Source organism: Escherichia sp. UTM R2, assembly GCF_048593455.1.
Lineage (GTDB): Bacteria > Pseudomonadota > Gammaproteobacteria > Enterobacterales > Enterobacteriaceae > Escherichia > Escherichia coli.
In genome coordinates this window covers 863,516-1,094,201 of record NZ_JBFWDY010000002.1, presented here as the reverse complement: position 1 = coordinate 1,094,201, position 230,686 = coordinate 863,516, and the positions used below count along the sequence as shown (strand labels likewise).

Annotated in this window: 206 protein-coding genes, 9 tRNA genes, 9 pseudogenes and 2 CRISPR repeat arrays (2 of these 226 cut by a window edge); of the genes and pseudogenes, 91 read left to right on the top strand and 133 right to left on the bottom strand. The window is 49.9% G+C overall.

The annotated features are described in order from the left end of the window. The 7 genes and pseudogenes from AB4H76_RS06110 to csiR form a co-directional block, all read left to right on the top strand. Nucleotides 1–1,806, top strand: a pseudogene (locus AB4H76_RS06110) (alpha-amylase family glycosyl hydrolase) (it extends 443 nt beyond the left edge of the window). Nucleotides 1,807–2,141: 335 nt separating this feature from the next. Further along, a complete protein-coding gene (glaH, locus tag AB4H76_RS06105) occupies nt 2,142–3,119 on the top strand; it encodes a glutarate dioxygenase GlaH (protein WP_001400873.1) in 978 nt (325 codons plus the stop codon). 19 nt (nt 3,120–3,138) lie between these two features. Next, the gene (gene lhgO / locus AB4H76_RS06100) at nt 3,139–4,407 is read left to right on the top strand and encodes an L-2-hydroxyglutarate oxidase (protein ID WP_000271943.1); all 1,269 of its coding nucleotides are present in this window, start codon (nt 3,139–3,141) and stop codon (nt 4,405–4,407) included. 22 nt (nt 4,408–4,429) lie between these two features. Next, complete coding sequence (gene gabD, locus AB4H76_RS06095) at nt 4,430–5,878, top strand: NADP-dependent succinate-semialdehyde dehydrogenase (RefSeq protein ID WP_000772876.1); 1,449 nt, start codon at nt 4,430–4,432, stop codon at nt 5,876–5,878. 13 nt (nt 5,879–5,891) lie between these two features. After that, on the top strand, nt 5,892–7,172 hold the full coding sequence (gene gabT / locus AB4H76_RS06090; protein ID WP_000097662.1) for a 4-aminobutyrate--2-oxoglutarate transaminase: 1,281 nt from the start codon (nt 5,892–5,894) through the stop codon (nt 7,170–7,172). A gap of 237 nt (nt 7,173–7,409) precedes the next feature. Then, nucleotides 7,410–8,810, top strand: a complete 1,401-nt coding sequence (gabP, locus tag AB4H76_RS06085) for a GABA permease (protein ID WP_001301367.1) — start codon at nt 7,410–7,412, stop codon at nt 8,808–8,810. A gap of 20 nt (nt 8,811–8,830) precedes the next feature. Next, nucleotides 8,831–9,493: a DNA-binding transcriptional regulator CsiR gene (gene csiR / locus AB4H76_RS06080; protein WP_000156811.1), complete on the top strand. Its 663-nt coding sequence runs from the start codon at nt 8,831–8,833 to the stop codon at nt 9,491–9,493. Here csiR and kbp read toward each other — a convergent pair whose 3' ends face one another. Further along, nucleotides 9,494–9,943 (bottom strand): potassium binding protein Kbp, encoded by a 450-nt coding sequence (kbp, locus tag AB4H76_RS06075; RefSeq protein ID WP_000522415.1) that lies wholly within the window; start codon nt 9,941–9,943, stop codon nt 9,494–9,496. 83 nt (nt 9,944–10,026) lie between these two features. Then, entirely contained in the window at nt 10,027–10,185 is a 159-nt protein-coding gene (locus AB4H76_RS06070; protein WP_000508177.1) for a YqaE/Pmp3 family membrane protein, read from the bottom strand. 182 nt (nt 10,186–10,367) lie between these two features. Between AB4H76_RS06070 and AB4H76_RS06065 the strand changes: the two genes are divergently transcribed. Both AB4H76_RS06065 and ygaP read left to right on the top strand, forming a co-directional pair. Continuing rightward, entirely contained in the window at nt 10,368–10,667 is a 300-nt protein-coding gene (locus AB4H76_RS06065) for an ArsR/SmtB family transcription factor (RefSeq protein ID WP_000137280.1), read from the top strand. Between the two features lie 9 nt (nt 10,668–10,676). After that, nucleotides 10,677–11,201: a thiosulfate sulfurtransferase YgaP gene (ygaP, locus tag AB4H76_RS06060; RefSeq protein WP_001229442.1), complete on the top strand. Its 525-nt coding sequence runs from the start codon at nt 10,677–10,679 to the stop codon at nt 11,199–11,201. 46 nt (nt 11,202–11,247) lie between these two features. Here ygaP and stpA read toward each other — a convergent pair whose 3' ends face one another. Next, entirely contained in the window at nt 11,248–11,652 is a 405-nt protein-coding gene (gene stpA / locus AB4H76_RS06055; RefSeq protein ID WP_000115383.1) for a DNA-binding protein StpA, read from the bottom strand. A 668-nt stretch (nt 11,653–12,320) separates the two neighbouring features. On the opposite strand from stpA, the gene alaE reads away from it, so the two are divergent. Further along, the gene (gene alaE / locus AB4H76_RS06050; protein WP_000492656.1) at nt 12,321–12,770 is read left to right on the top strand and encodes an L-alanine exporter AlaE; all 450 of its coding nucleotides are present in this window, start codon (nt 12,321–12,323) and stop codon (nt 12,768–12,770) included. Nucleotides 12,771–12,806: 36 nt separating this feature from the next. Here the strand turns inward: alaE and AB4H76_RS06045 are convergent, their stop codons facing one another. After that, complete coding sequence (locus tag AB4H76_RS06045) at nt 12,807–13,151, bottom strand: DUF2002 family protein (protein ID WP_000281320.1); 345 nt, start codon at nt 13,149–13,151, stop codon at nt 12,807–12,809. Nucleotides 13,152–13,302: 151 nt separating this feature from the next. On the opposite strand from AB4H76_RS06045, the gene AB4H76_RS06040 reads away from it, so the two are divergent. The 14 genes from AB4H76_RS06040 to emrB all read left to right on the top strand — a co-directional run bounded on the left by AB4H76_RS06040 (nt 13,303) and on the right by emrB (nt 27,418). Next, nucleotides 13,303–13,632, top strand: coding sequence for a DUF883 domain-containing protein (locus tag AB4H76_RS06040; protein WP_001295174.1), 330 nt, complete (start codon nt 13,303–13,305; stop codon nt 13,630–13,632). A 247-nt stretch (nt 13,633–13,879) separates the two neighbouring features. Continuing rightward, complete coding sequence (gene nrdH, locus AB4H76_RS06035) at nt 13,880–14,125, top strand: glutaredoxin-like protein NrdH (protein ID WP_001223227.1); 246 nt, start codon at nt 13,880–13,882, stop codon at nt 14,123–14,125. Next, nucleotides 14,122–14,532: a class Ib ribonucleoside-diphosphate reductase assembly flavoprotein NrdI gene (gene nrdI / locus AB4H76_RS06030; protein ID WP_000080947.1), complete on the top strand. Its 411-nt coding sequence runs from the start codon at nt 14,122–14,124 to the stop codon at nt 14,530–14,532. Before nrdH ends, nrdI begins: the two co-directional genes overlap by 4 nt. Next, complete coding sequence (gene nrdE, locus AB4H76_RS06025) at nt 14,505–16,649, top strand: class 1b ribonucleoside-diphosphate reductase subunit alpha (protein ID WP_000246527.1); 2,145 nt, start codon at nt 14,505–14,507, stop codon at nt 16,647–16,649. Before nrdI ends, nrdE begins: the two co-directional genes overlap by 28 nt. Nucleotides 16,650–16,658: 9 nt before the next feature. After that, the gene (nrdF, locus tag AB4H76_RS06020) at nt 16,659–17,618 is read left to right on the top strand and encodes a class 1b ribonucleoside-diphosphate reductase subunit beta (protein ID WP_000777969.1); all 960 of its coding nucleotides are present in this window, start codon (nt 16,659–16,661) and stop codon (nt 17,616–17,618) included. Between the two features lie 353 nt (nt 17,619–17,971). Continuing rightward, nucleotides 17,972–19,174 carry a glycine betaine/L-proline ABC transporter ATP-binding protein ProV gene (proV, locus tag AB4H76_RS06015; RefSeq protein WP_000985494.1) on the top strand — a complete coding sequence of 401 codons (1,203 nt, stop codon included), beginning with the start codon at nt 17,972–17,974 and terminating at the stop codon, nt 19,172–19,174. Then, nucleotides 19,167–20,231, top strand: coding sequence for a glycine betaine/L-proline ABC transporter permease ProW (gene proW, locus AB4H76_RS06010; RefSeq protein WP_000774988.1), 1,065 nt, complete (start codon nt 19,167–19,169; stop codon nt 20,229–20,231). Before proV ends, proW begins: the two co-directional genes overlap by 8 nt. 57 nt (nt 20,232–20,288) lie before the next feature. Beyond that, nucleotides 20,289–21,281: a glycine betaine/L-proline ABC transporter substrate-binding protein ProX gene (gene proX / locus AB4H76_RS06005; protein ID WP_001216521.1), complete on the top strand. Its 993-nt coding sequence runs from the start codon at nt 20,289–20,291 to the stop codon at nt 21,279–21,281. Between the two features lie 291 nt (nt 21,282–21,572). Next, a complete protein-coding gene (locus AB4H76_RS06000) occupies nt 21,573–22,757 on the top strand; it encodes an MFS transporter (RefSeq protein ID WP_000165699.1) in 1,185 nt (394 codons plus the stop codon). Between the two features lie 123 nt (nt 22,758–22,880). Further along, complete coding sequence (gene ygaZ, locus AB4H76_RS05995) at nt 22,881–23,618, top strand: L-valine exporter subunit YgaZ (RefSeq protein ID WP_000445651.1); 738 nt, start codon at nt 22,881–22,883, stop codon at nt 23,616–23,618. Further along, a complete protein-coding gene (gene ygaH / locus AB4H76_RS05990; RefSeq protein ID WP_000119763.1) occupies nt 23,608–23,943 on the top strand; it encodes an L-valine transporter subunit YgaH in 336 nt (111 codons plus the stop codon). The genes ygaZ and ygaH overlap by 11 nt, the downstream gene beginning before the upstream one ends. A gap of 90 nt (nt 23,944–24,033) precedes the next feature. Then, a complete protein-coding gene (gene emrR / locus AB4H76_RS05985) occupies nt 24,034–24,564 on the top strand; it encodes a multidrug efflux transporter EmrAB transcriptional repressor EmrR (RefSeq protein ID WP_000378442.1) in 531 nt (176 codons plus the stop codon). Nucleotides 24,565–24,690: 126 nt separating this feature from the next. Continuing rightward, the gene (gene emrA / locus AB4H76_RS05980) at nt 24,691–25,863 is read left to right on the top strand and encodes a multidrug efflux MFS transporter periplasmic adaptor subunit EmrA (protein WP_001295175.1); all 1,173 of its coding nucleotides are present in this window, start codon (nt 24,691–24,693) and stop codon (nt 25,861–25,863) included. Nucleotides 25,864–25,879: 16 nt separating this feature from the next. Then, the gene (gene emrB / locus AB4H76_RS05975) at nt 25,880–27,418 is read left to right on the top strand and encodes a multidrug efflux MFS transporter permease subunit EmrB (protein ID WP_001295176.1); all 1,539 of its coding nucleotides are present in this window, start codon (nt 25,880–25,882) and stop codon (nt 27,416–27,418) included. Between the two features lie 63 nt (nt 27,419–27,481). Here emrB and luxS read toward each other — a convergent pair whose 3' ends face one another. The 15 genes and pseudogenes from luxS to mltB all read right to left on the bottom strand — a co-directional run bounded on the left by luxS (nt 27,482) and on the right by mltB (nt 38,839). Continuing rightward, entirely contained in the window at nt 27,482–27,997 is a 516-nt protein-coding gene (gene luxS / locus AB4H76_RS05970; protein ID WP_001130211.1) for an S-ribosylhomocysteine lyase, read from the bottom strand. A 149-nt stretch (nt 27,998–28,146) separates the two neighbouring features. Beyond that, nucleotides 28,147–29,703 (bottom strand): glutamate--cysteine ligase, encoded by a 1,557-nt coding sequence (gshA, locus tag AB4H76_RS05965; protein WP_077491682.1) that lies wholly within the window; start codon nt 29,701–29,703, stop codon nt 28,147–28,149. Between the two features lie 72 nt (nt 29,704–29,775). After that, nucleotides 29,776–30,204: a YqaA family protein gene (locus AB4H76_RS05960; protein ID WP_001287454.1), complete on the bottom strand. Its 429-nt coding sequence runs from the start codon at nt 30,202–30,204 to the stop codon at nt 29,776–29,778. Continuing rightward, complete coding sequence (gene yqaB, locus AB4H76_RS05955; protein WP_000273290.1) at nt 30,201–30,767, bottom strand: fructose-1-phosphate/6-phosphogluconate phosphatase; 567 nt, start codon at nt 30,765–30,767, stop codon at nt 30,201–30,203. The genes AB4H76_RS05960 and yqaB overlap by 4 nt, the downstream gene beginning before the upstream one ends. Nucleotides 30,768–31,047: 280 nt before the next feature. Beyond that, a tRNA-Arg gene (locus tag AB4H76_RS05950) sits at nt 31,048–31,124 on the bottom strand. A gap of 198 nt (nt 31,125–31,322) precedes the next feature. Beyond that, nucleotides 31,323–31,399: transfer RNA gene (locus AB4H76_RS05945), tRNA-Arg, on the bottom strand. Between the two features lie 62 nt (nt 31,400–31,461). Further along, nucleotides 31,462–31,538 (bottom strand) — tRNA-Arg (locus AB4H76_RS05940). Nucleotides 31,539–31,736: 198 nt separating this feature from the next. Continuing rightward, a tRNA-Arg gene (locus AB4H76_RS05935) sits at nt 31,737–31,813 on the bottom strand. A gap of 3 nt (nt 31,814–31,816) precedes the next feature. Further along, nucleotides 31,817–31,909, bottom strand: a tRNA-Ser gene (locus AB4H76_RS05930). Between the two features lie 315 nt (nt 31,910–32,224). Then, nucleotides 32,225–32,410 carry a carbon storage regulator CsrA gene (gene csrA / locus AB4H76_RS05925; RefSeq protein WP_000906486.1) on the bottom strand — a complete coding sequence of 62 codons (186 nt, stop codon included), beginning with the start codon at nt 32,408–32,410 and terminating at the stop codon, nt 32,225–32,227. 234 nt (nt 32,411–32,644) lie between these two features. After that, nucleotides 32,645–35,274 (bottom strand): annotated as a pseudogene (gene alaS, locus AB4H76_RS05920) (alanine--tRNA ligase). A 127-nt stretch (nt 35,275–35,401) separates the two neighbouring features. Next, complete coding sequence (gene recX / locus AB4H76_RS05915) at nt 35,402–35,902, bottom strand: recombination regulator RecX (RefSeq protein WP_077491684.1); 501 nt, start codon at nt 35,900–35,902, stop codon at nt 35,402–35,404. Nucleotides 35,903–35,970: 68 nt separating this feature from the next. Further along, nucleotides 35,971–37,032 (bottom strand): recombinase RecA, encoded by a 1,062-nt coding sequence (recA, locus tag AB4H76_RS05910; RefSeq protein WP_000963143.1) that lies wholly within the window; start codon nt 37,030–37,032, stop codon nt 35,971–35,973. A 79-nt stretch (nt 37,033–37,111) separates the two neighbouring features. Continuing rightward, nucleotides 37,112–37,609 carry a nicotinamide-nucleotide amidase gene (gene pncC / locus AB4H76_RS05905; protein ID WP_000132231.1) on the bottom strand — a complete coding sequence of 166 codons (498 nt, stop codon included), beginning with the start codon at nt 37,607–37,609 and terminating at the stop codon, nt 37,112–37,114. A gap of 144 nt (nt 37,610–37,753) precedes the next feature. Then, nucleotides 37,754–38,839 (bottom strand): lytic murein transglycosylase B, encoded by a 1,086-nt coding sequence (gene mltB / locus AB4H76_RS05900; protein WP_001295177.1) that lies wholly within the window; start codon nt 38,837–38,839, stop codon nt 37,754–37,756. Between the two features lie 255 nt (nt 38,840–39,094). On the opposite strand from mltB, the gene srlA reads away from it, so the two are divergent. From srlA to gutQ, 7 genes are all read left to right on the top strand, one after another. Beyond that, nucleotides 39,095–39,658, top strand: coding sequence for a PTS glucitol/sorbitol transporter subunit IIC (gene srlA, locus AB4H76_RS05895; RefSeq protein ID WP_000573321.1), 564 nt, complete (start codon nt 39,095–39,097; stop codon nt 39,656–39,658). Further along, complete coding sequence (srlE, locus tag AB4H76_RS05890) at nt 39,655–40,614, top strand: PTS glucitol/sorbitol transporter subunit IIB (protein ID WP_073544132.1); 960 nt, start codon at nt 39,655–39,657, stop codon at nt 40,612–40,614. The genes srlA and srlE overlap by 4 nt, the downstream gene beginning before the upstream one ends. A gap of 10 nt (nt 40,615–40,624) precedes the next feature. Further along, a complete protein-coding gene (gene srlB / locus AB4H76_RS05885) occupies nt 40,625–40,996 on the top strand; it encodes a PTS glucitol/sorbitol transporter subunit IIA (protein ID WP_000216210.1) in 372 nt (123 codons plus the stop codon). Between the two features lie 3 nt (nt 40,997–40,999). Then, nucleotides 41,000–41,779, top strand: a complete 780-nt coding sequence (gene srlD / locus AB4H76_RS05880; RefSeq protein WP_001077351.1) for a sorbitol-6-phosphate dehydrogenase — start codon at nt 41,000–41,002, stop codon at nt 41,777–41,779. Nucleotides 41,780–41,884: 105 nt separating this feature from the next. Then, the gene (gene gutM / locus AB4H76_RS05875) at nt 41,885–42,244 is read left to right on the top strand and encodes a transcriptional regulator GutM (RefSeq protein ID WP_000252907.1); all 360 of its coding nucleotides are present in this window, start codon (nt 41,885–41,887) and stop codon (nt 42,242–42,244) included. Between the two features lie 66 nt (nt 42,245–42,310). After that, on the top strand, nt 42,311–43,084 hold the full coding sequence (gene srlR, locus AB4H76_RS05870; protein ID WP_000804546.1) for a glucitol operon DNA-binding transcriptional repressor SrlR: 774 nt from the start codon (nt 42,311–42,313) through the stop codon (nt 43,082–43,084). Continuing rightward, nucleotides 43,077–44,042, top strand: a complete 966-nt coding sequence (gene gutQ, locus AB4H76_RS05865) for an arabinose-5-phosphate isomerase GutQ (RefSeq protein WP_001287420.1) — start codon at nt 43,077–43,079, stop codon at nt 44,040–44,042. Before srlR ends, gutQ begins: the two co-directional genes overlap by 8 nt. Here gutQ and norR read toward each other — a convergent pair. Continuing rightward, nucleotides 44,039–45,553 carry a nitric oxide reductase transcriptional regulator NorR gene (gene norR / locus AB4H76_RS05860; RefSeq protein WP_000010777.1) on the bottom strand — a complete coding sequence of 505 codons (1,515 nt, stop codon included), beginning with the start codon at nt 45,551–45,553 and terminating at the stop codon, nt 44,039–44,041. The genes gutQ and norR overlap by 4 nt on opposite strands. Before the next feature lie 186 nt (nt 45,554–45,739). On the opposite strand from norR, the gene norV reads away from it, so the two are divergent. Together norV and norW are read left to right on the top strand one after the other, a co-directional pair. Next, entirely contained in the window at nt 45,740–47,179 is a 1,440-nt protein-coding gene (gene norV, locus AB4H76_RS05855; RefSeq protein WP_000029625.1) for an anaerobic nitric oxide reductase flavorubredoxin, read from the top strand. Further along, a complete protein-coding gene (gene norW, locus AB4H76_RS05850) occupies nt 47,176–48,309 on the top strand; it encodes an NADH:flavorubredoxin reductase NorW (RefSeq protein WP_000064749.1) in 1,134 nt (377 codons plus the stop codon). Before norV ends, norW begins: the two co-directional genes overlap by 4 nt. Nucleotides 48,310–48,436: 127 nt before the next feature. Here the strand turns inward: norW and hypF are convergent, their stop codons facing one another. From hypF to ascG, 3 genes are all read right to left on the bottom strand, one after another. Beyond that, entirely contained in the window at nt 48,437–50,689 is a 2,253-nt protein-coding gene (gene hypF / locus AB4H76_RS05845) for a carbamoyltransferase HypF (RefSeq protein ID WP_085452723.1), read from the bottom strand. 152 nt (nt 50,690–50,841) lie between these two features. Next, nucleotides 50,842–51,369 carry an electron transport protein HydN gene (gene hydN / locus AB4H76_RS05840; protein WP_001078777.1) on the bottom strand — a complete coding sequence of 176 codons (528 nt, stop codon included), beginning with the start codon at nt 51,367–51,369 and terminating at the stop codon, nt 50,842–50,844. A gap of 148 nt (nt 51,370–51,517) precedes the next feature. Further along, complete coding sequence (gene ascG, locus AB4H76_RS05835; protein WP_001402444.1) at nt 51,518–52,528, bottom strand: DNA-binding transcriptional regulator AscG; 1,011 nt, start codon at nt 52,526–52,528, stop codon at nt 51,518–51,520. Between the two features lie 259 nt (nt 52,529–52,787). Here ascG and ascF point away from each other — a divergent pair, with 259 nt between their 5' ends. Then, nucleotides 52,788–54,245: a PTS cellobiose/arbutin/salicin transporter subunit IIBC gene (gene ascF, locus AB4H76_RS05830; RefSeq protein ID WP_001107856.1), complete on the top strand. Its 1,458-nt coding sequence runs from the start codon at nt 52,788–52,790 to the stop codon at nt 54,243–54,245. An 8-nt stretch (nt 54,246–54,253) separates the two neighbouring features. Next, nucleotides 54,254–55,678 (top strand): 6-phospho-beta-glucosidase AscB, encoded by a 1,425-nt coding sequence (gene ascB, locus AB4H76_RS05825; RefSeq protein ID WP_000110320.1) that lies wholly within the window; start codon nt 54,254–54,256, stop codon nt 55,676–55,678. Between the two features lie 158 nt (nt 55,679–55,836). Here the strand turns inward: ascB and hycI are convergent, their stop codons facing one another. From hycI to hycA, 9 genes are all read right to left on the bottom strand, one after another. Further along, nucleotides 55,837–56,307 carry a hydrogenase maturation peptidase HycI gene (gene hycI / locus AB4H76_RS05820; RefSeq protein WP_000132961.1) on the bottom strand — a complete coding sequence of 157 codons (471 nt, stop codon included), beginning with the start codon at nt 56,305–56,307 and terminating at the stop codon, nt 55,837–55,839. Continuing rightward, nucleotides 56,300–56,710, bottom strand: coding sequence for a formate hydrogenlyase assembly protein HycH (gene hycH / locus AB4H76_RS05815; RefSeq protein WP_001291921.1), 411 nt, complete (start codon nt 56,708–56,710; stop codon nt 56,300–56,302). The genes hycI and hycH overlap by 8 nt, the downstream gene beginning before the upstream one ends. Continuing rightward, a complete protein-coding gene (hycG, locus tag AB4H76_RS05810; RefSeq protein ID WP_000067392.1) occupies nt 56,707–57,474 on the bottom strand; it encodes a formate hydrogenlyase subunit HycG in 768 nt (255 codons plus the stop codon). The genes hycH and hycG overlap by 4 nt, the downstream gene beginning before the upstream one ends. After that, nucleotides 57,474–58,016 (bottom strand): formate hydrogenlyase subunit HycF, encoded by a 543-nt coding sequence (hycF, locus tag AB4H76_RS05805; RefSeq protein ID WP_000493785.1) that lies wholly within the window; start codon nt 58,014–58,016, stop codon nt 57,474–57,476. The genes hycG and hycF overlap by 1 nt, the downstream gene beginning before the upstream one ends. Nucleotides 58,017–58,025: 9 nt before the next feature. Continuing rightward, on the bottom strand, nt 58,026–59,735 hold the full coding sequence (gene hycE, locus AB4H76_RS05800) for a formate hydrogenlyase subunit HycE (protein WP_001288122.1): 1,710 nt from the start codon (nt 59,733–59,735) through the stop codon (nt 58,026–58,028). A gap of 17 nt (nt 59,736–59,752) precedes the next feature. Beyond that, nucleotides 59,753–60,676, bottom strand: a complete 924-nt coding sequence (gene hycD, locus AB4H76_RS05795; protein WP_000115224.1) for a formate hydrogenlyase subunit HycD — start codon at nt 60,674–60,676, stop codon at nt 59,753–59,755. A gap of 2 nt (nt 60,677–60,678) precedes the next feature. Beyond that, nucleotides 60,679–62,505 (bottom strand): formate hydrogenlyase subunit 3, encoded by a 1,827-nt coding sequence (gene hycC, locus AB4H76_RS05790; RefSeq protein ID WP_001274388.1) that lies wholly within the window; start codon nt 62,503–62,505, stop codon nt 60,679–60,681. Next, nucleotides 62,502–63,113: a formate hydrogenlyase subunit HycB gene (gene hycB, locus AB4H76_RS05785; protein ID WP_001079186.1), complete on the bottom strand. Its 612-nt coding sequence runs from the start codon at nt 63,111–63,113 to the stop codon at nt 62,502–62,504. The genes hycC and hycB overlap by 4 nt, the downstream gene beginning before the upstream one ends. A 124-nt stretch (nt 63,114–63,237) precedes the next feature. Continuing rightward, a complete protein-coding gene (gene hycA, locus AB4H76_RS05780) occupies nt 63,238–63,699 on the bottom strand; it encodes a formate hydrogenlyase regulator HycA (RefSeq protein ID WP_000158056.1) in 462 nt (153 codons plus the stop codon). Between the two features lie 211 nt (nt 63,700–63,910). Between hycA and hypA the strand changes: the two genes are divergently transcribed. The 6 genes from hypA to flhA all read left to right on the top strand — a co-directional run bounded on the left by hypA (nt 63,911) and on the right by flhA (nt 69,680). Then, the gene (hypA, locus tag AB4H76_RS05775; protein ID WP_001299100.1) at nt 63,911–64,261 is read left to right on the top strand and encodes a hydrogenase maturation nickel metallochaperone HypA; all 351 of its coding nucleotides are present in this window, start codon (nt 63,911–63,913) and stop codon (nt 64,259–64,261) included. Between the two features lie 3 nt (nt 64,262–64,264). After that, a complete protein-coding gene (gene hypB, locus AB4H76_RS05770) occupies nt 64,265–65,137 on the top strand; it encodes a hydrogenase nickel incorporation protein HypB (RefSeq protein WP_000337665.1) in 873 nt (290 codons plus the stop codon). Beyond that, nucleotides 65,128–65,400 carry a hydrogenase 3 maturation protein HypC gene (hypC, locus tag AB4H76_RS05765; protein WP_000334881.1) on the top strand — a complete coding sequence of 91 codons (273 nt, stop codon included), beginning with the start codon at nt 65,128–65,130 and terminating at the stop codon, nt 65,398–65,400. The genes hypB and hypC overlap by 10 nt, the downstream gene beginning before the upstream one ends. Next, on the top strand, nt 65,400–66,521 hold the full coding sequence (gene hypD / locus AB4H76_RS05760; RefSeq protein ID WP_001212985.1) for a hydrogenase formation protein HypD: 1,122 nt from the start codon (nt 65,400–65,402) through the stop codon (nt 66,519–66,521). The genes hypC and hypD overlap by 1 nt, the downstream gene beginning before the upstream one ends. Then, the gene (hypE, locus tag AB4H76_RS05755) at nt 66,518–67,528 is read left to right on the top strand and encodes a hydrogenase maturation carbamoyl dehydratase HypE (RefSeq protein ID WP_001059922.1); all 1,011 of its coding nucleotides are present in this window, start codon (nt 66,518–66,520) and stop codon (nt 67,526–67,528) included. Before hypD ends, hypE begins: the two co-directional genes overlap by 4 nt. Nucleotides 67,529–67,601: 73 nt before the next feature. Beyond that, a complete protein-coding gene (gene flhA / locus AB4H76_RS05750) occupies nt 67,602–69,680 on the top strand; it encodes a formate hydrogenlyase transcriptional activator FlhA (protein ID WP_001618802.1) in 2,079 nt (692 codons plus the stop codon). 36 nt (nt 69,681–69,716) lie between these two features. On the opposite strand, the gene AB4H76_RS05745 is transcribed toward flhA, so the two are convergent. Together AB4H76_RS05745 and AB4H76_RS05740 are read right to left on the bottom strand one after the other, a co-directional pair. Continuing rightward, nucleotides 69,717–70,070 carry a nitrous oxide-stimulated promoter family protein gene (locus AB4H76_RS05745; protein ID WP_000015497.1) on the bottom strand — a complete coding sequence of 118 codons (354 nt, stop codon included), beginning with the start codon at nt 70,068–70,070 and terminating at the stop codon, nt 69,717–69,719. A gap of 31 nt (nt 70,071–70,101) precedes the next feature. Continuing rightward, complete coding sequence (locus AB4H76_RS05740) at nt 70,102–70,281, bottom strand: hypothetical protein (RefSeq protein ID WP_000611928.1); 180 nt, start codon at nt 70,279–70,281, stop codon at nt 70,102–70,104. Nucleotides 70,282–70,356: 75 nt separating this feature from the next. Between AB4H76_RS05740 and mutS the strand changes: the two genes are divergently transcribed. Together mutS and pphB are read left to right on the top strand one after the other, a co-directional pair. Further along, nucleotides 70,357–72,918: a DNA mismatch repair protein MutS gene (mutS, locus tag AB4H76_RS05735; protein WP_001272907.1), complete on the top strand. Its 2,562-nt coding sequence runs from the start codon at nt 70,357–70,359 to the stop codon at nt 72,916–72,918. A gap of 105 nt (nt 72,919–73,023) precedes the next feature. Continuing rightward, on the top strand, nt 73,024–73,680 hold the full coding sequence (pphB, locus tag AB4H76_RS05730) for a protein-serine/threonine phosphatase (protein WP_001141339.1): 657 nt from the start codon (nt 73,024–73,026) through the stop codon (nt 73,678–73,680). 50 nt (nt 73,681–73,730) lie between these two features. Here the strand turns inward: pphB and ygbI are convergent, their stop codons facing one another. Continuing rightward, nucleotides 73,731–74,498, bottom strand: a complete 768-nt coding sequence (ygbI, locus tag AB4H76_RS05725; protein WP_001295181.1) for a DNA-binding transcriptional repressor YgbI — start codon at nt 74,496–74,498, stop codon at nt 73,731–73,733. Nucleotides 74,499–74,693: 195 nt separating this feature from the next. Here ygbI and ltnD point away from each other — a divergent pair, with 195 nt between their 5' ends. The 5 genes from ltnD to AB4H76_RS05700 all read left to right on the top strand — a co-directional run bounded on the left by ltnD (nt 74,694) and on the right by AB4H76_RS05700 (nt 79,730). After that, nucleotides 74,694–75,602 carry an L-threonate dehydrogenase gene (gene ltnD, locus AB4H76_RS05720; RefSeq protein ID WP_077492752.1) on the top strand — a complete coding sequence of 303 codons (909 nt, stop codon included), beginning with the start codon at nt 74,694–74,696 and terminating at the stop codon, nt 75,600–75,602. Continuing rightward, on the top strand, nt 75,599–76,861 hold the full coding sequence (otnK, locus tag AB4H76_RS05715; protein ID WP_000590403.1) for a 3-oxo-tetronate kinase: 1,263 nt from the start codon (nt 75,599–75,601) through the stop codon (nt 76,859–76,861). Before ltnD ends, otnK begins: the two co-directional genes overlap by 4 nt. Beyond that, complete coding sequence (locus tag AB4H76_RS05710; protein WP_001278994.1) at nt 76,858–77,496, top strand: aldolase; 639 nt, start codon at nt 76,858–76,860, stop codon at nt 77,494–77,496. Before otnK ends, AB4H76_RS05710 begins: the two co-directional genes overlap by 4 nt. A gap of 4 nt (nt 77,497–77,500) precedes the next feature. Beyond that, on the top strand, nt 77,501–78,277 hold the full coding sequence (locus AB4H76_RS05705; protein ID WP_001136934.1) for an HPr family phosphocarrier protein: 777 nt from the start codon (nt 77,501–77,503) through the stop codon (nt 78,275–78,277). Between the two features lie 88 nt (nt 78,278–78,365). Further along, complete coding sequence (locus AB4H76_RS05700) at nt 78,366–79,730, top strand: GntP family transporter (protein WP_077492754.1); 1,365 nt, start codon at nt 78,366–78,368, stop codon at nt 79,728–79,730. A 93-nt stretch (nt 79,731–79,823) separates the two neighbouring features. On the opposite strand, the gene rpoS is transcribed toward AB4H76_RS05700, so the two are convergent. From rpoS to cysD, 12 genes are all read right to left on the bottom strand, one after another. After that, nucleotides 79,824–80,816, bottom strand: a complete 993-nt coding sequence (gene rpoS / locus AB4H76_RS05695) for an RNA polymerase sigma factor RpoS (protein WP_420062578.1) — start codon at nt 80,814–80,816, stop codon at nt 79,824–79,826. Nucleotides 80,817–80,878: 62 nt separating this feature from the next. Next, on the bottom strand, nt 80,879–81,973 hold the full coding sequence (nlpD, locus tag AB4H76_RS05690) for a murein hydrolase activator NlpD (RefSeq protein ID WP_224692580.1): 1,095 nt from the start codon (nt 81,971–81,973) through the stop codon (nt 80,879–80,881). A 184-nt stretch (nt 81,974–82,157) separates the two neighbouring features. Then, nucleotides 82,158–82,784 carry a protein-L-isoaspartate O-methyltransferase gene (gene pcm, locus AB4H76_RS05685; protein WP_000254708.1) on the bottom strand — a complete coding sequence of 209 codons (627 nt, stop codon included), beginning with the start codon at nt 82,782–82,784 and terminating at the stop codon, nt 82,158–82,160. After that, entirely contained in the window at nt 82,778–83,539 is a 762-nt protein-coding gene (gene surE / locus AB4H76_RS05680; RefSeq protein ID WP_001295182.1) for a 5'/3'-nucleotidase SurE, read from the bottom strand. The genes pcm and surE overlap by 7 nt, the downstream gene beginning before the upstream one ends. Continuing rightward, the gene (gene truD / locus AB4H76_RS05675; protein ID WP_000568946.1) at nt 83,520–84,569 is read right to left on the bottom strand and encodes a tRNA pseudouridine(13) synthase TruD; all 1,050 of its coding nucleotides are present in this window, start codon (nt 84,567–84,569) and stop codon (nt 83,520–83,522) included. The genes surE and truD overlap by 20 nt, the downstream gene beginning before the upstream one ends. After that, nucleotides 84,566–85,045 carry a 2-C-methyl-D-erythritol 2,4-cyclodiphosphate synthase gene (gene ispF / locus AB4H76_RS05670; protein WP_001219242.1) on the bottom strand — a complete coding sequence of 160 codons (480 nt, stop codon included), beginning with the start codon at nt 85,043–85,045 and terminating at the stop codon, nt 84,566–84,568. Before ispF ends, truD begins: the two co-directional genes overlap by 4 nt. Then, nucleotides 85,045–85,755 (bottom strand): 2-C-methyl-D-erythritol 4-phosphate cytidylyltransferase, encoded by a 711-nt coding sequence (gene ispD, locus AB4H76_RS05665; protein WP_000246138.1) that lies wholly within the window; start codon nt 85,753–85,755, stop codon nt 85,045–85,047. Before ispD ends, ispF begins: the two co-directional genes overlap by 1 nt. Before the next feature lie 18 nt (nt 85,756–85,773). After that, the gene (ftsB, locus tag AB4H76_RS05660) at nt 85,774–86,085 is read right to left on the bottom strand and encodes a cell division protein FtsB (protein WP_000517476.1); all 312 of its coding nucleotides are present in this window, start codon (nt 86,083–86,085) and stop codon (nt 85,774–85,776) included. A gap of 193 nt (nt 86,086–86,278) precedes the next feature. Then, the gene (locus tag AB4H76_RS05655; RefSeq protein ID WP_001246104.1) at nt 86,279–86,602 is read right to left on the bottom strand and encodes a DUF3561 family protein; all 324 of its coding nucleotides are present in this window, start codon (nt 86,600–86,602) and stop codon (nt 86,279–86,281) included. Between the two features lie 49 nt (nt 86,603–86,651). Continuing rightward, a complete protein-coding gene (cysC, locus tag AB4H76_RS05650; protein WP_001173676.1) occupies nt 86,652–87,257 on the bottom strand; it encodes an adenylyl-sulfate kinase in 606 nt (201 codons plus the stop codon). Then, nucleotides 87,257–88,684, bottom strand: coding sequence for a sulfate adenylyltransferase subunit CysN (gene cysN / locus AB4H76_RS05645; protein ID WP_001090386.1), 1,428 nt, complete (start codon nt 88,682–88,684; stop codon nt 87,257–87,259). The genes cysC and cysN overlap by 1 nt, the downstream gene beginning before the upstream one ends. Nucleotide 88,685: 1 nt before the next feature. After that, complete coding sequence (cysD, locus tag AB4H76_RS05640) at nt 88,686–89,594, bottom strand: sulfate adenylyltransferase subunit CysD (protein WP_000372108.1); 909 nt, start codon at nt 89,592–89,594, stop codon at nt 88,686–88,688. Between the two features lie 251 nt (nt 89,595–89,845). On the opposite strand from cysD, the gene iap reads away from it, so the two are divergent. After that, the gene (gene iap, locus AB4H76_RS05635) at nt 89,846–90,883 is read left to right on the top strand and encodes an alkaline phosphatase isozyme conversion aminopeptidase (RefSeq protein ID WP_000490430.1); all 1,038 of its coding nucleotides are present in this window, start codon (nt 89,846–89,848) and stop codon (nt 90,881–90,883) included. Nucleotides 90,884–90,964: 81 nt separating this feature from the next. After that, nucleotides 90,965–92,213: a CRISPR direct-repeat array (repeat unit 29 nt; unit sequence CGGTTTATCCCCGCTGGCGCGGGGAACTC). A gap of 105 nt (nt 92,214–92,318) precedes the next feature. Here iap and cas2e read toward each other — a convergent pair. From cas2e to cysJ, 12 genes are all read right to left on the bottom strand, one after another. Continuing rightward, nucleotides 92,319–92,603: a type I-E CRISPR-associated endoribonuclease Cas2e gene (cas2e, locus tag AB4H76_RS05630; protein ID WP_001416755.1), complete on the bottom strand. Its 285-nt coding sequence runs from the start codon at nt 92,601–92,603 to the stop codon at nt 92,319–92,321. Nucleotide 92,604: 1 nt separating this feature from the next. After that, nucleotides 92,605–93,522: a type I-E CRISPR-associated endonuclease Cas1e gene (gene cas1e / locus AB4H76_RS05625; protein WP_000220067.1), complete on the bottom strand. Its 918-nt coding sequence runs from the start codon at nt 93,520–93,522 to the stop codon at nt 92,605–92,607. Between the two features lie 15 nt (nt 93,523–93,537). Continuing rightward, on the bottom strand, nt 93,538–94,137 hold the full coding sequence (gene cas6e, locus AB4H76_RS05620; protein WP_000281399.1) for a type I-E CRISPR-associated protein Cas6/Cse3/CasE: 600 nt from the start codon (nt 94,135–94,137) through the stop codon (nt 93,538–93,540). Beyond that, the gene (gene cas5e, locus AB4H76_RS05615; RefSeq protein ID WP_001258269.1) at nt 94,124–94,798 is read right to left on the bottom strand and encodes a type I-E CRISPR-associated protein Cas5/CasD; all 675 of its coding nucleotides are present in this window, start codon (nt 94,796–94,798) and stop codon (nt 94,124–94,126) included. The genes cas6e and cas5e overlap by 14 nt, the downstream gene beginning before the upstream one ends. A 2-nt stretch (nt 94,799–94,800) precedes the next feature. Continuing rightward, the gene (cas7e, locus tag AB4H76_RS05610; RefSeq protein ID WP_000064446.1) at nt 94,801–95,892 is read right to left on the bottom strand and encodes a type I-E CRISPR-associated protein Cas7/Cse4/CasC; all 1,092 of its coding nucleotides are present in this window, start codon (nt 95,890–95,892) and stop codon (nt 94,801–94,803) included. A gap of 12 nt (nt 95,893–95,904) precedes the next feature. Continuing rightward, nucleotides 95,905–96,387, bottom strand: a complete 483-nt coding sequence (gene casB, locus AB4H76_RS05605; RefSeq protein ID WP_000752797.1) for a type I-E CRISPR-associated protein Cse2/CasB — start codon at nt 96,385–96,387, stop codon at nt 95,905–95,907. Beyond that, complete coding sequence (gene casA, locus AB4H76_RS05600) at nt 96,380–97,888, bottom strand: type I-E CRISPR-associated protein Cse1/CasA (protein ID WP_121689816.1); 1,509 nt, start codon at nt 97,886–97,888, stop codon at nt 96,380–96,382. The genes casB and casA overlap by 8 nt, the downstream gene beginning before the upstream one ends. A 414-nt stretch (nt 97,889–98,302) precedes the next feature. After that, entirely contained in the window at nt 98,303–100,969 is a 2,667-nt protein-coding gene (gene cas3 / locus AB4H76_RS05595) for a CRISPR-associated helicase/endonuclease Cas3 (protein ID WP_088542875.1), read from the bottom strand. Nucleotides 100,970–101,155: 186 nt separating this feature from the next. Next, a protein-coding gene (locus AB4H76_RS05590; RefSeq protein WP_088538165.1) for an IS3-like element IS150 family transposase occupies nt 101,156–102,525 on the bottom strand; the annotation gives its coding sequence in 2 pieces (ribosomal slippage) (nt 101,156–102,045 and nt 102,045–102,525; 1,371 coding nt in all). Between the two features lie 248 nt (nt 102,526–102,773). Continuing rightward, complete coding sequence (gene cysH / locus AB4H76_RS05585) at nt 102,774–103,508, bottom strand: phosphoadenosine phosphosulfate reductase (RefSeq protein ID WP_000039850.1); 735 nt, start codon at nt 103,506–103,508, stop codon at nt 102,774–102,776. 74 nt (nt 103,509–103,582) lie between these two features. Then, on the bottom strand, nt 103,583–105,295 hold the full coding sequence (cysI, locus tag AB4H76_RS05580) for an assimilatory sulfite reductase (NADPH) hemoprotein subunit (protein ID WP_001290706.1): 1,713 nt from the start codon (nt 105,293–105,295) through the stop codon (nt 103,583–103,585). Next, nucleotides 105,295–107,094, bottom strand: coding sequence for an NADPH-dependent assimilatory sulfite reductase flavoprotein subunit (gene cysJ, locus AB4H76_RS05575; protein WP_000211897.1), 1,800 nt, complete (start codon nt 107,092–107,094; stop codon nt 105,295–105,297). The genes cysI and cysJ overlap by 1 nt, the downstream gene beginning before the upstream one ends. Nucleotides 107,095–107,412: 318 nt before the next feature. Here cysJ and queD point away from each other — a divergent pair, with 318 nt between their 5' ends. The 4 genes from queD (at nt 107,413) to AB4H76_RS05555 (ending at nt 109,967) form a co-directional block, all read left to right on the top strand. Continuing rightward, a complete protein-coding gene (gene queD / locus AB4H76_RS05570) occupies nt 107,413–107,775 on the top strand; it encodes a 6-carboxytetrahydropterin synthase QueD (protein WP_000108294.1) in 363 nt (120 codons plus the stop codon). 77 nt (nt 107,776–107,852) lie between these two features. Beyond that, a complete protein-coding gene (locus AB4H76_RS05565) occupies nt 107,853–109,124 on the top strand; it encodes an FAD-dependent oxidoreductase (protein WP_085452711.1) in 1,272 nt (423 codons plus the stop codon). Further along, a complete protein-coding gene (locus tag AB4H76_RS05560) occupies nt 109,115–109,375 on the top strand; it encodes a ferredoxin family protein (RefSeq protein WP_000109526.1) in 261 nt (86 codons plus the stop codon). Before AB4H76_RS05565 ends, AB4H76_RS05560 begins: the two co-directional genes overlap by 10 nt. A gap of 16 nt (nt 109,376–109,391) precedes the next feature. Further along, entirely contained in the window at nt 109,392–109,967 is a 576-nt protein-coding gene (locus AB4H76_RS05555; RefSeq protein WP_001130266.1) for a glycerol-3-phosphate responsive antiterminator, read from the top strand. Between the two features lie 147 nt (nt 109,968–110,114). On the opposite strand, the gene AB4H76_RS05550 is transcribed toward AB4H76_RS05555, so the two are convergent. From AB4H76_RS05550 to AB4H76_RS05530, 5 genes are all read right to left on the bottom strand, one after another. Next, nucleotides 110,115–110,975, bottom strand: a complete 861-nt coding sequence (locus AB4H76_RS05550) for an electron transfer flavoprotein subunit alpha/FixB family protein (RefSeq protein ID WP_077492180.1) — start codon at nt 110,973–110,975, stop codon at nt 110,115–110,117. Then, complete coding sequence (locus tag AB4H76_RS05545; protein WP_001299652.1) at nt 110,972–111,751, bottom strand: electron transfer flavoprotein subunit beta/FixA family protein; 780 nt, start codon at nt 111,749–111,751, stop codon at nt 110,972–110,974. The genes AB4H76_RS05550 and AB4H76_RS05545 overlap by 4 nt, the downstream gene beginning before the upstream one ends. Next, nucleotides 111,729–113,138, bottom strand: a complete 1,410-nt coding sequence (locus AB4H76_RS05540) for an MFS transporter (RefSeq protein WP_000147666.1) — start codon at nt 113,136–113,138, stop codon at nt 111,729–111,731. The genes AB4H76_RS05545 and AB4H76_RS05540 overlap by 23 nt, the downstream gene beginning before the upstream one ends. A gap of 21 nt (nt 113,139–113,159) precedes the next feature. Further along, nucleotides 113,160–114,614: an FAD-binding oxidoreductase gene (locus AB4H76_RS05535; RefSeq protein WP_000059307.1), complete on the bottom strand. Its 1,455-nt coding sequence runs from the start codon at nt 114,612–114,614 to the stop codon at nt 113,160–113,162. A gap of 69 nt (nt 114,615–114,683) precedes the next feature. Beyond that, nucleotides 114,684–115,469, bottom strand: coding sequence for an SDR family oxidoreductase (locus AB4H76_RS05530; RefSeq protein ID WP_000021321.1), 786 nt, complete (start codon nt 115,467–115,469; stop codon nt 114,684–114,686). 318 nt (nt 115,470–115,787) lie between these two features. Here AB4H76_RS05530 and AB4H76_RS05525 point away from each other — a divergent pair, with 318 nt between their 5' ends. Both AB4H76_RS05525 and AB4H76_RS05520 read left to right on the top strand, forming a co-directional pair. After that, on the top strand, nt 115,788–117,065 hold the full coding sequence (locus AB4H76_RS05525) for an MFS transporter (protein WP_001164544.1): 1,278 nt from the start codon (nt 115,788–115,790) through the stop codon (nt 117,063–117,065). A gap of 26 nt (nt 117,066–117,091) precedes the next feature. After that, complete coding sequence (locus AB4H76_RS05520; protein WP_000039688.1) at nt 117,092–118,570, top strand: FGGY-family carbohydrate kinase; 1,479 nt, start codon at nt 117,092–117,094, stop codon at nt 118,568–118,570. Between the two features lie 638 nt (nt 118,571–119,208). Beyond that, nucleotides 119,209–121,068: a CRISPR direct-repeat array (repeat unit 29 nt; unit sequence CGGTTTATCCCCGCTGGCGCGGGGAACAC). A gap of 339 nt (nt 121,069–121,407) precedes the next feature. On the opposite strand, the gene queE is transcribed toward AB4H76_RS05520, so the two are convergent. Continuing rightward, complete coding sequence (gene queE, locus AB4H76_RS05515) at nt 121,408–122,079, bottom strand: 7-carboxy-7-deazaguanine synthase QueE (RefSeq protein ID WP_001199973.1); 672 nt, start codon at nt 122,077–122,079, stop codon at nt 121,408–121,410. A gap of 138 nt (nt 122,080–122,217) precedes the next feature. On the opposite strand from queE, the gene yqcG reads away from it, so the two are divergent. Together yqcG and AB4H76_RS05505 are read left to right on the top strand one after the other, a co-directional pair. Then, nucleotides 122,218–122,358 (top strand): cell envelope stress response protein YqcG, encoded by a 141-nt coding sequence (yqcG, locus tag AB4H76_RS05510; RefSeq protein ID WP_001288228.1) that lies wholly within the window; start codon nt 122,218–122,220, stop codon nt 122,356–122,358. Between the two features lie 13 nt (nt 122,359–122,371). Further along, on the top strand, nt 122,372–123,244 hold the full coding sequence (locus tag AB4H76_RS05505; RefSeq protein ID WP_001720463.1) for a TPM domain-containing protein: 873 nt from the start codon (nt 122,372–122,374) through the stop codon (nt 123,242–123,244). A gap of 59 nt (nt 123,245–123,303) precedes the next feature. On the opposite strand, the gene eno is transcribed toward AB4H76_RS05505, so the two are convergent. From eno to rlmD, 7 genes are all read right to left on the bottom strand, one after another. Then, entirely contained in the window at nt 123,304–124,602 is a 1,299-nt protein-coding gene (gene eno / locus AB4H76_RS05500; RefSeq protein WP_000036723.1) for a phosphopyruvate hydratase, read from the bottom strand. An 87-nt stretch (nt 124,603–124,689) separates the two neighbouring features. Next, complete coding sequence (gene pyrG / locus AB4H76_RS05495) at nt 124,690–126,327, bottom strand: glutamine hydrolyzing CTP synthase (RefSeq protein ID WP_000210878.1); 1,638 nt, start codon at nt 126,325–126,327, stop codon at nt 124,690–124,692. Nucleotides 126,328–126,554: 227 nt separating this feature from the next. Beyond that, entirely contained in the window at nt 126,555–127,346 is a 792-nt protein-coding gene (gene mazG, locus AB4H76_RS05490) for a nucleoside triphosphate pyrophosphohydrolase (RefSeq protein ID WP_001071648.1), read from the bottom strand. Nucleotides 127,347–127,416: 70 nt separating this feature from the next. Then, the gene (mazF, locus tag AB4H76_RS05485) at nt 127,417–127,752 is read right to left on the bottom strand and encodes an endoribonuclease MazF (RefSeq protein ID WP_000254738.1); all 336 of its coding nucleotides are present in this window, start codon (nt 127,750–127,752) and stop codon (nt 127,417–127,419) included. Then, the gene (mazE, locus tag AB4H76_RS05480; protein ID WP_000581941.1) at nt 127,752–128,000 is read right to left on the bottom strand and encodes a type II toxin-antitoxin system antitoxin MazE; all 249 of its coding nucleotides are present in this window, start codon (nt 127,998–128,000) and stop codon (nt 127,752–127,754) included. The genes mazF and mazE overlap by 1 nt, the downstream gene beginning before the upstream one ends. A gap of 77 nt (nt 128,001–128,077) precedes the next feature. Continuing rightward, nucleotides 128,078–130,312, bottom strand: a complete 2,235-nt coding sequence (gene relA / locus AB4H76_RS05475) for a GTP diphosphokinase (RefSeq protein WP_000226815.1) — start codon at nt 130,310–130,312, stop codon at nt 128,078–128,080. 47 nt (nt 130,313–130,359) lie between these two features. Continuing rightward, a complete protein-coding gene (gene rlmD / locus AB4H76_RS05470; RefSeq protein WP_077492052.1) occupies nt 130,360–131,661 on the bottom strand; it encodes a 23S rRNA (uracil(1939)-C(5))-methyltransferase RlmD in 1,302 nt (433 codons plus the stop codon). A 56-nt stretch (nt 131,662–131,717) separates the two neighbouring features. Between rlmD and barA the strand changes: the two genes are divergently transcribed. After that, complete coding sequence (gene barA / locus AB4H76_RS05465) at nt 131,718–134,474, top strand: two-component sensor histidine kinase BarA (RefSeq protein WP_000186450.1); 2,757 nt, start codon at nt 131,718–131,720, stop codon at nt 134,472–134,474. A gap of 232 nt (nt 134,475–134,706) precedes the next feature. Here barA and gudD read toward each other — a convergent pair whose 3' ends face one another. The 7 genes from gudD to syd all read right to left on the bottom strand — a co-directional run bounded on the left by gudD (nt 134,707) and on the right by syd (nt 141,942). Then, nucleotides 134,707–136,047, bottom strand: a complete 1,341-nt coding sequence (gene gudD / locus AB4H76_RS05460; protein ID WP_000098248.1) for a glucarate dehydratase — start codon at nt 136,045–136,047, stop codon at nt 134,707–134,709. A gap of 20 nt (nt 136,048–136,067) precedes the next feature. Continuing rightward, entirely contained in the window at nt 136,068–137,408 is a 1,341-nt protein-coding gene (locus AB4H76_RS05455) for an enolase C-terminal domain-like protein (protein ID WP_000211764.1), read from the bottom strand. Between the two features lies 1 nt (nt 137,409). After that, nucleotides 137,410–138,762: a galactarate/glucarate/glycerate transporter GudP gene (gene gudP, locus AB4H76_RS05450; protein WP_000097072.1), complete on the bottom strand. Its 1,353-nt coding sequence runs from the start codon at nt 138,760–138,762 to the stop codon at nt 137,410–137,412. Between the two features lie 434 nt (nt 138,763–139,196). Then, the gene (locus AB4H76_RS05445) at nt 139,197–139,646 is read right to left on the bottom strand and encodes a flavodoxin (protein WP_000807753.1); all 450 of its coding nucleotides are present in this window, start codon (nt 139,644–139,646) and stop codon (nt 139,197–139,199) included. A gap of 17 nt (nt 139,647–139,663) precedes the next feature. Beyond that, nucleotides 139,664–140,446: a tRNA pseudouridine(65) synthase TruC gene (gene truC / locus AB4H76_RS05440; RefSeq protein WP_000890001.1), complete on the bottom strand. Its 783-nt coding sequence runs from the start codon at nt 140,444–140,446 to the stop codon at nt 139,664–139,666. After that, a complete protein-coding gene (locus AB4H76_RS05435; protein WP_000206990.1) occupies nt 140,446–140,775 on the bottom strand; it encodes a YqcC family protein in 330 nt (109 codons plus the stop codon). Before AB4H76_RS05435 ends, truC begins: the two co-directional genes overlap by 1 nt. Nucleotides 140,776–141,396: 621 nt before the next feature. Then, entirely contained in the window at nt 141,397–141,942 is a 546-nt protein-coding gene (gene syd, locus AB4H76_RS05430) for a SecY-interacting protein (RefSeq protein ID WP_000342438.1), read from the bottom strand. A gap of 67 nt (nt 141,943–142,009) precedes the next feature. Here syd and queF point away from each other — a divergent pair, with 67 nt between their 5' ends. From queF to xni, 5 genes are all read left to right on the top strand, one after another. Then, nucleotides 142,010–142,858 carry an NADPH-dependent 7-cyano-7-deazaguanine reductase QueF gene (queF, locus tag AB4H76_RS05425; protein ID WP_000100421.1) on the top strand — a complete coding sequence of 283 codons (849 nt, stop codon included), beginning with the start codon at nt 142,010–142,012 and terminating at the stop codon, nt 142,856–142,858. A gap of 111 nt (nt 142,859–142,969) precedes the next feature. Continuing rightward, nucleotides 142,970–144,334 carry a nucleotide 5'-monophosphate nucleosidase PpnN gene (gene ppnN, locus AB4H76_RS05420; RefSeq protein ID WP_000627995.1) on the top strand — a complete coding sequence of 455 codons (1,365 nt, stop codon included), beginning with the start codon at nt 142,970–142,972 and terminating at the stop codon, nt 144,332–144,334. Nucleotides 144,335–144,890: 556 nt separating this feature from the next. Further along, entirely contained in the window at nt 144,891–146,180 is a 1,290-nt protein-coding gene (gene sdaC / locus AB4H76_RS05415; RefSeq protein ID WP_000450476.1) for an HAAAP family serine/threonine permease SdaC, read from the top strand. Nucleotides 146,181–146,237: 57 nt separating this feature from the next. After that, the gene (gene sdaB / locus AB4H76_RS05410; RefSeq protein ID WP_000626422.1) at nt 146,238–147,605 is read left to right on the top strand and encodes an L-serine ammonia-lyase II; all 1,368 of its coding nucleotides are present in this window, start codon (nt 146,238–146,240) and stop codon (nt 147,603–147,605) included. Between the two features lie 111 nt (nt 147,606–147,716). Further along, nucleotides 147,717–148,472: a flap endonuclease Xni gene (gene xni / locus AB4H76_RS05405; protein ID WP_001439176.1), complete on the top strand. Its 756-nt coding sequence runs from the start codon at nt 147,717–147,719 to the stop codon at nt 148,470–148,472. Nucleotides 148,473–148,576: 104 nt separating this feature from the next. Here xni and fucO read toward each other — a convergent pair whose 3' ends face one another. From fucO to AB4H76_RS05370, 7 genes are all read right to left on the bottom strand, one after another. Continuing rightward, complete coding sequence (fucO, locus tag AB4H76_RS05400; protein ID WP_000013588.1) at nt 148,577–149,725, bottom strand: lactaldehyde reductase; 1,149 nt, start codon at nt 149,723–149,725, stop codon at nt 148,577–148,579. Between the two features lie 27 nt (nt 149,726–149,752). Then, the gene (fucA, locus tag AB4H76_RS05395) at nt 149,753–150,400 is read right to left on the bottom strand and encodes an L-fuculose-phosphate aldolase (RefSeq protein WP_000442593.1); all 648 of its coding nucleotides are present in this window, start codon (nt 150,398–150,400) and stop codon (nt 149,753–149,755) included. 132 nt (nt 150,401–150,532) lie between these two features. After that, nucleotides 150,533–151,531 carry a LacI family DNA-binding transcriptional regulator gene (locus AB4H76_RS05390; protein ID WP_001140842.1) on the bottom strand — a complete coding sequence of 333 codons (999 nt, stop codon included), beginning with the start codon at nt 151,529–151,531 and terminating at the stop codon, nt 150,533–150,535. Between the two features lie 64 nt (nt 151,532–151,595). Beyond that, entirely contained in the window at nt 151,596–153,176 is a 1,581-nt protein-coding gene (locus AB4H76_RS05385) for an FGGY-family carbohydrate kinase (RefSeq protein WP_000551482.1), read from the bottom strand. Nucleotides 153,177–153,228: 52 nt separating this feature from the next. After that, a complete protein-coding gene (locus AB4H76_RS05380) occupies nt 153,229–154,179 on the bottom strand; it encodes an ABC transporter substrate-binding protein (RefSeq protein WP_000857361.1) in 951 nt (316 codons plus the stop codon). Between the two features lie 73 nt (nt 154,180–154,252). Then, a complete protein-coding gene (locus AB4H76_RS05375) occupies nt 154,253–155,236 on the bottom strand; it encodes an ABC transporter permease (protein ID WP_000156205.1) in 984 nt (327 codons plus the stop codon). 3 nt (nt 155,237–155,239) lie between these two features. Next, the gene (locus tag AB4H76_RS05370) at nt 155,240–156,739 is read right to left on the bottom strand and encodes a sugar ABC transporter ATP-binding protein (RefSeq protein ID WP_000004944.1); all 1,500 of its coding nucleotides are present in this window, start codon (nt 156,737–156,739) and stop codon (nt 155,240–155,242) included. A gap of 469 nt (nt 156,740–157,208) precedes the next feature. On the opposite strand from AB4H76_RS05370, the gene fucI reads away from it, so the two are divergent. The 4 genes from fucI to fucR all read left to right on the top strand — a co-directional run bounded on the left by fucI (nt 157,209) and on the right by fucR (nt 161,724). Continuing rightward, on the top strand, nt 157,209–158,984 hold the full coding sequence (gene fucI, locus AB4H76_RS05365) for an L-fucose isomerase (RefSeq protein ID WP_001400932.1): 1,776 nt from the start codon (nt 157,209–157,211) through the stop codon (nt 158,982–158,984). 108 nt (nt 158,985–159,092) lie between these two features. Then, entirely contained in the window at nt 159,093–160,511 is a 1,419-nt protein-coding gene (fucK, locus tag AB4H76_RS05360) for an L-fuculokinase (RefSeq protein ID WP_001400933.1), read from the top strand. A 1-nt stretch (nt 160,512) separates the two neighbouring features. Continuing rightward, nucleotides 160,513–160,935 carry an L-fucose mutarotase gene (gene fucU / locus AB4H76_RS05355; RefSeq protein WP_000920840.1) on the top strand — a complete coding sequence of 141 codons (423 nt, stop codon included), beginning with the start codon at nt 160,513–160,515 and terminating at the stop codon, nt 160,933–160,935. Nucleotides 160,936–160,992: 57 nt separating this feature from the next. Beyond that, nucleotides 160,993–161,724 carry an L-fucose operon activator gene (gene fucR, locus AB4H76_RS05350; RefSeq protein ID WP_000642344.1) on the top strand — a complete coding sequence of 244 codons (732 nt, stop codon included), beginning with the start codon at nt 160,993–160,995 and terminating at the stop codon, nt 161,722–161,724. Between the two features lie 43 nt (nt 161,725–161,767). Here fucR and rlmM read toward each other — a convergent pair whose 3' ends face one another. From rlmM to AB4H76_RS05330, 4 genes are all read right to left on the bottom strand, one after another. Continuing rightward, nucleotides 161,768–162,868, bottom strand: coding sequence for a 23S rRNA (cytidine(2498)-2'-O)-methyltransferase RlmM (gene rlmM / locus AB4H76_RS05345; RefSeq protein ID WP_001045520.1), 1,101 nt, complete (start codon nt 162,866–162,868; stop codon nt 161,768–161,770). After that, the gene (locus AB4H76_RS05340; protein WP_000203905.1) at nt 162,861–163,256 is read right to left on the bottom strand and encodes a DUF423 domain-containing protein; all 396 of its coding nucleotides are present in this window, start codon (nt 163,254–163,256) and stop codon (nt 162,861–162,863) included. The genes rlmM and AB4H76_RS05340 overlap by 8 nt, the downstream gene beginning before the upstream one ends. An 18-nt stretch (nt 163,257–163,274) precedes the next feature. After that, entirely contained in the window at nt 163,275–164,192 is a 918-nt protein-coding gene (gcvA, locus tag AB4H76_RS05335; RefSeq protein WP_000044401.1) for a glycine cleavage system transcriptional regulator GcvA, read from the bottom strand. A 350-nt stretch (nt 164,193–164,542) separates the two neighbouring features. Continuing rightward, complete coding sequence (locus tag AB4H76_RS05330) at nt 164,543–164,770, bottom strand: YgdI/YgdR family lipoprotein (protein WP_001400939.1); 228 nt, start codon at nt 164,768–164,770, stop codon at nt 164,543–164,545. A 191-nt stretch (nt 164,771–164,961) separates the two neighbouring features. Here AB4H76_RS05330 and csdA point away from each other — a divergent pair, with 191 nt between their 5' ends. Together csdA and csdE are read left to right on the top strand one after the other, a co-directional pair. Further along, nucleotides 164,962–166,167: a cysteine desulfurase CsdA gene (gene csdA, locus AB4H76_RS05325; protein ID WP_001300698.1), complete on the top strand. Its 1,206-nt coding sequence runs from the start codon at nt 164,962–164,964 to the stop codon at nt 166,165–166,167. After that, a complete protein-coding gene (csdE, locus tag AB4H76_RS05320; RefSeq protein ID WP_000184261.1) occupies nt 166,167–166,610 on the top strand; it encodes a cysteine desulfurase sulfur acceptor subunit CsdE in 444 nt (147 codons plus the stop codon). Before csdA ends, csdE begins: the two co-directional genes overlap by 1 nt. Before the next feature lie 50 nt (nt 166,611–166,660). Here csdE and tcdA read toward each other — a convergent pair whose 3' ends face one another. Together tcdA and mltA are read right to left on the bottom strand one after the other, a co-directional pair. Beyond that, entirely contained in the window at nt 166,661–167,467 is an 807-nt protein-coding gene (tcdA, locus tag AB4H76_RS05315; RefSeq protein ID WP_001425990.1) for a tRNA cyclic N6-threonylcarbamoyladenosine(37) synthase TcdA, read from the bottom strand. Nucleotides 167,468–167,705: 238 nt separating this feature from the next. Beyond that, nucleotides 167,706–168,803: a murein transglycosylase A gene (mltA, locus tag AB4H76_RS05310; protein ID WP_000678646.1), complete on the bottom strand. Its 1,098-nt coding sequence runs from the start codon at nt 168,801–168,803 to the stop codon at nt 167,706–167,708. A gap of 208 nt (nt 168,804–169,011) precedes the next feature. Here mltA and AB4H76_RS05305 point away from each other — a divergent pair. From AB4H76_RS05305 to AB4H76_RS05295, 3 genes are all read left to right on the top strand, one after another. Next, a tRNA-Met gene (locus tag AB4H76_RS05305) sits at nt 169,012–169,088 on the top strand. 33 nt (nt 169,089–169,121) lie between these two features. Beyond that, nucleotides 169,122–169,198, top strand: a tRNA-Met gene (locus tag AB4H76_RS05300). A gap of 33 nt (nt 169,199–169,231) precedes the next feature. Then, nucleotides 169,232–169,308, top strand: a tRNA-Met gene (locus AB4H76_RS05295). A 73-nt stretch (nt 169,309–169,381) separates the two neighbouring features. Here AB4H76_RS05295 and amiC read toward each other — a convergent pair. Then, nucleotides 169,382–170,635: an N-acetylmuramoyl-L-alanine amidase AmiC gene (gene amiC / locus AB4H76_RS05290; RefSeq protein ID WP_000016907.1), complete on the bottom strand. Its 1,254-nt coding sequence runs from the start codon at nt 170,633–170,635 to the stop codon at nt 169,382–169,384. 231 nt (nt 170,636–170,866) lie between these two features. Between amiC and argA the strand changes: the two genes are divergently transcribed. Next, a complete protein-coding gene (gene argA / locus AB4H76_RS05285) occupies nt 170,867–172,198 on the top strand; it encodes an amino-acid N-acetyltransferase (RefSeq protein ID WP_000237947.1) in 1,332 nt (443 codons plus the stop codon). Between the two features lie 61 nt (nt 172,199–172,259). Here argA and recD read toward each other — a convergent pair whose 3' ends face one another. The 13 genes and pseudogenes from recD to ygdT all read right to left on the bottom strand — a co-directional run bounded on the left by recD (nt 172,260) and on the right by ygdT (nt 191,101). Then, nucleotides 172,260–174,086, bottom strand: a complete 1,827-nt coding sequence (recD, locus tag AB4H76_RS05280) for an exodeoxyribonuclease V subunit alpha (RefSeq protein ID WP_077492859.1) — start codon at nt 174,084–174,086, stop codon at nt 172,260–172,262. After that, nucleotides 174,086–177,627 (bottom strand): annotated as a pseudogene (gene recB / locus AB4H76_RS05275) (exodeoxyribonuclease V subunit beta). The gene recD and the pseudogene recB overlap by 1 nt, the downstream one beginning before the upstream one ends. After that, nucleotides 177,620–180,508: a pitrilysin gene (ptrA, locus tag AB4H76_RS05270; protein ID WP_001138201.1), complete on the bottom strand. Its 2,889-nt coding sequence runs from the start codon at nt 180,506–180,508 to the stop codon at nt 177,620–177,622. Before ptrA ends, recB begins: the two are co-directional and overlap by 8 nt. Nucleotides 180,509–180,683: 175 nt before the next feature. Further along, the gene (gene recC, locus AB4H76_RS05265; protein ID WP_420062577.1) at nt 180,684–184,052 is read right to left on the bottom strand and encodes an exodeoxyribonuclease V subunit gamma; all 3,369 of its coding nucleotides are present in this window, start codon (nt 184,050–184,052) and stop codon (nt 180,684–180,686) included. 12 nt (nt 184,053–184,064) lie between these two features. Then, a complete protein-coding gene (locus tag AB4H76_RS05260) occupies nt 184,065–184,388 on the bottom strand; it encodes a prepilin-type N-terminal cleavage/methylation domain-containing protein (RefSeq protein ID WP_001276460.1) in 324 nt (107 codons plus the stop codon). Beyond that, nucleotides 184,373–184,780: a DUF2509 family protein gene (locus AB4H76_RS05255; RefSeq protein ID WP_001078380.1), complete on the bottom strand. Its 408-nt coding sequence runs from the start codon at nt 184,778–184,780 to the stop codon at nt 184,373–184,375. The genes AB4H76_RS05260 and AB4H76_RS05255 overlap by 16 nt, the downstream gene beginning before the upstream one ends. After that, nucleotides 184,777–185,340 (bottom strand): prepilin peptidase-dependent protein, encoded by a 564-nt coding sequence (locus AB4H76_RS05250; protein WP_001144315.1) that lies wholly within the window; start codon nt 185,338–185,340, stop codon nt 184,777–184,779. The genes AB4H76_RS05255 and AB4H76_RS05250 overlap by 4 nt, the downstream gene beginning before the upstream one ends. Beyond that, nucleotides 185,331–185,801: a prepilin peptidase-dependent protein gene (locus AB4H76_RS05245; protein ID WP_000857051.1), complete on the bottom strand. Its 471-nt coding sequence runs from the start codon at nt 185,799–185,801 to the stop codon at nt 185,331–185,333. The genes AB4H76_RS05250 and AB4H76_RS05245 overlap by 10 nt, the downstream gene beginning before the upstream one ends. 184 nt (nt 185,802–185,985) lie before the next feature. Further along, nucleotides 185,986–186,780 (bottom strand): thymidylate synthase, encoded by a 795-nt coding sequence (gene thyA / locus AB4H76_RS05240; protein WP_000816241.1) that lies wholly within the window; start codon nt 186,778–186,780, stop codon nt 185,986–185,988. A gap of 6 nt (nt 186,781–186,786) precedes the next feature. Then, a complete protein-coding gene (gene lgt, locus AB4H76_RS05235) occupies nt 186,787–187,662 on the bottom strand; it encodes a prolipoprotein diacylglyceryl transferase (protein ID WP_000204658.1) in 876 nt (291 codons plus the stop codon). A 150-nt stretch (nt 187,663–187,812) separates the two neighbouring features. After that, nucleotides 187,813–190,059 (bottom strand): phosphoenolpyruvate--protein phosphotransferase, encoded by a 2,247-nt coding sequence (gene ptsP, locus AB4H76_RS05230; protein WP_000957914.1) that lies wholly within the window; start codon nt 190,057–190,059, stop codon nt 187,813–187,815. A 12-nt stretch (nt 190,060–190,071) separates the two neighbouring features. Next, complete coding sequence (gene rppH / locus AB4H76_RS05225) at nt 190,072–190,602, bottom strand: RNA pyrophosphohydrolase (RefSeq protein WP_000564489.1); 531 nt, start codon at nt 190,600–190,602, stop codon at nt 190,072–190,074. Between the two features lie 352 nt (nt 190,603–190,954). Further along, complete coding sequence (gene ygdT, locus AB4H76_RS05220) at nt 190,955–191,101, bottom strand: protein YgdT (RefSeq protein ID WP_000953278.1); 147 nt, start codon at nt 191,099–191,101, stop codon at nt 190,955–190,957. A 185-nt stretch (nt 191,102–191,286) separates the two neighbouring features. Between ygdT and mutH the strand changes: the two genes are divergently transcribed. The 4 genes from mutH (at nt 191,287) to AB4H76_RS05200 (ending at nt 194,263) form a co-directional block, all read left to right on the top strand. Further along, on the top strand, nt 191,287–191,976 hold the full coding sequence (gene mutH / locus AB4H76_RS05215) for a DNA mismatch repair endonuclease MutH (protein ID WP_000082201.1): 690 nt from the start codon (nt 191,287–191,289) through the stop codon (nt 191,974–191,976). A 68-nt stretch (nt 191,977–192,044) separates the two neighbouring features. Beyond that, nucleotides 192,045–192,758 carry a TerC family protein gene (locus AB4H76_RS05210; protein ID WP_000895624.1) on the top strand — a complete coding sequence of 238 codons (714 nt, stop codon included), beginning with the start codon at nt 192,045–192,047 and terminating at the stop codon, nt 192,756–192,758. Between the two features lie 138 nt (nt 192,759–192,896). Continuing rightward, nucleotides 192,897–193,115, top strand: coding sequence for a lipoprotein YgdR (gene ygdR / locus AB4H76_RS05205; RefSeq protein WP_000758655.1), 219 nt, complete (start codon nt 192,897–192,899; stop codon nt 193,113–193,115). Nucleotides 193,116–193,222: 107 nt separating this feature from the next. Next, the gene (locus AB4H76_RS05200) at nt 193,223–194,263 is read left to right on the top strand and encodes an NADP(H)-dependent aldo-keto reductase (RefSeq protein WP_001199284.1); all 1,041 of its coding nucleotides are present in this window, start codon (nt 193,223–193,225) and stop codon (nt 194,261–194,263) included. A gap of 31 nt (nt 194,264–194,294) precedes the next feature. On the opposite strand, the gene lplT is transcribed toward AB4H76_RS05200, so the two are convergent. Both lplT and aas read right to left on the bottom strand, forming a co-directional pair. Further along, nucleotides 194,295–195,488 (bottom strand): lysophospholipid transporter LplT, encoded by a 1,194-nt coding sequence (gene lplT, locus AB4H76_RS05195; RefSeq protein ID WP_077492745.1) that lies wholly within the window; start codon nt 195,486–195,488, stop codon nt 194,295–194,297. Next, nucleotides 195,481–197,640 (bottom strand): bifunctional acyl-ACP--phospholipid O-acyltransferase/long-chain-fatty-acid--ACP ligase, encoded by a 2,160-nt coding sequence (gene aas / locus AB4H76_RS05190; RefSeq protein ID WP_000899041.1) that lies wholly within the window; start codon nt 197,638–197,640, stop codon nt 195,481–195,483. The genes lplT and aas overlap by 8 nt, the downstream gene beginning before the upstream one ends. A gap of 585 nt (nt 197,641–198,225) precedes the next feature. Between aas and galR the strand changes: the two genes are divergently transcribed. After that, nucleotides 198,226–199,257 (top strand): HTH-type transcriptional regulator GalR, encoded by a 1,032-nt coding sequence (gene galR, locus AB4H76_RS05185; RefSeq protein WP_000201064.1) that lies wholly within the window; start codon nt 198,226–198,228, stop codon nt 199,255–199,257. Nucleotides 199,258–199,263: 6 nt separating this feature from the next. Here galR and lysA read toward each other — a convergent pair whose 3' ends face one another. Then, nucleotides 199,264–200,526 carry a diaminopimelate decarboxylase gene (lysA, locus tag AB4H76_RS05180; RefSeq protein WP_032281532.1) on the bottom strand — a complete coding sequence of 421 codons (1,263 nt, stop codon included), beginning with the start codon at nt 200,524–200,526 and terminating at the stop codon, nt 199,264–199,266. A gap of 122 nt (nt 200,527–200,648) precedes the next feature. Between lysA and lysR the strand changes: the two genes are divergently transcribed. Next, nucleotides 200,649–201,584 (top strand): DNA-binding transcriptional regulator LysR, encoded by a 936-nt coding sequence (gene lysR, locus AB4H76_RS05175; protein ID WP_000741832.1) that lies wholly within the window; start codon nt 200,649–200,651, stop codon nt 201,582–201,584. Here the strand turns inward: lysR and ygeA are convergent. From ygeA to AB4H76_RS05150, 5 genes are all read right to left on the bottom strand, one after another. Further along, a complete protein-coding gene (gene ygeA / locus AB4H76_RS05170) occupies nt 201,571–202,263 on the bottom strand; it encodes an amino acid racemase (protein WP_000848646.1) in 693 nt (230 codons plus the stop codon). The genes lysR and ygeA overlap by 14 nt on opposite strands. A gap of 128 nt (nt 202,264–202,391) precedes the next feature. Beyond that, nucleotides 202,392–203,810 (bottom strand): arabinose-proton symporter AraE, encoded by a 1,419-nt coding sequence (gene araE / locus AB4H76_RS05165; RefSeq protein ID WP_000256438.1) that lies wholly within the window; start codon nt 203,808–203,810, stop codon nt 202,392–202,394. A gap of 314 nt (nt 203,811–204,124) precedes the next feature. Beyond that, nucleotides 204,125–204,886: a 2-dehydro-3-deoxy-D-gluconate 5-dehydrogenase KduD gene (gene kduD / locus AB4H76_RS05160; RefSeq protein ID WP_000603518.1), complete on the bottom strand. Its 762-nt coding sequence runs from the start codon at nt 204,884–204,886 to the stop codon at nt 204,125–204,127. 29 nt (nt 204,887–204,915) lie between these two features. After that, the gene (kduI, locus tag AB4H76_RS05155) at nt 204,916–205,752 is read right to left on the bottom strand and encodes a 5-dehydro-4-deoxy-D-glucuronate isomerase (protein WP_077492744.1); all 837 of its coding nucleotides are present in this window, start codon (nt 205,750–205,752) and stop codon (nt 204,916–204,918) included. A gap of 286 nt (nt 205,753–206,038) precedes the next feature. Beyond that, nucleotides 206,039–207,220, bottom strand: coding sequence for an acetyl-CoA C-acetyltransferase (locus tag AB4H76_RS05150; RefSeq protein WP_000656029.1), 1,182 nt, complete (start codon nt 207,218–207,220; stop codon nt 206,039–206,041). A 254-nt stretch (nt 207,221–207,474) separates the two neighbouring features. On the opposite strand from AB4H76_RS05150, the gene AB4H76_RS05145 reads away from it, so the two are divergent. The 4 genes from AB4H76_RS05145 (at nt 207,475) to yqeJ (ending at nt 211,414) form a co-directional block, all read left to right on the top strand. Beyond that, a complete protein-coding gene (locus tag AB4H76_RS05145; RefSeq protein WP_000065950.1) occupies nt 207,475–208,704 on the top strand; it encodes an amino acid permease in 1,230 nt (409 codons plus the stop codon). A gap of 459 nt (nt 208,705–209,163) precedes the next feature. Beyond that, nucleotides 209,164–209,796 carry a helix-turn-helix transcriptional regulator gene (locus AB4H76_RS05140; protein ID WP_001305805.1) on the top strand — a complete coding sequence of 211 codons (633 nt, stop codon included), beginning with the start codon at nt 209,164–209,166 and terminating at the stop codon, nt 209,794–209,796. A 333-nt stretch (nt 209,797–210,129) separates the two neighbouring features. Next, nucleotides 210,130–210,939: a winged helix-turn-helix domain-containing protein gene (locus tag AB4H76_RS05135; protein ID WP_001295154.1), complete on the top strand. Its 810-nt coding sequence runs from the start codon at nt 210,130–210,132 to the stop codon at nt 210,937–210,939. Then, the gene (yqeJ, locus tag AB4H76_RS05130; protein WP_000568339.1) at nt 210,932–211,414 is read left to right on the top strand and encodes a protein YqeJ; all 483 of its coding nucleotides are present in this window, start codon (nt 210,932–210,934) and stop codon (nt 211,412–211,414) included. The genes AB4H76_RS05135 and yqeJ overlap by 8 nt, the downstream gene beginning before the upstream one ends. A gap of 32 nt (nt 211,415–211,446) precedes the next feature. On the opposite strand, the gene AB4H76_RS05125 is transcribed toward yqeJ, so the two are convergent. Together AB4H76_RS05125 and yqeK are read right to left on the bottom strand one after the other, a co-directional pair. Then, nucleotides 211,447–211,527, bottom strand: a complete 81-nt coding sequence (locus AB4H76_RS05125; protein WP_000655821.1) for a hypothetical protein — start codon at nt 211,525–211,527, stop codon at nt 211,447–211,449. A gap of 35 nt (nt 211,528–211,562) precedes the next feature. Then, nucleotides 211,563–211,988: a protein YqeK gene (yqeK, locus tag AB4H76_RS05120; RefSeq protein ID WP_001356275.1), complete on the bottom strand. Its 426-nt coding sequence runs from the start codon at nt 211,986–211,988 to the stop codon at nt 211,563–211,565. Between the two features lie 429 nt (nt 211,989–212,417). On the opposite strand from yqeK, the pseudogene AB4H76_RS05115 reads away from it, so the two are divergent. The 5 genes and pseudogenes from AB4H76_RS05115 to AB4H76_RS05095 all read left to right on the top strand — a co-directional run bounded on the left by AB4H76_RS05115 (nt 212,418) and on the right by AB4H76_RS05095 (nt 216,303). After that, nucleotides 212,418–212,907 (top strand): annotated as a pseudogene (locus AB4H76_RS05115) (hypothetical protein). 223 nt (nt 212,908–213,130) lie between these two features. Then, nucleotides 213,131–213,622 carry a tetratricopeptide repeat protein gene (locus tag AB4H76_RS05110; protein ID WP_000102786.1) on the top strand — a complete coding sequence of 164 codons (492 nt, stop codon included), beginning with the start codon at nt 213,131–213,133 and terminating at the stop codon, nt 213,620–213,622. Nucleotides 213,623–213,956: 334 nt separating this feature from the next. Continuing rightward, nucleotides 213,957–215,333, top strand: a complete 1,377-nt coding sequence (gene ygeH, locus AB4H76_RS05105) for a HilA family transcriptional regulator YgeH (RefSeq protein ID WP_121689815.1) — start codon at nt 213,957–213,959, stop codon at nt 215,331–215,333. Nucleotides 215,334–215,500: 167 nt separating this feature from the next. Next, complete coding sequence (ygeI, locus tag AB4H76_RS05100) at nt 215,501–215,719, top strand: protein YgeI (RefSeq protein WP_000184092.1); 219 nt, start codon at nt 215,501–215,503, stop codon at nt 215,717–215,719. An 82-nt stretch (nt 215,720–215,801) separates the two neighbouring features. Continuing rightward, nucleotides 215,802–216,303 (top strand): annotated as a pseudogene (locus AB4H76_RS05095) (lytic transglycosylase domain-containing protein). Nucleotides 216,304–216,320: 17 nt separating this feature from the next. On the opposite strand, the gene AB4H76_RS05090 reads toward AB4H76_RS05095, so the two are convergent. From AB4H76_RS05090 to AB4H76_RS05055, 8 genes and pseudogenes are all read right to left on the bottom strand, one after another. Beyond that, nucleotides 216,321–216,953 carry a LuxR C-terminal-related transcriptional regulator gene (locus AB4H76_RS05090; protein ID WP_077491648.1) on the bottom strand — a complete coding sequence of 211 codons (633 nt, stop codon included), beginning with the start codon at nt 216,951–216,953 and terminating at the stop codon, nt 216,321–216,323. A 218-nt stretch (nt 216,954–217,171) separates the two neighbouring features. Beyond that, nucleotides 217,172–217,603, bottom strand: coding sequence for a hypothetical protein (locus AB4H76_RS05085; protein ID WP_000606432.1), 432 nt, complete (start codon nt 217,601–217,603; stop codon nt 217,172–217,174). A 2-nt stretch (nt 217,604–217,605) separates the two neighbouring features. Next, nucleotides 217,606–217,800 carry a hypothetical protein gene (locus AB4H76_RS05080; RefSeq protein ID WP_001352163.1) on the bottom strand — a complete coding sequence of 65 codons (195 nt, stop codon included), beginning with the start codon at nt 217,798–217,800 and terminating at the stop codon, nt 217,606–217,608. 17 nt (nt 217,801–217,817) lie between these two features. Beyond that, nucleotides 217,818–218,399, bottom strand: a pseudogene (locus AB4H76_RS05075) (type III secretion apparatus protein OrgA/MxiK). Nucleotides 218,400–218,414: 15 nt separating this feature from the next. After that, nucleotides 218,415–219,149: an EscJ/YscJ/HrcJ family type III secretion inner membrane ring protein gene (locus AB4H76_RS05070; protein WP_077491650.1), complete on the bottom strand. Its 735-nt coding sequence runs from the start codon at nt 219,147–219,149 to the stop codon at nt 218,415–218,417. Beyond that, nucleotides 219,146–219,478: a type III secretion system inner rod subunit SctI gene (gene sctI, locus AB4H76_RS05065; protein ID WP_000116717.1), complete on the bottom strand. Its 333-nt coding sequence runs from the start codon at nt 219,476–219,478 to the stop codon at nt 219,146–219,148. Before sctI ends, AB4H76_RS05070 begins: the two co-directional genes overlap by 4 nt. A gap of 19 nt (nt 219,479–219,497) precedes the next feature. Further along, nucleotides 219,498–219,737 (bottom strand): type III secretion system needle complex protein, encoded by a 240-nt coding sequence (locus tag AB4H76_RS05060; RefSeq protein WP_000796273.1) that lies wholly within the window; start codon nt 219,735–219,737, stop codon nt 219,498–219,500. Nucleotides 219,738–219,750: 13 nt separating this feature from the next. Beyond that, nucleotides 219,751–220,932, bottom strand: coding sequence for a PrgH/EprH family type III secretion apparatus protein (locus tag AB4H76_RS05055; RefSeq protein WP_077491652.1), 1,182 nt, complete (start codon nt 220,930–220,932; stop codon nt 219,751–219,753). 256 nt (nt 220,933–221,188) lie between these two features. Here AB4H76_RS05055 and AB4H76_RS05050 point away from each other — a divergent pair, with 256 nt between their 5' ends. Together AB4H76_RS05050 and AB4H76_RS05045 are read left to right on the top strand one after the other, a co-directional pair. Continuing rightward, entirely contained in the window at nt 221,189–221,689 is a 501-nt protein-coding gene (locus AB4H76_RS05050; protein WP_001195873.1) for a helix-turn-helix transcriptional regulator, read from the top strand. 1 nt (nt 221,690) lies between these two features. Then, nucleotides 221,691–221,966 (top strand): hypothetical protein, encoded by a 276-nt coding sequence (locus tag AB4H76_RS05045; protein WP_000060551.1) that lies wholly within the window; start codon nt 221,691–221,693, stop codon nt 221,964–221,966. A gap of 79 nt (nt 221,967–222,045) precedes the next feature. Here AB4H76_RS05045 and AB4H76_RS05040 read toward each other — a convergent pair. The 9 genes and pseudogenes from AB4H76_RS05040 to actS all read right to left on the bottom strand — a co-directional run bounded on the left by AB4H76_RS05040 (nt 222,046) and on the right by actS (nt 228,702). After that, nucleotides 222,046–223,165, bottom strand: a pseudogene (locus AB4H76_RS05040) (EscU/YscU/HrcU family type III secretion system export apparatus switch protein). Nucleotides 223,166–223,173: 8 nt separating this feature from the next. Next, nucleotides 223,174–223,941: a type III secretion system export apparatus subunit SctT gene (gene sctT, locus AB4H76_RS05035; protein WP_000503297.1), complete on the bottom strand. Its 768-nt coding sequence runs from the start codon at nt 223,939–223,941 to the stop codon at nt 223,174–223,176. A 1-nt stretch (nt 223,942) separates the two neighbouring features. Next, entirely contained in the window at nt 223,943–224,203 is a 261-nt protein-coding gene (locus AB4H76_RS05030) for an EscS/YscS/HrcS family type III secretion system export apparatus protein (protein WP_000341004.1), read from the bottom strand. Nucleotides 224,204–224,212: 9 nt separating this feature from the next. Continuing rightward, the gene (locus tag AB4H76_RS05025; RefSeq protein ID WP_053263547.1) at nt 224,213–224,878 is read right to left on the bottom strand and encodes an EscR/YscR/HrcR family type III secretion system export apparatus protein; all 666 of its coding nucleotides are present in this window, start codon (nt 224,876–224,878) and stop codon (nt 224,213–224,215) included. Then, a pseudogene (locus tag AB4H76_RS05020) lies at nt 224,868–225,855 on the bottom strand (YscQ/HrcQ family type III secretion apparatus protein). Before AB4H76_RS05020 ends, AB4H76_RS05025 begins: the two are co-directional and overlap by 11 nt. Next, a pseudogene (locus AB4H76_RS05015) lies at nt 225,815–225,934 on the bottom strand (type III secretion protein); the annotation flags it as partial. The pseudogenes AB4H76_RS05015 and AB4H76_RS05020, both read right to left, overlap by 41 nt. A 12-nt stretch (nt 225,935–225,946) precedes the next feature. Then, nucleotides 225,947–227,557, bottom strand: coding sequence for a glycoside hydrolase family 15 protein (locus tag AB4H76_RS05010; protein ID WP_000676921.1), 1,611 nt, complete (start codon nt 227,555–227,557; stop codon nt 225,947–225,949). A gap of 237 nt (nt 227,558–227,794) precedes the next feature. Continuing rightward, nucleotides 227,795–227,868 (bottom strand) — tRNA-Gly (locus AB4H76_RS05005). 78 nt (nt 227,869–227,946) lie between these two features. Then, nucleotides 227,947–228,702, bottom strand: a complete 756-nt coding sequence (actS, locus tag AB4H76_RS05000) for an amidase activator ActS (protein ID WP_001272558.1) — start codon at nt 228,700–228,702, stop codon at nt 227,947–227,949. A gap of 418 nt (nt 228,703–229,120) precedes the next feature. On the opposite strand from actS, the gene xdhA reads away from it, so the two are divergent. Beyond that, nucleotides 229,121–230,686, top strand: the 5' portion of a protein-coding gene (gene xdhA, locus AB4H76_RS04995; protein WP_000388150.1) for a xanthine dehydrogenase molybdenum-binding subunit XdhA. The gene runs 732 nt beyond the window's last position; the window shows 1,566 of its 2,298 coding nt (coding positions 1–1,566); its start codon is at nt 229,121–229,123; the stop codon falls past the right edge of the window.

Below are 230,686 nucleotides of genomic sequence, written 5' to 3'. Positions count from 1 at the left end.
TAAATATGTTGCATATGCTATTAACATTCCTGACTATGAGCTGGCAGCCGATGTATATAATATTAACGTGACGTCACCTTCCGGACAGCAAGAAACATTTAAAATATTAATCAATCTAGAACATCTACGGCAAACACTTGAGCGTAAATCTCTTACTGCTGTTCAGAAATCACAATGTGAAATCATCACCCCCAAAAAACCTGGCGAAGCGATTCTTCATGCTTTTAATGCCACCTACCAGCAGATCAGAGAAAATATGTCTGAATTTGCACGTTGCCATTATGGGTATATACAAATCCCTCCAGTGACAACTTTCCGTGCCGACGGACCAGAAACTCCCGAAGAAGAAAAAGGTTACTGGTTTCACGCTTATCAACCCGAAGATCTTTGTACCATCCACAATCCAATGGGAGATTTGCAGGATTTTATCGCATTGGTTAAAGATGCTAAAAAATTTGGTATCGATATCATTCCTGATTATACCTTTAACTTTATGGGAATCGGGGGTAGTGGTAAAAATGACCTGGATTATCCCTCTGCTGATATACGAGCGAAGATCAGTAAAGATATAGAAAGTGGTATCCCTGGCTATTGGCAAGGTCAGGTTTTGATTCCATTTACTATAGATCCAGTAACAAAAGAACGTAAACAAATCCATCCAGAAGATATACATCTCACTGCAAAAGACTTCGAAGCAAGTAAAGATAATATTTCTAAGGATGAATGGGAAAACCTCCATGCATTAAAAGAAATCGTTTAAATGGAATGCCTAAAACAACCCCCAAAAGTGACCAGGTTATTATGCTGCAAAATCAATACGTTCGTGAAATGCGAAAATATGGCGTACGAGGCTTACGTTACGATGCAGCAAAACACTCAAAACATGAACAAATAGAAAGATCAATAACCCCACCGCTTAAAAATTATAATGAGCGATTACACAATACTAACTTATTTAACCCAAAATATCATGAAAAAGTCGTTATGAATTACATGGAATATCTGGTAACTTGTCAGTTGGATGAAGAACAAATGTCATCGCTGCTTTATGAAAGAGATGATTTAAGCGCCATTGATTTTTCATTGCTCATGAAGACGATAAAAGCTTTTTCATTTGGTGGCGATCTCCAAACCCTTGCATCAAAACCGGGTTCCACAATCTCAAGCATCCCATCAAAAAGACGGATATTGATTAACATTAACCACGATTTTCCTAACAATGGCAATCTTTTCAATGACTTTCTATTTAACCATCAACAAGATGAACAATTAGCAATGGCATATATGGCCGCTCTCCCGTTCAGCAGGCCTTTAGTTTACTGGGATGGCCAAGTATTAAAATCAACGACTGAAATTAAAAATTATGATGGGTCGACGCGTGTTGGCGATGAGGCGTGGCTTAATAAAGGTTGCTCTACCTATCAGCAGCTCTACAATGAATTCCACGCATTATATATAGATAAAGCAGGAATATGGAGCGCATTTGAGGGTGTATTTGCAACTAAAAACGTTCTGGCCTTTAGTCGTGGGGATTCTGTGAACATTAATCACTCTCCTCATGATGGACTAATTATAATAAATAAAGGAAACGAAGAAGTTGAAGGTGCCTGGCCTAACAAATTGCAACCTGGAAAATATAAAAACATGGGGAGTAATAGCGTTAACATTATTATTAATACCCGAAAAATTATCCCCCCTGGTAAAGCATTTATGCTTAGAGGCGGAACTCTAAATATCAATATTCCTGGGCGTAGCGCTCTTCTTTTAGGGAAAACAGGAGAACCGCTGAACTATCTCTATTTGTAATTTAATGTTATATCTGCCCCGCTAAAACGGGGCAGATAATATGTTTAGTTTACTAACGGTCATTTTGCATTGAAGCCATTTACTGTTTTTTATCGACCAGATAATCTGTTCTCTGATGGTAACTCCCCCTAACCTATTGCTTTAGTTATTCATTTCCTGTCTCACTTTGCCTTAATACCCTACGTTAAATGTTACTAATTTGTTGCTTTTGATCACAATAAGAAAACAATATGTCGCTTTTGTGCGCATTTTTCAGAAATGTAGATATTTTTAGATTATGGCTACGAAATGAGCATCGCCATGTCACCCTACATCTCATAAGAGGATCGCTTCTGATGAATGCACTGACCGCCGTACAAAATAACGCTGTCGATTCAGGCCATGACTATAGCGGATTCACTTTCATCCCGTCGGCGCAATCCCCGCGTCTGCTGGAACTTACCTTCACCGAACAGACGACCAAACAGTTTCTCGAACAGGTTGCCGAATGGCCCGTACAGGCGCTGGAGTACAAATCCTTTCTGCGTTTTCGGGTAGGCAAAATTCTTGACGATCTGTGTGCGAATCAGCTGCAACCATTGCTGTTGAAGACCCTGCTAAACCGTGCTGAAGGTGCGCTGTTGATCAATGCGGTGGGTATCGATGATGTGGCGCAGGCAGATGAGATGGTGAAGCTGGCAACGGCGGTAGCGCATCTGATTGGTCGCTCAAATTTCGATGCGATGAGCGGTCAGTATTACGCGCGTTTCGTGGTGAAAAATATCGATAACTCAGACAGCTATCTGCGTCAGCCGCACCGCGTGATGGAACTGCACAACGACGGCACGTATGTCGAAGAGATCACCGATTACGTGCTGATGATGAAAATCGATGAGCAAAACATGCAGGGTGGAAATTCGTTGCTGCTGCATCTCGATGACTGGGAACATCTGGACCACTATTTCCGCCATCCACTGGCGCGTCGCCCGATGCGCTTTGCCGCGCCGCCGAGCAAAAACGTCAGCAAAGATGTTTTCCATCCAGTGTTCGACGTTGATCAACAGGGTCGCCCGGTGATGCGCTATATCGACCAGTTCGTCCAGCCAAAAGATTTTGAAGAAGGCGTGTGGTTGAGCGAGCTTTCCGATGCCATTGAAACCAGCAAAGGCATTCTTTCTGTACCCGTTCCCGTTGGCAAATTCCTGTTGATAAACAACCTGTTCTGGCTGCACGGTCGCGACCGCTTTACTCCGCACCCGGATCTGCGCCGTGAACTGATGCGTCAGCGTGGCTATTTCGCTTACGCCTCTAACCACTACCAGACGCATCAGTAAGCGCAAAGGAATTGAGCGGATGTATGATTTTGTGATTATTGGCGGCGGCATCATCGGCATGTCGACCGCCATGCAACTGATTGATGTCTATCCGGATGCCCGCATTGCGTTGCTGGAAAAAGAGTCCGGCCCGGCCTGTCACCAGACGGGCCACAACAGCGGCGTAATCCATGCCGGGGTCTATTACACGCCCGGTAGCCTGAAGGCACAGTTTTGCCTGGCGGGAAACCGCGCCACTAAAGCCTTTTGCGATCAAAACGGCATTCGCTTTGACAACTGCGGCAAGATGCTGGTCGCCACGTCTCCGCTCGAAATGGAACGGATGCGCGCCTTATGGGAACGCACAGCGGCGAACGGTATCGAGCGCGAATGGCTAAACGCCGACGAACTGCGCGAGCGCGAACCGAATATCACCGGGCTCGGCGGTATTTTTGTGCCGTCCAGCGGCATTGTCAGCTACCGCGAAGTGACAGCGGCGATGGCAAAAATCTTTCAGGACAGAGGCGGCGAGATTATTTATAACGCCGAAGTCAGCGCCCTTAATGAGCATAAAAACGGCGTGGTGATACGTACCCGTCAGGGCGGTGAATATGAAGCATCGACGCTGATTAGCTGTTCCGGGCTGATGGCTGACCGGCTGGTGAAAATGCTCGGACTCGAACCGGGCTTTATCATCTGCCCGTTCCGTGGCGAGTATTTCCGCCTTGCGCCGGAGCATAACCAGATTGTTAACCACCTGATTTACCCCATCCCCGACCCGGCAATGCCGTTTTTGGGCGTGCATCTCACCCGCATGATCGACGGCAGCGTGACCGTCGGGCCAAACGCGGTGCTGGCTTTCAAACGTGAAGGCTATCGCAAGCGCGACTTCTCATTTAGCGACACGCTGGAAATTTTGGGCTCGTCGGGGATTCGCCGGGTGCTGCAAAACCATCTACGCTCAGGACTGGGCGAGATGAAAAACTCGCTGTGCAAAAGCGGCTATCTGCGGCTGGTGCAAAAGTATTGTCCCCGGCTTTCGTTAAGCGATCTCCAGCCCTGGCCCGCCGGTGTGCGGGCGCAGGCGGTATCGCCGGACGGCAAGCTGATTGACGATTTTCTGTTTGTCACCACCCCGCGCACGATCCACACCTGCAATGCGCCCTCCCCGGCAGCGACATCAGCAATTCCTATTGGTGCGCATATTGTCAGCAAGGTACAAACGCTGTTGGCAAGCCAGAGTAACCCCGGACGCACGCTGCGAGCGGCACGTAGTGTGGATGCCTTACACGCCGCATTTAATCAATAACCTTTGAAAACAGGACGTAACAATGAAACTTAACGACAGTAACTTATTCCGCCAGCAGGCGTTGATTAACGGGGAATGGCTGGACGCCAACAATGGCGAGGTCATCGACGTCACCAATCCGGCGAACGGCGACAAGCTGGGTAGCGTGCCGAAAATGGGCGCGGATGAAACCCGCGCCGCTATCGACGCCGCCAACCGCGCCCTGCCAGCCTGGCGCGCGCTCACCGCCAAAGAACGCGCCACCATTCTGCGCAACTGGTTCAATTTGATGATGGAGCATCAGGACGATTTAGCGCGCCTGATGACCCTCGAACAGGGTAAACCGCTGGCTGAAGCGAAAGGCGAAATCAGCTACGCCGCTTCCTTTATTGAGTGGTTTGCCGAAGAAGGCAAACGCATTTATGGCGACACCATTCCCGGTCATCAGGCCGATAAGCGCCTGATTGTTATCAAGCAGCCGATTGGCGTTACCGCCGCCATCACGCCGTGGAACTTCCCGGCGGCGATGATTACCCGTAAAGCCGGTCCGGCGCTGGCGGCAGGCTGCACGATGGTGCTGAAACCCGCCAGTCAGACGCCGTTCTCTGCGCTGGCGCTGGCGGAGCTGGCGATTCGCGCGGGCATTCCGGCTGGCGTATTTAACGTGGTCACCGGTTCGGCGGGCGCGGTGGGTAACGAACTGACCAGCAACCCGCTGGTGCGCAAACTGTCGTTTACCGGTTCGACCGAAATTGGCCGCCAGTTAATGGAACAGTGCGCGAAAGACATCAAGAAAGTGTCGCTGGAGCTGGGCGGCAACGCGCCGTTTATCGTCTTTGATGATGCCGATCTCGACAAAGCCGTGGAAGGCGCACTGGCCTCGAAATTCCGCAACGCCGGGCAAACCTGCGTCTGCGCCAACCGTTTATACGTGCAGGACGGCGTGTATGACCGCTTTGCCGAAAAATTACAGCAGGCGGTGAGCAAACTGCACATCGGCGACGGGCTGGATAAAGGCGTCACCATCGGGCCGCTGATCGATGAAAAAGCGGTAGCAAAAGTGGAAGAGCATATTGCCGATGCGCTGGAGAAAGGTGCGCGTGTGGTTTGCGGCGGTAAAGCGGATGAACGCGGCGGCAACTTCTTCCAGCCGACCATTCTGGTGGACGTTCCAGCCAACGCCAAAGTGTCGAAAGAAGAGACGTTCGGCCCCCTCGCCCCACTGTTCCGTTTTAAAGATGAAGCCGATGTGATTGCGCAAGCCAATGACACCGAGTTTGGCCTTGCCGCCTATTTCTACGCCCGTGATTTAAGCCGCGTCTTCCGCGTGGGCGAAGCGCTGGAGTACGGCATCGTCGGCATCAATACCGGCATCATTTCCAATGAAGTGGCCCCGTTCGGCGGCATTAAAGCCTCGGGTCTGGGTCGTGAAGGTTCGAAGTATGGCATCGAAGATTACTTAGAAATCAAATATATGTGCATCGGTCTTTAACTGGAGAACGCGAATGAGCAGCAATAAAGAGTTAATGCAGCGCCGCAGTCAGGCGATTCCCCGTGGTGTTGGGCAAATTCACCCGATTTTCGCTGACCGCGCGGAAAACTGCCGGGTGTGGGACGTTGAAGGCCGTGAGTATCTTGATTTCGCGGGCGGGATTGCGGTGCTCAATACCGGGCACTTGCATCCGAAAGTGGTGGCTGCGGTGGAAGCGCAGTTGAAAAAACTGTCGCACACCTGCTTCCAGGTGCTGGCCTACGAGCCGTATCTGGAGCTGTGCGAGATTATGAATCAGAAGGTGCCAGGCAATTTTGCCAAGAAAACGCTGCTGGTCACCACAGGTTCTGAAGCGGTGGAAAACGCGGTGAAAATCGCCCGCGCCGCCACCAAACGTAGCGGCACCATCGCTTTTAGCGGCGCGTATCACGGGCGCACGCATTACACGCTGGCGCTGACCGGCAAGGTGAATCCGTACTCTGCGGGCATGGGGCTGATGCCGGGTCATGTTTATCGCGCGCTTTATCCTTGCCCGCTGCACGGCATAAGCGAGGATGACGCTATCGCCAGCATCCACCGGATCTTCAAAAATGATGCCGCGCCGGAAGATATCGCCGCCATCGTGATTGAGCCGGTTCAGGGCGAAGGCGGTTTCTACGCCTCGTCGCCAGCCTTTATGCAGCGTTTACGCGCTCTGTGTGACGAGCACGGGATCATGCTGATTGCCGATGAAGTGCAGAGCGGCGCGGGGCGTACCGGCACGCTGTTTGCGATGGAGCAGATGGGCGTTGCGCCGGATCTTACCACCTTTGCGAAATCGATCGCGGGCGGCTTCCCGCTGGCGGGCGTCACCGGGCGCGCGGAAGTAATGGATGCCGTCGCTCCAGGCGGTCTGGGCGGCACCTATGCGGGTAACCCGATTGCCTGCGTGGCTGCGCTGGAAGTGTTGAAGGTGTTTGAGCAGGAAAATCTGCTGCAAAAAGCCAACGATCTGGGGCAGAAGTTGAAAGACGGATTGCTGGCGATAGCCGAAAAACACCCGGAGATCGGCGACGTACGCGGGCTGGGGGCGATGATCGCCATTGAGCTGTTTGAAGACGGCGATCACAACAAGCCGGACGCCAAACTCACCGCCGAGATCGTGGCTCGCGCCCGCGATAAAGGCCTGATTCTTCTCTCCTGCGGCCCGTATTACAACGTGCTGCGCATCCTTGTACCGCTCACCATTGAAGACGCTCAGATCCGTCAGGGTCTGGAGATCATCAGCCAGTGTTTTGATGAGGCGAAGCAGTAGCGCCGCTCCTATGCCGGAGGCGACGCTGCGCGTCTTGTCCGGCCTACGGGGATCCAGGTCGGATAAGGCGTTTACGCCGCATCCGACAATCTGTACGTGAACAGGAAGAAATCTATGTTGGCCGGGTAAGGCGGAGCCGCTCTCCGGCAAAAAGAATCAATAACAATTATACGCGTGACCCGGCGCGGGAAATGTCGGGGCGCTCTCCCAAGTGACACACTTTCGAGAGGATTCAGGATGGGGCAATCATCGCAACCACATGAGTTAGGCGGCGGGCTGAAGTCACGCCACGTCACCATGTTGTCTATTGCCGGTGTTATCGGCGCAAGTCTGTTTGTCGGTTCCAGCGTCGCCATCGCCGAAGCGGGCCCGGCGGTATTACTGGCCTATCTGTTCGCCGGATTACTGGTGGTTATGATTATGCGGATGTTGGCGGAAATGGCGGTTGCCACGCCCGATACCGGTTCGTTTTCCACCTATGCCGATAAAGCCATTGGTCGCTGGGCGGGCTATACCATCGGCTGGTTGTACTGGTGGTTTTGGGTACTGGTTATCCCACTGGAAGCCAACATCGCCGCTATGATCCTGCACTCGTGGGTTCCAGGCATTCCCATCTGGTTATTTTCCCTCGTCATTACCCTCGCCTTAACTGGCAGTAATTTATTAAGCGTTAAAAACTACGGCGAATTTGAGTTCTGGCTGGCACTGTGCAAAGTCATCGCTATCCTGGCCTTTATTTTCCTTGGTGCAGTCGCAATTAGCGGTTTTTACCCGTATGCCGACGTGAGCGGGATCTCAAGATTGTGGGATAGCGGCGGCTTTATGCCCAACGGCTTCGGTGCGGTATTAAGCGCGATGTTGATCACCATGTTCTCGTTTATGGGCGCAGAAATTGTCACCATTGCCGCCGCGGAATCCGACACGCCGGAAAAACATATTGTCCGCGCTACCAACTCGGTTATCTGGCGTATTTCTATCTTCTATTTGTGCTCTATTTTTGTCGTAGTGGCGTTAATACCGTGGAATATGCCGGGGCTGAAAGCCGTTGGTTCTTATCGCTCGGTTCTGGAATTGCTCAATATTCCCCATGCAAAATTAATCATGGACTGCGTGATATTACTTTCCGTAACCAGCTGTCTGAACTCGGCGCTGTATACCGCGTCAAGGATGCTCTACTCCTTAAGCCGTCGCGGTGATGCGCCCGCGGTAATGGGCAAAATCAACCGCAGTAAAACCCCGTATGTGGCGGTGTTACTCTCCACCGGAGCGGCATTTTTAACGGTGGTGGTGAACTATTACGCACCTGCGAAAGTGTTTAAATTCCTGATAGACAGCTCCGGTGCTATCGCCCTGCTGGTTTATTTAGTCATCGCCGTTTCACAGTTGCGGATGCGTAAAATTCTGCGAGCAGAAGGAAGCGAAATTCGCTTGCGCATGTGGCTTTACCCGTGGCTCACCTGGCTGGTAATAGGCTTTATTACCTTTGTGTTGGTAGTGATGCTATTCCGCCCGGCGCAACAGTTAGAAGTGATCTCTACCGGCTTATTAGCGATAGGGATTATCTGTACCGTGCCGATTATGGCGCGCTGGAAAAAGCTGGTATTGTGGCAAAAAACACCCGTTCATAATACGCGCTGATAATGATCAGGAGTCACACCATGACCATTACGTCTCTGGATGGCTATCGCTGGCTGAAGAACGATATTATTCGCGGTAATTTTCAACCGGATGAAAAATTACGAATGAGTTTGCTGACATCGCGTTATGCACTTGGCGTTGGGCCGTTACGGGAAGCTCTTTCGCAACTGGTGGCGGAACGGCTGGTCACGGTGGTGAATCAAAAAGGGTATCGGGTGGCGTCTATGTCAGAGCAGGAGCTGCTCGATATTTTCGACGCCCGCGCCAATATGGAAGCGATGCTGGTCAGTCTGGCGATTGCCCGCGGTGGCGATGAATGGGAGGCAGACGTTCTCGCAAAAGCGCATCTGCTGAGTAAGCTGGAGGCCTGTGACGCCAGCGAGAAAATGCTTGATGAGTGGGATCTGCGTCATCAGGCGTTTCATACAGCAATTGTGGCGGGCTGTGGTTCTCACTATTTGCTGCAAATGCGTGAACGGTTGTTTGATCTGGCGGCGCGTTATCGATTTATCTGGCTGCGGCGAACGGTGCTTTCGGTGGAAATGCTGGAGGATAAACACGATCAGCACCAGACCCTGACTGCGGCGGTACTGGCGCGAGATACCGCGCGCGCCAGTGAGTTAATGCGCCAGCATTTACTGACGCCAATTCCCATTATCCAGCAGGCGATGGCTGGCAATTAACTACTCTTCCGGAATACGCAACACTTGCCCCGGATAAATTTTATCCGGGCTTTTTAGCATCGGTTTATTCGCTTCGAAGATTTTATTGTACAGATTAGCGTTACCGTAGACCTGTTTGGAAATGGCACTCAGAGTGTCGCCAGACTTAACGGTATAAAACTGGCTGGCAGTGGCTGGTGTCGCCGTTTTCACCTGATCATCGACACTGGCAATACCGGAAATATTCCCCACCGCAACAAGGATTTTCTCCTTCGCCTCCTGACTCAGGCCGTCACCAGTGACCGTCGCTTTGCCGTCGGCAATTTGAATATTCACTTTATCGGCATCCGGTATACCGGTTTTGTTCAGATGCTCCTGCACCTTCTTCGCCTGATCGTCTTTATCGTGCTGACCTGTAACCGCGTCCCAGAGTTTTTCTCCGGCATCTTTCACAAAATTGAACAGACCCATAGCTACCTCATTCGTTAACGGAAACACTCAGAAAGTGTAGCAGAGGAACGCGGCGCGTTAACGCCGCGGGGATGAGCACAGGTTTAATCGCGGGTTTGCACCCAGAACGCGTGAATCAAACCGGGGATATACCCAAGCAGTGTCAACAGAATATTAATAATGAACGCCCAACCGAACCCTTTACCGAGCAGCACGCCGAGCGGCGGCAGAATGATGGTGATGACGATTCTCCAGAAACCCATATGTACTCCCTATAAGAAAATTACTCATTGTTTAAAAAGAGATTTTATCTCTTAAGCGTAGTAATTTTAGCGGAGCCTGCCAGTTTCAGCTTACGCTTTTACTCTCATTTACGCTGCTGAGGCTGGTATATGTTGCATTTTTAGTTTAGAGTTTACTTAATTTAGAAAATACTTAAATAAATATGACTGAACTCGCGCAATTACAGGCCAGTGCCGAACAGGCAGCGGCCTTATTGAAAGCAATGAGCCACCCTAAACGATTGCTGATTCTGTGCATGCTTAGCGGTTCCCCCGGCACCAGCGCGGGAGAGCTGACGCGCATTACCGGACTGAGTGCCTCTGCGACATCACAGCATCTCGCTCGTATGCGGGACGAAGGGCTTATCGACAGCCAACGGGATGCCCAACGCATTCTATATTCCATTAAAAATGAGGCGGTAAATGCCATTATCGCCACCCTGAAAAATGTCTATTGTCCGTAAGGAGTCACTATGGCTTTGACAACCATTTCGCCGCATGATGCACAAGAATTAATCGCACGCGGCGCAAAGTTAATCGATATTCGTGATGCTGATGAATATCTTCGTGAACATATTCCTGAAGCAGATCTGGCTCCATTATCCGTGCTGGAACAGTCAGGTCTTCCGGCTAAATTACGTCACGAGCAAATTATATTCCACTGCCAGGCAGGTAAACGCACCAGTAATAATGCCGATAAATTAGCAGCGATTGCCGCCCCCGCAGAAATCTTTTTACTCGAAGATGGGATTGATGGCTGGAAAAAAGCAGGATTGCCAGTAGCGGTAAATAAATCTCAACCCTTGCCGTTAATGCGCCAGGTGCAGATCGCTGCGGGTGGTTTAATATTAATCGGCGTTGTACTGGGTTATACCGTAAATAGCGGTTTCTTCTTATTAAGTGGCTTTGTTGGTGCCGGGTTACTGTTTGCAGGAATCAGCGGTTTTTGTGGAATGGCAAGGTTGTTAGATAAGATGCCGTGGAACCAACGAGCTTGAGAAGCGACGCCGGACGCGCCCTAGCAGCGACATCCGGCCTCAGTAATTAGATCAGGAAATCGTCGAGAGATTTACCTTCTGCCAGCGCCTGAGCAATTGGCTTCGGTGTACGGCCCTGACCGGTCCAGGTTTTAGTTTCACCGTTAACATCGGTGAATTTATATTTCGCCGGACGCGGCTGGCGTTTTTTACCAGCGCGTGGTGCAGCAGCAGAGCTATTACCCAATAACTCTTCCGGGTTAATTCCGTCAGCTTTCATCAGCTCCAGCCAGGTGCTAATTTTTTCCTGGCGCTCTGCCAGTTCACGCTGCTGCTGTTCTTCTTCTTCACGTCTTTCTTTAGTGACAACCCTGAATTTTTCGAGCATTTCTTCAAGAACGTCAATGGAGAATTCGCGAGCCATCGCACGGAGGGTGCGAATGTTATTTAAACTTTGTAACATTACGGACATAATAAAGAAAACCTTTTAACGCCAAAACAAAAAAAGTATTTCGTCGCGTAGTGTAAGCGATCACTTATTATATTTCCACAAAATTTAATCTATTTACAGTCCTGCGCGAGATTATTTCAGCTGTTATTTTCTGAAACTCTCAGAATAATTTCAAGATTATATATTAGCCATTTTGATGAGTAATTTAGATTATTGGTGAACAGAGCGGCGCTCTCTGCTCGCTAATTCCGCAAGCCTGACAAAATCAAAGTGAATAAAAATGCAATATAACAGAATAAAAGAAAACATCCATCACTGGTGCTTTCTGCTGTTAATGTACATTGTCTGGCATAAAAAATGCTGAAAATGACCCAGCTACTACATACACCGAATTCTCTACGCTTATAGCGTTACCTCACCCCCAAACTTTCATTAGTGATATTAAAGGTAAGGCCATATCTAATTGATTTAATTAAAAATAAATCATATCGGCATGTAAAAATCCACAATGTACAAAAAACGAGCCGTTACGGAATATTTTATCTACAAAAACTGACTAAATAAAAATTTTTCACTAATTGATTAGTCATAGCCAGCGATATACGCTATGCGAAAATGCAGATGGCAATGAGATCCACTGCTTTCATCTCCATTAACATCCCATTACGCTTTTATTAAGGAGCATTAGCATGTTCTCACCGCAGTCACGCTTGCGTCATGCAGTTGCAGATACGTTCGCGATGGTTGTTTACTGTTCTGTCGTGAACATGTGTATTGAAGTTTTCCTCTCCGGAATGAGCTTCGAACAGTCTTTTTATTCCAGATTGGTAGCGATTCCGGTGAACATCTTAATTGCATGGCCATACGGTATGTACCGTGATCTGTTTATGCGCGCGGCACGCAAAGTTAGCCCGTCGGGCTGGATAAAAAATCTGGCGGATATTCTGGCTTATGTGACGTTCCAGTCACCGGTGTATGTGGCGATCTTGTTAGTGGTGGGCGCAGACTGGCATCAGATTATGGCGGCGGTCAGTTCAAACATCGTTGTTTCGATGTTGATGGGGGCGGTTTATGGCTACTTCCTCGATTATTGCCGCCGACTGTTTAAAGTCAGCCGTTACCAGCAGGTAAAAGCCTGACCCTTCTTTTCGCGACTGGCATCGCCAGTCGCGTCTTTAACTGGCTTCGCCAAATAAACCATTCAAATAACGTTCAAGCGCAACACGCGAACTAAAGCCATGCGGGATACCGTAATGCTCGTGTCGCTCGCCTGCTAAATAGAGCGGAAATTGTTGATAATGATCGCAAGTTTTAATATCGGAAGCGGGTTCAGCCAGTGTCGAACTACGTTCTTTTAATGTTGGATGAATTACCAGTGCGGTACGTCCCATTCGCGCTTCGCGATTAACATAGACATAATTTTCCCCACGGCGGTAACCATACGCTTTCTGGGTTACCACATCGACAGTAAAACCGACTTTTTCAAGTACGCGCGCCACCTCGTCTGGTCGTAAATACATATTTGATCCTCGTTATTATCAACCGCGGGCCTACCTTACCTGATTGCGCATTCACAACGCTTTCAGAAAAGTCCATAAAGCCGCGATGAACCTCAGTTAAGAAAATTATGGTCTACACTGAAAATTACATCGAATTCTAATGGGGGATCATATGTTTAACCGACCGAACCGCAACGACGTTGATGATGGCGTGCAGGATATCCAGAATGATGTCAATCAATTAGCTGACAGCCTCGAATCTGTATTGAAGTCCTGGGGCAGCGACGCCAAAGGGGAAGCTGAAGCCGCACGCAGTAAAGCTCAGGCATTGCTGAAAGAAACCAGGGCGCGAATGCATGGTCGTACTCGCGTCCAGCAAGCCGCACGCGATGCCGTTGGCTGCGCGGATTCTTTTGTTCGTGAAAGACCTTGGTGTAGCGTGGGTACAGCAGCTGCGGTAGGTATTTTTATCGGCGCACTGTTAAGCATGCGCAAATCGTAGTGCAAAAATGATAATAAATACGCGTCTTTGACCCCGAAGCCTGTCTTCGGGGTTTCTTTTTGCCTGGTGAATCACAAAAATCCCCCTACCCCGTCACGCTCATATCCAGGGTAATTTCGACCACTATTTGCTATATATTGTGTGGTTGAATCTTTTTTCAACTACATCTAGTATCTCTGTATCAACAGAGAGACAACCCGACGCGTATCATCGCGCCGTATCTTCATTTTAAACGGAAATACGAATCATGCGCATTACTATTTACACTCGTAACGATTGCGTTCAGTGCCACGCCACCAAACGGGCGATGGAAAATCGGGGCTTTGATTTTGAAATGATTAATGTCGATCGCGTTCCTGAAGCGGCAGAAGCGTTGCGTGCTCAGGGCTTTCGTCAGTTGCCGGTAGTGATTGCTGGCGATCTTAGCTGGTCTGGTTTCCGTCCGGACATGATTAACCGTCTGCATCCAGCGCCACACGCGGCCAGTGCATGAGCCAGCTCGTCTACTTTTCCAGTAGCTCCGAAAATACGCAGCGTTTTATCGAACGTTTAGGACTGCCCGCGGTGCGCATCCCGCTCAATGAGCGGGAACGGATTCAGGTAGACGAGCCTTACATCCTGATCGTGCCCTCTTACGGCGGCGGCGGTACGGCTGGCGCGGTGCCACGACAGGTAATTCGCTTTTTAAACGACGAGCACAACCGGGCGTTGCTTCGCGGCGTTATTGCTTCTGGTAATCGCAACTTTGGTGAGGCGTATGGCCGCGCCGGAGATGTGATTGCCCGGAAATGCGGCGTGCCGTGGCTGTACCGTTTTGAACTCATGGGTACGCAAAGCGATATCGAAAACGTTCGTAAAGGAGTAACCGAATTTTGGCAACGACAACCGCAGAATGCCTGACGCAGGAAACGATGGATTACCACGCGCTGAATGCGATGCTTAACCTCTACGATAGCGCAGGTCGCATTCAGTTCGATAAAGACCGCCAGGCCGTTGACGCCTTTATTGCGACGCATGTGCGTCCGAACAGTGTGACCTTCAGTAGCCAGCAGCAGCGCCTGAACTGGCTGGTCAACGAAGGTTACTATGATGAAAGCGTTCTTAATCGCTACTCTCGCGACTTTGTCATTACGCTGTTTGCCCACGCACACACCAGCGGTTTTCGTTTCCAGACATTCCTCGGGGCATGGAAGTTTTACACCAGCTATACGTTGAAGACATTCGACGGTAAACGTTATCTGGAAGATTTTGCCGATCGAGTCACGATGGTGGCGCTGACGCTGGCACAAGGCGATGAGACGCTGGCGTTGCAACTGACAGATGAAATGCTGTCAGGACGCTTTCAGCCAGCCACGCCAACATTCCTCAACTGCGGTAAGCAGCAGCGCGGCGAACTGGTTTCCTGTTTTTTGCTGCGTATTGAAGACAATATGGAGTCGATTGGTCGGGCGGTAAATTCCGCACTGCAGCTGTCGAAACGCGGCGGCGGCGTAGCATTTTTGCTGTCGAATCTGCGAGAAGCGGGCGCGCCAATTAAACGTATTGAAAATCAATCTTCTGGCGTAATTCCGGTGATGAAAATGCTGGAAGACGCATTTTCCTATGCCAACCAACTCGGCGCTCGTCAGGGGGCTGGTGCAGTCTATTTACATGCTCATCATCCCGATATTCTGCGTTTTCTCGACACGAAACGGGAAAATGCCGACGAAAAAATCCGCATTAAAACACTGTCGCTTGGCGTGGTGATCCCGGATATCACTTTCCATCTGGCAAAAGAGAATGCGCAGATGGCGCTGTTTTCGCCTTATGACGTAGAGCGAGTTTATGGCAAGCCGTTTGCCGATGTGGCCATCAGCCAACACTATGACGAACTGGTTGCCGATGAACGCATTCGCAAAAAATACCTCAACGCCCGTGATTTCTTCCAGCGACTGGCAGAAATCCAGTTTGAGTCTGGCTATCCCTACATCATGTATGAAGACACGGTAAACCGTGCTAACCCTATCGCCGGGCGCATAAATATGAGTAATCTCTGCTCAGAAATTTTGCAGGTTAACAGCGCCTCAGAGTATGACGAGAATCTCGACTATACCCGCACAGGCCATGATATTTCCTGCAATTTAGGTTCGTTGAATATTGCGCACACCATGGATTCCCCCGATTTTGCCCGCACGGTAGAGACTGCCGTGCGCGGTTTAACGGCAGTATCAGATATGAGTCATATCCGCAGCGTGCCGTCCATCGAAGCCGGAAATGCCGCCTCGCACGCCATCGGACTGGGGCAGATGAATTTACACGGCTATCTGGCGCGAGAAGGCATCGCTTATGGTTCGCCGGAAGCACTGGATTTCACCAATCTCTATTTCTATGCCATCACCTGGCACGCACTGCGTACCTCGATGTTGCTGGCACGCGAACGCGGTGAAACCTTCGCCGGGTTCAAACAGTCACGCTATGCCAGTGGTGAATATTTTAGCCAATATCTGCAAGGGAACTGGCAGCCGAAAACGGCGAAAGTTGGCGAACTGTTTACCCGTAGCGGTATTACGTTACCTACCCGTGAGATGTGGGCGCAGCTGCGCGACGACGTGATGCGCTACGGCATATACAACCAGAATCTTCAGGCGGTGCCGCCAACCGGTTCTATCTCTTATATCAACCATGCTACGTCGAGTATTCATCCGATTGTGGCGAAAGTAGAGATACGCAAAGAGGGCAAAACAGGACGCGTTTACTACCCTGCCCCGTTTATGACTAACGAGAATCTGGCGCTGTATCAGGACGCTTACGAAATTGGCGCAGAAAAGATCATCGACACCTACGCGGAAGCGACTCGCCATGTCGATCAGGGGCTGTCGCTGACGCTTTTTTTCCCCGATACCGCCACCACTCGCGATATCAACAAAGCGCAGATTTACGCCTGGCGCAAGGGTATCAAAACGCTCTATTACATCCGCCTGCGTCAGATGGCGCTGGAAGGCACTGAAATTGAAGGCTGCGTCTCCTGTGCACTTTAAGGAATATCTATGAAACTCTCACGTATCAGCGCCATCAACTGGAACAAGATATCTGACGATAAAGATCTGGAGGTGTGGAATCGCCTGACCAGCAATTTCTGGCTACCAGAAAAGGTGCCGCTGTCGAACGATATTCCTGCCTGGCAGACATTAACTGTCGTAGAACAACAACTGACGATGCGCGTTTTTACTGGCCTGACGCTGCTCGACACGCTGCAAAATGTTATCGGCGCGCCTTCTCTGATGCCCGATGCACTCACGCCTCATGAAGAAGCGGTATTATCGAATATCAGCTTTATGGAAGCGGTTCATGCCCGCTCTTACAGTTCGATTTTCTCGACGCTATGCCAGACCAAAGATGTCGATGCCGCCTACGCCTGGAGTGAAGAAAACGCACCGTTGCAGCGAAAAGCTCAGATTATTCAGCAACATTATCGCGGTGATGATCCGCTGAAAAAGAAAATCGCCAGTGTGTTTCTTGAATCTTTTTTGTTCTATTCCGGTTTCTGGCTGCCGATGTATTTTTCCAGCCGCGGAAAGCTGACCAATACCGCGGACCTGATCCGTCTGATTATCCGCGATGAAGCAGTCCACGGTTACTACATAGGCTATAAATATCAGAAAAACATGGAAAAGATATCTCTGGGACAACGTGAAGAGTTGAAGAGTTTCGCCTTCGATTTGTTGCTGGAACTCTACGACAACGAGTTGCAATACACCGATGAGCTGTACGCCGAAACCCCGTGGGCTGACGATGTGAAAGCGTTTCTCTGTTACAACGCCAATAAGGCTTTGATGAATCTGGGCTACGAACCGTTATTTCCCGCAGAAATGGCGGAAGTGAATCCGGCAATCCTCGCCGCGCTTTCGCCGAATGCCGATGAAAATCACGATTTCTTTTCCGGTTCAGGCTCCTCTTATGTGATGGGGAAAGCGGTTGAAACAGAAGATGAAGACTGGAATTTCTGAGGGTGTTATTTTCAAAAATATCACTACCCGCAGCAGGGAAATAATTCCCGCCAAATAGCTTTTTATCACGCAAATAATTTGTGGTGATCTACACTGATACTCTGTTGCATTATTCGCCTGAAACCACAATATTCAGGCGTTTTTTCGCTATCTTTGACAAAAAATATCAACTTTCTCGATTTGCTCTCAGCCCTTATATCACGGGAAATTCCGGCGATTTGCTCGCATCAATATTCATGCCACATTTGCCATCAGGGGTTGCCTCAGATTCTCAGTATGTTAGGGTAGAAAAAAGTGACTATTTCCATTGGGTAATATATCAACATAGACAAATAAAGGAATCTTTCTATTGCATGGCAATTAAATTAGAAATTAAAAATCTTTATAAAATATTTGGCGAGCATCCACAGCGAGCGTTCAAATATATCGAACAAGGACTTTCAAAAGAACAAATTCTGGAAAAAACTGGGCTATCGCTTGGCGTAAAAGACGCCAGTCTGGCCATTGAAGAAGGCGAGATATTTGTCATCATGGGATTATCCGGCTCGGGTAAATCCACAATGGTACGCCTTCTCAATCGCCTGATTGAACCCACCCGCGGGCAAGTGCTGATTGATGGTGTGGATATTGCCAAAATATCCGACGCCGAACTCCGTGAGGTGCGCAGAAAAAAGATTGCGATGGTCTTCCAGTCCTTTGCCTTAATGCCGCATATGACCGTGCTGGACAATACTGCGTTCGGTATGGAATTGGCCGGAATTAATGCCGAAGAACGCCGGGAAAAAGCCCTTGATGCACTGCGTCAGGTCGGGCTGGAAAATTATGCCCACAGCTACCCGGATGAACTCTCTGGCGGGATGCGTCAACGTGTGGGATTAGCCCGCGCGTTAGCGATTAATCCGGATATATTATTAATGGACGAAGCCTTCTCGGCGCTCGATCCATTAATTCGCACCGAGATGCAGGATGAGCTGGTAAAATTACAGGCGAAACATCAGCGCACCATTGTCTTTATTTCCCACGATCTTGATGAAGCCATGCGTATTGGCGACCGAATTGCCATTATGCAAAATGGTGAAGTGGTACAGGTCGGCACACCGGATGAAATTCTCAATAATCCGGCGAATGATTATGTCCGTACCTTCTTCCGTGGCGTTGATATTAGTCAGGTATTCAGTGCGAAAGATATTGCCCGCCGGACACCGAATGGCTTAATTCGTAAAACCCCTGGCTTCGGCCCACGTTCGGCACTGAAATTATTGCAGGATGAAGATCGCGAATATGGCTACGTTATCGAACGCGGTAATAAGTTTGTCGGCGCAGTCTCCATCGATTCGCTTAAAACCGCGTTAACGCAGCAGCAAGGTCTTGATGCGGCGCTGATTGATGCGCCGTTAGCAGTCGATGCACAAACGCCTCTTAGCGAGTTGCTCTCTCATGTCGGACAGGCACCCTGTGCGGTGCCCGTGGTCGACGAGGACCAACAGTATGTCGGCATCATTTCGAAAGGAATGCTGCTGCGCGCTTTAGATCGTGAGGGGGTAAATAATGGCTGATCAAAATAATCCGTGGGATACCACGCCAGCGGCGGACAGTGCCGCGCAATCCGCAGACGCCTGGGGTACACCGACGACTGCACCGACTGACGGCGGTGGTGCTGACTGGCTGACCAGTACGCCTGCGCCAAACGTCGAGCATTTTAATATTCTCGATCCGTTCCATAAAACGCTGATCCCGCTCGACAGTTGGGTCACTGAAGGGATCGACTGGGTCGTTACCCATTTCCGTCCCGTCTTCCAGGGCGTGCGCGTTCCGGTTGATTATATCCTCAACGGTTTCCAGCAATTGCTGCTGGGTATGCCCGCACCGGTGGCGATTATCGTTTTCGCTCTCATCGCCTGGCAGATTTCCGGGGTCGGAATGGGTGTGGCGACGCTGGTTTCGCTGATTGCCATCGGCGCAATCGGTGCCTGGTCGCAGGCAATGGTGACTCTGGCGCTGGTGTTAACCGCCCTGCTGTTCTGTATCGTCATCGGTTTGCCGTTGGGGATATGGCTGGCGAGAAGTCCGCGAGCGGCGAAAATTATTCGTCCACTGCTTGATGCCATGCAGACCACGCCAGCGTTTGTTTATCTGGTGCCAATCGTCATGCTATTTGGTATCGGTAACGTGCCGGGCGTGGTGGTGACGATCATCTTTGCTCTGCCGCCGATTATCCGTCTGACCATTCTGGGGATTAACCAGGTTCCGGCGGATCTGATTGAAGCCTCGCGCTCATTCGGTGCCAGCCCGCGCCAGATGCTGTTCAAAGTTCAGTTACCGCTGGCGATGCCGACCATTATGGCGGGCGTTAACCAGACGCTGATGCTGGCCCTTTCTATGGTGGTCATCGCCTCGATGATTGCCGTCGGCGGGTTGGGTCAGATGGTACTTCGCGGTATCGGTCGTCTGGATATGGGGCTTGCCACCGTTGGCGGCGTCGGGATTGTGATCCTCGCCATTATCCTCGATCGTCTGACGCAGGCCGTTGGGCGCGACTCACGCAGTCGCGGCAACCGTCGCTGGTACACCACTGGCCCTGTTGGTCTGCTGACCCGCCCATTCATTAAGTAACTCTGCACTTGCCCGGTGACGCCGGGCATTATCACCCTGCCAAAAAAAGGAATAACAATGCGACATAGCGTACTTTTTGCGACAGCGTTTGCCACGCTTATCTCTACACAAACTTTTGCTGCCGATCTGCCGGGCAAAGGCATTACTGTTAATCCAGTTCAGAGCACCATCACTGAAGAAACCTTCCAGACGCTGCTGGTCAGTCGTGCGCTGGAGAAATTAGGTTATACCGTCAACAAACCCAGCGAAGTAGATTACAACGTTGGCTACACCTCGCTTGCTTCCGGCGATGCAACCTTCACCGCCGTGAACTGGACGCCACTGCATGACAACATGTACGAAGCTGCCGGTGGCGATAAGAAATTTTATCGTGAAGGGGTATTTGTTAACGGCGCGGCACAGGGTTACCTGATCGATAAGAAAACCGCCGACCAGTACAAAATCACCAACATCGCACAACTGAAAGATCCGAAGATCGCCAAACTGTTCGATACCAACGGCGACGGAAAAGCGGATTTAACCGGTTGTAACCCTGGCTGGGGCTGCGAAGGTGCGATCAACCACCAGCTTGCCGCGTATGAACTGACCCATACCGTGACGCATAATCAGGGGAACTACGCGGCGATGATGGCCGACACCATCAGTCGCTACAAAGAGGGCAAACCGGTGTTTTACTACACCTGGACGCCGTACTGGGTGAGTAATGAGCTGAAGCCAGGGAAAGATGTGGTCTGGTTGCAGGTGCCGTTCTCCGCACTGCCGGGCGATAAAAACGCCGATACCAAACTGCCGAATGGTGCGAATTATGGCTTCCCGGTCAGCACCATGCATATCGTTGCCAACAAAGCCTGGGCCGAGAAAAACCCGGCAGCAGCGAAACTGTTTGCCATTATGCAGTTGCCAGTGGCAGATATTAACGCCCAGAACGCCATTATGCATGACGGCAAAGCCTCAGAAGGCGATATTCAGGGCCATGTTGATGGCTGGATCAAAGCCCACCAGCAGCAGTTCGATGGCTGGGTGAATGAGGCGCTGGCAGCGCAGAAGTAATTTTTATTCGGGCGGATAAGGCGTTTTTACCTCATCCGCCGCTCTGTACACAATGCCTGATGCGACGCTGGAGCGTCTTATCATGCCTACAAAATACACTCATTCCGTATGGCGGATAAGGCGTTTTCGCCGCATCCGTCGTTCTGTGCACAATGCCTGATGCGACGCTGGCGCGTCTTATCATGCCTACAAACCACATCGCACATTTCAACAAGCTATCTTTCATCCCATATTCATCAACATCCGCTATTATTGATTTCCAGCTTAATCATCACCTGATGAACAAAAATAATGACTAAACCTAATCATGAGCTTAGCCCGGCGCTGATCGTGCTGATGTCTATCGCCACCGGTCTGGCGGTCGCCAGTAACTATTACGCTCAGCCATTGCTCGACACCATCGCGCGTAACTTTTCCCTTTCCGCCAGTTCGGCAGGCTTTATTGTTACCGCCGCGCAATTGGGCTATGCAGCAGGTCTGCTGTTTCTTGTTCCCCTCGGTGATATGTTTGAACGCCGCCGCCTGATTGTCTCGATGACCTTACTGGCGGCAGGCGGCATGTTAATCACTGCCAGCAGTCAGTCGCTGGCGATGATGATCCTCGGTACGGCATTAACCGGTTTATTCTCTGTCGTGGCACAAATTCTGGTTCCGCTGGCAGCGACGCTGGCTTCACCGGACAAACGCGGCAAAGTGGTTGGCACTATTATGAGCGGTCTGCTGTTGGGGATCTTGCTGGCACGGACAGTTGCCGGATTGCTGGCGAATCTCGGCGGCTGGCGCACCGTCTTTTGGGTTGCTTCGGTGTTAATGGCACTGATGGCGCTGGCATTATGGCGTGGTCTGCCACAAATGAAATCAGAAACCCACCTCAACTACCCACAGTTGTTGGGTTCCGTTTTCAGTATGTTTATCAGCGATAAAATTCTGCGTACCCGCGCGTTGCTGGGCTGCCTGACCTTTGCCAATTTCAGCATTCTCTGGACCTCAATGGCCTTTTTGCTTGCCGCTCCACCTTTTAACTACAGCGATGGTGTAATTGGTCTGTTTGGACTTGCGGGAGCTGCCGGAGCGTTGGGCGCTCGTCCGGCGGGCGGTTTTGCCGATAAGGGCAAATCGCACCACACCACAACTTTCGGTCTGCTGCTGCTATTACTTTCATGGCTGGCGATCTGGTTTGGTCACACTTCCGTACTGGCGTTGATTATCGGAATCCTGGTGCTGGATCTCACCGTGCAGGGCGTGCATATCACTAACCAGACGGTAATTTATCGGATACATCCTGATGCGCGCAATCGCCTGACCGCAGGTTACATGACTAGCTACTTTATTGGCGGTGCCGCCGGTTCGCTAATTTCAGCCTCAGCCTGGCAACATGGCGGTTGGGCTGGCGTTTGTCTGGCTGGCGCGACGATTGCCCTGGTTAACTTACTGGTCTGGTGGCGAGGTTTTCATCGTCAGGAAGCCGCAAATTAAGCAATCAGCAACCGTTTTCGTGGCTTTACACTTATAAGGGTGTTAAGAAGCCCATCAGTCTGATAAGGTTAAGATATTCATTCAGTCTATTTATAATATTAACAATCGTTAAGCGTACACTCTATGGAAAGCCCTACTCCACAGCCTGCTCCTGGTTCGGCGACCTTCATGGAAGGATGCAAAGACAGTTTACCGATTGTTATTAGTTATATTCCGGTGGCCTTTGCGTTCGGTCTGAATGCGACCCGTCTGGGATTCTCTCCTCTCGAAAGCGTTTTTTTCTCCTGCATCATTTATGCAGGCGCGAGCCAGTTCGTCATTACCGCGATGCTGGCAGCCGGGAGTAGTTTGTGGATTGCTGCACTGACCGTCATGGCAATGGATGTTCGCCATGTGTTGTATGGCCCGTCACTGCGTAGCCGTATTATTCAGCGTCTGCAAAAATCGAAAACCGCCCTGTGGGCGTTTGGCCTGACGGATGAGGTTTTTGCCGCCGCAACCGCAAAACTGGTACGCAATAATCGCCGCTGGAGCGAGAACTGGATGATCGGCATTGCCTTCAGTTCATGGTCATCGTGGGTATTTGGTACGGTAATAGGGGCATTCTCCGGCAGCGGCTTGCTGCAAGGTTATCCCGCCGTTGAAGCTGCATTAGGTTTTATGCTTCCGGCACTCTTTATGAGTTTCCTGCTCGCCTCTTTCCAGCGCAAACAATCTCTTTGCGTTACCGCAGCGTTAGTTGGTGCCCTTGCAGGCGTAACGCTATTTTCTATTCCCGTCGCCATTCTGGCAGGCATTGTCTGTGGCTGCCTCACTGCGTTAATCCAGGCATTCTGGCAAGGAGCGCCCGATGAGCTATGAGGTTCTGCTGCTTGGGTTACTAGTTGGCGTGGCGAATTATTGCTTCCGCTATTTGCCGCTGCGCCTGCGTGTGGGTAATGCCCGCCCAACCAAACGTGGCGCGGTAGGTATTTTGCTCGACACCATTGGCATCGCCTCGATATGCGCTCTGCTGGTTGTCTCTACCGCACCAGAAGTGATGCACGATACACGCCGTTTCGTGCCCACGCTGGTCGGCTTCGCGGTACTGGGTGCCAGTTTCTATAAAACACGCAGCATTATCATCCCAACACTGCTTAGTGCGCTGGCCTATGGGCTCGCCTGGAAAGTGATGGCGATTATATAACCCACAAGAATCATTTTTCTAAAACAATACATTTACTTTATTTGTCACTGTCGTTACTATATCGGCTGAAATTAATGAGGTCATACCCAAATGGATAGTTCGTTTACGCCCATTGAACAAATGCTAAAATTTCGCGCCAGCCGCCACGAAGATTTTCCTTATCAGGAGATCCTTCTGACTCGTCTTTGCATGCACATGCAAAGCAAGCTGCTGGAGAACCGCAATAAAATGCTGAAGGCTCAGGGGATTAACGAGACGTTGTTTATGGCGTTGATTACGCTGGAGTCTCAGGAAAACCACAGTATTCAGCCTTCTGAATTAAGTTGTGCTCTTGGATCATCCCGTACCAACGCGACGCGTATTGCCGATGAACTGGAAAAACGCGGTTGGATCGAACGTCGTGAAAGCGATAACGATCGCCGCTGCCTGCATCTGCAATTAACGGAAAAAGGTCACGAGTTTTTGCGCGAGGTTTTACCACCGCAGCATAACTGCCTGCATCAACTCTGGTCCGCGCTCAGCACAACAGAAAAAGATCAGCTCGAGCAAATCACCCGCAAATTGCTCTCCCGTCTCGACCAGATGGAACAAGACGGTGTGGTTCTCGAAGCGATGAGCTAACGCGTCATCTCGCTCAAAAATCCAGATTTATAAAAGAAAAAATGACCGGCCAGCATCGCAACATGCTGGCCTTTTTGGCAAGCAGGTCGGCTCAGCCGATGAGTTAAGAAGATCGTGGAGAACAATATGAGCGCAAATGCGGAGACTCAAACCCCGCAGCAACCGGTAAAGAAGAGCGGCAAACGTAAGCGTCTGCTCCTCCTTCTCACCTTGCTCTTTATAATTATTGCCGTAGCGATAGGGATTTATTGGTTTTTGGTACTGCGTCATTTCGAAGAAACCGATGACGCATACGTGGCAGGGAATCAGATTCAAATTATGTCTCAGGTGTCTGGCAGCGTGACGAAAGTCTGGGCCGATAACACCGATTTTGTAAAAGAAGGCGATGTTCTGGTCACTCTCGACCCGACAGATGCTCGCCAGGCGTTTGAAAAAGCCAAAACTGCACTGGCTTCCAGCGTTCGCCAAACCCACCAGCTGATGATTAACAGCAAACAGTTGCAGGCGAATATTGAGGTGCAAAAAATCGCCCTCGCGAAAGCACAAAGCGACTACAACCGCCGTGTGCCGCTGGGCAATGCCAACCTGATTGGTCGCGAAGAGCTGCAACACGCCCGCGACGCTGTCACCAGTGCCCAGGCGCAACTGGACGTCGCTATTCAACAATACAATGCCAATCAGGCGATGATTCTGGGGACTAAACTGGAAGATCAGCCTGCCGTGCAACAGGCTGCCACCGAAGTACGTAACGCCTGGCTGGCGCTGGAGCGTACCCGTATTGTCAGTCCGATGACCGGTTATGTCTCCCGCCGCGCGGTACAGCCTGGGGCGCAAATTAGCCCAACGACGCCGCTGATGGCGGTCGTTCCAGCCACCAATATGTGGGTGGATGCCAACTTTAAAGAGACGCAGATTGCCAATATGCGTATCGGTCAGCCGGTCACCATCACCACCGATATTTACGGCGATGATGTGAAATACACCGGTAAAGTGGTTGGTCTGGATATGGGCACAGGTAGCGCGTTCTCACTGCTTCCGGCGCAAAATGCGACCGGTAACTGGATCAAAGTCGTTCAGCGTCTACCTGTGCGTATCGAACTGGACCAGAAACAGCTGGAGCAATACCCGCTGCGCATTGGTTTGTCCACGCTGGTGAGCGTCAATACCACTAACCGTGACGGTCAGGTACTGGCAAATAAAGTACGTTCAACACCAGTCGCGGTAAGTACCGCGCGTGAAATCAGCCTGGCACCTGTCAATAAACTGATCGACGATATCGTAAAAGCTAACGCTGGCTAATCCAGAGGTGCGTGTGATGCAACAGCAAAAACCGCTGGAAGGCGCGCAACTGGTCATTATGACGATTGCGCTGTCACTGGCGACATTCATGCAGGTGCTGGACTCCACCATTGCTAACGTGGCGATCCCCACTATCGCCGGGAATCTGGGCTCATCGCTCAGCCAGGGAACGTGGGTAATCACTTCTTTCGGGGTGGCGAATGCCATCTCGATCCCGCTTACCGGCTGGCTGGCAAAGCGCGTCGGGGAAGTGAAACTGTTCCTTTGGTCCACCATCGCCTTTGCTATTGCGTCGTGGGCGTGTGGTGTCTCCAGCAGCCTGAATATGCTGATCTTCTTCCGCGTGATTCAGGGGATTGTCGCCGGGCCGTTGATCCCGCTTTCGCAAAGTCTATTGCTGAATAACTACCCGCCAGCCAAACGCTCGATCGCGCTGGCGTTGTGGTCGATGACGGTGATTGTCGCGCCAATTTGCGGCCCGATCCTCGGCGGTTATATCAGCGATAATTACCACTGGGGCTGGATATTCTTCATCAACGTGCCGATTGGCGTGGCGGTGGTGTTGATGACACTGCAAACTCTGCGCGGACGTGAAACCCGCACCGAACGGCGGCGGATTGATGCCGTGGGGCTGGCACTGCTGGTTATTGGTATCGGCAGCCTGCAGATTATGCTCGACCGCGGTAAAGAGCTGGACTGGTTTTCATCACAGGAAATTATCATCCTTACCGTGGTGGCGGTGGTGGCTATCTGCTTCCTGATTGTCTGGGAGCTGACCGACGATAACCCGATAGTCGATCTGTCGTTGTTTAAGTCGCGCAACTTCACCATCGGCTGCTTGTGTATCAGCCTCGCGTATATGCTCTACTTCGGCGCTATTGTTCTGCTGCCGCAGTTGTTGCAGGAGGTCTACGGTTACACGGCAACGTGGGCAGGTCTGGCCTCTGCGCCGGTAGGGATTATTCCGGTGATCCTGTCGCCGATTATCGGCCGCTTCGCGCATAAACTGGATATGCGGCGGCTGGTAACCTTCAGCTTTATTATGTATGCCGTCTGCTTCTACTGGCGTGCCTATACCTTTGAACCAGGTATGGATTTTGGCGCGTCGGCCTGGCCGCAGTTTATCCAGGGGTTTGCGGTGGCCTGCTTCTTTATGCCGCTGACCACCATTACGCTGTCTGGTTTGCCACCGGAACGACTGGCGGCGGCATCGAGCCTCTCTAACTTTACGCGAACGCTGGCGGGGTCTATCGGCACGTCGATAACCACGACCATGTGGACCAACCGCGAGTCGATGCACCATGCGCAGTTGACTGAGTCGGTAAACCCGTTTAACCCAAACGCCCAGGCGATGTACAGTCAACTGGAAGGGCTTGGGATGACGCAACAGCAGGCCTCCGGCTGGATTGCCCAGCAGATCACCAACCAGGGGCTGATTATTTCCGCCAATGAGATCTTCTGGATGTCAGCTGGGATATTCCTCGTCCTGCTGGGGCTGGTGTGGTTTGCTAAACCGCCATTTGGCGCAGGTGGCGGCGGAGGCGGTGCGCACTAAGTACAACTAAGCCAGTTCATTTGAACTGGCTTTTTTCAATTAATTGTGAAGATAGTTTACTGACTAAATGTGCAGTTCCTGCAACTTCTCTTTCGGCAGCGCCAGTTCTTCGTTGCTGTTGATGCGCACGTCACGTTCCAGAATGCTACGCGCAATATCCTGTGCTTCCTGCAACGAGTGCATCTGGTAAGTGCCACACTGGTAGACGTTCAGTTCCGGGATCTGATTCTGATCCTGCACTTTCAGCACGTCTTCCATTGCCGCTTTCCAGGCATCAGCAACACGCTGCTCATCTGGCGTACCAATCAGACTCATATAAAAACCGGTGCGGCAGCCCATTGGCGAGATATCGATAATCTCTACACCATTACCGTTAAGATGGTTACGCATAAAACCAGCAAACAGGTGCTCCAGGGTATGGATCCCTCTTTCTGGCATCACTTCTTTGTTCGGCACGCAGAAGCGCAGATCGAACACGGTGATTGCGTCGCCATGCGGGGTGTTCATTGTTTTCGCCACCCGAACTGCAGGCGCTTCCATCCGGGTATGATCGACTGTGAAGCTATCTAACAACGGCATTTAGCCACCTCCGGTAATTTTTTTAAAAATTTTCTGAACTCTTTCTTCCCAGGCGAGTCTGAGTATATGAAAGACGCGCATTTGTTATCATCATCCCTGAATTCAGAGATGAAATTTTGGCCACTCACGAGTGGCCTTTTTCTTTTCTGTCAGGCGTGTTTTTCCAGCCACACCGCAAACGGTTCGGTATCTGCGGCTTCCATTTCCTGCTGACGGCGTTCAGATGCCTCGCGCTCGGCTACAAAATCCTCTTCGCGCAGAATTTCCAGCGGCTCTTCACGCAGCAGATTACGGTACGCTTCAGCAAACGCTTTGCCTGTTCCGCCAATACCAGTATCAATCATAGACCTTAAGATACGGGCAGAGAAAGTCAGATCGGGATTATCGAAGCAGGCAACCAGTTCATCACACACTTTCTGATACGCTTCGCCGCCGTTAATGCTATCCAGCGTTTGCGCGACGCGTTTCAGATCGCGGAACAGATCTTTACCCACCTGCGGTAACGGGAACTGTGCGGTTTCGCAGCCGATACCCAGCGTCAGACCCGGTTTGCGACCTTCGAGGATCACCCGGTTCCAGTTAACGCGTGTACAGGCAAGTTCGCTACTGCTCATTTCCGGTGCATCAGCCAGCGCACACCAGACCATAAACAGGTCGAGGAATCGCACCTGCTGTTCATCTACACCAATCGGCGAGAACGGGTTGATGTCCAGCGAACGCACTTCAATATATTCAATACCGCCACGTAACAGCGCATCAGAAGGCGACTCGCCGCTGCGGGTAACGCGTTTTGGACGAATCGGCGCGTACAGTTCGTTTTCAATCTGCAGCACGTTGCTGTTGATTTGCAGCCTCTTACCGTCTTTCTCAATACCAATCTTCGCGTACTCTTCCGATGGCGTTTTGATTGCCTGTTTAAGGCCCGCTACGTACTCGTAAAGATCGTTGAAGGTAATACCAAGATTGCTTTGCGATTTATTGGTATAGCCGAGATCGCTCAAACGAAGAGAGGTCGCATACGGCAGGTAATACATACCGCACTCGGTTTTCTCAAACGGCAGCGATGTTGGTTTTCCTTGCAGGAAAGAAGAACAAATCGCCGGAGACGCGCCAAACAGATAAGGAATGACCCAACCGAAACGATAGTAATTGCGGATAACGCGGAAATAGCCCGCAGAAATTTTCTCTTTGCCATCAGCGCCCGAGATATCACCACACTTCGCTTGCCAGAATGGCATTGGCAAAGAGAAATTGTAGTGCACGCCGGAAATGGTTTGCATCAGCGCGCCATAGCGATTTTTCAGCCCTTCACGATACAGCGTTTTAAAGCATCCGGTGTTAGAAGTGCCGTACTGTGCCAGTTCGATGTCCTGACCTTCTGCGATGTAGCATGGCATACTTAACGGCCACATCCGCTCATCGCCCATATTGCGCGCCGTATAACGATGCAGATCGCGCATAAAGGTCAGCATATGTTCAATATCACCATCCACTGGTGTAATGAATTCCAGCAATGCTTCCGCAAAATCGGTAGTAATCCATTTGTGCGTCAGTGCGGAACCTAATGCTTCAGGATGACCTGTTGTTGCCAGTGTGCCATCAGCATTAACACGCAAAGTTTCGCGCTCCAGCCCACGCTGTATCCCCTTTAACGCCTGAGGATGTTTTTCCAGCCAGGCCAGCGCCTGTGATACGTCCGGGATCAAATTGACCTCCCGCCTGTCAAAATCGTTTTAATTAGCATAACTGTAATGGTGACCATATGTGCAGGCCTACAATTAGTGCCACCACATCATGCCCTGAACGGTCGCTGCTGCAACTGCAACATAGCGTAACGCTTTACCAAGGCACAAAAAAAAGATTACCGGTCCCCACGAGATGCGCATCCATCCCGCTAACAGACACAGTAAATCGCCAACCACGGGCATCCAGCTTAATAATAGCGTGACTGCACCATAGCGTTTCAGCCAGCCGGTAGCTTTCTCTTGCCAGCGCGATGTTTTACGCAATGGAAAGAAACGCCCAAGGATAACGTTAGTTAACCCTCCAAGGCTATTACCCATTGTTGCTGTTAAAACTAAAACCCAGGGATGACTGATCCCGGAAAGCAACATTGCCACCAGCACGACTTCGGAGTTGCCGGGTAATAGTGTAGCGCTGAGAAAACTACTGGCAAACAACGAGAAAAGCGATAACGCTTCACTCACAGCAAGCGAACATCCACGGCGTCCATGCCTGCTGCACGGGCCGCCTGAATACCGAAATCGGCATCTTCAAAGACCACACACTGCGTCGGTTGCACGCCCATACGCTGCGCGCACAACAAAAATGTGTCTGGCGCGGGTTTATGGTGTTTGACGTGATCGGCAGCGACGACGGCGTCAAAATAATGGCGTAATCCCAGGTGCGCCAGCAATGCCTCAGCGATGGCGCTTTCACTCCCCGTTCCTACAGCCATTGGGCGACGACCATGCCAACTTTTCACCACATCAACAAGAGGAAGCGGTTCGACGCTATCCAGCAGCATACTTCTTACTGCTTCTGTTTTTTCACGCGCTAACGCATGCGGGTCGAGATCGGCCTGATTCAGCTCAATAATTGCCTGAGCAATACGCCAGGTGGGCGATCCATTAAGCGCAATCATCGCCTGAATATCGTACTGAAGACCGTAGTGCCCTAATACTTCGCGCCACGCTTTACGGTGCGTAGGCTCCGTATCCAGGATTGTGCCATCCATATCAAAAATTAAACCTGCATAACGCTCGTACATGGTCTTCTCGCAAGTCGAAAAATATGACGCTACTTTAGCGTAATTGCTTGATTTTGTCGCTGATGGCGAAGGAGAAGAAAATTCAGGAAATGGATAAAGGAGTTATTTAGAAATGAGATATTTTTGAAGGAAATTTTTTGGAGAAGATGGTGCATCCGGGAGGATGACTCACTGACGTTCGCCCTTCGGGCCGTTGCTGGCGCAACGTTATCCTTCCTGGTGCCTGCGGTTAATACCGCTATCTCTTCGATACCTTCATTGCTGAAGGTTACGGAGAATATGGTGCATCCGGGAGGATTCGAACCTCCGACCGCTCGGTTCGTAGCCGAGTACTCTATCCAGCTGAGCTACGGATGCATCGGGAAAACTTATTCTACTGCTGATATTGATACCGCTACTAAAGCCATATCAATTAAGAGATGGTGCATCCGGGAGGATTACTCGCCTTGCGGCTCGCCCTTCGGGCCGTTGCTAAAGCAACGTTATCATCCCTAGTGCCTGCGGTTAATTCCGCTACCTCTTCGATACCTTCATTGCTGAAGATTTCGGAGAATATGGTGCATCCGGGAGGATTCGAACCTCCGACCGCTCGGTTCGTAGCCGAGTACTCTATCCAGCTGAGCTACGGATGCATCGGGAAATTTATTTTACTGCTGATATTGATACCGCTACTAAAGCCATATCAAGTAAGAGATGGTGCATCCGGGAGGATTCGAACCTCCGACCGCTCGGTTCGTAGCCGAGTACTCTATCCAGCTGAGCTACGGATGCATCGGGAAACTTACTTTACTGCAGATTTTTTGATACCGCTACTAAAGCCGTATCAAGTAAGAGATGGTGCATCCGGGAGGATTACTCGCCTTGCGGCTCGCCCTTCGGGCCGTTGCTAAAACAACGTTATCCTCCCTGGTGCCTGCGGTTATTACCGCCACCTCTTCCATACCTTCATCGCTGAAGGTACGTAGAATATGGTGCATCCGGGAGGATTCGAACCTCCGACCGCTCGGTTCGTAGCCGAGTACTCTATCCAGCTGAGCTACGGATGCAAATGGCGGTGAGGCGGGGATTCGAACCCCGGATGCAGCTTTTGACCGCATACTCCCTTAGCAGGGGAGCGCCTTCAGCCTCTCGGCCACCTCACCACACGCCTCTTACGAGTGCTTCGAAGAACTTGTTTATCGCTCATCGTCGCTGCGTGGCGCACATATTACTTTCTGAGACTTATAAGTCAAACAATTTTTCCTACACTTTTATCGTTTGCACACTTCACGTTCAATTAGTCTGTAAAAACGTCAAAAAGAGTGTTTTATCAACAGAAGAATGGAGGTCTGACAGATAGTAGTAATGCAAAAAAATGGAGACTTAAGTTGAATGAACGGGAGTAAAGCGAAAAGACTATAGAGTGAAGGAGAAATTTTGAGGGTGCGTCTCACCGATAAAGATGAGACGCGGAAAGATTAGTAACTGGACTGCTGGGATTTTTCAGCCTGGATACGCTGGTAGATCTCTTCACGGTGAACAGAAACTTCCTTCGGGGCATTTACGCCAATACGTACCTGGTTGCCCTTTACCCCTAAAACTGTCACGGTGACCTCATCCCCAATCATGAGGGTCTCACCAACTCGACGAGTCAGAATCAGCATTCTTTGCTCCTTGAAAGATTAAAAGAGTCGGGTCTCTCTGTATCCCGGCATTATCCATCATATAACGCCAAAAAGTAAGCAATGACAAACACATTACATCTAAGCAGTCATGGCATTACATTCTGTTAAACCTAAGTTTAGCCGATATACACAACTTCAACCTGACTTTATCGTTGTCGATAGCGTTAATGCGAATGCCGTGAAGCGAGTCCACGGCATTGCCTGACGCTTATATTATTGCAATTTCGCGCTGACCCAGCCTTTCACACTGGCTAACGCTGCAGGTAAGGCCGCAGCATCCGTACCACCGGCTTGCGCCATGTCAGGACGTCCACCACCCTTGCCGCCCACCTGCTGAGCGACCATACCAATCAGTTCCCCTGCTTTCACACGATCTGTGACGTCCTTAGATACGCCTGCAATCAGAGAAACCTTACCTTCGACTACCGTTGCCAGCACGATAATTGTCGACCCCAGCTGATTTTTTAAATCGTCAACCATGGTACGCAACATTTTCGGCTCAACACCGCTAAGCTCGCTAACCAACAGCTTAACACCATTAACATCAATTGCCTTACTGGAAAGATTTGCGCTCTCCTGTGCGGCAGCTTGTTCTTTAAGCTGTTGTAACTCTTTTTCCAGCTGACGCGTACGTTCCAGTACTGAGCGCACTTTATCAGCCAGATTATTGCTATCGCCTTTCAGCAGATGCGCGACTTCGCTTAAGCGATCGCTGTCTGCATGAACGGTGGCGATAGCACCTTCTCCGGTTACCGCTTCGATACGACGAACGCCTGCAGCAGTACCCGATTCAGAGATGATGCGGAACAGACCAATATCACCAGTGCGGCTGGCGTGAGTACCGCCACACAACTCGGTAGAGAAATCGCCCATGCTCAGCACGCGTACGCGCTCATCATACTTCTCGCCGAACAGCGCCATCGCACCTTTCGCTTTCGCCGCTTCGAGATCCATGATGTTGGTTTCGATCGGCAAATTGCGACGAATCTGTGTGTTCACCAGGTCTTCGACCGCACGAATCTCTTCTGGTTTCATCGCTTCGTTGTGTGAGAAGTCGAAGCGCAGCACCTTGTCGTTAACCAGTGAACCTTTCTGCGATACATGAGTACCCAGAACCTGGCGCAGCGCAGCGTGCATCAGGTGCGTTGCGGAGTGATTCAGACGAATACGGGCGCGACGAGCCTCATCAACATCAGCCTGCACCGCGTCGCCCACTTTCAGAGAACCCGCAGCAAGTTTACCGATGTGACCAATCGCCTGGCCGTATTTCTGCGTATCTTCCACCGCAAAGGAGAAGTTAGCGCCTTTCAGTTCGCCTTTATCGCCAACCTGACCGCCGGATTCCGCATAGAATGGCGTTTGATCCAGCACGACCACAGCTTCCTGGCCTGCATTGATGGCATCAACCGCTTTACCATCAACAAACAGCGCAGTCACTTTGCCGTTCAGTTCCAGATGGTCATAGCCTTTAAATTCAGATGCACTGTCAACACGGATCATTGCGTTGTAATCGGCACCAAAGCCGCTGGCTTCGCGCGCGCGACGACGCTGCTCTTCCATTGCAGCTTCAAAACCAGCTTCGTCAACTTTGATGTTGCGCTCACGACAAACATCAGCCGTCAGGTCAACCGGGAAGCCATAGGTGTCGTACAGACGGAAAGCAGTTTCACCATCCAGCGTATCACCAGAAAGTTTTGCCAGCTCTTCATCCAGCAACGCCAGACCGCGCTCCAGAGTACGAGCAAACTGCTCTTCTTCAGTCTTCAGCACCTGCTCAACCTGCGCCTGCTGGCGTTTCAGGTCTTCACCCGCAGAGCCCATAACGTCGATCAGCGGACCAACCAGTTTGTAGAAGAAGGTTTCTTTCGCGCCGAGCATATTACCGTGACGCACTGCGCGACGAATGATACGACGCAGTACATAACCACGGTTTTCATTGGACGGCATTACGCCATCCGCGATCAGGAACGCACAAGAACGAATGTGGTCAGCGATTACGCGCAGCGATTTATTGCTCAGATCGGTTGCGCCAGTGACTTTCGCTACCGCCTGGATCAGCGTGCGGAACAGGTCGATGTCATAGTTAGAGTTAACGTGTTGCAGCACCGCAGCAATACGCTCCAGACCCATACCGGTATCTACAGACGGCTTCGGCAGCGGTTCCATCGTGCCATCGGCCTGGCGGTTGAACTGCATGAAGACGATGTTCCAGATCTCAATGTAGCGGTCGCCGTCTTCTTCCGGGCTTCCCGGAAGGCCCCCCAAATGTGGTCGCCGTGATCGTAGAAGATTTCGGTGCACGGGCCGCACGGACCAGTGTCACCCATCTGCCAGAAGTTGTCAGATGCGTATGGCGCACCTTTGTTATCGCCGATGCGAATAATACGTTCGCGCGGGATCCCTACTTCTTTTTCCCAGATTTCGTAGGCTTCGTCGTCGCTTTCATAGACGGTAACCCACAGACGCTCTTTCGGCAGGGCAAACCATTTTTCGCTGGTCAGCAGTTCCCATGCAAACTGAATGGCATCGTGTTTGAAATAGTCGCCGAAGCTGAAGTTGCCCAGCATTTCGAAGAAGGTATGGTGACGCGCGGTGTAACCGACGTTTTCCAGGTCGTTGTGTTTACCACCCGCACGCACGCAGCGTTGGGAAGTGGTAGCGCGGGAATAATTACGCTTGTCGAGCCCAAGGAACACATCCTTGAACTGGTTCATCCCGGCGTTGGTAAACAACAAAGTTGGGTCGTTATGGGGTACCAGGGAGCTGCTGGCAACTACCTGATGTCCCTTACTATGGAAAAAGTCGAGAAACGCCTGACGGATCTCAGCGGTGCTCTTGCTCATAATTATCCTGAAATCAAGCTAACGAAATATCGCCACCAGCTCCAGCGTGTCTTAACCGCCGGGCTGGTAACTGAAAAGTGGGAATAAGATAAGTTTTCTTGACTGGGAAGTAAAATACCGTATGCGTTCAGTCGGCAAAATTTCGCCAAATCTCCTGGATATCTTCCATCAGATAGCCACGATAGAGCAGAAAACGCTGGATCTTAACTTTTTCTGAAAAGACAGTTGGCAAAGGTTCGCCATATTTTCGCGTCGCCTGATCGCGCGCCAGTGCGCACCAGTCGATGTCACATTCACGCATCGCTTTTTCTGTCGCTTCGCGGGAAATACCTTTCTGATTCAGTTCCTGGCGAATACGCGCAGGTCCATAACCTTTGCGGCTACGGCTGACGATAAAGCGCGCAACAAATCGGCTGTCATCGAGATAGCCATGTTCATGGCACCAGGCAATAACGCGCTCGTAATCTTCTGCCGTAGCATCAATCTCTTCTGGGCCATTTTTGCCCATAATCGGTGCCGCGAGTTTACGTCGCAGTTCTTGCTCACTGTGATCGCGCACCGCCAGAATGCGTACCGCACGATCCAACAGGCGAGCATATGCCGGGCGACGGGATGTTGATTCTGTCATGGCATATCCTTACAACTTAAAAAAGCAAAAGGGCCGCAGATGCGACCCTTGTGTATCAAACAAGACGATTAAAAATCTTCGTTAGTTTCTGCTACGCCTTCGCTATCATCTACAGAGAAATCCGGCGTTGAGTTCGGGTTGCTCAGCAGCAACTCACGTACTTTCTTCTCGATCTCTTTCGCGGTTTCCGGGTTATCTTTCAGCCAGGCAGTCGCATTCGCTTTACCCTGACCGATCTTCTCACCTTTGTAGCTGTACCACGCGCCTGCTTTCTCGATCAGCTTCTCTTTTACGCCCAGGTCAACCAGTTCGCCGTAGAAGTTGATACCTTCGCCGTAGAGGATCTGGAATTCAGCCTGTTTAAACGGCGCAGCGATTTTGTTCTTCACCACTTTCACGCGGGTTTCGCTACCCACCACGTTTTCGCCCTCTTTCACCGCGCCGATACGACGGATGTCGAGACGAACAGAGGCGTAGAATTTCAGCGCGTTACCACCGGTAGTGGTTTCCGGGTTACCGAACATCACACCAATTTTCATACGGATCTGGTTGATGAAGATCAGCAGCGTGTTGGACTGCTTCAGGTTACCCGCCAGCTTACGCATCGCCTGGCTCATCATACGTGCCGCAAGGCCCATGTGAGAGTCGCCGATTTCGCCTTCGATTTCCGCTTTCGGCGTCAGTGCCGCCACGGAGTCAACGACGATAACGTCTACTGCGCCAGAACGCGCCAGGGCGTCACAGATTTCCAGTGCCTGCTCGCCGGTGTCCGGCTGGGAGCACAGCAGGTTGTCGATATCGACGCCCAGTTTACGTGCGTAGATTGGGTCCAGCGCGTGTTCAGCATCGATAAACGCACAGGTTTTACCTTCACGCTGCGCTGCGGCGATCACCTGCAGCGTCAGCGTGGTTTTACCGGAAGATTCCGGTCCGTAGATTTCGACGATACGGCCCATCGGCAGACCACCTGCCCCAAGCGCGATATCCAGTGAAAGCGAACCGGTAGAGATGGTTTCCACATCCATGGAACGGTCTTCACCCAGGCGCATGATGGAGCCTTTACCAAATTGTTTCTCAATCTGGCCCAGTGCTGCCGCCAACGCTTTCTGTTTGTTTTCGTCGATAGCCATTTTTACTCCTGTCATGCCGGGTAATACCGGATAGTCAATATGTTCTGTTGAAGCAATTATACTGTATGCTCATACAGTATCAAGTGTTTTGTAGAAATTGTTGCCACAAGGTCTGCAATGCATACGCAGTAGCCTGACGACGCACCGCATCACGGTCGCCGCTGAAGCATTCCCGCCGGGTAATGCCTTCACCGCGGGCAGTGGCAAAAGCAAACCAGACGGTGCCGACAGGCTTCTCTTCACTGCCGCCATCCGGCCCGGCGATACCACTAATAGACACGGCATAATCAGCACGAGCCGCTTTCAGTGCGCCTATCGCCATTTCCACCACGACGGGTTCACTCACCGCGCCATGCTGCGCCAGCGTCTCTTCGCGTACGCCGATCATCTGCGCTTTGGCTTCGTTACTGTAGGTGACAAATCCGCGTTCAAACCAGGCGGAGCTACCGGCAATATCGGTAATCACTTTCGCTACCCAACCACCGGTACAAGACTCGGCAGTTGTTACGGTTGCGCCACGGGCTTTCAGCGCCTGCCCAACCTGTTCACTTAACTGCATCAGTTCACTGTCAGTCATCACAACCTCTGTCAGTCAAAAATTTATGCCGGACAAGATAGCACTTTCGTCAGGAAGATGGTGTTGGCGTTGCAATTTTACGAGGAGGATTCAGAAAAAAGCTGATTAGCCAGAGGGAAGCTCACGCCCCCCTCTTGTAAATAGCTACTGTACTCGCGCCAGCGCCACGGCTTGTCCTAACTGCCAGACCGCCATTGCGTAATGGGTGCTGTGGTTGTAACGGGTGATGGTGTAGAAGTTCGGCAGACCGTACCAGTACTGGTAGCCGGTGCCAACATCCAGACGCAGCAGGCTGGCTTGTTGATGGTTGCCCAGCGGCTGCTGTGGCGTTAAACCTGCGGCGGCAAGCTGCGAAATGCTGTACTTAGTTTTGAAGCCATTTGGCAAGCCTGGAGCCTGACCGTTTGCCATTACCGCGACCTGATCGCCTTTCACCCAGCCGTGCGCTTTGAAATAGTTCGCCACGCTACCGATCGCATCAACCGGATCCCACAGGTTGATATGCCCGTCGCCGCTGAAATCTACCGCATATTGTTTGTAAGACGACGGCATAAACTGTCCGTAGCCCATCGCCCCGGCAAAGGAACCTTTCAGATTGAGCGGATCGTCCTGCTCGTCGCGCGCCATCAACAGGAAGGTTTCCAGCTCGCCAGAGAAATACTCCGCGCGGCGTGGGTAGTTAAATGACAGCGTTGCCAGCGCATCGAGGATGCGAGTTTTCCCCATCACGCGCCCCCAGCGGGTTTCAACGCCGATAATCCCGACGATAATTTCCGGCGGTACGCCATACACCTGCCACGCGCGATTCAACGCATCTTCATACTGATTCCAGAAAACCACACCGTTCTGCACGTTGTCCGGCGTAATAAATTTTTTGCGATAACGCAGCCATGCGCCGTTCGGACCTGATGGCGGTTTCACCGATGTGGTTGGTGCCTGGTTATCCATCAGCCGCAGTACCGAATCCAGACGTTTCGCCTGGGAGAGAATTTCCTGCAACTGCTGACGATCGAAACCGTGTTTGTTCACCATTTTGTCGATGAACTGCTGGGCATTCGGGTTATTAGCGAAATCGCCGCCCATCTGCATCACATTGTGCTGCGGCTCAAGCAGGAAGCCGCCAGACGGCGTTCCGGTGGTCGTATCAGTCTCAGTAGGTTTTGGCTTGCTGCTACAGGCGGCAAGCAACACAAAAAGGGGAAGCAATGTTACATAACGACGCTTGAACATGAGGGGTCCATTTAACAGATTCAACCAGGGGCAAGTATGGTAAAGCATCACGCCCCGCACAAGGAAGCGGTAGTCACTGCCCGATACGGACTTTACATAACTCAACTCATTCCCCTCGCTATCCTTTTATTCAAACTTTCAAATTAAAATATTTATCTTTCATTTTGCGATCAAAATAACACTTTTAAATCTTTCAATCTGATTAGATTAGGTTGCCGTTTGGTAATAAAACAATAAATCCTGAAGGAGAGAACAATGATAGAAACCATTACTCATGGTGCTGAGTGGTTTATCGGGCTGTTCCAAAAGGGCGGAGAGGTGTTTACCGGGATGGTGACCGGCATTCTTCCGCTGTTGATTAGCCTGCTGGTTATCATGAACGCACTGATTAATTTTATCGGTCAGCATCGTATTGAACGTTTTGCTCAACGTTGCGCCGGTAACCCTGTTTCCCGTTACCTGCTGTTACCGTGCATTGGCACGTTTGTCTTTTGCAATCCGATGACCTTAAGCCTGGGTCGCTTTATGCCGGAAAAGTACAAACCCAGCTACTACGCGGCGGCCTCTTATAGCTGCCACTCAATGAATGGCCTCTTCCCCCATATCAACCCTGGCGAACTGTTTGTTTATCTTGGCATTGCCAGCGGTCTGACAACGCTGAACCTGCCACTTGGCCCACTGGCGGTGAGTTATCTGCTGGTTGGTCTGGTCACCAACTTCTTCCGCGGCTGGGTGACCGATCTGACCACCGCCATTTTTGAGAAAAAGATGGGCATTCAACTTGAACAAAAAGTTCACCTGGCAGGAGCAACATCATGACGCATATTCGGATCGAAAAAGGAACGGGTGGCTGGGGCGGCCCGCTTGAGCTGAAAGCCACGCCGGGCAAAAAAATCGTCTATATCACCGCCGGTACCCGGCCTGCGATTGTTGACAAACTGGCACAGCTTACTGGCTGGCAGGCTATTGACGGATTTAAAGAAGGTGAACCCGCGGAGGCGGAAATTGGCATTGCGGTAATCGACTGTGGCGGCACATTACGCTGCGGCATCTATCCGAAACGGCGTATTCCCACCATTAATATCCACTCGACGGGCAAGTCCGGTCCGCTGGCGCAGTACATTGTGGAAGATATTTATGTCTCTGGCGTAAAAGAAGAAAACATCACTGTAGTGGGTGATGCGGCACCACACCCCTCTTCCGTGGGCCGTGACTATGACACCAGCAAGAAAATCACCGAACAAAGCGATGGTTTACTGGCGAAGGTGGGAATGAGTATGGGTTCTGCCGTTGCCGTGTTGTTTCAATCTGGTCGTGACACCATCGACACTGTATTAAAAACCATTCTGCCGTTTATGGCATTCGTTTCGGCGCTCATTGGCATCATTATGGCTTCTGGCCTTGGTGACTGGATTGCCCACGGTCTTGCTCCGCTGGCGAGCCATCCACTGGGTCTGGTCATGCTGGCGCTCATCTGCTCCTTCCCGCTGCTTTCACCTTTCCTCGGCCCAGGCGCAGTTATCGCACAGGTTATCGGCGTATTGATTGGCGTGCAGATTGGTCTCGGCAATATTCCGCCGCATCTGGCTTTACCGGCACTGTTTGCCATCAACGCGCAGGCGGCCTGCGACTTCATCCCGGTCGGTTTGTCGCTGGCGGAAGCCCGTCAGGACACGGTTCGCGTCGGTGTCCCTTCTGTACTGGTGAGCCGCTTTTTAACCGGCGCACCGACTGTACTGATCGCCTGGTTTGCCTCCGGTTTTATCTATCAATAGAGGCTGAAACATGACCGTTATTTATCAGACCACCATCACCCGTATTGGCGCGAGTGCCACTGACGCCCTCAGCGACCAGATGCTCATCACCTTTCGTGAAGGCGCGCCAGCGGACCTCGAAGAGTATTGCTTCATTCATTGCCACGGCGAGTTGAAAGGTGCACTCCATCCCGGTTTGCAATTTACGCTCGGGCAGCATCGCTATCCGGTGACCGCTGTTGGCAGCGTGGCGGAAGACAACCTTCGCGAACTGGGTCATGTCACCCTGCGCTTCGATGGTTTAAACGAAGCGGAATTTCCGGGCACTGTCCATGTGGCAGGCCCTGTACCCGACGATATCGCGCCGGGATCGGTTTTGAAGTTTGAATCTGTTAAGGAGTAAAAAATGAATCAGGTTGCCGTTGTCATCGGTGGTGGGCAAACCTTAGGCGCGTTCCTGTGCCACGGTCTGGCTGCCGAGGGGTATCGCGTCGCGGTTGTCGATATTCAGAGCGACAAAGCCGCAAATGTGGCACAAGAAATTAACGCCGAATATGGTGAAGGAACAGCGTATGGTTTTGGTGCTGACGCCACCAGCGAGCAAAGCGTTCTGGCGCTCTCTCGTGGGGTAGATGAAATCTTTGGTCGCGTGGATTTGCTGGTCTACAGCGCCGGAATTGCAAAAGCAGCCTTTATCAGCGACTTCCAGCTCGGCGATTTTGACCGTTCGCTACAGGTGAATCTGGTGGGTTATTTCCTGTGTGCCCGTGAATTTTCGCGTTTGATGATCCGCGACGGGATTCAGGGTCGCATTATTCAGATCAACTCGAAATCCGGCAAAGTGGGCAGCAAACACAACTCTGGCTACAGCGCAGCGAAATTTGGTGGCGTCGGGCTGACTCAATCACTGGCGCTGGATCTGGCAGAGTACGGCATTACGGTGCATTCACTGATGCTGGGTAACCTGCTGAAATCGCCGATGTTTCAGTCGCTGTTGCCACAATACGCGACCAAGCTGGGTATCAAACCGGATCAAGTCGAGCAGTATTACATCGATAAAGTACCGCTCAAACGCGGCTGCGATTATCAGGATGTGCTGAATATGCTGCTGTTCTACGCCAGTCCTAAGGCGTCGTACTGCACTGGTCAGTCGATCAATGTCACCGGCGGTCAGGTGATGTTCTGATCAACAGCGGAGATCCGTTAAGGATCTCCGTGAGACTAATAGAATGCCTGATGCGCTACGCTCATCAGGCCTACAGGACTTCCGCCACTACATTAAGGAAAAGTTATGGTATCCGCACTCATCACTGTCGCCGTTATCGCCTGGTGTGCGCAACTGGCCTTAGGCGGCTGGCAAATTTCTCGTTTTAACCGTGCCTTCGACACACTATGCCAGCAAGGTCGGGTTGGCGTGGGCCGTTCCAGCGGGCGCTTTAAACCGCGGGTCGTGGTCGCCATCGCGCTGGACGATCAGCAGCGCATCGTCGACACCTTGTTTATGAAAGGACTGACCATCTTCGCCCGACCGCAAAAAATTCCCGCAATTACCGGCATGCATGCGGGTGATTTACAACCCGATGTGATCTTTCCCCATGATCCACTATCACAGAATGCTCTATCATTGGCGCTTAAACTGAAACGTGGATAATTTCGTTGTGAATGTTACTTGCTTGCGAAGTTATCATTTTGAAACCTAAATCAGGTAATCACGCCCATGAAACCTCGTCAGCGTCAGGCCGCCATTCTGGAGTATCTGCAAAAGCAGGGTAAATGCTCGGTTGAAGAATTGGCGCAATACTTTGACACCACAGGCACAACCATTCGCAAAGATCTGGTCATTCTGGAACATGCAGGAACCGTCATTCGTACTTATGGCGGAGTGGTGTTGAATAAAGAGGAATCCGATCCGCCTATCGATCATAAAACACTCATCAACACCCACAAGAAAGAGCTGATTGCAGAAGCTGCCGTTAGTTTTATCCATGATGGCGATTCGATCATTCTTGATGCTGGCAGTACCGTTTTGCAGATGGTTCCCCTGCTCTCGCGCTTTAATAACATCACGGTGATGACCAACAGCCTGCATATCGTCAATGCGCTATCCGAACTGGATAACGAACAAACTATCCTGATGCCAGGCGGAACGTTTCGTAAAAAATCGGCCTCATTTCACGGACAGCTGGCAGAGAATGCCTTCGAACATTTCAGTTTCGATAAATTGTTTATGGGCACCGACGGCATCGATCTCAATGCGGGCGTAACCACCTTCAACGAGGTTTATACCGTCAGTAAGGCAATGTGCAATGCCGCGCGCGAAGTGATTTTGATGGCGGACTCATCAAAGTTTGGCCGTAAAAGCCCCAACGTAGTTTGCAGTCTTGAAAGCGTCGATAAGCTGATTACCGACGCAGGTATCGATCCGGCGTTTCGTCAGGCGCTGGAAGAGAAAGGGATCGATGTGATCATAACCGGAGAGAGCAATGAGTGAAGCACTACTGAACGCGGGACGTCAGACGTTAATGCTGGAGTTGCAGGAAGCAAGCCGTTTACCGGAACGTCTGGGCGATGATTTTGTTCGCGCCGCCAATATCATCCTGCACTGCGAAGGCAAAGTGGTGGTTTCGGGAATTGGCAAATCGGGCCACATTGGTAAGAAAATCGCCGCAACACTTGCCAGTACCGGCACACCGGCTTTTTTTGTCCATCCGGCAGAAGCACTGCACGGCGATCTGGGGATGATTGAAAGCCGCGATGTGATGCTGTTTATCTCTTACTCCGGTGGCGCGAAGGAACTGGATCTGATTATTCCGCGTCTGGAAGATAAATCTATCGCGCTGCTGGCGATGACCGGCAAACCGACGTCACCGCTGGGCCTGGCGGCAAAAGCGGTGCTGGATATCTCCGTAGAACGCGAAGCCTGCCCGATGCACCTTGCGCCGACCTCCAGCACCGTCAATACCCTGATGATGGGTGACGCGCTGGCGATGGCGGTCATGCAGGCGCGCGGATTTAATGAAGAAGATTTTGCCCGCTCCCACCCAGCCGGGGCACTGGGCGCTCGCTTGCTGAATAAAGTGCATCATCTGATGCGCCGTGACGATGCCATCCCACAGGTGGCGTTAACCGCCAGCGTGATGGATGCGATGCTGGAACTCAGCCGCACCGGTCTGGGGCTGGTGGCGGTATGTGACGCTCAACAACAGGTACAAGGCGTCTTTACCGACGGCGATTTACGTCGCTGGCTGGTTGGCGGCGGCGCACTCACCACGCCAGTTAATGAAGCGATGACGGTCGGCGGCACCACGTTGCAATCGCAAAGTCGCGCCATCGACGCCAAAGAGATCCTGATGAAGCGCAAAATCACTGCCGCACCGGTGGTAGATGAAAACGGCAAACTCACCGGCGCAATTAACCTGCAGGATTTCTATCAGGCCGGGATTATTTAATCCTTCATTCCCAGACGTTTCGCCAGCCGATGCAGGTTGGCGACGTCGGTTTCCAGCATCCGCGCGCAGGCAGCCCAGTTGTGATGATTTTGTGCCAGCGCCTGACGAATAGTTTCACGCTGGAACGCTTCTGTCGCTTCACGCAGGTTTTGCTTAACAACGGGCACCGCCGCCACTTCTGGCGTCGGCAACGTCACCTCAGGAAAAGCAAAATGTTGCGCCTCAAGAATCACTTCATCGCCGTTGCGGGTGGCTCTCGACAGCACTACCGCCCGATGAATAGCATGTTCCAGTTCGCGCACGTTCCCCGGAAAACGATAGTGTTGCAGTAAATTTCGCGCTCCGGCACTTAATACCACGCGGGAGAGCCCCAGCCGCAAACGACACTGCTCGCAGAAATACCCCGCCAGCAGAATGACATCATCGCCCCGCTCACGCAGCGGCGGCACCGAAAGTGGAAACACGCTCAGGCGATGAAACAAGTCAGCGCGAAATCGCCCTGCCAGCACCTCTTCGCGTAAGTCGCGGTTAGTCGCCGCCAGCACGCGCACATCGACCCGCAAACTGCGGTCATCGCCAACGCGCTGAATATCGCCATACTGCAACACCCTCAGCAGCTTGGCCTGCAATGCCAACGACAACTCGCCGATCTCATCCAGAAACAGAGTGCCGTTATCCGCCATTTCAAACTTCCCGCTGCGGTTACTGATAGCGCCAGTAAAGGCTCCTTTCACATGCCCGAACAGTTCACTTTCCGCCACACTTTCCGGCAGTGCGGCACAGTTGAGATAGACCAGCGGATTCACCGCCCGTGGCGAGGCTTCATGAATCGCTTTCGCCACCAGCTCCTTACCGGTTCCCGTCTCACCGCTGATCAGGACGTTGAGATCGGACGCCGCCACAATCTCAATCTCTTTTTTCAGTTGCGTCATGCCAGGGGACAAGCCAATCATCTGCGTCTGTTTCACCGCTTCAAACGGCGTGGCATCGCCTGGCATCATATTCTGGCTTTCCAGTTGTTCAATCAGCAACGCATTGCTTAACGCTCCCGCCGCCAGCGCAGCAATCAGCCGTAGCTCTTCGTCGCTGAAAACATCGAACTGATCGGGCTGCATCCCGTCGAGCGTCAGTGCGCCGATCAGGTTTTGCCCGGCAAACAATGGCAGACCAACGCAGGCGTGAACCTTCAGACTCTCCTGCCCAGGAATCAAACCGTCATAGGGATCGGGCAATTCGCTGTCTGCGGGAAAGCGCACCACATCCCCGGCGCGGGCAATCGCTTCCAGCCGTGGATGCCCTTCCAGCGCAAAGCGTCTACCGAGTACATCCTTTGCCAGACCGTCGATGGCAAGCGGAATAAACTGCCGCGAATCGTAACGTAGCAACGCAGACGCATCGCACTCCAGCACCTGACGTAGCGTGGTGATCAGGCGCTGAAAACGATCCTGATGACCAATCCCACGCTGCAATTCGATGGCGATATTCGCCAGCACATCAACGGAAAAACTCATCTTTGCCTCACTGTCAATTTGACTATAGATATTGTCATATTGACCATTTGATTGATAGTCATTTTGACTACTCATTAATGAGCATAATTTTATTTATAGAGTAAAAACAATCAGATAAAAAACTGGCACGCAATCTGCAATTAGCAAGACATCTTTTTAGAACACGCTGAATAAATTGAGGTTGCTATGTCTATTGTGGTGAAAAATAACATTCATTGGGTGGGTCAACGTGACTGGGAAGTGCGTGATTTTCACGGCACGGAATATAAAACGCTGCGCGGCAGCAGCTACAACAGCTACCTCATCCGCGAAGAAAAAAACGTGCTGATCGACACCGTCGACCATAAATTCAGCCGCGAATTTGTGCAGAACCTGCGTAATGAAATCGATCTGGCGGATATCGATTACATCGTGATTAACCATGCAGAAGAGGACCACGCCGGGGCGCTGACCGAACTGATGGCGCAAATTCCCGATACGCCGATTTACTGTACTGCCAACGCTATCGACTCGATAAATGGTCATCACCATCATCCGGAGTGGAATTTTAATGTGGTGAAAACTGGTGACACGCTGGATATCGGCAACGGCAAACAGCTCATTTTTGTCGAAACGCCAATGCTGCACTGGCCGGACAGCATGATGACTTACCTGACAGGCGACGCGGTGCTGTTCAGTAACGATGCTTTCGGTCAGCACTACTGCGACGAGCATCTGTTCAACGATGAAGTGGATCAGACGGAGCTTTTCGAGCAGTGCCAGCGTTACTACGCCAATATCCTGACGCCGTTCAGCCGCCTGGTAACGCCGAAAATTACCGAGATCCTGGGCTTTAACTTACCAGTCGATATGATAGCGACCTCCCACGGCGTGGTCTGGCGCGATAACCCGACGCAAATTGTCGAGCTGTACCTGAAGTGGGCCGCTGATTATCAGGAAGACAGAATCACCATTTTCTACGACACCATGTCGAATAACACCCGCATGATGGCTGACGCTATCGCCCAGGGGATTGCGGAAACCGACCCACGCGTGGCGGTGAAAATTTTCAACGTCGCCCGAAGCGATAAAAACGAAATCCTGACCAATGTCTTCCGCTCAAAAGGCGTGCTGGTCGGCACTTCGACGATGAATAACGTGATGATGCCGAAAATCGCCGGGCTGGTGGAGGAGATGACCGGATTACGCTTCCGTAACAAACGCGCCAGTGCTTTCGGCTCTCACGGCTGGAGCGGCGGTGCGGTGGATCGTCTTTCCACGCGCCTGCAGGATGCGGGTTTCGAAATGTCGCTTAGCCTGAAAGCCAAATGGCGACCAGACCAGGACGCTCTGGAGTTATGCCGTGAACACGGTCGCGAAATCGCCCGTCAGTGGGCGCTCGCGCCGCTGCCGCAGAGCACGGTGAATACGGTAGTTAAAGAAGAAACCTCTGCCACCACGACGGCTGACCTCGGCCCACGGATGCAGTGCAGCGTCTGCCAGTGGATTTACGATCCGGCAAAAGGCGAGCCAATGCAGGACGTTGCGCCAGGAACGCCGTGGAGTGAAGTCCCGGATAACTTCCTCTGCCCGGAATGCTCCCTCGGCAAAGACGTCTTTGAAGAACTGGCATCGGAGGCAAAATGAGTAACGGCATTGTGATCATCGGTTCGGGCTTCGCCGCCCGCCAACTGGTGAAAAATATTCGCAAACAGGACGCCACTATTCCATTAACCCTGATTGCCGCCGACAGCATGGATGAGTACAACAAACCTGACCTCAGCCATGTTATCAGTCAGGGGCAACGTGCCGATGACCTTACCCGCCAGACGGCGGGTGAATTTGCCGAGCAGTTTAATCTGCACCTGTTTCCACAAACCTGGGTGACGGATATCGATGCCGAAGCCCGTGTGGTGAAAAGCCAGAATAATCAGTGGCAATACGACAAGCTAGTACTGGCAACCGGTGCCAGTGCCTTTGTCCCGCCTGTGCCTGGGCGTGAGTTAATGCTGACGTTAAATAGTCAGCAAGAGTATCGCGCCTGTGAAACGCAACTGCGGGATGCCCGACGCGTGTTGATTGTTGGCGGTGGTTTGATTGGTAGCGAACTGGCGATGGATTTTTGTCGTGCAGGCAAAGCGGTCACGCTAATCGACAACGCTGCCAGTATTCTGGCGTCGTTAATGCCACCGGAAGTAAGCAGCCGCTTGCAGCATCGGTTGACGGAGATGGGCGTTCATCTGCTGTTGAAATCTCAGTTACAGGGGCTGGAAAAAACGGATTCTGGCATTCTGGCAACGCTGGACCGCCAGCGTAGCATCGAAGTGGATGCGGTAATTGCCGCCACCGGACTGCGCCCGGAAACCGCCCTGGCACGACGCGCCGGGCTGACGATTAATCGCGGCGTTTGCGTCGATAGTTATCTGCAAACCAGTAATGACGATATTTATGCGCTGGGCGATTGCGCGGAAATCAACGGTCAGGTACTGCCATTCCTGCAGCCGATTCAACTTAGCGCGATGGTGCTGGCAAAAAATCTTCTCGGCAATAACACGCCGCTGAAACTACCGGCGATGCTGGTGAAAATCAAAACGCCGGAATTACCGCTGCATCTGGCAGGCGAAACCCAGCGTCAGGATTTACGCTGGCAAATTAATACCGAACGCCAGGGAATGGTGGCTCGCGGTGTTGACGATGCTGACCAGCTTCGCGCCTTTGTGGTCAGTGAGGATCGGATGAAAGAGGCATTTGGATTGTTGAAAACATTGCCGATGTAGGTGGGCTACTGTGCCTAAAATGTCGGATGCGACGCTGGCGCGTCTTATCCGACCTACGGGGACGCATGTGTAGGCCGGATAAGGCGTTTACGCCGCATCCGGCAATGGTGTCCAAATGCAACACGTTTTATCCGTTCTGGACTTCACCCGCTAACCAACGCGCCGCAGCAATAACCCCCTGCCCCAGAGACAAACCGCCATCACCCGCCGGTAAACTCTGTGGAAAGAGCAATGTGAAATCAGCGAGATAATGCGCCAGACGTGCACGCAGCAAACGGTTATGAATAACCCCGCCGCTAAATACCAGCGTAGTGATACCACGCATCGTGGCCTGCTCACGCATCAACGCGGCAAAACCCTGCGCCAGCGCATCATGAAACGCCCACGCGCGTTGATTAACCGGTGCCTGCCAGTTCAGCCACTGCTGCCAGAAAGCGGCGAGATCCAGTTGATTGTCCACCAGCGGCATCGTCACCGGATGCGTCACTCCGTGGCATGAGGCTGCGAGCGCCTCCAGAGCACAAGCCGCTTCACCTTCATAACTTAACGTGGCTGGCGCACAGCCCAGTGCCGCCGCCACTGCATCGAACAACCGCCCACACGATGACGCCAGCGGCGCGTTAATTCCACGCTCAATGGCCCGCGCCAGCACGCTCCAGTTTTGCTGTTGCACACTTGCTGTTTCAGAGTAATTCTGCCACTCCGGCACAAAGCGCAGGCACTGCGCCAGCAGGTTTCGCCACGGCTGCTTCGCTGCCAAATCGCCACCCGGAAGCGCCACCGCAGGCAAGCCGCCCAGGTGCTGGCATTCGCGATAGTTCACCCGCAGGCACTCGCCGCCCCACAAAGCGCCGTTCTCCCCCATACCGATACCGTCGAGCGTCAAAGCAATGACATCACCGCCATCCAGCGGCCACTGATGCTCTGCCAGACACGCCGCTGCGTGGGCATGATGATGCAGCACCGTTTGCGTCGGCAGATTCATTTCGCGCGCCCACTGGCTAGAGACATAGCCCGGATGCGCGTCATGCACAACGTATTGCGGAGTGAAATCGTAGATGTTTTGCATCAGGCGTAACGCTTCGCGCCACTGCATCTGGATGCCATCGTCACTTAAATCGCCCAGATGCTGACTCAACACCGCTTGTTCACCGCGCACCAGGCAGAAGGTGTTTTTCAGATCCGCGCCGAGACACAGCACAGGCGGAACATTTTTAAAGCCCGGAGGCAAAGCCAGCGCATCCGGCACATACCCCCGCGAACGGCGCAGCATTTCGCCGCTTTCGCGCACCACCGAATCATCCATCCGCTGCACGATGTCGCGGTTATGTATCAAGAATCCGTCGGCAATGCCCTGCAAATCCGCCAGCGCCTGTTCGTTGCTGATAGCTGGTGGTTTACCGCTCAGGTTGCCGGAGGTCATCACCAGCGGGCATTGCAGTTCCTGTAACAGCAAATGCTGGAGCGGGTTCGCAGGCAACATTACCCCGACTTCGTTAAGGTCAGGGGCGATATCATCACAAAGCTCAGGAACGTATTTTTTATCCACCAGCACAATCGGTGCGGCGGGCGTGGTAAGCAACTGGCGCGCAGCGTCTGGTAAACCGTCAGCCACTGGCAACATGACCGCCAGCGGTTTCGCCGGGCGATGTTTGCGCGCCCGCAGTGTCGCCACCGCGTTACTGTTACGTGCATCGCAGGCAAGATGAAATCCGCCAATCCCTTTGATGGCGACAATGTTGCCCATTTTTAACTGTGCGATAGCCGCCTGTAATGCCGCCTCTTGTTCTGCATGTTCACCATGACTTACCCATTCAAGATGCGGGCCACACTCCGGGCAGGCCACCGGCTGGGCGTGGAAGCGACGATCGAGCGGGTCGCGGTACTCTTTGTCACAGGCCGGACACAACGGAAACGCCGCCATCACGGTAAACGGGCGGTCGTAAGGCATGGCGCGAATAATGGTGAAACGCGGGCCGCAGTGGGTACAGTTGATAAACGAATAACGATAACGCCGTTCGCCTGGGGTATTCATTTCGGCAAGGCAAGCAGGGCAAGTAGCGGCATCCGGGACAATTTGCGTATTCATGGCACCTCCCGCGCTCTGGCGGATGGTGAACTCAGTGGGCAGTTGTGACCAGATGTACGGCTCACGCTCGACGCTATCAATACGCGCCAGCGGCGGGCAGTGCTGATGCAATTGAACAAGAAACGTTTCCGGGTCTTCCCGCAGCCGGACTTCTACGCCATCGCCGTCATTACAGACATCGCCGTGAAGATTTAATTGCTGTGCCAGCTGCCAGACAAACGGACGAAAACCGACGCCCTGCACTTTGCCACGAATACGCAGTTGGACACCGCAAGATGTGTTTTTTGCCATTGAGTTATTCCCGCCATCATGAATTGCGTAACCCGCCCAGCCGGACACGACAGCGTCGCATCCGGCAGTCACAGGTCGGCGATACCGCCCGCTCCGTATTCTACGAATATTTCCGGGAATTCCTTTGATGCCAGAACAGTTCTGTAAGATTTTTAGAACATCAGCGCCGTACGGCGGCGTTTTTCTGCACTCAGTTGTTCAAGTTTATTACGATCGACACAAATCAGCGCATGAGTCGGGCAAGCCGCCATACACGCCGGGCCGTCTTCACGATGGTTGCACAGGTCACATTTATTGGCTTCGGCTTTGTCAGCCCGTACATTCAGCCCCGCGCCGCTGTTGCGAATCACCGGACGTACCACCACTTCCATCGCGCCATACGGGCAAGCCACAACGCAGGTTTTGCAACCAATGCAACGTTCCTGCATCACATGAACAAACCCTTTATCACGGCTGATAGCACCATTCGGGCAGACGTTAGCGCACGGTGCATCTTCACACTGACGGCAAACTGTCGCCGTGGAAATGTTCACACCTTTAATGACATGGATACGCGGTAAAAATGTTTCCGGGGTCAGCGATGCACAGTCCTGATTTTCCTGATGAGAAACCACGCACGCCACTTCACAGGTACGGCAACCAATACATTTACTCGCGTCAGCAATGATGAAACGGTTCATCAAATTCTCCAGCAATGACAGTTAATGCGCCGATACATTCACAAATCATGCCAGTTTTTAATTCACTGTTATTTAAGGAAATTAATTTCTGTAATGCAGGAAAAAAGATGTCATCGACACTAGTGACGATGACATGTGATGACAATGTTTATCGCGAAAGAGCAATGAGTGAGTCGCGGCGGATCAGTTTTCCGCTGAAGGTTTTCGGCGGTGAGAAATCCCCGCCATCGAGCATAAAAATCAGCCGTCCAATAATTTCCTGAATCATCTCAGTCACCGGAATTTTTACGCTGGAGAGCGCCGGAACGATATAGGGGGCAATTGCGATATCATCGAATCCGATAACTGACACCTGCTCTGGCACCGCTACGCCGCGCTCGTGCAACGCTTTCATCGCACCTATCGCCATATCGTCGTTACTGGCAACTAACGCGCTAAATTTAGCCCCACGTTCGAGCAACGTTTCTACCCCTTCGGCCCCGCTGGCGGGCGTCCATTTACCGTTAGCGATAAGTTTTTCATTGAGCGCAATACCATGCTGCGCCAGCGCGTCTTTATACCCAGCAAGACGTTCAATGCTGGTGGGGGAATCCATCGAGCCGGTAAGGAAAGCAATCTCCTGATGTCCGGCGTTTATCAACTCTGCCACGGCATTAAAGCTGGTCTGTTTATGATCGCACCAGACGCTATGGCTGCTGTTTTTGCGCAGGCGGCGATTAAGCACCATTATCGGCTGACTGTGCGCGTCAATGATGTCATCGATCTCATCCACGCTTAAAAAACGCGGGTAAATCATAATGGCGTCGCAGCGCAAATCCAGCAGATACTGAATCGCCTGGCGCTCTTCTTCGGCGCTGTGTTTACCATCTGCCAATAGCAACTGCCGCCCTTTCTCTTCCGCCATTCGCGCGGCATGAAAGAGTAATTCACTAAAATAAATGCCGTGGTAAAGCGTGTTGGTCACTACCAGCCCCAGCGTCTGAGTACTCTTCGCCGACAGATTGCGCGCCAGCAAGTTTGGGCGGTAACCGCTCTCTTCTACCGCCTGAAACACGCGATCTTTAGTCTCCTGGCTGACGTAGCCATTACCTGAAAGCACGCGGGAAACGGTCGCTTTTGAAACCCCGGCGCGCTTCGCCACTTCCAGCATCGTCGTCATCATTTTCATCCCTTTACACGCAATCAACGCAGTGTACTGCACCGTTTGCCGATTGTCCTTGCGCAATCGGCGGGAAAAATATTCAGGTGACCGGTTTCACAAATATAAAAAATGAACAATTAACTCTCTTGCTTATTTAGTGACAACTATTCATGATTTTGTGAAACCGGTTTCCTAATTCCGTTTCAGCATCGGCATTTTTCCGTTACGTCGACTGATAACAACTACATCTACCCTACTGATAACAGGATAAAATCCGATGGCCAAAAATTATGCGGCGCTGGCACGCTCGGTGATAGCGGCACTGGGCGGCGTTGATAACATCTCGGCGGTCACGCACTGTATGACGCGTTTGCGCTTTGTTATCAAAGATGACCAGCTTATCGACAGCCCGACGTTAAAAACCATCCCCGGCGTGCTCGGCGTGGTACGTAGTGACAACCAGTGTCAGGTGATTATCGGCAATACCGTTTCACAAGCCTTTCAGGAAGTCGTCAGCCTGCTGCCGGGAGATATGCAGCCCGCACAGCCCGTGGGTAAACCCAAACTCACGCTGCGTCGCATTGGTGCAGGGATCCTCGATGCGCTGATCGGCACCATGTCACCGCTGATCCCGGCGATTATCGGCGGATCGATGGTCAAACTGCTGGCGATGATCCTCGAGATGAGCGGCGTGCTGACAAAAGGATCGCCGACCTTAACCATTCTGAATGTGATTGGTGACGGTGCTTTCTTCTTCCTGCCGCTGATGGTCGCGGCATCTGCCGCCATCAAATTTAAAACCAATATGTCGCTGGCGATTGCCATCGCGGGTGTGCTGGTACATCCGAGTTTTATTGAACTGATGGCGAAAGCGGCCCAGGGTGAACATGTCGAATTTGCCCTGATTCCGGTCACCGCGGTGAAATACACCTACACAGTGATCCCGGCGCTGGTGATGACCTGGTGCCTGTCATATATCGAACGCTGGGTGGATCGCATTACACCGGCGGTGACCAAAAACTTCCTCAAGCCAATGCTGATTGTGTTGATTGCCGCACCGCTGGCAATCCTGCTGATTGGCCCGATTGGTATCTGGATCGGTAGCGCCATTTCGGCGCTGGTTTACACCATTCATGGTTATCTGGGCTGGCTTTCAGTCGCCATTATGGGCGCGCTGTGGCCTCTGCTGGTAATGACCGGGATGCACCGCGTCTTTACGCCAACCATCATTCAGACCATTGCCGAAACCGGCAAAGAAGGGATGGTCATGCCGTCAGAGATCGGCGCTAACCTGTCGCTGGGCGGTTCATCACTGGCGGTGGCGTGGAAAACGAAAAACCCGGAACTGCGCCAGACGGCGCTGGCTGCGGCGGCATCAGCCATTATGGCGGGGATTTCCGAACCGGCGTTATACGGCGTGGCGATCCGCCTGAAACGTCCGCTTATCGCCAGTCTTATCAGCGGCTTTATTTGCGGCGCGGTTGCCGGTATGGCGGGGCTTGCCAGCCACTCAATGGCAGCGCCGGGGCTATTTACCAGCGTGCAGTTCTTCGATCCGGCGAATCCAATGAGCATCGTCTGGGTGTTCGCGGTCATGGCGCTGGCGGTCATGCTGTCGTTTATCCTCACACTGTTGCTCGGCTTTGAGGATATTCCTGTTGAGGAAGCGACTGCCGAGGCGCGAAAGCATCAGAGCGTACAACCGACCGTCGCCAAAGAAGTAAGTCTTAATTGAGGATGAAAATGTCAGTATTTCCAGAAGGTTTTTTATGGGGCGGCGCGCTTGCCGCCAACCAGTCTGAAGGTGCGTTCCGTGAAGGTGGCAAAGGGCTGACCACTGTCGATATGATCCCACACGGCGAGCATCGAATGGCGGTGAAACTGGGGCTGGAAAAACGTTTTCAGTTGCGCGATGACGAGTTTTATCCCAGCCATGAGGCGACGGATTTTTATCATCGTTATAAAGAAGATATCGCCCTGATGGCAGAGATGGGATTCAAGGTTTTCCGTACCTCAATTGCCTGGAGCCGTCTCTTTCCGCAGGGCGATGAAATCACGCCCAATCAGCAGGGCATTGCTTTTTATCGTTCTGTCTTTGAAGAGTGTAAAAAGTACGGTATCGAACCGCTGGTCACGTTGTGCCACTTCGATGTGCCGATGCATCTGGTCACCGAATATGGCTCCTGGCGTAACCGCAAGCTGGTGGAGTTTTTCAGCCGCTACGCCCGGACCTGCTTTGAAGCATTTGATGGTCTGGTGAAATACTGGCTTACCTTCAATGAAATCAACATTATGTTGCATAGCCCGTTCTCCGGCGCGGGTCTGGTGTTTGAAGAAGGTGAAAATCAGGATCAGGTGAAATATCAGGCCGCGCATCACCAGCTGGTTGCCAGTGCGCTAGCCACCAAAATCGCCCATGAGGTTAACCCGCAAAATCAGGTGGGCTGTATGCTGGCGGGCGGTAACTTCTACCCTTACAGTTGCAAGCCGGAAGATGTCTGGGCGGCGCTGGAGAAAGACCGGGAAAACCTGTTTTTTATCGATGTGCAGGCGCGGGGCACGTATCCGGCTTACTCTGCCCGCGTATTCCGCGAAAAAGGGGTAACCATCAACAAAGCACCGGGCGATGATGAAATCCTGAAAAACACCGTCGATTTTGTCTCTTTCAGCTATTACGCCTCGCGCTGCGCCTCGGCGGAGATGAACGCCAACAACAGCAGTGCGGCGAACGTGGTGAAATCGCTGCGTAATCCGTATCTACAGGTGAGCGACTGGGGCTGGGGAATTGATCCACTCGGTCTGCGTATCACCATGAATATGATGTACGATCGTTATCAGAAGCCGCTGTTTCTGGTGGAAAACGGCCTGGGCGCAAAAGATGAATTTGCTGCCAATGGCGAGATTAACGACGACTATCGCATCAGCTACTTACGCGAACATATCCGCGCAATGGGCGAAGCGATTGCAGACGGCATTCCGCTGATGGGCTACACCACATGGGGCTGTATTGATTTAGTTTCCGCCTCTACGGGTGAAATGAGCAAACGCTACGGCTTTGTCTTTGTTGACCGTGACGACGCAGGCAACGGTACGCTGACGCGCACGCGTAAGAAATCATTCTGGTGGTATAAAAAAGTGATTGCCAGTAATGGGGAAGATTTAGAGTAGGTAACAGTGCCGGATGCGGCGTGAACGCCTTATCCGGCCTACATGTCGCACGAACCATGAAGGCCCGATAAGCGCAGCGCATCGGGCAATTTAGCATTTGGCATCAGAGCTGGTTCACCCCATCAAGAACATCCCTGTCCTGATTCCTTAATGAAAAACTACTCTTCTTCCACCGCTAACTGCGCGAAGCCGCCATTTCCTTCCCAGCCTTCCAGTCGTTGATAAACGGTTTCTACCGCATCTTTAATCGGCTGGGTCATCGGGTAGTAAAAGCCGACGATATCCGGCTGAATGCCGAGGAAAATCACTTCGCCAATATCTTCTTTCAACTGGTCGATAAGGTAATTCAACGGCATGTTATGGGTAGTCATCATAAACATCTCGGCGATATCATCCGGGTCGATGATGCGGATCTCGCCGGGGTTTAGCCCCATATCCGTGGCGTCGACAATCAGCAGTCGTGTCGGGCGCAGTTCACGGATAGCGACGATGTCGTTTTCCGGTGCGCTACCGCCGTCAATCACCACCCAGTTACCTTTCGGCGCGGCGGCGCACTTTTCCGCCAGCAGCGGACCTGCGCCATCATCGCCCATCATGCTATTGCCAACACAGAGTAAAACGTCAGTCACGCAGTCTCCTCACCATCAAATAGATGGCGTTTTCCTGATGAATATCATGCAGCATACTTAACAGCATTGTACTCCATTCCTGCTGCTGCGAAGTTTGCGCTGCCCGGGCTTTATCGAATGCATTGGCCAGCATCGGCACATGGTTAATGTCGATGACGATCTCACCATATTTCGGCACGCCTTCCATTTTGCGGCGGGCTTCACTGCCTGCCTCCAGAGTGGCAATCCATGCCAGATATTCATCCCACGGGCAGGTGAGCGCCGCTTCCAGGCAATCGATAACCCCAAGGTGGTGACCAATCGCCAGGCTGTAATAGACCACCTGCTGCGCCTCGGCGGGCGTGGCATCGTTCTCATCAATAAATTTACGGCTCAGTTGACTGAACACCACCTTTTCACTCATCGGATACGCGCCTCTTCAACAACATGATTCAGATGGCTGACAATCTCGTTCAGACGCGGATCGTTTTCCGCTTCCAGCCAGCGTGCAACCTGTTCTTCGCCCTGCCCTAACTGTGTAAGGTAATCATCGGCAATCTGACGACCGTAACGATAACCCGCCAGGCGACGTGCTTCGCGATCCACTTTCACGCGCAGCGGCTGCACCATATCACCATGCAGGATCTCCGCCGGTTGTTCATCCAGTTCACCCGGCCCACGGGCGTGAATTTTCTGCTCCAGCAGGCCGAGCGCCATTGCAAAGCCGTACAGCGTGGCGGCAGGCGTTGGCGGGCAGCCAGGGATATAAACATCCACAGGGACAATTTTATCCGTACCGCCCCACACGCAGTAGAGATCGTGGAAGATCCCGCCACTGTTACCGCAGGCACCGTAGGAGATACAAATTTTCGGGTCCGGCGCGGACTGCCACGCACGCAGCGCAGGGGATCGCATTGCACGGGTGACCGCGCCGGTAAACAGTAAAATATCCGCATGACGCGGTGAAGGAACGACTTTAATGCCGAAGCGTTCTGCATCAAACAGCGGCGAAAGCGTGGCGAAAATTTCGATTTCGCAACCGTTGCAGCCGCCGCAGTCCACGCGGTAAACATAGGCAGAACGTTTGATTTTTTTCAGTAACGACGCCTTCATGCTGGCGATGGATTCATCCACCGTCATGGGGACCGGAATGCCGTTGGCGTCACGGGGGCCTAATAAATTGCTCATCAGATGGCCTCTTTCATATGGCGAGTCAGTTCAATACGGTCGGACGGCACCAGGCATTTCTGGCGCTTACATTCCGGGCAAGTCTCAAAGCTTTCGCGGTGGTTTTCCGCGCGGCTGTCGCCGTTGTGCTTAAGCAGCGCAATGGCGTAGTCGATCTCTTTCTGGACGGCGAAAGGACGATTGCAGACGCGGCAGTTGCACAGCGCGAAGCGGGACTGTTGCAGGAAGTCTTCTTTCTTCCACACCGCCAGTTCGTACTCTTGCGACAGTTTGATCGCCGCCGTCGGGCAGACTTCTTCGCAGCGTCCACAGAAGATGCAGCGCCCAAGATTAAACTCCCAGGCAAGCTCTCCTGTGGCGAGGTCAGTTTCAACCGTTAAGGCGTTTGACGGGCAGGCATTGACGCAGGCCGCGCAGCCGATGCACTGCTGCGGGTTCTGCTCTGGCTTACCACGGAAGTTTTTATCAACCGCAATCGGCTCCAGCGGATAAGACGAGGTCGCCGTGCCGGTTTTGATGACTTTTTTGATAAAGGTAAACATGGCGATTCCTTATTTCAGCGGCGAGTTTTTACGCTCAATGCTGTAACGCTCGAGTTCTTTGTACGGCACCACTTTGCTCTTCTTCTTACGCACATCGACCACGGTCATGCGGTCGGTACAGGAGTAGCAAGGGTCGAGGCTACCGATAATCAGCGGCGCATCGGAAACGGTGTTGCCGCGCAGCATGTAGCGCAGGGTCGGCCAGTTCGCGTAGGTCGCGGCACGGCAGCGCCAGCGGTACAGCTTCTGGTTGTCGCCGGTCATGCTCCAGTGGATATCATCCCCGCGCGGCGCTTCGGCAAAGCCCAGCGCAAAGCGGTGCGGAATGTAGGTAAAGCCTTCCACCATCAGTGGGCCACCCGGCAGGTTATCCAGACCGTAGTCGATCATGTTCAGCGCGGTATAGACTTCGTTGATACGCACTTTCAGACGGGAAATAACGTCGCAGCCCTGCTCGCTGTGGACTTCCATTGGCAGCAGGCCATAGCCGACAAACGGGTGATCGGCGCGGGTATCACGGGCGTGACCGCTGGCACGGACCATCGGGCCGACGTTACTGAAGTCGCGAGCGATTTCCGGGTCCAGACGACCAATGCCGACAGTGCGCTGTTCCATGTTCGGAGTGCTCAGCAGCACATCCACCAGCTCCTGCACTTCACGACGCATCTGTTGTGCCAGCTGGCGGGTCTGGATCATGTCGTCTTTCAGCAGATCGCGACGAATCCCGCCGATCAAGTTCAGGCCGTAGGTTTTACGCGCACCGGTAAGGATCTCTGCCATTTTCATGGAGGTTTCACGCACGCGGAAGAACTGCATAAAGCCGGAGTCGAAGCCGGTAAAGTGACAGGCCAGGCCAAGGTTGAGCAGATGCGAGTGCAAGCGTTCTACCTCCAGCAGAATGGCGCGGATCATCTGCGCACGTTCTGGCACCTGAATACCCATCGCGTTTTCCACCGACGTGGTGTAGGCGGTGCTGTGGGCAAAGCCGCAGATCCCGCACACACGGTCAGAGAGGAAGGTCACTTCGTTATAACCCATACGGGTTTCCGCCAGTTTTTCCATGCCGCGATGGACGTAGAACAGACGGTAGTCGGCGTCGATAATGTTTTCGCCATCGACGAACAGACGGAAGTGGCCCGGTTCATCAGAAGTGACGTGCAGCGGACCAATCGGCACGACGTTGTTTTTCTTGTCGCCCAGTTCGTTGATGAACTCGTAGGTTTCAGCATCGGTGGTCGGTGCCGGACGCTGACGATAATCCATGCTGTCTTTACGCAGCGGATAAAGTTCATCCGGCCAGTCATCCGGCAGCACCAGACGACGTTCATCCGGCAGACCAACCGGAATCAAACCGTACATATCGCGCACTTCACGCTCGCCCCACACCGCCGCCGGAACGCGCGGCGTCACGGACGGATATTCTGGTTTGTTGGCGTCAACTTCGACGCGAACCGTAATCCAACACTTAGTGCCCTTCTCCATCGACAGCACGTAGTAAACGGCGTAATGACCATTCAGTTTGCGTTCGTCGTTACCAAACAGCACCGACAGCCAGCCACCCTGTTTGTAGTAAAGAAACTCCACCACTTCCGGCAGGTAGTTCACCTTTACGGTGACAGTCAGCTGATCTTTGGTCTGCCAGGCGTGGTCCAGCACGACGCCCGGAAATGCCTCATTCAGCGCGGCGAGATAATGTTGACCTAATTTTTCTTCAGACATGCTCAAACTCTCTTTAATCACGCCGCCAGCAAGGAGACGAACGCTAAAAATGCAAAGCCAAACCCAGCCCAGGTAATGCGCGGAGTAATATCAAGACGCAGACGGGCCATGCTGTTTTCGAACAGCGCGATAACCAGGACGCCGACCACCAGTTTTACGATGGCAATCACCAGCGCCAGCAGCAGTCCACCGGCGGTGAAGGTTTCCATTTGTCCCCACGGAATAAACACCCCGACGAACATCTGCAACACCACCAGCTGTTTCAGGCTGATACCCCATTTCATGACGCCAAAGCCGCTGCCGCTGTATTCAGAGAGCGGGCCTTCCTGCAGCTCCTGCTCGGCTTCCGCCAGGTCGAACGGCAGTTTGCCCATTTCGATAAAGGTGGCGAACGCACAGGCACAAAGCGCCAGTACCAGCGGGATGCTCTGGCTCAGCGGCCAGTGATAAACGGTGTCGGTGATGTTGCTGATGTTGGTGGAACCGGCAACCTGTGCGGCAACCCACAGACCAAGCAGCAGCATCGGTTCGACCAGCACGCCAAGCATCGCTTCACGGCTCGCGCCGATAGCGGTAAACGGGCTACCGGTATCCAGACCAGAAATGGCAAAGAAGAAACGCGCGATGGCAAAGAGATACAGTAAGGTGATCAAATCACCCAGTTGCGGCAGCGGAGAACCGACGGTCACCACCGGCAGCGCAGTAGCGATAGTCAGCATGACGCCCACCATCACATACGGCGTCAGGCGGAACACCCAGCCGGAGGCATCCGGGCCGACGCTCTGACGCCCCAGCAGTTTGATAATGTCGCGATACTCCTGCAACACGCCCGGCCCGCGACGGTTATGCAAGCGGGCGCGCGCCACGCGGGTTATACCGGAGAGCAGCGGCGCAACGGCAAATAACACCAGCGCCTGAATTAACGGATATAAAACACTCATTCTCAGGCTCCTCGTGAAACAATAATCACCACCAGTACCGCCAGTTCAACCAGCGCCATCCGGCGGAACAGCAACGCACTCCCCTCGCACTGCCAGCCCGGCACCAGAGACACCGGATTCAGCCATTTGCGTAGTTTCAGCACCGGCGCAAACGCCTGTTTCACCGGCATGGCAAAACCGTGAGCGGTAATCACCATTGATTTTTCGTGGTCGTAACCGCACACCCAGGCCGCACCGCGGGAACGCGATGGCAAACGATCGCCTTTGCAAATCGCCATAATGATGAATGGCAGCAGCGGGCAGGCAATCAGCAGCAACGTGATCATCGGTTGAGAAACGGTGGTGTTAGCAGGCTCCAGCGGCAGAGGTACAGCAGCAGAGAGCATCGGCAGTAGCCACGGCGCAGCAACACCGCCAATTACGCAGCAAATCGCCAGTGCCACTACGCTTACGCTCATCAGGAGCGGCGCACAGGTGGCGTTTTCGGCTTCTTTGGTACGCGGCGCGCCGAGGAACGTGACGCCATAGACTTTCGCCATACACATCACCGCCAGCGCACCGGTAATTGCCAGCCCCACAGCGAGCAGCGGCCCCAGCAGACGGGCAACAAACGCGCCACTATTGCTCAGTTTGAAAAATGATTGATAGATAACCCATTCCCCGGCAAAACCATTCAGCGGCGGCAGCGCAGCCATTGCCATCAGCCCGACTAACATGGCGATGGAGATAACCGGCATTTTCTTGCCAATACCACCGAGTTTTTCGATATCGCGATGACCGGTACGGAACCAGACGCTCCCCGCCCCGAGGAACAGTACGCTTTTGAACAGGCTATGGTTAAGCAGATGGTACAGACCACCGACCAGGCCAAGAGCAATCAGCGCCGGTTGTTCGAGCGCGATACCCGTTACGCCAGCGCCCAGCCCCAGCAGGATGATGCCGATATTTTCCAGGGTGTGGTAAGCCAGCAGGCGCTGGATGTTGTGCTCCATCAGCGCATACAGACCACCGACAAACGCGGTGATCATGCCGAGCACCAGCAGCGCGATCCCCCACCACAGCGGTGCATTACCGCCCAGCAGTGACAGGGTTAAAATGCCCAGCAGGCCAATTTTCATGACTACCGTAGAAAACAACGCGGCAGCTGGCGCAGAGGCGTTCGCATGTGCCTGCGGCACCCAGCCGTGCAGCGGAATAATCCCGGCCAGCAGGCCAAAGCCAATCACTCCGAGCAGCCAGATATCGGAACCGAGCGGCAGCTGTTGCATACGCATATCCAGCAGGCGCAGATCCAGCGTGCCGTAACGCTGCCACAGCAGCCAGCAAGCAATCGCCAGCAGCAGAGTGCCAAGACGCCCCAGCGCAAACCACAGTTTGCCCTCTTTGCTGTTGCTGGTGAGGAACACCGCGCACAGGGCCATGATTTCGGCCATTACCACGAACATGCCGAGGTTGCTGGCAATGACGGCGCAGACGGCGGCAGCCATCAACATATTGATCTGCAAGCCGTTGCACTTCACCTGCGCGTGGCGATGCCAGTCAATGTTGTAGAGGCTGACAAACAGACCGCACAGACCGAGCGTAATCAGCCAAATCGCGTTAAGCGGAGAGATTTGCACATCGTAGCTTACCAGCGACAGCGCACCGCTCACGCCAACCGCGCCAGTCAGTACAGTGAAGCCCGCGGCTGCCGTATACAGACTACCAACCGCGCCGCCAATTCCAGCTATCCAGCCACTTAACGCTTTTTGAAAAGAAAAGAGAAATGCCAGAACAGCGGCGGCGACAAACCACGCCACGCCGCTATTGATCAGGGAAATTGCGCTCATTTAGCCTCTCCACTTTGAGCCTGCTGAAACAAGGTGAGATCGCCAAAGTCCGTGTTAAAGGTCAGCTCACGCTTACGTTTGCTGACGCGGGCGATATCGGTGTTATCCACCAGATGCAGGGCTTTAGTCGGGCACATCCGCACGCAGGCCGGACCTTGTTCATCAAAGCTACAAAGGTCACATTTGACGGCGATCGCGCGAATACCTGGCACCCAGTCAAGCAATGTGCTGACACGCGCCGGAGCAGGCGGTGCCGGTGGCGCTTTCGGAGTATTGGCGTTTGCCGGAATATCCAGCGGACGGCTGCCGGAAAATTCAATTGCGCCAAACGGGCAGGCGATGCCGCACAGCTTGCAGCTTACGCACAGGCTTTCATTCAACTGCACGGCCCCATCAACGCGGGTGATGGCGTTAACCGGGCAGACCACCGCGCAGGGTGCATCTTCACAGTGGTGACAGAGCTGCGGCGCAGATTCTTTTTCATTCAGCATCACTCTCAGGCGCGGCATTGATTGCAGGCCGTGCTGGCGATGCGTCTCTGAACAGGCGGCCTCACAAGTGTGGCAGCCGATACAGAGCGTGGAGTCAGCAATTACAAAACGATTCACCAGGCATTCCTCAGGTGATTGTCATTTTTGACGAAAACATGCCGATGAAATGTCATTTTCGACACTCATCGACACGCCCATCCCCAAACAGGCGTAACGCCTGCAAAACGGGCAAAGCCTCAGCTCATGCTGCCGGGCTTTGTCCCTTTACCAGTTGGCTTAAATTCACCGGCACATTGTTTTCAATAGCGGTGTATAAGCTGTCGTAAACGCCAGCGATTTTTTCGAGATAGTGTTCCAGAACCTGTTCGCGATCGCGGATGTTGACCTTGCCATCAATCATGCCGTCAATGCTCAGTTGCGCCTGCGCAATCCGCTGTTTGTCTTCGCCATCTTTTGTTTCGACGTAATACTCGATGGTGTGGCTGTTAAAGCCATCCGCCAGGGTGACGTAAATGCGAAAATGTTCAAAAAGGACGAAACAGAGTTCTTTGTCCGGCGCGCAGCTCATGGCGTGATGCAGGCGCGCTTTCGATAACGTGATCCCCTGAACCAGCGAATTGCAGTAGATGTGCCACTGGTCCTGTAGGCGACGATGCCGCTGTGCGATGTAATCGGCTTTCTCGCTTATTTCCCAAATAGTCATTGTCAGGTTACCCGTTTAACAGAGATGCCAGCTTTAAGCATTTTTTGTGCCAACTTTTAATTTATTGTTATTAAAGAGATTTTTAAGCTAAAGATGAATTTCGTCGCCGTGTCGACGTGTCATTTCGACATCATCGACATTATTCACCGCAGGGATAATCAACACTGGCACAATTATTGCTTGTAGCTGGCAATAGTTAATGGGAGGCGATATGCACGAAATAACCCTCTGCCAACGGGCACTGGAATTGATCGAACAGCAGGCCGCAAAACACGGCGCAAAACGCGTAACTGGGGTCTGGCTCAAAATTGGCGCATTTTCTTGTGTCGAAACCAGCTCTCTTGCCTTTTGTTTTGATCTGGTTTGCCGCGGCAGCGTGGCGGAAGGTTGTAAACTGCACCTCGAAGAACAAGAGGCCGAATGCTGGTGTGAAACATGCCAACAGTATGTGACGCTACTGACCCAGCGCGTCCGCCGCTGTCCACAGTGTCATGGTGACATGCTGCAGATTGTGGCAGACGACGGTTTACAGATTCGGCGGATAGAAATAGACCAGGAGTGAGCGATGTGTACAACATGCGGTTGCGGTGAAGGCAACCTGTATATCGAGGGTGATGAACATAACCCTCATTCCGCGTTTCGTAGCGCGCCATTTGCCCCGGCGGCACGCCCGAAGATGAAAATCACCGGCATTAAAGCGCCTGAATTTACCCCCAGCCAGACTGAAGAAGGCGACCTGCATTACGGTCATGGCGAAGCGGGCACTCACGCACCGGGCATGAGCCAGCGTCGGATGCTGGAAGTCGAAATTGACGTGCTGGACAAAAATAACCGTCTGGCTGAACGCAACCGCGCGCGCTTTGCTGCCCGCAAGCAACTGGTGCTCAACCTGGTTTCCAGCCCTGGTTCCGGTAAAACCACCCTGCTGACGGAAACCCTAATGCGCCTGAAAGACAGCGTTCCGTGCGCAGTTATTGAAGGCGACCAGCAAACCGTGAACGATGCCGCACGCATTCGCGCTACCGGCACACCAGCGATTCAGGTGAACACCGGTAAAGGCTGCCATCTTGACGCACAGATGATTGCCGACGCCGCACCGCGTCTGCCACTGGACGATAACGGTATTCTGTTTATCGAAAACGTTGGCAACCTCGTATGCCCGGCCAGCTTCGATCTCGGTGAAAAACACAAAGTGGCGGTGCTTTCCGTTACCGAAGGTGAAGACAAACCGCTGAAATATCCGCATATGTTTGCCGCCGCCTCGCTGATGCTGCTCAACAAAGTTGACCTGTTGCCGTATCTCAACTTTGACGTTGAAAAGTGCATCGCCTGCGCCCGCGAAGTCAATCCAGAAATTGAAATCATCCTTATTTCCGCCACCAGCGGCGAAGGGATGGACCAGTGGCTGAACTGGCTGGAGACACAGCGATGTGCATAGGCGTTCCCGGCCAGATCCGCACCATTGACGGCAACCAGGCGAAAGTCGACGTCTGCGGCATTCAGCGCGATGTCGATTTAACGTTAGTCGGCAGCTGCGATGAAAACGGTCAGCCGCGCGTGGGCCAGTGGGTACTGGTACACGTTGGCTTTGCCATGAGCGTAATTAATGAAGCCGAAGCACGCGACACTCTCGACGCCTTACAAAACATGTTTGACGTTGAGCCGGATGTCGGCGCGCTGTTGTATGGCGAGGAAAAATAATGCGTTTTGTTGATGAATATCGCGCGCCGGAACAGGTGATGCAGTTAATTGAGCATCTGCGCGAACGTGCTTCACATCTCTCTTACACCGCCGAACGCCCTCTGCGGATTATGGAAGTGTGTGGCGGTCATACCCACGCTATCTTTAAATTCGGCCTCGACCAGTTACTGCCGGAAAACGTTGAGTTTATCCACGGTCCGGGGTGCCCGGTGTGCGTACTGCCGATGGGTAGAATCGACACCTGCGTGGAGATTGCCAGCCATCCGGAAGTCATCTTCTGTACCTTTGGCGACGCCATGCGCGTGCCGGGGAAACAGGGATCGCTGTTGCAGGCAAAAGCACGCGGTGCCGATGTGCGCATCGTTTACTCGCCGATGGATGCGTTGAAACTGGCGCAGGAGAATCCAACCCGCAAAGTGGTGTTCTTCGGCTTAGGTTTTGAAACCACTATGCCGACCACCGCTATCACTCTGCAACAGGCGAAAGCGCGTGATGTGCAGAATTTTTACTTCTTCTGCCAGCACATTACGCTTATCCCGACGTTGCGCAGTTTGCTGGAACAGCCGGATAACGGTATCGATGCGTTCCTCGCGCCGGGTCACGTCAGTATGGTTATCGGCACCGACGCCTATAATTTTATCGCCAGCGATTTTCATCGTCCGCTGGTGGTTGCTGGATTCGAACCCCTTGATCTACTACAAGGCGTGGTCATGCTGGTGCAGCAGAAAATAGCGGCCCACAGCAAGGTAGAGAATCAGTATCGTCGAGTGGTACCGGATGCCGGTAACCTGCTGGCGCAACAGGCGATTGCCGATGTGTTCTGTGTCAACGGCGACAGCGAATGGCGCGGCTTAGGCGTGATTGAATCTTCTGGCGTGCACCTGACGCCGGATTATCAACGATTCGATGCCGAAGCACATTTCCGCCCGGCACCGCAGCAGGTCTGCGATGACCCGCGCGCGCGTTGTGGTGAGGTATTAACGGGCAAATGTAAGCCGCATCAATGCCCGCTGTTTGGTAACACCTGTAATCCTCAAACCGCGTTTGGTGCGCTGATGGTTTCCTCCGAAGGAGCGTGCGCCGCGTGGTATCAGTATCGTCAGCAGGAGAGTGAAGCGTGAATAATATCCAACTCGCCCACGGTAGCGGCGGCCAGGCGATGCAGCAATTAATCAACAGCCTGTTTATGGAAGCCTTTGCCAACCCGTGGCTGGCAGAGCAGGAAGATCAGGCACGTCTTGATCTGGCGCAGCTGGTAGCGGAAGGCGACCGTCTGGCGTTCTCCACCGACAGTTACGTTATTGACCCGCTGTTCTTCCCTGGCGGTAATATCGGCAAGCTGGCGATTTGCGGCACAGCCAATGACGTTGCGGTCAGTGGCGCTATTCCGCGCTATCTCTCCTGTGGCTTTATCCTCGAAGAAGGATTGCCGATGGAGACACTGAAAGCCGTAGTGACCAGCATGGCAGAAACCGCCCGCGCGGCAGGCATTGCCATCGTTACTGGCGATACTAAAGTGGTGCAGCGCGGCGCGGTAGATAAACTGTTTATCAACACCGCTGGCATGGGCGCAATTCCGGCGAATATTCACTGGGGCGCACAGACGCTAACCGCAGGCGATGTATTGCTGGTGAGCGGTACACTCGGCGACCACGGGGCGACTATCCTTAACCTGCGTGAGCAGCTGGGGCTGGATGGCGAACTGGTCAGCGACTGCGCGGTGCTGACGCCGCTTATTCAGACGCTGCGTGACATTCCCGGCGTGAAAGCGCTGCGTGATGCCACCCGTGGTGGTGTAAACGCGGTGGTTCATGAGTTCGCGGCAGCCTGCGGTTGTGGTATTGAACTTTCAGAAGCGGCACTGCCTGTTAAACCTGCCGTGCGTGGCGTTTGCGAATTGCTGGGACTGGACGCCCTGAACTTTGCCAACGAAGGCAAACTAGTAATAGCTGTTGAACGCAACGCGGCAGAGCAAGTGCTGGCAGCGTTACATTCCCATCCACTGGGGAAAGACGCGGCGCTGATTGGTGAAGTGGTGGAACGTAAAGGTGTTCGTCTTGCCGGTCTGTATGGCGTGAAACGAACCCTCGATTTACCACACGCCGAACCGCTTCCGCGTATATGCTAATAAAATTCTAAATCTCCTATAGTTAGTCAATGACCTTTTGCACCGCTTTGCGGTGCTTTCCTGGAAGAACAAAATGTCATATACACCGATGAGTGATCTCGGACAACAAGGGTTGTTCGACATCACTCGGACACTATTGCAGCAGCCCGATCTGGCCTCGCTGTGTGAGGCTCTTTCGCAACTGGTAAAGCGTTCTGCGCTCGCCGACAACGCGGCTATTGTGTTGTGGCAAGCGCAGACTCAACGTGCGTCTTATTACGCGTCGCGTGAAAAAGACACCCCCATTAAATATGAAGACGAAACTGTTCTGGCACACGGTCCGGTACGCAGCATTTTGTCGCGCCCTGATACGCTGCATTGCAGTTACGAAGAATTTTGTGAAACCTGGCCGCAGCTGGACGCAGGTGGGCTATACCCAAAATTTGGTCACTATTGCCTGATGCCACTGGCGGCGGAAGGGCATATTTTTGGTGGCTGTGAATTTATTCGTTATGACGATCGCCCCTGGAGCGAAAAAGAGTTCAATCGTCTGCAAACATTTACGCAGATCGTTTCTGTCGTCACCGAACAAATCCAGAGCCGCGTCGTTAACAATGTCGACTATGAGTTGTTATGCCGGGAACGCGATAACTTCCGCATCCTGGTCGCCATCACCAACGCGGTGCTTTCCCGCCTGGATATGGACGAACTGGTCAGCGAAGTCGCCAAAGAAATCCATTACTATTTCGACATTGACGATATCAGTATCGTCTTACGCAGCCACCGTAAAAACAAACTCAACATCTACTCCACTCACTATCTTGATAAACAGCATCCCGCCCACGAACAGAGCGAAGTCGATGAAGCCGGAACCCTCACCGAACGCGTGTTCAAAAGTAAAGAGATGCTGCTGATCAATCTCCACGAGCGGGACGATTTAGCCCCCTATGAACGCATGTTGTTCGACACCTGGGGCAACCAGATTCAAACCTTGTGCCTGTTACCGCTGATGTCTGGCGACACCATGCTGGGCGTGCTGAAACTGGCGCAATGCGAAGAGAAAGTGTTTACCACTACCAATCTGAATTTACTGCGCCAGATTGCCGAACGTGTGGCAATCGCTGTCGATAACGCCCTCGCCTATCAGGAAATCCATCGTCTGAAAGAACGGCTGGTTGATGAAAACCTCGCCCTGACCGAGCAGCTCAACAATGTTGATAGTGAATTTGGCGAGATTATTGGCCGCAGCGAAGCCATGTACAGCGTGCTTAAACAAGTTGAAATGGTGGCGCAAAGTGACAGTACCGTGCTGATCCTCGGTGAAACTGGCACGGGTAAAGAGCTGATTGCCCGTGCGATCCATAATCTCAGTGGGCGTAATAATCGCCGCATGGTCAAAATGAACTGCGCGGCGATGCCTGCCGGATTGCTGGAAAGCGATCTGTTTGGTCATGAGCGTGGGGCTTTTACCGGTGCCAGCGCCCAGCGTATCGGTCGTTTTGAACTGGCGGATAAAAGCTCCCTGTTCCTCGACGAAGTGGGCGATATGCCACTGGAGTTACAGCCGAAGTTGCTGCGTGTATTGCAGGAACAGGAGTTTGAACGTCTCGGCAGCAACAAAATCATTCAGACGGACGTGCGTCTAATCGCCGCGACTAACCGCGATCTGAAAAAAATGGTCGCCGACCGTGAGTTCCGTAGCGATCTCTATTACCGCCTGAACGTATTCCCGATTCACCTGCCGCCACTACGCGAGCGTCCGGAAGATATTCCGCTGCTGGCGAAAGCCTTTACCTTCAAAATTGCCCGTCGTCTGGGGCGCAATATCGACAGCATTCCTGCCGAGACGCTGCGCACCTTGAGCAACATGGAGTGGCCGGGTAACGTACGCGAACTGGAAAACGTCATTGAGCGCGCGGTATTGCTAACACGCGGTAACGTGCTGCAGCTGTCATTGCCAGATATTGTTTTACCGGAACCTGAAACGCCGCCTGCCGCAACGGTTGTCGCCCAGGAGGGCGAAGATGAATATCAGTTGATTGTGCGCGTGCTGAAAGAAACCAACGGCGTGGTTGCCGGGCCTAAAGGCGCTGCGCAACGTCTGGGGCTGAAACGCACGACCCTGCTGTCACGGATGAAGCGGCTGGGAATTGATAAATCGGCATTGATTTAACTGCAAATTGCCGGACAGATCTGCCTGTCCGGCATACTATTCATGAGGTTTTTTCGGACGATATTTTTCCGGCAGTTCTGGCACCGGACGCTTGTCATCGATGAGATGACGCACGGTTAAGATCGGATGACGCCACAGCATTCTCGGCCCGGCCCAACGCATAATCTGTTTCATCTCTTCACGCTTTGCAGGCTGGTAACAGTGCACCGGACACTGCTTACAGGCTGGTTTCTCTTCGCCGAACACACATTTATCCAGCCGCTTTTGCGCGTAAACAAACAACGCCTCGTAATGCTCCGGCTCCGCTGACGCCTGCGGGCATTTCGCTTGATAAAGATCGATCATTTTTTTAATCGTCAGTTTTTCACGAGAGATACGCTTGCCGGACATGCTGCCTCCACCTCATTAAGATGTATTTATATTACATCTTAATCTTAAAGGGCACTATGACTCTAAAGAAGAAGGGTTCGCCAACCGACGCAATTTTGCGTACTTGCTTCATAAGCATCACGCAAAAGCTGCAAAACAGCATCTTTCCCGGAACCAGCATCAAGAACTCGCCGTTCGCTTCTTCCCCTGAAATGATTAACTCCGGTATCATGTGCGCCTTATGTGATTACAACGAAAATAAAAACCATCACACCCCATTTAATATCAGGGAACCGGACATAACCCCATGAGTGCAATAGAAAATTTCGACGCCCATACGCCCATGATGCAGCAGTATCTCAAGCTGAAAGCCCAGCATCCCGAGATCCTGCTGTTTTACCGGATGGGTGATTTTTATGAACTGTTTTATGACGACGCAAAACGCGCGTCGCAACTGCTGGATATCTCACTGACCAAACGCGGCGCTTCAGCGGGAGAGCCGATCCCGATGGCGGGGATCCCCTACCATGCGGTGGAAAACTACCTCGCCAAACTGGTGAATCAGGGCGAGTCCGTTGCCATCTGCGAACAAATTGGCGATCCGGCGACCAGCAAAGGTCCGGTTGAGCGCAAAGTTGTGCGTATCGTTACGCCAGGCACCATCAGCGATGAAGCCCTGTTGCAGGAGCGTCAGGACAACCTGCTGGCGGCTATCTGGCAGGACAGCAAAGGTTTCGGCTACGCGACGCTGGATATCAGTTCCGGGCGTTTTCGCCTGAGCGAACCGGCTGACCGGGAAACGATGGCGGCAGAACTGCAACGCACTAATCCTGCGGAACTGCTGTATGCAGAAGATTTTGCTGAAATGTCGTTAATTGAAGGCCGTCGCGGCCTGCGCCGTCGCCCGCTGTGGGAGTTTGAAATCGACACCGCGCGCCAGCAGTTGAATCTGCAATTTGGGACCCGCGATCTGGTCGGTTTTGGCGTCGAGAACGCGCCGCGCGGACTTTGTGCTGCCGGTTGTCTGTTGCAGTATGCGAAAGATACCCAACGTACGACTCTGCCGCATATTCGTTCCATCACCATGGAACGTGAGCAGGACAGCATCATTATGGATGCCGCGACGCGTCGTAATCTGGAAATCACCCAGAACCTGGCGGGTGGTGCGGAAAATACGCTGGCTTCTGTGCTCGACTGCACCGTCACGCCGATGGGCAGCCGTATGCTGAAACGCTGGCTGCATATGCCAGTGCGCGATACCCGCGTGTTGCTTGAGCGCCAGCAAACTATTGGCGCATTGCAGGATTTCACCGCCGGGCTACAGCCGGTACTGCGTCAGGTCGGCGACCTGGAACGTATTCTGGCACGTCTGGCTTTACGAACTGCTCGCCCACGCGATCTGGCCCGTATGCGCCACGCTTTCCAGCAACTGCCGGAGTTGCGTGCGCAGTTAGAAACTGTCGATAGTGCACCGGTACAGGCGCTACGTGAGAAGATGGGCGAGTTTGCCGAGCTGCGCGATCTGCTGGAGCGAGCAATCATCGACACACCGCCGGTGCTGGTACGCGACGGTGGTGTTATCGCATCGGGCTATAACGAAGAGCTGGATGAGTGGCGCGCGCTGGCTGACGGCGCGACCGATTATCTGGAGCGTCTGGAAGTCCGCGAGCGTGAACGTACCGGCCTGGACACGCTGAAAGTTGGCTTTAATGCGGTGCACGGCTACTACATTCAAATCAGCCGTGGGCAAAGCCATCTGGCACCCATCAACTACATGCGTCGCCAGACGCTGAAAAACGCCGAGCGCTACATCATTCCAGAGCTAAAAGAGTACGAAGATAAAGTTCTCACCTCAAAAGGCAAAGCACTGGCACTGGAAAAACAGCTTTATGAAGAGCTGTTCGACCTGCTGTTGCCGCATCTGGAAGCGTTGCAACAGAGCGCGAGCGCGCTGGCGGAACTCGACGTGCTGGTTAACCTGGCGGAACGGGCCTATACCCTGAACTACACCTGCCCGACCTTCATTGATAAACCGGGCATTCGCATTACCGAAGGTCGCCATCCGGTAGTTGAACAAGTACTGAATGAGCCATTTATCGCTAACCCGCTGAATCTGTCGCCGCAGCGCCGTATGTTGATCATCACCGGTCCGAACATGGGCGGTAAAAGTACCTATATGCGCCAGACCGCGTTGATTGCGCTGATGGCCTATATCGGCAGCTACGTACCGGCGCAAAAAGTCGAGATTGGCCCGATTGACCGTATCTTTACCCGCGTAGGCGCGGCAGATGACCTGGCTTCCGGGCGCTCAACCTTTATGGTGGAGATGACTGAAACCGCCAATATTTTACATAACGCCACCGAGTACAGTCTGGTGCTGATGGATGAGATTGGGCGCGGAACTTCCACTTACGATGGTCTGTCGCTGGCGTGGGCGTGCGCGGAAAATCTGGCGAATAAGATTAAAGCGTTGACGCTGTTTGCCACCCACTATTTCGAGCTGACACAGTTACCGGAGAAAATGGAAGGCGTCGCCAACGTGCATCTCGATGCACTGGAGCACGGCGACACCATTGCCTTTATGCACAGCGTGCAGGATGGCGCGGCGAGCAAAAGCTACGGCCTGGCGGTTGCAGCTCTGGCCGGCGTGCCAAAAGAGGTTATTAAGCGCGCACGGCAAAAACTGCGTGAGCTGGAAAGCATTTCGCCGAACGCCGCCGCTACGCAAGTGGATGGTACGCAAATGTCTTTGCTGTCCGTACCGGAAGAAACCTCGCCTGCGGTCGAGGCACTGGAAAACCTCGATCCGGATTCACTCACCCCGCGTCAGGCGCTGGAGTGGATTTATCGCCTGAAGAGTCTGGTGTAATAATAATTCCCGATAGTCTTTTGCTATCGGGAATATTAACGATAACTGACGAATCAAATAAAAATACCCTGTATAATAGGAAAGCTTATTTTACAGGGTAAAACCATGCCATCTACACGCTATCAAAAAATCAATGCCCATCACTATCGCCATATATGGGTCGTTGGTGATATTCATGGTGAATATCAGTTATTACAATCCCGTTTACATCAACTCTCTTTTTACCCTGAAACCGACTTACTTATTTCCACAGGCGATAATATTGATCGTGGGCCGAAGAGTCTTAACGTGCTGCGCCTGCTAAACCAACCCTGGTTTACGTCGGTTAAAGGCAACCACGAAGCGATGGCGTTGGATGCATTCGAAACTGGCGATGGAAATATGTGGCTTGCCAGCGGTGGTGACTGGTTTTTCGATTTAAATGATTCAGAGCAACAAGAGGCAATAGATCTGTTGCTGAAATTCCATCACCTTCCACATATTATTGAAATCATTAATGACAACATAAAATATGCCATCGCACATGCAGATTATCCGGGTGATGAATATCAGTTTGGTAAAGAAATAGCAGAAAGCGAATTACTCTGGCCTGTTGATCGTGTGCAGAAATCGCTTAATGGCGAGTTACAACAAATAAACGGCGCTGATTATTTTATATTTGGACATATGATGTTTGATAACATTCAGACGTTCGCTAACCAGATTTATATTGATACCGGCACGCCGAAAAGCGGGCGGCTGTCATTTTATAAAATAAAGTAGTCTCATGCTTCTTCTGTGAAGCATGAGTAACCAAATGTTATTGCAGGCCATTATTCATTTTTCGCTACCAGCAAAGAGAGATCCTGCTTCGCCAGCGCGCGACTGGCACTCTCCGGCAAACCGTCGTCTGTGATAATCTGATCAAACTCGCTTAATGGTAACGCCAGCCATGTCGCCACCTGACCATATTTCGTCGCATCACAGACCAAAACTCGCTGGCGGCTGGCACTGGCAATCGCCCGTTTCACCGTGACTTTATCTTCCGCTGGCGTAGAAATCCCCCGCACACTCCATGACGATGCAGAAATAAAAGCCTGATCAATCATCAGGCTGCGCAGCATGGTCGCAGCGGCTTCCCCGACACAGGAACGGTTTTCCCGACACACTGCACCGCCAGTGTGAATAATTGTGCAATTACTGTTGTCGAGCAAGTAGTCTGCAATAACGAAATCGTTTGTGACCACAGTCAGTGACTCCATGTGAATCAGATGCTGTGCTATCGCTAACGTGGTCGTTCCCGCATCCAGATAGATACAACTTCCCGGCTGAACAAGACTTGCCGCCAGCTTGCCAATAGCCGCTTTTTGCGTCATTGCCAGCGCAGTTTTTACCTGATGAGAAGGTTCATGCGCCACGCGTCCCGGAGACTGGACGCCTCCGGACACCAGCACAACGGCTCCCTGCTGCTCCAGTTTTTGTAAATCCCGACGAATGGTCATATGTGACACATTCATTCTGTCCGTTAGTTCAGCAATACTGACAATGCCTTTTTCAGCTACCATCTCAAGGATGATTTGGCGACGCTCTACGGGTATCAACTTTTGCTCCTTCCTTTGTCCTGCTGACATTCTACGCTATTTGCCTGCGAAACGTGCGCGGCGCAACTAACGCTTAGTTCACATAAAATAACACACAATGTTAATTTATGTGAATCAGATCACCATATCGTTATCTTCCAGCGCTTATATTCACAATATCAAACAAAATATCACTTAAATTAACAAGGAGAGCAGATGAAAACGGGATCTGAGTTTCATGTCGGTATCGTTGGCTTAGGGTCAATGGGAATGGGAGCAGCACTGTCATGTGTCCGCGCAGGTCTTTCTACCTGGGGCGCAGACCTGAACAGCAATGCCTGCGCTACGTTGAAAGAGGCAGGTGCTTGCGGGGTTTCTGATAACGCCGCGACGTTTGCCGAAAAACTGGACGCACTGCTGGTGCTGGTGGTCAATGCGGCCCAGGTTAAACAGGTGCTGTTTGGTGAAACAGGCGTTGCACAACATCTGAAACCCGGTACGGCAGTAATGGTTTCTTCCACTATCGCTAGTGCTGATGCGCAAGAAATTGCTACCGCTCTGGCTGGATTCGATCTGGAAATGCTGGATGCGCCAGTTTCTGGTGGTGCAGTAAAAGCCGCTAACGGTGAAATGACTGTCATGGCCTCCGGTAGCGATATTGCCTTTGAACGACTGGCACCCGTGCTGGAAGCCGTTGCCGGAAAAGTTTATCGCATAGGTGCAGAACCGGGACTAGGTTCGACCGTAAAAATTATTCACCAGTTGTTAGCGGGCGTACATATTGCTGCCGGAGCCGAAGCGATGGCACTTGCAGCCCGTGCGGGGATCCCGCTGGATGTGATGTATGACGTCGTGACCAATGCCGCCGGAAATTCCTGGATGTTCGAAAACCGGATGCGTCATGTGGTGGATGGCGATTACACCCCGCATTCAGCCGTCGATATTTTTGTTAAGGATCTTGGTCTGGTTGCCGATACAGCCAAAGCCCTGCTCTTCCCGCTGCCATTGGCCTCAACAGCATTGAATATGTTCACCAGCGCCAGTAACGCGGGTTACGGGAAAGAAGACGATAGCGCAGTTATCAAGATTTTCTCTGGCATCACTCTACCGGGAGCGAAATCATGATCAAGATTGGCGTTATCGCCGATGATTTTACCGGCGCGACGGATATCGCCAGTTTTCTGGTGGAAAACGGTCTACCAACGGTACAAATTAACGGTGTTCCAACAGGTAAAATGCCGGAAGCAATCGACGCACTGGTGATCAGCCTGAAAACGCGCTCCTGTCCAGTGGTTGAAGCCACACAGCAATCGCTGGCGGCTCTGAGCTGGTTGCAACAGCAAGGTTGCAAACAGATCTATTTCAAATACTGCTCTACTTTCGACAGTACGGCGAAAGGTAATATTGGCCCGGTTACCGATGCCTTAATGGATGCTCTCGACACGCCGTTTACGGTCTTCTCTCCGGCCCTGCCGGTCAACGGACGTACGGTTTATCAGGGGTATTTGTTCGTAATGAATCAACTGCTGGCCGAATCCGGGATGCGCCATCACCCGGTAAATCCCATGACCGACAGCTATCTTCCCCGTCTGGTTGAAGCGCAATCCACAGGGCGCTGCGGCGTCGTTTCGGCACATGTTTTCGAACAAGGTGTGGATGCCGTTCGTCAAGAGCTGGCTCGCTTACAGCAAGAGGGCTACCGCTACGCGGTGCTTGATGCGCTGACCGAACACCATCTGGAAATTCAGGGAGAAGCCTTGCGCGATGCCCCACTGGTAACGGGCGGTTCTGGTCTGGCGATTGGCCTGGCCCGGCAGTGGGCGCAAGAAAACGGTAACCAGGCTCGCAAAGCAGGGCGTCCGCTCGCTGGGCGCGGCGTAGTGCTCTCCGGTTCATGCTCTCAAATGACCAACCGCCAGGTAGCACATTACCGTCAAATTGCACCAGCCCGTGAAGTTGATGTGGCACGCTGCCTCTCAATTGAAACTCTGGCCGCTTATGCACACGAACTGGCAGAGTGGGTTCTGGGCCAGGAAAGTGTACTTGCTCCACTGGTTTTTGCCACCGCCAGCACTGACGCATTGGCAGCAATTCAACAGCAATACGGTGCACAAAAAGCCAGTCAGGCAGTAGAAACACTGTTTTCTCAACTAGCGGCGCGGTTAGCAGCGGAAGGCGTGACACGCTTTATTGTCGCAGGCGGTGAGACCTCCGGCGTAGTCACACAGAGCCTGGGAATAAAAGGGTTTCATATTGGCCCAACCATTTCCCCCGGCGTGCCGTGGGTAAACGCACTGGATAAGCCTGTCTCACTCGCCCTTAAATCTGGCAACTTCGGTGATGACGCCTTTTTTTCACGAGCCCAAAGAGAGTTTTTATCATGAGCGATTTCGCAAAAGTAGAGCAGTCTTTGCGAGAGGAGATGACGCGGATTGCCAGTTCATTCTTTCAGCGCGGCTATGCAACCGGTTCGGCTGGCAATCTGTCGCTGCTTTTACCTGACGGGAATTTACTGGCGACACCGACAGGTTCATGCCTGGGCAATCTCGATCCGCAGCGGCTTTCCAAAGTCGCCGCGGATGGCGAATGGTTAAGTGGTGACAAACCCTCGAAAGAGGTGCTCTTTCATCTGGCGCTGTATCGCAACAATCCGCGTTGTAAAGCGGTGGTGCATTTGCACAGCACATGGTCGACGGCGCTTTCCTGCCTGCAAGGGCTGGACAGCAGCAACGTTATTCGTCCGTTCACACCATACGTGGTGATGCGGATGGGAAATGTCCCGCTGGTGCCTTATTACCGACCGGGCGATAAACGCATCGCACAGGATCTGGCGGAACTGGCAGCAGACAATCAGGCTTTTTTACTGGCAAATCATGGCCCAGTGGTTTGCGGTGAAAGCCTGCAAGAAGCCGCCAACAATATGGAAGAGCTGGAGGAAACGGCAAAGCTGATTTTTATTCTCGGTGACCGCCCGATCCGTTATCTGACCGCAGGTGAAATTGCGGAATTAAGGAGTTAATGCAATGCCTCGTTTTGCAGCTAATTTATCCATGATGTTCACCGAAGTGCCTTTTATTGAACGCTTCGCCGCAGCGCGAAAAGCCGGGTTCGATGCTGTGGAATTTCTGTTTCCCTATAACTACTCCACCCTGCAAATCCAAAAGCAACTGGAGCAAAACCATCTGACACTGGCGCTGTTCAATACCGCTCCCGGAGATATTAATGCGGGGGAATGGGGATTATCCGCCCTTCCCGGACGTGAGCACGAAGCACACGCAGACATCGACCTGGCACTGGAATATGCATTGGCGCTCAATTGTGAACAAGTCCATGTGATGGCTGGCGTCGTGCCCGCTGGCGAAGATGCTGAACGGTACCGGGCAGTATTTATCGATAATATCCGCTACGCTGCCGACCGCTTTGCGCCACACGGCAAGCGAATATTAGTTGAAGCACTCAGCCCCGGCGTTAAGCCTCATTATCTCTTCTCCAGCCAGTATCAGGCACTGGCTATTGTTGAAGAGGTTGCGCGAGATAACGTGTTTATTCAACTAGATACTTTTCATGCGCAAAAAGTAGATGGCAACCTGACGCATTTAATCCGCGACTACGCCGGGAAATATGCGCACGTACAAATTGCCGGACTACCTGATCGACATGAACCGGACGATGGAGAAATCAACTATCCGTGGCTGTTCCGCCTATTCGATGAGGTGGGATATCAGGGCTGGATCGGTTGTGAATATAAACCTCGTGGCCTCACCGAAGAAGGGCTTGGCTGGTTTGACGCCTGGCGCTAATTCGTTAAATCCCTAATTACAACGTACCCATACATCCCCCCATCTACGGATGGGGTAGGTTAACTATAACTTTCAGACAGGGTTTCCCATGTCCACAATTACATTGTTATGCATTGCGTTAGCTGGCGTAATCATGCTGTTGCTGCTGGTCATCAAGGCAAAGGTACAACCATTCGTTGCTTTGCTCCTCGTCAGCCTGTTAGTCGCACTTGCGGCAGGTATACCGGCGGGCGAAGTGGGTAAAGTGATGATCGCCGGGATGGGCGGTGTGCTTGGTTCCGTCACTATTATTATTGGTCTGGGCGCTATGCTGGGGCGTATGATCGAACACTCTGGTGGTGCAGAGTCACTGGCTAATTATTTCAGTCGCAAGTTAGGTGACAAACGAACTATCGCTGCGCTGACTCTGGCAGCGTTCTTCCTCGGTATTCCCGTCTTCTTTGATGTCGGCTTTATTATTCTTGCGCCAATCATTTACGGTTTTGCCAAGGTTGCCAAAATATCGCCACTCAAATTTGGCCTGCCTGTCGCTGGGATCATGCTCACTGTTCACGTGGCGGTACCGCCGCATCCAGGCCCTGTCGCCGCAGCGGGGTTACTCCACGCAGACATCGGCTGGCTAACCATCATCGGTATTGCGATTTCTATTCCCGTAGGGGTTGTTGGCTACTTTGCAGCGAAAATAATCAATAAGCGCCAATATGCGATGTCAGTAGAAGTACTGGAACAGATGCAACTGGCTCCGGCCAGTGAGGAAGGCGCGACAAAATTAAGCGATAAAATAAATCCACCGGGCGTCGCGCTGGTCACCTCGCTAATTGTTATTCCTATCGCGATTATCATGGCGGGTACGGTTTCCGCAACACTGATGCCGCCTTCGCATCCCCTGCTTGGTACGCTACAGCTGATCGGCTCACCAATGGTAGCTCTAATGATTGCGCTGGTGCTGGCATTCTGGTTATTGGCTTTACGTCGCGGCTGGAGCTTACAACACACCAGCGACATTATGGGCTCAGCGCTTCCTACTGCGGCGGTAGTGATTTTGGTTACTGGTGCTGGAGGGGTATTTGGCAAAGTGCTGGTGGAATCGGGCATCGGCAAAGCCCTTGCCAACATGCTACAAATGATTGACCTGCCTCTGTTACCAGCCGCATTTATTATTTCACTGGCGCTGCGTGCATCGCAGGGGTCAGCAACCGTAGCAATACTGACAACCGGCGGGTTACTCTCAGAAGCGGTGATGGGATTGAATCCGATTCAGTGCGTATTGGTGACGCTGGCAGCCTGCTTTGGTGGGCTTGGCGCGTCACATATTAATGACTCAGGGTTCTGGATTGTGACCAAATATCTGGGGTTGTCGGTAGCAGACGGTCTGAAAACCTGGACAGTGTTAACGACCATTCTCGGTTTTACCGGATTCTTAATTACCTGGTGCGTATGGGCGGTAATTTGACCTTAATAAAAAGGTCCGATGGGCATCGGACCTTTTATTGTGCACAGAAAAGGCCAGCCTCGCTTGAGACTGGCCTTTCTGACAGATGCTTACTTACTCGCGGAACAGCGCTTCGATATTCAGCCCCTGCGTTTGCAGGATTTCACGCAAACGGCGCAGGCCTTCAACCTGAATCTGGCGAACACGTTCACGGGTGAGGCCAATTTCACGACCTACATCTTCCAGTGTTGCCGCTTCGTACCCCAGCAAACCGAATCGACGTGCCAGCACTTCACGCTGTTTGGCGTTCAGCTCGAACAGCCATTTGACGATGCTCTGCTTCATATCGTCATCTTGCGTGGTATCTTCCGGACCGTTCTCTTTTTCATCGGCCAGGATGTCCAGCAACGCTTTTTCGGAATCACCACCCAGCGGGGTGTCTACCGAGGTAATGCGCTCGTTAAGACGAAGCATACGGCTGACGTCATCAACTGGCTTATCCAGTTGCTCTGCGATCTCTTCCGCACTTGGTTCATGGTCCAGCTTATGGGACAACTCACGTGCGGTTCGCAGGTAAACGTTCAGCTCCTTTACGATGTGAATCGGCAAACGAATAGTACGGGTTTGGTTCATAATCGCCCGTTCAATCGTCTGGCGAATCCACCAGGTTGCGTATGTTGAGAAGCGGAAACCACGTTCCGGGTCAAACTTCTCTACCGCGCGGATCAGCCCCAGGTTGCCCTCTTCGATAAGGTCCAGCAACGCCAGACCACGATTGCCATAACGGCGGGCAATTTTTACCACCAGACGCAAGTTACTCTCGATCATCCGGCGGCGAGAGGCGACATCTCCACGCAGTGCGCGACGCGCAAAATAAACTTCTTCTTCGGCCGTTAACAGTGGTGAATAACCAATCTCACCAAGGTAAAGCTGAGTCGCGTCCAACACACGCTGTGTGGCTCCCTGCGATAACACTTCCTCTTCGGCCAAATCGTTATCACTGGGTTCCTCTTCTACTAAGGCCTTTTCGTCAAAAACCTCAACTCCGTTCTCATCAAATTCCGCATCTTCATTTAAATCATGAACTTTCAGCGTATTCTGACTCATAAGGTGGCTCCTACCCGTGATCCCTTGACGGAACATTCAAGCAAAAGCCTGGTTCCGCCGATTTATCGCTGCGGCAAATAACGCAGCGGGTTTACGGATTTCCCCTTGTAACGAATTTCAAAATGCAAGCGTGTTGAACTGGTTCCGGTGCTACCCATGGTTGCTATTTTTTGCCCCGCCTTCACTTCTTGTTGTTCCCGGACCAGCATTGTGTCGTTATGGGCGTAGGCACTCAGGTAATCATCATTATGTTTGATGATAATCAGATTACCGTAGCCGCGCAGCGCGTTACCAGCATAAACAACGCGGCCATCTGCGGTCGCGATAATTGCCTGTCCTTTGCTGCCTGCGATATCAATCCCCTTGTTGCCCCCCTCAGAAGCGCCAAAGGTTTCGATCACTTTGCCCTCAGTCGGCCAGCGCCAGGTGGAGATAGGCGTACTGGTTGATGTACTGCTGACAGTTGGCTCGGTTGTGCTTGCTGTTGGTACCGTTACAGGCGCTGTGACCGTGGTCGCAGCTGGCTTGTTGTTCGGCAACATTTTGTTAGCACTCTGTTCACCCGAAGATTCAGAATACGTAATTGTCGGTTGCGACGCAACAGCAACGGTGGAATTTTGTGCAGGCTTGATCACAACTCCTTGCTCTGCTGCGTCGGCCTGGGTAATGGCATTTCCGCCAGTGATTGGCGTACCGGAAGCATTACCCACCTGCAAGGTCTGACCAACGTTCAGCGCGTATGGTGCCTGAATATTGTTGCGCTGAGCAAGGTCACGGAAATCGTTGCCAGTAATCCAGGCGATATAGAAAAGTGTGTCGCCTTTTTTCACGGTATAGGTACTGCCGCTATAACTGCCTTTCGGAATGTTCCCATACTGACGGTTATAGACGATGCGTCCGTTTTCCATCTGTACCGGCTGCTGAGCTACTGGCTGCACTGGCTGGATTTGCGGTTGTTGAGTAGCCTGAATTTGTGGCTGCTGTACCGGCTGAATTTGCGGTTGCTGCGCTGTAGACGTCGTCCCCATTTTCGGCGGCGGCGTAATCAACATACCAGAATTAGTATTTGCAGGCGCATTGCCATTAACAGAGCTGACCGGTGCCGGTGGATTTGAAGTGTCAGAACAGCCTGCCAGCCATAGCGAAACCAGTGACAAAGCCGCAATGCGGCGAACGGTGAATTTTGGGCTTCCCGCGCTCATTTATCCCCCAGGAAAAATTGGTTAATAACCAGTGACATAATTACCGTGCAAGGCACCCTACTGAACACTGGAAAAGATGTTCACGATACGCTGACCTGCGGCAAAATAACCAGGAAAAATCCAGGTATTTCCTCACGTTTTAAGCCAGCTCACCCTTCACTAAAGGGACAAAGCGCACGGCCTCCACGGTATCGATAATAAATTCGCCTCCCCGACGACGCACCCGTTTCAAATACTGGTGCTCCTCCCCTACGGGTAAGACGAGAATCCCGCCTTCGTCCAGCTGCGTCATTAGCGCAGTTGGAATTTCCGGCGGTGCCGCCGTAACAATGATAGCGTCAAACGGCGCACGTGCCTGCCAACCTTGCCATCCATCGCCATGACGGGTTGAAACATTATGTAAATCAAGATTTTTCAGGCGGCGACGTGCCTGCCACTGCAAGCCTTTAATCCGTTCAACCGAGCAAACATGCTGGACAAGATGCGCCAGGATTGCCGTTTGATATCCCGAACCGGTGCCAATTTCCAGCACCCGCGACTGCGGCGTCAGCTCGAGTAATTCGGTCATTCGCGCCACCATATATGGCTGCGAAATTGTCTGCCCCTGACCTATCGGCAAGGCGATATTGTCCCAGGCTTTTTGTTCAAACGCTTCATCAACGAATTTTTCACGCGGCACGGCGGCAAGTGCATTCAGCACCTGCTCATCCTGAATACCTTGCGCACGTAATTGATCCAGAAGTGCTTGTACGCGTCTGCTTACCATTGCGTGCCAACTCCCACGCTGTTTAACCAGTCTGAAACCACATCTTGCGCGCTATGCGCAGTTAAATCCACATGCAGCGGCGTGATGGAGACATAGCCCTCATCTACCGCAGCAAAATCGGTCCCCGGACCGGCATCACATTTACCGCCCGGCGGGCCAATCCAGTACAGCGTATTGCCGCGCGGATCTTGCTGCGGGATCACCTGATCTGCCGGATGTCGTGTACCGCAGCGCGTCACGCGAATACCTTTGATTTGATCCAAGGGTAAATCCGGAACGTTAATATTAAGAATACGCCCGGTGCGCAGCGGCTCTTTACACAGTGCGCGCAAAATTGAACAGGTTACCGCCGCGGCAGTGTCGTAATGTTTATGCCCGTCAAGCGAGACGGCAAGCGCCGGAAAACCTAAATGACGGCCTTCCATCGCGGCGGCTACCGTACCGGAATAAATAACATCATCCCCCAGATTCGGCCCGGCGTTAATTCCGGACACAACAATGTCCGGGCGCGGACGCATCAGAGCATTCACGCCAAGATAGACGCAATCGGTCGGGGTTCCCATTTGCACAGCAATATCACCATTTTCAAAGGTAAACGTGCGCAGGGAGGATTCCAGTGTCAGAGAATTTGAAGCGCCGCTGCGGTTACGATCGGGGGCGACCACCTGAACGTCAGCAAACTCACGCAAGGCTTTCGCCAGCGTTTGTATACCGGGTGCATGTACCCCGTCATCATTACTCAGCAATATGCGCATAATCACCTGTTGTGTTGATAAGTTCCCTGACAACGCTGGTTGCAAAACTACCCGCCGGAAGCCAGAAACGGATCTCTACGGTGACGTCATCCCACCAATTCCAGCTTAATTGTTGCGGATACAGCAGCATCGCTCTGCGCGCGGCTTCAACTTTTTCGCGCACCAGTAAAGCTTGTAATTCAGTTTCTGCGGCGACAGCTGCTTGTTCGAATGCCAGCGCTTCACGCTGAGTTCCCCATTCGCCACTGCCCGGCAATGCGGCGGTTATCATCAGCTCTTTATCGTTAACGCGACGCTGTAATTCCGCCAGTTCTTCGGTGGTTGCGACAAACCAGCTACCACGTCCGGCTAATTGTAGCGCATCGCCGTCAACAACTTGATTAACGTCTGCTTTTTTGAGGCGCTCAGCAACAATCTGATTAAACAACGCACTGCGGGCTGCCGACAACCAAAAACTCCGTTTATTGCGATCGCGCACCGGAGTATTGGTTTGCGCCCAGCGCTGCGCCCCCTGCAAGTTGCTACCGCCAATCCCAAAACGTTGGGCACCGAAGTAGTTCGGTACACCTTTTACGCAAATATCGTTCAGACGTTGTTCAACGTCATCGCGATTGCTCACTTCGCGCAGAACCAGGGTAAAGGCGTTTCCTTTCAGCGCCCCTAAACGCAGCTTGCGCTTGTGCCGCGCATACTCCAGCACCTGGCAGCCTTCCAGTTGAAAGGCGCTCAGATCGGGCATTTCCTTGCCCGGCACGCGAGCGCATAACCACTGTTCCGTAACAGCATGTTTGTCTTTTTGCCCAGCGAAGCTGACTTCACGGGCATGAATTTTCAGGAATTTCGCCAGTGCATCCGCCACAAAACGGGTATTGCAGCCGTTTTTGAGGATTCTAACCAGAATATGCTCACCTTCACCATCAGGCTCAAAGCCCAAATCTTCCACCACCACAAAGTCTTCCGGATTGGCTTTCAGCAGCCCGGTGCCTTGCGGTTTACCGTGGAGGTAAGTGAGATTATCAAACTCAATCATTTTGTTGCCTTAATGAGTAGCGCCACCGCTTCACAGGCAATCCCTTCCCCACGTCCGGTAAATCCCAGTTTTTCCGTAGTAGTGGCTTTCACGTTAACATCATCCATATGGCAGCCGAGATCTTCGGCAATAAACACGCGCATTTGTGGAATGTGCGGCAACATCTTCGGTGCCTGAGCGATGATAGTGACATCGACGTTGCCAAGGGTATAACCCTTCGCCTGAATACGACGCCAGGCTTCGCGTAGCAGCTCGCGGCTATCGGCACCTTTAAATGCCGGATCGGTATCCGGGAACAGCTTGCCGATATCCCCCAGCGCCGCCGCGCCAAGCAATGCATCGGTCAACGCATGGAGCGCCACGTCGCCATCAGAATGCGCCAGCAATCCTTTTTCGTAAGGAATGCGTACGCCACCAATGATAATTGGGCCTTCACCGCCAAAGGCATGTACGTCAAAACCGTGTCCAATTCGCATTATGTATTCTCCTGATGGATGGTTCGGGTGAGGTAAAACTCGGCCAGTGCCAAATCTTCCGGGCGCGTGACTTTAATGTTATCCGCACGGCCTTCGACCAACTGAGGATGGAATCCGCAATATTCCAGCGCCGAGGCTTCGTCGGTAATAGTCGCGCCTTCATTTAGAGCGCGCGTCAGACAGTCATGTAACAGCTCACGAGGGAAAAATTGCGGCGTCAGCGCGTGCCATAAGCCGTTGCGATCAACGGTATGAGCAATGGCATTTTTGCCCGGTTCGGCACGTTTCATAGTATCGCGCACTGGTGCGGCGAGGATCCCCCCCGTGCGGCTGGTTTCGCTCAACGCCAACAATCGCGCGAGGTCATCCTGATGCAAACAAGGACGAGCGGCGTCATGCACCAATACCCACTGCGCGTCGCCAGCGGCTTTCAGACCTGCCAGCACGGAATCGGCACGCTCATCACCGCCATCTACAACGGTGATTTGCGGATGATTCGCCAGAGGAAGTTGTGCAAAACGGCTATCGCCAGGACTTATGGCAATGACGACTCGTTTCACCCGGGGATGCGCCAGCAGCGCATGCACCGAGTGTTCAAGAATGGTTTGATTACCGATTGAGAGATATTGCTTAGGACATTCCGTTTGCATTCGACGGCCAAATCCGGCCGCCGGAACCACGGCGCAAACATCCAAATGAGTGGTTGCCATGTTAATTCCCGGGCTGATTTATCGATTGTTTTGCCCCGCAGACTGTGCGCGCTTCGACGCGTCAGGCACCAGACGATAAAAAGTTTCGCCCGGCCTGGTCATGCTGAGTTCATTACGCGCACGCTCTTCGAGCGCCTCCTGGCCGCCATTGAGATCGTCAATTTCGGCAAAAAGTTGATCGTTTCGCGCTTTAAGTTTCGCGTTTGTAGCTTGCTGTGCCGCCACATCATCATTGACGCGGGTATAGTCATGTATACCGTTCTTACCGAACCACAGCGAATACTGTAGCCAGACCAGAATAGCCAGCAACAGCAGCGTTAGTTTACCCATCCTGCCCCCTGAAAAACGGCATCATCATCCCATGCATCCGAAGACGACTCTACATCCTCTGTTGGGGATACCGCGACAACGCGGGCAAATGTACCACATTTGTCCATTGTTACGTATACCCAGGGCGTGCAGAACATAATCTCATTATTAGTTACGGTTTGAATTATGAACAGAGGAGACGGGAAAGTACAAATTAGCCCAGTAGCCACATAAACAGTGCGCCAAACATAATGCCTACTGTCACCAGGGTGAAAACAATACTGTAGCGTAGCTTTCCGTCCATCAATGAATGCAGCGCAATCCCCACCACTACCGCGACGGGCATCAGCGCAAGAAAGAAAGGCCAGGTGTAGATAAAGAAGAACAGCGTGTTAGAGCCATAAATCAACATCGGCATCGCCAGCGCAAATAACCAGGAGATAAAACCGACCACGGCACCAGGCAGTGACCATGTGGTTTCTTCATCCTCAGTAAGGCTGTCGTTATTTGTTAGTGTAATGTTATGGCTATTACGCATATTTGATCCTGTTACTTTGACGAACCGGGCATGGAAACCCGGTGGTGTCTCAGGATCTGATAATATCGTTCTGTCTCAACAGATCTAATAATTGCTGTACCAAATTTGTTACTAATTGTTCACCATTGAGATGAATTTCTGCCGATTCAGGCGCTTCGTAAACGGAATCTATTCCCGTAAAGTAGCGCAGTTCACCGGCACGCGCTTTCTTATATAAGCCTTTTGGATCGCGGGCTTCGCAAATCGCCAGCGGCGTATCGACAAACACTTCGATAAAGCGCCCTTCTCCTACGCGTTCACGAACCATCTGGCGTTCGGCGCGGTGTGGCGAGATAAATGCGGTCAGCACCACCAGTCCGGCTTCAACCATCAAATTCGCCACTTCACCGACGCGACGGATATTCTCTTTACGATCGGCATCGCTAAAACCGAGATCGCTGCATAATCCGTGGCGAACATTATCGCCATCCAGCAGATACGTACTGACGCCGAGTTTATGTAACGCCTCCTCCAGCGCCCCGGCGACCGTTGATTTACCGGACCCGGAGAGGCCGGTAAACCACAGCACTACACCACGATGACCGTGGTGTAGCTCGCGTTGTTGCACAGTGACCGGATGGCTATGCCAGACGACGTTTTCGTCATGCAGCGCCATTATTTATCCCCCAGCAAATCGCGCGCGCCCCAGTGTGGAAAGTGGCGGCGAACCAGGGCATTCAATTCCAGTTCGAATGCACTAAATTCAGATGGCGCAGCAGTTGCCTGGCTAACTGGCTCATGCACCATACCGGCACCTACGGTCACATTGCTCAGGCGATCGATAAAAATCAGCCCACCGGTAACCGGGTTTTGCTGATAACGATCTAACACCAGTGGCTCGTCAAAAGTGAGATCCACCAGGCCGATGCCGTTCAGCGGCAGGTTTTCAACTTCGCGTTGGGTAAGGTTATTAATATCAACCTGATAACGAATGCCATCAACACGAGCACGCGTCTTCTTACCGGCAATTTTGATGTCATAACTCTGGCCCGGGGAAAGCGGCTGTTCCGCCATCCATACCACATCCACCGACGCGCTCTGCACAGCTGGTAACGCTTCGTCTGCCGCCAGCAGCAGATCGCCACGGCTGATGTCGATCTCATCCGTCAGCACCAGGGTGATCGCTTCTCCGGCAAAGGCTTCTTCGCGATCGCCATCAAAAGTCACGATCCGGGCGACGTTTGATTCCACACCAGAGGGCAGCACTTTGACTCGTTGCCCGACTTCTACGCGACCGGATGCCAGCGTTCCGGCGTAACCACGAAAATCGAGATTCGGGCGATTAACGTACTGCACCGGGAAGCGCATTGGCTGAGCATCCACCACTCGCTGGATCTCCACGGTTTCCAGCACTTCGAGCAGTGTTGGACCGCTGTACCACGCCATACTTTCACTTTGCGAAGCCACGTTGTCGCCTTCCAGTGCAGAGAGCGGCACAAAGCGGATATCCAGATTACCCGGCAGCTGCCCGGCAAAGGTCAGATAATCTTCACGAATACGGGTGAACGTCTTTTCACTGTAATCCACCAGATCCATTTTGTTGATCGCCACGACCAGATGTTTGATCCCCAACAGTGTGGAGATAAAACTGTGACGACGGGTTTGATCGAGCACGCCTTTACGGGCATCGATCAGTAAGATCGCCAGTTCACATGTCGATGCGCCAGTCGCCATATTGCGGGTGTACTGCTCGTGCCCTGGGGTGTCGGCGATAATAAATTTACGCTTCTCGGTAGAGAAATAGCGGTAAGCCACGTCAATGGTGATGCCCTGTTCGCGCTCAGCTTGCAGGCCGTCCACCAGCAGTGCCAGATCCAGCTTTTCGCCCTGGGTGCCGTGACGTTTACTGTCGTTATGCAGCGATGAGAGCTGATCTTCGTAGATTTGGCGGGTATCGTGCAGCAGGCGACCAATCAGGGTACTTTTGCCGTCATCGACGCTACCACAGGTCAGAAAACGCAGCAGGCTTTTATGTTGTTGCGCAATCATCCAGGCTTCGACGCCGCCTTCATTGGCGATTTGTTGTGCAAGTGCGGTGTTCATCTTAAAAATACCCCTGACGTTTTTTCAGCTCCATAGACCCCGCCTGGTCGCGGTCAATCACGCGGCCCTGACGTTCACTGGTGGTAGAAACCAGCATCTCTTCGATGATCTCCGGTAGTGTTTGTGCATTTGACTCCACCGCACCGGTCAGCGGCCAGCAGCCCAGCGTACGGAAACGCACCATCCGTTTTTTAATCACTTCGCCCGGTTGCAGGTCGATACGGTTGTCATCAATCATCATCAACATACCGTCGCGTTCCAGAACCGGACGTTCCGCAGCGAGATACAGCGGCACAATGTCGATATTTTCCAGCCAGATGTATTGCCAGATATCCTGCTCGGTCCAGTTAGAGAGCGGGAAGACGCGGATGCTTTCGCCTTTGTTAATTTGCCCGTTGTAGTTGTGCCACAGCTCTGGGCGCTGATTTTTCGGATCCCAGCGATGGAAGCGGTCACGGAAAGAGTAGATTCGCTCTTTAGCGCGGGATTTCTCTTCGTCACGGCGCGCACCACCGAAGGCGGCATCAAAACCGTATTTGTTCAGCGCCTGTTTCAGGCCTTCAGTTTTCATAATATCGGTATGTTTCGCGCTGCCGTGCACGAATGGATTAATCCCCATCGCCACGCCTTCCGGGTTTTTATGCACCAGCAGCTCGCAGCCGTAGGCTTTCGCCGTACGATCGCGGAACTCATACATCTCGCGGAATTTCCAGCCGGTATCGACATGCAGCAACGGGAAAGGCAGCGTACCTGGATAAAACGCCTTGCGCGCCAGATGCAGCATGACGCTGGAATCTTTACCGATAGAGTAGAGCATCACCGGATTTGAGAATTCTGCCGCCACCTCGCGAATAATGTGGATGCTTTCCGCCTCCAGTTGCCGCAGGTGAGTAAGTCGTATTTGATCCATAACCGTTCCTTTGCAATACCGCTATTTTCTTGCCATCAGATGTTTCGACTATAGGGAGCGTAAGAGAACGAATGAAATTACCAATTAGAATGAGTAGTTCCTTAACGGAATAACGATTTGGCAAAGCTAATATCAAAAAGTGCTTAAGGCACCGGATTTCGGGCGTTTAGGAAGATTTGAAATTGTTTTAGCGCAGCGGCAGTTTCATACTATGGCGGTAAAAAAATTTGCATGGTATTTAAGGACTCACTATGTTTTCCGCATTGCGCCACCGTACCGCTGCCCTGGCGCTCGGCGTATGCTTTATTCTCCCCGTACACGCCTCGTCACCTAAACCTGGCGATTTTGCTAATACTCAGGCACGACATATTGCTACTTTCTTTCCGGGACGCATGACCGGAACTCCTGCAGAAATGTTATCTGCCGATTATATTCGCCAACAGTTTCAGCAAATGGGTTATCGCAGTGATATTCGGACATTTAATAGTCGGTATATTTATACCGCCCGCGATAATCGTAAGAGCTGGCATAACGTGACGGGAAGTACGGTGATTGCCGCTCATGAAGGCAAAGCGCCGCAGCAGATCATCATTATGGCGCATCTGGATACTTACGCCCCGCTGAGCGATGCTGACGCCGATGCCAATCTCGGCGGGCTGACGTTACAAGGAATGGATGATAACGCCGCAGGTTTAGGTGTCATGCTGGAATTGGCAGAACGCCTGAAAAATACGCCTACCGAGTATGGTATTCGATTTGTAGCGACCAGCGGTGAAGAGGAAGGGAAATTAGGCGCTGAGAATTTACTCAAGCGGATGAGTGACACCGAAAAGAAAAATACGCTGCTGGTGATTAATCTCGATAACTTAATTGTTGGCGATAAATTGTATTTCAACAGTGGTGTAAAAACCCCTGAAGCAGTAAGGAAATTAACGCGCGACAGGGCACTGGCAATTGCGCGTAGTCATGGAATTGCCGCAACGACCAATCCGGGTTTGAATAAAAATTATCCGAAGGGTACTGGCTGTTGTAATGACGCCGAAGTTTTCGACAAAGCCGGTATTGCCGTACTTTCGGTAGAAGCAACAAATTGGAATCTTGGGAATAAGGATGGTTATCAGCAACGCGCAAAAACAGCTGCATTCCCTGCGGGAAATAGCTGGCATGACGTAAGACTGGATAATCAACAACATATTGATAAGGCACTTCCAGGAAGAATAGAACGTCGCTGCCGTGATGTTATGCGGATAATGCTACCGCTGGTGAAGGAGCTGGCGAAGGCGTCTTGATGGGTATGAAAATGGGAGTTGGGAGTTCTACCGCAGGGGCGGGGAACTCCAAGTGATATCCATCATCGCATCCAGTGCGTCCGGTTTATCCTCGCTGACGCGGGGAACTCTTGGTTGTTCGGCGTTTTGAAGAGAACAAAAACGGTTTATCCCCGCTGGCGCGGGGAACTCGACTCAATGGCAACCGTCACGGCCTGTCCTGGCGGTTTATCCCCGCTGGCGCGGGGAACTCGCGGTCGATTTTGCTGGCGTTGTTTCGGCTGGCGGTTTATCCCCGCTGGCGCGGGGAACTCTGCATAAAAACCAGCGTGAAGAACTTTGCAGTCGGTTTATCCCCGCTGGCGCGGGGAACTCGAACGCGAGATGCACCCAGGTTTGTGGGAACTCGGTTTATCCCCGCTGGCGCGGGGAACTCTCATCATGACGCACGGGCGACCCGACAAGGTTCGGTTTATCCCCGCTGGCGCGGGGAACTCATAAGCCCCGGCATCAGTTGCAGCCGCGGACGCGGTTTATCCCCGCTGGCGCGGGGAACTCGCCCGTCGCCAGTTTTCCGGTCGTTTCGTCCTCGGTTTATCCCCGCTGGCGCGGGGAACTCAAACAGATTGTTCGTTTTCCCCATATTCATGACGGTTTATCCCCGCTGGCGCGGGGAACTCCTTTATTCCATCCCTTAATGCTTTGATGAAATCGGTTTATCCCCGCTGGCGCGGGGAACTCAATTGATTGCTGGGTGATATTAGAAAACGTCGCGGTTTATCCCCGCTGGCGCGGGGAACTCATGTAATGAATATTAAGCTTTTCACATTGTCCCGGTTTATCCCCGCTGGCGCGGGGAACTCTGTTGCAGCGGCGCACCGCTGACGGACTCGCCCGGTTTATCCCCGCTGGCGCGGGGAACTCCGGAACTGGTCCAGCGTTAACCGGCGGCGGATCGGTTTATCCCCGCTGGCGCGGGGAACTCCGGTCAGGGGAACAGCATAACAATTCCGTGCCCGGTTTATCCCCGCTGGCGCGGGGAACTCGCTGCGCTCACCGTCGCCAGCTTTTTCCAGTACGGTTTATCCCCGCTGGCGCGGGGAACTCCAATACGACCGCGAATAAACATGATGTGATCAGGGTTTATCCCCGCTGGCGCGGGGAACTCAAAACCACCGGACCTGACCATTTGAAATGAGCCGGTTTATCCCCGCTGGCGCGGGGAACTCGGTGAACCCCATCACCAAGAACATGAAGCCGTCGGTTTATCCCCGCTGGCGCGGGGAACTCCCTTTTGATATTCGTGAACCAGACTTTTAGTACGGTTTATCCCCGCTGGCGCGGGGAACTCTCTAAAAGTATACATTTGTTCTTAAAGCATTTTTTCCCATAAAAACAACCCACCAACCTTAATGTAACATTTCCTTATTATTAAAGATCAGCTAATTCTTTGTTTTCAAACAGGTAAAAAAGATACCAACCTTAAACCATCCAAATCTACCGGGGTACGCCTGTTTACCCCAAATGTCTGGAACTCAAATCCCGATTCCGTATTCGTTGCCCATGCCATCACTACATTGCCTTCTTCCGCCAGTCCAGCTATTTGTTCCCAGATCATTTCACGAATTTTTGCGGATACATCACCTACATATACCCCTGCACGTACCTCCAACAACCAGATGGCTAATCTGCCTCGTAAGCGCGGAGGTACATTTTCAGTGACCACGACCAACATACTCATCTCAGCTACTCCGATGTCCGGCATCTCCCAGAGAAACGGGAAGCGGAATGGCAACAGGCTGTGCATCTTCAGGTGGGGCCGGCGGTTGTATTTCTCCAGCAGCAAGCACGTCCTCTATAAGCGGAATCAATTTGGCTAATGTTTTACTACTGCGAAAAATATCCCTGCACGCCAAACGGACTTCCCGGTCCGGCTCACCAGGGTTACGACGCGCTATCTCAAAAGCTTTCGGTACAACAGTGTCAAATTTAATGATGTCTGCAATATCGTAAACAAAGGAAAGAGGCTTTCCTGTATGCACAAACCCAATAGCGGGTGCATAACCAGCTGCAAGTATCGCCGCTTCAGTTACGCCGTATAAACAGGAAGTTGCAGCGCTAATGCATTGGTTGACCGTATCGCCCTTTTCCCAGTCTTTCGGATCGTAGCGACGTCCATTCCATGTCACGCCGTATTGCTTCGCCAGAAGTGCGTAGGTTGCCCGCACGCGACTGCCTTCTATACCTCGGAGTTGTTCTACGGAGCGTCGGGCGGGCGCTGGTTCGCCAAACCGTAGTTCAAACATTTTGCGTACCACTTTCAGACGCAAATCTTCATCCAGAGCAAGTTTTGCCTGATAGAGCAGCTTATCTGAACGCGCACCACCAGGCTGACCAGAAGCATAAACACGAACACCCGCTTCCCCCACCCATACCAATAATGTTCCAACTTGCGCAGCCAAGCGTACAGCTGCATGCGAAACCCGTGTACCAGGCTCCAGCATGATGCAGGCAACCGAGCCAACAGGAATATGAGTGCGGATCCCTGTCTTGTCGATAAGTACAAACGCGCCATCGATTACATCGATCTGCCCATATTGCAGAAAGATCATGGAGACGCGATCTTTGAGTGGAATGGGGTTAAGAGGAAGCCAGGTCATTTTATTACACCTTAATCACAGTGGAGCCAGGGATAGCAAGCCACATCCCATCGATTTGGCTGGCCCAATACCTTGCTGTACAAGATCTATTAACGCTGGCGCGTCGTTGATGGTGATCACCCCTTCAAAGCAAACCGTTTGGATCTTTCCACTTTTACCATCACCAGAAAAATACTGTGGTCGTTCCGATATGGGATGCACATCTTCAACGCGCGCGGCATTGCCCAATTTACGCTGCAACCACGCGATTTGTTCTGCTTCTTTTATTAACGGAACCCGACAGCGTTTTATATTCCCTTTACTGTCCAGGCGTTTTTGATTGTCGAGAATAGTTTTTATCGGATTTGCCCGAAGCCGAAAATAGAGTGGAACACCAACCTGAAGTTGAAATTCAACCTGTTTAGTTTTAATGACTGTCGCAACGGCAGTTGAAACAGGCATTTGCGCTGACTGCAATAAAACATGACAGCCTTCTGGTGTGTTTCGCTTCTCAACATGAAAAAGAAAATCACGAGCAGCATCCGGTCTGTTTGGAAATAAATGCCATAATCCCTGGTGAAGTTGGTAAAGATCCCTGCTCCAGGCCCTGGCAATGATGACTTTACTGAGATACATCCATACCTCCTTTAATCACATACCATTCTCGGGAAGCAAATTGTCGAGGCAAGGTGATCATCGGTTCGTCGCGCACCGTAAATTTTAAATGATGCCCGTCAACTGATTCCTCACTATAAATATCGCCGCCAACGGGCTCATAATTTAATAGCACCTTCTGAGGATCCGATGCCTGACATGTCCCGAGAAAAAGCGGTTGTGTTAGCGGACAACTCCTCCGCCCCAGATACGGTGTATACCGAGGCTTTAATACTGCTTTTTCAAGTTCTGACATAACCATCGTTGCCTGTGGTGTTAACCAGAGAGCGACGGTAAAGGAGGCATCACATAAATATTCGCGCCATGTTTGAATCGTTTCATGACTTTTCAAACCACGGTAATCTTCTCGCGCTCCAAGGACTGTATGGTAATCACGCAACCCCGTTACAGACACACGACGATCGTCAAGAATGAGTTCATCGCAGCGCACTGCAAATTGCACACTCTCTGATAACGCCTGTAATGAAGAAGTATCATCACGTTGGATCCCAAGACAAGCCCCGAGTAGCCCTAATAACCCGCTTCGGGTCGGAAATCTTCCGGTAGGTCGCGTTCCTTCAAAGGTCGGCTGCCCCCAGGCTTGCATTGGCCCAGCAAGTCGCAAGATCAAATAAGATCTCATGTTCACGCCTCGCCATTATTACGAACCCAGGACTTTAACTGTTCTAAAGTAGGCATTTGCTGTACCTGGCCAGTAATAGGGTCTACATCAGACAAGCTGAATTGCGCAGCGGCTCCGTTCAGACCATATCCATTGGCAACGCGATCCCAATATTGATTAAACGCCTGTAAAGACGGTTGCAAAAAGCCATCGTTCGCTTTCACCGCTTTTTCAAAAGCATTTGCCATAGAAAGTGGCATATCGGAGAAATTAACCATTACCATATCCGCAGGGTTAAAAGCGGCATAAGTACGCTGTTTTGCTCCAGGGACCTCTGTTGCCAGCATATGAACAACATGGGTTGCAATTTCCAGAGCCTGCTCCCTGGAGGCACCGCCTAAATTTTCCTGAAGTTGAGCGAGGTTAATATTGGCATAACGATAAAAAACACCCGATGAAAATTCCTGTGTTCCCAGATGTGCAGAACCTTGTTCCTGTAAATCATCTACGGCGGTGAACCAGTCAATATCAGAATCAACCTGATGGGTAGTGATCGCGTGCGCAATAGACATTGCACCATCAACTTTTCCCAACTCACTCATCATGCCGCTGGTTGCCATTCTTCCACTAAGCGCAATATCAACACCCTGCTGTAAATTCACACGTATGGCGGCAATATCTTCCTTAAGAACTTTGAGCAGCTTTTTATCATCCAGATTATCAGCCTCTGCTTTTGCAACCTGCTCACAGAACCAGGCTATTTCCCCCACAACCCAGGGAGTAACCGCATCGGCAGAAATCTTTTCGGCTTCATCAACTGATTTACCGGAGAGCAGCGCTAATGTCTTATCGATGATTTTTTGGTCAAAACGTTCACTAAGTTTTTGCCGAAGAACATCACGTAATTGTGCAAGATGAATTGTTCTGAGACTGGATTCACCAATATTTTGTGCGTAATAATCACTTTTACGCATCGCACGTTTAAGGCTTTGACTTGAAATTCTTACTCGTCTTTTCCCGCCGAAAATAGCGTCTTTCTGCATGTTCATATCGTCGCGGTTCAGACATGAAGGGCTGTGAGAGATCAGAACATGAATATTGATAAAGTTAGACATAGAAAGGTTTCCTTACGCATTTTTGTTTGTGGTCAATACAAAATCTTCCAGAAGTTGCTGGCGTTCGCGCTTTCCCCACCAGGTCAACATCCTGGCCATTAATGGCCAGTCAAGTACGGGTTCGGCGTGAGCAAGCAATCGACGTAACTGGACCATATCGGCTGTTCTGTCAGCCCGAATTAATTGAAAGATACGGCGCTCGTTAATTCTTCCACTATTGGCTAAAGCTCTTCCCAACGAGATACCTGTTGTTTGCTCCGGTTTTTTGTCCTGATGTCGGATGACATTCTTTCCTGCGCTCAGGCAAAACACCATGCGTAAAAGAGCCTGCTGGTGACGTGGGTTTTCCCAACCAAAAGGTTGCACCAGCCTATAAAACGCAGGGATATCGCGTAATTCATCAGGTTCTGAAACACGTCTAATTTGCGCACATGCTCCGTTATCCAGTTGTTGCCAGGCTCGATATAAAGCCATTGCATCAATTTCATCAGCCATTTGATGGCCCTCCTTGCGGTTTTAACTCCCGTAAATGTTTGTATAGCGTGGCGCGGGCGAGCGCTAATGTGCTTATTAATTTAGGATGATGTGCATAGGGCGCTACAGATTGATTAAATAACATTTCACACAATTGATGAAGTTTGTCTCGTAAATCAGCTATGACCTCATCAGCCTGGGAAAAATTAACATTCGCCAGTACATCGGGAATTAATAATTCACTCTGTCGATAGAAATGCCTTTCTGCAGTCTCATGAACAGAGACTCCAGCCCCTTTAAAGTCTTTATTTTTAAACCCTTCTGCAAAGGTATATAACGCCTTGCGTAAGGCTGTTTTATATCCCAAACCAACAGTAACTATTTCGTTTATCACATTGCCGTATTGTTGCCACCCCTGATTAAACATCAACACATCATGACGCCGTTCAAGAATAGATGCTTGATTATTACGATATCCCCCCATAATCAATTCAAGAGGACTTTGCGGCGCAATATTTCTGAATTGATTCACAACCGCCGCCACGCGATTTCCATTTTCATTTTGAATAATCTTATCTACCACAACTCGGCTGATTTGTGTCCATGATGGTGCGGAGGTGGTGAAAGCAAGAAATTTTTCCTCAACCTCCCCTTTCTTGACTGTTACCAGATAAGGGGAATGCGGATGGGGCCATAGCCCATTAACTGTAAAGGTAAATTTTTCCTTAAGAAAACCGGTATAACGCAAATTGCTTTCCTGTCCACAGCAAGAACATTTTCCAATCCCAATGGGATCGCATAATTCATTATGCGCAGGTTGCCAGAATAAGCCGCGGACAAAGCCAATTGACGAAGCTGGCACAGATTCATTGGGTTTGACAGGCTTAACCCAGGTAGGTTGGTTTTCCGTATGTGATTCATTGGGAAATTGTTTTTGAAGACGAGGTATTGTGAGGACATTGAGTAACACCGTCGAGCGAAGATCGATCCCACGTACGAAGGTGGTTATAGGTGTTCCTCCACGTAAACCGCTTTTAAAGCCACCACCAAAACCAGGTGCCTGATTCGCCTGGTTGAATAACGCAATCGCAGTGCATCCACCACATAATGCTTCACCCTGACCCGGTTGATTGACAAAAGCACAATTCGTCGCGCCGCTTACCCCTGCCAACAGTTTTTCCATTGGAGTCACATCATTTGCTTTGACACCTTTGGTCTGCATAAAGGGATGTTCTGCGTGATTAAGGTAGAACATATCTATCCACGGCGCGATGAGTTGTTGAAACTCATCTTCAGTGAGCGGATTCATTATGCGATGTCGAAATTCAACGTCATCTTTTGCCGGGTCGATAATTTGCCCAATGCAAACCAGCAGTGCTAAAGCGGCCAGTTCCATATCGTCACGGGGCAAACTTAATCGCCACTGATCTCTACTGCAGTATAGCGATTGCAGATTTATGATTTGGACTTTCCCCCCGTTTCGCGGGCGTACAGGGATCCAGTTATCAATAAGCAAATTCATTTGTTCTCCTTCATATGCTCCGACATTTCTCCTGCATTTCTATACGTCGGCACACTTCCGTTATCGGTAAAAACAAAGAAAAAATACGGCGTAATTAATTCAATAATCACATTCACTGCAAAAATATATTCATTGGTTAAATACAATTAACCTATACATATATTAAGATGTGTTGAATTGTTTAAAGACAATAATGCATGCATTTCAAATCTGCAAGTTATTCGTTTTATTATCAAAGAAACTTTTAGTTATAATAATTACCATAAATTTTATTACATAAAATATTCATACTGCGAATATAAAATCTCATACCGGGAAATTAAAAGAAGATGTACATTGTGCACCTTCCCTACTTAAGTAGGGATAAACCGTTATTGGTCTTGTTATCGTCATTGATACCAATCATTCCCGAAGTTATTTGGGATTTGCAGGGATGACTCTGGTCATCCCTTCATCCCGAGTGTAGGTAATAACAATACTGTTACCCTGCCAGAACCATCCATCCTGATTCTGTTTCCCTTCCAGCCAAAGTAACCCATCTTCATCTACTACTTCAGAAAAACTACGTTTCCAGGTGAAGGGTACATTGACGCGATTAAGTGCAAGCGCCTCATACTGCTGTTCATAACTTAGGTCCTCGTAGACCTGGCCATCGAGCAGTTGTTTACCTGAAGACGTTTGTACATAAGGCAATAATGGCAGGCTCATTTCCCCATCCCTCGTTACCGCAAGAATGGTTTCATCGTTATCCTGCAAACTATATTCTTCAGCCCACTGCAGAACCTTGCGAGCCTTGAACCTCTTTTCACACTCAGCGCTTTCAAACTTATCCATGCCTTTGATGACCCATTCTGGCTCATCCATTTCAGCATCATCGTAAATGCTATCCAGCCATTGCCGGTAGGCATCAGGGAAAAATAAGGATGCTCCATTAAGTTCCTCAATATGTTGCTGCGTCCGCCACATGACTCTAACGTTGCTATAAATATGCTCATGTCGTCCGTAACCCTCGCCATCAGGCAGCAAAATGGTGGCAACAGGAATCTCAAAACCAGCGGGACGATATTTGCGATGATGGCGATGTAAACGACCCAATCGTTGGAAAAGCAAATCTGCGGGACAATGCTGGGTAATTAACCAATCAAAATCAACGTCGAGCGATTGTTCCACGACTTGCGTGGCGACAAGTATTCGTCCAACATTTCGCTCCCCATTTTTTCCGAAATCGCTAATAACACGATTCTCTTTTTCTCGACGATCGTTCAGCGTAAAGCGTGCATGAAACAAATCTATATCTACTTGCGTGTTATTTAGCTCCTTTAGCCGTTGGTAGCATACTTGTGCAACGTCAACCAAATTGCAAATAAGACAGACTTGTGCACCCGCGTTTGCCGCTGCGATCATTCGCTCTAACATCGTAAGGTCAGGTAACATGTCAGCTAAATAAATAGGTTCTGGCTGAATCGAAAAGCGGGGCGGGAGTTGTTCTGGATGAGCTAGCAGATCAAAACGTTGCGCACCATTCACACCTCGCCAGTTAATGAGTGGATATGCGGAGTTATTTTCCACTGGATCTGTATGCAGACCATAAGTATCCAGAAGTTTCTGTTTTTGTTTCATTGGTAGGGTTGCGGAAAGAAGAATAACACTCCCTCCCACATCAGCCTGAGCCTTGAGCACTGCCTCCAGCAAGCCGTTCATATAGGTGTCGTAAGCATGAACTTCATCAACAATTAAAACACTTCGACCAATTCCCAAACCACGGATAAAGCGGTGTTTAACTGGCAATACCGATATCAACACCTGATCAATCGTGCAAACGCCGATTTGCCCAAGAAACACTTTCTTATTGCTTTGTGACAACCACTGACAACACTGAACCCACGCTTCTTCTTGCCCCTGTTCAGTAATCGCGCGTGATTTTATTGATTGAAAGAGGTGGTTAAACCGTGAATTGCCATGAGCAAGAATAAGATTTGGGGATGAAAATAAGTGGCTCGCGCTCGCTTCCATTCTCGTAAGCATAGCATTCGCGGTAGCTTGTGTTGGGAGGGCAAAAATAACACTATCCGCAATTTGTTGATCAATAAGTTTCCAAGCATAGGCCAGCGCTGTTTCCGTTTTACCGGAGCCTGTAGGTGCCTCTATTACCGTCAGCCCGGGAGCTACTGGAAGAGCATCAACTAACACCTGTAATTGTCTGGGTTGATAGCCATTGTCCAGTAGTGCATGAACACCTTCATAACATCGCTTATTTGATACAAGTCCACTCAACTCCAATACCCGGCTCGCATCCTGCTGTCGGTCCTGGAAATACGTTCTCAGAGCATTTATGTCGGAAGGCGCATCCTCATTAAACAGAAAGGTATTCGTTGTAGTCCAGGAGCCTAACCAGTCAGCAAGCGAGCAAAAACCTGCTAACAGTGATGAACAATCAGGTGGTATATCGTTTATAGATAACCCCGCTGGCGTTAAAAATAATGCTTCCAGTACAGATATCCACTCCTCACGAGCCTGTTTATCTTGCGCAGCATAAGATGCCAGAGAAGCTGGCATTTCCCAACGCGACTTATCTTGATCCTGGGAATGTAATATAAAACCATGATGTCCTGTAACGGCCTCTACCCATGGAAACCAGGACTCATAAGGATGAGGAGCGGCATCAAAAAAACTGAAAAAATCCCCGAGAGATTGCTCTGAAAGTGAATCCTGGTTAAACCAATACAGACCGGCTGCACCATGATTAAATTTACGGCACATTTGTGTTGATGGACCATTAAGTGATGGCGTTGCAGGATTTAATTTCAGCCAACTTTCTGCTGATTTATATTGGAATCGTATATCAAACTTTCCAATATCATGAAGAGCAATGAAAAATAACAGCCAGGCCTTCACCCTCTGTTTTGATAGCATTTCATTTCGGCAAAAAGTATTTTGCAGTACGACTGATTGATCCCACCAGCAATCTGCAACAGCAGCAACATCAAGGCAATGATACATTAACAGATGAATATCATTTCCTTTCGTCAAGCTTTTTGAGGATTTTCCCCAGTAATGGCATATATATTTAAAAGGTTCCATTAATAGCCTCCCTGTTTTTTTAGTATTATCGATGATATCAGCGGGCTATTTTTCGATGCTGCTCATAAATATCGAATTACAGTGATATACACATGTCTTGCCTCCCTGCAAAGAAGAGACTAACATTCGAATTGTTTGGGTTCGAACGTAAGCCTCAGGTTGTACTGACCCCAAAAAGTTGGACAGTTAAACACGAGGCATATAGGTCTGATTCCGATATTCAATTGGAGTCAGACCTTTTAATTTCAGGCTAATTCTTCTGCTGTTGTAGTATTCAATATATTCCGTAACAGCATCCTTCAGTTCGCTTATATTACTGAACTCATCAAGATAAAAACACTCCGACTTTAAGGTTCCAAAGAAACACTCCACCACAGCATTATCCAGACAATTGCCTTTTCTGGACATGCTTTGTTTAATACCATGTTCTTTAAGGATATTTTGATATCTTCTCATACGATACTGCCATCCCTGGTCAGAGTGCAGAACAGGATGCTCGTGAGGATTAAGCTTTTTGAATGCCTGATCGAGCATATTCTCAACCATGTTCATCACTGGTCTTTCCGAAAGGCTGTAAGAAATAACTTCGTTGTTGAAGAGATCTATTACTGGAGACAAATACAGCTTGCGCCCATTGACTGCAAATTCAGTAACATCGGTAACCCACTTCTCGTTTGGCCGCGTAGCCTTGAAATCTCTTTGGAGAACATTAGGGGCGGTTTGCCCTACATCTCCTCTGTAAGAGCGGTATCGCTTGACCTTAATCGCTGCTTTAAGTGAGAGGGTTCCCATCAGGCGCTGAACAGCTTTATGGTTAATCTGTTTCCCTTCTCGATGAAGAGACAGCGTTACCCTACGGTATCCGTATCGGCCTCTATTCTCGTGATAAATCTCACTAATACGCTTTTTAACGTCCGCATACTTGTCAGGCTTGCTGAGAGCCTTTAGATGATAATAAAACGTACTGCGCGGTATCTCCGCAGCCCTGAGAAGCTCATCAAGAGGATAAAACTGCCTTAGCTCGTTGAGTACTTTCACTTTTTCGTGGGATGAGCTAAGGCTTTCAGCTTTTTTAGATACATAAGCCGCGTTTCAAGAAATCGAACTTGCCTTTCAAGATCCTCAATGCGTCGGTCTTTTGACAGCTCCAATGCTGATGCCGCTTTTTCTGGATCAACTGATATTGCAATGTTTCTTTTGGTGCCAATCTTGAGCGCGCGTAAACCAGCTTCTCCGCGCTCTTCATAGACCTTCAGCCACCTGGCTACAGAACCACTACCAGCAAGCATAAAGTGAGCAGCAGCCTGATTAAGGGACATGTGCTGCTCGATCACAGCTTTCACGACCTTAATACGCAACTCTGGATCAGCACTAACGCCTTTAGGTTTGGGAATTAAACCTTTTTCTCCATGTTTTTCATAGAGGGCAACCCATGTCCTGACCTGGGTTCGGGGGACACCAAAACGTGCCGAGATGATCCTGTAACCATCATCAGTTGTGAAGTAGTGATTCACGACTTCAAGGCGCTTTTCAAAAGGGTATTTTGGCTTTGACATATTAGGGGCTATTCCATTTCATCGTCCAACAAAATGGGTGCAGTACAGGTTGATAGAAATATCGCCTGGGGCTTTTGTCCATCTGGAACCTCGCGAATGCTTAACGCTAGACAGCCTCAAGCACCCAACGCCATTCTATACCTGTTAATTTTCCCTGCGATGTTCACCTTTAAATGCCGGAATGCTGCTCGCAAAATAAAAACGCCCCCATCATTTCTGACAAAGGCGTTTAATTTATCCGGCAATATTTACCCTTCGTGTAACCCACATTCCCTTTTTAAGCCAAAGAAACGCGTTTCTTCTTCCGCCATGCCGGGTTCCCATTTACGGGTTGTATGGGTATCGCCCACCGATAAATATCCTTCATCCCATAATGGGTGATATTTCAGGCCATGTTTTTGCAGGTACTGATAAATAGTTCGGTTATCCCAGTCGATAATCGGCAGCACTTTAAATACGCCACGCTGAATTGCCAGCACCGGTAAATTGGCGCGACTGCCGGATTGTTCACGGCGCAGGCCAGCAAACCAGGTTTGCGCATTCAGTTCTTTCAGAGCCCGGTTCATCGGTTCGACTTTGTTGATGTCATTGTACTTTTCAATGCCTTCAACGCCCTGCTCCCACAGTTTTCCGTAGCGTGCTTCCTGCCAGGCTGCGCTTTCGGTAGCACGGTACACTTTCAGGTTGAGCTTGAGTTTGTCCGTTAACTCGTCAATAAAGCGGTAGGTTTCCGGGAACAAGTAACCCGTATCGGTGAGGATCACCGGAATATCCGGGCGAATTTGATTCACCAGATGCAGGCTCACCGCCGCCTGAATGCCAAAGCTGGAAGAAAGTACATATTCACCGGGCAGATTATCCAGCGCCCAGGCTACGCGGCCTTCAGCGTCCAGTTTTTCCAGTTCGGCGTTAGTTTCCGCCAGCGCCAGAATGCGATCTACCTTCGGCAGTTCGTTCAGGGCGTTTAGATCGAGTTTGGACATAGATTCCTCACTGTTTGCCTTGCCTGATGCGACGCTCACGCGTTCTTATCAGGCCTACAAGACCGGACTGATGGTTAATCCCACAAATCGCGCGCCGGATCGAGCACCGGGCGAATGATGCCCGCACGCACCGTAAAGTCGCCGAAGCCTTCACCCGCTTCGCGCTCTTTCGCCCAGCGCCCTATCAGTTCATCAAGCGACGCCAGGATTTCCGGCTCGGTGATGTTTTCTTTATACATCCGTGGGATACGTGTCCCAATGCGGTTGCCGCCAAGATGCAGGTTGTAGCGACCCGGCGCTTTACCCACCAGGCCCACTTCCGCCAGCATCGCGCGACCACAACCGTTCGGGCAGCCTGTTACACGCATCACGATATGCTCATCGCTGACACCATGTTTCGCCATTAAATTATCGATGTTGTCGATAAAAGACGGCAGGAAACGCTCTGCTTCCGCCATCGCCAGCGGGCAAGTCGGGAATGACACGCAGGCCATCGAGTTTTCACGCTGCGGCGTGACGGCATTCATTAACCCGCTCTCTTTGGCGATCTTCTCGATCTTCGCTTTCTCGCTTTCCGGTACACCGGCGATGATCAGATTCTGGTTCGCCGTAATGCGGAAATCGCCTTTGTGGATCTTCGCGATCTCCAGCAGGCCGGTTTTCAGCGGACGCCCCGGATAATCAAGGATGCGACCATTTTCGATAAACAGCGTCAGGTGCCAGTTATCATCAATGCCCTTAACCCAGCCAATACGATCGCCTCGTCCGGTGAACTCATATGGACGGATCGGTTCAAATTTGATCCCCGCGCGACGCTCCACTTCCGCTTTAAATGTCTCAACACCCACGCGCTCCAGCGTGTATTTGGTTTTGGCATTTTTACGATCGGTACGGTTACCCCAATCGCGCTGAGTCGTCACGACGGCTTCCGCCACCGCCAGGGTATGCTCCAGCGGCAGATAACCAAACTCGCTCGCCGTGCGGGCGTAGGTTTTCTTATTACCGTGTTCGATGGAAAGCCCGCCGCCCACCAGCAGGTTAAAGCCTACCAGCTTGCCGTTTTCGGCGATTGCCACGAAGTTCATGTCGTTGGCATGCAGATCGATATCGTTCTGCGGCGGGATCACTACCGTGGTTTTGAATTTACGCGGCAAATAAGTCTGACCGAGGATCGGTTCTTCATCGGTGGTGGCGACTTTTTCCTGATCGAGCCAGATCTCCGCATACGCGCGGGTACGCGGCAGCAGATGTTCAGAGATTTTCTTCGCCCATTCATACGCTTCCGCGTGTAGCTGCGACTCGTAAGGGTTCGAGGTGCAGAGTACGTTACGGTTCATGTCGTTAGCGGTCGCCAGCGCATCAAGACCAACCGAGTGCAGCATCTGGTGCACCGGTTTGACGTTCTTTTTCAGAATGCCGTGGAACTGAAACGTCTGGCGGTTGGTCAGGCGAATGCTGCCATAGATGGTGTTTTCACCGGCAAATTTGTCGATCGCCTGCCACTGTTTAGTGGTAATCACCCCACCCGGCAGACGACAGCGAAGCAGCATCGCGTGGCGCGGCTCCAGCTTCTGTTCAGCACGTTCGGCGCGGATGTCGCGGTCATCCTGCTGATACATGCCGTGGAAGCGGATCAGCAGGAAGTTATCGCCCTTAAAGCCGCCGGTCAGGCCGTCGTTTAAATCTTCCGCAATGGTGCCGCGCAGGTAGTTGCTTTCAAGCTTCATGCGCTCGGCGTCTGTCAGTTTTCCTTCGACCACTAAAGGCCCTGGATGTTTTTCGCTCATTAGTAGACATCTCGCTGATAACGGCGCTCTACGCGCAGCTCACTTAAAAATTCATCCGCCGCTTCGGTGTCCATGCCACCAAATTCGGCAATCACTTCCAGAAGTGCCTGCTCAACGTCTTTCGCCATGCGATTAGCGTCGCCGCAGACATAAATGTGGGCACCATCATTGATCCAGCGCCACAGCTCCGCGCCCTGTTCGCGCAGTTTGTCTTGTACGTAAACTTTTTCTTTTTGATCGCGCGACCAGGCAAGATCGATACGTGTCAGCACGCCATCTTTGACGTAGCGCTGCCACTCCACCTGGTAGAGAAAATCTTCCGTAAAATGCGGGTTGCCAAAGAACAGCCAGTTTTTACCCGGTGCTTCATCGGCAGCACGTTGCTGCATAAAGGCGCGGAACGGCGCGATGCCGGTGCCTGGGCCAATCATAATCACCGGGGTTTCCGGGTTAGCGGGCAGGCGGAAGTTATCGTTATGTTCGATAAATACGCGGACTTCGCCCTCTTCTTCCACACGATCCGCGAGGAAGCTGGAGGCACCACCGGCACGAGCGCGGCCTTCCACGTCGTAACGCACCACACCAACGGTGACGTGTACTTCGTTCTCGACTTCCGCCTGCGAGGAGGCGATGGAATACAGGCGCGGGGTCAGCGGACGCAGCAGATTAATCAGCGCTTCGGCATCCAGTTGCGCCGGAGAGAAACGCACCATGTCGACAATCGGCGTGGTCGCGGCGTAATGCTGTAACTTCGCTTTATCGCCCACCAGTGGCAGCAGTGTTTCGCTGCGGGTAAGCGTGGCGTAATTCTCAACAATGTTGGCGGTGTTGACGGTCAGTTCGAAGTGCCACTGTAGCGCTTCGTTCAGAGGCAACGTTTTGCCCTCGACGGTGACAGGTTCATCGCCTTTCAGCCACAGCAGTTCGACAAGTTCTTTCACCAGTGCCGGATCGTTCTGATACCAGACGCCCAGCGCGTCACCCGGCTGGTAACGCAGGCCCGAGTCACCTAAGTCAATTTCGATATGGCGAACGTCTTTTTCAGAGTTACGTCCGGTAATTTTCTGGTTAACCGAAAGGCTCGCCACCAGCGGAGCGTCTTTGCTGTACGGGCTGGAGTGGATTTCATTTACCGCGCCAGTAGCGACGGATTGCGAAGGTGCCGCGACAGGCGCACGCGATTTAAGCGCATCAACCACGCGGGCGCGCCACTCGCTGGCAGCAGCCTGGTATTCAACATCGGCATCGACACGGTCGAGCAGGCGTTCACCACCCAGTTCCGCCAGCTTGCTGTCGAAATCTTTCCCGGACTGGCAGAAAAATTCATAAGAGCTATCGCCGAGGCTAAACACGGCAAACGCGGTGTTTTCCAGCTTTGGCGCTTTTTTGGAGAACAGGAACTTATGCAGCGCGACGGCTTCTTCCGGCGGTTCCCCTTCCCCTTGCGTTGACGTCACTACGATGAGCAGTTTTTCGCTGGCGATTTGTTTGAATTTATAGTCGCCCGCGTTCACCAGCTTAACGTTCAGTTTTGCTGCTAATAAATCATCACGTAATGCTTCAGCAACCCGGCGCGCATTGCCGGTTTGCGAGGCGGAGATAATAGTTATACCCGGCATTTCTGCGGCTGGCGCTGGCGTCGCTGCAAGCGCAGCAGGCTGCTGATTGAGTACGCCCCAGAAATAGCCAGAAACCCAGGCAAGCTGGGTGGGAGTTAAATCGGTCGTGGCCGCCTGAAGGCGTGCCAGTTGCTCCGGGTTCAACGGAAGCAACGCGGAAGGTGGGACCTGTGTCGTCATGCGTCGTTATGTTCCAGTAAGCAAAGCTGTTTCTGCGCCCTGTCAGCGCCCATAAAACAGAAGAGAAGGTAAGGTTAACGGGGCAAACGGTGTGGATTAAAGACGGGATAGCGATAACTAATAACCAAATCGACTAACCTGTTTTAGCAATAGTCTTTAACAACAAAATAGATTAACCAACCTAATGAAAAACAAATGAATTTAGCCAATCATTAAGATAAATCAGCGATTTTGCGCAACAAAGTCGTTTTAGATAATGCGAAAAAACAGCCTTTCCGGTACTCTACGGCGGTTTTATCGTCCTGTAGAGAAATTATGATGTCCACCACGTTATTTAAAGATTTCACCTTCGAAGCCGCTCACCGCTTACCACACGTCCCGGAAGGGCATAAATGTGGTCGCCTGCACGGGCATTCCTTTATGGTGCGACTGGAAATTACCGGGGAAGTCGATCCGCATACGGGCTGGATTATCGATTTCGCTGAACTAAAAGCGGCGTTTAAACCAACCTACGAGCGCCTCGATCACCATTATCTCAATGATATTCCAGGTCTGGAAAACCCAACCAGCGAGGTTTTAGCAAAATGGATTTGGGATCAGGTTAAACCCGTTGTGCCGCTGTTAAGTGCGGTGATGGTAAAAGAAACCTGCACCGCAGGTTGTATCTATCGCGGCGAATGATAAGAGTGTGTCGGCGGTCAATTTCCCTTAAGTAACGCTATGTTAGGGTGTTGTGTTCTGGATATCTGGGGCATGACATGGAAGACGACTGCGACATTATTATTATTGGTGCCGGTATTGCAGGCACCGCTTGCGCGTTACGCTGCGCGCGAGCGGGTTTATCCGTTTTGTTACTGGAACGCGCTGAAATCCCCGGCAGCAAAAATCTTTCCGGCGGGCGGTTATATACCCATGCACTCGCGGAACTCCTCCCGCAATTTCATCTGACCGCGCCTCTTGAACGACGCATCACTCACGAAAGCCTTTCCCTGTTAACGCCGGATGGCGCAACGACGTTTTCCAGCTTACAGCCCGGCGGTGAATCCTGGAGTGTATTACGTGCACGGTTCGATCCGTGGCTGGTTGCCGAAGCCGAAGAAGAAGGTGTCGAATGCATCCCCGGAGCGACGGTGGATGCACTGTATGAAGAAAACGGCAGGGTGTGTGGTGTCATTTGTGGTGACGATATTCTCCGTGCCCGTTATGTGGTGCTGGCAGAAGGTGCCAACAGCGTCCTGGCTGAGCGTCACGGGTTAGTGACTCGTCCTGCTGGTGAAGCGATGGCGTTGGGGATCAAAGAAGTGCTGTCGCTGGAACCATCCGCTATTGAAGAACGTTTTCATCTGGAGAATAACGAAGGCGCAGCGTTGCTGTTCAGCGGCAGGATCTGTGATGACTTACCCGGCGGCGCATTTCTTTATACTAATCAACAAACGCTCTCGTTAGGGATTGTTTGCCCGCTCTCTTCCCTTACGCAAAGCCGTGTTCCGGCAAGCGAGCTGCTGACTCGCTTTAAAGCGCATCCGGCAGTGCGCCCGCTTATCAAAAACACGGAATCACTGGAGTATGGTGCGCATCTGGTGCCAGAAGGTGGCTTGCACAGTATGCCGGTGCAATACGCCGGTAACGGCTGGCTGCTGGTGGGCGATGCGTTGCGCAGTTGCGTCAATACCGGAATTTCCGTGCGCGGCATGGATATGGCGCTGACTGGCGCGCAGGCGGCGGCACAAACGCTGATAAGCGCCTACCAGCACCGCGAGCCGCAAAATCTGTTTCCGCTTTATCATCACAACGTAGAGCGCAGCCTGCTGTGGGATGTTCTACAGCGTTATCAGCATGTTCCGGCGCTTTTGCAACGCCCGGGATGGTACCGTACGTGGCCTGCGTTAATGCAAGATATTTCCCGCGATTTATGGGATCAGGGTGATAAACCTGTTCCACCGCTGCGCCAGTTATTCTGGCATCATTTACGTCGTCACGGCCTGTGGCATCTGGCGGGCGATGTTATCAGGAGTCTGCGATGTCTGTAGCCCGTAATCTCTGGCGCGTTGCTGATGCGCCGCACATTGTTCCGGCTGACTCCGTTGAGCGCCAGACGGCAGAACGGTTGATTAACGCCTGTCCGGCAGGTCTTTTTTCGCTCACACCGGAAGGTGACTTACGTATTGACTATCGCAGTTGCCTGGAGTGTGGCACCTGCCGTTTGCTGTGCGACGAATCAACACTACAACAGTGGCGCTATCCGCCTTCCGGATTCGGCATCACCTACCGCTTTGGATAAATAATAAGGATAATTTATGCCCCTCTTACACCTGCTCCGCCAGAATCCGGTGATTGCTGCCGTTAAAGATAATGCCAGCCTGCAACTGGCAATCGATTCTGAATGCCAATTTATTTCCGTGTTGTACGGCAATATCTGCACCATCAGTAATATCGTTAAAAAGATTAAGAACGCCGGGAAATATGCTTTTATTCATGTTGATTTGCTGGAAGGCGCGTCAAATAAAGAAGTCGTTATTCAGTTTTTGAAACTGGTGACCGAGGCGGACGGCATTATCAGTACCAAAGCCTCAATGTTGAAAGCGGCAAGAGCGGAAGGTTTTTTCTGTATTCATCGCCTGTTTATTGTTGATTCAATTTCGTTTCACAACATTGATAAGCAAGTTGCGCAATCGAATCCGGATTGTATTGAGATCCTGCCAGGCTGTATGCCCAAAGTGCTGGGCTGGGTGACAGAGAAAATCCGCCAACCGCTGATTGCCGGTGGGCTGGTGTGCGATGAAGAAGATGCGCGTAATGCGATTAACGCGGGTGTCGTGGCGCTTTCCACCACGAATACCGGGGTCTGGACGTTAGCGAAAAAATTACTTTGACGGGATAATCGTAACCAATTGAATTTGGTTTGATTTGTAGGCCGCACGCCACATCCGACATTCAGCGCCTGATGCGACGCTTGACGCGTCTTATCAGGCCTACAAGTCCCCAGGCCAGAACCGTAGGCAGGATCATCCGGCAACACGTTATTGGCAATCTGCGTGAATGTTTGTCACCAGTGCCTCCAGCACCACTTTCCAGTCATCAACCACGCCAACATCTGCCTGTGAAAATACCGCAGCGCTGGCGTCATGATTAATCGCCACCACAAACTTGCTATTGCGTACGCCCGCCATTAACGCTGCTGCGCCAGAAGCGCCAACAACAATACACACCTCAGGTGCCAGCAGATGTCCGGAAATACCAATCACTTTTTCAGCATCAACGCCACCGTTCATCACTCGCGCCCGACTGTAGCCCACTTCGGCTCCCAGCTTTTCTGCCAGCATAGCGATTTCCTGGTTATCTGCCTCTCCGCCCTGCCCCACCACCAGCACCCGTCTGGCCTCAGCTAATGGGTCGCGGGTAACATTTTTCAGATCCTCTGTGCTAACCAGCCAGTCCGGAAGCGCACCCGGGACAATGTTCAGTTGTTGCATTCCAGAGGGCAACGTGGCGTTTTTCGCTGCTCCCGCCTGACGCGCCAGGGAAAGGCATAGCGGGCGTTTTTCTGTTTGCAGCGTCGCCGTTAGCGCATTTCCCCAGTGGGATTTGCGCACGCTTACGGTTGGAATATCTAACGAAGTCACCTGGCAGATGCTTGCACCATGTAAATGCCAGGCCAGCCGGGTCGACAGTTCATCGCCAAACGTTCCCGGCGGAAAGAGAACAACGTCCGCAGGCGTTCGCTGCCACTGTTCCACCAACGCATCCAGCACCTGTTCCGCCACTACAGGCTGAGGTTCAATCTGCCAGTGCGCCAGGGTACAACCGCTGAAATCCTGCGCCGCCAGCCAGCTTGCTATTGCGGCATTCTCCTGATTTATTGTCACAATTGCGATATTCATGGCTGCATCCTTTGGCGTAAATAGTCCTGCCATAGCTTTTGAGCTTTTTCTGCTACCGTTTGCCCATCAATCAGCGTCGCTCCGCGTCGTTGCTCTGCTCTTGCCAGTTGCAGACACTGCATCGCTGGCATTTCGGCAGCAACAGTTTTACGGATAATTTCTGCTTTCCCCGCAGCCATTCGCTGGCGCATTCCCGGTACTGGCAAGGCCACTTCACCGCACTGACGCACGGCAATCACCGCAGGCAAGCGAACCCGGCAACAACGCAACCCATGTTCAGTACGCTGTTCGAGGGTGATAAACAGCGCGTCGAGAGTGAAACGCTCCACCTGGGTGAAGCAGGGCCAGCCCAGCATTTCCGCCAGCAAAAATGGCGTTTGCCCATTCTGCCCTTCGCTGCTTTGGCAGCCGGTAATTATCAGATCCAGCGGATTCTGATGCTGCCATTCGGCAATATGGCGAGCGACAAATTCCGGCGCAAAGCGCAGATCTGCCGCCGTCTCCAGCAATACAGCTTCCTCAAACCCAAGAGCCATGAGATAGCGCAGCCAGTGCAATGCCCGTTCATCCCCCATGCTCAACGCGGTTAAAGACATCGGCGTACCGTTTTTTCTCTGCGCCAACAGCAGCGCGGCAGCGGCCTGTTCATCAGCACCGAGTAAACTTCGCAGTAGCGAAATATCCGGTCCGCTTTTACCCTGAGCCGCCGCCTGCCACTCTTTTTCCGCCAGCATTCCGGCATCCGGTTCGGCTTTAAACGCTAACAGAATGTTCATTCGCACCTCCTACATTTCCCGCCGCCACCAGCGGGAGGGCTTTAGTTTCTGGTGCCCATAGCCAGGTCACAACAAAACCAACCAACAACACTGTCGCCAGGAGCAATAAGGTGACTTGCATTCCCCACTGCGCCAGCACCCACGGCAGCAGGCCAGTACTTACCGCCGCGCCAAGTCGACTCATGGCAGTGGCAAAACCGACGCCCAGCGAGCGAATGTCAGTAGGAAAACTTTCCGCAGGCAAAATGCCCACCAGATTACTGACTGCCGAAATGGTGGTGCTGAAGAGAACAAAAAGCAGCAGCGTTAATGAACTGCCGGAAGGCAAACAGGCCATGACTACCAGCGTTGCCGCCAGCAGCAAAAAACTTCCCAGCAAAAATTTGCGATGTGCCAGCAGGTGCGTCAGAACTAATCCCAGCAGCGCGCCCACAATTAACAACGCATTAAGCATCAGGCTGGCAGTCAGCGCATCTTCCAGACCAATAGTCTGGGCGATAGTTGGCAGCCAGGTATAAATCACAAACCATGGGATTACGAGGCAGACAAAGAAGACGCTGTTAAACGCCGTGCGCCGCCAGTAACGCGAAGAGAACAAGGTTTTGATGTGTTTATGGGTCGCCGTTACCACTTCATCGCCCAGTAAAACATGGGGACCAAAATAGCGATGCACGATAGCGTGAGCTTCTGCAAAACGCCCCTGGCGCAGTAGCCAGCGTGGTGATTCTGGCGTTCCCCAGCGTAATAACGTAATCAACAACGCGGGCAGAGCTGCCGATGCCAGTAGCCAGCGCCAGGCCTCCGGGTTTTCGGAAATAAAGTGATGTCCGGCAATACTTGCCAGCACATAGCCTACGGTCCACACCACGCTGAATGCGCCCAGCAAAATACCGCGATGGCGGCGCGGGGAAAATTCAGCCAGCAAGGTGTGACCTACTGAATAATCGCCTCCCAGACCAATGCCAATCAAAATGCGCAGTCCAATAAGATGCTCTGGCGTGGTGGCAAAAAATTGTAAAAACGAAGCAAGCGTAATCAGCAAAAAGCTGAAGGTGAAGATTTTTTGCCGACCAATATGGTCGGAGATCCACCCAAGAACCAGGCTGCCAAGGAACAAACCAAGGAGCGCCGAGCCGCCGATCATTCCCGCCATAAACGGCGTCAGTTGCATGGCGGGCGTAAGCTGAATAATGGCGTAACCAATGACGCCGAGAACATAACCGTCGGTCAGGTGTGCGCCGAAAGTGAGCGCAGCAATGCGGCAGTGAAAACGGTTAAGCGGTAAATCATCCATTCGCACCGGTGAAGTGTTCATCTTTACCCCTTCATTGTCCGGTAATAAGAACGGCTTCTCGCCTGAGAAGCCGAAAAGGCAACGCCCCGTCATCGCGGAACGCTGCCTGACACATTATTTTTCAATCGGATAGATAGTACCCGTATTCATAATGCCATTAGGATCGAACTGCTTTTTCAGCCCTTCCAGCAACGCCCACGCGCTGCCGTGTTCCAGTTTGCTCCAGTGAACGCGATGTTTACCGATACCGTGGTGGTGCACCATCGAACCGCCGAGGCGAATGGTTTCTTCACAGATGATCTTGTTGAGCGGATTGTGGTACTTGTCGATTTCCTCTTCCGGCTTACAGTCAACGACGTTGTAATCGTAGACGAAGTACATGTTGGTGCCGTTCTGATAGCTATGAGAGGAATGACCGCCCAGCATGGTGATGTCGTCGGCGTGCGGGAACTCAGTACGAATACGGTTAATAACGCTTTCGTAGATTTCGTGGATGCAGCTCCAGCAGCCGGATACTTCGGTGGTAAAGCCCATGTTGCCGGTTTTGAGGATCTGCACACGTTCGGCAGCCACTTTATCCGGTCCCCAGTTCAGGTTGTTAAACCAGGTTTCGATCAGCTTGCTGTCCACGCGCTGGCATTGCGGGTAGCGGGCAACGATTTCCGCAATCCCTTCGCCCGTCACCTTCGCAATGCGAGGGTTACCTTCAGCCATAAAGATCAGCACGCATTTTCCGTCGGCAAAATGGGTGAAGTGTTGGGTGCCATCTTCAGCGTCATACAAACGAGCGATTGACGGACGATACCCTTCCACCATGATTTCACGCAGGATGTTGAAGCCGGTTTTCATGTCTTCCAGGATATAGCCGTAGAAGAGGTTGTTTTCCGGGGTGAATTTAAAGATTTTCACTGTTACTTCAGTGATATAGCACAATGCACCTTCGTTGCCGATGATGATGTGACGAATGTCCGGGCCAGCCGCGCGGCGTGGCACGTTTTTAATGCGTGTGACGGTGCCATCAGCCAATACTGCTTCCAGACCAACGACCATATCTTCGATTGCGCCGTAGAGTGTGGAGAACTGCCCGATACTTCGGGTTGCTACCAGGCCGCCCATCTGCGCCAGCGGCTTTGACTGCGGAGAATGCCCCGTGGTGTAACCTTTTTCACGCAACGCGTTTTCCAGCACTTCCAGCGGAACACCACATTGCGCCGTCGCCTGCATATTCTCAATATCAATATTAATGATTTGATTCATGGCGGAGCCGTCGAGCACCACCGAGTTTTCTACAACAGTTTCCAGCCCACCTTCGGTGGCGGAAGCACCGGTACGCGGCACACCGTTAATTTTGTGCGCATTCATAAAATTCAGCACACGGGATACTTGCTCTGTGGAACCGAGTTTTACGACCGCTGCCGGAATCGGCAAAGTATAAATGCCATGAATATCCGGAAATTTACGAAAACGGTCAATACTGTTTTTCTTTAATACTGTTTCATCGGTAATTACGCGATCTGCACCAACAATTTCCTTTAGCTGGTCGACAATCGCTGCGCGAGATAAAGACATAGTAATTCCTTCCTGATAATAAAAATGGAATAATCATTAATAAGAGAAAACAGAAACCACCGTTATGGGTTAGCGCACTAAATAACCGCCATCAACCACTAATAAATGCCCGTTGACATAATTCGATGCCGGACTTGCGAGGAATACGGCTGCGCCCATTAAATCCTGAGTATCGCCCCAACGGTTTGCCGGAATATGATCAAGAACGCGCTGATTGGTTTCTGGATTACTGCGTGTCGCCAGCGTAATATCTGTTGCATAATAGCCAGGGGCGATACCATTTACCTGAATATTATATTGACCTAGTTCATCACAATAAGCTTTGGTGAACCCGGCAAGAGCATGTTTAGTGGCAGAATATGCAGGTGACCATTGTCCACCTAAGTAAGAGAACAATGAACAGATATTAATAATTTTGCCGCTTTTCTGCGGGATCATAATTTTTGCAGCTTCATAGCTTAACTCGAATGCGGCGGTCAGGTTCACATCAATCATCGGATCCCAGTCGGCACGACCGAAGTCCAGCACCTTATTCAGCTTACAAATACCGGCATTGTTAACCAGAATATCAACTGTACCGAAACGCTCACAGCAAGCAGCGATAATCTTCTGCGGCGCGCCTTCTGCGGTGATATCCACCTGCATAAAGTCCACCTCAACACCCTGTTTTTCAATCATTTCCTTTGTTTCGCCGTTATCTTTGACGAAACTAGGAATAAAGATATTTGCGCCAGCTTTGGCCAACGCCATGGCAAATGCCTGGCCTAAACCGCTATTCCCACCGGTAACAATTGCGGTTTTACCTTTCAGGGAGAAAAAATCCATTGAGAACGCATTGAGAGATTCGATTGACATAGTTAGCTCCAATTTCCGTAAGGCAAAAAAAAAGAAAGGTAACTTCCCCCGCGAGAGGGAAGTTACCTTTCTCATTATCTCTGGTAACTGGAGATAATTTTTAGCATAAGGGCATAACTGCTAATGTGATCGTAATCACAGTGTGATATTCGTATTGTCAAATAATTTTAAAAAGCAGAAGCGTGATTACTCTCACACAACACCTCTGCTTTCCATGTTATTTATTATTTCAATTACTAGAGACCTGAGAAAAGTAATCCACCTGAAAGGGCGGCTTACTTTTCTCTTTTTTTTGTCTATTACAAATGGGAATACGATATGCAACACAACTCATATCGCCGTTGGATAACCCTCGCGATAATTAGTTTTAGCGGCGGCGTTAGTTTCGACCTGGCTTATTTACGTTATATTTATCAAATTCCCATGGCGAAATTTATGGGATTCAGCAATACCGAGATAGGTTTAATAATGAGTACCTTTGGTATTGCGGCCATTATTCTTTATGCCCCCAGCGGCGTTATTGCCGATAAATTTTCACACCGCAAAATGATTACTTCCGCGATGATCATTACCGGATTACTGGGTCTGTTAATGGCAACGTATCCACCGCTGTGGGTAATGCTCTGTATTCAGATCGCCTTTGCGATAACGACGATTTTAATGCTGTGGTCGGTGTCGATTAAAGCTGCATCGTTGCTTGGCGATCATAGCGAGCAAGGGAAAATTATGGGCTGGATGGAAGGGCTGCGCGGCGTCGGTGTAATGTCGCTGGCGGTGTTTACCATGTGGGTCTTTTCTCGCTTTGCACCGGATGACAGCACCAGCCTGAAAACGGTCATTATCATCTATAGTGTGGTTTACATCTTGTTGGGGATTCTGTGCTGGTTTTTTGTTAGCGATAACAACAACCTGCGCAGTGCCAATAACGAAGAAAAACAGTCATTCCAGCTTAGCGACATCCTGGCCGTTTTGCGTATCAGCACCACCTGGTATTGCAGCATGGTGATTTTTGGCGTCTTCACCATCTACGCCATTCTGAGTTACTCCACCAACTATCTGACCGAAATGTATGGCATGTCGCTGGTGGCGGCGAGCTACATGGGGATTGTGATCAACAAAATATTCCGCGCGCTGTGCGGCCCACTTGGCGGCATAATCACCACCTACAGCAAAGTGAAATCCCCTACCCGCGTGATCCAAATCCTTTCCGTACTCGGCCTGCTGACGTTAACTGCCCTGCTCGTCACGAACTCTAACCCGCAATCGGTCGCGATGGGGATTGGCCTGATTTTACTGCTGGGATTCACCTGTTACGCCTCACGCGGGCTGTACTGGGCCTGCCCTGGCGAAGCGAGAACACCGTCTTACATTATGGGCACCACGGTAGGTATTTGTTCGGTGATTGGATTCCTGCCGGATGTCTTCGTTTACCCAATTATCGGCCACTGGCAAGACACCCTGCCCGCTGCAGAAGCCTACCGCAATATGTGGCTGATGGGCATGGCGGCGCTTGGCATGGTGATTGTCTTTACCTTTTTGCTGTTCCAAAAAATTCGTACTGCTGATAGCGCCCCCGCAATGGCTAGCAGCAAGTAAGCCAGGAAAATTACAGGAGAAAAATCATGTCGAAAAAATACATCATAGGGATTGATGGCGGAAGTCAGAGCACAAAAGTGGTGATGTACGATCTGGAAGGTAACGTGGTTTGCGAAGGCAAAGGCTTATTACAGCCGATGCACACGCCAGATGCCGATACTGCAGAACATCCTGACGACGATTTATGGGCATCATTATGTTTTGCCGGTCACGATTTGATGAGTCAGTTTGCCGGGAATAAAGAAGATATTGTCGGTATTGGTCTGGGATCCATCCGTTGCTGCCGTGCGTTATTGAAAGCCGATGGCACGCCTGCTGCGCCGTTGATTAGCTGGCAGGATGCACGCGTTACACGCCCTTACGAACACACTAACCCTGACGTGGCATATGTCACCTCTTTTTCGGGTTATCTGACGCATCGCTTAACCGGCGAGTTTAAAGACAATATCGCCAACTATTTTGGTCAGTGGCCGGTGGATTATAAGAGCTGGGCATGGAGCGAAGATGCTGCGGTAATGGATAAGTTTAATATCCCCCGTCATATGCTGTTTGATGTGCAAATGCCTGGCACCGTCCTCGGACATATCACACCACAAGCCGCACTGGCGACACATTTCCCGGCAGGACTGCCGGTTGTTTGTACCACCAGTGATAAACCGGTAGAAGCTCTGGGGGCCGGATTACTGGATGATGAAACGGCGGTAATTTCTCTTGGCACTTACATCGCATTGATGATGAACGGCAAAGCACTGCCGAAAGATCCAGTAGCGTACTGGCCGATTATGTCTTCTATTCCGCAAACATTGCTGTATGAAGGTTACGGTATTCGCAAAGGCATGTGGACGGTGAGCTGGCTGCGCGACATGCTAGGCGAGTCGTTAATTCAGGATGCCAGGGCGCAGGATCTTTCACCGGAAGATTTACTCAACAAAAAAGCTTCTTGTGTGCCGCCAGGCTGTAATGGTCTGATGACGGTGCTGGACTGGCTGACCAATCCGTGGGAACCGTACAAACGCGGGATTATGATCGGCTTTGATTCCAGCATGGATTACGCATGGATATATCGTTCGATACTGGAAAGCGTGGCGCTGACGCTGAAGAACAATTACGACAATATGTGTAATGAAATGAATCACTTTGCGAAGCATGTGATCATTACTGGCGGCGGTTCGAACAGCGATCTGTTTATGCAGATTTTTGCCGACGTGTTCAACCTTCCGGCACGACGTAACGCCATTAACGGTTGTGCAAGCCTGGGGGCAGCGATTAATACAGCGGTAGGTCTGGGGCTATACCCGGATTACGCAACGGCTGTCGATAACATGGTTCGCGTGAAAGATATCTTTATACCGATTGAGAGCAATGCCAAACGCTACGACGCGATGAATAAAGGCATTTTCAAAGACCTAACCAAACATACTGATGTGATCCTGAAAAAATCGTATGAAGTGATGCATGGGGAATTGGGGAATGTGGATTCGATCCAGAGCTGGTCGAATGCGTAAGTGAGGAAGGCCGGGCGGGAAACTGCCCGGCCTGAACATACCTGAATGGTTATCCCCGCTGACGCGGGGAACATAAGTTCGACAACTTAAAAAATGATAACAAGTCCGGTTTATCCCCGCTGATGCAGGGAACATAATAAAAACTTTAACTAGTTCGGTTTATCCCTGTTTTTACAAGGAATATTAACTACACTCGATGTCTTTAGAATAAAAGACAATACGAATCGCACTTTATCAATTTTCACTTAAAGTATGAACTGGATATCTTTATTCATAAGAACTATTCATCAACAGCGTATAGAGGCGGTTATGTAAAACCACTCATTAGCCTCAAAACAAAGACAAACTTCCAGATTTATTACTTAACCAATGAATAACAAGCTTAAAAAATATACTGTTATTCTAAAGAAAAAATTAACAGGCATTAATTCAATATTAAAAAAATAATAGATTAAAATTTCTTAACGATTTAAGAATCATACAAATAACACTTTGATTAAATTTAATTTTTTGTATCGATAATTGTGAACCTCTCTGGCATGGAGAACTATTTTGAACATGAGGTGTTACGTGGATATGTTGCTTATTACAAGTACTGCTAATATAAAAACTTGAGAAAGAGATAACGGGTTATATGGTGGTTTATCCCCGCTGGCGCGGGGAACTCGACAGAACGGCCTCAGTAGTCTCGTCAGGCTCCGGTTTATCCCCGCTGGCGCGGGGAACACCTGTTTTCGCAAATCTATGGACTATTGCTATTCGGTTTATCCCCGCTGGCGCGGGGAACACGGGCGCACGGAATACAAAGCCGTGTATCTGCTCGGTTTATCCCCGCTGGCGCGGGGAACACTGGCTCTGCAACAGCAGCACCCATGACCACGTCGGTTTATCCCCGCTGGCGCGGGGAACACGAAATGCTGGTGAGCGTTAATGCCGCAAACACAGGTTTATCCCCGCTGGCGCGGGGAACACATATCCTCCAGAACACGCGCCTCATTTCGACTCGGTTTATCCCCGCTGGCGCGGGGAACACTCGCCGGTTGATTTCAGCAGCCCGCGATAGTCCGGTTTATCCCCGCTGGCGCGGGGAACACATGTAAATACTATCTTGTACCGATTATCGGTACGGTTTATCCCCGCTGGCGCGGGGAACACGTTATTCGTCGCGCGGCGGCTCATGTCGATCTCGGTTTATCCCCGCTGGCGCGGGGAACACGCCGTCCAGAATTTTTTAAAGCGCTTCAACTGCGGTTTATCCCCGCTGGCGCGGGGAACACACACGCCCTTATCAAATAGCTGTGATTTACCTACGGTTTATCCCCGCTGGCGCGGGGAACACATAGACCCCGAACAACAATACGCGCAAACCGACGGTTTATCCCCGCTGGCGCGGGGAACACTGCTCTGTCGTTTTCATATTACCGGCCTGCCACGGTTTATCCCCGCTGGCGCGGGGAACACTACCGTACAGACTGCCGGATATTATTTTTTTGCGGTTTATCCCCGCTGGCGCGGGGAACACCTGCTGCTCGAGCTGGTGGAGTGCTGCTATAGCGGTTTATCCCCGCTGGCGCGGGGAACACAACGTCAGGTTGTCGCCGCTCTGCGTGGTCGCCGGTTTATCCCCGCTGGCGCGGGGAACACTGCATGGCTTTGGCTTCCTCTTTGACGGACGCCGGTTTATCCCCGCTGGCGCGGGGAACACATATATCAGAGCAAAAAACAAAGCCACAGCCACGGTTTATCCCCGCTGGCGCGGGGAACACCCTCTGCCTGTAATTCAGCTTCACTGTCAGTGCGGTTTATCCCCGCTGGCGCGGGGAACACGGTGTTGTGACTACTGTATCTGACGAGGACCTGGGTTTATCCCCGCTGGCGCGGGGAACACGCCGCGATTATTCAAAAGAGGACGCAGGGGATCGGTTTATCCCCGCTGGCGCGGGGAACACCGGCTCTGTTTGCGGCTCTATCGCTGGTGGCGCGGTTTATCCCCGCTGGCGCGGGGAACACTGTTGATGGTGAGTTTTTTATAGCTGGCGCACCGGTTTATCCCCGCTGGCGCGGGGAACACGACAGGCTGCGCCATCTGGCGGTCGCGGATCAAGGTTTATCCCCGCTGGCGCGGGGAACACAGCGCCTATTTCCGGCGCAAACCCTACGAATACGGTTTATCCCCGCTGGCGCGGGGAACACCGCGGCAAAAAGTTAATGCTGCGAAAAACGAACGGTTTATCCCCGCTGGCGCGGGGAACACCCGCCGTTGGCACCGTCAAACTCCGGTACTGTCGGTTTATCCCCGCTGGCGCGGGGAACACACGTTGCTAACCGTCTGATTATCATTTATTTTCGGTTTATCCCCGCTGGCGCGGGGAACACTATAGAGATCGTTTTTGGAATTTACAGCGAGGCGGTTTATCCCCGCTGGCGCGGGGAACACCCGTAAGTGGTTTGAGCGATGATATTTGTGCTCGGTTTATCCCCGCTGGCGCGGGGAACACTCTAAACATAACCTATTATTAATTAATGATTTTTTAAGCCAGTCACAATCTACCAACTTTATAGTATCACACAAACAACACATCCATTATGTTAAAGAGCACTTAATCCATTGATTAAAAAGGTAAATATTTAAAATAACTCTATACAAACTAAAATCTACCAAACTTTACCGCAATAATTTTCACTCCAGCGAAAAATTAATGCCACAGAATTTGTAGAGAATGCTAATGATTAGCCCTGGATGGGTAAAATGGAGGAGTTTTCAGAGGCGACAAACAATATAAATGAGTAGAAGTCTTTACAGGTTCCACCCATTTATAACGCTTATAAATGTTTAATCAGGCAATATTTAGATATTTATGTGTTTGCATCGACAAACGCCAATTACGCGCAATGCAGGTTTCAATGCACAAACGTGTGGCATCATCCTTTTGGCTAATCGGCTGCAGTGCAATGACTCGCGGTTTATCATCGGTCAGCGTTGCCAGTAGTTCATCCAGTGCTTCAATATCGCGTACGCGCCCCACTGGATGCTTGATTTCGTTGGCTCGCTCCAGTGCCTGTGACAACACTTCATAGCCGCCGCGCATGTTCAGCTTTGGCGATACGGTAACCCAGGTATTCGGTGTGCAGCGTACCTCATGAGTACCACTGGTTTCGATCTGGCAGCTAAAACCGTTCTTTTCGAGCAGATCAGTCAGTGGCAGCAAATCATGAATGCAAGGCTCACCACCCGTAATCACCACATGCCGCGCGGTGTATCCCTGGCGACCAATGACAGCCAGCAAATCTTCACTGCTCGCAGCCCCCCACTTATCACTCTCTTTGGTCTTCGCCAGAATGCTGAAAAGGGAGACTTCCCGATCCTCAAGCTTTTCCCAGGTGTGTTTGGTGTCGCACCAGGCACAGCCAACCGGGCATCCCTGTAAACGAATAAAAATGGCGGGAACGCCGGTAAAGTAACCCTCACCTTGCAGGGTCTGGAACATCTCGTTAATCGGGTACTGCATAGCATTCTCTGTGAAGTGGATAATTGTTAATTATTGCAGATCCTGCCACAACAATCATGTCTTATTAACATTCTGTTACAGGCAGGTTTAAAGAAAAATGCGAAACATATCGTTAATAATTAAAGGGAGTAACGTATTATGTCAGAAGAAAATAAAGAAAATGGATTTAATCATGTCAAAACATTCACCAAAATTATATTTATTTTTTCTGTATTAGTTTTTAATGATAACGAATATAAAATTACCGATGCCGCCGTCAATTTATTTATCCAGATTTAATGAGAAATTTATAATGCGCTATTTCATACTAATGTTCACTTTCGTATGTTCCTTTGTTGCAGCCCAACCAACTATTGTCCCACAATTACAGCAACAAGTTACGGATCTTACGAGTAGCTTAAACTCACAAGAAAAGAAAGAACTGACGCACAAGTTAGAATCTATTTTCAATAATACCCAAGTGCAAATTACCGTATTAATTGTTCCCACAACCAAAGACGAGACAATTGAACAATATGCTACAAGAGTTTTTGACAATTGGCGTTTAGGAGATGCCAAACGTAATGATGGGATACTGATCGTTGTTGCCTGGTCGGATCGCACTGTCCGCATCCAGGTAGGTTATGGGCTGGAAGAAAAGGTAACCGATGCTCTGGCTGGAGATATCATCCGTAGCAACATGATACCCGCATTTAAACAACAAAAATTAGCTAAGGGATTAGAGCTAGCTATAAACGCTTTGAATAACCAACTCACTTCACAACACCAATATCCGACTAATCCTTCAGAAAGTGAATCAGCGTCTTCCAGTGATCATTATTACTTTGCTATTTTTTGGGTATTTGCAGTGATGTTCTTCCCTTTCTGGTTTTTTCATCAAGGCAGTAATTTTTGTCGCGCATGTAAAAGTGGAGTCTGTATTTCAGCAATCTATCTTTTAGATTTATTCCTGTTCTCCGATAAAATTTTTTCCATTGCTGTATTTTCCTTCTTTTTTACTTTCACCATATTTATGGTCTTTACCTGTTTATGTGTACTTCAGAAAAGAGCATCTGGTAGAAGTTATCATTCAGACAACAGCGGTTCCGCTGGAGGCTCAGATAGCGGCGGATTTAGCGGCGGGGGCGGTTCTTCTGGAGGTGGCGGCGCATCCGGCCGCTGGTAACTCAACCATAAAAAATGCCAGCCCGGAGGCTGGCATTTTTAAATCAGATAAAGTCAGTCTTATGCCTGGCCTTTGATCTCTTTACGACCGTTGTACGGTGCTTTTTCGCCCAGAGCTTCTTCGATACGAATCAGCTGGTTGTATTTAGCAACACGGTCAGAACGGCTCATAGAACCAGTTTTGATCTGGCCTGCAGCAGTACCAACAGCCAGGTCAGCGATGGTAGCGTCTTCAGTTTCGCCAGAACGGTGAGAGATAACTGCAGTGTAGCCAGCATCTTTCGCCATCTTGATTGCAGCCAGAGTTTCGGTCAGAGAACCGATCTGGTTGAATTTGATCAGGATGGAGTTAGCGATACCTTTTTCGATACCTTCTTTCAGGATCTTGGTGTTGGTTACGAACAGGTCGTCACCAACCAGCTGGATTTTGTCGCCCAGAACTTTGGTCTGGTATGCGAAACCGTCCCAGTCAGATTCGTCCAGACCGTCTTCGATAGAAACGATCGGGTACTGTTTGGTCAGTTCTTCCAGGAAGTGAGTGAATTCTTCAGAGGTGAACGCTTTGTTGCCTTCGCCAGCCAGAACGTATTTACCATCTTTGTAGAATTCAGAAGCTGCGCAGTCCATCGCCAAAGTGATGTCTTTGCCCAGTTCATAACCAGCAGCTTTAACAGCTTCAGCGATAACAGCCAGAGCTTCAGCGTTGGAACCCAGGTTCGGCGCATAGCCACCTTCGTCACCAACAGCAGTGTTCATGCCTTTCGCTTTCAGAACTTTTGCCAGGTGATGGAAAACTTCAGAACCCATGCGGATGGCTTCTTTCACAGTTTTCGCGCCAACCGGCTGAATCATGAATTCCTGGATATCAACGTTGTTGTCAGCGTGCTCACCACCGTTGATGATGTTCATCATCGGAACCGGCATAGAGTATTTGCCCGGAGTACCGTTCAGTTCAGCGATGTGCTCGTACAGCGGCATACCTTTAGCAGCTGCAGCAGCTTTGGCGTTAGCCAGAGATACAGCCAGGATTGCGTTCGCGCCGAATTTGGATTTGTTTTCGGTGCCGTCCAGGTCGATCATGATCTTGTCAATGCCAGCCTGATCTTTAGCATCTTTGCCAATCAGCGCCTGAGCGATCGGGCCGTTTACCGCAGCAACAGCTTTGGTTACGCCTTTACCCAGGAAACGGGATTTGTCGCCATCGCGCAGTTCCAGAGCTTCACGGGAACCAGTAGAAGCACCTGACGGAGCAGCTGCCATACCGACGAAACCACCCTCCAGATGTACTTCGGCTTCAACAGTCGGGTTACCACGGGAGTCGATGATTTCACGACCGATGATTTTTACGATTTTGGACATTAGGTTTTCCTCAAGTCACTAGTTAAACTGAAACTCCAGACAAACAACGCGTACCCAGGGTACGCGTTGCCGCTCTAACTTTTTTACTTACTTCGCCTGACGTTTCTGGAACTCGCTGGCGGCTTTCACAAAGCCTGCAAACAGCGGGTGACCATCACGTGGAGTAGAAGTAAACTCCGGATGGAACTGGCAAGCCACGAACCACGGGTGATTCGGAACTTCGATGATCTCGACCAACTGATCATCCCCGGAACGGCCCGCAACGCGCAGACCTGCATCTTCAATCTGTTTCAACAGCATGTTGTTGACTTCGTAACGGTGACGATGACGCTCAACAATTGTCGGCGCATTGTACAGCTGGCGAACCAGGCTATCGTCAACCAACTGGCACTGCTGTGCGCCGAGACGCATGGTACCGCCGAGATCGCTCTTCTCGCTACGAACTTCAACGTTGCCGTTTTCATCGCGCCACTCGGTAATCAGCGCCACAACCGGGTACTTACAGTCTGGCACAAATTCCGTAGAGTTGGCGTTCTCCATGTTGGCAACATGGCGAGCGTAATCAATTAACGCCACCTGCATACCCAGGCAAATGCCCAGATAAGGAATATTGTTCTCACGCGCAAAACGCGCGGTCGTAATCATGCCTTCTACGCCACGATAGCCGAAACCGCCAGGTACGAGGATTGCGTCCAGACCTTTAAGGATTTCAACGCCGCGCGTTTCAACATCTTGTGAATCGATCAGTTTGATGTTGACGCTGACACGATTCTTCAGCCCACCGTGTTTCAGTGCTTCGATCACTGATTTATAAGCATCCGGCAGTTCAATGTACTTGCCGACCATACCGATGGTGACTTCACTTACCGGGTTCGCTTCTTCGAAGATAACCTGTTCCCATTCGGACAGATTCGCTTCCGGGCAGTTTAAGCTGAATCGTTTACAAATATAATCGTCCAGCCCCTGAGATTTCAACAGGCCCGGAATTTTATAGATGGAATCGACGTCTTTCAGAGAAATAACCGCTTTTTCCGGAACATTACAGAACAATGCAATCTTCGCACGTTCGTTCGCCGGAACAGCGCGATCTGAACGACAAATCAGGATGTCAGGCTGGATACCGATGGAGAGCAGCTCTTTTACAGAGTGCTGAGTCGGTTTGGTTTTGACTTCACCAGACGCTGCCATGTACGGCACCAGCGTCAGGTGCATAAACAGAGTGTGCTCACGGCCAATTTCAACAGCCATCTGGCGAATCGCTTCGAGGAACGGCAAGGATTCGATATCACCTACTGTACCGCCGATTTCTACCAGTACTACGTCATGACCTTCGCCACCTTCCAGCACGCGCTCTTTGATTGCGTTAGTGATGTGCGGAATAACCTGCACGGTTGCGCCGAGGTAGTCACCGCGGCGTTCTTTACGCAGAACGTCAGAGTAGATACGACCCGTGGTGAAGTTGTTGCGGCGGCTCATTTTGGTACGAATGAAACGCTCGTAGTGCCCCAGGTCCAGGTCGGTTTCAGCGCCGTCTTCAGTAACGAACACTTCCCCGTGTTGGATTGGGCTCATAGTACCTGGATCGACGTTGATGTACGGATCCAGTTTCATGATGGTCACATTGAGGCCACGGGCTTCAAGAATGGCTGCGAGGGAGGCTGCGGCAATGCCTTTACCCAGAGAGGATACGACCCCGCCGGTCACAAAAATATAGTTCGTTGTCATGCTGAACCTGAGAAGTTAGGTTGAAAAGACGATGGAATAACCAGGACGGGAAAGCAGTATACCCGAACATGACCTGTGCCACAAACTTTCATTATCCCTCCTCTTCGCCAGCGCACTATTGAAATCAGGAGTGAGAAAATAGCCCCTTTGGGGTAAATGTTTTTGACGCAAATCAAGCGCTTGTCATTTAAAAAATGACACAAATGGCGCTTGACCGCGTAATTCCCTTAGAGATCAATTTCCTGCCGTTTTACCTGTTGCCAGACTTCTTCCATTGTTTCGAGGTCAACACCTGTCATTTCCAGTCCACGCGCGGCAACAATACGCTCCACTTCGCGAAAACGACGCTCGAATTTTTCGTTCGCTTTTTGCAATGCGATTTCTGCTTTCGTCCCTAAATGGCGAGCCAGATTAACCGTGGCAAACAGCAGGTCCCCCATTTCCTCCTCCAGTTTAGCCTGGTCGACAACAGCCTGCCGCGCTTCGTACATCACCTCGTCGATCTCTTCGTAGACTTTATCGACTACCGGACCAAGCGTCGTCCAATCGAAGCCAACGTTGGCGCAACGTTTCTGGATTTTTTGCGCACGCATTAAAGCCGGTAAACTACGAGGAATATCGTCCAGCGCCGAATGCTGCGCTTTCTGCGCGCGCTCTTCGGTTTTGATTTGCTCCCAACGGGCAAGCACTTCACTACTGTTTTCGGCAGAACTGTCAGCAAAAACATGCGGATGGCGACGCTCTAATTTATCGCTAATCGCAGCGCAAATATCATTAAAGTCAAAGCGCCCTTCTTCCTGAGCCATTTGCGCGTAAAACACCACCTGGAACAGCAGATCGCCGAGTTCACCGCGCAGATCGTCAAAATCTTCACGGGCGATGGCGTCCAGCACTTCGTAGGTTTCTTCAAGGGTGTAAGGCGCAATGGTGGCAAATGTCTGCTCTTTATCCCACGGGCAGCCGTTTTCCGGATCGCGCAGGCGCTGCATAATAGTGAGCAAACGGTCGATTTGATTCATTGAATTGTCCTGAAAATTGCGGGTCTGTCAGGTGGAAACCTGTGACCAGAATAGAAGTGAGTTAGTAACACTACCCAATCAGTACGTTAATTTTGGCTTTAATGAGTTGTAATTCCTCTGGGGCAACTGTTCCTTTCTTCGTTGCTCCTCTTGCCCGCCAGGCGATACTTTTTACCTGATCAGCTAACGCTACGCCATCACGTTCCTGACCGGATAAAACAACTTCGAACGGATATCCTTTTGATTGCGTTGTACAAGGAACACACAGACACATACCTGTTTTGTTGTTGTACATGAAAGGACTCAGGACAACAGCTGGACGATGTCCAGCTTGCTCGCTACCTTTTGTCGGGTCAAAATCAACCCAAATCAGATCGCCCATATCGGGTACGTATCGGCTTACCATTACCAGACTTCCTTATCTTTCGGCTCTCCCCAGTCGATATTCTCGTGGAGGTTTTCCGGCGTGATGTCGTTGACCAGTTCAGCAAGCGTAAATACGGGCTCTTTACGCACTGGCTCAATAATTAATTTGCCATCCACCAGGTCAATCTTCACTTCATCATCAATATTCAGATTGAGCGCCTGCATTAACGTAGTCGGGATCCGCACCGCCGGTGAATTTCCCCAACGCTTTACGCTACTGTGGATCATAACCCTTTCCTCAAACCGCTATCATATGTAGATACAGTATATATCAATCTACATTGTAGATACGAGCAAATTTCGGCCTAACTCCCGTGCAACCGACGCGCGTCGATAACATCCGGCACCTGGTTGAGTTTACCCAGCACGCGCCCCAGCACTTGCAGGTTGTAAATCTCAATGGTCATGTCGATGGTCGCCAGTTGCTGTTTGGTGTCGCTACGGCTGGCAACGCCAAGCACGTTCACCTTCTCGTTGGCGAGAATGGTCGTGATATCACGTAACAACCCACTACGATCATTAGCTACCACGCGGACCACCAGCGAATATCCGGCGGAGTAGCTCTCACCCCATACCGCGTCAACAATGCGTTCTGGCGCATGGGAGCGCAGTTCCGCCAGTTGTTCGCAATCGGCGCGGTGTACTGAAATACCGCGCCCCTGGGTAATGAAGCCGACAATCTCATCTCCAGGAATCGGCTGGCAGCAGCGCGCGATGTGGTGCATCAGGTTGCCAACACCTTCGACTACCACGCGACCGTTATCTTTACTGCGGTTTTGCGGCGTGTAGCTTTTTTGCTGAAGTTGCTTCAGCGCGGCGGCGTCCTGCTCTTCGGCACTCGGCTTATTAAATTGCGATTGCAGGAAGTTCACCATCTGATTGAGACGGATATCCCCGCCACCAATCGCCGCCAGCAACTCGTCGACATCATTGAAGTTGTAACGCGGCAGCAGATGTTTTTCTGCTTCTTTCAGGCTGATCCCCAGATGTTCCAGCTCGTCGTCAAGGATTTGCCGCCCAGCCAGAATGTTTTTGTCACGGTCCTGTTTACGGAACCAGGCGTGAATTTTCGAACGCCCACGGCTGGTTGTGACGTAACCGAGGTTTGGGTTTAACCAGTCACGGCTGGGGTTCGGCTGTTTCTGGGTGATAATTTCAATCTGGTCGCCCATCTGCAGCTGGTAGGTGAACGGCACAATGCGCCCGCCAATTTTTGCCCCAATGCAGCGGTGTCCGACATCACTGTGGATGTGGTAAGCGAAGTCCAGCGGCGTTGATCCCGCAGGCAAATCAACGACATCACCTTTCGGCGTAAAGACGTACACTCGGTCGTCAAAGACCTGGCTGCGTACTTCGTCGAGCATTTCGCCGGAATCAGCCATCTCTTCCTGCCATGCAATCAGTTTACGCAGCCAGGCAATCCGGTCTTCATGTCCCGAACGTGCGCCGCCAGCAGCCGCGCCCTCTTTATATTTCCAGTGCGCAGCAACACCCAACTCTGCATCTTCATGCATCTGTTTGGTGCGGATTTGGATCTCAACGGTTTTGCCACCTGGCCCCAGAACCACGGTATGAATAGACTGATAACCGTTTGGTTTCGGGTTAGCGACGTAATCGTCAAACTCATCCGGCAGGTGGCGATAGTGAGTGTGCACTATCCCCAGTGCGGCATAACAATCCTGTAAACGCTCGGCGACAATACGTACCGCACGCACATCAAACAGCTCATCAAAGGCGAGGTTCTTTTTCTGCATTTTACGCCAGATGCTGTAGATGTGTTTCGGACGACCATACACTTCCGCTTTAACGCCTTCAGCTTTCATCTCAGCGCGCAGATGACCAACGAACTCTTCGATGTAGTGTTCGCGGTCGAGACGCCGTTCATGCAGCAGTTTGGCAATTCGTTTGTATTCGGTTGGATGGAGGTAACGGAAGCAGTAATCTTCCAGTTCCCATTTCAGTTGTCCGATTCCGAGACGGTTAGCCAGCGGTGCGTAGATGTTGGTACACTCTTTTGCCGCCAGTACACGTTCATCTTCCGGCGCATCTTTTACTTCGCGCAGATGAGCAATACGCTCCGCCAGTTTGATGACTACGCAGCGAAAATCATCGACCATCGCCAATAACATCCGGCGAACGTTATCGACCTGTTCGGAGGAAACAGAATCAGTGTGCGTCGCTTTCAGCTGGCGGATCGCCGCCATATCACGCACGCCGTGAATAAGGTTAACGACCGACTTACCGACGCTCTCACGCAGCACATCTTCGCTGACTACGTTGGCATCCGCCAGAGGGAAAAGCAGCGCCGCCCGCAGCGTGTCAATGTCCATACTTAATGTCGAGAGGATCTCCACCATCTCAACACCACGCCACAATAACAGACTGGCATCCGGATGCCCCTGCGTCTGTTGCAGACAATACGCCCAGGTTTCGGCTAAGCACTCACACGACTTCTGGCTGGTAATACCCAGACTTGCGATCCATTTTTCCGGATCAAATTCACCAGCCTTATTGATATGTGCACTTCTTACCGCAACCATCGTCCTCTCCTTTAGGGACCAGACCTGCCGAAATCGGCAAATCGCAACTATTTAACGCGCGAGAAAAGTACCATCGATTCCAGATGTCCCGTGTGTGGGAACATATCCAGCATCGCCAGTCGCGCAATGGTATATCCTGCTTTTAATAACGCTTCGCTATCCCGAGCCAGCGTTGCAGGGTTACAGGATACATAAACTATACGAATAGGTTCCAGTTTTATAATTTGCTGCATAACACCTGCGGCACCTGCTCGCGCCGGGTCCAGCAACACTTTATCGAAGCCGTTTTTCGCCCACGGCTGCTTTGTGACATCTTCTTCAAGATTTTCATGATAAAACGTCACATTCTGTAAGCCATTAAGACGCGCATTCTGCTGGCCTTTTTCCACCAGCGCCGGAACACCTTCTACACCCACCACACTGGCAGCTTGTGTCGCCAATGGCAGTGTAAAGTTGCCCATACCGCAGAACAGATCCAGTACGCGATCTTCAGGTTGCACATCCAGCCATTCCAACGCACGCGCTACCATTTTTTGGTTCACACCCGCATTGACCTGAATAAAATCGCGCGGGCTAAAAGTTAAGCGCAACCCGTTTGAGTCATACCAGGGCATCTCACCAGAGACGGTTTCGAGTATCTCACTATCGGGGGCGAGATACAGATCCAGGCCTTCAGAATGCGAAAAGCGTTCCAGTTTTTCGCGATCTGCCGAACTTAGCGGTGCGGTATGGCGCAAAATCATCAGCGTGCCGCTGGTTGCCTGTACCAGTTCAACATGACCAAGATGGCGCATAGCTTGTAAGCTGCCCAGACATGCCCTGACTTTGGGCAGCAATGCTTCAAGTTGGGGCGCTAAAATGGGGCATTGTTTGACGTCGACAATGTCACTGGAGCCCGCTTTGCGAAACCCCATCTGAAGTTGCTGTGTTTTCGGTAAGTAGTTCAGACTTAAACGCGCGCGACGGCGATAGCCCCAGGGAACATCGGCGATCACTTCAGAGACATCGTGTTTCATTAATCGGGCGAGTACCGCACTTTTGCTTCGCTGCTGTAAATCCACGCTGGCGTGTTGTTGCTGACAGCCACCGCATACGCCAAAATGAGGACAGCGTGGCGTTTCGCGTTCCGGGCTATCGCTTAACCGGCGTACGACTTTAGCGCGGGCATACTGTTTTTTATCTTCAGTAACAGTAACTTCCGCGTTTTCCTGCGGCAATAATCCGGGGATAAATAGCGTTTTGCCGTTATGTCGCGCCACGCCCTGACCAAAAGAGTCGAGGTCGTTGACTGAAACGGTTATGATCTGACGCGTCGTCGTGCGTCGTTTTGCAGAGTAGAATTGCGCCATTGGCGAGACTTTCTCAATTTAACAGTGTGACCTTAATTGTCCCATAACGGAACTCCATGACCAACTACAGCCTGCGCGCACGCATGATGATTCTGATCCTGGCACCGACCGTCCTTATTGGTTTATTGCTGAGTATCTTTTTCGTCGTGCATCGCTATAACGACTTGCAGCGTCAACTGGAAGATGCCGGTGCCAGCATTATTGAGCCGCTTGCAGTTTCTACTGAATATGGCATGAGCCTGCAAAATCGCGAATCTATCGGTCAGTTAATAAGCGTACTGCATCGTCGCCATTCCGATATTGTTCGCGCGATTTCGGTTTATGATGAAAATAACCGACTCTTTGTCACCTCCAATTTTCATCTTGATCCCTCATCAATGCAGCTCGGCAGCAACGTGCCGTTTCCTCGCCAGCTCACTGTCACTCGTGACGGCGATATTATGATCCTCCGCACGCCGATTATTTCTGAGAGTTACTCCCCCGACGAATCGCCCAGTAGCGATGCCAAAAATAGTCAAAATATGTTGGGATATATTGCGCTGGAGCTGGATCTTAAATCGGTTCGCTTGCAGCAATATAAAGAGATCTTTATTTCCAGCGTGATGATGCTGTTTTGTATCGGTATTGCGCTTATTTTTGGCTGGCGCTTAATGCGCGATGTAACCGGTCCGATTCGCAACATGGTGAATACCGTCGACCGCATCCGTCGCGGGCAACTCGACAGCCGGGTGGAAGGATTTATGCTCGGCGAGCTGGATATGCTGAAAAACGGTATCAACTCGATGGCAATGTCGCTGGCTGCTTATCACGAAGAGATGCAGCACAATATCGACCAGGCGACGTCCGATCTGCGTGAAACGCTGGAGCAGATGGAAATTCAGAACGTTGAGTTAGATCTGGCGAAAAAGCGCGCCCAGGAAGCGGCGCGTATTAAATCCGAGTTTCTGGCAAATATGTCACACGAGCTGCGTACACCACTGAATGGTGTTATTGGCTTTACCCGCCTGACGCTGAAAACAGAATTAACACCAACGCAGCGCGATCACCTGAATACGATTGAACGTTCGGCAAATAATTTGCTGGCAATTATTAATGATGTTCTCGACTTCTCGAAACTGGAAGCAGGTAAGCTGATTCTGGAAAGTATTCCATTCCCACTACGCAGCACGCTGGATGAAGTCGTTACTCTGCTGGCACATTCTTCTCACGATAAAGGGTTAGAACTGACGCTCAATATTAAAAGCGACGTGCCTGATAACGTGATCGGCGACCCGCTGCGATTACAGCAAATCATCACTAACCTGGTGGGGAATGCAATTAAATTCACCGAGAATGGCAACATTGATATTCTGGTAGAAAAACGTGCGCTGAGTAATACCAAAGTGCAGATTGAAGTGCAGATTCGGGATACCGGCATTGGTATTCCTGAACGCGATCAATCGCGCTTATTCCAGGCCTTCCGACAGGCTGATGCCAGTATTTCCCGCCGTCATGGTGGCACCGGGCTGGGGCTGGTGATTACACAAAAACTGGTTAATGAAATGGGCGGCGATATTTCGTTCCATAGCCAGCCGAATCGCGGTTCAACTTTCTGGTTCCACATTAATCTCGATCTGAACCCGAACATTATTATCGAAGGGCCATCCACCCAGTGCCTCGCAGGTAAGCGCCTGGCCTATGTCGAACCAAACTCCGCAGCAGCGCAATGCACGCTGGATATTTTAAGTGAAACGCCGCTGGAAGTGGTTTATAGCCCAACGTTCTCCGCGCTGCCTCCCGCGCATTACGACATGATGTTGTTAGGCATCGCGGTGACCTTCCGCGAGCCGCTAACAATGCAACATGAGCGATTAGCGAAAGCGGTATCGATGACCGATTTCCTGATGCTGGCACTTCCTTGCCATGCACAAGTCAATGCTGAAAAACTCAAGCAAGATGGTATCGGCGCGTGTCTGCTGAAACCATTAACACCTACACGCCTGTTGCCTGCCCTGACGGAATTTTGTCATCACAAACAAAACACGCTTTTGCCTGTAACCGATGAAAGTAAGCTGGCAATGACAGTCATGGCGGTTGATGACAACCCCGCTAACCTGAAACTTATCGGCGCATTGCTGGAAGATATGGTGCAACATGTGGAACTTTGCGATAGCGGGCATCAGGCGGTTGAACGGGCGAAACAGATGCCGTTCGATTTGATCTTAATGGATATTCAAATGCCGGACATGGATGGCATTCGGGCCTGCGAACTCATCCACCAACTCCCGCATCAGCAACAAACGCCGGTTATCGCGGTAACGGCGCATGCAATGGCCGGGCAAAAAGAGAAGCTGCTTGGCGCAGGGATGAGCGATTATCTGGCGAAACCGATTGAAGAAGAGCGATTGCATAATTTGTTGTTGCGCTACAAGCCTGGCAGCGGTATTTCCTCTCGCGTCGTGACGCCCGAAGTCAACGAAATTGTGGTGAACCCGAATGCGACCCTCGACTGGCAACTGGCACTACGCCAGGCAGCAGGAAAAACCGATTTAGCGCGCGATATGCTGCAAATGTTACTCGATTTCCTGCCTGAAGTTCGCAACAAAGTTGAGGAACAGCTGGTTGGAGAAAACCCGGAAGGCCTGGTTGATTTGATTCATAAACTGCATGGCAGTTGCGGCTATAGCGGTGTGCCACGTATGAAGAATCTCTGCCAACTGATCGAACAACAGCTACGTAGCGGTACTAAAGAAGAAGATTTGGAACCGGAGCTGCTGGAACTGTTGGACGAGATGGATAATGTCGCGCGCGAAGCCAGCAAAATTCTCGGGTAATGGATGTCTTGTCGAGTAGCAATCGGCTTTTTATGACGCTGGTTTCAGATTGGTGACAAAGTGCCTGTGTTTATGCCGGATGCGGCGTTAACGCCTTATCCGGCCTACAAAACCAATTAAATTCAATAAATTAAAAAGCATGTAGGCCTGATAAGCGTAGCGCATCAGGCAATTTTGTGTTTGGCATCAGTCTCAAACCGGCTCCTGACAGAGCCGGTTTTGGTTTTCTGTCTTAACGCACCATGCACGGGCGCTTGTTATCGAACGTCCAGCCAGGAATCAGATACTGCATTCCCATCGCATCGTCACGCGCGCCAAGCCCGTGTTTCTGATACAGCTCATGGGCTTTCATCACTTGATCCATATCGATTTCTACACCCAGCCCCGGTTTTTCTGGCACCTGTACCAGCCCGCCTTTGATCTCAAACGGTTCTTTGGTCAGGCGCTGATTGCCTTCCTGCCAAATCCAGTGCGTATCAATAGCAGTAATTTTACCCGGTGCAGCGGCGGCAACATGGGTAAACATCGCCAGGGAAATATCGAAGTGGTTGTTAGAGTGTGAACCCCAGGTCAGGCCAAATTCATGGCACATTTGCGCCACACGTACCGAACCTTGCATTGTCCAGAAATGCGGATCCGCCAGCGGGATATCAACGGATTGCAGGGAGAGCGTATGGCCCATTTGCCGCCAGTCGGTGGCGATCATATTGGTTGCAGTCGGCAGACCTGTCGCGCGACGGAACTCTGCCATCACTTCACGCCCGGAGAAACCTTGCTCCGCACCACACGGATCTTCTGCATAAGCCAGCGAACCTTTCAGGTATTTACCAATTTTAATCGCTTCGTTCAGCGACCAGGCACCGTTAGGATCGAGCGTAATACGCGCCTGCGGGAAACGTTTCGCCAGTGCCACAATAGACTCGGCTTCTTCTTCCCCGGCCAGTACACCGCCCTTCAGTTTGAAATCGTTGAAGCCATATTTTTCATACGCCGCTTCCGCCAGGCGCACCACCGCATCCGGTGTCATCGCTTCTTCATGACGCAGGCGATACCAGTCGCATGAGTCATCCGGCTGGCTTTGATACGGCAGCGGTGTGGCTTTGCGATTACCGACGAAGAACAGATAACCGAGCATTTCGACTTCGCTACGCTGTTGGCCATCGCCCAGCAACGATGCCACGTTTACCCCCAGATGCTGCCCCAACAGATCCAGCATTGCCGCTTCTATCCCGGTAACTACATGAATAGTGGTACGCAAATCAAATGTCTGCAAACCGCGCCCGCCGGCATCACGATCGGCAAAAGTATTACGCACCAGCGTCAGAACGTTTTTGTATTCACCCAGCGTTTTACCTACCACCAGCGGAATCGCATCTTCCAGCGTTTTACGGATTTTCTCGCCGCCGGGAATTTCCCCTACGCCAGTGTGACCAGAATTATCTTTGATAATCACAATATTACGCGTGAAGAACGGTGCGTGTGCACCACTCAGATTCATCAGCATACTGTCATGACCCGCCACCGGGATGACCTGCATTTCAGTAACAACAGGCGTCGTAAATTGAGAACTCATATTTATGTCCTTTTTCAGAATCAATGACGGCCGAAAACGGGACGTTTACGGTCAAAGGTCCAGCCGGGGATCAGGTACTGCATCGGACCTGCGTCGTTACGCGCACCGCCAGGCAGACGTTTATAGGCCTCATGTGCCTTTTGTACCTGTTCCCAGTCCAGTTCCACGCCCAGACCGGGCGCATCAGGAACGGCAATTTTTCCGTTTTTAATCTCCAGCGGATTTTGGGTCAGGCGACAATCGCCCTCCTGCCAAATCCAGTGGGTATCGATAGCGGTAGGATTACCCGGTGCCGCCGCGCCCACATGGGTAAACATCGCCAGAGAGATATCGAAATGGTTATTAGAATGGCAGCCCCAGGTCAGCCCCCAGTCGTCGCAAAGCTGCGCCACACGGACTGCACCGGAAAGCGTCCAGAAGTGCGGATCGGCAAGTGGAATATCTACCGCATTGAGCATCACCGCATGACCCATTTCGCGCCAGTTGGTGGCGATCATGTTAGTCGCGACGGGCAAGCCGGTCGCCCGCCGAAACTCCGCCATCACTTCACGTCCGGAGAAGCCCTGTTCTGCGCCGCATGGATCTTCGGCATAGGTAAGAACATCATTCAGCCCTTTGCACAAAGAAATGGCTTCATCAAGCAGCCAGGCACCGTTGGGATCAACGGTAATCCGCGCATCCGGGAAGCTTTTCTTCAATGCACGAACAGTGTCGATTTCTTGCTCGCCAGGTAACACCCCGCCCTTAAGTTTGAAATCTTTAAAGCCGTAGCGATCCTGTGAGGCTTCCGCCAGACGCACAACGGCTTCGCTGTTCATCGCTTTCTGATGGCGCAACTGATACCACTCATGGTTGCCCGGCGTATTTTCCAGATAAGGAAGATCGGTTTTGGTCCGATCACCGATATAAAACAGATAACCGAGGACGGTAATAGTCTCGCGTTGCTTGCCTGGCCCCAACAGTTCGCAGACCGGAACATTCAGCGCCTTACCTAGCAGGTCAAGCAAGGCGGCTTCCAGCGCCGCCACGGCATTAACGCGCAATTCAAAAGTCCAGGCACCTTTGCCGAAGGTATCAAAATCGGCTGCCTGATTACCTTTATGCACCTGCTGAACCACTTTATTCAGGCGCGCAACTTCCTGGCCCAGAACCATCGGAATAGCATCGACAAGCGTCTGATAAATCACCTCTCCGCCCGGCGCTTCACCAATGCCGGTATGCCCGGCGTTATCGGTGAGTACCACAATATTGCGGGTGAAATATGCGTTATGTGCCCCACCAATATTAAGCAACATGCTATCGTGCCCGGCGACCGGAATGACTTTCATATCAGTAATAACAGGACTGGATTGTGTCGTCATCTTATTGCCCCGCGACAGGTTTCAGCTCGATACGCTTGATATCGCCCACCAGCACCAGGTAGCTCAGTACCGCGATTAAGGCATGAACACCAACATAAATCAGCGCCCCATTAAAGGAGCCAGTCGTGCCAACGATATAACCAATTGCGATTGGCGTGACGATGCCAGAAATGTTACCGAACATGTTGAACAGGCCACCGGAAAGACCGCTGATCTCTTTTGGCGCGGTATCTGCCATTACTGCCCAACCCAGCGCCCCGATGCCCTTACCGAAGAAGGCCAGCGCCATAAAGCCGATGATCATCCACTCAACGTTGACGTAGTTGCAGAACACCATCACCATCGACAGCAACATGCCCATTACGATCGGTGTTTTACGCGCAATGTTCAGCGATCCCGTGCGGCGCATCAGCCAGTCGGAAATAATCCCACCCAGCACACCGCCGATAAAACCGCAAACCGCCGGAACGGAAGCCACAAAGCCCGCTTTCAGAATCGACATCCCGCGTGCCTGCACCAGATAAACCGGGAACCAGGTAATAAAGAAGTAAGTCAGGGCGTTGATACAGTACTGACCGATATAAACGCCGATCATCATCCGTGACCCTAGCAGCTGTTTGATCTGCCCCCACTTCACGCTGAACGGCACTTTAACTTTGGTGTTTTGCTGATCCATATTGATCAGCGCACCACCCGCGGCGATGTACTCCAGCTCTTTCTTATTTACCCCCGGATGTTGATTTGGCTCGTGGATGACTTTCAACCAGATAAAGCTGATGACAATCCCCAGACCGCCCATAAAGAAGAAGACGTGTGACCAGCCCACTTCATGCGTCAGCCAGCCCATAATCGGCGCGAAGATCACCGTTGCGAAGTATTGAGCGGAGTTAAAAATCGACACCGCCGTTCCCCTTTCCTGCGCCGGAAACCAGGCCGCAACAATGCGACTGTTGCCGGGGAAAGATGGCGCTTCAGCAAGCCCGACCAGGAAGCGCAGCGTAAACAGGGCAACGATAATGCCGAATCCACTAAAGATATCGACGAAGCCTTGCAGCAAGGTAAACATCGACCAGATAAAGATCGACCAGAAGTAGACGCGTTTTGAACCAAAACGGTCCAGCAACCAGCCACCAGGGATCTGCCCGATAACATAAGCCCATGAGAAAGCAGAGAACACATAGCCCATTCCCACGGGATCAAGGCCGATATCTTTGGCCATTTCCGAACCGGCGATAGAGAGCGTAGCGCGGTCGCCGTAGTTGAAGGATGTGACGATAAACAACATCACCACTATCCAGTAACGAGCATTTGTGCGTTTTTCCACACTGCTCGCAGCCTGACTTAAAGAACTCATTGTTGCACTCCTGAAAATTCGCGTTAGCCACGCTCACTCTGGACTGCGACATCGCCAGGAAATCAGAGGTGACGTAGGGTGTTTTTTGCCGTTTTTATAGGTCGTTCGCCGAATACGGCGCGTGTTTATATCTGGCAATAGCAGTATAAAAAGCGCGCCATAGCGGCTCACCGTGCAACAACACAACATTAATGCGTTCAATGAGGCCCGATTTTGGCATTAGCCCTGGACGGTGGAATCCACTTCACGGAAATGAAAACAAGAACAAGAAAGGAAGGGTTAAAACGAAGAAATAAAGAAGAGTATGAAATGGATCGCTTAACTCCAGGCAAACGCCAGTAAAAATCCGCGCTATGAAGCAGTTTTTACTGGCATTTGCCTGAAAAGATTCGATTCAGCACCGCTAAAACGACATTTACCGCTCGCTGAACATATCAGGACAACAGCGTGCCCCACTGTTCGACCCACGGATTTGATTCCGTTTCCGGTTCCGGGTTCTCACTGGCGTCAATCAACAGCATTTCGCCAACCCGCTGAGCGCTCTGTTCCTGCAACAAGGCATCGAACTGTTTGCCGCCATTGCAGAAATTCACATAACTACTGTCGCCGAGCGCAATCACGCCATAACGCAGATTCGGCTGGAAGCCCAGACTATCTTTGATTCCCTGAAAGAGTGGCACAATGCTATCAGGAAGGTCGCCCTGCCCGGTCGTGGACGTAACCACCAGAACATACTTATCCTGATAGGGCAGCCAGTCGCTTAATTCAGGATCTTCAAATACCGTTGCTTTGTGGCCCTGCGCGGTCAGAATCGCTTCCGCTTCTTCGGCCACTAACAGTGAATTCCCGTACATGGTGCCGACAAAAATACCAATTTCCGCCATACCGTTTTCTCCCTGGATTAGGAACTTATCTCTCCATCCTGACCCGATGGCGCACTGAACTCAACCCTTTCATTTTCAGGAAGCAGACCGCGCCAGCCAAATTGTGATAACGCCTGCATCCAGGTGTCGTCCAGGCCCGCGTGAATAGTCAGCGGCTCGCCAGTAAAAGGATGCGTCAATGACAACTGACTGGCATGTAGCATTAACCGCTGGAGGCCAAAATGCTCAGCACCGCTGCGATTCTGGCGTAAATCGCCATGTTTGCTATCGCCAATAATCGGATGACGCAAATGGGCAAGATGTCGGCGAAGCTGATGTTTGCGTCCGGTTTTCGGCTCCAGTTCCACCAGGCCGTAGCGCGTGGTCGGGTAACGTCCGGTCGCTACCGGCATTTCTACGGTCGCCAGACCGCGATAATGCGTCACTGCTGGCTGCGGGCCTTTATCTTCGCGGGCAAATTTATCAGCGATTTTGTCCAGTTCTTCCACCAGTGGATAATCCAGCACCGCTTCTTCCATCAACCAGCCGCGCACAATCGCATGGTAACGTTTCTGGATTTGGTGCTGTTCAAACTGTTGTGCCAGCAGCCGTCCGGCCTCGCTGGATAATCCCATCAACAACACACCAGAAGTGGGTCGGTCCAGACGATGAGCAGTAAAAACATGCTGGCCTATCTGGTCACGCACGGTTTGCATGACCACTACTTTCTCGTCGCGATCCAGCCAGCTGCGGTGAACCAGCCAGCCGGAGGGTTTATTTACCGCAACCAGCCATTCATCCTGATAGAGTATTTCCAGCATTAGCTCGCATCATCCGCAAAAAGAGCATCCAGTTTTTCCAGCTCAGCCAGAATAAGCGCGCGTTGCGGATGGTCCGTCGCCAGCGCCATTTCATAATAGGGTGCAACGGCAAAAGCGCCCGGTAACGGCTGTTTGTTATCTAACAAATCGTGCATTCGCGGGATCAGCACCCACTGCAACCACTCCAGTGGTTCCATGGTGTCCATAAAGAACGGTTGGGTACTATTAAATTGATGCGGCTGGGGTTCATCGTTTCGCCAGTGCTGATGTTCACGCAGTAACGCTTCAAGCGCCTGCAACTGGAGACGAACGCGGTCATGAGTGGTCATAAAGCAACCTCAATAAGAAAAACTGCCGCGAAGGATAGCAGGAATAAAAAAAGGGAGCACTGTATTCACAGCGCTCCCGGTTCGTTTCGCAGCATTCCAGCTACTTTTGTTGCTCCCTGCTCATCCTTGACAACTTTTCCTCTGGCCTTGCGGCCAATCGTTCATCCTGAACTATTGCTTCCTGCTCACACCACCCCGATGTGATACTTCATCCTGAAGTGTCCCTGGCCTTCCTGACCCACCGAATCATCCTGACCGGTTCTCATTCTCCATCCTGGAGGTGTCCTTTAACGCGTCCTGCGTCATCCTCTTCGCTTCATCCAGAAGCCTTTCCCTGAAACACCATCCTGGTGTGTCCTGCAGAAGTGTCATCATCCTGATGTTCACTTCGTTGTCTGACTCCCTGTCGACGAAGATAGAATCGTCTTTTTCGCGAAGTCTTACAAGGCGCTTACAGACAATGCCTTAAGGAAAATTTCATATGAAAGTTAAGAATTAACAATCAACATTTTGATTTTAAATGAAAATAACGATTCTTATCTTTTTAAGTATTCGCTTATTTCCTGGCGATCTCCTACAGAGTCTGTAAGAGATCTCTCACAACCAGATGGGGTATTTGGATTACAGAAGAGGCTTAAGTTGATTAAGGAATTCCGCAAGATTTGAGGCTAAATGCGTCCGTTTACGTGTTCCCAGCGTCTCTTTGCACACTTCACCGGAGAGATTACACACCGAGATGACCTCTAACTCTTCTTCCAGCGTCGCGATAAATAGTGTGGGCGGCAGTTTTAGCCTTTTCTGAGTCACCAGATGACCAATCAGATTTTCCTGCACCCGACGGAAGTCGTCTTCACTCCAGGTTTGCAGCAATGTCAGTTTGATATCGCCAAACTGCGCGTGCATATCCCCGGCAAACTGAGTCGTATAAAAGGTATGAATTGTGGATTGTATCACAATATCAAAAGCGCGTTCAACCGCGTTTACATTTTGTTCCCCGGTAAACGGCTGGGGTTGCCAGTATACGGCATCTTCGGTAGTTGAAATAATGCACGGTGAAGGAACACCGTACAGTTCCTCACTTAACGGCCAGCTTTTATGCTCTTCATGCCACGCATCGCAGTAGCGTGCAGTAAAATCTTTCAGGGCTTGTGCGGTCAAATCGTCCACTAATTTCTCTCTTCACTTAAACCAGATACACTTGTCGTTTAGTTTATCTGGTTTATGACGGTGAAACATGTCTTCTTATGCAAACCATCAGGCACTTGCGGGCCTGACTCTTGGAAAATCAACCGATTACCGGGATACCTATGACGCCAGCCTACTGCAAGGCGTTCCACGCAGCCTGAATCGCGACCCGCTGGGTCTGAAAGCGGATAACCTGCCTTTTCACGGTACGGATATCTGGACGCTGTATGAACTTTCCTGGCTGAATGCGAAAGGTTTGCCGCAGGTCGCTGTCGGTCATGTTGAACTTGATTACACCAGCGTAAATCTGATTGAGTCGAAGAGTTTTAAGCTCTATCTCAACAGTTTTAACCAGACGCGTTTTAATAACTGGGATGAGGTGCGCCAGACGCTGGAGCGCGACTTAAGCACTTGCGCTCAGGGTAAGATTAGCGTGGCGTTATATCGTCTTGATGAACTGGAAGGCCAGCCGATAGGTCATTTTAATGGCACTTGCATTGATGACCAGGATATCACTATCGATAACTATGAATTCACTACTGACTATCTGGAGAATGCCACCTGTGGTGAAAAAGTAGTGGAAGAGACGCTTGTCAGCCACCTGCTGAAATCAAACTGCCTGATCACCCATCAACCAGATTGGGGTTCGCTCCAAATTCAGTATCGTGGACGCCAAATTGACAGAGAAAAACTGCTGCGTTACCTGGTCTCATTCCGTCATCACAACGAGTTCCACGAACAGTGCGTGGAACGCATCTTTAATGACCTGTTACGCTTCTGCCAGCCAGAAAAATTGAGCGTTTACGCACGTTATACCCGTCGTGGCGGTCTGGACATTAACCCGTGGCGCAGTAATAGCGATTTTGTCCCATCGACCACAAGACTGGTTCGGCAATAAATTTTTTCTCAATTTTGCGTGCTGGATTCACGCAGAAGGTTGTGAAAGGTCATCAGGCAGGGCTATTGTAATCAAAGGGAATGACGATATTCGTCCCATAAGGAGTTTTTCTTGATTACACATATTAGCCCGCTTGGCTCCATGGATATGTTGTCGCAGCTGGAAGTGGATATGCTTAAACGCACCGCCAGCAGCGACCTCTATCAACTGTTTCGCAACTGTTCACTTGCCGTACTGAACTCCGGTAGTTTGACCGATAACAGCAAAGAATTGCTGTCTCGTTTTGAAAATTTCGATATTAACGTCTTGCGCCGTGAACGCGGCGTAAAGCTGGAACTGATTAATCCCCCGGAAGAGGCTTTTGTCGATGGGCGAATTATTCGCGCTTTGCAGGCCAACTTGTTCGCGGTCCTGCGTGACATTCTCTTCGTTTACGGGCAAATCCATAACACCGTTCGTTTTCCCAACCTGAATCTCGACAACTCCGTCCACATCACTAACCTGGTCTTTTCCATCTTGCGTAACGCTCGCGCGCTGCATGTGGGTGAAGCGCCAAATATGGTGGTCTGCTGGGGCGGTCACTCAATTAACGAAAACGAGTATTTGTATGCCCGTCGCGTCGGAAACCAGCTGGGCCTGCGTGAGCTGAATATCTGCACCGGCTGTGGTCCGGGAGCGATGGAAGCGCCGATGAAAGGTGCTGCGGTCGGACACGCGCAGCAGCGTTACAAAGACAGTCGTTTTATTGGTATGACAGAGCCGTCGATTATCGCCGCTGAACCGCCTAACCCGCTGGTCAACGAATTGATCATCATGCCAGATATCGAAAAACGTCTGGAAGCGTTTGTCCGTATCGCTCACGGTATCATTATCTTCCCTGGCGGTGTGGGTACGGCAGAAGAGTTGCTCTATTTGCTGGGAATTTTAATGAACCCGGCCAACAAAGATCAGGTTTTACCATTGATCCTCACCGGCCCGAAAGAGAGCGCCGACTACTTCCGCGTACTGGACGAGTTTGTCGTGCATACGCTGGGTGAAAACGCGCGCCGCCATTACCGCATCATCATTGATGACGCCGCTGAAGTCGCTCGTCAGATGAAAAAATCGATGCCGCTGGTGAAAGAAAATCGCCGTGATACAGGCGATGCCTACAGCTTTAACTGGTCAATGCGCATTGCGCCAGATTTGCAAATGCCGTTTGAGCCGTCTCACGAGAATATGGCTAATCTGAAGCTTTACCCGGATCAACCTGTTGAAGTGCTGGCTGCCGACCTGCGCCGTGCGTTCTCCGGTATTGTGGCGGGTAACGTAAAAGAAGTCGGTATTCGCGCCATTGAAGAGTTTGGTCCTTACAAAATCAACGGCGATAAAGAGATTATGCGTCGTATGGACGACCTGCTACAGGGTTTTGTTGCCCAGCATCGTATGAAGTTGCCAGGCTCAGCCTACATCCCTTGCTACGAAATCTGCACGTAATCTCCGCTCCCCCGGTGACGTTTGTTGCCGGGTTTTCTCGTTTTTGGTCACTTACTCATCAACTCATTTCATTTGTTATATGAATGTTTCTTACCACCCTCACGCGACAAATATCATCACAGTTAATATGTCATACAATTTATGTTGCAACGCAAACGTTTCCCTATTTTCATAAACCGTATTTTATCGCTATGAAAAAGAAATTATCGCCATGATTAACTAAAAGTATTGATTTTTTCAGTTCAACCTACATATATTGCGCGCCCCGGAAGAAGTCAGATGTCGTTTAATGGGCAAATATTGCCCTTAAATTCTCTTTTACTTTTGATTTACAGAGTAAAGCGTTGGGATAATCTATCTTCCAAGTAGATTATTGTATTTGAGATCAAGATCACTGATAGATACATAACTTGTGTGTATCTTTCCGCCCTCAAATTATTACGGCGGTAAATGATTAAGCCATCGCCGATAGACAGATTTCATTTTTACGGTCAGGCACCTTCCCGGGCTGAACTGGCTAAAAGCTGAATTATTTGCATTCCTCCAGGAGAAATAGATGGAAACGACTCAAACCAGCACGATTGCGTCGAAAGACTCTCGTAGTGCCTGGCGCAAGACAGACACCATGTGGATGCTGGGCCTTTACGGCACGGCAATCGGCGCGGGCGTGCTGTTCCTGCCAATCAACGCCGGTGTTGGCGGTATGATCCCGCTGATCATCATGGCTATCCTTGCGTTCCCGATGACGTTTTTTGCTCACCGCGGCCTGACTCGCTTCGTACTGTCTGGTAAAAACCCGGGCGAAGACATCACCGAGGTTGTAGAAGAACACTTTGGTATTGGCGCAGGTAAACTGATTACCCTGCTCTACTTCTTCGCTATCTACCCGATCCTGCTGGTTTATAGCGTGGCAATCACCAATACCGTTGAAAGCTTCATGTCTCACCAGCTGGGTATGACGCCACCGCCGCGTGCGATTCTGTCGCTGATCCTGATCGTGGGTATGATGACCATCGTTCGCTTCGGTGAGCAGATGATCGTTAAAGCGATGAGTATTCTGGTATTCCCGTTTGTTGGCGTACTGATGCTGCTGGCTCTGTACCTGATCCCGCAGTGGAACGGCGCTGCACTGGAAACGCTGTCTCTGGACACTGCATCTGCAACCGGAAACGGTCTGTGGATGACCCTGTGGCTGGCAATTCCGGTAATGGTGTTCTCGTTCAACCACTCTCCGATCATCTCTTCTTTCGCCGTTGCGAAGCGTGAAGAGTACGGCGATATGGCAGAACAGAAATGCTCGAAGATCCTGGCATTCGCACACATCATGATGGTGCTGACCGTAATGTTCTTCGTCTTCAGCTGTGTACTGAGCCTGACTCCGGCAGACCTGGCTGCGGCTAAAGAGCAGAACATCTCGATTCTGTCTTACCTGGCTAACCACTTTAACGCACCGGTTATCGCGTGGATGGCTCCGATTATCGCGATTATCGCTATCACCAAATCCTTCCTCGGTCACTACCTGGGCGCACGTGAAGGCTTCAACGGTATGGTGATTAAATCTCTGCGTGGTAAAGGTAAGTCTATCGAAATCAACAAGCTGAACCGTATCACTGCGCTGTTCATGCTGGTAACGACCTGGATTGTTGCCACCCTGAACCCGAGCATCCTGGGTATGATTGAAACCCTGGGCGGTCCAATCATCGCGATGATCCTGTTCCTGATGCCGATGTACGCAATTCAGAAAGTACCGGCAATGCGTAAGTACAGCGGTCACATCAGCAACGTATTCGTTGTCGTGATGGGTCTGATTGCAATCTCCGCAATCTTCTACTCTCTGTTCAGCTAAGTCCTTTCGCGCCGCTTTCGGGCGGCGCTTCCTCCGTTTTAACGCGATGTATTTCCTATGATTAGCGTATTCGATATTTTCAAAATCGGCATTGGCCCTTCCAGTTCTCATACCGTTGGACCAATGAAAGCGGGTAAACAATTTACCGACGATCTGATTGCCCGTAACCTGCTTAAAGACGTGACCCGCGTGGTGGTTGACGTGTACGGCTCGCTCTCTCTGACCGGTAAAGGCCACCACACTGATATCGCCATTATTATGGGCCTGGCGGGTAACCTGCCGGATACCGTGGATATCGATTCCATCCCCAGTTTTATTCAGGATGTGAATACTCATGGTCGCCTGATGCTGGCAAACGGTCAGCATGAAGTGGAGTTCCCGGTTGATCAGTGCATGAACTTCCACGCCGACAACCTTTCTCTGCATGAAAACGGTATGCGCATTACCGCGCTGGCGGGCGATAAAGTCGTTTACAGCCAGACTTACTACTCTATTGGCGGTGGCTTTATCGTTGATGAAGAGCATTTTGGCCAGCAGGATAGCGCACCGGTTGAAGTTCCTTATCCGTACAGTTCAGCAGCCGATCTGCAAAAACATTGTCAGGAAACCGGGCTGTCACTCTCTGGCCTGATGATGAAAAACGAGCTGGCGCTGCACAGCAAAGAAGAGCTGGAACAGCACCTGGCGAACGTCTGGGAAGTCATGCGCGGCGGTATTGAGCGCGGTATTTCCACCGAAGGCGTGTTGCCTGGCAAACTGCGCGTTCCACGCCGTGCTGCGGCACTACGCCGGATGCTGGTCAGCCAGGATAAAACCACCACTGACCCGATGGCGGTTGTTGACTGGATCAACATGTTTGCACTGGCAGTGAACGAAGAGAACGCTGCTGGCGGTCGCGTGGTGACTGCGCCGACTAACGGTGCGTGCGGGATTATCCCGGCTGTGCTGGCGTACTACGATAAGTTTATCCGCGAAGTGAACGCTAACTCACTGGCTCGTTACCTGCTGGTAGCCAGCGCCATTGGTTCTCTTTATAAGATGAACGCGTCGATTTCTGGTGCTGAAGTGGGTTGCCAGGGTGAAGTTGGCGTGGCGTGCTCAATGGCGGCGGCTGGTCTGGCAGAACTATTAGGCGCAAGCCCGGCGCAGGTGTGCATCGCGGCGGAAATCGCCATGGAGCACAACCTCGGTCTGACGTGTGACCCGGTCGCCGGACAGGTCCAGGTGCCATGCATCGAGCGTAACGCCATTGCGGCAGTAAAAGCGGTGAACGCCGCACGTATGGCGCTGCGCCGTACCAGCGAGCCGCGCGTCTGCCTCGATAAAGTTATCGAAACCATGTACGAAACAGGTAAAGATATGAACGCCAAGTACCGCGAAACCTCTCGCGGCGGCCTGGCAATGAAGATCGTTGCCTGCGATTAATCGCTCTCCAGAGGCCTCGTTTTGCGAGGCCTCTTCCCGATTTCTCATCCAGCCATAGCCTGTTCCAGTATCGAATGTTACCCTTATCGCCTGATCTTTAAGGGGGTTATAGTGGCTGTTCATTTACTTATTGTCGATGCACTGAATCTTATTCGTCGCATTCATGCCGTTCAGGGTTCGCCCTGTGTCGAAACCTGCCAGCACGCGCTCGATCAGCTCATTATGCACAGCCAGCCAACCCACGCAGTCGCCGTTTTTGACGATGAAAACCGCAGTAGCGGCTGGCGTCATCAGCGTTTACCAGATTACAAAGCGGGTCGACCGCCAATGCCGGAAGAGTTGCACGACGAGATGCCTGCATTACGCGCCGCCTTTGAGCAACGCGGCGTCCCGTGCTGGTCAGCCAGCGGCAACGAAGCCGATGACTTAGCCGCCACGCTGGCGGTCAAAGTGACACAGGCCGGGCATCAGGCAACGATTGTTTCGACAGATAAAGGCTACTGTCAGTTACTTTCACCGACATTACGTATTCGTGATTACTTCCAGAAACGTTGGCTGGATGCGCCATTTATCGATAAAGAATTTGGCGTTCAACCGCAGCAGTTGCCCGATTACTGGGGACTTGCGGGGATCAGCAGTTCAAAGGTACCGGGTGTTGCGGGAATCGGACCAAAAAGCGCCACGCAGCTGCTGGTCGAGTTTCAGAGTCTGGAAGGGATATATGGGAATCTGGATGCGGTTGCCGAAAAGTGGCGCAAAAAATTAGAAACCCATAAAGAGATGGCGTTTCTGTGCCGCGATATTGCCCGCTTACAAACCGATTTGCATATCGACGGCAATTTACAGCAATTGCGGTTGGTACGGTAAGGACGTGCCGTATGCAAACGATTATCAACACATTGAATTTAATGCACTTATATGCCGGATAAGACGCGGCTAGCGTCGTATCCGGCATTATCACATCAGCGCATTTACCAGGCGGTATGGTAAAGCTCTACAATATCCTCAAGCGTTGCTTCACGCGGGTTGCCACCGGTACAAACATCATCCAGTGCCGCCTGCGCCAGTGCCGGAATGTCTTCCTTGCGTACCCCAACATCACGCAAATGTGGCGGAATACCGACATCACGGTTGAGAGCAAACACCGCTTCAACAGCGGCATTACGCGCCTCTTCCAGGCTCATACCTTCCACTTTCACGCCCATAACGCGCGCGATATCGCGGTACTTCTCACCGGTAAAGTCAGCGTTATAGCGCATGACATGCGGTAACAGGATGGCGTTCGCAACACCGTGTGGAGTGTTGTAAAACGCGCCCAGTGGATGCGCCATACCATGCACCAACCCTAAGCCAACATTCGAGAAGCCCATACCCGCAACATACTGCCCGAGCGCCATTTCTTCTCCGGCATCCTTATCACCAGCAACCGATCCTCGCAGCGCCCCAGCAATGATTTCAATCGCTTTAATGTGCAGCGCATCGGTTAGCGCCCACGCGCCACGGGTAATATACCCCTCAATAGCATGAGTGAGCGCATCGACACCCGTCGCAGCTTTCAGCGCTGGAGGCATACCATCCATCATGTCAGCGTCAATAAACGCCACCTGCGGGATATCATGCGGATCAACGCAAACAAACTTGCGCCGTTTTTCTTCGTCAGTGATCACGTAGTTAATGGTCACTTCTGCCGCAGTGCCTGCTGTGGTGGGAATTGCCAGAATCGGTACACTGGGTTTATTGGTCGGGGAAAGTCCTTCCAGGCTACGCACATCGGCAAATTCCGGGTTGTTGCTGATAATACCAATCGCTTTACAAGTATCCTGTGGAGAACCACCACCAATAGCAATCAGGTAATCCGCGCCGCTATTCTGGAATACACCGAGCCCTTCTTTGACGACAGTAATTGTTGGGTTGGGCACTACGCCGTCGTAAATCGCCCATGCCAGCCCTGCCGCATCCATCTTATCGGTCACTTTCGCCACCACGCCGCATTGCACCAGCGTTTTATCGGTGACGATCAGCGCCTTCTGATAACCACGGCGTTTCACCTCATCGGTTAAAGCCCCAACAGCACCCCGACCAAACCATGCCGTTTCGTTCAGAATCATTCTGTTAGCCATCATCCTTCTCCTTGTTGCTTTACGAAATTACTCTTCAATCCGTAACCCATAGGTTTTGAATTTCTCCAGCACTACGGCAATCTCTTCATCGCTCAGCACTGGCACCGGGTCCGTAATCGCCAGGGTCGTCAGGTAAAGTTGCGCCAGCACTTCAACTTCATGCGCCAGCCATAACGCTTTTTCCAGATTCACCTCACAAGCGATAAGCCCATGATGTTGTAACAAAGTTGCCTTACGATTTTTGAGAGCCAGCGCAACATGTTCAGAAAGTTCACGTGTTCCAAAGGTCGCATAAGGCGCGCAAGGAATAGAATTACCGCCCGCCGCCGCAATCATGTAGTGAATAGCGGGGATCGGTCGGTTAAGAATGGAAACTGCCGTGCAATGAACGGCATGATTGTGAACAACCGCGTTGGCATCCGGTCTGCTTTGATAGGCTGCCATATGGAAACGCCACTCGCTGGAAGGAATCTTACCTTCTTCGTATTTGCCGTTGCCATCAACATAGACAATCATATTCTCCGTCATTCTTTCATAAGGAATACCGCTGGGAGTAATCAACATGCCGTTTTCAAAACGTGTGCTGACATTCCCCGCTGTCCCCTGATTTAACCCAAGGCGCGTCATTTCCAGACAGGTTTCAATTATTTCACGGGATAAACGTGTTCTTTCCATTTCTATTCTCCAGATACAGTTTCAGCTCGCCTTGTTGCGTAAAACAGCACCGCAAATGAAGACGGGGTTATTTTTAGTAAGGGGAGGCCACTGAATATCATTGTTCAGTAGCCTGATATCTTTTGGCGATTATTATTTTTTTCTTATGCGCTTAATTAATTTCATTTCTACTTTAACTGTTTTTTTGACTGGTCTTTCTTCGATCGCGCTTAACATCATTTCGAACGCTTTTTCTGCCCAGGCATTTTCATCCTGCTGCATTGACCAGACATTGTTGGCGAGAAATCCCAGCATAGGATGTTCATCGAAAGTGCCAATATTGATTTCTGGCGGTACAGCGCCAAGACGGTCGCGAATCGCGCGGACAGCGCCTTCAAGCACAGGCAAAGACGAGGCGATAAATGCCTGCGGACATCCCTGCTCTTCAATGAGTTTTTCCATAATGACATAGCCGCCTTCCGGAGTATTTACCGGACCTTCCCGCACCCAATCGCGATGGGTAATCCCTTTTTTTGCCAACGCATTCAAATAACCTGTCAGACGATCGCTGATACTCGGCAAACCGGCATCTCCCAGCAAAAACCATACTGGAGCCTGCCCGGCCTCAAGAATATTTTGCGTCAGCTTTTCTCCGCCAGAAATATTATTACTCTCTACCAATGCGTTATCGGTATATTTAAAATCACGATCGAGTAAAACCATGGGCTTACGAATTTTGCGTAAATGATGCTGCTGATTTTCCAGCGTCGAAGGAACAATAAAAAGACCATCTACATTTCGTGCGATAAATGCTTTCGTCAATTTATTTTCATAGTCAACATCATCATAAGTGCAACTGATTGTAAGTTGATATCCGGAACGTCGACAGCGTTGTTCGAGTTTTTCTGCCAGCGTAGCAAAAAAGACGTTGGATATGTTGGGAACAATCAACCCTAATGTATCAGTTTTGTTAAGCTTAAGGCTGCGAGCGGAATGATTAATGATATAACCATAGCGTTCAACATATTCATTGATACGCGTTTGGGTTTTGACGCTGATTCGATATTGTTCCGCTTTTCCATTTAGCACCAGTCGCACGGTCGTAACCGATAAATTCAGGTCGCTGGCTATCTGCTCTACTGTTTTAGCCATAGGTATTTCCCAGTTAACATCCAGACGTCAAATCACAATCATAAAAGTATTTTCAACTTTTGTCTTATTGCATCAGTTGGTTAACCGCCTGTTGTTGCTCCCAAAGCGTCAGGTAAACCCGGTATTTACGCTCTAAAAATTCACGGCGTTGTGGATTTACCTGAATAATCTCTCCGGCTTCAACCATTGCTTTACACGCAGATGTAAAATCCCCCCATGCTCCGCTGGCAACAGCGCCGCTAATTGCTGCGCCCAACGTAACGGCATCTTCTTCTTGCATCAGGTGGATATCGCAACCTGTCACGTCTGCATATTCGCGTAGCCATAAAGGGTTGTGCGTTGCACCACCACATAATGTTAATCGGGTAATGGTATGCCCATTTTCCCGCAGAGTTTCAATAATATGTCTGGTGCCAAAGGCTATTGCCTGTAAAGTCGCAAGATAAAGTCGCGCGAGCTGATTTTCACCACGCTCCAGTGTTAAGCCATAAACACTGCCTCTGGCATCGGGCCGCGCTCGTGGCGAACGGTTGCCGTGATGATCGGCAAGCACATGTAAATTTCGTGTGGGTTCTGACTCGTTAGCTTCAAGGGCTGCTACCCATTCATTAATCAGTTGAATCGGATGACATCCGCGTTGCTGCGCCTTGTGAAAAAGATTTGCGCTTGCCCCTGACTCCTGAAGCGTCCACTCCACCAGCGCCCCTGCGGCGCTTTGCCCGCCTTCGGTTAGCCAGTAATTTGGCAACATGGCCGACCAGTATGGCCCCCAGACGCCAGGGGTGAATATCTCTTTTTCACTACACAGCATATGGCAGTTCGACGTTCCGCTTATCAATGCCAGCGTTCCTGATGGGTGAGCGCCAGCCAGCGCCACGCCACCGGCATGGGCATCAATCAAGCCACTGGCCACGATAACATTAGTCGTTAATCCTAACTCTTCAGCAGCTGTGGCGGTTAACGTTCCCACGGCAGCGCCAGGCGGAAGAATGTCGGCAGGAATTCTTTCAAGCATATCGGTCAGGTCTATCGATTCCAGTAAGCTATGGCTAAAGCGTTGCTCATGAGCTAGATAATTCCATTTACACGTTAGCGTGCATAATCCCGCGACGTCTCGCCCTGTTGCTTTCCAGACCAGAAAATCCGCCAGATCGAAAAAGCGATGAGCGGCCTGCCAGGTTTGCGGTAGATGCGTCTTCAACCAACGTAACTTTGGTAACTCCATCTCGACGCTCACTTCGCCGCCAACGTAGCGCAATGCGGGATCCTTCATTGCGTTAATCTGCGCCGTCTCGACAGTTGCACGATGATCCATCCACATAATAATGTCGTGATTCGCAGATCCACCGGACGAAACCGCTAAACCCTGGCCTTGTTCATCAAGAACAACCAGCGAGCAGGTAGCGTCAAAACCCAGTGAGCGAATTGCGGAAATGGGGATGCCTGCCAAAGCTGTCGCCTCTTTCACCGTTTTACAAACTTGTTGCCAGATCTCTGCCGAAGACTGTTCGACACGCTCGCCGCCAGGGCGAAACTGGGAGACGGGCGCAGTAGCGAATGCCAGCCTGTGGCCACTGGCACTGTAAACGCCTGCCCTGACACTGGCCGATCCGACATCGACACCGAGAAAATAACCGTTGTGCATAAAGCCTCCCTGACGCTGGAGATAACGGGGATGAAAATTCATCCCCAATTTTTTATTTCTTACCGAATGGGTGCAGGAGTTTGTCGATTTCTGGCGTGTTAATATTCTCGGCATTAACAAATTTCACGGGAATATCGATCTCTTTTTCAACGGCTTGCCCCGAAAGGGCCGCGTTCAACGTTTTGATCCCTTGATAGCCAATCTGGTATGCATCCTGAACAACAAAGCCCTGAATGACGCCGTTCTTCAGGAAGTTAATAATCGCTTCCGTACTATCAAAACCAATGACCTTCACCTTACCTTTCAGATTCTGGCTATCAATGGCATTCGCCACCCCGAGCGTTGAACCTTCATTGGTGCCATAGATCCCAGCAAGATCGGGATTGGCCTGAATCATATCGATAGTTTTATCCATCGCTTTTTGCGGGTCACCATCGCTGTACTGAACGGGTAAGACTTTAATGTCAGGATATTTTTCTTTCATACGCTCCATGAAGCCTTCCGAGCGTTCAATAGCGGAAGATGTTCCTGCAACGTGCGCGATAATCCCAACTTTCCCTTTATTATTTACCTGCGAGGCTAAGGCATCAGCTGCCTGAGCACCTGCTTTACGGTTATTGGTGGCGACAAAACTCACCGGAATGTCTGAATTGATGCCTGAATCAAAGGTCACCACTTTGATACCGCGTGAATTTGCCGTTTCTACCAGTGGGGCGAGCGCATTCGCGTCGAGGGCTGCCAGAAGCAAGCCATTCGGTTTCTGCGCCATCGCATTTTCGACTAACTGAATTTGCTCGGCTATTTGCGTTTCATCAGCCGGGCCAACATAGCTGGTTTTATCCCCCAACTCTTTAGCCGCAGCTTCAGTCCCCATTTTTACGGTTTGCCAGAATTCATGTTGGAAACCTTTACTAACAACCGGAAGATTTAAATCCTTCGCCAGTGCGCTGGAACTTACGCAAGCCAGCAGAGATAACGCATAGATAAAATGCCTGGTTTTCATTGTTGTACTCCGTTCTGAGTGAATCACCCTTAACGTCAGGGCAGTTGTTTCCCGATAAAACAGGGAGCCTAAGTCAACGAATCTTTTTGCGTAATGTATCGAGGTAAACGGCAGCGACCACAACGACGCCCATCGCGACCATTTGCCAGAACTGGGAGACGCCCATTAAATTGAGGCCATTTTTCAGTACACTCATAATGAAAGCGCCAATGATTGTGCCGCCAATAGTGCCAATACCGCCCATTAAGCTGGTTCCACCAATCACTACCGCGGCAATAGCTTCCAGTTCATAACCCACACCTACCGTCGGTTGTCCGGAGTTGAGACGAGATGCCAGAATGACACCTGCAATCCCCGTTAATAATCCACAGAAGGCATAGACGAAAATTTTCACGCGCTGAACTTTAATACCAGAAAGATGAGCAGCAACTTCATTACTGCCTACGGCATAGACATAGCGACCAATGACGGTTTTCTTCAGGATGTAAGCGCCGACAAGCGCTACAATGACAAGGTAGAAAACAGGATAAGGCAGCACATCAAATAAGCGTCCCTGAGCGAGCGTTTTGAACATCGGGTAATCGGCAAAATAGATGGCGCGCCCGTCGGTCATCACCATATTGATACCTCTGACGGACATCATCAGGCCCAAGGTAGCGATAAATGGTGGAATGGTCATTTTAGTGACCAACAAACCATTCACATAGCCGCACATTCCACCGGCTAAAACACCGGCAATAATACACACTGGCAGCGGCAGGCCCAGTGTGGCGCAAATCCCCACGGCGACACCAGAAAAAGCCACCACGGAGCCCAATGAAAGATCGATGCCCGCGGTAATAATGACGAAAGTTACCCCAATGGCCATAATGCCGATAACCGACGTTTGCAGAGCAATCGTCATGATATTTTCGGTATTAAAGAAAAAGGGAGAGCTGAAACTAAAAAACAGCACTAATATAATTAAGCTAAAAAGAGGCGCAAGGCGCATCAAAAGTTCTTTATTTATCTTTATTTTCTTATTATTACTGTCTGGAGAGGTTACAGAGATAGTCATAATTTAATCCTCTAACGTCGCGTATTGCATAATTTTTTCTTGTGTCGCTTCTTTTGCGCTAAGTTCGCCGGTAATTCGACCACTGCGCATCACTAAAATACGGTCGCACATTCCTAACACCTCAGGCAATTCAGAGGAGATCATGATGATTGATTTCCCTTTTGCCACCAGGCGATTCATTAACTCATAGATTTCCAGTTTGGCGCCAACATCAATGCCGCGAGTGGGTTCATCGAAGATTAAAATATCAGTATCTTTACACACCCAACGTGCAATTATAATTTTCTGCTGGTTTCCTCCACTTAGATTTAATGCCGCCTGTTCAAGATTTGGCGTTTTAATCCTTAACGCTTTTACCTGTTCCTCACTGGTTTGTTGGCAACGACGCGAATCGACATTCCCAAAACGATCGGAATATTCAGGGTAGTTTCCTAACATAATATTTCGTTCAACAGATAAATTCAGCGCCAGCCCTTCTTTTTTGCGGTCTTCCGTCAGGTAACTAATTCCCTGCTGAATAGCATCCGAAATATCTTTAATAACGGTTTCCTTACCATTTAATTTTAGCGTTCCGCTGTCAATAGAATCCGCACCAAAAATCGCACGCGCAAGTTCAGTACGCCCCGCGCCCATCAGTCCGGCAAAGCCGAGGATCTCGCCACGATAAAGCGTAAAATTAATATCGTTCAGGACGCCTTTGCGCGTCAGTCCGTTTACCTCCAGAACCGGAATCCGCTGCTGCAAGGCCTCGCGGCGGGGATAGATATTCCCTAAATCGCGACCAACCATCATGGCAATCAGATCGCTGATTTTTACGCACTCATAATCCACCGTGCTGATGTACTGACCATCACGCATTACAGTCGCACGGTCGGCAATTAGCGCCAACTCTTCCAGACGGTGGGAGATATAAACAATGCCGGTCCCCTGCTCTTTCAATAACCGGGTGACGCGAAATAAGCTTTCAATTTCAGTTTCTGTTAACGCCGCAGTAGGTTCATCCATAATGAGAATCCTGGCGTTAACTGAAATGGCCTTGGCAATTTCTACCATCTGCTGCTGAGCTACCGTAAGGTCGGCAACCAGAGTATCTGGTTTGATCGCCAAATTTAATTTTTGCAAAATTTCAATCGTCGCCTGGCGTTGCTGTTTTTCATCCAGACGCCAGCGATTTTTTTTACAAAACTCCCTGCCGATAAAAATATTTTCTTCTACTGTAAGCTCGGGAAATAAATTAAATTCCTGGTGAATAATAGTAATACCTACGTTTTGCGCACTTAACGGATCAGAAAATGAGACTGGTTTATCTTCAAAAATTATTTCGCCTTCATCAGGTTGATAAACCCCCGACAAAATTTTCATTAAGGTAGATTTTCCTGCACCATTTTCACCTAATAATGCATGAACCTCGCCCCGGCGTAGGGAAAATTGCACGTCATTAAGCGCCAACACTCCAGGAAAGCGTTTGGTGATATGCTTCATTTGCAAAAATGTTTCGGACATTGCAGCTTTCCTCAATAATCAGAAACTGAAAATGTGAAGTACGGCATAAACGTCGCTACTAAAGCCATCTCCACTGTGATACGAATAACCTTTGAATAAATATTCATCGCATCAATCTATTCTTCGCATTTTGCTAACTCGAGTTAGCGATCGCCTTTTAAAGCTATTTTAGGTATACAAATTAGCCAAATCATTTGAGTTAAAACTGTGATGCATAACCATTAAAATCTAATAACCATATGATTATACGTAAAATTTATTTTTCTCCCGCTAAATAATAATTTGACAGAGATCGTATTTTAACTACTTCTCGTGAAGCCCCTCACATTTCAACAACAAAAAAGTTGTGCATAAAAAGCCTACAAACCTAAGCTAACTCGAGTTAGCAAATAATGACCAATACTACTGCTTCGGTGGTTTCCTTTCTCCGCCTTAGCAGAGCGCCAATAAAGCGAGATGAGGAATCCTGATGAAAATTAATACGTTACCGAAAATTGGTATCCGCCCGGTTATTGACGGTCGTCGCATGGGTGTTCGTGAGTCGCTTGAAGAACAAACAATGAATATGGCGAAAGCCACGGCCACACTGCTGACCGAGAAACTGCGCCATGCCTGCGGAGCTGCCGTCGAGTGTGTCATTTCCGATACCTGTATCGCGGGTATGGCTGAAGCCGCTGCTTGCGAAGAAAAATTCAGCAGTCAGAATGTAGGCCTCACCATTACGGTAACGCCTTGCTGGTGCTATGGCAGTGAAACCATCGACATGGATCCAACCCGCCCGAAAGCTATTTGGGGCTTTAACGGCACTGAACGCCCCGGCGCTGTTTACCTGGCTGCGGCTCTGGCAGCTCACAGCCAGAAAGGCATCCCGGCATTCTCCATTTACGGTCATGACGTTCAGGATGCCGATGACACATCGATTCCTGCCGATGTTGAAGAAAAACTGCTGCGCTTTGCCCGCGCCGGTTTGGCAGTCGCCAGTATGAAAGGTAAAAGCTATCTGTCGCTGGGCGGCGTTTCGATGGGTATCGCCGGTTCCATTGTTGATCACAACTTCTTTGAATCCTGGCTGGGAATGAAAGTCCAGGCGGTGGATATGACCGAACTGCGTCGCCGTATCGATCAGAAGATTTACGACGAAGCCGAACTGGAAATGGCACTGACCTGGGCTGATAAAAACTTCCGCTATGGCGAAGATGAAAATAACAAACAGTATCAACGCAATGCCGAGCAAAGCCGCGCAGTTCTGCGCGAAAGTTTACTGATGGCGATGTGTATCCGCGACATGATGCAAGGCAACAGCAAACTGGCCGATATTGGTCGCGTGGAAGAATCACTTGGCTACAACGCCATCGCTGCGGGCTTCCAGGGACAACGCCACTGGACCGATCAATATCCCAATGGTGACACTGCCGAAGCGATCCTCAACAGTTCATTTGACTGGAATGGCGTGCGCGAACCCTTTGTCGTGGCGACCGAAAACGACAGTCTTAACGGCGTGGCAATGCTAATGGGTCACCAGCTCACCGGCACCGCTCAGGTATTTGCCGATGTGCGTACCTACTGGTCACCAGAAGCAATTGAGCGTGTAACGGGGCATAAACTCGACGGACTGGCAGAACACGGCATCATCCATTTGATCAACTCAGGTTCTGCTGCGCTGGACGGTTCCTGTAAACAACGCGACAGCGAAGGTAACCCGACGATGAAGCCGCACTGGAAAATCTCTCAGCAAGAGGCTGACGCTTGCCTCGCCGCTACCGAATGGTGCCCGGCGATCCACGAATACTTCCGTGGCGGCGGTTACTCTTCCCGCTTCCTTACCGAAGGCGGCGTCCCGTTCACCATGACCCGTGTCAACATCATCAAAGGCCTCGGACCGGTACTGCAAGTCGCGGAAGGCTGGAGCGTGGAATTGCCGAAGGATGTGCATGACATCCTCAACAAACGCACCAACTCAACCTGGCCAACTACCTGGTTTGCACCGCGCCTCACCGGTAAAGGGCCGTTTACGGATGTGTATTCGGTAATGGCGAACTGGGGCGCTAACCACGGGGTTCTAACCATCGGCCACGTTGGCGCTGACTTTATCACTCTCGCCTCCATGCTGCGTATCCCGGTATGTATGCACAACGTTGAAGAGACTAAAGTGTATCGTCCTTCTGCCTGGGCCGCGCACGGCATGGATATTGAAGGCCAGGATTACCGCGCTTGCCAGAACTACGGTCCGTTGTACAAGCGTTAATACATTACTCCCTGATGTGATGCCCGGTCGCTCCGGCTACCGGGCCTGAACAAGCAAGAGTGGTTAGCCGGATAAGCAATGTTATCCGGCTATATTGCAGGAGCGATTATGAAACAAGAAGTTATCCTGGTACTCGACTGTGGTGCGACCAATGTCAGGGCCATCGCGGTTAATCGGCAGGGAAAAATTGTTGCCCGCGCCTCAACGCCTAATGCCAGCGATATCGCGATGGAAAACAACACCTGGCACCAGTGGTCTTTAGACGCCATTTTGCAACGCTTTGCTGATTGCTGTCGGCAAATCAATAGTGAACTGACTGAATGCCACATCCGCGGTATCGCCGTCACCACCTTTGGTGTGGATGGCGCTCTGGTAGATAAGCAAGGCAATCTGCTCTATCCGATCATTAGCTGGAAATGTCCGCGAACAGCAGCGGTTATGGACAATATTGAACGGTTGATCTCCGCACAGCAGTTGCAGGCTATTTCTGGCGTCGGAGCCTTTAGTTTCAATACGTTATATAAGTTGGTGTGGTTGAAAGAAAATCATCCACAACTGCTGGAACGCGCGCACGCCTGGCTCTTCATTTCGTCGCTGATTAACCACCGTTTAACCGGCGAATTCACTACTGATATCACGATGGCCGGAACCAGCCAGATGCTGGATATCCAGCAACGCGATTTCAGTCCGCAAATTTTACAAGCCACCGGTATTCCACGCCGACTCTTCCCTCGTCTGGTGGAAGCGGGTGAACAGATTGGTACGCTACAGAACAGCGCCGCAGCAATGCTCGGCTTACCCGTTGGCATACCGGTGATTTCCGCAGGTCACGATACCCAGTTCGCCCTTTTTGGCGCTGGTGCTAAACAAAATGAACCCGTGCTCTCTTCCGGTACATGGGAAATTTTGATGGTCCGCAGCGCCCAGGTTGATACTTCGCTGTTAAGTCAGTACGCCGGTTCCACCTGCGAACTGGATAGCCAGGCAGGGTTGTATAACCCAGGTATGCAATGGCTGGCATCCGGCGTGCTGGAATGGGTGAGAAAACTGTTCTGGACGGCTGAAACACCCTGGCAAATGTTGATTGAAGAGGCTCGTCTGATCGCGCCTGGCGCGGATGGCGTGAAAATGCAGTGTGATTTATTGTCGTGTCAGAACGCTGGCTGGCAAGGAGTGACGCTTAATACCACGCGGGGGCATTTCTATCGCGCGGCGCTGGAAGGGTTAACTGCGCAATTACAGCGCAATCTACAGATGCTGGAAAAAATCGGGCACTTTAAAGCCTCTGAATTATTGTTAGTCGGTGGAGGAAGTCGCAACACATTGTGGAATCAGATTAAAGCCAATATGCTTGATATTCCGGTAAAAGTTCTCGACGACGCCGAAACGACTGTCGCAGGAGCTGCGCTGTTCGGTTGGTATGGCGTAGGGGAATTTAACAGCCCGGAAGAAGCCCGCGCACAGATTCATTATCAGTACCGTTATTTCTACCCGCAAACTGAACCTGAATTTATAGAGGAAGTGTGAAATGCTGAAAACAATTTCGCCGTTAATTTCTCCCGAACTATTGAAAGTGCTGGCAGAGATGGGACATGGAGATGAAATTATTTTTTCCGATGCTCACTTTCCCGCCCATTCGATGGGACCGCAGGTGATCCGCGCTGATGGCCTGTTGGTGAGCGACTTGCTCCAGGCGATTATCCCGTTATTTGAACTGGACAGTTATGCACCGCCGCTGGTGATGATGGCGGCGGTAGAAGGTGACACTCTCGATCCTGAAGTAGAACGACGTTACCGTAATGCGCTTTCACTACAAGCCCCGTGTCCTGACATCATCCGCATCAATCGTTTTGCGTTTTATGAACGGGCGCAAAAAGCCTTTGCGATCGTTATCACAGGCGAACGAGCGAAGTACGGGAATATTCTTTTAAAAAAAGGGGTAACACCGTAATCTCATACCGGTACGCCCGCATGACGCGGGCGGTTATCGAATGATGGGGTGAAAAATATGAAAGCGGCACGCCAGCAAGCGATAGTCGACCTGCTGCTGAACCATACCAGCCTGACCACGGAAGCTCTCTCTGAACAGCTAAAGGTCAGTAAAGAAACCATTCGTCGCGATCTCAATGAATTACAGACGCAGGGTAAAATTCTGCGCAATCATGGACGCGCTAAATATATCCACCGTCAAAATCAAGACAGTGGCGATCCCTTTCACATCAGGCTGAAAAGCCATTATGCGCATAAAGCAGATATCGCGCGCGAGGCGCTCGCGTGGATTGAAGAAGGGATGGTAATAGCCTTAGACGCCAGTTCAACCTGCTGGTATCTGGCACGCCAGTTGCCTGACATCAACATCCAGGTCTTCACCAATAGCCATCCGATTTGCCATGAACTCGGTAAACGCGAACGCATTCAACTGATCAGTTCCGGCGGCACACTTGAGCGCAAATATGGCTGTTACGTCAATCCCTCGCTGATTTCCCAACTTAAATCGCTGGAAATCGATCTGTTTATTTTTTCTTGTGAAGGGATCGATAGCAGCGGCGCACTGTGGGACTCCAATGCCATCAACGCTGATTACAAATCGATGCTATTAAAACGTGCCGCGCAATCGTTGTTATTGATTGATAAAAGTAAATTTAATCGTTCAGGGGAAGCCCGCATCGGGCATCTGGATGAGGTAACGCACATTATTTCTGATGAGCGCCAGGTTGCAACTTCTTTGGTAACAGCCTGACGGAAAGGGTAGCAGGCCGGAGACGACGCCCCGGCCTTGCCTGTTATCGCTCGTCGCGACGCCCCCCCACCGCAGCCCAGATGCGGCGGACGTGCACCGTCACTTCTTCGCGATCGTGATACAACTGCCGCGCCTGAATCTGAGCATTTATGCCATGTTCATCAAGCTGTGCCTGAATATACGCCAGATTGTGTGACACTTCTTCGTAGCGTTTTTTCATCGGCAGTTTGAGGTTGAAAATGGTTTCACGACACCAGCCATTAACCAGCCACTGCGCCATCAATGCCGCAACTTTCGCCGGTTTTTCAACCATATCGCATACCATCCAGGAGATATTGCTGCGCGTCGGACGGAATTTGAAACCGTCTTCCCGCAGCCACGTCACCTGTCCGGTATCCATCAGACTTTGCGCCATCGGGCCGTTGTCGACGGAATAAACCCACATGTTGCGCTTCACCAGTTGGTAGGTCCAGCCGCCAGGGCAAGCGCCCAAATCCACCGCCCACATCCCGTTCGCCAGGCGTTCATCCCACTCATCCGCAGGAATAAACACATGAAATGCCTCTTCCAGTTTGAGCGTGGAACGACTCGGCGCATCTGCCGGAAATTTCAGGCGCGGAATGCCCATATAGAACGGCGAATTATTGTTGCTGTATGAGTAACCGGTATAGCAGCAGCCTGGTGCAATGAAGAATACATGCACTACCGGACGCTTCGGCGTTTCATAGTTCGCCAGCACCCCGGCATCGCGCAAGGCAGCGCGTAGCGGCACGGTGAATTTACGGCAGAATTTCAGCAACTCTTTGCTTTCGTTGGTATCGGCAACTTCAACACGCAGTTCACCGCCCTTCTCTACTACACCCTGTAACATGCCGACAATGGGGGTAATACGATCTTCTGGCGGCAAATGCTGCAGGAGTTCCCCCACCACAAACCACTGGCGGGCAAAAATTAATGAACTGAACGGCAGCTCACGGATTAACTTATCGCCATCATCAGGTTGATAACATTCATAAATGACATAACCCGCATTCTCTTTCACGCGGGCAAAACCGAAAATTTCCCGCTGGCCGGCTTTATCGGTAATTTCTGCGGCGCACTCTTTTTCAAAGCCCGGACGGCACAGCAATACAACCTTATTCATGACTTACGCCCTTGCGCTTTAAACGGATAGCACCAACTAACATTAACGCCCAGCCCGCAAGGAAGCTCACGCCGCCAACCGGAGTGACAAACGCCCACAAACGCAGATGGGACAGTGCCAGGCAATAAAGGCTGCCGCTGAACAGCACCGTGCCTAACGCGAGGAAAACGCTACTCCAGTAAAACCAGATACTGATGCGACGCTGCATTGCCACCGCCAGACCTAAGATCGCCAGCGTATGAAACGCCTGGTATTCGAGGCCGGTCTGGATCCAGCCCATCTCAACGGCCCCCATGGTTTTACTTAACACATGCGCGCCAAAAGCGCCCAGAGCCACAAAAATGAAGCCGCTAATGGCGGCGAAAATCAGCATAAAACGGCTGGTCATGGTCGTACCCTACGTAAATTATTGTTCATAACGAAAGCGGAATTTTTCTTGTTCAGCAGCGGCTTTCGCCAGGATCCATTGGCGAAAGGCGGCTATTTTACCCAGTTCTGCCTGGCTGTCATGACAAACCAGATAAAAAGCGTTTTTACTGACCAGAACATCATTAAACGGGCAAACAAGACGTCCGGCTTCAATTTCAGATTGCGCCATCACGTTATTTGCCAGCGCCACTCCCTGCCCGTGGATAGCCGCTTGCAGCACCATGGCGCTATGGCTAAAAATTGGCCCTTGCTGAACGTTGATATGATTTAACCCCAACTGTCGGGTATATGTCTGCCAGTCACGGCGCGAAGCATCATGTAATAACGTATGTTTAGCCAGATCTTCCGGGGTCTTCAAGGGTTTTTCGCCAGTCAGCAGTAGCGGCGAACACACCGGCAATAAATATTCGGCGTACAGTTTTTCCACCCGTAGCCCCGGCCAGTTGCCCCGACCATAAAATATCGCCACATCAACATCATCCGCCAGCTTATCTTCCTGACGATCAACCGCCTGGATTCGAACGTCAATTCCCGGATAAGCTGAATTAAAGCTGGAAAGTCGCGGAACCAACCAATGAATGGCGAAACTGGGGAGTAAACTGACCGTCAACGCCCCCTTGGCGCTACGGGCCTGGAGTTTACGCGTCGCTTCGGTTAATTGCGAAAATATCTCTTTGATATCGAGGAAATAGCTTTGCCCTTCCTCGGTCAGCAGGAGTGAACGATTACGGCGGCGGAACAGTTTTAGCCCCAAAAAATCCTCAAGAGACTTGATTTGATGACTTACTGCGGCCTGGGTCACAAAAAGCTCTTCTGCTGCGCGAGTGAAACTTAAATGGCGTGCTGCGGCATCAAAAACTCGTAAGGCATTTAGCGGTGGTAATCGTTTAGACATGGCTTTTAAACTTTGATGTTAAATGAATTTAACAATTAGATCACACTGTGTAACCTATTAGTTTTTTTAATCTGAGCCATTATAAATTGTCCGTTGAGCTTCTACCAGCAAATACCTATAGTGGCGGCACTTCCTGAGCCGGAACGAAAAGTTTTATCGGAATGCGTGTTCTGGTGAACTTTTGGCTTACGGTTGTGATGTTGTGTTGTTGTGTTTGCAATTGGTCTGCGATTCAGACCATGGTAGCAAAGCTACCTTTTTTCACTTCCTGTACATTTACCCTGTCTGTCCATAGTGATTAATGTAGCACCGCCTAATTGCGGTGCTTTTTTTTACCTTGCGATCGCGAATTACTGATCCAGTTCGACCATCTCTTTCACGTCAGTACGGTTGATCTGCTGTTTGTTGCCATTAGCGTCTTTATACGAAATCATACCGGTATCGTTATCAGTCTGTGGTTTGCCGTCAGAGACGATGGTACGTCCGTCATTGGTGTGCATCACATAGTTCGAACCGGAACAGGCGCTCAGGACAAAAGTCAGCATACAGGCAGAAATAATTGCGGCAGTCTTTTTCATCATCTTCTCCTTAAAGCGATTAATAAATCTTAATAGTATTGATTAACAGGCTAAAATTAACGCCTAACACTATTCAGCATATGTTACTTACGCGGCTTCGCCAGGATATCCAGATAATTCTGATGGTTAGCACTCTCCTTGTATCAAAGTGAATTTTGCGTCACGATCGGTGCATCAAGCCGAGGAGTACCATGAACGTTTTTAATCCCGCGCAGTTTCGCGCCCAGTTTCCCGCACTACAGGATGCGGGCGTCTATCTCGACAGCGCCGCGACCGCGCTTAAACCTGAAGCCGTGGTTGAAGCCACCCAACAGTTTTACAGTCTGAGCGCCGGAAACGTCCATCGCAGCCAGTTTGCCGAAGCCCAACGCCTGACCGCGCGTTATGAAGCTGCACGAGAGAAAGTGGCGCAATTACTGAATGCACCGGATGATAAAACTATCGTCTGGACGCGCGGCACCACTGAATCCATCAACATGGTGGCACAATGCTATGCGCGTCCGCGTCTGCAACCGGGCGATGAGATTATTGTCAGCGTGGCAGAACACCACGCCAACCTCGTCCCCTGGCTGATGGTCGCCCAACAAACTGGAGCCAAAGTGGTGAAATTGCCGCTTAATGCGCAGCGACTGCCGGATGTCGATTTGTTGCCAGAACTGATTACTCCCCGTAGTCGGATTCTGGCGTTGGGTCAGATGTCGAACGTTACTGGCGGTTGCCCGGATCTGGCGCGAGCGATTACCTTTGCTCATTCAGCCGGGATGGTGGTGATGGTTGATGGTGCTCAGGGGGCAGTGCATTTCCCCGCGGATGTTCAGCAACTGGATATTGATTTCTATGCTTTTTCAGGTCACAAACTGTATGGCCCGACAGGTATCGGCGTGCTGTATGGTAAATCAGAACTGCTGGAGGCGATGTCGCCCTGGCTGGGCGGCGGCAAAATGGTTCACGAAGTGAGTTTTGACGGCTTCACGACTCAATCTGCGCCGTGGAAACTGGAAGCTGGAACGCCAAATGTCGCTGGTGTCATAGGATTAAGCGCGGCGCTGGAATGGCTGGCAGATTACGATATCAACCAGGCCGAAAGCTGGAGCCGTAGCTTAGCAACGCTGGCGGAAGATGCGCTGGCGAAACGTCCCGGCTTTCGTTCATTCCGCTGCCAGGATTCCAGCCTGCTGGCCTTTGATTTTGCTGGCGTTCATCATAGCGATATGGTGACGCTGCTGGCGGAGTACGGTATTGCCCTGCGGGCCGGGCAGCATTGCGCTCAGCCGCTACTGGCAGAATTAGGCGTAACCGGCACACTGCGCGCCTCTTTTGCGCCATATAATACAAAGAGTGATGTGGATGCGCTGGTGAATGCCGTTGACCGCGCGCTGGAATTATTGGTGGATTAATGACAAACCCGCAATTCGCCGGACATCCGTTCGGCACAACCGTAACCGCAGAAACGTTACGCAATACCTTCGCACCGTTGACGCAATGGGAAGATAAATATCGCCAGTTGATCATGCTGGGGAAACAGCTTCCGGCATTGCCAGACGAGTTAAAAGCGCAGGCTAAAGAGATTGCCGGATGCGAAAACCGCGTCTGGCTGGGATATACAGTGGCTGAAAACGGCAAAATGCATTTCTTTGGCGACAGCGAAGGGCGCATTGTGCGCGGCCTGCTGGCGGTGTTGTTGACTGCCGTTGAGGGGAAAACCGCCGCCGAGTTGCAGGCACAGTCACCACTGGCATTGTTTGATGAGCTGGGATTACGTGCGCAGCTTAGCGCCTCACGCAGCCAGGGGTTAAATGCGTTAAGCGAGGCGATTATCGCTGCGACGAAGCAGGTTTAAGCACAGAACCGGGTCGGATAAGACGTTCGCGTCTCATCCGACCTGATTGTTTAACCCTGACGCGCCGCTTTCGCCATCATCTTCTTCAGCGCATGAGAAACCGCAACAAACCCAAAGGTGGCGGTCACCATCGTTGCCGCGCCAAATCCAGATGCACAATCCATCCGCTTCGGCCCTTCTGCCGTGGCTTTCATCGCACACACCGTACCGTCTGACTGCGGGTACACCAGCGCTTCAGTAGAAAACACGCAATCCACGCCGAGCTTACCTTTACTGTTTTTCACTACGCCAAAATCGCTTTTCAGGCGCTCGCGCAACTTCGCCGCCAGCGGGTCCTGAATCGTTTTCGCCAGATCGGTAACCTGAATCTGCGTCGGTTCAATCTGCCCACCCGCGCCACCGGTTGTGACCAGTGGGATTTTATTGCGCCGACAATAAGCAATCAGCGCCGCTTTGGGCCGTACACTATCAATGGCATCAATCACGTACGAATAACCCACGCTCATATACTGCGCTACGTTATCCGGCGTCACGAAATCATCCACCACCGTTACACGGCACTCCGGGTTAATCTGGCGAATACGCTCCGCCATAACTTCCGCTTTTGCCAGCCCAACGTTATCGCGCAGGGCATGAATTTGCCGATTGGTATTGGTGACGCACACATCATCCATATCGATAAGCGTGATTGCGCCAATCCCCGTGCGCGCCAGCGCTTCCGCCGCCCAGGAACCGACACCACCGATACCAACCACACAAATATGCGCGTCAGCAAACAGTTGCAACGCTTTTTCACCATACAGACGCGCTGTGCCACCAAAACGCTGACGCCATGCATCACTAATTACCACAGACATAGCACCTCAGAATTAAAAAGGGCGAGGTTATCCCTCACCCTAAACGCATAAATGCCTGATGCGCTACGCTTATCAGGCCTACATAACTCCTGCAATATTTTGGATTTGCATGATTTGTAGGCCGGATAAGGCGTTCACGCCGCATCCGGCATGAACAACGCGCACTTAGTCAATAATCAGGATGTGAGGTTACCCCTCACCCTGTCATATCCGTAAAAACGGCATACAGAATATCACATCAGCCGCTAAAGACGTTACCTGCGCCCGGGGCGGTTTTCAGCACCCAGACACGTCCATAGTGGTTGTACCAACCTGCGCGGTGTCCGGCTTCCGGCCCGATCCCTTGATAGATATCGAAGTGTTGGCCTTTGATTGCACCACCGACATCCAGCGCCACCATCAGACGCAGTTCGTACTGACCATTAAATTTGCCGTTATTATCCAGCAACGGCACTTCTGCCAGCAAGGTAGTACCTGGCGGAATAATGGAACGATCAGAGGCAACTGACGCGCGACCAACCAGCGGCACCGCACTTGCCCCTTTCACCGGTGCAAAAGATTGCGGTTTAAAGAAAACGAAAGACGGGTTCTGTTCCAGCAGCTCGCGAACCTCCGCTTCACTGTGTGTTTCGCCCCAGTGACGAATCGCCTGCATCGACATATCTTCTTTTTTCACTTCGCCACGGTCGATCAACACCTTACCGATGCTGCGATAGGCATGACCGTTTTTCCCTGCATAGCTGAAAAAGTTAAGCGGACTGCCATCACCAAAGTCGATATACCCACTACCCTGCACATCCATAATGAAGTTATCCATCAGGGAGTTACTGTAAGCGAGAATATATTTATCACTCAATGCCCCCGCGTAGATCTCCGCACGAGACGGCAGACGACCACGTTTTGGCGGCATACGGTAAATAGGATACTGGAACTCGCCCTGGCGGGTATGGCGCGCCTGAATTACCGGCGTGTAATAGCCTGTAAACTGCACGTTACCATAGTTGTCGGCACCTTCCATCTGCCAGGCATCAATGCCGAACTGGCGCATATTGCGGGTATCACCGCCTGCGCGCAGCCACTCTTGCACCGCGTTATAAACATTACTCTGGTTGCCATACAGACGCGGTGACGAATTACGGATATGGTTAATTTGCTCGGCAAAATCACCGGCGTTAATCGGCGCGCCAACGGCATCTGGCTGGTTCACCAGAGAGAAAGGCTGGGTAAATTTCCCGTCTTTATATTGCTGTCCGCGATCGGTTGGTTTGGAAGAGCAGGCGGCAAGCATTGCCACAACCGTGCCCATAAGAAGGTACTTTACCCAACGTCCTTTCATTGTTCTCTTCTTCAGGTTAAAAAATAAGGCGCAACGAAGATAACAAACCGCCGCGTTTAATGAAATGAGCAGCCTCTCCCTGACGCAAATTTTGCACAAAAAATAGGCTTTAGTGATTTGTTTTTGTTCAAAATCATGCCAAATCCGTGATCGGGGTAAAAAAAAGGTTGCATGAAAACGCGAGCGGAGTATAGTGCGCATCCACGGACGCGGGGTGGAGCAGCCTGGTAGCTCGTCGGGCTCATAACCCGAAGGTCGTCGGTTCAAATCCGGCCCCCGCAACCAATTAAAATTTGATGAAGTAAAGCAGTACGGTGACGCGGGGTGGAGCAGCCTGGTAGCTCGTCGGGCTCATAACCCGAAGGTCGTCGGTTCAAATCCGGCCCCCGCAACCAATCAAATTTGATGAAGTAAAAGCAGTACGGTGACGCGGGGTGGAGCAGCCTGGTAGCTCGTCGGGCTCATAACCCGAAGGTCGTCGGTTCAAATCCGGCCCCCGCAACCAATTATTGAACACCCTAACGGGTGTTTTTTTGTTTCTGGTCTCCCATAAAAAAGCGCCAATCAGCGCCTTTTTATCATCCCCTTCTCGCCAGCGTCGCCCCATCGGCAAAATACGCTTTAATCCCCGCAAGAATAGACTCCGCAACTTCCTGCTGGAAAGTCGCCGTTTTCAGTTTACGCTCTTCCTCAACGTTACTGATAAACGCCGTTTCGACCAGAATGGAGGGAATATCTGGTGCCTTTAGTACGGCAAACCCGGCCTGTTCAACTTGATTTTTATGCAGCTTGTTGATTTTACCGAGCTTATTCAGTACCGCTTTACCAAACTTCAGGCTGTCGGCAATGGTCAGCGACTGTACCATATCGAACATGGTGTGGTCGACATAGCGGTCACCGCTTTTGCTCACGCCACCAATCAAGTCCGAGGCGTTCTGGGTTTGTGCCAGATATTTTGCCGCAGTACTGGTTGCACCTTTGGTTGAGAGCGCAAACACAGAGGAACCGCTCGGCTGACGACTGGTAAAGGCGTCGGCATGGATAGAGACAAACAGGTCAGCACGCTGTTTCTGGGCTTTTGCTACGCGCACTTGCAATGGAATGAAGATGTCTTCATTGCGCGTCATGTACACCTTCATATTGCCCTCTTTCTCGATCAGAGAGCGCAAACGGCGAGCTATTTGCAATACCACATCTTTTTCGCGCGTTTTGTATTTCCCCACCGCACCGGAGTCTTCGCCACCGTGGCCAGGGTCAAGCATAATGACAATCGGACGATCGCGCCCTGCTTTACCCGGTTGTGGACCACTTTGCGCTGGCGGCACCTGCTTTTCGAGGTCGCCTTTGTTGTAATCCTCCAGCAGCGCCAGCAGCGGGTCCTGCATATCCTGTGCATTGGCCGGATAGAGGTCCATCACCAGACGCTCTTTAAACCCGGCGACCGGCGCAAGGGCAAACAGCTGCGGTTTTACGTTTTGCTTTAATTCAAAAACCATCCGTACGGTTTGCGGGTCAAATTGCCCGACGCGCGCCGACTTGATGAACGGGTCGTCTGCACGAATTTGTGCCGCCATCCCCTTGAGTACCGAGTTCAGGTTTACATCTTCGATATCCACCACCACGCGTTCAGGGTTACTCAACGCGAACTGCTTATATTTCAGCTGACGATTTGATTCCACCGTCACGCGGGTGTAGCTGGACGCAGGCCAGACGCGCACCGCCACGACCTGGCTGACCGCAGCCAGACTGACCTGACTTACGCTCAATAGCCACATGGCACCCGCGCCTTGCAGTAAACGACGACGGCTGATTGCAGTGTTGGATCCTGACATGCCTCTCCCGAGCAAAAGAAATCTAAGCTGTGTAACAAGTAAACGACTAATTTGACCGGAAACTTTAGCGAAAGACGCATAATCTGTCATCTAATAAACGGTAAACATTCTTTTTATATTCACGGCATTACTGATAAAAAAGTCGCTCTCGCATAAAATTTACACTTGCACCCTGCGAAAAAACAGAATAAAAATACAATAATTTCGAATAATCATGCAAAGAGGTGTGCCGTGGTAAAGGAACGTAAAACCGAGTTGGTCGAGGGATTCCGCCATTCGGTTCCCTATATCAATACCCACCGGGGAAAAACGTTTGTCATCATGCTCGGCGGTGAAGCCATTGAGCATGAGAATTTCTCCAGTATCGTTAATGATATCGGGTTGTTGCACAGCCTCGGCATCCGTCTGGTGGTGGTCTATGGCGCACGTCCGCAGATCGACGCAAATCTGGCTGCGCATCACCACGAACCGCTGTATCACAAGAATATACGTGTGACCGACGCCAAAACACTGGAACTGGTGAAGCAGGCTGCGGGAACATTGCAACTGGATATTACTGCTCGCCTGTCGATGAGTCTCAATAACACGCCGCTGCAGGGCGCGCATATCAACGTCGTCAGTGGCAATTTTATTATTGCCCAGCCGCTGGGCGTCGATGACGGCGTGGATTACTGCCATAGCGGGCGTATCCGGCGGATTGATGAAGACGCGATCCATCGTCAACTGGACAGCGGTGCAATAGTGCTAATGGGGCCGGTCGCTGTTTCAGTCACTGGCGAGAGCTTTAACCTGACCTCGGAAGAGATTGCCACTCAACTGGCCATCAAACTGAAAGCTGAAAAGATGATTGGTTTTTGCTCTTCCCAGGGCGTCACTAATGACGACGGTGATATTGTCTCCGAACTTTTCCCTAACGAAGCGCAAGCGCGGGTAGAAGCCCAGGAAGAGAAAGGCGATTACAACTCCGGTACGGTGCGCTTTTTGCGTGGCGCAGTGAAAGCCTGCCGCAGCGGCGTGCGTCGCTGTCATTTAATCAGTTATCAGGAAGATGGCGCGCTGTTGCAAGAGTTGTTCTCACGCGACGGTATCGGTACGCAGATTGTGATGGAAAGCGCCGAGCAGATTCGTCGCGCAACAATCAACGATATTGGCGGTATTCTGGAGTTGATTCGCCCACTGGAGCAGCAAGGTATTCTGGTACGCCGTTCTCGCGAGCAGCTGGAGATGGAAATCGACAAATTCACCATTATTCAGCGCGATAACACGACTATTGCCTGCGCCGCGCTCTATCCGTTCCCGGAAGAGAAGATTGGGGAAATGGCCTGTGTGGCAGTTCACCCGGATTACCGCAGTTCATCAAGGGGTGAAGTTCTGCTGGAACGCATTGCCGCTCAGGCGAAGCAGAGCGGCTTAAGCAAATTGTTTGTGCTGACCACGCGCAGTATTCACTGGTTCCAGGAACGTGGATTTACCCCAGTGGATATTGATTTACTGCCCGAGAGCAAAAAGCAGTTGTACAACTACCAGCGTAAATCCAAAGTGTTGATGGCGGATTTAGGGTAAGCGATGAAAATCGTCGGATGCGACATGCGTAACACTCGTACGTCGCATCCGGCAATTACGTTTATTCCCGTGAACTAAACAACGCCGCCAGACCACTGCGCCGCTCAGTACGAGTGGCGATTGCCGCACTTAATATGCGCTCATCGGCATACAGCGACAGACGGCGACGCGCGCGGGTCACCGCGGTATAAACCAGCTCTCGCGTTACTACCGGCGTGCGTTGGCTCGGCAAAATCAACGCCGCATGGTCGAACTCCGATCCCTGCGATTTATGTACCGTCATCGCCCACGTAGTTTCGTGCTCTGGCAAGCGACTCGGTTGCACAGACTTAATATTGCCGTCCGGCATCGCAAACCAGACGCGCGTCCCCTGCCCGCGATCCAGCGCAATACCGATATCGCCATTAAACAACCCAAGCGCGCTGTCATTACGGGCAATCATCACCGGTCGACCTTCGTACCAACGAGAGTGCGGATGACGATGAATTTTGCGCTTCTGTTGCATAAACTGCTCAATTCGCTCATTCAGTCCAGCCACGCCAAACGGCCCTTCCCGCAGGGCGCACAAAAGCTGGTACTCATTGAACGCCTGAATGATTAAATCCGGCTCGGCACGCGCTTGCAGCAGATCCAGATAACGTCCGTAACCCGCAAGAGCTTCCTCAAGCATCGCAATATAATCTTCGCCGCTCTGTAAAAGCCGTTTGTCGATATCAGTAAAATCCTGCTGAAAAACGGTTTTCACTGCCGTTTTATCACCACGGTTGATCGCCGCAGCTAACTGACCAATGCCAGAATCGCTGCCGAAACGATAGCTTTTTTGCAGCAGGCAGAGACTGTCGCGCAAAGATGCCGCTTCTGTGCCGGTTCCTGCCGGAACGTGAGTCCCCGTCAGGCGGCTTAGCTGCCTGGCACGCTCGGCGGTAAAGCCCGCGTTGGCATAAGCGCAGATATCGCCCAGCACAGCCCCAGCCTCAACCGAGGCCAGTTGATCACGATCGCCGAGAAAGATCACTCGCGCATGATCGGGCAAGGCGTCGATCAGTCTCGACATCATAGGCAGATCGATCATTGACGCTTCATCTACCACCAGCACATCAAGATGCAGCGGGTTACCGGCATGATGACGTAAACGCTGGCTACCCGGCTGCGCGCCCAGCAATCGGTGCAAAGTGCTGGCATCTTCCGGAATGCGTTTCTTTTGTTCATCGGTCAGCGGTAACTGTCGCAAAGCCTTGCCGAGAGATTCGGTTAAGCGCGCGGCAGCTTTACCCGTTGGTGCAGCCAGACGGATACGGCAGCGTTCGCCGTCGGCCATTTGAATTAACGCTGCCAGCAACTTCGCTACGGTGGTCGTTTTACCGGTGCCAGGGCCGCCGGAAATCACCGAGATCCGCCGCGTCAGCGCCACTGCCGCCGCAACTTTTTGCCAGTTAATTTCATCGCTTACTGGAAAAAGTTTGTCCAGGGTTTGCGCCAGTAGAGCTTCATCAACCTCAATGGCATGATTCACTTCGTTGAAAAAGCGTGCCACTGTGCGCTCGTTACACCACATGCGATTCAAATAAAGACGATCGCCACAGAGGATCATCGGCGTGGGTTCATCTCCCCTGCTGACCGCTTGAGAAGCCAGCAAGCATTCTTCCCAATTTTGTAGCTCACCGATTTCACTGACACAGGTCGCCAACAGCGGATGCGACGCCTCGTTATTTTCCAGTCGTGAAAGCGGCAAACAAACGTGTCCCTCTCCGGCATCATGACTTAACAGTGCCGCCGCGAGGGTGACGGCAGGATGTTCATCTCCCGCCACGGTCAGGGCAAATTGCACATCCAGCGGGCGTAGCTGTTTGTGCTCCACAGCTTCCAGTAATTGCTTTTGCAATTTCATTACGCCTCCTCCAGGGTCATACCGGCAAACATCTCATCCATCAGGGCAATCAACCCGGCGTTGGGTCGGGTTGTGTAAATCCCCTGTTGCGGATGTTCTTTATCAACGCCACGCAGGAACAGATAAATAACGCCGCCAAAGTGGTGCTCATAGTCGTAATCAGCAATGCGATGGCGCAGATAACGATGCAGCGCCAGGGTATAAAGCTGATATTGCAGATCATAGCGGTGTGCCTGCATTGCCGCTGCCATAGCCTGTTGGGTGTAAGCCGAACTGTCTTCACCCAACCAGTTGGATTTATAGTCGAGCAGGTAATAACGCCCTTCGTGGCGGAACACCAGGTCGATAAAGCCTTTTAACATGCCACGTACCTGCATGAACTCCAGCGGCGGGCAGCCTGCGGATAGCGGGTCAAACTGGCGGATTAACGTATCAAGCTGACTGGCGATAAGCGGTTCACTAATCGGCAGATAAAACTCCATCTCCACCTGTTTATTGCGGGCGGAAAGTTGACTCAGGCTTACGCCGGTTTCATTGAGAGGTGCCTGGAGGACAGCCGTGATCCACTCGGTCAATACCGGTTCCCACTGCGATTCAAAGCCGCCGAGTTCCAGTTTTTCCCGCACCCAGTTCGGGTCAACCGGCTGGGTAAAATCCAGGTCTTCAAACAAACTGTGCAAGAACGTCCCCGGTGACGCACCGCGCGGAAACTGATGTGGTGTTAACGTCGGTTCTTCAACGACGCTGGCAACGCCTGCAGCATCGACATCCAGCCGAGGCATCAAATCCTGGGCGATACCGTGACCACGCTGTTGCAAACCAGAGTAGCTGGTGACGCGCCAGTTATCGCCGGGCAATCGTTGTAACGTCTTCGCATTCAGCTCTGCTGTAGAAACATCATTAACCTGCCAGGGTTGGTTATCACCAGTTTGTGCCGTTTGCCAGGCAATATCATCATCGCATAACGCTTCAATACAGGTGCGAAGCCCTGCCGCATCTTGCGGTTCCCCTTTTTGCAGCAAACGCCCGAGCGCACTTTGGTGGACGTCGGTGTCACCTTTTTTATCGCCACGACGGCGCACCAGCGGTGCAACGCCGAGACTGCAATGCCAAACCGAACGTGTCAGCGCCACGTAAAGCAAACGCAGATCTTCCGCCAGACGTTCGGCCTCCGCGAGGTCGACGCTTTCTGGCGCAGCATTAAGATCCAGAACTGCCTCAAACGAGTGGCGATCGTGATAAAACGCCTGCTCCTGGACGCGGAAATTGGTGATAAACGGCAGCCAGACCAATGGATATTCCAGCCCTTTCGATTTGTGGATCGTGACAATCTGCACCAGATGTTTATCACTTTCGAGACGCATTTGTTGGCTGGAGGCATTACTGTCTGGCTCGAGGATATGTTGCGATAACCAGCGTACCAGCGCATGTTCACTTTCCAGCTGCGTTCCGGCTTCTTGTAGCAGTTCGCTGATATGCAAGATATCGGTAAGACGCCGCTCACCGCCTGCCGTTGCCAGCAAGTTTTCAGCAATGTTACGCGCCGACATCAGCGCCCGCAGCATCGGCATAACGCCACGTTTGCGCCAGATTTGCCGATAACCATCGAACTCTTCGACTACCACATCCCACGCATGTTCGTCATTGTTCAGCGTTTCGATATCCAGCGCGTTCAGCCCCATCATTGACGTTGCCAGCGCACTACGCAGGGTGTTCTCACGTTCGGGCGTCATCACCGCCTGCAACAACCAAAGCATTTCCTGCGCTTCCAGAGTTTCAAAAACACTGTCGCGGTTCGAAAGGTAAACGGAAGGGATTTCCAGCAACGTTAAGGCATCGCGCACCTGGGCGGCCTCCTGGCGGCTGCGCACCAGCACACTGATGTCCGAAGCACGCACCGGACGCGCGTCGTCGCCGTTCATCAGCAACGCTTCGCCCCGCTGTCCGGCTTGTAGCCAGTCGCGGATTTGCGCAGCACATACCTGCGCCATGGTACTTTGATAATCGCCAACGCCGCAGCTTTCGCCTTCCATCAGCCACATTTTCATCGCAGGCTGTGTTTCACCTTTAAATACAAAACGTAACGCCTGATTTTTCCCGGCTGATTTCACTGGAATAAACGGTATTTCGCGAAACATGAACGCGTCATCAGTCTGGCTGAAAAGCTTATTCACGCTGTTCACCATTCCTGGTGCGGAACGCCAGTTGGTGTCTAAAGTGTAGTGGGCGTGAACTTCGCTACGCGCCTTCATATAAGTGAAGATATCCGCACCCCGGAATGCATATATGGCCTGCTTCGGGTCGCCAATCAGCAACAATGCGGTTTCCGGCTGATGGTGCCAGATACGGCGAAAAATTCGGTACTGCTGGGGGTCGGTATCCTGAAATTCATCGATCATTGCCACCGGGAATCGCGTACGGATCGCCGCTGCCAACACCTCACCGCTTTCGCTACGCAGCGCGGAATCGAGCCGACTTAACATGTCATCAAAACCCAATTCGCCACGGCGGCGTTTTTCACGCGCTACTGTTTCGCGGATCTCAGCCAATGCGCGGGTGATCACCAGATCGCGGATCGACAATGGTTCTGCAAGCAGTTGATCGATCGCCTCAAACAGTGGATGTCGCGGGGTTTCCCCCCGGCTTTCGTGCGATCTTCTAAGAAACGCTGGGAGAATTTTTCCAGCGACTCTGGCAACTGATAACTGTTGGTCTCTTCTTCTGCCCAGGCGCTGATCTTGTCGATCCATTTAGCCTGATTGCTACGGTTAAACTTGCGTCGATCAATACCAGAAGATTCGATCAGCGCATCCAGTTCACCCACTGCGTCGCGCCACTGCTGTTTTACCGTATCAATACGCGCCACAATTTGCGCGTGGCGGGAAGCCAGCGTTTCATCATCGGGCGGCGGTGCTTTGATAACCGGCGCTTCGCCTTGCAGATAACGATTAATATCGCGCAGCAACGCCTGCGGCCCTTTCCAGGTTTCAAAGACGACCTGGGCTATTTCACGCGGCAGCGGGTAGCAGTGGCGACGCCAGAAATCGGCGCAGGCCTGGTAGCGTAGCAGAGACTCATCTTCAATCAGCTGCTGCTCAAACAGCATACCGGATTCAAAGGCATTCAGGTTGAGCATGCGCTGGCAAAAACCGTGAATAGTAAAGACTGCCGCTTCATCCATCTGCCGTTCGGCTAACAACAACCACTGCGCGGCTTGCGCTTTATCGTCGATCTCTTCCAGCAGGCGTTCGTACAGTGGATTGTCGGTGGTTTCACGCAGACAGGCGATGCGCAACTCGTGGATATTGCTACGGATACGACCACGCAATTCTGCCGTGGCAGCCTCGGTAAAGGTGACCACCAGCAGTTCTTCAACGGTCAGCGGGCGGGGAAAGGCGGCGGAACCGCCTAGTCCAAGTAACAGGCGCAAATAGAGCGCCGCAATCGTAAAGGTTTTGCCTGTGCCGGCAGAGGCTTCAATCAGGCGCTCACCCTGTAAGGGCAAGCGCAAAGGATCTAGTGTCTCGGCGACATCACTCATTCTTTTCACTCATCAGGGGCATTGTTTGCTGCAACGCGCTGACGTTCTCCCACACTTTCCAGCCTTCAGGGTGTACATATTCGGCTTTCCCGTTCTGGCTGCCGGAAATCTGCGACAGAATAGCCATGCCTTGCGGCTCGACCACCGCCTGATGGAAGAAATCAGCAAGTTTTTGCGGCGTCAGCAGTTTTATCTGGGCCACGATTTTATCACGCGAATCGAAGCGCATATTGCCGCGATCGAAATCTTTACTTAACTTCGATGCTTCTTCGCCGAGCGTTTGCGGTGCCTGCAGCATCTGGGTAATTACCGCCTGCTGGATTTGCGCAAACTCATCTGGCTTCATCGCTCGCAATTTTGCCTCTGCGGTTGGGAAAAACGCCTTGTAACGCTCCCACAAGAATGAAGGCTGTTTATCATTGCTTTGCAAAAGGAAGCCCATGCCCCACTGACGCCCCACGCTCATTGGAAACGCAAACACGGCATAGCCCAATTGTTCTTCGGTACGCAACTGATTGTAGAACCACGGCTGTACGATCTGCCCCAACAGAGAGCTATAGGCTGAGCTGGTGTATTCATCGTAGCCAGTCGGTACAAATACCGCTGCCAGTGCGGAGTCGGTGCTGTTACCGGCTTTTTCAAAGATGACGGATTGTTTTTTATCGACCACTACATCTTTGTTTCGACACCACTCTGAACCATCAGCGCCCAACTGTTTTTGCACATCGCGTGCCAGCGTTGTTGCCTGGGCCTCGGTCATGTTGCCGATAACCATAAACTCTGGTCGAGCCCCTGATTTTAAGGCGTCGCGATAGGCCAGCACCTCTTTCAACGTAATGGAGGGCAAAATTTTACGCCGTTCATCTCGCGAGAAGTACGGCACTTGCGAGAGCATCTGCGCGGGCATAATCGCCTGCTCAAACGCTTTACCCTTTTCTGCGGAATCCATCATCTGGTTATACCAGGACTTCGCCTGCTCAAGCTGATCTTCCGTAGCGGTATAGCTAAAGTACCCCTCGAGCAATGCCTGGAACAGCTGCGGCAGACGCTGGGTGTAACCATTAGCATTAACCATAAGGCCGTTGTTAGCGTTGGTGGAAAAACTTATGCCACCAACCGACGCCTGGTTGCTTAACTGATCAAGCGCCAGCCCTGCGAGATAATCATTGAGCGCAAACATCACCTGATTGCGGGCGCTGTCCATGGCTTTCGGATTACGCAAAATCAGGCTGACATCAGCTTTGGGCTCGCTGGCAAAATAACGGCTTGGCGCATACACCACGCGCAGATTCGACTCATCAACAATCAGCTCTGGATGGTCGTATTTCTTCTCTGACTTAATCAGCGAGAAATCATCAGGAATATAAGGGTTAAGCTCTGGCAAAGAGAGCGCAATGTCGGCGGCTTTTTTCTGCCAGTCGGCGAAAGTTTGTGCGCTGATTTTATCGACCTGATACGGCGCATCGACAAAGTAAGCCGTTTTGTTGTGCGGCTCTTTCGGGCTGATATACCAGATACGCGCATTCTGCGGCGTCATCATCGCCAGACGTTCCTTTACTGCTTTAGCATCGTACCGATCGGCAATATTGACTGCATCCAGCGTATGCTCAACAGGAACGCGAATCATGGTATCTGCCAGCCATTCGACGTAATCCATATCACGGGTGATCGACGGATAACGGAAGTCGATATCCAGCACATTCGCCAGTTCATCGAAGTATTGTTTATCAATGCCTTTTTCACGTAACAGATTGAGATAGCTAAAAATTGCCGCCACAACCTGATCGCGATTAGCCAGGCCTTTATCGGTTAAAGACGCAGAGATCGCTAATACGCCGCTGTTGCCGTTGACGATAGGATCGGAGTTGGCGCTAATGCCCTCAACTAATCCCTGCTTTTGCAGCCAGTCAGAAAGTGTACCTGGGCTGCGATTGCCAATCAGATAGGTAATCAATTCATCGGTTTTACTACGGAACTTCGCTGAGTTGTTATCGATGCGAAACTCAACGCGCAACACTTTACGCGGCAGCGCAGGGACGTAATGAATGATAATGCCCTTTTGCGCGTCGGTGACTACCGGCACGGTGATTTCCGGTTTTTTGCTCTCTTTGTTCGGCACGCGACCAAAGGTGTCCGCCGCCATTTTTGCCAACTCCGGCAGCGGTTTATTACTGTAAATAACCGCCTTCATCAAATTGGCGGAATAGTACTTCTCGTGGAAATCTTTCAGCGCCTGCTGCACCGGATTACCAGGTTTGTCGCTTAAAGTTTCGAGGTTACCACCAGAAAACTTTGAACCGGGGTGTGCCGGGTTAATGGTTTCTGCGCTGACCTGTGCCATGCGCATCCCGTCACGCGTACGCGCCATGGTTAATTCAGCGTTCACCGCATTACGCTCACGTTCGGCATATTTCTTGTCGAGCAAAGGTTCAGCAATAGCATCGGCCAGGCGGTCTACCGCACCAGGCAAGGCGTCGTTCTCAACTTCCAGATAGAAAGCCGTGCGATACGGCGCAGTGCTGGCATTGTGACTACCGCCGTGCATTTTGAGATATTCGGCCAGACTGTCAGCCTGCGGGTACTTTTTCGACCCCATCAGACTCATATGTTCAAGGTAATGTGCCAGCCCCTGGTACGCCTCGGGATCTTCCAGCGACCCAACGGGCACCACCAGCGCCGAGAGCGATTTAACTGCCTGCGGATCAGAAACCAGCAAGACCACCATACCGTTATCCAGACGTATAGCCTGATACTGGCGGTTATCTTTATCACTTTTACGGATGGTTTCCTGAATCGGCTGCCATCCCGTTTCTGCCTGACTTAAGGGTGCCCAAAGGGCAACTAACAACAATAATGCTTTGAACCAGGTGCTGCGGGGCATTCACGGACCTCATAATCAACTTAATTTTCTGTCCAGATTCAACACGTTAACGCAAATCATCTGCCAGAATTTAATCTTGTGCTGCACGAGTCAGCCTATGTTTATATAACCATCAGTCCGTGACTGGTGCGCATCATAAAGTAAGCGGATAGATTGCGCAATTTTTATACAGCACTCATGACTGATTAAAGCGAAACAGCGGTAACAGGAAACGTTGCGACTGTTCAACGATGGCCTCCATTGTCTCTGGTGTTAATTGCCGCCAGAGCCTTTGATACCAGATATCATCACCTTCGCCACGCACCATCATGTTGCCTTCGTAAGCCTGAAGGAATTTCGTACGGGCTTTTTGCAACGTGGAATCGTCATCCAGCATGGCATCGTTTTGCGCGTCATAACAGGTTTTTAGCCACGCGCCGCCACTTTCAGGTAACACCAGCAATGGCGCGGACATCCCTTCACGATACCCCTCAATCAGTTGTGAGAGGTAATGCAAAGCCTGTTCGGCTGCAAGCGGCGGAAAACGCCACTCGCCGTCTTTGCGTAGAAAAAGGCGACTTTCACCATTACCACCGCTGGCACAGTAGACAAGGTGTTCCAGCCAAAGTTGCATTCCCTGCGCCACACTTAATAAAGAGGGACGCCAGCGCAACAGGCCATCCGGCTGCACCTGCGGCAACCAGCCAGTTATCTGCACACCGTTGCAGGCGAGATCAATTTCCATACTCTGCCCCGGCTGGCGACAGGCAATGACTCTGTCGGCAAGCTGCTGCATCTCCTGGCACTGTGTTTCCCAGAAAATTTCACCAAAAGCGCCATACGGTAAATCCCCTGCCGCCCGGAAGCGGCGGAACAAGCGTTCGGCATCATCCTGCTCAACCAGTGCATTCAATAACTGCTGATTGATTTGATAACGGCTAAGCCCTTCCAGAATAAATGGCTCGGTGTCTGGGATTTCGCTGTCTTCAGTACGGAAGTTCACCTGCAAACGCATCTGGAAGAACGCCCGCACCGGATGTGCCCAGAATCGTTGTAGCGTTTCCAGCGGCACGGTTTCCGGTAAGGTAAACGGCAGCGGCTGAACAAATTCAGAATGTGCTTTACCAGCCTGGCTGGCCGCAGGTAGCCATTCACGAGCATAGCTTTGTCGTTCGCCTGGCTGGTAGTTTTGCGGATCAAACGGCATCCGGGTATGGAGGCAAGTAAGATGCGCTTTTACCCTTGCCTCGCTTTCATCACAGTTGAGCGCTTCATCGCCCGGTAGATAATGACTTTGCCCGATGTAGTCGATCAGTTCCTGCACCAGTACCGACGGGAAACGCTCACTGTTATCCTGAATGGAACGACCGATATAGCTGATATAGAGTTTTTGCTGCGCGGAAATTAACGCTTCCAGGAACAGATAGCGGTCGTCATCGCGACGGCTACGGTCGCCACGCTTCGGTTTCTGGCTCATCAGGTCAAAGCCCAATGGCGCAAGCTGACGTGGATAAACGCCGTCGTTCATTCCCAGCAGGCAAACCACTTTGAACGGAATTGAACGCATTGGCATCAGAGTACAAATGTTAACCGGTCCGGCGAGAAAACGCTGGCTGATACGTTCTTGATCCAGACGCTGTGCCAGTTCATCACGCAATAGTGACAGCGGCACCGCGTCGCCATACTGCGCACCTAAACCTTCGGCGATAATCGCCTGCCATTGTTGTTCGATCAGCGTCATCGCCGCTTCGGTTTCCGCATCCGGCAGGAAGAAGGCGTTGAGCATATCGCGACAAACCGGCAACCACTCTTCCAGCGGACGCTCCTGTGCCAGCCCGCGACGCCAGATGTTTAGCTGCATTAGCAGTGAAGCCAGATGCCCCACCAGTTCTGCAATTAAGCCGCTCGATTCATCATAAGGTAGAACCGATTGCCACTCGCCCTGCGCGCTCTCCATCGCGTAGCCCAACAACATACGCGTCAGGCCAAATCGCCAGGTGTGTTGTCCGGTGGCGGGGAGTTCCAGCTCGCGAACGTTGTCGTCATCTATGCCCCAACGAATGCCGGATTCGTTGACCCACTGGCGTAAATAACGCAGCCCTTCTTCGGTGATGTCAAACCGCGCCGCCAGCACCGGCACATCCAGCAACGCCAGCACATCCTCTGACACAAAACGACTGTCAGGCAGTGATAACAGGCTGATAAACGCTTCCAGTACCGGATGTGACTGCCGCGCACGACGGTCGGAAATGGCGTAAGGTAGGTAACGATCCGCAGGTGCGCTACCAAACACAGCCTGAATAAACGGACTGTAGCTGTCGATATCAGCCACCATCACGATGATGTCGCGCGGAGTAAGTGTCGGGTCTTCCTCCAGCATCGCCAGCAGGCGATCGTGTAAAACTTCAACTTCACGCTGCGGGCTATGGCAAACGTGGAAGGTGATACTGCTATCCAGTGGATCAAGCGGGCGTTTGTTATCGCTACGGGAAAACACTTCGATGTTCACACCAGCAACGGCGCGGTTTTCCAGTTCCAGAATGTCAGACTGAATGTTATGCAGCAGGTTATCTGGCGTGACATCGACAAAGGCGTCCAGCTCCTGGCTGCTCTCCAGGTCAGAAAGGAGATAAATGTAGTCGCGCCCAAGCTTACCCCATGAAGCCAGCAGCGGGTTGCCGACATCCTGTTCACCATCGCTGTTAAAGAGCTGCCCGGCATTTTCGCTATCACGAAATAGCGGCAATTCGCGATCTTCAAAACTGTGTCGACGCTGACGGGTCAGCAGTTTCGCCAGATAAGCAGGATCTTTAATATCGCCCCAGTAATAACGGCAGGGGTTGGTAAACAGGAGATGGATTTCAATATGTTTACCCAGCGCCTGTAGCGCCTGGAGATAAACAGGCGGTAACGCGGAAATACCGCATATAAAGACGCGCGAAGGTAACCCCGGCGGGCAGGTCGTCGCGGACTCCAGCGTTTCGATAAAGCGCTGATAGAGATTGGCGCGGTGCCAGCGCGGTTGCCCGAGTTGATGGGTATATTCCACCAGCGCCTTCCACAACGGGGCTTGCCAGGCCTGTGCTTCTCCCAGCCCTTCAACCAAATGTCCTGTTTCCCACTGTGCCAGCCAGTCCGGACGATAGACCAGATACTGGTCAAACAGGTCCGCCGCTTTTGAGGAAAGCTGGAACAGTTTTCGCTTGTCGCTATCGTCAGTCAGATAATGCCGCAACAGGGTAAAGTCTTCGCGCTCCAGCAATTGCGGCAGCAGAGTCATCAGTTTCCAGCTCATGCTCTGTTTGTTAAAGGCGCTCTCTTTGGGGATTTCCGGTAACACCCGGACGAACATATCCCAGATAAAGCTCGCTGGCAGCGGAAAATCAATGTTTGCCGCAATACCAAACTTTTGCGACAGGGTCATTTGCAGCCACTGTGCCATACCGGTACTTTGCACCAGAATCATCTCTGGTTCGAAAGGATCGTCCAGCCGTTCGCGTTCGACAATAAACTCCATCAACGCTTCCAGCACGTCCAGACGATTGGAATGGTAGACCCTTAACATAGCGGCTCCTGACTACTGACGATTCGGGCAATGCAGGCGGGTCATCTCGCCTTCTCTGCCCCCGGGTGAAACTAGCGTAACGCTGATGCTGACACATCCCGCCTGCGATGTCTGCATTCGGTTGACCTGCCAGTTGGCAGGTGGCGAAATCGCGCGCAGTTGCGTTTGCTGCCAGCCATGCCGCCAGAGCTGTTGGTACTGGTTTCTGCTGGCAAGACTGTTCATTAATGTTCGCTGGAAACCCGATAACGCAGTGACAATCATCACCATCAACACCATCGCCAACATTACCTCCGGCAGGCTAAAGCCTTGTTGATTCTTCAGGGAAGCTGACATAACGCCCTCTCTTTCAGCGGACAAAAATCGCTCCAGCCGCGTGGCGAAAAAACAATGTTTCCATCAATGACTTCGCCTGTTCGCCACAACGAAACGCCTTCATAACCGGCAATCAATAAGGCTTCATTATCTGCCAGTAAACGCAAACAAACCTGGGCATCGGTTTCAGCGTACTGCGAGCACTGAACTGCTGGCTGCGTCTGCCAGGAGTGCATTTTTCCCCACGCCAGCGCCGACTGAACGATGGCCTGGCGGCGCAATGACTGACTTTCCATGCTCACGCGAGAGGCAAAACTGCGATCCTGTTGGCTCATTCCTTGTAATAGCAAACTACCCAAAACCAGCAGCATCAGGACCAGAGCCAGTGACGAAACACCCTTTTCGCGGTTCACAGGTTGAATCCTGTCACGCTATAGCTGGCATTCACCACGGTTTGCGGTTCAGACTTACTGGCAGCACGCATATTAACCGTCAACACCGGCGAGAAGCCGCTGACATCCTGACGTACGACCTGAAAAGTGTCGATAATGATGGCATCCGGATTAGTGACTTTATCCCAGCCCTTACCTTCACAGGATGTCGCACCGCGTAGCGTTTCCAGCACATGCTCCTTCAGACGAAATCCAATCTGGTCGGACTCTTTTACCGGTTCGCGATCCCAGATACCGTTACTGTTCGCATCCCACTGCACAATGACACAGTCACCCTGTCCGACAATTTCCAGCCCTTCGCCGGTACAGATGCCATGACAATAACCCGCCCTCTGGAGATGCTTCGCGACGGTAAATACCCGCAGCCAGATTTCATCTTCCAGCGCCAGCTTACGGGTGCTCGTTAAACTTTCACGCTGTAACGCAGGCAGAAAGCGTGCCGCCCCCAGCAACAATACGCTACTGATCGCCATAGCAATCAACACTTCCAGCAGAGAAAAACCTTGCTCTTTTACAGGCATCCTTCTGTTTCTCCTTGCTGACAAAGCCGGAGTCTTCCCCACGGCGAAACCACCAGCCACCACTCGCCCGTTGAGTTTTTGAAGCGAATATGCCCGGCCCATGCGGTATTGCGCAGGCCAAAGAAAGCAAGCGAAGGTGTCAGGTCGCTCATTTCGACTTCGGGCCAGCGTGGCACAAAGACCAATGGTGAACTGCCATGACAGGTATTGGCCCCAGCAGCGGAACTCACAAGGCACCATAACGTCCCCTCCCTGATAACGCTGATACTGTGGTCGCGGTTATGCCAGTTGGCATCTTCACGTAAATAGAGCAAATAGTCCCGCGCCTGGCTGGCGGTTTGCCATAGCCGTTGCGACTGCTGCCAGTATTGCCAGCCATAGAGTCCACTTGCGCTTAGCATGACCAAAATCAGCATCGCGACCAGCGTTTCAATCAGCGTATAACCACGTTGTGTTTTCATGCCGGCAGTATGGAGCGAGGAGAAAAAAAGACGAGGGCCAGTTTCTATTTCTTCGGCGCATCTTCCGGACTATTTACGCCGTTGCAGGACGTTGCAAAATTTCGGGAAGGCGTCTCGAAGAATTTAACGGAGGGTAAAAAAAACCGACGCACACTGGCGTCGGCTCTGGCAGGATGTTTCGTAATTAGATAGCCACCGGCGCTTTAATGCCCGGATGCGGATCGTAGCCTTCAATCTCAAAGTCTTCGAAACGGTAGTCGAAGATGGATTCGGGTTTACGTTTGATAATCAACTTCGGCAGCGGACGCGGTTCGCGGCTTAATTGCAGATGAGTTTGATCCATATGGTTGCTGTACAGATGCGTGTCGCCACCGGTCCAGACAAAATCACCCACTTCCAGATCGCACTGCTGCGCCATCATATGCACCAATAACGCGTAGCTGGCAATGTTGAACGGCAGGCCGAGGAAGACGTCACAGGAGCGCTGATAAAGCTGGCAAGAGAGTTTGCCGTCTGCCACATAGAACTGGAAGAATGCATGGCACGGTGCCAGCGCCATTTTATCCAGTTCGCCTACGTTCCACGCTGAAACAATAATGCGGCGCGAATCCGGGTCGTTTTTCAGCTGGTTCAGTACCGTAGTAATCTGGTCAATATGACGACCATCTGGCGTTGGCCAGGCGCGCCACTGTTTACCATACACTGGCCCGAGGTCGCCATTTTCATCGGCCCATTCGTCCCAGATGGTGACATTGTTTTCGTGTAGATAAGCAATGTTAGTATTGCCCTGCAGGAACCACAGCAGTTCGTGGATGATGGAACGCAGGTGGCAACGTTTGGTTGTCACCAGCGGGAATCCATCCTGCAGGTTAAAACGCATCTGATGACCAAAAATGGAAAGCGTTCCGGTTCCGGTACGGTCGTTTTTCTGTGTGCCTTCGTCGAGCACTTTTTGCATCAGTTCTAAATACTGTTTCATGGTTCCTCAGGAAACGTGTTGCTGTGGGCTGCGACGATATGCCCAGACCATCATGATCACACCCGCGACAATCATCGGGATGGAAAGAATTTGTCCCATGCTGATGTACTGCACCCAGGCACCAGTAAACTGCGCGTCGGGCTGGCGGAAAAACTCAACAATGATGCGAAACGCGCCGTAACCAATCAGGAACAAACCTGAGACAGCTCCCATTGGGCGCGGTTTACGAATATACAGGTTGAGGATAATAAACAGCACTACACCTTCCAGCAACAGCTCGTAAAGCTGTGATGGGTGGCGCGGCAGCACACCGTAAGTATCGAAAATGGATTGCCACTGCGGGTTGGTTTGCAGCAGCAAAATATCTTCTGTTCGGGAGCCAGGGAACAGCATGGCAAACGGGAAGTTCGGGTCAACGCGGCCCCACAATTCACCGTTAATAAAGTTGCCCAGACGCCCGGCACCAAGACCAAACGGAATGAGTGGTGCGATAAAATCAGAGACCTGGAAGAAGGAACGTTTAGTACGGCGGGCGAAGATAATCATCACCACGATAACGCCAATCAGGCCGCCGTGGAAAGACATGCCGCCGTCCCAGACACGGAACAGATACAGCGGATCGGCCATAAACTGCGGGAAATTGTAGAACAGAACATAACCAATACGTCCCCCGAGGAAGACGCCGAGGAAGCCCGCATAGAGTAAGTTTTCAACTTCATTTTTGGTCCAGCCGCTGCCCGGACGATTCGCCCGTCGTGTTGCCAGCCACATTGCAAAAATGAAACCCACCAGATACATCAGGCCGTACCAGTGAAGCGCCACGGGTCCTATTGAGAAAATGACCGGATCAAACTCCGGAAAATGCAGATAGCTACTGGTCATCTGTCACCACAAGTTCTTGTTATTTCGCTGAAAGAGAACAGCGATTGAAATGCGCGCCGCAGGTTTCAGGCGCTCCAAAGGTGCGAATAATAGCACAAGGGGACCTGGCTGGTTGCCGGATACCGTTAAAAGATATGTATATGATCCGCGCTATAACCCTCCGCGAATCAGCCCGCCCATGCCGCGACGCTCCATAAAGGCTGCAACCTGATGGCGAACTTCGGTCGCCAGTTGCGCTTCCAGACTACGCTGCGCAAGATTTTCTGCTTCGGCATAATCAATGCGCCGCAGCAGGTATTTTACCCGCGCTACAGAACGTCCGTTCATAGACAGATGGCGATACCCAAGCCCAATGAGGATTGCCACGCACATGGGATCGCCCGCCATTTCACCGCACAAACGGAGATCGATTCCATGTATTTCCGCTTCCCGGGCGATCATCGCCAGAGCTCGTAACATTGCAGGATGAAGACTGTCATAAATGTTCGCCACCCGGGTATTGTTGCGATCAACGGCCAGAATGTATTGAGTCAGATCGTTGGTGCCAACAGAGATGAAATCGACCCGCTTTGCCAGATGCGGCAGCATAAATACCATTGACGGCACTTCCAGCATGATGCCGATACGTGGTTTGGGAATTTCGTAACCGATCATCTCCTCGACTTCACGTCCGGCACGTTCAATCAGGCGGCGTGCTTCATCAACTTCATCGAGGCTTGTGACCATCGGCAACAGAATATTCAGGTTGCCCGTAGCGGCATTAGCACGCAGCATCGCCCGCACCTGGATCAAGAAGATCTCCGGCTGATCGAGCGTAATGCGAATCCCACGCCAACCCAGGCATGGATTCTCTTCGCTGATCGGCATGTAAGGCAGCTGCTTATCTGCTCCGACATCCAGCGTACGCAAGGTGACGGGTTTATCATTGAACATTTGCAGCATCCCCTGATACTGCGCCACCTGTTCTTCTTCCGACGGGAAACCACTTTGCAGCATGAATGGGATTTCAGTGCGATAAAGACCGATGCCATCAATACGGCTGCCCAGTTTTTCTTCATGTTCCGGGCTTAAACCAGCATTGAGCATGACTTTTATACGCTCACCGCTTTTTAACTGCGCGGGTAAATTGACGTCATCTTCCGCCAGACGGCTAAGCTCAATCTCTTCACTAATTAGCCGCTGATATTCTTGCAGCAGTACCGGCTCCGGATCGACCAGCAATTCACCGCGATAGCCATCAACGATCAGCGTCCTACGATGCAGCACCGAAGGCTGAATATCCGCGCCCATCACGGTAGGGATCCCCAGCGCACGTACCATGATCGCAGCATGGGAGTTGGCTGCGCCATCTCGCACGACAACACCGACTAAGCGATCCTGGGGCAGCTCAGCAAGAGTTGTCGCTGACAGTTCATCTGCCACCAGAATGAAACGTTCCGGCCAGGCGTTCGGCCCTTGATTAGCGTCATCAAGATGAAACAGCAATCGCTGACCCAGCGCACGTAAATCGCCAGCCCGCTCTTTGAGATAGTTATCGCTTAGCGCGGCAAACTGTTCGGCAAATTTTTCAATGACCGTTTTTACCGCCCACTCTGCCACCGAGCCTTTATCAACCTCGGCAAACAATTCGCGACGCAGCCGGGTGTCCGAAAGCAGGTGCGAGTAAAGATCGAAAATAGCCGCCGTTTCTTTTTGTGCACCGGCGGCAAAGCGTTTGCTGTAGCGGCGAAACTCGTTTGCCGCTTCTTCCAGCGCCCCGGTCAGTCGTTCGCGTTCCAGAGCCGGATCCAGCGTTGATGCCTGATACACCTGTTCCATTAAAGGTAACGTGGCATCCTGCCAGCCTTCGGCAATCGCCACACCAGGTGCTGCCGGTAATGCGCGGATTCGCGTCTGGCGATATTGCCCAAACAAGGCAGTCAACTGCGACTGAGAAAGAATAGCTGCCATCTGGGTGGCAAGCGTCACCAGGAAGGATTCTTCACTTTCGTCATACTGGCGCAACTCTCGTTGCTGTACCACCAGTACACCAAGCAACTGGCGACGTTGAATAATTGGTACGCCTAAAAACGCGCGGAAACGTTCTTCTTTTACGGAGGGGATGTATTTGAAGCTGGGGTGCTTTTGCGCATCTGCAAGGTTTATCGGTTCCGCCAGCCTGCCAACCAGGCCGACGATCCCTTCATCAAACGCGAGCGTTACAGTGCGACCGCGTGGTTTTTTCAGCCCCCGGGTCGCCATCAGGTAGTAACAACGTCGATCATGATCGGCCAGGTAGACCGAACAGACCTCGGTATCCATCGCAAGACAGATGTCGGTAACCAGAATATTTAACGCCTCATTCAGGCGTGGTGCGCTGGCTACCTTTTCGACTATTTCGCGCAGGCGAGTGAGCATAATTGGCGTGACTTAACCTCTTTTACGTCGATAAGCAGATGCGTTTTGTGGTTTTGGCGTATTTTCCTGCAGTGACATCACCACACTCGCGAACTCTTTCATTACCCTACGGTAGACATCACGTTTAAATGACACCACCTGTCTGACCGGATACCAGTAACTTACCCATCGCCAGCCGTCAAACTCTGGTGTACTGCTGGTTTGCATATTGATTTCTGCATCGCCGCTCACCAGCTGCAAGAGAAACCATTTTTGTTTTTGGCCGATACAAACCGGCTTCGTGTCCCAACGCACCAAACGTTTCGGTAATTTGTAGCGCAACCAGTTACGCGTTGAAGCAAGGATTCGAACGTCTTTGCGGCTTAATCCTACTTCTTCAAACAATTCACGGTACATCGCCTGCTCTGCGGATTCTCCGGGGTTGATTCCGCCTTGCGGAAATTGCCAGGAGTGCTGACCAAATCGCCGGGCCCACATTACCTGCCCCTGGCGATTACAAATCACGATACCTACGTTTGGGCGGTAGCCATCGTCATCAATCACCGGACTACCTCAAAATAAAGCTTTATATACGAATGATTGTTTCATACTCCAGGAAGACGGTAAACCACTCTCTGCAGGGCATTACACACTAATAACAATTGAATAACTCACAGTTATGTGCAGAGTTATAAACAGAGGAAGGGGTGGATAGCCGTTTTTATTCACCTTTTCTGTGGATAGAGTTGTGAAGAACTACGGAATTACTACGGGAAAACCCGGAGCATTCTGAATAAGCCCGATATAGACATTTTAAAATATTCATTATTAGTCAATGCATTACATGTAATTTGAGTAATGAAAAAGAGTAATTCGTGACCCAGGTCACACCTCTCATTTACGGGTTGACGAAAGATCAACCAATGCCGTATTTATCCACAGAATGTGCCACTAAGTTAAGCACTGAACCACTAAAAACTGGAGTTTCGTCGCACGTCAAGGCTGTAAATGGAAACAGTAGTGGAGGTTTTTCACAGTTATCCCAGCTTTCTGTGGATAACATGGTGTAAGATCCTGTTTATTTTCAGTGACCAGATTTGGAAAACCCGTTGCAGTGTTGCGCAACTCGATTACCGGCAACCTAAAAAGCAATATAAATCAGAGAATTGAACAACGCATGTGGAAAAAGTTACACTGCGAATATTCGGCACATAATTGCTGTTTGTTTTTTAACCAAGGTATCATGACATGTCCCAACCTCGCCCACTGCTCTCTCCTCCCGAAACTGAAGAACAGTTGTTAGCGCAAGCACAGCAACTTTCTGGTTATACATTGGGAGAACTGGCGGCACTTGTCGGGCTGGTTACGCCAGAGAATTTAAAACGCGATAAAGGCTGGATTGGCGTGTTACTGGAGATCTGGCTAGGTGCCAGCGCAGGGAGTAAACCTGAGCAAGATTTTGCTGCTCTGGGCGTGGAACTTAAAACTATCCCTGTGGATAGTCTTGGTCGTCCGCTGGAAACAACATTCGTTTGTGTTGCCCCGTTAACGGGCAATAGCGGGGTGACCTGGGAAACCAGCCACGTGCGCCACAAACTCAAACGCGTACTGTGGATACCGGTTGAAGGCGAGCGCAGCATCCCGCTGGCGCAGCGTCGCGTTGGATCACCGTTGCTGTGGAGCCCGAATGAAGAGGAAGACCGGCAGCTACGCGAAGACTGGGAAGAATTAATGGATATGATTGTTCTCGGTCAGGTTGAGCGGATTACCGCTCGTCACGGGGAGTATTTACAGATACGACCGAAAGCAGCGAATGCGAAAGCGCTTACCGAAGCCATTGGTGCCCGGGGCGAACGGATTCTGACGCTGCCACGCGGCTTTTATTTGAAGAAGAATTTCACCAGTGCGCTACTGGCCCGTCATTTTCTGATCCAGTAGCCATCGCTTTGACCTGCCGCTTTCCGGGCATATAATTACCGCTTCATTTTTTTGGCAGGGCTTTTTAGATGTTATTTGCATGGATAACCGATCCTAACGCCTGGCTTGCGCTCGGTACGCTGACGCTGCTGGAGATCGTTCTTGGGATCGACAATATTATTTTCCTTTCTCTGGTGGTGGCAAAGCTCCCCACAGCACAACGTGCTCATGCGCGCCGTCTGGGGTTGGCGGGAGCCATGGTTATGCGTCTGGCGCTGCTGGCATCAATCGCCTGGGTTACGCGCCTGACGAATCCGCTTTTTACAATATTCAGTCAGGAAATTTCCGCCCGTGATTTGATTCTGCTTCTGGGTGGCTTGTTCCTTATCTGGAAAGCCAGCAAGGAAATCCACGAATCCATTGAAGGTGAAGAAGAAGGGCTGAAAACACGCGTTTCATCATTCCTCGGCGCTATCGTGCAGATTATGCTGCTGGATATTATCTTCAGCCTCGACTCGGTGATTACCGCTGTGGGTCTGTCAGATCACCTGTTTATTATGATGGCCGCCGTGGTGATTGCCGTAGGCGTGATGATGTTCGCCGCGCGCTCGATTGGTGATTTTGTCGAACGCCATCCTTCGGTAAAAATGCTGGCGCTCTCTTTCCTGATTCTGGTCGGCTTTACCCTGATTCTGGAAAGTTTCGACATCCACGTACCGAAAGGTTACATCTACTTCGCGATGTTCTTCTCTATTGCGGTTGAAAGCCTCAACCTGATTCGCAACAAAAAGAACCCGCTCTGATACTCCGTACGCTCTTCTGCGGGAGGGCGTACTCACTCCTGTTACCCTCACAGTTTAAGATTTTCCTGCTTTCAAGATATATAACGTCGGTTTATAAACAGACTATTATCATAGGTGGGCCAAATCGAGGATAACCGGATGAAAAAATGGGCAGTAATAATTTCTGCAGTCGGACTGGCGTTTGCTGTTTCCGGGTGTTCCAGTGATTACGTCATGGCGACCAAAGATGGCCGTATGATTTTGACCGATGGAAAACCTGAAATTGATGATGATACCGGGCTGGTGAGTTATCACGATCAGCAAGGTAACGCGATGCAAATTAACCGTGATGATGTTTCGCAAATTATTGAACGTTAACAAATAAGGTCAGCATCCGGCTGGCCTTAAGATTTTTCTCTTTCCCTTTTCCCTTCCCTCTGCCATTTTTATATTCCTTATGTCGTGATTATAAAAAGGAAACGGCTATGCAATATCACCGTATACCCCACAGTTCGCTGGAAGTCAGCACGCTGGGGCTTGGCACGATGACGTTTGGTGAACAGAACAGCGAAGCCGACGCCCACGCACAACTCGACTATGCCGTTGCTCAGGGCATTAACCTTATCGACGTTGCCGAAATGTACCCAGTACCTCCGCGCCCCGAAACGCAAGGGTTAACCGAAACCTACGTCGGCAACTGGCTGGCGAAACATGGCAGCCGCGAAAAGTTAATTATCGCCTCCAAAGTGAGCGGACCGTCGCGCAATAATGACAAGGGCATCCGCCCGGATCAGGCGCTGGACCGGAAGAATATCCGCGAAGCGTTGCATGACAGCCTCAAGCGCCTACACACTGATTACCTCGATCTTTATCAGGTGCACTGGCCGCAGCGCCCGACCAACTGCTTCGGCAAACTCGGTTATAGCTGGACGGATTCTGCGCCTGCGGTTTCGCTGCTGGATACGCTGGACGCACTGGCAGAGTACCAACGCGCGGGAAAAATTCGTTATATCGGCGTGTCGAACGAAACTGCATTTGGCGTAATGCGCTACCTGCATCTGGCGGACAAACACGATCTGCCGCGTATTGTCACCATTCAGAACCCTTACAGTCTGTTAAACCGCAGTTTTGAAGTAGGTCTGGCAGAAGTCAGCCAGTATGAAGGGGTCGAACTGCTGGCCTATTCGTGCCTGGGTTTCGGCACGCTGACCGGGAAATATCTCAATGGTGCAAAACCCGCTGGCGCACGTAATACGCTCTTTAGTCGGTTCACCCGCTATAGCGGTGAGCAAACGCAAAAAGCCGTCGCGGCGTATGTTGATATCGCCAGACGTCATGGCCTGGACCCTGCTCAGATGGCGCTCGCGTTTGTACGCCGTCAACCGTTTGTTGCCAGCACTCTGCTGGGCGCAACCACGATGGATCAGCTGAAAACTAACATCGAAAGTTTGCATCTGGAGTTAAGCGAAGACGTATTAGCTGAAATTGAAGCGGTGCATCAGGTTTATACTTATCCGGCACCATAAGATTAACGCCGGTTAAAACCGGCGTTAAATATTAATGACGGCGCTGCCAGATCCACAGCGCCGTTATTGCCAGCGCAAACAGCGCACCGAAGCCAATGCCAATGGGCACGACCGGGATGCCTATCATTACCGCCAGCGAGTAAATGCCCAGCATCAACAACATGGCGCTGTTTTCGCCAAGGTTTTGTACTGCAATCGCATTCCCCGCCCCGACGCTTTTTTTACCCCGCTCCTGTAGCAACGCATTGAGCGGAACGACAAAAAAGCCCCCCAACACGCCAATCAGCATCAACAAGGCATAGGCTGGCAGCAGCTCGTGTTGCAGGGAGAAAATCAGTACCACCACGCCAATCAAAATCCCGGCTGGCATACAGCGTGACACGGTTTCCAGCGTAACCAGCTTCGCTGCCGCACCTGCGCCAACCACGATACCAATCGCTACCATCGCGTTGAGATAGGTCGGCGTAGCGTTATCGGTAATGCCCAGCGCCACCGGTACCCACAGCACCAACAGGAAACGCAGCGTGACACCCGCTCCCCAGAATAAACTGGTGCCCACCAGCGAAAAACGCGTTTCACCATTGCGCCATAGCGAGGTGCAGGCATTCAGGAAACTGCGGGTCATGTTGATGAGATTCCAGGACTGCCCCGGACGCGCCGCCGCCAGTTTGGGAATGTAGATATTGGCAACGACCGCACCACCGTAGGCCAGTGCGCATGCGGCCAGGGCGACGAGGACATGCCAGTCAGCCAGCACACCACCGGCTACGGAACCGAGTAAAATCGCCGCTATGGTAGAAGCTTCCATTAAACCGTTAGCTTTTACTAACTTACTACCCGTGGTTAATTCGCCGAGAATACCGTATTTCGCCGGTGAATAGGCTGCAGCACCAACACCCACCAGCGTATAGCCGAGAAACGGATTGATACCAAAGCAGATACTGGCTGCGCCCAGCAGCTTCAGGCCGTTGGTAAACATCATCACCCGGCCTTTGGCGAAGCTATCCGCCACCTGCCCGACAAACGGCGCAAAAAGAATGTAAGCACCTACAAACACCATTTGCAGGATGGGCTGGCTCCACTCCGGATAGAACTGCGCTTTCAGTAACGCCAGAGTGGCAAACAGTAGCGCGTTATCGCCAAACGCAGAGAGAAACTGCGCCACGATAACCGCTTTCATCCCCTTCGACCACAACGAAGTGTTAGTGTGCACTGACTCACTCATCGTGTTGTTCCGCTTCGTCTACCCAGCTTTTCAACGTGACAAAGTCAGGTTTGCCGCTGCCAAGTAATGGCATCTGTTTCAGATAGCGAATATCGCGCGGTACAGCAAGCTCCGGCACGCCGTGCTCGCGGGCATACTGTTGCAACTTATCGCGCGTCAGTTCGTTATCTGTGGTGAAAAGCACCAGTGCCTCGCCTTTGCTGGCATCGCTCTTAATCGCAGTGGCATGGACTTTATCTGGCGAAACACCAAGTGCCAGTTGTTCCACCATTTCCAGCGACACCATTTCGCCTGCAATTTTGGCAAAGCGTTTTGCGCGGCCCTGAATCTGCACAAAGCCCTGCTCGTCAAAACGCACAATATCGCCAGTGTCATACCAGCCGCGCTCCATTTCGCCGCGAACATTCTCGGCGGTGGGCACTTCCAGTACACCTGGCTTCTCCACCCGCAGATAGCCGTTCATTATGTTCGGCCCTTTCAGTTGCAGGCGTCCGCCCTCTTCGATACCAGGGACCGACAACAGGCGCGCATCCATTCCTGGTAGAATACGCCCTACCGTACCGGGTTTCGCCGCCATCGGTACGTTGATAGAAACGACAGGCGCGCATTCGGTCACACCGTAGCCTTCAAGGATGCGCAGGCCAAATTTATCCTGCCAAAGCTGTTTGGTACTTTCTTGTAGTTTTTCTGCGCCTGCCACCACATAGCGTAGACGATAGAAGTCATACGGGTTGGCGAAACGCGCGTAGTGACCGAGGAAAGTCGAGGTACCGAACAACACGGTGCAACTGCGGTCATACACCAACTCCGGCACAATACGGTAATGCAGCGGGCTTGGATAAAGAAACACTTCTGCACCTGTGAGCAGTGGCGTAAACAGGCCTACCGTCAGCCCAAAGGAGTGAAACAGCGGTAACGCCGACATAAAGCGATCGTTGGTGGTGAAGTCGGCAATCGTTTTAATCTGCTCGACATTCGCCAGAATGCTTTTATGGCTATGGACGACGCCTTTCGGATGGCCTTCAGAACCGGAGGTAAAAAGGATCAGCGCCTCTTCTTCCGGCTGCTGTTTAACCTGTGCCAGACGCGGCATCAGCAAATGAGCGAAGATCCATACTTTGTCGGCAGTGGTGACATCTGCTTTTAAATCTTCCAGATAGACCCAGCGCACCTGAGTAAGTTGCTCCGGCAGATGCCAGAGTTTGCCTTTATCGAGAAACTGGCGGGAAGTGAAGATGGTTTTGATTTCAGCCGCCGTAATAGCACTGGTCAGCCCCTTTACCCCAGCAGTGTAGTTCATCATTGCGGGAATGCGGCGACGGGCGATGGCCCCAAAAATCACTGCCGCACTGATGCCTGCATTGGGCAGCATTAAGCCGATGCGTTCGCCTTCAACACTGTATTTTTCAAGGATGCGTCCAACAAACAGCGTTTTCGTAAGCAATTTGCGATAGGAGTCTGGGGTAAAATTGACGTCTTCGACACATTTCTTCCCGGCTCCGAAGCGGTACATTGCACTCAGTAAAGATTCGTACAGCGTTTCACGCGGGCGCACCGCCATTCGCGCTTCCATCATTATTTGATGCAGCATTTCGCCAGCGATTTTGCGACGGTCACGGGCACGCGGCGCATCCGGCATCTCCACCTGCGTTGGTGGCAAAATATGCAGAGTAATTTGCGGGAACAAGCGACGTTTAACCAGACCTTTCAGGCGGCTGAAGTGCGTAAGTTCCGCCCCTTCAATACGCACAGGAATAACCGTTGCACCAGACTTCGCCGCGACAAAACCCGCGCCATCGTAGATTTTCATCAGCGAGCCTGTAGTGGTGATGCGTCCTTCAGGGAAAATCACCACTGGTCGGCCCTGTTCCACCAGACGTACCAGATGTTTAATAGCCATAGGTTGCGTCGGGTCGAGAGGAACAAAGTCGATAAATGATTTCAGCCAACGCATATACCACTGTTGGCTTATTGAGGTGTAAACGGCAAATACCGGACGTACGGGTAAAAACAATGCCAGCAGTATGCCATCAATAAAAGAGACGTGATTAGGCGTGATTAGAACGCGCTCGCCCTTCAGTGCCTGGGTGTCACCCGTAACGCGAACGCGATACAAAACACGGCACAAATTTCGAAAAAAGCTAAAAAGCATTCCAACTCCCTTTGCTCTGATTCAGTAAAAGCGAATGGAGGGAGATTACACGAGATAAAGAACGCGAGCGACAGTAAATTAGGTGCGAAAAAAAACCTGCGCATCCGCGCAGGTTGGTGCAAGAGACAGGGTACGAAGAGCGTACCGAATAATCTCACCAATCAATACCTCTGGGATCTTGATTGTGGTCTGCACGACGACTCTTCGCCAGCGAGAAAACGCAAAGGAATGAAGGGAAATGCAACGAGGTGTGTAAATTGTCGGTTACTGTTACAGTTTGATGACCGGCAAAAAAAAACCTGCGCATCTGCGCAGGCTGGTGTAATTCATGTGCTCAACCCGAAGTTGACTTCACCTATCAATACCTCTGGGATCACCACTTTAGCAACCTGAAGCCAAACGCCACCAGCGGTCAATCGCAACAGCGTTTCGCAAAGTGTAACCAAAGGTTTGCAATCTCTTTTTTTGTCTTACTTATTTGCGTTTGGCTCACATTCCCACGATGAAAACACGCCGCCCCTTGAACCAACGGGCGTTTTCCGTAACACTGAAAGAATGTAAGCGTTTACCCACTAAGGTATTTTCATGGCGACCATAAAGGATGTAGCCCGACTGGCAGGCGTTTCAGTCGCCACCGTTTCCCGCGTCATTAATAATTCACCCAAAGCCAGCGAAGCGTCCCGGCTGGCTGTGCATAGTGCAATGGAGTCTCTTAGCTATCACCCGAACGCCAACGCCCGTGCGCTGGCGCAGCAGACCACTGAAACGGTCGGTCTGGTCGTTGGTGATGTTTCCGATCCGTTTTTCGGTGCAATGGTGAAAGCGGTCGAACAGGTGGCTTATCACACCGGTAATTTCTTATTGATTGGCAACGGTTACCACAACGAACAAAAAGAGCGTCAGGCTATTGAGCAACTGATCCGCCATCGCTGTGCTGCGTTGGTCGTCCATGCCAAAATGATCCCAGATGCTGATTTAGCCTCATTAATGAAACAAATGCCCGGTATGGTGCTGATCAACCGTATCCTGCCTGGCTTTGAAAACCGTTGTATTGCTCTGGACGATCGTTACGGTGCCTGGCTGGCAACGCGTCATTTAATTCAGCAAGGTCATACCCGCATTGGTTATCTGTGCTCTAACCACTCTATTTCTGACGCCGAAGATCGTCTGCAAGGGTATTACGATGCCCTTGCTGAAAGTGGTATTCCGGCCAATGACCGGCTCGTGACATTTGGCGAACCAGACGAAAGCGGCGGCGAACAGGCAATGACCGAGCTTTTGGGACGAGGAAGAAATTTCACTGCGGTAGCCTGTTATAACGATTCAATGGCGGCGGGTGCGATGGGCGTGCTCAATGATAATGGTATTGATGTACCAGGTGAGATTTCGTTAATTGGCTTTGATGATGTGCTGGTGTCACGCTATGTGCGACCGCGCCTGACTACCGTGCGTTATCCAATCGTGACGATGGCGACCCAGGCTGCCGAACTGGCTTTGGCGCTGGCGGATAATCGCCCTCTCCCGGAAATTACTAATGTATTTAGTCCGACGCTGGTACGTCGCCATTCAGTGTCAACTCCGTCGCTGGAGGCCAGTCATCATGCAACCAGCGACTAACCGCAGTTAAAGCAATTCCAGCGCCAGTAATTCTTCGATGGTCTGGCGACGGCGAATCAACCGCGCCTGACCATTATCAAACAGAACTTCTGGTAACAGCGGACGGCTGTTGTAGTTGGATGACATTGATGCGCCATATGCCCCTGTATCATGCAGTACCAGATAATCACCCGCCTTCACTTCCGGCAAGGCGCGGGTTTCAACATTTCCCCCTTCCTGCTGGGTAAAGACATCGCCCGATTCACATAACGGCCCGGCGACGACGGTTTCCACCGTTGGCGCGTGTTCCAGAGAACGACCATCAGCTGCCAGGGCACTGATATGGTGGTAACTACCGTACATTGCCGGGCGCATCAGATCGTTGAACCCGGCATCAACCAGCACAAAGTGGCGGCTACCCATTTGTTTGACGCTCCGCACCTGAGTAATTAACACGCCAGACTGCGCTACCAGAAAGCGACCCGGTTCAATTTCCAGTTTCACAGGGTGGCCCAAATGGCTGGCGATTTGCTCACGCGCGGCATTCCACAGACCATAATAATGCTCGGTATCAACCGCCTCTTCACCCTGTTGATAAGGAATAGAAAGCCCACCGCCTGCAGAAATAGCCTGTAAATCCTGACCGAATTCGATGACCTGACGTACCATAGCACCACACACCTGTTCCAGATGGGCATAATCAACGCCAGAACCAATGTGCATGTGAATGCCGACCAGCTGCAGATGATGACGTTGTATCACGTCCAGTGCGGCGGGCAGATCGGTGTACCAGATACCGTGCTTGCTGTTTTCGCCACCGGTATTGGTTTTTTGGCTATGTCCGTGACCAAACCCCGGGTTAACGCGCAGCCATACCCGATGCCCTGGCGAAACCTGGCCCAGTTGGTCGAGCATATCAACAGAACCCGCATTCACCGGAATTTGCAATTCACTGACGCGTTCAAGCGTCGCCTGATCGATAACATCTGCCGTAAAAACAATATCATCGGGGTGCGTTTGCGGATTGTAACCCGCCGCCAACGCACGCTCTATTTCGCCTAACGAGACGGAATCCACTTTCACGCCCTGCTCACGCATTAAGCGCAAAATATGAATATTGGAACAGGCTTTCTGTGCAAAGCGCACCACATCAAACTGTTTCAGCGCTGCAATCTGCCCACGAATAATTTGCGCATCGTAGACCCACACCGGGCAGCCAAATTCTGCGGGCAAACGCAGCAGATTTTCGGCGGTGAGATCGGTATCGGTGCTGAACAGTGAATGTGGCATAGCAAACTCCAGATAAGTGCTTTTTTTATGATTACGCCACATCATAAAAAGAATAAAAAATATCGATTTATGTCGAGTCTATGCAAAAATGATATGGATTACCGGATTGCGAGAGAGCGCTAATGGCCGCCGTTAACTTACGTCATATTGAAATTTTTCATGCGGTAATGACCGCCGGAAGTCTGACTGAGGCGGCACACCTGCTACACACCTCACAGCCAACCGTCAGCCGCGAACTGGCGCGCTTTGAGAAGGTGATCGGGCTGAAATTGTTTGAGCGCGTACGTGGACGATTACATCCTACCGTGCAAGGACTGCGTCTGTTTGAAGAAGTGCAACGATCCTGGTACGGACTGGATCGCATTGTCAGCGCCGCAGAAAGTCTGCGCGAGTTTCGCCAGGGAGAACTGTCTATTGCCTGCCTGCCGGTCTTTTCGCAATCTTTTTTACCGCAGCTCCTGCAACCCTTTCTGGCACGTTATCCCGATGTCAGCTTAAATATCGTGCCCCAGGAATCACCGCTACTTGAAGAGTGGCTCTCGGCCCAGCGTCATGATTTAGGACTCACTGAGACGCTCCATACGCCTGCGGGAACAGAACGTACCGAATTACTCTCTTTAGATGAAGTGTGTGTGTTACCTCCGGGTCATCCGCTGGCGGTAAAAAAGGTATTAACGCCAGAAGATTTTCACGGTGAGAACTACATCAGCCTTTCCCGTACTGACAGCTATCGCCAGTTGCTGGATCAATTGTTTACGGAGAATCAGGTTAAACGACGCATGATCGTAGAAACCCACAGTGCCGCGTCAGTCTGCGCAATGGTACGGGCGGGGGTAGGTGTTTCGGTGGTTAACCCGCTCACCGCACTGGATTATGCGGCAAGCGGTTTAGTGGTGCGGCGGTTCAGTATTGCGGTTCCGTTCACCGTCAGCCTGATCCGCCCCCTGCACCGCCCGTCATCAGCGCTGGTTCAGGCGTTTAGTGAGCATTTACAAGCGGGGTTACCGAAACTGGTCACTTCTCTTGACGCGATTTTGTCGTCAGCTACGACAGCATAAAAGCGACAGCATCCTCGGCATGGATCGCCGCAGTATCAAACACAGGCAAAACACTGCGCTCTTCTGGCACCAGTAAACCAATTTCTGTGCAGCCAAAAATGACGCCCTGTGCGCCCTGTTCTGCAAGGCGAGCAATCACTTGCGCATAATAAGCGCGTGACGCTTCGGTAAATTGCCCCAGACACAGTTCTTCAAAAATAATCTGATTAATCTTCGCCCGTTCATCCGCTTCAGGAATAAGACAGTTGATGGAAAATTGTTCCGTCAGCCGCCCGCGATAAAAATCCTGTTCCATGGTGTAACGCGTACCCAGCAGCGCCACACGAGTCATTCCTGCCCCGGTAATTGCACGTCCAGTGGCGTCCGCTATGTGTAAGAAAGGCAGAGAGCAACGAGACTCAATGACATCCGCCACTTTATGCATCGTATTGGTACATAACACAATGCCTTCTGCGCCCGCCCGCTGTAAGCCAAACGCCGCCTCAGCCAGAATATCCCCGGTTTTGTCCCACTCACCGCGACGCTGGCACTCTTCTATTTCATGAAAATCGACGCTATGTAGCAGCACTTGCGCAGAGTGAAGCCCACCAAGCCGCTGTTTAATGCCTTCATTTATCAAACGATAGTAAGGAATAGTGGATTCCCAACTCATTCCTCCCAGCAAACCAATTGTTTTCATTCCTCTCTCCTGATGTGTGTTACCGCAACAAGGCTGAATAAGGAACGAGACAAACGCCTCAACGGCCAGGTGCCCAATCTCTATTAACGAAAAAAGGGCCGGATGTACAGCACATCCGGCCCGTGAAATCAGACGCCGATATTTCTCAACTTCTCGCCTGCCATCAGTTTGCGTTCGATATGTTCCAGGGTGACATTTTTGGTTTCCGGAATGAGCCAGAAAGTGATGCCCACAAACGCAATGTTCAGCGCAGTGTAGAGCCAGAACGTACCGGCAGCGCCAATGCTGTCGAGCAGCGTCAGGAAGGTCGCGCCGATAATCATATTCGACACCCAGTTCGTGGTGGTCGAACAGGTAATACCGAAATCGCGGCATTTCAGCGGCTGAATTTCAGAGCACAGGATCCACACCACTGGCGCGGCGCTCATCGCATAACCGGCAATACACATCATCGTCATGCCAACAGAGAGCCATGACAGGCCACTGGAAGCCGTGCCGTTATCAAACTGCATCAGACAATAGCCCAGCACCAGAGTGCCTAACGCCATCACGCTGAAACCAATTTTCAGAGCCGGTTTACGCCCTGCTTTATCTACCGTAAACACCGCAATAAAGGTGGCGAACATAAAGGTCAGCCCTACGACCAGAGTCGCAATCATCTGTTGTTCTGTCGTCGTAAAGCCCGCCATTTTGAAGATACGTGGCGCGTAGTACATGATGATGTTCATACCGGTAAACTGCTGCATCGCCTGCAACAACATACCGAGAAACACAGCACGACGGACGTTACGGTTGATCTTAAACAGTGCCCAACCGCCCTGTTTTAACTTCAGGCTTTCACGAATTTCGTTGAGTTCTTCTCGCGCTTTTTCCGACGTATCGCGCAGCATACGCAATACTTCTTCCGCCTCAATATGACGCCCCTTTTCCGCCAGCCAGCGCGGGCTATTTGGCAGGAAGACCACCAGAATAATCAGCAGGACTGCTGGTAAAGCAAGAACCCCCAACATTGCGCGCCAGTTACCGCTATAACTGAACGCTGTATCGGATAAAAACGCCAGCACGATGCCGAGTGTGACCATCAACTGGTACATACTGATCATCTTACCGCGAACGTTTTCACTTGCCATTTCAGAAAGATACAGAGGAGCGGTGTAAGAGGCGATCCCGACAGCAATGCCCAGCACCACACGAGCGGCGATTAACATCTCTACGCTGGTCGCAAAAGCGGACCCTATCGAGCCGAGCACAAACAGGATGGCCCCCGCCATCAGGCTGTATTTACGCCCCAGGCGGAACGACAGCCAACCATTAAACAGCGCACCAATTGCTGCGCCGAGCATCATGCTACTGACCACCCATTCCTGCAAACGGCTGGTCAGCACAAAGTGATCGGTAATGAACGGCAACGCTCCGGCGATTACGCCGATATCAAGACCAAATAACAATCCTGCGACCGCAGCAGCTACCGAAACAAACATATTCATACGCCGCGTATCCCGCAAAGAACGTGGCGTTAAAGCAGATTCCGTATTGATAGTAACCATTTTTTCCTGCCAGCAGAGAGTAAGACATAGTGAAAAAATACGTGAACAATTCACACAGGTGTCAGGTCGGAAACAGCATAAATATGGATTAAATTGCTGCGACATGTCGTTATGTGATGGATATTCCAATTTTCAAATTAAGTTGAATTATTGAGATTATTATTAACCAACTAATTTTAAAGAAGATAAAATTCATAAAGTTCATTAATTGATAATTGATATGGATTATTTCATAACCATGATATGGATTATGATGATCTACAGGTATAAAAAACCCTGCCATGCGGCAGGGTCATAAAAGTAAGAAGAATGAATTAACGCGCCAGCCAACCGCCATCCACGGCAATGGTATAACCATTCACATAATCTGAAGCGCTGGAGGCAAGGAACACTACCGGCCCCATCAGGTCACTCGGCAGTCCCCAACGGCCAGCTGGAATGCGGTCGAGAATTTCCGCGCTACGTTGTTCATCTGCCCGCAGTTGTTGAGTATTGTTGGTCGCCATGTAACCCGGAGCTATCGCATTAACATTAATGTTGTGTTTAGCCCATTCGTTCGCCATCAATCGCGTCACGCCCATCACACCGCTTTTTGATGCGGTATAAGAAGGCACACGGATCCCGCCCTGGAAGGAGAGCATTGACGCGATATTGATAATCTTGCCGCCATTGCCTTGCGCGATAAAGTGTTTCGCCGCTGCCTGAGACATGAAGAATACGCTCTTGATATTCAGGTTCATGACATCGTCCCAGTCCTTTTCGCTGAACTCGAGAGCGTCTTCGCGGCGAATCAATCCGGCGTTATTCACCAGGATATCAATATGACCAAACTCCGCTACCGCGCGATCCAGCAGTGCTGGAATACCATCAATCTTTCGCAGATCGGCGGTCAGGCTTAAAAAACGACGCCCCAGCGCTGTGACCTGCTTGATGGTTTCAGTCGGTTCAACGATGTTAATGCCAACAATGTCACAGCCCGCTTGCGCCAGCCCCAACGCCATCCCCTGGCCCAGTCCAGTATCACAACCAGTGACGACCGCAACTTTACCTTCGAGAGAAAATGCACTTAAAATCATAACAATACCTTATTCGTTTATGCCGACAACTAGCGCAAATCTTTAACGGCCACATGGTCCATATCATCAAAGACCTGGTTTTCACCGACCATGCCCCAGATAAAGGTATAAGCTTTGGTTCCGACGCCGGAATGAATCGACCAGCTCGGGGAGATCACCGCCTGCTCGTTATGCATCACAATGTGACGCGTTTCTTGCGGCTGCCCCATCATGTGGAAAACGCAGGCGTCATCATCCATATTGAAATAGAAATAAACTTCCATCCGGCGCTCGTGGGTGTGACACGGCATGGTGTTCCACAAGTTACCCGGAGCCAGCTCCGTCAGCCCCATACTCAATTGGCAGGTTTCCAGCACATCCGGGACAAAATATTTGTTAATAGTGCGACGGTTACTGGTGAGGTTATCGCCTAACGTGACTGGAGATACTTCGTCCGGTGTGACTTTTTTGGTGGGATACGTCGTATGCGCGGGTGCGCAATTGTAATAAAACTTTGCCGGAGTGGCGGTATCAATACTGGCAAAGACAACTTCTTTTGCACCTTTACCCACATACAGGGCGTCGCGGTGACCGATTTCATAGCATTGGCCATCGACAGTAATCGTACCGGCACCGCCAATATTGATAACACCTAACTCGCGACGTTCAAGGAAATAGCTTACGCCGAGTTGTTTACCAACTTCCCCGCCAACGGAAACCGTTTTAGTTATCGGCATAAAGCCGCCAACAATAATTCGGTCAATGTGGCTGTAAACCATGGTGTACTCATCGGCGACAAATACCTTTTCAACCAAAAATTCATTGCGCAGCCCTTGGGTATCCAGCGTTTTTGCGTGCGCACTGTGGATGCTCTGTCTTACGTCCACATCAACCTCCGATAATCAGTGAAGCGTGAAAATAGAAAACGATAGTGAAACACTGTTTCGTTTTCTCTATAAAGGGATGATATGCCCATGGGCTAGGGTTTTCAATTAAAAATAAAACAATGTTTCATTTTTAAGTTAAGGATTAAAAAAAGTGCAGTGTCGATCACGAATATGTCATGAGAATGGAAAAATGAGGGAGCCCAGAAAATGTATGTCGACTTGCCAGCCATCATTATTCAACAGATTAATGACGGCAGATATTTATCGGTAAGGAGGAAATGCAGAGCTATTCGTCACGTTCAATGGTCAATGCCACACCCTGGCCCCCGCCGATACAAAGCGTTGCCAGTCCTTTGCGGGCATTACGTTTCACCATTTCATGAACCAGAGAAACCAGGATTCGGCAACCGGAAGCGCCTATCGGGTGACCAAGTGCGATCGCACCACCATTGACATTGACCCGACGCTCATCCCACTCAAGCATCTTGCCAACCGAAAGCGCCTGTGCAGCAAACGCTTCATTAGCCTCGATAAGATCGACATCAGCCAACTGCCAGCCTACACGCTCCAGGCAACGGCGGGTCGCATACACCGGCGCAATTCCCATCAATGCCGGATCTACACCAACGCTGGCAAATGCGCGAATGCGGGCCAGCACGGGTAAATTCAACGCTCGTGCTTTGGCTTCGCTCATCATCATTACCGCAGCTGCGCCATCGTTTATGGATGATGCATTACCCGCTGTCACAGAACCGAGACTATCAAATGAAGGATTTAAACGGGCTAAACCTTCTGCACTGGCGTCAGTGCGTGGCTGTTCATCGGTATCAACAACCAACGTCTGACCGTTACTTTGGGTCATTACCGGGACGATCTCATCTTTAAATCGTCCGGCGTCAATCGCCGCTCGCGCTTTTTGTTGCGAGCTAAGTGCGTAAGCATCCTGCAATTGACGGCTGATGCCATATTCGCGAGCCAGATTTTCGGCGGTGACACCAATATGATAATCATTGAAGGCATCCCATAACCCATCATGCACAAGACTGTCAACCAGCTGGCTATTGCCAAGCTGTGCACCGGTGCGGCTATCAGTCAGAACATGTGGTGCGCGGCTCATGTTTTCCTGGCCACCGGCGATGACAATATCAGCCTCGCCACACTGTATCGCCTGAGTAGCCAGATGCAGTGCTTTAAGTCCGGAACCGCAGACGTCATTAATCGTGATTGCAGAAACGCTATTAGGCAGACCACCTTTAATAGCCGATTGCCTTGCCGGATTCTGCCCTGCCCCTGCAGTCAACACCTGACCAAGAATTACTTCATCCACCGCATATGCAGGAACGCCGGTACGTTCTATTAACGCTTTCACGACCAGACTACCAAGTTCCACGGCGGAATGACCCGCTAACGCACCGCGAAAGCAGCCGATAGGTGTCCGTAACGCCCCGACAATCACAACGTCTTTCATCACAACCTCGCACCAATTAACAGTGCAATAGTAAATGATTGTTAATTACAGTTATCTTAATTGTTTAAAAAAAGTGATTTTTATCACAAAGGAAATATGCCTGAGCAGTAGTCAGAGTCATAACTGGCACGTAAGGTTTGCAACCACTAACCCACCAATAGAGGGGTAGATAGGGCGTTAATCTCCCATACTTAACCTGGTTTATGGTAAATTGCCCTCCATTTTGTTTAATTTGTAGATGATACGTTCAGATAATGTCTAATATTTGGTCTAAAGAAGAAACTCTGTGGAGTTTCGCGCTCTACGGCACAGCCGTTGGTGCAGGCACGCTCTTCCTTCCTATTCAGTTAGGTTCGGCAGGGGCTGTGGTCCTGTTTATTACTGCTCTGGTCGCCTGGCCTTTAACATATTGGCCACATAAAGCCTTATGCCAGTTCATCCTCTCATCGAAAACATCAGCAGGTGAAGGGATAACGGGCGCAGTAACACACTACTATGGCAAGAAGATTGGTAATCTGATTACCACGCTGTACTTCATCGCCTTTTTTGTCGTCGTGTTGATATATGCAGTGGCAATTACCAACTCACTTACGGAACAGCTGGCAAAGCATATGGTTATTGATCTTCGCATCCGTATGTTGGTGAGTCTGGGTGTTGTATTAATCCTGAATCTCATTTTTCTGATGGGACGCCATGCAACCATTCGGGTAATGGGTTTTTTGGTATTCCCATTGATTGCCTATTTCTTATTTCTTTCCATTTACCTTGTCGGTAGTTGGCAACCTGATCTATTAACGACCCAGGTAGAGTTCAATCAGAATACCCTTCACCAGATATGGATATCGATTCCCGTGATGGTTTTCGCCTTTAGCCATACGCCCATTATTTCTACGTTTGCCATAGACAGACGTGAAAAATATGGCGAACACGCTATGGATAAATGCAAAAAAATTATGAAAGTCGCTTATCTCATCATCTGCATAAGTGTACTGTTCTTTGTCTTTAGCTGCCTGCTTTCTATTCCACCTTCGTATATTGAAGCGGCTAAAGAAGAAGGGGTCACCATTTTATCGGCGCTTTCTATGCTGCCGAACGCCCCAGCATGGCTGTCAATTTCCGGGATTATTGTCGCAGTAGTTGCGATGTCGAAATCATTCCTGGGTACGTACTTTGGCGTTATTGAAGGTGCCACGGAGGTCGTCAAAACAACACTACAGCAGGTTGGTGTAAAGAAAAGTCGTGCATTTAACCGCGCACTATCAATTATGTTGGTATCGCTGATCACCTTCATTGTTTGTTGCATTAACCCGAACGCGATTTCGATGATTTACGCGATCAGCGGCCCGCTCATTGCCATGATACTTTTCATCATGCCTACGTTGTCAACGTATCTGATCCCGGCGCTTAAACCCTGGCGTTCCATCGGAAATCTGATTACGCTGATCGTGGGTATCCTGTGCGTATCGGTAATGTTCTTTAGCTGATATCCATTGTGAATGGTTCAAAATTGCTACAATTTTGAACCATTCCACTTTTCATAATGTTCATTCGTTATTATTCCGCACTATCACTTCCCTCATCATATCCTAGTATTATCAGTTAGTTAAACACACAAAGAGATCTGAACATCTTAAATAAGACTATTTAAGATGCATAACTTAGATTCGCAAGATATCTTCCGGTCATTCAAAAACAATTTGCGATATAGATATTCTCATACCATGAGATAGTTATCTGAACCACCCTCAACCAGGTAAGATTAAATCAGTGAAACATAATCATATTTAATAACGAGAAATGCATTTTAAAATGTCTTAATCAGAATTATAGCAAATACAGATTAATCGCAATTTTTCCCAGCAAAATTACAAAATCATGGTGTATTGACATCATCAATCACCAATGAAATTATGCAATTATATACGGATAGGGAGGTTCTTAACATGGGGCTTTGTAGTCGTTATAAAAGTCTTACATGCAATAGTTGCTCAATGCATTGCCAAATAATGCCAGAAGAGTCACCGCGTTTGCAGTACTGCGCAAACTCGTGTTTTTGTATGTGGCCCGAAGAAAGTTCATATTTTAATCGTGGTGTGGTAGAAGGTATCTTAACAAAAAACCACAATGCGAGATTAAGCGGATATATTTTTGTCGATTTTTCAGTAAGTTTTTTACGTCTATTCCTTGAAAAAGACTGGATTGACTATCTTGCAAGTACTGACATGGGGATTGTTTTAGTCAGCGACCGCAATATGCAATCGTTAGCTAATTACTGGCGAAAACACAACTCAGCAATATCTGCTGTCATATATAATGATGATGGTCTTGATGTTGCCAATGAAAAGATCAGACAACTATTTATTGGTCGTTATTTATCATTTACCAGAGGTAACACATTAACTCAGATGGAATTCACCATAATGGGGTATATGGTTTCTGGTTATAATCCATATCAGATTGCTGAAGTTCTGGATATGGATATCCGTAGCATCTACGCGTACAAGCAACGAATCGAAAAGAGAATGGGTGGTAAAATAAACGAATTATTTATTCGTTCACATTCGGTCCAACATTGATACTCAACGACCAGCCAGAATCATACTCTGTTTATACGGGTATTTATTGAAATGTCCGTATTTTATAAATAGGCCGTCCCCTCAAGAGTAAACACCATAGTATTTAAAACCATCACACGAAAAATTCAGAAGCATTACGAAATATGAATTTACAAACAATAGTGGCATAAATGTTAACCATGTTAATTTACGTAAAGTTTTACGTTGCAACATTAAAGCCTCATTTCAATCATCATGATAAATATAAAATTAATATATATTTATGCCGTGAATACCAATATACTTAGCAAACTATGTGATCTCCATTTCGATTGATTTAGTGTTTATTGACGTATGTACTGGATTATTAACGATAATATCGAGTTCTGGCCTGAGCACCGAAAATTAATATCGGTACATAACGCCGATCTTAACGTCGTTCTGACAACGCCAGCCAGTCGATGTTTATCACTTCTACTTGAAGCTTTTCCTGATGTGGTTGCACAACAAGATTTTTTCACCAGAGTCTGGGAAGAAGAAGGTATGCGTGTGCCTACTAACACGTTATATCAGAACATATCCATTATCAGACGCGGATTTCGCGCTGTTGGTGATACTACCCACTCGCTAATTGCAACCGTGCCGAGAAGAGGATTCAAGATCCATAATGACATTAACATACAAAATCATGTAATAAACTCGTCAACAGACGCACATACACACAATGCCCCACCTGCCATAAAAGTTAATGCGGGATACAAAGAGAGCATTGGTGGCGCAAAGAATTTCAATAACAAAATCCTCAAACATATAAAAAGTCATCTAATTATGTTGAGCGCATTTGTCATAGGCGCATATTCTGCATATTGGCTATGGAATAATAATCAACCGAAGCCATTTTTCAAGGATTACAAGACTGTTGCGGAAATTAATGGCTGCCATTTTAATGTAACAGAAGATACAATTGATGGGTTGAAAGAGTTCGATAAATATAAAACACGGATACTGGATTCGGGGATTAACTGTAAAAAACATCCGTGGTTATACTTCCCTCTTGCAAAATCCTCACCGGGGATGATTGTTATGGCATGCAATAAAAACTATAACCAACATGAAGTGGCAGACTGTTTAACCCTGTCTTACCGTGAGGTTAATCGTGATTGATTATAAAAAAAACTTATTATTTATTTTAGTTTTTATCAGTGGGTTTATTCTCTTCACTGTCTATTCTTACACTGCAGAAAAAATGATATATAACGAAACATGCACTGCAAATTGGGTAATTTTTAATGACCAGGGACGAGCAAATCTTACCATCGACTTTATGTATAACAAAAAAAATAAAACAGGAACTGTTGCGTTGAGTGGAACCTGGCAACAAGGTAACAGAGAAAGTAAATCAATACGGCGAAATATTGAATACACATGGATTGAAAACTATGACACAGCCCATTTAACATCAAAGAAAGTTAATAAGTTTGAGATTATGGATCAAGTTGATGATGATAGACTTGCACAACTTATTCCTGATTTTTATGTCTTTCCAGAAAAAAGTGTAAGCTATAATATACTAAAGCAAGGTAAGCATGCTTTTATTTTGAGCATTGGTAACAGAGCAATAATGCATTGTGCAAGGTAAACTAAAATAGATAACAAAAAGATGGAACCTCGTTAATCATAAAACAATAAAATTAAATATTCTCGCAGTATATGGCAGTCTAAAGCATCAAAGTTTTGATCAACATCTTTCATTTTAGACATCTCCTTGCAATGTAAAATATCATGTATCAACAACATCTGGTGCAAATCCATGAGTCGAACTCGACATTCATCTTAGCTCGATTATTATTCCTTCGTACAGTCGATGTAAACAATACAGAAAGAGGATTATTAAGAACCAGTTTACTCAGTGAATCAATAGAGGAAAGGACTAACGTTTCTTTAAAAGAATTGATTTCATCATCTGTTAAACTAAACTCATCATTGACAGATCGTGAGATATAACTGTTTTTAACTTTACTCTTTACGTTGACTTTATTGACAGAATTAACATTCACATATCTTGATTTTAATGTCCATGATGTTGTTTGCGTGAGAACATTCTCAGCATTAAGGAATTTTTTTAACGGAATCCTTGGTTTCTTTTTCGAGTCCGAATTTACAATATCATGCATATAGACCATTTCATGAATCTGCGAAAATTCAATGTCCATTGTATACCTCACATTTTTACCGTGACTCGATGTTACTGTTCAATAATCACCTTCCATCAATACTAAAATTAATACCCCTAATGTGCCGATAACAAATATAGTCATTCTACGTAACGTCTCCATAAGGTGATAACCTTGATCAAATGAATTTCGAATATAATAAAGGAAATCTTTTGAGATGTTTATCACGAATAAAGCTATTTATGTTACCAATATCATTTCGAGTGCGCACACTATCTATCTGTTTTTTCGAGATATAAAAAACAACGTGTAAGTTATGTAAATTGCCGATGCTACTTAGTAACATTATGGTAAAAAAAGTAAAAATGAGCGATTTTTGATAGAATAAAGCATGAGAAAAGGTGATATTTGACATTATCAGAAGCTGCGAATTCGGATTTTGCTCTAATCAAATGAGAGAAATGTAAAATGAAGCCACGAAATATTAATAATAGCCTACCACTGCAACCATTAGTTCCTGATCAGGAGAACAAAAATAAGAAAAATGAAGAGAAATCCGTTAATCCAGTTAAAATCACAATGGGGTCTGGTTTAAATTATATTGAACAAGAATCTCTTGGAGGAAAATATCTAACACATGATTTGTCAATAAAGATAGCGGATATTTCTGAAGAGATAATTCAGCAAGCAATATTATCTGCTATGAGCATATATAAATTTTCGATAACAGATGATTTAATGAGTATGGCTGTAAATGAACTCATAAAACTGACCAAAATAGAGAATAATGTAGACCTGAATAAATTCACTACTATATGCACAGACGTTCTATCCCCCCTCGTCACCAGACATAATAAAGAAAAAAACAAACGACATTCTACCCTTCTCAAAAATCCCCTTTTTAATTTTCATTGAAAAAATGGCAATTGATACTATGAATCCAGGTCATACACATTAAGGCATTTATGTAATGTCGTAATTAAGATAACTAATAAGGTGAATATTAGTAAAACAACTAATGATATTATTAGTTTGTAGTGAACAGTACTTTTACCAATAATGAAAATATACCATAAGCAATGCAAGCTTAAAACTAATAATTTAAAAAAGATAAATGTAAAAATATTAATGAGTCAATCAATAATAATTTAGCATCACGAGACACATCACAGAGGAATATTATGAGCACAGAAACAATTGAAATATTCAATAATAGTGATGAATGGGCAAATCAACTAAAACACGCATTATCGAAAGGAGAAAATCTGGCATTACTACATGGTTTAACTCCTGATATCCTTGATAGAATATATGCATATGCATTCGACTACCATGAAAAGGGTAATATAACGGACGCAGAAATTTATTATAAATTTTTGTGCATTTATGCGTTCGAAAATCATGAGTATCTAAAAGATTTTGCATCAGTATGTCAGCCAAAAAAGAAATATCAACAAGCATATGACCTTTACAAACTAAGTTACAATTACTCCCCGTATGATGACTATTCAGTTATTTATCGTATGGGTCAATGTCAGATTGGGGCTAAAAATATCGATAACGCAATGCAATGTTTCTATCACATTATTAACAATTGTGAGGATGATAGTGTTAAGAGTAAAGCGCAGGCATATATTGAACTCTTAAACGATAATTCAGAAGATAATGGCTAAGCATTACAATCATTTGGTTAAATTTGCTGGTTATAGTGCAGTTAACCACTATAACCAGCACCTATTATGTTTTCTTAAATCAGCATCTTAAAACAGTTAAGAGCATACTATAAATCATTATTTTTCAATGCGTTAGAGAATAATCTACTTTATAAAAATTGAATAAGGTTATTTCAGATTACATCACTGAATTCCTAAGATAAATTAGTGAACACAACCATAGATATGTCGAATGTAATTTCCTGTAGCATTAATGACACATAAATATGAATAGCCATAATTTCTATTGCTTAAGCAGGATGCAAGAAACCAATTTTTTCATAGAGGTTAACTAATGGACTTAGAAAATAAATTCTCATATCATTTTCTTGAGGAATTAACGCTCACGGAAGATGGAATTCTTACTCAAGGAAATGAGCAAGTTTATATTCCACAGAAAGAGTTAGGTGTATTAATAGTATTACTTGAATCCGCTGGTCATGTTGTACTGAAAGATATGATCATCGAATCAGTATGGAAAAATATTATTGTTAGTGACGAGTCCCTGACAAGATGTATCTATTCTTTGCGCTGCATTTTTGAAAAAATTGGCTATGATCGTTGCATAGAAACAATCTACCGGAAAGGTTATCGTTTCAGCGAGCAGGTTTTCAAAACTAAAATTAATGAAGATAATACTTCAGACTATTCCATAGCTATATTCCCTTTCACTACTTCATTGAATACACTGGATCCATTAATACTTAATCAGGAATTAGTGCAAATCATTTCAAATAAAAAAATCGATGGTCTCTATACCTATCCGATGGCTGCGACAAATTTTTGTAATGATCACATATCTCAAAATTCATTCTTGAGCAGATTCAAGCCAGATTATTTCGTTACAGGAAGAATAAACCAGAATAATGCAGTGAACACTTTATACATTGAGTTGATCGACGCTAAAAACCTTTTCCTCATCGCCAGTAATCATCTCCCTGTTGATGAACTACATAATACATCACAATTTATTATAGATAATATCCTTCAAACGGTACATAAACCAGAACGATCTGTAAGATTAGCTAAGCAGGACCAAGGATATAAGAATCATTATTTATCAGATGAAATGTTAGCCGGAAAGAAAGAACTTTACGACTTCACCCCTGAAAGCATTTACAGGGCCATGACTATATTTGATAGATTACAAAATAAAAGTGATATACAGACGCTAAAAACAGAATGTTATTGCCTTCTAGCGGAATGCCATATGTCTTTGGCACTTCATGGAAAAAGTGAACTTGAACTTGCTGCTCAAAAAGCATTAGAGCTTTTAGATTATGTATCAGACATAACCACTGTCGATGGAAAAATTTTAGCTATTATGGGACTGATAACTGGTCTGTCTGGACAAGCAAAAGTATCTCATATCTTATTTGAACAGGCTAAGATACACTCAACTGATATAGCCTCTCTCTACTACTATAGGGCACTAGTCCACTTTCATAATGAAAAAATTGAAGAGGCAAGGATTTGTATAGACAAATCACTACAACTCGAACCCAGAAGACGAAAAGCAGTTGTGATAAAAGAATGTGTAGATATGTATGTGCCTAACCCGCTCAAAAACAACATTAAACTCTACTATAAAGAAACTGAGAGTGAAAGCCATCGAGTTATAATTGACAACATTTTGAAATTAAAGCAGCTGACGAGAATTTGTATGCGATAAATTTTTATTGACGCAATTTTATTATTTAGATGTATGCAACTTGTTATTTAAACAACAGAGATAAAAATATCTAAGATATTCACCTTATTGCAAGGTATTTAAAATGCTCTAGAGTTAAAAGTATGATGTAAAGACCATTGGCCTGGACAATTAAAAAAGGGAGCTTTATGACTAATCCAATCGGTATCAATAATTTATCTCAAAGTTCAAATATAGCGAATGCAACGGGTGATGAAGTCGTATCATTAGATAAACACATCAACACCAGTGCTACTGATACAGATCAAATACAAGCATTTATAGTTTCAACATGGATGGCGTCTTTTCAAAATGATATGTATTCAGAAGATAATCCTATCTCACCTTACTATAAAATTGAATGGTAGACGATTGACCAAATAAATCATAACGAGATACTTTTATAATAGTATCTCGTTCCTTTCATTCAATCCTCACACATGAAAAAATATGCACTCACCAAAAGTTAAATTCTTAACCATCTTCACGTTTTGTATATTTATTACAAACAGTCTTTCGCCAGCAACTCTTGCTCTAATGAAGCAGGAACAATGTTCAGAATCGAACCAAATTTAATTAAAGCTATCGCTCTTGTTGAAAGCAATCTAAAAAAGGATAGCATAGGCAAGAACAGAGATAAGAATAACAATATAAAGAGTTTAGATTATGGGTTAATGCAGATAAACCAGATGCATATTCCCCTGTTAAAAAAACGTGGAATAATAAAAGATGAACGAGATTTGTTAGATAACCCTTGTCTGAACATTAAAATAGGAACCGAGATTTTATATAACCATTTTTCACGTTGTGGAGTAACGTGGCAATGCCTGGGGACTTATAATGCGGGTTTTGCAATGGATAACCAAAAAAAGAGACAGCAATATGCCCCAAAATATATATTGTATATACCAGGCTTAATGAACTAGACAATCGTAAGGCTTCAGCAAAATGAGCCTAAAGCCTCTTTTTTTATATAGTGCAAACACCCATACGTAAAGCTGTTTTGATCAACTCGATACCACTGTGAACATCTAATTTCTTCATGATATTGAGTCTATGAGTTTCGATTGTTTTCCTGCTTAACTGCAAGAAATTAGCGATTTCTTTGTTTGTTTTACCATCAGCTATGAGTTGTAATATTTCTGACTCACGATTTGTAAGTTGATTATCAGAGGAATACCTGGAAGATATTTTTTCACAATCCATATGTACACTATCAAAATAAGTGTAACCATTACTAATCGAATCAATAGCACGATTTAGTTTCGCCGGGTGACTGGTTTTCCATACGCATCCTTTCGCACCTGCTTCAAGCAATTTTATTGAATCAATATACGGCATCTTTGCTACAAATGTAATAATATGAGCATCTATCTTATGCGATTTAACCCATTTTACGAGTTCGGACCCCATCATTCCACCTGCAAATTCTCCTAAAATAAATATTTGGGCTGTAGATTTGTTACACTCCGCTATAGCTTTCTTCAGATCTTTATAGCCCCCAACAACCTCATATAAATCAGGATAATGTCCGAGAAATCCAATTATCCCATCAATCATAAACGGCTGCTGATCTGAAACTACAATTTTAATTTTTCCCATATATTCATCCTGAGTGTAAATGCTTTAACGTATTCATTTATAATCATCCCTTCCATTATTATAAGCAAAATCCAAAGAATACATTGATGAAATAATAATGAAATATAATTAAAAATAAAATTTTTGCGTAAAAAAATACCACAGGCATTAAAAAATAATGAGATGATTAAAATATTACAATTAGATTATATTCAAATCATTAAACCTGAGCCAGTGAGCTATAAGTCCTCAGGGCTTGCCAAAACAGAATTATTCATATCCAAAGAATGTGTTTCAAACATTTTTTCAACTAAATAATGTCTGGCTTGTTCGCAGATTTCGTTAACCTTGTCAGGGGAGAAACAATGATTATTAATTAAATATTGCTCACAATTATCCACAAATTCCTGCGGACTAAATTCAGCAATAAATTGATCGGTAAAAAACACAAAACGCTTATCATCATGAAATGTAATATGGACATTCCATATTGATTTGTCGACAAAATATGACTCTACTTCAAGATACTTATCTTTGAAACTGGTAGGTATATAGAGATTTACAGGACCTGATATTGCCGGTAATTTTTTTCTCCAACTTTCAAAAATTTTGATAAAAACATCAACTTCCTCTGAGGATTTTAACAATATACTCTTCAGATCGTTTATCATGTTTATTCTTTTTTTTCTAGTTCTGAGCTCAACAAGCTTATCAAGGGTATAAAATTATCCATCACATCAATAATGCCTTTTGTATAGCCATCATAATAACCTTGAATAAATTTTTCTTCTCTCTTTACCTCAATGCTCTGAATTTTTGCGTTGGTTTCAATAAGGATATTTTCTTTAAGAGAAACTATTTCTTTCAATCCATCAGAAATTTTTTTTAATCACAACACCATTTGCAGGAGATTTTATCAAGCTCATCTCTATTTTTTTTCGCATAAAATGTATTTCTCTCTAAAAGAGTTGATGCAAGTGGTAACGGCAATTGTATGTGATCAACAAAATCAGGAAATAATAAATTAAATCGTTGCTGCATTGCCAATGGTTGTTGCCTTATATAGGGTAACAACGTTGAAAAACCACATGTGATGATATTGTGATAGTTAGCGATGCCGGGTTTGTATCGTGCCTTTTCATTTATTTCCACCGGTATAGCTGATAAATAATCCCTTAGCACAGCAGGAACCTTATAAAAAAATCCGCGTTCTGCAAACCTTTCTCGATAAAAGTGATAACCACTGAATAAACAGATCAATGGAAATAAATTCCAATTGTTTATGTATTAAATAAGTGAACTATTCAGATTAAAATGTTCAACTGAAAGATTGTACTGCAGAACAATCATTTCATTGGTAATAGATCTAAGCACCGGATTGTTAATAGGTGTATTATTCAAGCTTACTCGTTGAGGATGAATACAACTAATTGGATCATATATAATCTTTCTTAGGGCAAGATTCATAACGCTCTCATATGTCTACTTAATTTTCAACCTGACTAAATTAGTTAGAATGGCCCTATATTTCCATAACAGCCAGCAAGTCGCTACGGATATTAATGCAAGTAAGATAGAAACCGGCATAGCCTTATCATAAGCAAAAACAAGTTCGCTAATTTCATATGTTGGTGCTTGCTCAGTAATGTCTCTTCGTTTTGACAATACAACAGAAATATTTTCATATTGTACGCTTGCAAAACTATTAACAATAAATCTCTTGATGTCATTTATTTTTATTTCTGGGTTGATATCTTTTTCATATACTGCAAGTACAGAAATATGAATTGGTAAAGCAGTTTTACCACTATCGCCATTATCAACATCGTAACTAACATGTACTCTCGAAGAAATAATGCCATCCATAATTTTGAGAGATTGCTCTAACCACTGCTCAATAGCAGAATATAGCCTTGCTTTTTCCGCTCGTGGAGATGAAACGAGTGCATCTGCAGGGAACATCTGCGATATTTGAATATCAGGCTTACCCGGGAGATTGTAGATTTTTAGCCAATCCACCGCAGAAGCAAAATCCGTTGGTTCAACATAGATTGAGAATCCAGTTTTGCCTTGATCCTTCTTTTCAGCATTAATATTATGTCTTTGTAAAACAGCAAGGACATCATTAGCTTGCTGTTGATCAAGATGGTTCAATAATTCCTGCTGCTTGCAGCCGCACAACAGCAGGATAAACAATAATAATGATATATATTTCATGAGCGGGTCAACGTCTCAACTGCAGCGACAATCTTTCTTGCTAATGTTCCCACCAATGAAACCTCGACATTATAATTAAGCACATGATCCTGCAAGACTAATAATTTTTCAGGAGTTAACCCCTTTTTATCAGACCTTAATGCTTGTAACGCATTTTGCTGCCAATTTTCAGTTTGTACAGCATAGTTGGCAAAAGCGGAGATCATTTTATCATCCGGGTTGTCAAGATTGAGAACCCGGTCATTTAAATCAATCACTTTCGCTTGCTGTATTTCATGAGCAGTTGATTGCTCAGCTCTATCAATAGGTGGCATATTGCTTACTGACATAATAAAATCCTTATCCAGTTTAGCGGAAGTTTTGTATGATTGCTGAATCAAGATCTTTATACGCTTTTACAACGTTAGATTGCGCATTTCGATATAATGTATACTCAGCTAATGCACTTTGATATTCGGCAAGAAATTTCGGGTCGGAGGGATTGGTTGCTAAAACCTCCAACGCTTTTTCAACTTGCTGGTTCAGATCATCAACGCCCTGATCAAATTGTTTGCTGATATCCATAATATAACCATTCCAATCTGCTATAAGTCCTCCTCAATTATTCCTGAAACGTCCAGTTGCTACCTTGAGACTTCTCGAATCGGTTATCTCCGTAGCTAAATGAACTATTATATGTGTCCTGATTTTTCAAATTCACATTAAATCTTACATATTGTTTACCCCATTGTTTATAATATTCGTCAACATAGTTATTAATTTTATTTAATTCACTGTCACTTAACGTACCAATGATATTGAAATACACATTGTTAGCTGTTTTATATTTTTCATAAGAAAGACCTATCGCTGACAATGTTTCAATAGCCTGACTTTCCAATACATTATCATCTAATACCGCAATACTTATATTGCTGGCATATGGCATAGTTTGTAGTAACCCTTTAATAAGATTGTCGATTAGTTGCTGTGTGATAGCATTCCGTTGCTTACTCACGGTCAGTCTGGGATTACTGGCATCTAATAGCTGAAGTTTAAAATATTGTAAATCAGGGAAATTATCAGCAAGCCATGAAAAAATTCGTATCGATTCATCATCAGGATTTATCACCCGTACTGGCTTTCCAGGTTGATTTTTTTCCAGTGCTTGTTTGACCCAGACTGCTTCATCCAAACTATTGGTATTGATATAGATAACATGATCTCTACCATATAAAATTTCATAATTCCTGTTTTTGTTTACAAGAATTTTATCGATATGTCTCAGCTGCGGATCATTACTGGCATTAACAATATAAAAAGCAAAGAAAATGATAGCAAAAAGAAAAAAAAGCATTACATACTTAAACAGCTTACTGCTAAAGAAATGTTGTTTTGTAGAAATAATGTTATTTTCAATAATGCCTGGCAATGAATACTGCCAAACTTCATTTTTTTCTTTTACAGCAAATTTGAGACCTAAAACTTCTACTTGCTGATTGAATGTTAACGTTCTATCTTCAGGTTCTTGTGCTGTTAATTCTCTGATTGTTACTACTATATCAGGGTCGGTAGTAATTATTATCTCAAAACTACCTGTAAGCTCGCCATAAGGAACGACTATTGTGTTTTCTGGTAACTCAGAAAAAGCATCACTTCTTCCTAACGAAACATCATTACCAATGATAACAAGTAGACGCCCATTAAGTATTTCATACTCGCATCCATTCAATGGTCCGCTCAACAAACGAATGGCATAAGATTCCAATAAGTCTTGTGATAAGAATTTATCATTATTTTCCATGAATACCCCCCGCTAATTCCATAAGCTCTAGTTTAGAGTAGTGTAACAAGACGGAAATTTCATGACCAAAATATGATGATACAGAATAAAAAATTATAATTTCGAGGACTATTTTAAATGCCTCTATGCATAACTTTATTTACAATTTAAGGTATAAACCCTATTCCCTCAATGTTAAGCAAATATAACAATTACTCTTATTTTAACTTTTACACGTAATATTTACCCTAAATGATTTTAGAGTACAGGTTGGCATATGCAAGTCTTTTCCAGTGATGTCTACTTCACTGTAGGCACTAATGCATTATTAGCATCCCAAAAAGAATATTACAGCGATTTAGTTGCGTTGGTTGATCTTGGGCATTCGTTCGTTGTTATTGATGAGTATCAACATCGAAATCTCAAACCAAATACAGAACCTGTAAACATCCTTTTAAGCAACAATTTCATCAGGATCAATAAGAATATTAGATTATCTGATTTAACGCATTTCCTGATTTCGAATCTTCATACACAAAATGTGTATCCCACACAAGAACCACTTACCCATGATGATATAGATATCCTGCGGTTATGTGTTTCTTACTCGTTAAAACAAATAGCCATTATTAAAGGAATTGATTATAAAACAGTATCATATCACAAAATAAGAGCCCTAAATAAACTTAACATAAAAGGTACTGTTGAGTTGTTTATAGCACTCTGTGAATGGGATAAACATTATTTTAAACTCCAATCTTGCGTAAGAGAAAGTTGATATGTCATTAGTAGGATATAATAGTAAAATCATAATAACCATCGCGCTGATATCGTTGCTCTCTGCATGCACCAGAGAAAATTCATTAAAGGAGAATCAAAATAAAAGAAGTGGCGAATCCCAAGCGATAGTAGATGCAAGACAGTTCTTTAGCGAACACCCGGAATATATATCTTCAGCAGAACTGGAGCAAAAGCTATATCGCGAATTTGCACAGGTTACTACAGTTCCAGCTTATAAAGAGATGAGTATGTATCAATTGCTTGTCATTTCATAAGATCGTTTAACTCATTAAATAATGAATCTACACGGTTTTTGCGTGTAGATTCTTATAAATTTCTGACTACGACAGATGTTTAATTTTTTAAATTATCGTCTTTATTCTCGATTTCTTTCTCTTCACCTTCAATGAATTTATCTTCTGAAGAGAGCTGTTCATCTGGAACAGGTTGTCCAGCATTCTCCACATCTTCAAGCCACAGCAGAAGACGTAATATTTCATCTATATTTTCGAAGCTAACATAATCGTAGCGACGATGGGTAGCATAAATTTTTCGTGCTAATTTTTTATCTGTGATAATTGGTATTCCGATTTCCTTTGCATATTTCCTTACGGCTAAGGCTACCTCATTAGTTTCTCTTACAGAAATCAATGGAATAGGTGAAAGATGTGGCTTAAAGTATATCCCTATTGCAATGTGAGTAGGGTTGGCAATCATCAAACGACTATTACTGACATCAGACTTCAATTGCTCAGAAAGAATTTCCTGATGCGCTCTCTGCGTTTAGACTTAATTTCTGGATTTCCTTCTTGCTCCTTGTATTCTCTTTTAACTTCTTGTTTATCCATTTTCATATCTTTCATAAATAAAAAATATTCAGCGATAAAATCAAAAATTAAGACAATTATCATACTGCCGAGACAATACAGTATAAGAAGGAATAGCATCTCTCCCCAATCTGATAATAAAGATATGATATCTCCATCAAGAGTTTTAAAAAGCAGTGATTTATGATTACTCCAAAATACTTTGTTCGCCAATGCAAAAAAAATAATATAAAGAATTGCTTTAACAAATTCTTTTACGGTTTTTAAGCCAAATATACGCTTTAAGCCATTTACTGGATTCAATGAATCAAACTTAAATTTAACAGCTTCAGTTGCTAATTGCATTTTACTTTGAAACCAGGAGACAAGTATTGTTGTGAACATGCAAACCAGCAAAAAAGGAATGATCGTTTTCAACCAACCAACCCCCATAGCTTTAAAATAGTCCCAAATATCTGGTTTAGCGTTATGATCAAGGATGTATTCAAGAATCGACATAATGTGATGCACATCAAAAACATATCCGAGATATAAAGTACCCACAAGCATTATTACAGAGATGGTTAAGTCTCTACTTTTTAGAACTTGCCCTTTTTTAGAAGCATCCTGGAGTTTCTTTGTGTTGGCTTTTCAGTTTTATTGGCCATGAAACACTCTATTTCTCAATGTATAGTTGCAATTGTTCTGGGAAAAAGGATAACGGCATTACTCGTTCAGCCAGTATTGGGCCAAAATAAATAATTAATATTAAAAATGCCAGCGCACTTTTGACAGTCAGTGAAATGGCAAAAGCATTTAGTTGTGAAGCATAACGTGCCAGCAATCCCAGGACAGCCTCACCGCCCAGCATAACGGCAATCACGGGACTTGCGTAAACGATAGTATGAGTCATTATGTTATTAATATATGAGAATAAAGGCTCTAATTTAGGAAAATTAAAATTGCCTGAAGGCCATAAATTATAACTTTGCCAAAGAGTTTCCAGAATAAAGTTCAATCCACCGTTAGTAAGATAAACCGCTGCAGAGAATAGGTTAAATAATCTTGCTAATTCCGAAGTATCGACACCTGTAGCAGGATCCAAAGTACTACTTAACGTTGCACCACGTTGGTTATCGATAAAACTACCTATAGCAAGGAAAATCCAAAACGGGGATGATAATAAGCAAGCAATGAACAGCCCTATGATAATTTCTCTGGCAGCAAACAAAGCGATATCGATTTCATTTAAGGTCGATAATTCATAGTGGTAATGCTGAACTAATGCACATGATACCACTATTATTATTGGATGACGGACTACTGTTGGTATATTCCCACTGGCGAAAAATGGTAACAAATAGAAAGTTGGTGCCAATCGGCAAAAACCGAGCGCTGTAGCAGCCAGCAGACTATGCAACTGATAGAGTATCGCCTCCCCCATCCTATCCTCTCGCGAATGCTAAATTCAGCATTTCGATACCAAACGAATATAATTTTTCACCATACCATCCGCTCATTAAAAAAAAGCAAATACTTACGCATAATAATTTGACGCCAAATGGCAACGTCTGTTCTTGTAACTGTGTTACCGTTTGAAAAAGCCCTACCAATAAACCAACAAATGTCGCAACTGCAATAGGTCCTGCAGACATAACTAAAATCAGATACAGCGCCCTATTCCCCGCAAAAACAATATCGTCCATATTTTTTTCTCAGGGATTAATGGATAGGTCAAAATATTGTAAAATGAGTCCTTTTGATAACATTGTCCAACCGTCCATCGCGACAAACAAAATTAATTTTATCGGTGTAGATATGGTTACCGGACTCATCATCATCATACCTAACGTTAACAGAACGCTGGATATAACCAGATCCACTACAACAAAGGGTAAATAGATATAAAAACCTATAATAAATGCACTTTTTATCTCACTCAATGCATATGCGGGCAGTAACGAGAAAATTGAAATATTATCATCATCGATTATCTCTTCATTGTCTTCAGAACTATTCACCTTCTGAATCTTTTCAAAAAAGCTAACCAACTCAGGTTCAGAATATTTTATCAAATATGATTTATAACCACTCATGCCTGTCTCAACAAAATTAACAACCGACGCTACATTATTGAATGAAAGATTCTCATTCTGACTGTTATAATATATTTCCGTCCCAACCGGCATCATTACAAACATTGACAATAGCAAAGCAACCCCATTAAGTGTCATATTTGATGGCACTTGCTGAAGCCCCAGCGCGTTTCGGACAATAACAAAAACAATCGAGAATTTAATAAAATATGTCCCGGATGCTATTATAAACGGCAATAGTGTAAATAATGTTAGTATAGCTATCAGCGAAATGCTATTTGACATTATTATGCCCTGATAACCAAGAATGAATCTCTACGCTCAATTTATCATCCACTTCAACAAGTTCGCCATAGCCAGTTAGCGCGCCATTTACACGTATTTCTATATTTTTCTCAGATTCAGGAAGCAGAGATATTATTCTTTTTGCACAGAGTTCGTCTATTTCATATAGATTCATTATTTTCTTACCAAGAACAAACTCAATTTTTACAGGCAAGTCTTCAAAACTATTAATCATCTGATCGTCATTTTCATCATAAATCTCACTCTCGTTTTTTTTGATATCAAAATCATCTGTTTCAAAATCTTCCTCGTACTCAAAATGATCAGCCATTTTTAACTCCTCTGGATAAATTAAATCACAAATTTTTGTATTATAAATAACCGCATAAGCCAAATTATTTGAGATTAATAAAACATCACCAACTTCAATATCAATAAGACTTCTGTAACATGTTTTACTAAATCCAATTACAAAATGAATGGACCAATATAATGATTTTTTGTCTAACGCTGGAGCGTTTCCGTATTGACAGACTGTGACTTTATCTAACCAAAGATTCAATTCCCCTGTCCATATTCTTATTAGTGGTTGAGCAGGGCTCAATACTCCATCAAATACTTTACCTACGCGCAAACGATTATATTTTAGTTCAGGATGCTTTAGATTTAACGGGGAACTGGATAAACTGAGCCATTCCCCTATTAACCTTTCCGTTTCTGGCATTAAAGCCATCCCAGCGAGCTCAGATGAAATTAAGGGAAATATTTCTCCAAGCAATACCCATCCAGACCAGCTGCCACTCTCTTCTGCTATCGGTAGCCATTTAGCACTAAATTCGGGCATTAATAATGCAACATCTTCGCCATTTTCTTTCCAATTTTGAAAAGTGGTTTCAAACGTATGAGTGTTTCGATTTACTTTCCTCAGACCGAACATTAACTTTCATCCTTCTGATCGTTTTCGAATTTGCTTTCATTTTCTTGCTCCTCATAAGGCTGATGTCGTTGTCCTTGTCGTTCATCTTGCTCAGTCAATACCCAACGTTGTGCTGTAACTCATTATGAAAACTATTTAATTCCCTCATCATTGATAAGATTGGACATCTCTTTCAACATGAGAGTCATTGAAGCTTTCGACCAATTTAGCGGAATGATAGGGCTTGGCGCTTCATGCAAAGTTCCCGACTTGTGGATATAGTTATAGCTTTCGGGAAGTGCCATTTCTGGTACGCTCCTGCCATTTGCACCAATCATATTCTCGCCTGTTATTTGGGCCAATGATCTATTCATAAATTGCACTGAGTCATTCAAATACTCTTCTTTTCTTGATTCTTTATAAACAATTGCTGCTGATTTTGCATACCATGAGTCAAAAAACCATTCTGCTTCTGTTGATGGAATGAAGCTCTTTTCTCTTTTTGTATGCGAATTTTGATCGGTATCGGTTTTAATATCATTGAACCAAAAATTTGCCGACTGATAATTATCCTTCTCGTATCTTTTTATACCATACGGACCTGCTAGTTTTTTAACTATTTTTAGAACTTGCTCTTTTCTTCTGGTGTTTATCTTTGAAAGATTTGCAGGATAAATAACATTAAGTAAAGCCGCATCGGCTTCTCTGTAATGTTTATCTTTTTCCAGATAACCTGGGGATTCTCCCCCTAAATCAAGCTGTAACGTTATTCTTTCATAACCTTTATCTATGAGGTGGTTCAACCTCGTTGTTGAAAGAGTTTCATCCAGTTCATTGACTTTAGCTTCGCGTAGTAAATCAGAGACAAAAACAGAGTCTTTCTTCGAGAGTAGGTTTGACAAACGTTCCAGTCCAGAGGTCACCAGTGCAACGGAAGATGTGTTTAATCGGGCATCTTCTTCCCATGCTCCGGAATCTTCCATAACATAGAAATTGGCTTTATCCAGATAAGCAATCAGCAGCGCAACCGACTTTAATCGGTCACCTTTTTCCCAATCTTCAGCGTTAATAGTACCAGTGTTGTTTGCTTGTATAAGGAGATCAAGGTAAAGACCTAAAGCATCATTTTGTTTATGGTTCCACAGCTGCGGCTTGCCTTCTTCCTGCACATCTGCCATCACGGGGGAGTTGCTGTCAAATCGGATATGCACAGCATTCATTTGCACGGGAATTCCATCCAGTCGTTTTGGGTTGCTAATGACGTCCTGCATCCGCTTAATCTGGTCGGGCGTAGACATATAATCCCACAGGGTGAGCAGAACCTTTTTTGCGGCTACACTATTTCCCTGATCTGATACTAATGCCATATAGCCCCATAAACTATCCCTCAACCAGACAGCATCATAGTGGGTTTCTGCCGCTGTTTTGTCATCTTCGAAAGTAGAAGCAAGAATAAACGTTCCCCAGGGTTTCTCCGTCAACGTTAACTTTCGTGTGTTTTCTGTTAATGTTAGCAATCCTTGAATTTCGTCTTTGGTATAGTGGCTCTTTATTTCATTTTGTAATTTGGCTGAGTGAATCAAAAGACGATAATTAGGATACTTATCTGGATTTAACGATAAATAACTTTTATCTGTTGCTGCCCCCGTGGAATTAAGAATGTTAAATACAGATTCACTCGTCACTTCTGCCCCTGTCGCCTGGCATGTGCCGCACGAAAATATACCAGCGAGCAGAAGAGTTAATGCAGATTTCCCTTTCATAAAATATTCCATCAATCGTTTGTTAAAAGCGTAGATAACCACTTATTTAACAACTTGAAAATAAGGTGTTTTACCTGGGTTGTTACAAAAGGATTGCATTGCGTAAATGCTTTTTATTTACAACAAAATGGGGAAGTATTACGGCGATTGCGAAAAGTCTGAAGCGATTGAATTAAGATAATATAGAAAATCGGATACAACAAAAATGGCAGGTTGATGAGGTGAAGATAAATTGATTGGAGCGGGCGAAGGGAATCGAACCCTCGTATAGAGCTTGGGAAGCTCTCGTTCTACCATTGAACTACGCCCGCTTCGAGATGCGTAAGGCATTATAAACCTTACGCTCTCCTTAGCAAGTGCCACGCTGCTGACTGCTGATTAATTCGCCATCAGCATTTTGGCTTGCTGCCCTGAGGCGGCAAGTAACGTAGCGGATCAATTGCCGTTGCACGGTAACGAATCTGGAAATGCAGGCGAACAGATGCCGCATCCGTGCTCCCCATAGTGGCGATTTTTTGCCCAGCCTTCACGCTTTGCCCATTATTTACCAGCATCGTGTCATTATGGGCGTAAGCCGTAATGTAATCTTCACTGTGTTTAATCATGATGAGATTACCGTAGCCACGCAGCTGGTTGCCCACATACACCACCTTTCCTGCACCCGCGGCGTAAATAGGTGTACCCCGTGGAGCTGAGATATCAATCCCTTTATTGCCGCCATCTGCTGTCGAATACGGCATGATAACTTTCCCTGTCGTTGGCCATAACCAACAACGTTGCCCTACTGGCGGCCAGGAAGATTTCGGTACCGCTGATGACGGTGTAACCGATGCGGTTTTGGTCGTTGATTTGGCGGTTGATTTACGTGTACTACTGCTACTTTTCGCCCCACCCAGTTTTAGTTTCTGACCTACTTCAATAGTGTAAGGGGGGGAAATGCCGTTCAGTCGCGCCAGTTCTTTTACGCTGGTTCCCGTGGTGCGCGAAATACGATATAGCGTATCCCCCCGTTTCACGGTGTAAACGGAGCCGGAATACGTTCCTGTATCGGATGATTTGCTACCCGAACAGCCCGCCAAAAGCAGTCCAACCGATAACAACATCACGATACCCAGAGATTTTTTATTCAGGCGTCCCGCACTCAAAATCTTTCCTCGCTTAAAAAACAAGACGCCATATCATAGCAGCCAGCCTCTTGATACCCAATCTCTTGCTTCTGGAAAAACGCGGTAATAGAGAAAGAGGTTAATTTCATTTGGCAAAGGGAAGTATCATCAGCAAAATATTCACTGTAGTAGAGGTATCGAAGTTCCTTACTTTTTTACCCTATTTCCCATCCTGATGCGTAATAATCCTAATTTATCACATTGATTTTATCGCCACTCATATTGATACGTATCACTACCCCTATTCAGGGTCCTGTTTCGTATCATATCTGTGTTTTTTTAACGTCATCACACTTCCTTCCTCCCCTAACGCTTATCGTCGTTTCTGGCGTAAATCTTGCCTGCTTAGACTAAATCTTTGCCATAAGAACCAAATGTTCAAATCGAGGGGATTTCTATGGAAGCGCGGGAAGCAACCGCTACAGGTGAATCATGCATGCGCGTCGATGCCATTGCTAAAGTCACCGGGCGGGCACGATATACTGACGATTATGTTATGGCGGGCATGTGTTATGCGAAATATGTACGTAGCCCTATCGCACATGGTTATGCCGTAAGTATTAATGATGAACAAGCCAGAAGTTTACCAGGCGTACTGGCGATTTTTACCTGGGAAGATGTGCCTGATATCCCATTCGCTACAGCTGGGCATGCATGGACACTTGACGAAAACAAGCGCGATACCGCCGATCGCGCACTGCTAACTCGCCATGTTCGTCATCATGGTGACGCCGTTGCCATCGTCGTGGCCCGCGATGAACTCACGGCAGAAAAAGCGGCGCAATTGGTCAGCATTGAGTGGCAAGAATTACCCGTTATCACCACGCCAGAAGCGGCGCTGGCAGAGGACGCTGCACCAATCCATAACGGCGGCAATTTACTGAAACAAAGTACGATGTCGACGGGCAATGTCCAACAAACAATCGATGCCGCCGACTACCAGGTACAGGGGCACTATCAGACTCCCGTTATTCAACATTGTCACATGGAAAGCGTAACATCGCTGGCGTGGATGGAGGATGACTCGCGAATTACCATCGTTTCCAGCACCCAGATCCCGCACATTGTTCGCCGCGTGGTTGGTCAGGCGCTGGATATTCCCTGGTCATGCGTACGAGTCATCAAACCATTTGTCGGTGGCGGTTTTGGTAATAAACAGGATGTACTGGAAGAGCCAATGGCGGCATTCCTGACCAGCAAGCTTGGCGGCATTCCGGTGAAAGTTTCCCTTAGCCGTGAAGAGTGTTTCCTCGCAACCCGTACCCGCCACGCTTTTACTATTGACGGGCAAATGGGCGTGAACCGCGACGGAACATTGAAAGGTTATAGTCTGGATGTTCTGTCTAACACCGGCGCTTATGCATCTCACGGGCACTCCATCGCTTCTGCGGGGGGGAATAAAGTCGCTTACCTTTATCCTCGTTGTGCCTACGCTTACAGTTCAAAGACCTGCTATACCAACCTCCCCTCGGCTGGTGCGATGCGTGGTTATGGCGCGCCACAAGTCGTATTTGCCGTTGAGTCTATGCTTGATGACGCCGCGACAGCGTTAGGTATTGATCCTGTTGAAATTCGTTTACGCAACGCCGCCCGCGAAGGAGATGCTAATCCGCTCACGGGCAAACGTATTTACAGCGCAGGGTTGCCGGAGTGTCTTGAAAAAGGCCGGAAAATCTTTGAATGGGAAAAACGCCGTGCAGAATGCCAGAACCAGCAAGGCAATTTACGCCGCGGCGTTGGCGTCGCCTGTTTTAGCTACACCTCTAATACCTGGCCTGTCGGCGTAGAAATAGCAGGCGCGCGCCTTCTGATGAATCAGGATGGAACCATCAACGTGCAAAGCGGCGCGACGGAAATCGGTCAGGGTGCCGACACCGTCTTCTCGCAAATGGTGGCAGAAACCGTGGGGGTTCCGGTCAGCGACGTTCGCGTTATTTCAACACAAGATACCGACGTTACGCCG

Excerpts from the sequence above, each read along its gene's own strand:
- glaH (WP_001400873.1), top strand. The coding sequence starts at position 2,142 with ATGAATGCACTGACCGCCGTACAAAATAACGCTGTCGATTCAGGCCAT.
- lhgO (WP_000271943.1), top strand. The coding sequence starts at position 3,139 with ATGTATGATTTTGTGATTATTGGCGGCGGCATCATCGGCATGTCGACC.
- gabD (WP_000772876.1), top strand. The coding sequence starts at position 4,430 with ATGAAACTTAACGACAGTAACTTATTCCGCCAGCAGGCGTTGATTAAC.
- gabT (WP_000097662.1), top strand. The coding sequence starts at position 5,892 with ATGAGCAGCAATAAAGAGTTAATGCAGCGCCGCAGTCAGGCGATTCCC.
- gabP (WP_001301367.1), top strand. The coding sequence starts at position 7,410 with ATGGGGCAATCATCGCAACCACATGAGTTAGGCGGCGGGCTGAAGTCA.
- csiR (WP_000156811.1), top strand. The coding sequence starts at position 8,831 with ATGACCATTACGTCTCTGGATGGCTATCGCTGGCTGAAGAACGATATT.
- kbp (WP_000522415.1), bottom strand. The coding sequence starts at position 9,943 with ATGGGTCTGTTCAATTTTGTGAAAGATGCCGGAGAAAAACTCTGGGAC.
- AB4H76_RS06070 (WP_000508177.1), bottom strand. The coding sequence starts at position 10,185 with ATGGGTTTCTGGAGAATCGTCATCACCATCATTCTGCCGCCGCTCGGC.
- AB4H76_RS06065 (WP_000137280.1), top strand. The coding sequence starts at position 10,368 with ATGACTGAACTCGCGCAATTACAGGCCAGTGCCGAACAGGCAGCGGCC.
- ygaP (WP_001229442.1), top strand. The coding sequence starts at position 10,677 with ATGGCTTTGACAACCATTTCGCCGCATGATGCACAAGAATTAATCGCA.
- stpA (WP_000115383.1), bottom strand. The coding sequence starts at position 11,652 with ATGTCCGTAATGTTACAAAGTTTAAATAACATTCGCACCCTCCGTGCG.
- alaE (WP_000492656.1), top strand. The coding sequence starts at position 12,321 with ATGTTCTCACCGCAGTCACGCTTGCGTCATGCAGTTGCAGATACGTTC.
- AB4H76_RS06045 (WP_000281320.1), bottom strand. The coding sequence starts at position 13,151 with ATGTATTTACGACCAGACGAGGTGGCGCGCGTACTTGAAAAAGTCGGT.
- AB4H76_RS06040 (WP_001295174.1), top strand. The coding sequence starts at position 13,303 with ATGTTTAACCGACCGAACCGCAACGACGTTGATGATGGCGTGCAGGAT.
- nrdH (WP_001223227.1), top strand. The coding sequence starts at position 13,880 with ATGCGCATTACTATTTACACTCGTAACGATTGCGTTCAGTGCCACGCC.
- nrdI (WP_000080947.1), top strand. The coding sequence starts at position 14,122 with ATGAGCCAGCTCGTCTACTTTTCCAGTAGCTCCGAAAATACGCAGCGT.
- nrdF (WP_000777969.1), top strand. The coding sequence starts at position 16,659 with ATGAAACTCTCACGTATCAGCGCCATCAACTGGAACAAGATATCTGAC.
- proV (WP_000985494.1), top strand. The coding sequence starts at position 17,972 with ATGGCAATTAAATTAGAAATTAAAAATCTTTATAAAATATTTGGCGAG.
- proW (WP_000774988.1), top strand. The coding sequence starts at position 19,167 with ATGGCTGATCAAAATAATCCGTGGGATACCACGCCAGCGGCGGACAGT.
- proX (WP_001216521.1), top strand. The coding sequence starts at position 20,289 with ATGCGACATAGCGTACTTTTTGCGACAGCGTTTGCCACGCTTATCTCT.
- AB4H76_RS06000 (WP_000165699.1), top strand. The coding sequence starts at position 21,573 with ATGACTAAACCTAATCATGAGCTTAGCCCGGCGCTGATCGTGCTGATG.
- ygaZ (WP_000445651.1), top strand. The coding sequence starts at position 22,881 with ATGGAAAGCCCTACTCCACAGCCTGCTCCTGGTTCGGCGACCTTCATG.
- ygaH (WP_000119763.1), top strand. The coding sequence starts at position 23,608 with ATGAGCTATGAGGTTCTGCTGCTTGGGTTACTAGTTGGCGTGGCGAAT.
- emrR (WP_000378442.1), top strand. The coding sequence starts at position 24,034 with ATGGATAGTTCGTTTACGCCCATTGAACAAATGCTAAAATTTCGCGCC.
- emrA (WP_001295175.1), top strand. The coding sequence starts at position 24,691 with ATGAGCGCAAATGCGGAGACTCAAACCCCGCAGCAACCGGTAAAGAAG.
- emrB (WP_001295176.1), top strand. The coding sequence starts at position 25,880 with ATGCAACAGCAAAAACCGCTGGAAGGCGCGCAACTGGTCATTATGACG.
- luxS (WP_001130211.1), bottom strand. The coding sequence starts at position 27,997 with ATGCCGTTGTTAGATAGCTTCACAGTCGATCATACCCGGATGGAAGCG.
- yqaB (WP_000273290.1), bottom strand. The coding sequence starts at position 30,767 with ATGTACGAGCGTTATGCAGGTTTAATTTTTGATATGGATGGCACAATC.
- csrA (WP_000906486.1), bottom strand. The coding sequence starts at position 32,410 with ATGCTGATTCTGACTCGTCGAGTTGGTGAGACCCTCATGATTGGGGAT.
- recX (WP_077491684.1), bottom strand. The coding sequence starts at position 35,902 with ATGACAGAATCAACATCCCGTCGCCCGGCATATGCTCGCCTGTTGGAT.
- recA (WP_000963143.1), bottom strand. The coding sequence starts at position 37,032 with ATGGCTATCGACGAAAACAAACAGAAAGCGTTGGCGGCAGCACTGGGC.
- pncC (WP_000132231.1), bottom strand. The coding sequence starts at position 37,609 with ATGACTGACAGTGAACTGATGCAGTTAAGTGAACAGGTTGGGCAGGCG.
- mltB (WP_001295177.1), bottom strand. The coding sequence starts at position 38,839 with ATGTTCAAGCGTCGTTATGTAACATTGCTTCCCCTTTTTGTGTTGCTT.
- srlA (WP_000573321.1), top strand. The coding sequence starts at position 39,095 with ATGATAGAAACCATTACTCATGGTGCTGAGTGGTTTATCGGGCTGTTC.
- srlE (WP_073544132.1), top strand. The coding sequence starts at position 39,655 with ATGACGCATATTCGGATCGAAAAAGGAACGGGTGGCTGGGGCGGCCCG.
- srlB (WP_000216210.1), top strand. The coding sequence starts at position 40,625 with ATGACCGTTATTTATCAGACCACCATCACCCGTATTGGCGCGAGTGCC.
- srlD (WP_001077351.1), top strand. The coding sequence starts at position 41,000 with ATGAATCAGGTTGCCGTTGTCATCGGTGGTGGGCAAACCTTAGGCGCG.
- gutM (WP_000252907.1), top strand. The coding sequence starts at position 41,885 with ATGGTATCCGCACTCATCACTGTCGCCGTTATCGCCTGGTGTGCGCAA.
- srlR (WP_000804546.1), top strand. The coding sequence starts at position 42,311 with ATGAAACCTCGTCAGCGTCAGGCCGCCATTCTGGAGTATCTGCAAAAG.
- gutQ (WP_001287420.1), top strand. The coding sequence starts at position 43,077 with ATGAGTGAAGCACTACTGAACGCGGGACGTCAGACGTTAATGCTGGAG.
- norR (WP_000010777.1), bottom strand. The coding sequence starts at position 45,553 with ATGAGTTTTTCCGTTGATGTGCTGGCGAATATCGCCATCGAATTGCAG.
- norV (WP_000029625.1), top strand. The coding sequence starts at position 45,740 with ATGTCTATTGTGGTGAAAAATAACATTCATTGGGTGGGTCAACGTGAC.
- norW (WP_000064749.1), top strand. The coding sequence starts at position 47,176 with ATGAGTAACGGCATTGTGATCATCGGTTCGGGCTTCGCCGCCCGCCAA.
- hypF (WP_085452723.1), bottom strand. The coding sequence starts at position 50,689 with ATGGCAAAAAACACATCTTGCGGTGTCCAACTGCGTATTCGTGGCAAA.
- hydN (WP_001078777.1), bottom strand. The coding sequence starts at position 51,369 with ATGAACCGTTTCATCATTGCTGACGCGAGTAAATGTATTGGTTGCCGT.
- ascG (WP_001402444.1), bottom strand. The coding sequence starts at position 52,528 with ATGACGACGATGCTGGAAGTGGCGAAGCGCGCCGGGGTTTCAAAAGCG.
- ascF (WP_001107856.1), top strand. The coding sequence starts at position 52,788 with ATGGCCAAAAATTATGCGGCGCTGGCACGCTCGGTGATAGCGGCACTG.
- ascB (WP_000110320.1), top strand. The coding sequence starts at position 54,254 with ATGTCAGTATTTCCAGAAGGTTTTTTATGGGGCGGCGCGCTTGCCGCC.
- hycH (WP_001291921.1), bottom strand. The coding sequence starts at position 56,710 with ATGAGTGAAAAGGTGGTGTTCAGTCAACTGAGCCGTAAATTTATTGAT.
- hycG (WP_000067392.1), bottom strand. The coding sequence starts at position 57,474 with ATGAGCAATTTATTAGGCCCCCGTGACGCCAACGGCATTCCGGTCCCC.
- hycF (WP_000493785.1), bottom strand. The coding sequence starts at position 58,016 with ATGTTTACCTTTATCAAAAAAGTCATCAAAACCGGCACGGCGACCTCG.
- hycE (WP_001288122.1), bottom strand. The coding sequence starts at position 59,735 with ATGTCTGAAGAAAAATTAGGTCAACATTATCTCGCCGCGCTGAATGAG.
- hycD (WP_000115224.1), bottom strand. The coding sequence starts at position 60,676 with ATGAGTGTTTTATATCCGTTAATTCAGGCGCTGGTGTTATTTGCCGTT.
- hycC (WP_001274388.1), bottom strand. The coding sequence starts at position 62,505 with ATGAGCGCAATTTCCCTGATCAATAGCGGCGTGGCGTGGTTTGTCGCC.
- hycA (WP_000158056.1), bottom strand. The coding sequence starts at position 63,699 with ATGACTATTTGGGAAATAAGCGAGAAAGCCGATTACATCGCACAGCGG.
- hypA (WP_001299100.1), top strand. The coding sequence starts at position 63,911 with ATGCACGAAATAACCCTCTGCCAACGGGCACTGGAATTGATCGAACAG.
- hypB (WP_000337665.1), top strand. The coding sequence starts at position 64,265 with ATGTGTACAACATGCGGTTGCGGTGAAGGCAACCTGTATATCGAGGGT.
- hypC (WP_000334881.1), top strand. The coding sequence starts at position 65,128 with ATGTGCATAGGCGTTCCCGGCCAGATCCGCACCATTGACGGCAACCAG.
- hypD (WP_001212985.1), top strand. The coding sequence starts at position 65,400 with ATGCGTTTTGTTGATGAATATCGCGCGCCGGAACAGGTGATGCAGTTA.
- flhA (WP_001618802.1), top strand. The coding sequence starts at position 67,602 with ATGTCATATACACCGATGAGTGATCTCGGACAACAAGGGTTGTTCGAC.
- AB4H76_RS05745 (WP_000015497.1), bottom strand. The coding sequence starts at position 70,070 with ATGTCCGGCAAGCGTATCTCTCGTGAAAAACTGACGATTAAAAAAATG.
- AB4H76_RS05740 (WP_000611928.1), bottom strand. The coding sequence starts at position 70,281 with ATGATACCGGAGTTAATCATTTCAGGGGAAGAAGCGAACGGCGAGTTC.
- mutS (WP_001272907.1), top strand. The coding sequence starts at position 70,357 with ATGAGTGCAATAGAAAATTTCGACGCCCATACGCCCATGATGCAGCAG.
- pphB (WP_001141339.1), top strand. The coding sequence starts at position 73,024 with ATGCCATCTACACGCTATCAAAAAATCAATGCCCATCACTATCGCCAT.
- ltnD (WP_077492752.1), top strand. The coding sequence starts at position 74,694 with ATGAAAACGGGATCTGAGTTTCATGTCGGTATCGTTGGCTTAGGGTCA.
- otnK (WP_000590403.1), top strand. The coding sequence starts at position 75,599 with ATGATCAAGATTGGCGTTATCGCCGATGATTTTACCGGCGCGACGGAT.
- AB4H76_RS05710 (WP_001278994.1), top strand. The coding sequence starts at position 76,858 with ATGAGCGATTTCGCAAAAGTAGAGCAGTCTTTGCGAGAGGAGATGACG.
- AB4H76_RS05705 (WP_001136934.1), top strand. The coding sequence starts at position 77,501 with ATGCCTCGTTTTGCAGCTAATTTATCCATGATGTTCACCGAAGTGCCT.
- AB4H76_RS05700 (WP_077492754.1), top strand. The coding sequence starts at position 78,366 with ATGTCCACAATTACATTGTTATGCATTGCGTTAGCTGGCGTAATCATG.
- rpoS (WP_420062578.1), bottom strand. The coding sequence starts at position 80,816 with ATGAGTCAGAATACGCTGAAAGTTCATGATTTAAATGAAGATGCGGAA.
- pcm (WP_000254708.1), bottom strand. The coding sequence starts at position 82,784 with ATGGTAAGCAGACGCGTACAAGCACTTCTGGATCAATTACGTGCGCAA.
- surE (WP_001295182.1), bottom strand. The coding sequence starts at position 83,539 with ATGCGCATATTGCTGAGTAATGATGACGGGGTACATGCACCCGGTATA.
- truD (WP_000568946.1), bottom strand. The coding sequence starts at position 84,569 with ATGATTGAGTTTGATAATCTCACTTACCTCCACGGTAAACCGCAAGGC.
- ispF (WP_001219242.1), bottom strand. The coding sequence starts at position 85,045 with ATGCGAATTGGACACGGTTTTGACGTACATGCCTTTGGCGGTGAAGGC.
- ispD (WP_000246138.1), bottom strand. The coding sequence starts at position 85,755 with ATGGCAACCACTCATTTGGATGTTTGCGCCGTGGTTCCGGCGGCCGGA.
- ftsB (WP_000517476.1), bottom strand. The coding sequence starts at position 86,085 with ATGGGTAAACTAACGCTGCTGTTGCTGGCTATTCTGGTCTGGCTACAG.
- AB4H76_RS05655 (WP_001246104.1), bottom strand. The coding sequence starts at position 86,602 with ATGCGTAATAGCCATAACATTACACTAACAAATAACGACAGCCTTACT.
- cysC (WP_001173676.1), bottom strand. The coding sequence starts at position 87,257 with ATGGCGCTGCATGACGAAAACGTCGTCTGGCATAGCCATCCGGTCACT.
- cysN (WP_001090386.1), bottom strand. The coding sequence starts at position 88,684 with ATGAACACCGCACTTGCACAACAAATCGCCAATGAAGGCGGCGTCGAA.
- cysD (WP_000372108.1), bottom strand. The coding sequence starts at position 89,594 with ATGGATCAAATACGACTTACTCACCTGCGGCAACTGGAGGCGGAAAGC.
- iap (WP_000490430.1), top strand. The coding sequence starts at position 89,846 with ATGTTTTCCGCATTGCGCCACCGTACCGCTGCCCTGGCGCTCGGCGTA.
- cas2e (WP_001416755.1), bottom strand. The coding sequence starts at position 92,603 with ATGAGTATGTTGGTCGTGGTCACTGAAAATGTACCTCCGCGCTTACGA.
- cas1e (WP_000220067.1), bottom strand. The coding sequence starts at position 93,522 with ATGACCTGGCTTCCTCTTAACCCCATTCCACTCAAAGATCGCGTCTCC.
- cas6e (WP_000281399.1), bottom strand. The coding sequence starts at position 94,137 with ATGTATCTCAGTAAAGTCATCATTGCCAGGGCCTGGAGCAGGGATCTT.
- cas5e (WP_001258269.1), bottom strand. The coding sequence starts at position 94,798 with ATGAGATCTTATTTGATCTTGCGACTTGCTGGGCCAATGCAAGCCTGG.
- cas7e (WP_000064446.1), bottom strand. The coding sequence starts at position 95,892 with ATGTCTAACTTTATCAATATTCATGTTCTGATCTCTCACAGCCCTTCA.
- casB (WP_000752797.1), bottom strand. The coding sequence starts at position 96,387 with ATGGCTGATGAAATTGATGCAATGGCTTTATATCGAGCCTGGCAACAA.
- casA (WP_121689816.1), bottom strand. The coding sequence starts at position 97,888 with ATGAATTTGCTTATTGATAACTGGATCCCTGTACGCCCGCGAAACGGG.
- cas3 (WP_088542875.1), bottom strand. The coding sequence starts at position 100,969 with ATGGAACCTTTTAAATATATATGCCATTACTGGGGAAAATCCTCAAAA.
- cysH (WP_000039850.1), bottom strand. The coding sequence starts at position 103,508 with ATGTCCAAACTCGATCTAAACGCCCTGAACGAACTGCCGAAGGTAGAT.
- cysI (WP_001290706.1), bottom strand. The coding sequence starts at position 105,295 with ATGAGCGAAAAACATCCAGGGCCTTTAGTGGTCGAAGGAAAACTGACA.
- cysJ (WP_000211897.1), bottom strand. The coding sequence starts at position 107,094 with ATGACGACACAGGTCCCACCTTCCGCGTTGCTTCCGTTGAACCCGGAG.
- queD (WP_000108294.1), top strand. The coding sequence starts at position 107,413 with ATGTCCACCACGTTATTTAAAGATTTCACCTTCGAAGCCGCTCACCGC.
- AB4H76_RS05565 (WP_085452711.1), top strand. The coding sequence starts at position 107,853 with ATGGAAGACGACTGCGACATTATTATTATTGGTGCCGGTATTGCAGGC.
- AB4H76_RS05560 (WP_000109526.1), top strand. The coding sequence starts at position 109,115 with ATGTCTGTAGCCCGTAATCTCTGGCGCGTTGCTGATGCGCCGCACATT.
- AB4H76_RS05555 (WP_001130266.1), top strand. The coding sequence starts at position 109,392 with ATGCCCCTCTTACACCTGCTCCGCCAGAATCCGGTGATTGCTGCCGTT.
- AB4H76_RS05550 (WP_077492180.1), bottom strand. The coding sequence starts at position 110,975 with ATGAATATCGCAATTGTGACAATAAATCAGGAGAATGCCGCAATAGCA.
- AB4H76_RS05545 (WP_001299652.1), bottom strand. The coding sequence starts at position 111,751 with ATGAACATTCTGTTAGCGTTTAAAGCCGAACCGGATGCCGGAATGCTG.
- AB4H76_RS05540 (WP_000147666.1), bottom strand. The coding sequence starts at position 113,138 with ATGACGGGGCGTTGCCTTTTCGGCTTCTCAGGCGAGAAGCCGTTCTTA.
- AB4H76_RS05535 (WP_000059307.1), bottom strand. The coding sequence starts at position 114,614 with ATGTCTTTATCTCGCGCAGCGATTGTCGACCAGCTAAAGGAAATTGTT.
- AB4H76_RS05530 (WP_000021321.1), bottom strand. The coding sequence starts at position 115,469 with ATGTCAATCGAATCTCTCAATGCGTTCTCAATGGATTTTTTCTCCCTG.
- AB4H76_RS05525 (WP_001164544.1), top strand. The coding sequence starts at position 115,788 with ATGCAACACAACTCATATCGCCGTTGGATAACCCTCGCGATAATTAGT.
- AB4H76_RS05520 (WP_000039688.1), top strand. The coding sequence starts at position 117,092 with ATGTCGAAAAAATACATCATAGGGATTGATGGCGGAAGTCAGAGCACA.
- queE (WP_001199973.1), bottom strand. The coding sequence starts at position 122,079 with ATGCAGTACCCGATTAACGAGATGTTCCAGACCCTGCAAGGTGAGGGT.
- yqcG (WP_001288228.1), top strand. The coding sequence starts at position 122,218 with ATGTCAGAAGAAAATAAAGAAAATGGATTTAATCATGTCAAAACATTC.
- AB4H76_RS05505 (WP_001720463.1), top strand. The coding sequence starts at position 122,372 with ATGCGCTATTTCATACTAATGTTCACTTTCGTATGTTCCTTTGTTGCA.
- eno (WP_000036723.1), bottom strand. The coding sequence starts at position 124,602 with ATGTCCAAAATCGTAAAAATCATCGGTCGTGAAATCATCGACTCCCGT.
- pyrG (WP_000210878.1), bottom strand. The coding sequence starts at position 126,327 with ATGACAACGAACTATATTTTTGTGACCGGCGGGGTCGTATCCTCTCTG.
- mazG (WP_001071648.1), bottom strand. The coding sequence starts at position 127,346 with ATGAATCAAATCGACCGTTTGCTCACTATTATGCAGCGCCTGCGCGAT.
- mazF (WP_000254738.1), bottom strand. The coding sequence starts at position 127,752 with ATGGTAAGCCGATACGTACCCGATATGGGCGATCTGATTTGGGTTGAT.
- mazE (WP_000581941.1), bottom strand. The coding sequence starts at position 128,000 with ATGATCCACAGTAGCGTAAAGCGTTGGGGAAATTCACCGGCGGTGCGG.
- relA (WP_000226815.1), bottom strand. The coding sequence starts at position 130,312 with ATGGTTGCGGTAAGAAGTGCACATATCAATAAGGCTGGTGAATTTGAT.
- rlmD (WP_077492052.1), bottom strand. The coding sequence starts at position 131,661 with ATGGCGCAATTCTACTCTGCAAAACGACGCACGACGACGCGTCAGATC.
- barA (WP_000186450.1), top strand. The coding sequence starts at position 131,718 with ATGACCAACTACAGCCTGCGCGCACGCATGATGATTCTGATCCTGGCA.
- gudD (WP_000098248.1), bottom strand. The coding sequence starts at position 136,047 with ATGAGTTCTCAATTTACGACGCCTGTTGTTACTGAAATGCAGGTCATC.
- AB4H76_RS05455 (WP_000211764.1), bottom strand. The coding sequence starts at position 137,408 with ATGACGACACAATCCAGTCCTGTTATTACTGATATGAAAGTCATTCCG.
- gudP (WP_000097072.1), bottom strand. The coding sequence starts at position 138,762 with ATGAGTTCTTTAAGTCAGGCTGCGAGCAGTGTGGAAAAACGCACAAAT.
- AB4H76_RS05445 (WP_000807753.1), bottom strand. The coding sequence starts at position 139,646 with ATGGCGGAAATTGGTATTTTTGTCGGCACCATGTACGGGAATTCACTG.
- truC (WP_000890001.1), bottom strand. The coding sequence starts at position 140,446 with ATGCTGGAAATACTCTATCAGGATGAATGGCTGGTTGCGGTAAATAAA.
- AB4H76_RS05435 (WP_000206990.1), bottom strand. The coding sequence starts at position 140,775 with ATGACCACTCATGACCGCGTTCGTCTCCAGTTGCAGGCGCTTGAAGCG.
- queF (WP_000100421.1), top strand. The coding sequence starts at position 142,010 with ATGTCTTCTTATGCAAACCATCAGGCACTTGCGGGCCTGACTCTTGGA.
- sdaC (WP_000450476.1), top strand. The coding sequence starts at position 144,891 with ATGGAAACGACTCAAACCAGCACGATTGCGTCGAAAGACTCTCGTAGT.
- sdaB (WP_000626422.1), top strand. The coding sequence starts at position 146,238 with ATGATTAGCGTATTCGATATTTTCAAAATCGGCATTGGCCCTTCCAGT.
- fucO (WP_000013588.1), bottom strand. The coding sequence starts at position 149,725 with ATGGCTAACAGAATGATTCTGAACGAAACGGCATGGTTTGGTCGGGGT.
- fucA (WP_000442593.1), bottom strand. The coding sequence starts at position 150,400 with ATGGAAAGAACACGTTTATCCCGTGAAATAATTGAAACCTGTCTGGAA.
- AB4H76_RS05390 (WP_001140842.1), bottom strand. The coding sequence starts at position 151,531 with ATGGCTAAAACAGTAGAGCAGATAGCCAGCGACCTGAATTTATCGGTT.
- AB4H76_RS05385 (WP_000551482.1), bottom strand. The coding sequence starts at position 153,176 with ATGCACAACGGTTATTTTCTCGGTGTCGATGTCGGATCGGCCAGTGTC.
- AB4H76_RS05380 (WP_000857361.1), bottom strand. The coding sequence starts at position 154,179 with ATGAAAACCAGGCATTTTATCTATGCGTTATCTCTGCTGGCTTGCGTA.
- AB4H76_RS05375 (WP_000156205.1), bottom strand. The coding sequence starts at position 155,236 with ATGACTATCTCTGTAACCTCTCCAGACAGTAATAATAAGAAAATAAAG.
- AB4H76_RS05370 (WP_000004944.1), bottom strand. The coding sequence starts at position 156,739 with ATGTCCGAAACATTTTTGCAAATGAAGCATATCACCAAACGCTTTCCT.
- fucI (WP_001400932.1), top strand. The coding sequence starts at position 157,209 with ATGAAAATTAATACGTTACCGAAAATTGGTATCCGCCCGGTTATTGAC.
- fucK (WP_001400933.1), top strand. The coding sequence starts at position 159,093 with ATGAAACAAGAAGTTATCCTGGTACTCGACTGTGGTGCGACCAATGTC.
- fucU (WP_000920840.1), top strand. The coding sequence starts at position 160,513 with ATGCTGAAAACAATTTCGCCGTTAATTTCTCCCGAACTATTGAAAGTG.
- fucR (WP_000642344.1), top strand. The coding sequence starts at position 160,993 with ATGAAAGCGGCACGCCAGCAAGCGATAGTCGACCTGCTGCTGAACCAT.
- rlmM (WP_001045520.1), bottom strand. The coding sequence starts at position 162,868 with ATGAATAAGGTTGTATTGCTGTGCCGTCCGGGCTTTGAAAAAGAGTGC.
- AB4H76_RS05340 (WP_000203905.1), bottom strand. The coding sequence starts at position 163,256 with ATGACCAGCCGTTTTATGCTGATTTTCGCCGCCATTAGCGGCTTCATT.
- gcvA (WP_000044401.1), bottom strand. The coding sequence starts at position 164,192 with ATGTCTAAACGATTACCACCGCTAAATGCCTTACGAGTTTTTGATGCC.
- AB4H76_RS05330 (WP_001400939.1), bottom strand. The coding sequence starts at position 164,770 with ATGAAAAAGACTGCCGCAATTATTTCTGCCTGTATGCTGACTTTTGTC.
- csdA (WP_001300698.1), top strand. The coding sequence starts at position 164,962 with ATGAACGTTTTTAATCCCGCGCAGTTTCGCGCCCAGTTTCCCGCACTA.
- csdE (WP_000184261.1), top strand. The coding sequence starts at position 166,167 with ATGACAAACCCGCAATTCGCCGGACATCCGTTCGGCACAACCGTAACC.
- tcdA (WP_001425990.1), bottom strand. The coding sequence starts at position 167,467 with ATGTCTGTGGTAATTAGTGATGCATGGCGTCAGCGTTTTGGTGGCACA.
- mltA (WP_000678646.1), bottom strand. The coding sequence starts at position 168,803 with ATGAAAGGACGTTGGGTAAAGTACCTTCTTATGGGCACGGTTGTGGCA.
- amiC (WP_000016907.1), bottom strand. The coding sequence starts at position 170,635 with ATGTCAGGATCCAACACTGCAATCAGCCGTCGTCGTTTACTGCAAGGC.
- recD (WP_077492859.1), bottom strand. The coding sequence starts at position 174,086 with ATGAAATTGCAAAAGCAATTACTGGAAGCTGTGGAGCACAAACAGCTA.
- ptrA (WP_001138201.1), bottom strand. The coding sequence starts at position 180,508 with ATGCCCCGCAGCACCTGGTTCAAAGCATTATTGTTGTTAGTTGCCCTT.
- recC (WP_420062577.1), bottom strand. The coding sequence starts at position 184,052 with ATGTTAAGGGTCTACCATTCCAATCGTCTGGACGTGCTGGAAGCGTTG.
- AB4H76_RS05260 (WP_001276460.1), bottom strand. The coding sequence starts at position 184,388 with ATGTCAGCTTCCCTGAAGAATCAACAAGGCTTTAGCCTGCCGGAGGTA.
- AB4H76_RS05250 (WP_001144315.1), bottom strand. The coding sequence starts at position 185,340 with ATGCCTGTAAAAGAGCAAGGTTTTTCTCTGCTGGAAGTGTTGATTGCT.
- AB4H76_RS05245 (WP_000857051.1), bottom strand. The coding sequence starts at position 185,801 with ATGAAAACACAACGTGGTTATACGCTGATTGAAACGCTGGTCGCGATG.
- thyA (WP_000816241.1), bottom strand. The coding sequence starts at position 186,780 with ATGAAACAGTATTTAGAACTGATGCAAAAAGTGCTCGACGAAGGCACA.
- lgt (WP_000204658.1), bottom strand. The coding sequence starts at position 187,662 with ATGACCAGTAGCTATCTGCATTTTCCGGAGTTTGATCCGGTCATTTTC.
- ptsP (WP_000957914.1), bottom strand. The coding sequence starts at position 190,059 with ATGCTCACTCGCCTGCGCGAAATAGTCGAAAAGGTAGCCAGCGCACCA.
- ygdT (WP_000953278.1), bottom strand. The coding sequence starts at position 191,101 with ATGTTATCCACAGAAAGCTGGGATAACTGTGAAAAACCTCCACTACTG.
- mutH (WP_000082201.1), top strand. The coding sequence starts at position 191,287 with ATGTCCCAACCTCGCCCACTGCTCTCTCCTCCCGAAACTGAAGAACAG.
- AB4H76_RS05210 (WP_000895624.1), top strand. The coding sequence starts at position 192,045 with ATGTTATTTGCATGGATAACCGATCCTAACGCCTGGCTTGCGCTCGGT.
- ygdR (WP_000758655.1), top strand. The coding sequence starts at position 192,897 with ATGAAAAAATGGGCAGTAATAATTTCTGCAGTCGGACTGGCGTTTGCT.
- AB4H76_RS05200 (WP_001199284.1), top strand. The coding sequence starts at position 193,223 with ATGCAATATCACCGTATACCCCACAGTTCGCTGGAAGTCAGCACGCTG.
- lplT (WP_077492745.1), bottom strand. The coding sequence starts at position 195,488 with ATGAGTGAGTCAGTGCACACTAACACTTCGTTGTGGTCGAAGGGGATG.
- aas (WP_000899041.1), bottom strand. The coding sequence starts at position 197,640 with ATGCTTTTTAGCTTTTTTCGAAATTTGTGCCGTGTTTTGTATCGCGTT.
- galR (WP_000201064.1), top strand. The coding sequence starts at position 198,226 with ATGGCGACCATAAAGGATGTAGCCCGACTGGCAGGCGTTTCAGTCGCC.
- lysA (WP_032281532.1), bottom strand. The coding sequence starts at position 200,526 with ATGCCACATTCACTGTTCAGCACCGATACCGATCTCACCGCCGAAAAT.
- lysR (WP_000741832.1), top strand. The coding sequence starts at position 200,649 with ATGGCCGCCGTTAACTTACGTCATATTGAAATTTTTCATGCGGTAATG.
- ygeA (WP_000848646.1), bottom strand. The coding sequence starts at position 202,263 with ATGAAAACAATTGGTTTGCTGGGAGGAATGAGTTGGGAATCCACTATT.
- araE (WP_000256438.1), bottom strand. The coding sequence starts at position 203,810 with ATGGTTACTATCAATACGGAATCTGCTTTAACGCCACGTTCTTTGCGG.
- kduD (WP_000603518.1), bottom strand. The coding sequence starts at position 204,886 with ATGATTTTAAGTGCATTTTCTCTCGAAGGTAAAGTTGCGGTCGTCACT.
- AB4H76_RS05150 (WP_000656029.1), bottom strand. The coding sequence starts at position 207,220 with ATGAAAGACGTTGTGATTGTCGGGGCGTTACGGACACCTATCGGCTGC.
- AB4H76_RS05145 (WP_000065950.1), top strand. The coding sequence starts at position 207,475 with ATGTCTAATATTTGGTCTAAAGAAGAAACTCTGTGGAGTTTCGCGCTC.
- AB4H76_RS05140 (WP_001305805.1), top strand. The coding sequence starts at position 209,164 with ATGGGGCTTTGTAGTCGTTATAAAAGTCTTACATGCAATAGTTGCTCA.
- AB4H76_RS05135 (WP_001295154.1), top strand. The coding sequence starts at position 210,130 with ATGTACTGGATTATTAACGATAATATCGAGTTCTGGCCTGAGCACCGA.
- AB4H76_RS05125 (WP_000655821.1), bottom strand. The coding sequence starts at position 211,527 with ATGAAAGATGTTGATCAAAACTTTGATGCTTTAGACTGCCATATACTG.
- yqeK (WP_001356275.1), bottom strand. The coding sequence starts at position 211,988 with ATGGACATTGAATTTTCGCAGATTCATGAAATGGTCTATATGCATGAT.
- AB4H76_RS05110 (WP_000102786.1), top strand. The coding sequence starts at position 213,131 with ATGAGCACAGAAACAATTGAAATATTCAATAATAGTGATGAATGGGCA.
- ygeH (WP_121689815.1), top strand. The coding sequence starts at position 213,957 with ATGGACTTAGAAAATAAATTCTCATATCATTTTCTTGAGGAATTAACG.
- ygeI (WP_000184092.1), top strand. The coding sequence starts at position 215,501 with ATGACTAATCCAATCGGTATCAATAATTTATCTCAAAGTTCAAATATA.
- AB4H76_RS05090 (WP_077491648.1), bottom strand. The coding sequence starts at position 216,953 with ATGGGAAAAATTAAAATTGTAGTTTCAGATCAGCAGCCGTTTATGATT.
- AB4H76_RS05085 (WP_000606432.1), bottom strand. The coding sequence starts at position 217,603 with ATGATAAACGATCTGAAGAGTATATTGTTAAAATCCTCAGAGGAAGTT.
- AB4H76_RS05070 (WP_077491650.1), bottom strand. The coding sequence starts at position 219,149 with ATGAAATATATATCATTATTATTGTTTATCCTGCTGTTGTGCGGCTGC.
- sctI (WP_000116717.1), bottom strand. The coding sequence starts at position 219,478 with ATGTCAGTAAGCAATATGCCACCTATTGATAGAGCTGAGCAATCAACT.
- AB4H76_RS05055 (WP_077491652.1), bottom strand. The coding sequence starts at position 220,932 with ATGGAAAATAATGATAAATTCTTATCACAAGACTTATTGGAATCTTAT.
- AB4H76_RS05050 (WP_001195873.1), top strand. The coding sequence starts at position 221,189 with ATGCAAGTCTTTTCCAGTGATGTCTACTTCACTGTAGGCACTAATGCA.
- AB4H76_RS05045 (WP_000060551.1), top strand. The coding sequence starts at position 221,691 with ATGTCATTAGTAGGATATAATAGTAAAATCATAATAACCATCGCGCTG.
- sctT (WP_000503297.1), bottom strand. The coding sequence starts at position 223,941 with ATGGGGGAGGCGATACTCTATCAGTTGCATAGTCTGCTGGCTGCTACA.
- AB4H76_RS05030 (WP_000341004.1), bottom strand. The coding sequence starts at position 224,203 with ATGGACGATATTGTTTTTGCGGGGAATAGGGCGCTGTATCTGATTTTA.
- AB4H76_RS05025 (WP_053263547.1), bottom strand. The coding sequence starts at position 224,878 with ATGTCAAATAGCATTTCGCTGATAGCTATACTAACATTATTTACACTA.
- AB4H76_RS05010 (WP_000676921.1), bottom strand. The coding sequence starts at position 227,557 with ATGAAAGGGAAATCTGCATTAACTCTTCTGCTCGCTGGTATATTTTCG.